The following is a 223,922-nucleotide window of genomic DNA, read 5'->3' on the forward strand; positions in this document are numbered from 1 at the left end:
TCGCCCAGTCTTCTGCTTCGGCAACGGCCGAAATGTCAGCCAGAACGCCTTCTTCGTACCATTCTTGGATCGCTGGGCCTTTCAGCTGAACAGCGGTCGGTGCGTTGCCCGACAGAACACGAGCGCGCAGTGCGGTCATCGCAGCGTCGCCGCCGCCGCCAGCAACAGGCATGTCGGTCCAGGTGCCGCCGTTTGCAGCGAATTCTTCTTGCAGAACGGCTACGGATTTCGCTTCACCGCCCGACGTCCACCAGTGCAGAACTTCGGCCTGTGGTTCAGCGAATGCAGCGCCCGATGCGACGATTGCTACGGCAGAAGCTGCCGCGAATGTGAATTTTTTCATGTTATCCTCCCATGATTCTGCCCAACTATCAGGCAGTGGTGCCGCAGATCATGGCGAATAGCGCGCAGTCCTTTCAACATCGAAACAGCGGGTTTGCGCCTTATGCATAGCGAAATATACGTATTCTGTTACACGCTGTTACGTTGCCATTGATTTTGTTGCACCGTGTTACAATGCAGGGTCTAGGATCGCTGAGGAGAGGACGCGAAGCATGCCCATACCACGACTGTTGGTCGTCGATGATGACGCGGATATGCGCCAGATGATGACGCAGTTTTTGCGTCAGAACGGGTTTATTGCCCTACCCGCCCAATCCGAAGACGAAATTCTAACCCATTTGGAAAACGGGCGGATCGACCTGATTTTGTTGGACGTCATGTTGGGCAATGAAAACGGTGTGGACATCTGTGCGAACCTGCGCCGCGAACAGGATATCCCGATCATTCTGGTGTCCGCCCTATCCGCCGATCATCAACGAATGGCGGGATACGAAGTCGGCGCCGATGACTATATCGCGAAACCGTTTAACCCTCAGCTGCTGCTGGCCCGTGTGCGTGCCGTTCTGCAAAGGGCGCAGCGCACGCCTTCGTTGGCCTATCGCCGTAAAACCCGCACCTTTCATTTCGGCGGCTGGGTGTATGACGCGAAAAAGGACGAAGTCATTTCGCCCGACGGGTTTCAGGTGGCCCTATCGCGCCGTGAAACCGCATTGCTAAACGTTCTGCTGGCCAATCCGCACATCCCGCTGACCCGCGAAGAAATCGCAGCCGCTTTGGATGTCACGGCCTCTGGCGATGCCTCGCCCGAGGCAACGGGGCGCGCGATTGACGTATTGGTGGGGCGTCTGCGGGCCAAAATCGAAAAAACACCCAAAGACCCGCGCATGCTGCGCACCGAACGCGGTGTGGGCTATATTCTGTCCGTCGACGTCACGGTCGAGGATACCTGATGCTTCGATCCCTGCCTTTGCGGTCACTTGCGCTGATCTGGATGCTGGCCGCATTTGTGTGCGGGCTCAGCGCCGCTGCGTTGTGGAACCATTCTCAGCGGGCATGGCAGACCCATCTGATCACCGCATACGAGGCAGGTTTTGCCGTATACGAGGCGCTGCGCGAACAACGGTCAACGCCCCAAGGGGTTACAATTACGCCGTTGTCAGATGCAGAAAACGCATTGGCTGATTTGGGCCAATTCGCCCGCTTGCCCGATGCGCCGCAGCCTAGCTTTGTGACCAATGCGTCGATCCTTGCGAACTCTGGCGACAGTTTCACCGGCGAAATCCTCACGCTCGCGATTGTGTCAGGTGATCTGCAATATAGCGCCGCCGCCATCGCCAGCAGCCCCTATGCCACCGCCCCGCAGAAAATGGCGGAAATCACCCGTATGCTGGCCAGTTATTGCAGCGAACCCGTGATCTATGCGTTCTATGGAAACAGGTCGTGGTATAAAATTGATGGCACCGAATTATGGGGATGCAAAACCGCCCCCAAAGATATGCGGCTGATCGCCGTCGGCATTGCGATGCTGGGCATGGCGATTTTGTACACTTTGGTCGTGGATACCACCGCGACATTCGGGCGTTTTGCCGCTGCGCTACGTAACCGACGCCGTTTGGGCGGCCCCGAAGCCTATCAGACCGAAGGCCCCATGGAATTGCGCGATATGGTCGATGCGGTGAACGGCTATCTAGCTGCCGAACGGGCACAGCTATCACATCGCGCCGTTGTTTTATCAGGTGTTAGCCACGATCTGGGCACCCCCGCAACGCGGCTGCGGCTGCGTGCAGCACTGATCCCTGATGATGATTTGCGTTCCAAACTAGAACACGACATCGATCACATGACGGGCATGATCGAAAGCGTACTAACCTATACACGGTCCGAAATGTCCGCCGAAGAGCCGCGTAAATTGTCGTTGTCGTCGCTCATCCAATCGATTGTCGATGACTATCAAGACATGGGAAAACCCGTCACATTGATGGATCAGTCCCCCGCCCCGATCGAACCAAGCCATTCGGTGTTTGCCGCACGCCCGATGATGGCCCACATGCCGGATGCCCAGAAAATACTGGCGACCGTTCGCATGGTGTCGCTGCAACGCGCGGTGACGAACCTTATTGATAATGCATTAAAATACGGCCGCCGCGCCCATGTCGGGTTGATCGCAGACAGCCAGACCGCAACAATCATCGTCGAAGACGAAGGCACCTTCGGCCCCGATGATATGGCCGCCCTGATTGCCCCGTTTCAACGTGGCACGAACGTCGGATCCGTGAACGGGTATGGGTTGGGCCTAACCATCGTCGAAGCTGTCGCAGACCAACACGGCGGGACATTGGAATTTATTCGCGGGCGGCGCGGGCTGCGGGCGCAAATTACGATCCAACGCGCCTAGGCGTTACCAATCACATCCAGAAACGCAGCGCCGAACCGTTCGGCATATCGGTCCCCCAATACGCGCTGCATTGACCCCATATCGCCGGGGCGCATTTTGGCGACCTTGGCCAGCAGGGATGCGCTACAGGTCATCGGTTTGCCTGTACCGTCTTCGCCGCGGCTTAGGTCCGCCTGAACCGCCAGCAATTGATCGTAAATCGATCCTTCGGCGCGGCCCGCCATTTTGCGGCGCGCGGGGTGCAACTGTTCCGCCTCGCCCGCGATGACGGTTAGGAAAGCGTCGCCATAGCTTTGTAGTTTTTTGGCGCCAACGCCGCTGATCGCGGCCATATCGTCCAAGTTGCGCGGACGTTTCTGCGCCATTTCGATCAAGGTTGAATCGTTGAAAATGATGTAGGCGGGCACGCTTGCGGCCTCGGCCAAAGCACGGCGTTTCGCCTTTAGCGCGGACAACAGCGGCGCGTCGTCTTCGCTGACCAGCATTTTGATTTTGTTGCCCGTCTTTGCGGCTTTGATCGTGTCGCGGCGCAGTTTAATCGTATCTTCACCACGCAGGATCGGACGCGCCTTTTCGGTCATACGCAGACCGCCGTGACGTTCAGGATCGGGGCGCAGCAAATCGTGCCCCATCATCTGACGGAAAATCGCCTGCCATTCGCGGCGGCTATAGTCTTTGCCCACGCCATAGGTCGGCAGTGCGTCGTGGCCGCGTTCTTTGATCCGGTCGATGTCCGACCCGACCAAAATTTCGATCAGATGCCCCGCGCCGTAACTTTCGCCCGTGCGCAGCGCGGCCGACAGCGCCATACGAACAGGGGTGGTGCCATCGAAAACATCGGCGGGTTTGTCGCACAGGTCGCAATGACCGCAGGGCGTCCCCGTTTCGCCAAAGTAATTCAGCAAAGTTGTTCGGCGACAATCCAGCGCCTCGCACAGGCCCAGCAGCGCATTCAGACGCGCGTGATCGGCCATGCGCCGTTCGGGCGGAGCCAATCCTTCGTCGATTTGCTGGCGGCGGTATCGAATGTCGTCGGGTCCAAACAGGGTCAACGTTTCGGCAGGCGCCCCGTCACGCCCAGCGCGGCCGATTTCCTGATAATAGGCTTCGATCGATTTGGGCAGATCGGCGTGTGCGACCCAACGGATGTCGGGTTTATCGATGCCCATACCGAACGCTACGGTGGCGACCACGATCAATCCGTCTTCGCGCTGAAAACGAGCCTCGACGTCGCGGCGGTCGTCCGCCTCCATCCCGCCGTGATAGTGGCAGGCGACGTGACCCGCATCGCGCAGCGCAGCGGCAATGGATTCTGTTTTCGCACGCGTACCGCAATAAACGATACCCGATTGCCCCTGACGTTCCTTGGCAAAGCTAAGGATCTGCTGACGCGGCTGGTTTTTCACGGCAAAGGCCAGATGGATATTCGGGCGATCAAAACCGCGCAGGAATTCAACGGGGGCATCGCCGCCAAACAGTTTTTCAACGATTTCAGCGCGGGTTTCGGCATCCGCCGTTGCCGTGAATGCCGCCAAAGGCACATCCAGCGCGCGGCGCAATTCGCCAATCCGCAGATAATCAGGACGGAAATCGTGGCCCCATTGACTGACGCAGTGCGCTTCGTCCACGGCGATCATGCTGACGCCGATACGGCGCAGCATTTGCGGAACCCGGCCCGACGCCAGACGTTCAGGCGCCATATACAGCAGCTTTAGCCGCCCATCCTCTAGCGCCTGCCAAACGGCATCGTTTTCTTCTTGGGTATTGCCGGAGGTTAGCGCGCCGGCTTCGACCCCTGCTTCGCGCAGGCCGCGCACCTGATCGCGCATCAGGGCAATCAACGGAGAAATAACAACCGTGACCCCCGAACGAACCAAAGCAGGCAATTGATAACACAGCGATTTACCACCGCCTGTCGGCATGATTGCCAGCGTATTACGCCCAGCAACGACAGCATCCACGATTTCGCCCTGACCGGGGCGAAAACCGTCGAATCCAAATACATCGCGTAATAGCGTGTCAGCGCTCATGCGGAATTGTGCCTGTAGGGTTGTTTTTATTGCCCCATAAGAATCACAAGGGGGCCGCCGCAGCAACCCCACATGCCTTTTTGCACCCTAAATATCGCGCGGATATTGGGCGCTGGACCCTATCGGATCAGAAAAACAATCCAGCGTTGTTGCGCAGGATAATTTCGATCGCTTGGATACCCAGCAATGCCACCAGCGGCGACAAATCCAGTCCGCCCATGTTCGGCAGGATATTCCGCAACGGACGATAGATCGGTTCCAAAATGCGCTCTAGTCCGTACCAGATCTGCGCGACCAGCGGCTGGCGAATGTTCAGCACCTGAAAGCTGATCAGCCAGCTCATGATGAAATGGGCAAAGATGATGAATTGCGCAACGCCAAGCAACATCAGCAGAATTTGAAAGATCGAAGTCATCTGGATTCCTTTCGTTGCCCCTCAGGTAATAGCACAGGGGGCGTTCGGCAATCCCCTGCCGTGACGTTTCGATTGACGCCGCTGTGCAGCATGTCACGGTATGGCCATTCTAATTCATAGGTCGGCACCATGTATCCGCTACCCCGTATTCTTTATCAGATGTTTTTGCACCGCAAAGATCCCAAGCCGAAATTCGGGGATATTATGGAAACGCATCACATCTGCTGGCCGTGGGATTTGGATATTTTCTGGGAATTGAACAATGGCCGCACGCTGACATTATACGACATCGGGCGCATGGTTCTGGGTCAGTCTTCCGAATTATTGGACGTCCTAAAAAAGAAAGGCTGGGGCCTAACCGTTGCAGGATCGTGCCCGCGCTATCGTCGCCGTATTCGCCTGTTTGATCGGTTTACCATGAAAACCCGCGCTGTGTGCTGGGACGACAAATTCATGTATCTGGAACAAAGCATGTGGAAAAAGAACGGCGAATGCGCCAGCCACGTCCTGATCCGCGCCGCGCTGACAGATAAAAACGGTATCGTAAACCCCGCGCTGGTTGCCGCTGAAATGGGGCATACTGGCCCATCCCCCGAAATGCCCGACTGGATCGCAGCCTGGAGCGCGGCAGAAACGCAACGCCCGTGGCCCCCGATGCAAGGCTAAATGATTTTCGCATAATCAACCACTTGCCAGATTTGGCCGTTCGGTGATCTAACCCCTGCAAGGCAGGAGGACGTCATGACATCGGTAGACAAGAAACGCATCTGGGGGTGGATGGCTTTTGATTGGGCATCGCAGCCCATCTACACGCTCGGCCTGACGTTCATCTTTGGCCCTTATTTCGCGGCCGTTGCCACGGATTATTTCCTGAACAGCGGTGCGCCCATCGATCAGGCCAAAGCAAACGCACAATCGATGTGGTCGCTGGGGCAATCTGTTGCGGGTCTGGTGATTGCGATTACCGCGCCGATTTTGGGCGCATGGGCGGATTTATCGGGGCGGAAAATCCCATGGATCGCGTTCTTTTCGGTCATATATGTCGTGGCGACATGGATGCTGTGGGGGCTGACACCTGATGGCACACGTCTGGTGTTTACTCTGGTCATTTTTTACGTTGGTTTCTTTGCCGCTGAATCCGCGCTGAATTTCACGAACGCCATTCTACCGTCCCTTGGCAACGACAAAGAGGTCGGCCGCATTTCAGGGTCTGGCGCGGCGTTCGGATATTGGGGCGGCGTTTTATCGTTATTCATTCTGCTGCTGTTCTTTGTCGACACGAACGGCAAAACAATGCTGCTAGAGCTGGAACCTGCCTTTGGCCTGCTGGACGCATCCCAAAACGAAGGCACGCGCGCCGTGGGTCCGTTCATCGCCATCTGGTACGCGATTTTCATGATCCCGTTTTTCCTGTGGGTGCGTGACAAACGCGGCGCGCCCACCCGCCGCGTCAACGTGGTTGCCGTATTCCGCGACCTACGTGCCACAATCAAAGGCGTTTTGGACAGCCGGAGCCTGTCTAGCTTCCTTTTAGGGTCCATGTTGTACCGCGATGCGTTGAACGCGCTGTATGCCTTTGGCGGCGTCTATGCGACGCTGGTTCTGGACTGGGAAACGATGCAAGTCGGTATCTTTGGTATTATCGGTGCCATCACCGCCGCCATCGCGACGTATATCGGCGGGCGGTTCGATCAGAAAATCGGCCCTAAACCTGTGATCAAAGTGGCCATTTCGGTGCTGGTTCTGGTTTGTATCGTCATCGTATCGATGAACCGCGAACACATCGGTCCAATCGCTTTGGCACCGGGGTCCAATTTGCCTGACATCATTTTCCTTATTTGCGGATCGGCAATTGGCGGTGCGGGCGGTGCTCTTTATGCGTCATCGCGTTCGATGATGGTGCGCCATACCGACCCCAGTCGCCCAACAGAAGCCTTCGGCCTATTCGCACTGACGGGCAAAGCCACGGCGTTTTTGGCGCCGATGCTGATTGGGATCGTCACCTATTTGACCGGAAACGTACAACTTGGATTTGTTCCTGTGATCGTCCTTTTCTTGATAGGCATGTTGATGCTACGCTGGGTTAACAGCGAAGGAGATCGAGCCGAATGGTCCGCGCACTAGTACTGGTACTTGCGTTACTATCGCTTTCTGCGTGTAAAACAGAAAGCCAAACAGCATCCGTGGTCTCTTCGCAGACCATAAACGACCCTCGCGTCGCCAAAGACGTGTTCGGGTATATTCCTGCAGCCAACAACGGCCCATCCGAAGCCATCGGATCTTATGCGCGCGGCTGTCAGTCCGGCGCCGAACAATTGGCCGAAACAGGGTCAACATGGCAGGCCATGCGCCTCAGCCGTAACCGCAACTGGGGTCAGCCTGAACTGATCGATTTCGTTCAGGACCTTAGCCGTTTTGCCGCCACTTTGGACGGCTGGGACGGGCTATATGTCGGCGACATGAGCCAGCCGCGCGGTGGCCCGATGTTAACAGGTCATGCCAGCCACCAAATTGGTCTGGACGTCGACATCTGGATGCTACCGCCCAGACGGTTGGATTTGACGGAAACCGAACGCGAAAACATTTCGTCGATTTCCATGCGCCGCGCCAGTGGTGCCTTTACCAACGACGATTGGACCCCCCAACACGAAGCCCTGTTGCGTGCCGCCGCAAGCGATGACCGTGTCGCCCGCATTTTCGTATTCCCTGGTGCCAAAGTTCAAATGTGCAACACCGCCACGGGTGATCGCAGCTGGCTGCGCAAAATTCGCCCATGGTGGGGCCACCATTACCATTTCCACGTACGCCTATCGTGCCCTGCAGGTGATGCCACCTGCGTAGATCAGGCACCGCTTCCTCCGGGCGATGGTTGTGAAGAGGCGCAGGGCTGGGTTGATCGCATCCTGAACCCACCACCCCCAAACCCGAATGCGACCCCATCAACGCCGCGCGGCCCGCTCACCATGGCTGATCTGCCAGCTCAATGCGGGGCCGTAGCCGCACAATAAATCATGCGTATTTTAACAACTCTTGCGGCCCTCATCTGGGCCGCACCCTGTTTTTCCGACGCGGTCCTGTTGTCGGAAACAGCCATTCCACTGGAACAAACAGCCGAACTTTCTGCCATTGACTTACGTGATGATGGCGCAAGCTTTGTCATGGTCACCGACCGCGGCGTCGCGTTTGAAGGCGTGATTAATCGCACGGATGATATCGTAATCGACGTGACAATCGCGCAAGAAGCACCGCTGTTGGATGACGCAGGCAACCCGCTGCAAAACCGGCTCACCGATGCCGAAGGTATTTCCTTTACCCCATCGGGTGGATTCCACGTCAGTTTCGAAAACTGGGGCCGCGTTTGGTACTATCCGTCGCTCACATCCCTCGCGCAACCCATTCGCATTTTCGATGCGTTCCAGACTTTTCAGCCCAACGCAGGCCTAGAAGCACTGGCAACTGCCCCCGACGGTACGATCTACACAATCCCCGAACGGTCGGGCCGATATGATGAACCTTTCCCCGTCTATCGCTACAGCAATGATTGGGACGTTGCCTTTGTCATCCCGCGCACAGATTCATTCCTGATCACAGGCGCAGATTTCGGCCCTGATGGCCTGCTATATGTTCTAGAGCGGGATTTTCTAGGCATCGGATTTCGCAGCCGTGTTCGCAGGTTCGATATGAACGGCAAAGGCGAAACCGTGATGCAAAGCGCCTTTGGCACCCATTCCAACCTAGAAGGCATCGCCGTTTGGCAGGACGACACAGGCGCAACCCGCCTGACCATGGTGTCCGACAACGGCCAGACCTTTTTGCCCACAATGATCGTCGAATATAGGCTTTTGGACTAATTTTCCGCCCTTTTGGGCGCCCGCTGTTCAAAAACCATGCCTATTTCTGCGGCAGTTTCAGAAAAATTTCACAATCCATTGTGGAAAAAGTTTTGACATACACGACATCTGTGCCACCCTTAACTTACAGGCGAAACTCATTGAAAGGAGGTGATCCAGTGTCGAGAAAGGTATTGGAGAATGGTGTCGGGACAGCTTGGGGGGCGATCGTCTAGGGCAGCCCCTCGGACGGCTCAAAACCTCAGGTGGGACGTTCCTAACCACACCCACCTCCTGAACTTTCGAAGGATCGCCGATCGCCTCGGCGGTCCTTTTAATTTGGCGCAAACGCGATACATAAGGGCCATGTTGCAGGTCACGGACACGATAACCATTCAGGATTGGGAACTGACGGAACAGTTCGTGCGATCCTCTGGCCCGGGCGGTCAGAACGTGAACAAAGTGTCCACGGCTGTCGAACTGCGGTTCGAAGCCGAACGCAGCCCGTCCCTGCCCGATCCCGTCAAACGCCGGCTACGCCGCATCGCGGGCAGCAAATGGACGAACGACGGCGCGATTGTTTTGTTTGTGCAGGACACGCGGTCGCAAGCCCGAAACCGAGAGATCGCCCGCGACCGTCTGGCCGAAATGATCACCAAAGCCACCCACACCCCCAAACGCCGCATCGCGACAAAGCCGACCAAAGGGTCGGTGCGGAGACGTCTGGACGAGAAGAAACGGCGGGGGGAGGTTAAGGCGTTGAGGGGGAAGGTGGAATAGTCCCCACTTGACTGGGCTAACTCACTAATATTTTGTCTTTAGACAATTTAAAGATGAGATTTTTATGCGAATTACGCCCCCACATGCGGAAATTGACCTCTACAAAGATGGTTTTCAGAAACACGATCTACTCAACCGAAGTGTACAAGGTCGGCACCTCTCTGACCTAGTGGAGAAAGTCGATGAGTCTCTTGTTATTTCGTTGGATGGCGCGTGGGGGTCGGGAAAAAGTTTCTTCCTAAAATGCTGGGTAGGCGAACACGCAAACAGCGATGGTGCAGCGACTCCGATCTACTTTGACGCTTTCGAGAACGACTTTATTGACGACCCGCTATTGGGGCTCACGGGGATGCTTTCGGATCGGCTGGAGGCTACCAATCAGCACTCCAAAGCTGTTAAGTTCATCAAATCGGCTGCCGCAAAATTTTCTCGTCCGGCACTTCGCATAGCCTTAGCAGCTGGAACCGCAGGAGCGTCGGAAGTAGCTGGCGTTGTAGTTGACGCGGCGCTTGAAACTGGAAGCAAAGAACTGGAGGCGCAAGTCAACGAGTTTTGGAAGAAAGAAGATGGTCGACGCGCGGCAATGGCCGAATTTCGATCAGCTATGGTTAAACTAACCGAACCCGATGAAGACGGCAAACCAACTAAGAAGTTTGTTTTCGTAGTCGACGAACTCGATCGATGCCGTCCTGATTTCGCTCTTGATACACTAGAAGTCATCAAACACTTCTTTAACGTACCTGGTGTTCACTTTGTTCTGGGCATTAACTTTAAAGAACTGCTGAATACCGTACGGTGCCGCTACGGAAATGGAATTGACGCGGCAACATACCTCGAAAAATTTATTACCGTTTCTATGACACTCCCCGACTTACATCTTGAAGGTGTAAGACCGCAAAAAAGTGCTAGAATTTATTTCGAGAAAATGACGAAGAAGATGTCCCTACCAGAAGAACTTTCTAAGGACATTTTGTGGTGGTCAGACAACTTTCCAACCATAAGCTTTACCTCGATCCGCCAGTCTCAAAAGATCCTTTCAGAAGTCGCCTTGGTTGCGGACCAAGAACACGTCAAAAAAATGTTCGTGGGCTGGCGACTAACGTTAGCCGCGTTAATTATCCTCAAGCACAGGCACCCAGGCATTTTTGAAAAAGCGAAAGACAAAACCCTGACATTCGATGAAGTACGAACGGCGCTCGATCTACCCTTACAGATCGACCAAGACGCAGGTCATCACATCCGAAACGCAAATATCATATGGGGTACAATTCTATCGACCGCGACAGAAAAAGAAATAGAGACGACACGTGGGATCTGGGGAACGTTCGGGCTAGATAATCCGAGTGAAGTTCCAAGAACCTTAATTCGAGATTACATCGATCCCATTCAGCTAACTAGTGTTTAATTCAATATGAAATTTCAAACCCTAACCTCAACCGCCTCCTGCTCTCCAACTCCGAACACACGCTTATAACGGGCGACTTCGGACGTGGGGCCCATGGCTTTGTTGGGGTTGTCGCTGAGTTTGACGGTGGGGTGGCCGTTGGCTGACACGGCTTTGCAGACCAGACTGAATGGGGCCAGCGCGTCGTTTGGGGTCAGGCCGATGAAATCATTTGTCAGCATAGTTCCCCACCCGAATGACGCCCGTACCCGCCCGCGGAATTGGGTCGATAGTTCGTGGATTTTCTGCACGTCCAGACCGTCCGAAAAGATAATGAGCTTTTGCGTCGGGTCCTCTCCGCGGTCTTTCCACCACTGGATCGCGGTTTCGGCGGCTGTTGCGGGGTCTCCGCTGTCGATACGGATGCCCGTCCAGCCCGCCAGCCAATCGGGCGCGCCGTCTAAAAACCCTTGCGTCCCGTAGGTGTCGGGCAGGATGATGCGCAGGTTGCCGTCGTGTTCTTCGTGCCAATCGGCCAGCACGTCATAGGGCGCGTTGCGCAGCGCGGCGTCATCGCCGGCCAGAGCGGCATAGACCATGGGCAGTTCGTGGGCGTTGGTGCCGATCGCCTCTAGGTCGCGGTGCATGGCGATGGAACAGTTTGACGTGCCCGTGAATTTATCGCCCAGACCTTCGATCAGGGCCTGAACGCAGAAATCCTGCCACAGGTAGGAATGGCGGCGGCGGGTGCCGAAATCGGCCAGTTTCAGGTCGGGAATTTCGCGCAGGGACTGCACCTTTTCCCATAGTTTGGTCATCGCGCGGGCGTATAGCACCTGCAGTTCGAATTTCCCCATGGTGTTCAGTACGGCGCGTGACCGTAGCTCCATCAGGATGGCAAGGGCGGGAATTTCCCACAGCATGACCTCGGGCCACGTGCCTTCGAACGTCAGTTCGTACTGCCCGTCGCGTTTTTCCAGATGGTAATCGGGCAAGCGCAGGTTTTCGAACCACTCCATAAAATCGGGGCGGAACATCTGGCGTTTGCCGTAGAACGTGTTCCCGCGCAGCCACGTGGATTCGCCGCGCGTCAGAGACAAGGACCGCACATGATCCAGCTGTTCGCGCAGTTCGCCTTCGTCGATCATATCAGCAAGGCGGATGTGTTTGGCGCGGTTGATCAGGCTGAATGTCACCTGCGTGTCGCGTTTGTTGCGAAACACCGACTGGCACATCAGCAGTTTGTAGAAATCCGTATCAATCAAGGACCGAACGATCGGATCGATCTTCCATTTGTGGTTCCAAACTCGGGTCGCGATATCAACCATGGTGCGTTCCTTGTGCCGATTGGGGCCCGTGTATCAGGTTATTGAACGTCAACGCCAGCGGCGCGCATCCCGTCGATTGCAGCAACCATCGACCCGTCGAAATCAATCCCGCGGCACAGGTCGGTGCGGACGGTCACGGTGAAACCCAACTGCGCGGCATCGACAGCGGAATAATTCACGCAAAAATCGGTGGCCAAGCCGACCAGCGTCAGATCGGTAATTCTGCGTGTACGCAAATACCCATCCAGCCCAGTCGGGGTCGTGTGGTCGTTTTCGAAAAAGGCGGAATAGCTGTCGATGGCGGGATTGAAACCTTTGCGGATGATCAGGTCGCCGTCTGTGCGCAGGTCTGGGTGGAATTCGGCGCCAGTAGAGCCCTGAACGCAGTGATCAGGCCATAGGACTTGGGGGCCATAGGACATTTCGATCAGCTCCATCGGGGATTTGCCCGCATGGCTGGATGCAAAAGACGAATGGCCCGCAGGATGCCAATCTTGGGTCAGGATCACAGCGCCAAAGTCATCCATGATCTCATTGATCCCCGCGACAATTTCATCGCCGCCCGCCACAGCCAGCGCACCGCCGGGGCAGAAATCATTTTGCACGTCGATGACGATCAGCGCGGTTGTGGATTTGGTCATCTCACTCTCCTGTCAGGTTGGTTTTGACCCTAACGCGGTTCTTTGCGCCGTCAACGTGGGGCAATGACATTTCGCCGCGCTTGCTGAATCCATTCGACAGGCGTAAGGGACAATTATGTTTACAGTTTGCGCTCTATATCATTTCACCCCGTTTGCGGACCCTGCAGCCATTCGCGGGCCGCTATTGGATTTGTGTAAATCGCAAGGGATTACCGGATCCCTGTTGCTGGCCAAAGAAGGCATCAACGGCACCGTCGCGGGCAAAGCCCCAGCGATCGACAAACTGTTGGCGCATATCAAATCGCTGCCGGGCTGTTCAGACATCGTTTGGAAACTGTCGACAGCAGCGGAACAGCCGTTTGGCAAAATGAAAGTTCGCCTGAAAAAGGAAATCGTGACCATGGGCCAGCCGGACGTCGATCCGCGCGCGGCCGTGGGCCACTACGTCGAACCCAAAGACTGGAACGAATTGATCAGCGCGCCCGACGTTGTGGTGATCGATACCCGCAATGATTACGAATTCGCCATCGGCACGTTCGAAAACGCGATTGATCCCGAAACCAAATCCTTTGGCGAATTCCCCGCGTGGTGGGAAGAAAACAAAGAACGTTTCCACAACAAACGCATCGCAATGTTCTGCACCGGCGGCATCCGCTGTGAAAAATCGACGAACTTTGTCAAACAACAGGGCATCGACGAAGTGTACCACCTACAGGGTGGCATTCTGAAATACCTAGAGGAAGTCCCCGAAGACGAAAGCCTGTGGAAAGGCGAATGTTTCGTGTTTGATGGCCGCGTTTCCGTTGGCCACGGCCTAAAAGAAGGCCCGCACGAGATGTGCCACGCCTGCCGCCACCCGATCATGCCAGAGGATAAAAACCGCCCCGAATGGGAAGAAGGCGTATCCTGCCACCTGTGCATTGAAAAAACGACGGACGCCGACAAGGCGCGTTTCCGCGAACGCCAGAAACAAATTCAATTGGCGAAAAAACGCGGCGAAAAACATTTGGGCGCTGACCTTTGATTTTGCGCCCAAAGGGTGTGTAATCAAACGGCACATCGCGAAGGGGGCGCAATGTTACTGTATCTGACGCTGATTTTTGTTTGCCAATTGCTGGGCGAATTGTTTGTCGGGGCGCTGGGTTTTCCATTGCCCGGCCCAATCGCTGGCATGGTTTTTCTGTTGCTGTTTTTGATCGTGCGAAAATCTGTGCCCGATCAGCTGGCTGAAATTACGGACGGCATGCAGCGTCATATGCAACTGCTGTATATCCCCGCAGCGACAGGCGTGATGGTCTACCTTGGCCTGCTGGCGTCGCAGATGCTGGCCTTTAGCCTGTCCATTGCCGTCAGCACAATCATGGGCATCGGTGTGACAGGCGTTGTCCTGCAGTTTTTGCTAAAAGGCCGCCGTGATGGATAACCTGTTTCAAGTCTGGGTCTACCTTAGCGCATCGCCTTTGTTTCATTTAACGCTGACGCTAGTGGCCTATCAGTTGGCGTTGGTGGCATTCAGGAAATCGGGCAATTTCGCGCTGCTGAACCCTGTTCTAGTGGCCGTCGTGGTGATCATCGCGATATTGATGATCAGCGATACCAGCTATGAAACCTATTTTGACGGGGCCCAATTCGTTCACTTCCTATTGGGGCCTGCCACTGTTTCCCTTGCCGTTCCGCTGTATCGGCAACTGGACCGCGTGAAAGAGGCCGCCCTGCCGTTAATGATTGCCCTATGCATCGGGTCATTTGCAGGGATGGCATCCGCGGTCGGGGTGCTATGGGCGTTTGATCTAGGGCCTGACATTTTAGCATCGGCCGCGCCGAAATCTGTGACCTCCCCTGTCGCGATGGCGGTCGCTGAACAGCTAAACGGTATCCCCGCGCTTGCGGTGGTTTTCGTCATGGGTACGGGTATTTTGGGCGCGGCAATCGGGCCTGCGTTGCTATCGCTGCTGCGGGTCACCGATCAACGTGCGGCCGGTTTCGCCATCGGCACCGCCGCCCACGGCGTTGGCACCGCACGCGCACTGCAAATGGGCGAAGTCGCTGGCGCATTTGCGGGTTTGGCGATGGGACTCAACGCGTTGGTAACGGCCTTTGCATTGCCCGTTTTGTGGCCATTGATTTTCTGATCCACACGCCCGCATACAAAAAGCCGCGCCAGTTTCCTGACGCGGCTTTCTATCAATGCGATTAAGATCAGAAATCCAGGTTTTCCACGCTCAGCGCGTTGGTCTGGATGAACTCACGACGCGGTTCGACCTCGTCCCCCATCAGTTTGGTAAAGATGTCATCGGCGCCTTGCAGGTCTTCGACGCTGACCTGCAGCAACGTACGTGCATCAGGGTCCAACGTGGTTTCCCACAGCTGATCAGGGTTCATTTCGCCCAGACCTTTGTAGCGCTGGATCGACAGACCTTTTTCGCCTTCTTCCAGAATGGCGCGCAACAGGTCCAGCGGGCCATAGATCATCGTGTGACGGTCTTTGCGGTGCAGCTGAGCGGGTTTGTTGTAAACCTCTTGCAGGGCAGCGGTAAAGCTGCCGGTTTTGCGTGCTTCGCCCGAACGCAGCATTGGGCCGTCCAGCGTGCGGACCTCTTCGACACCGCGCAGAATACGGGCCAGACGGATACCGTGATCTTGGGTAATGCGCCCCTGCCAGCCGCGTTCGTATTCCAACGCGATCAGGTCCAGACGTTTCGCAACGGTGTCGGCAACGCCCTGTAAATCGCTGTCCACAGCACCTGGGATAAAGGCACCAGCAATCGCAGCCTGTTCCAGAATGTGGCGCGGGTAATGCGTTGGGAACGCATCCAAAACGCGGCGCAAGGAACGCGCATCTTCGACCACGCGCAGCAAATCCTGCCCCGCCAATTCAGAGCCATCCGCCAGACGCAAAATCGCGCCTTCGATACCCTGATGGATCAGATATTCATCCATCGCGGCCTGATCTTTCAGGTACACTTCGGATTTACCGCGCGACACTTTGTAAAGTGGCGGCTGCGCGATATACAGGTGACCCGCTTCGATCAGTTCAGGCATCTGACGGAAGAAGAACGTCAAGAGCAGCGTTCTAATGTGCGCACCATCCACGTCCGCATCGGTCATGATGACGATCTTGTGGTAGCGCAGTTTTTTCATGTCAAATTCGTCGCGACCAATGCCGGTGCCCAGTGCCATCACTAGGTTGCCGATCTCTTGGCTGGACAGCATGCGGTCGAAACGCGCGCGTTCAACGTTCAGGATTTTACCTTTCAGCGGCAAAATCGCCTGCGTACGGCGGTCACGGCCCGTTTGCGCGGACCCGCCCGCAGAGTCACCCTCGACGAGGAAGACTTCGGTCTGAACGGGGTCTTTTTCCGAACAATCCTTGAGCTTGCCCGCAAGGAAATTGACGTCCATCGCGGTTTTGCGGCGGGTCAGTTCGCGGGCTTTGCGCGCTGCCTCGCGGGCCAAAGCGGCTTCGATGATTTTACCCACGATGCCTTTGGCCTCGTTGGGGTTTTCTTCGAACCATTCGCTTAGCTTTTCACCAACAAGATTTTCGACGGCTGGGCGGACCTCGGACGAAACCAATTTATCTTTGGTCTGAGACGAGAATTTCGGGTCAGGCACTTTGACCGACAGGACACAGGTCAAACCTTCGCGGGCGTCATCACCCGAGAACGACACCTTTTCCTTTTTGCCGATGCCGTGTTCCTGCGCGTATTTCGTCAGGGTACGGGTCAGCGCCGCACGGAAACCAGCAAGGTGCGTACCGCCATCACGCTGTGGAATGTTGTTCGTGAACGGCAGCACGTTTTCATGGTAGCTGTCGTTCCACCACATCGCGACCTCGACCCCGATGCCGTCTTTTTCGCCTTGAACAAAGATCGGTTCGGCGAACATGGGGTGTTTCGAACGGTCCAGATATTTTACGAATTCTTTGACACCGCCATCATAGAACAGTTCGTTCTTGATCGGTTCGGCTGGGCGTTCATCCTCTAGCAGGATACGCACGCCCGAATTCAGGAATGCCAATTCGCGCAGGCGTTTTTCCAGAATATCGTAGGAATATTCCAAGTTCAGAAAGGTGCCTTCGGGATCGTTGGTTTTAGAGGACGCCAAGAAACGCACCTGCGTGCCTTTTTTGCCTTTCGCCTCGCCAACAACCTCTAGCGATTTGGCAGTCACGCCTTTTTCAAAGCGGACATAGTGTTCTTTGTCGTTGCGCCAGATGCGCAGTTCCAGCCAGTCGGACAGTGCGTTCACAACCGAAATACCCACGCCGTGCAAACCGCCCGACACCTTATAGGAATTCTGGTCAAACTTACCGCCAGCGTGCAGCTGGGTCATGATCACCTCGGCGGCGGAAACGCCTTCTTCGGGGTGCATGTCGACAGGGATACCGCGGCCGTTGTCGGTCACAGACACCGAATTATCGGCGTGGATTTTTACCGAAACATGGTCGGCGTGGCCTGCCAATGCTTCGTCGATGCCGTTATCCACGGCCTCATAAATCATGTGGTGCAGACCAGACCCATCGTCGGTGTCACCGATATACATCCCTGGGCGTTTGCGGACTGCGTCCAAGCCTTTGAGAACTTTGATAGAATCGGCGCCGTATTCGGGCTGCTGCTGCTCTGTTTCGGACATGCGGTGTTTCCCCGTATTTAGTCGCCAAAATATAGAAGATAATCAGGCGATTGTCACGGGTTAGACGCTATATTTTGCGGTTAGACAAAGGGGATAACCACCCCGACGGCAATTAGCAGCCAACCCGCCGTCAGGTTCATCCTGCGCAGCGCCGAAGGAGAGGTCAAAAGCGCACGAATTTTCCCGATGAACGCCCCCATCATCAGGTTGCCGATGAACGGCACAATCGCCGATAACGCGGCAATCGCGACGATGTCAGGCGTGGTCAGGGCGGTCAGGTCAAAGAACCCCGGCAACATGCCCATGTAGAACAGGATCGCCTTTGGGTTGCCCAAAATCACGGCCAGCCCCGCGACGAACCCCGCCAGCATCCCCGGACGCGTCAAACGGCTGTCCGTGCTGATCGATTTATCCGCGCCGCGAATAACCAGATACCCCATGATCAGAAAGGTCACACAGGCCACATAGCGAATGCCGGTCAGAAACCCGCCGTACTGGTTTACGATCCAACTGACGCCCAAAATCGCTAGGACCGACCACAGAACATCTCCAACCACCACGCCCATCGCCAAAGGCCACGCAGATCGAAACCCGCCCGACATCGCCCGCGCGATCAACCCGACCCACACAGGGCCCGGCGTCATGAACAGCACAAACAACGCGCCCGCATATAGCGCCAGATCCCCGATCGATAACGTCATTCGGACACCGGCAGGGTCAGGCTGCCATCCTCGTTCAAAGGCCAGAAAGGGTTATGCGCGACTTCCCAGACGTGGCCATCGGGATCCGCATAATAGCCAGAATATCCACCCCAAAACACTGGCTCTGGCCGTTTTAGGGCCGTTGCCCCCGCTGCCAGTGCGGCATCGAATGCGGCATCGACCTGTTCAGTTGTCGTGAAATTCTGGGCCAAAGTCATATTCCCCACGCCCAGCGGCGCACCTTCGCGGCCCTGATCTTTGGCCAGTTCTGCGGTCGGAAACAGCCCCAAAGCCATACCGTTGATCTGATAGAACGCGACTCCGGGCTGTTCGGCGGTAATTTCCCAACCCAAGCTTTGATAGAATGCTTTGGACCGATCCAATTCAGAAACGCCCAAAGTGATCAGTGTTACGCGCTGCGGTGTCATCAAAATTTATTCCCTAACAAATCCAGCGTCAGGTGATCGTCCCACGATAGATTATTCAAGGGCAAAACCATCAGGTCGTCGCTTTGCTGTCTAATATCGACGGTGCGTTTGTCCGTCATAGCCACCCAGCGCAGCGGATTGGGTTTGGTTAGAAACCCGTTCGCGGCATAGACGGGACGATCCCCGAACAAAACCACCGCATCCGCCCCAATGCGGCGCGCGAAATCAATACTGCCGCGCACCAACTCGCCAGCGATCCCTTGGCCGCGATGATCGGGGTGCGTTGCGACTTCGGCCAGACCGACGATATCCAACAGCTGATCGCCCAAGCGTACGGCGCGGTATGTCATCGCCAAATGCCCAACGATTGCGCCATGTGAGCGCTGTATCAGACGCACGTGGTGACGTTGCTGATGATAGGACGCCCCGCCAAATTCGGGCGAAAAGGCTAGGTCCAGCAGGGCGGTCAGCTCGGCCTCTGTTTCGGCGGTCAGATCGAATTCATTGATCGTTTCAAATGCTGGCAACATGCGATGCGCCCCCTTGGTCGGTGACTTCGACGTGTTGGGCGCGGTCTAACAATTCGGTGAACAATTCGGGGCCTGTGCCTGTCATGAACGCCTGCGATCCCAGCGCGCAGATTTCATCATAGAGCGCCGCTCTACGCCCTGCATCCAAATGCGCTGCGACTTCGTCCAGCAACAGGATCGGAGCCATCCCAATTTGCTCAGACAGTGCCCGCGCGTTGGCTAGGATCAGGGAAATCAGCAGCGCCTTTTGTTCGCCGGTCGAACAATCCGCAGCAGGCATGGATTTGACAGCGAAAACAGCGCCCAGATCGCTGCGATGCGGACCGGTCAATGTGCGGCCCGCGGCCATGTCGCGCGGCCGACCCGCAGCAAAGGCATCACGCAATTCGGATTCCGTTTCGGGCGTGCCTTCGGCGTTTAGAACGGTCAACTCTGCCACGGGGAACGCCGTTTCAGCCTGCGATTGGGCGGTCATCAGATTTGCGACCGCATCGCGCCGCGCGGCCATGATTGTGGCTCCTGCGGTCGCCATCTGCGCCTCTAGCGCGGCATACCAATGGGCGTCGCGCACCATATCTTTGAGCAACCGATTGCGTTCGCGCATCGATTTTTCATAGGCCAGAACCGCCTCTGCATGTGCGGGTTCAAAGCTCATGGTCATACGGTCCAGAAAACGGCGGCGGCCTTCGGCGCCTTCGATCCACAGGCGGTCCATGGATGGAACCAGCCACAAAACCCGCGCGATACGGCCCAATGCGGTTTGCGGCGCAGATTTCCCGTCGATCCGCAGATTGCGCGTCTTTTCAGGTTCCGCCCAGATTTCGATTTCATGCGTGTTGCTGCCCGACCGCAGATCAGCCGCCAGTTTCCATCCCAAACTTTCGGGTTTACGCACGATGTCATCCACAGCTGCACGGCGCAAACCGCGTCCGGGGGATAGCAGCGAAATCGCCTCTAGAATGTTGGTTTTGCCTGCGCCATTTGGCCCAAAAATCGCAACGGGCCGACCATCGAAATCAATTTCGACCCGTTTGTGGGACCGAAAATGCGACAGCAGGATATGGTCAACAGAAAGGCCGCTCATTCGCGGCCTCCTGAATATTCAAACATGTTCGGGCCCTGCGTCACACGCGCATTGGCATCACGACATAGACGGCCGAAGTGTCATTGCCTTCGCGCATCAGTGTCGGATCGCCCGAGGAGTTGAACAAGAACACTGCGTTTTCACGGTCCACTTGGGATGCGATTTCCAGCAGGTATTTCGCGTTGAAACCGATTTCCAGACGTTCGTCATCATAGGCCACGGCCAGTTCTTCGGTCGCGGCACCGCTGTCTGGTGCGTTCACGGACAGGACCAAACGGTCTTCGTCCAGAGACAGTTTCACAGCGCGGCTGCGTTCGGACGAAACGGTGGCCACACGGTCAACGGCCTTGGCGAAATCGCTGGCGTCGACTTCCAATTTGCGTGTGTTCCCTTGGGGAATCACGCGGGTGTAATCGGGGAACGTGCCGTCGATTACCTTGGACGTCAGAGTGATGTTCGGGGTCGCAAAGCGGACTTTGGTTTCCGACACAGACACAGCGATCTGCATTTCGTCGTCGTCCAGCAGTTTGCGCAATTCGCCAACGGTTTTGCGCGGCACGATCACGCCCGGCATATCGCCTGCGTTTTCTGGCATCGGCGCATCAATACGGGCCAGACGGTGACCGTCAGTCGCAACGCAGCGCAGCGCGCGGCCGTCTTCGCCGTCAGCGATATGCATGTAAACGCCGTTCAGATAGTAACGGGTTTCTTCGGTCGAAATCGCGAATTTCGATTTGTCGAACAAACGACGCAACACCGGCGCAGGCGCCGAGAAGTTTGTGGTATAGTCCGAAGACGCCATCACTGGAAAATCTTCTTTGGGCAGGGTCGCAAGGCTGAAATTCGAACGGCCTGCTTCGATGGTCAGGCGGCCTTTGACGCCGTCTTCGGTCAGGGTGACCAACGCGCCATCGGGCAATTTACGTACGATTTCGTTCAAGGTGACCGCAGCAACAGTGGTCGCACCAGCGCGTTCCACCATGGCGTCTGCTTTGTCCACGACTTCGATATCCAAATCGGTTGCGCGGAATTGTACGCTGTTGCCTTCGGCTTCGATCAGAACGTTGGCGAGGATTGGAATCGTGTTCCTGCGTTCCACAACTGACTGCGCTTGTGCCACAGCCTTGAGCAATACCGCCCGTTCGATACTGAATTTCATGTCTCTCGCTCCGCTTGTCGGACCCGACTTGGCCGGAAAATGAAACCTAACGGTTTAATTCCAAGGCTCAAGCTCTTTTTATGACTGTTGAATACTGCGCGACCAGCGTCAAGACGACAACGTACGGCGCAACAGCTCTAGTTCATCAGCCAACTGGGTGTCTTTGTCCGACAATTCGTCGATTCTACGCACGCCGTGCATGACGGTTGTGTGGTCACGGCCACCGAATTTGCGGCCAATTTCCGGCAAGCTGCGGTTGGTCAATTGTTTCGCCAGCCACATCGCAACCTGACGCGGACGCGCATAGGCACGCAGGCGTTTCGGGCCGATCAGATCCGACAGGCGGATGTTGAAATGTTCCGCAACCTTGCGCTGGATTTCATCAATGGTCACGCGGCGTTCGGACGATTTCAACAGGTCCGCCAAACAGTCCTGCGTCATTTCCAGCGTGATTGGTTTGCCAACCAGCGACGCCATCGCAAACAGACGGTTCAAGGCGCCTTCTAGAACGCGAACGTTCGTGGTGATTTTATGCGCAAGGAATTCCAAAACGCCTGGATCGATTTCCAGACCTGGGAATTGTTCGGCGTATAGTTCTGCTTTGGTCTGCAAAATGCCGACGCGCAGTTCGTAATCGGTTGGGTGCAGGTCGACGACCAGACCGCATTGCAGACGGGTCTGAATGCGTTCTTCCATGTCTTTGATTTCGCCAGGAGCGCGATCTGCAGAAATGATGATCTGTTTGCGTGCCTCAACCAGCGCGTTGAAGGTGTGGAAAAATTCCTCTTGGGTGGAATCTTTGCCCGCGATGAATTGGACGTCGTCCACCATCAGGACATCAACCGAACGGAACAGTTGTTTAAAGTCGATCATCTTGCGGTCTTTCAGCGCCGAGATGAAGCGATACATGAACTGTTCAGCGGAAATATATAGAACGGTTTTTTCCGGGTTACGGCGGCGGATTTCATGCGCAACCGCGTGCATCAGGTGGGTTTTACCCAGACCAACGCCGCCGTACAGGAACAACGGGTTAAAGGTGACAGGGCCGCCTTCGGCAACACGGCGGGCCGCAGCGTGGGCCAGTTCGTTTGGTTTGCCGACAACGAAATTATCAAAGGTAAAACGTGGATCCAGCGGGACGTCTGGAATAACCGATCCTTCGGATGGCATACGAACAGGATTCGCCGCCGGTTTCGGTTCGATCGATGGGCGTGGGTTATTGGCAGCCGCAGAAACAGCAAACGACAAACGTTCGGTCTGCGCACCATTGCGGTTCAAATGATAGATAATCTGATCTGCAAAATTCTGGCTGACATAGTCGCCAAAGAATTTGGTCGGCGCATTGAAATACGCAACGCCATTGTCAACATGCAGAAATTCGAGCGGTTCAATCCAGTTCGTAAAATTGCCTGTGCCAATATTGTTTTTTAGTGTCTCGCGGATTGAGCCCCACATAGTCATTTTTGTCCCGTACCTATCCCAGTCTTAAATCTTCGCTCGCAGACCCCCACAGTCCACTCCACACTGTCCAACAGGAAAAGCTACTCCGCCGCTCAGAGTCCCACTCTAAGCGCTGTGCCTTTTTAATCCTGCTATATACGGCCCGCGCCAGCGCCGTTGTCGGCGTGTGACGCAATCCGTCCGGGGTACAGAAAGCCTGCCGATATCAATGACATCGGATGCCTATCTGCGCTGATCGAATGACCGATCAGGAGTAACGATAATAGAACAGCAGCAAGCCAGATCGAATCTGACGCTATTCAAGATCGCTTTCACGATGCTCCCCCAGGAACGATGTGAATCGCTTGGGTGAAACTAGCAATCTCGGGGCGTCCCCTTCAACACAACAACGTCCTTGACTCTGACTTTCTGGAAAAAGAATCTCTTGGCCTTTTTTGACCGCTTAGAAAACTGATTTTTGGTGGCATCCACGCAACAAAAACGCGCCCGAAAAGGGCGCGCTTCAAAAAGTTCTATGGACCATCCGAAAGGATGGAATCAGCGGGATTAGCCCAGCGATTTAACGCGAGCAGCCAGACGCGATACTTTGCGCGACGCTGTGTTTTTGTGGAAGATACCTTTGGTCACGCCGCGCATCAGTTCAGGCTGAGCTGCTTTCAGAGCTGCTGCTGCTGCTTCTTTGTCACCCGAAGCGATTGCTTCTTCTACGGTGCGCAGGAAGGTGCGGATACGCGAACGGCGCATTTTGTTGATGTCTGCGCGGCGTTCGTTCTGACGTGCGCGTTTTTTGGACTGGGCTGTGTTTGCCATAGTGCGGTTCCTTTTGGTCTGGGCCAATAAAATGTCGAACGCACGAAAGCCCACCAAAGGTTCATAGGAACCGGCTGATTCTGGCCAAAGCGGGCCTCACGCGCATGTATCGGGCGGCGTTTAAAGCCCGCCGCCCAAAAAGGCAAGTGTTTTAGCGGTCGCGGAACTGCGGTTCACGCTTTTCTAGGAAAGCTGCCATACCTTCTTTTTGGTCTTCGGTCGCGAACAGCGAATAGAATTGGCCGCGTTCATAGGCCAAACCTTGGGCCAGCGACGTTTCATATGCGGTGTTCACGCAGTCTTTGGCTGCGATGGTCGCCAGCATCGATTTTTCGGCGATTTTGTTCGCTGCGGCCAAAGCCTCTTCTTTCAGCTTTTTGGCGGGCACGACGCGGGACACGAGGCCCGAACGCTCTGCCTCTTCGGCGTCCATGAAACGGCCCGTCAGGTGCATTTCCATGGATTTCGCTTTGCCAACATAGCGGGTCAGGCGCTGTGTGCCGCCCAAACCAGCGATCACGCCCAGATTGATTTCCGGCTGGCCGAATTTTGCGTTGTCCGCCGCAATGATGAAATCGCACATCATTGCCAATTCGCACCCACCGCCCAGCGCATAGCCGGAAACGGCTGCGATAATTGGTTTACGGGTGTTGTTGAAACGGTCGCTTTCAGCCGTAAAGAATTTTTCGCTCATCATGTCGACGAAAGATTTTTCCGACATTTCCGCAATATCTGCGCCTGCGGCGAATGCTTTTTCCGACCCGGTGATAACGATGCAGCGCACTTTGTCGTTTGTATCGGCGGATTCCAATGCGGTGCATAGTTCGCCCAGCATCGTAGAATTCAGAGCATTGAGAGCCTCTGGTCGGTTCAGGGTGATCAGTGCGACGTATCCCTGAACGTCCACGTTGATGGTCTCATAAGCCATGTGCAGCCTCGGTTGCTGTTGTCTTGGACCTCAGTGATTAACAAAGCTGTGACAGCGTTCAAGTTATCTTTGGCATTGCGGACAATAGAAAGTTGAGCGTCCAGATTGCACGAATCGCTGAATCACATGGCCTGCATCGCCTGTTTGGCATGTCTGGCCTTCGCGGTCGTAGACACGGAAATTATGTTGGAAATACCCTAACTTACCGTCCGCCTGCCTATGATCCTTTAGCGACGATCCACCCGATTCTATCGCCTCGGCCAGAACCTCGCGGATGGCAGGAACCAAGGTTGCGATGCGCTGGGCAGATATTTGGCCCGCTTTTCGTTTGGGATTAATTCCTGTGCGAAACAGCACCTCGCAGACGTAGATGTTGCCCAACCCCGCCACGATTCCCTGATCCAGTAGAGCCGTTTTAATCGGACTGTTTTTGCCGCGGAAACGGTCGATCAGGTACGATTCGTTAAAGGCGTTGGAAAACGGTTCGGGCCCGATATCGCGCAGCAGCCAGTGATCTTCGGCGGTGGCGGTGTCCAGCAAATCCATCGCGCCGAAACGGCGGGCATCGTTGAACGTCACCCGCGCCCCGTTTTCCATATCAAAGACAACATGGTCATGTTTTTCTGGCGTCGGATGTGGGTGATGGAATTCGCCAACAGCCACGCCCGAAATGGTCATACGGCCCGACATGCCAAGATGCACCAACAGCGTTTCACCCGAATCCAAATCCATCAGAATGTATTTCGACCGACGGCGCAGGGCATTGATCCTCTTGCCGGTCAGGCGTTCCGCCATATTTTCGGGAAACGGCCAGCGCAGGTCTGGGCGGTTTACGGCGGCATTTGATATCACCTGCCCTTCCATGGCTGGGATTAATCCGCGGCGGACTGTCTCTACCTCTGGCAATTCGGGCATGGTGCGCTTCCTATCTTTGGGGCGGCAGTGTATGCCCCTGATCAGACCTATTAAATGTGACGCATCGGCAAGGACGGCAAGAGCAATGACCGACAATCGCGACAACACCACTCACTTCGGTTTTGAAACCGTACGCGAAAATGAAAAAGCAGGCCGCGTGCAAGGCGTGTTCACCTCGGTCGCATCAAAATACGATATTATGAATGACGTGATGAGCGTCGGCATCCACCGCGTTTGGAAAGACGCGATGATGGATTGGCTGGCGCCGCGCGCAGGGCAAAAACTGCTGGATGTGGCTGGCGGGACTGGCGATATTTCGTTCCGTTTTCTGCAACGCGCAGGCAGCGGGCATTCCACCGTTCTGGACCTGACCGAATCCATGCTGGTCGAAGGCCGCAAACGCGCCGAAGCCGCAGACATGGCCGATAGTCTGGATTGGGTCGTCGGCGACGCGATGAAACTGCCGTTTCCCGACAATACCTTTGACGTTTACACCATCAGCTTTGGCATCCGTAACGTGACCCGCCCCCAAGAGGCATTGAACGAAGCCTACCGCGTTCTGCGCCCTGGTGGTCGCCTGATGGTTCTGGAATTCAGCCAGCTGCCGAACCCGATGATGCAAAAGGCTTATGACCTGTATTCGTTCAACGTCATCCCGCGCATGGGCAAACTGATCGCCAATGACAGCGAAAGCTATCAATATCTGGTCGAATCCATCCGTAAATTCCCAGATCAGGATACGTTCCTAGACATGGTGAAACAGGCCGGTTTTGAAAACGCGAAATACCGCAACCTGTCACTGGGTATCGCGGCGCTGCATTCTGGGTGGAAAATCTAATGCGCGGACCACACAACATTTGGCGTCTGATCCGTACAGGCGCAACGCTGGAACGCGCTGGTGCCATGAACATCGCGCTGGATGCATTCGAGGCTGGCCCTGTCCTGCGCTTTGCCGCGCGCGCACTGGCATTTCCTTTCCGCTGGCTGGGCTACAAAGGTGACGCATCATTGCCGCCCGTATCCCGCGCCCTGACAGCATTGGGCCCTGCCTACATCAAATTCGGCCAGATCATGTCGACCCGTCCAGACGTGGTTGGCCCAGAACTGGCCCGCGAATTGCGCGTTTTGCAGGACGCATTGCCGCCTTTCCCATTGGATGTCGCAAAAAAAGCGGTGGCCAAGGAATTGGACATCAACGTGGACGAGGTGTTCAGCGAATTTTCCGAACCCGTCGCGGCCGCATCCATCGCGCAGGTGCACCGCGCTCGGATAGCCGAAACCGGCAAAGAGGTCGCGGTAAAGGTTCTACGCCCAAACGTCGAACGCGCCTTTCAAAAGGACGTCGACGCATTCTACTTTGCGGCGCGCTTTGTTGAATTTTTCTCTCCTTCATCGCGGCGTCTACGCCCGATGGACGTCATCGAACATTTCGACGGCGTTGTGCAGGGCGAACTGGACCTACGTCTAGAAAGCGCCAGCGCATCCGAATTTTCGGCAAATACCGAAGGCGACGCAGGATTTCAGGTGCCGCAAATCCAGTGGAACCTATCTTCGCGCCGCGTGATGACATTGGAATGGGCCGAAGGCGTCAGCCTTGGCGATATCGACGCGATCGATGCGGCTGGCCATGACCGCCGCGCCTTGGGTGCACGTGTGTTGCAGCTGTTCCTTAGCCACGCATTGCGCGACGGTTTTTTCCACGCGGATATGCACCACGGCAACCTAAAGGTCGCGGCGAATGGCGATATCATTGCCTATGATTTCGGCATCATGGGCTACATCGACGAATACACCCGCCGCGTCTACGCCGAGATCCTGTTCGGCTTTATCCGCCGCGACTACAAACGCGTGGCCGAGGTCCATTTCGAAGCGGGCTACGTGCCCGCCGATCAAGACGTCGAAGAATTCGCGCGTGCCTTGCGCGCTGTGGGCGAACCGATCTTTGGCATGGACGCCAGCCGCATTTCGATGGGGCGCCTGTTGGCCTATCTGTTCGAAGTCACCGAACGTTTCGGCATGGAAACCCGCACGGAATTGATCCTGCTGCAGCGCACGATGGTCGTTGTCGAAGGCGTGGCCCGTTCGCTGGATGAACATATCAACATCTGGGAAGTCGCCCGCCCTGTGGTCGAAGAATACATCCAAAAATCCATCGGCCCTGCGGCGCTGACCCGTGATTTGGTGCGTACAGCACGCGTGCTGGCACGTTTCGGTCCGCGCCTGCCGCAATTGGCCGAGGCCGCGCTGATCCGTCAGTCCAAACCTGAAAAAGACACGGACGATTCATCGCTGCACCCCGCCATTTGGGCCGTTATTGGCGCAGGCGCGATGGCGCTGTTCTGGATAGGGACAGTCATCTAGCCGTAGCTGGGATCGCGCAAGGCGGTTACATCCGTGGCCGCCACAACATCACCCGATTCCAATACCAATGCGACGCCACTGTCTGTACTGCGCACTTCGGTTACGGCCACATACACATCGGCCGTTTCTGCGGATATCTGAACCCCGTCTTGATAGCTGACCACGGCAAAACTGTAGCTGCCCGCGGCGCTGCCCTGCCATTCTATCAATTCAGCGCTGGTTTCGATCGACTGCCGGTCCACCTCTGCGCCGTTGCTGTCAAAAGCAACCAGTTCCGCACTATCGGCCGCGCTGTCGGGTTCTGCCGCGACTGTTACGCTATTTGTCCCGTCAAAATAGGCCGCAGCAGACGCGCGGACTTCGTTTCCGACCCAATTGGCCAGTTCGGACATAGACGAGGTTGTGAACATGCCTGTCAGATCGGACAACAAATCATTCGTCAGCACTTGCTGTTCGACCGACGAAAACGTTGCCAGCTGAGTCGCGTAATCAGTGGAATCAACAGGATTTAACGGATCCTGATTTTCCATCTGCGCCGTCAACATCTTGAGAAAGGTTTCAAAATCCGAACTGATGACTGAACTGGTATCAGCAGAGGTTGTCGCTGTTGATGTTGCGAGCGTGGATGTATCAATCGTTGTCATGGTGTCCCTATAACCTGATATCTACGCGCCCATCGGAATGGCGCAAAATGGGTTGAATGATCTCCGTTTCGTCGGATTCGGCTGTGCTATGCCCCCCATTTTGGTGGCGATTTTCCGAGTCATCATGAGATGCGAATTCCAAATTCACGTCACCAAATCCCATGTCTTTGAAATCACTGGCCAGCAGATCCAGATGTTTTCGCATCAAATCCGCCGTTTCGGGGCGCTCTGCCGCGATCACGATTTGAACCGACGACTCGTGCGTGATCATCTGCATTCTCACCCGCCCCAATTCTTCGGGATCAAGAGCAATTTCAGTGACATTTCCATCCGACAAAGGGGCAGACAGCACCTGTTTTATAACCTGAGCCTCGGTTGGGTTCGGCATCATTTTGGGCACAGCATCAGGACGCGCCGCAGCCCTTTCTGGCTGAACAGGGGCGGCTACCTCTGGACGGTCCGGTATGGCTGCGATCGTGTCGAGGTTTGTCTTTTGATCGGGTGCAAAAACCAGCTTTACGTCATTTTCAGACGCAGTCGTTTCGATTTTCACCGGAACCTTATCCGCCGGTTCGCTGTGACCCAAATCTAGGTCCCCGACGACCTGTTCATCAGGCACAGACCGGTGTGACGTTTGCTGGATCGGGAAAAACTGAACCACGCCGTCGACCAGCGTATCGCATTCTTCGGTGTCTTGCTCTGGCTCTGATTCTGCGTCGACTTCAGGTAAATCTGGATCGATTTCAGGTGAAACAGTCTCTATTTCTGCCTCCGCGCCCATCGGCTCCATCATCAGTAGAAACGCGTCGCACGTTTCATCGGCCGCAGACACGCTGTTTTCGTTGGGCGGAACCCGCTGCGATGGCGGAATCGGACTTACCTGCATCAAGATCTCCGTGCTGGGTTTGATGCACTTAACCGCACGATGATTACTCAATCTTTACCGAACTCGATTCAATCTTTGGAAAATTGACCCAAAGGAGTGTCCCGAATGATTGCGACCGAATCCCCCCTAAGATCAGCCGCAGAAAAAATCGAAACTGCGTTTTTGTCCCAGATGCTCAAACATTCTGGTGTCGGCGAAACGGGAAACAGCGCCGATCAATTTTTGACTTTTATGCACGAAGCCCAAGCAAAAGCGATCGTAAAAAGCGGCGGTCTTGGCCTAACCGAATCCCTGTTTCATGCATTGACGGAGCGGGCAGATGGATAAACGCGCCATAGAAATTATTGCCCAACTTGCCCGCACACGTGACGCCATAACCCAAGGCAAATTCACCACGTTGGACGCATTGGCCCAGACCACACAGGAAATGACCCTACCCGACGATCTGACTGCAGATGATCTGATTGCAATCAAAGCGGCTGCAAGACGCACGATGGCTGTCATTCAATCCGCCAAACAAGGGGTCGCCGATTCCATCGCCGATCAGAATGATGCCAAAAAACAGCGGGAAAATTTCGCCAGCTATGGTTCGGACGGTCAGTTCGCCAAACACATCCCCACAGCGCCGCAAATATTGCGTAAAGCTTAATCGATAGAATTTGAACGAATTCTGCCATGCGCATTAGGGAATCGTTAGCCCACCGTGCGCATGATCACAGCACATCCGAAATGGATGCCGGTGACAAACCGGTTCGCGTCAGAATGGCGTTTCTTCGATTGTTCGAAACCGAACAAAGACAAAACCAGGCGCAAAGCGCCACATCATAGGGACATCCTTTATGTCTAGCATTCTGACCAACAATGGCGCCATGGTGGCGCTGAGCACCCTGAAAACCATCAACTCTGACCTGTCCAAAGTGCAAGACACGATTTCGACCGGCAAAGAGGTGAACTCGGCCAAAGACAACGCTTCGGTCTGGGCGATTTCCAAGGTGATGGAATCCGACGTCAAAGGGTTTCAGGCAATTTCCGACAGCCTATCGCTTGCGGATTCGACCGTTTCGGTCGCGGCAGGCGCCAGCGAAACCGTTTCGGACCTGCTAACCGACATCAAAGAAAAGATCGTATCGGCGCAGGAAGAAAACGTTGATACCGCCAAAATCCAAGAAGACATCGACGCACTGACAGATCAGATCAAATCGATCACCGGCGCTGCACAGTTTAATGGCCTTAACCTGCTGGAAGGCACCGAAGACGTTGATGTTTTGTCGTCGCTGGATCGCGGACTGGATGGGTCTGTATCTGCATCAAACATCACAATCGATCGTCAGGACCTGACCACCAGCGCAGGCACCTATGGTTCGGGCACCAGCCTGAACGCCAATGTCACGGCATCAGCAGGTACGGCTGACAGCACCGGTAATACGGCAAACGTCACAATCGCAGCCGATGCAGATATGTCGGACAATGCCGTTGATATTGAAATTGCAGGCACGACCCTATCCTTTGCCGCGGGCGATTTGGCAGGCGATCAGGACGCAGCCGCAGCAACGATCAACGAAGCGATCAACGCTTTGGGCCTAGAAGGCGTATCCGCCACGATCGACGGCACCAATGCCAACCAGATCAACATCACATCGACTCGTTCGTTCGAAGATGTTTCTTTGTCTGCAACTGGCGCAACAGCATCTGATGCGTCGATCGGCGCCCGCGCTGAAACGATCGATTTTTCGACCGCTGCAACCGTGAACGAAGGTGACGGATATCGCGTCACGGTCGGGTCTGAATCCTTTAGCTATGTCGCCGGCAAAGGCGAAACGATGGAAGACATCGCCAAAGGCCTGAAGGTCGCGATCGATAGCGGCGGCGTCGAAGGTGTGACAACATCGGTCACTCAGGACGAGACGACTGGCCAATGGTCGCTGTCGATCGACAATGACGGGTCGGGTTCGGCAAGTCTGGCAATCGGCGCCGTCGGTAACGCTGGCGGCGAAGCGTCGGGCGGTCTGTTCGGTCTGGACAGTATCGATGTCACGACCGCTGCTGGTGCAGAGGCTGCTCTCTCCAACATCGAAGGCATGATTTCGACCGCCATTGATGCCGCATCGTCGTTCGGTTCGGTACAGGGCCGATTGGAAACGCAGGCCACGTTTGTTGACGATCTGACCAATGCGATGACCTCGGGCATCGGTAGCCTTGTCGATGCCGACATGGAGGAGACCTCTGCGCGGCTTCAGGCACTTCAGGTCCAGCAACAATTGGGCGTGCAGTCGCTGTCCATGGCGAACCAAGCGCCGCAGTCGATCCTATCGCTCTTCGGCTAACCTAATGCGCCAGAGCCCCCAAACGGGCTCTGGCAACTCACGGTAAAACCGTGTTGCCCTTAACGCAGTCCCGAAAGGACCCGACGTGAACGTTATTGAACAAGCCAGAATGGGCTATGCCCCAGCCGCGACAGCCGTCCGCAGCCCACGCTCCACCGAACATCAACTTTTTGCGCAAATAACGGCGCGACTGCGCCGCGCTGCACATCCTGAAACTGGAAATCATGGTGAATTAGTCTCTGCTTTGCATGAAAACCACAAACTTTGGACAACCCTTGCCGTCGACGTTGCCCATGACGACAACGAACTGCCCCGTCAGTTACGTGCGCAAATTTTTTACCTTGCGAAATTTACCCAACAACACACCGCCAAAGTGCTGCGGAATACCGCAACTGCAGATGCATTGATCGATATTAACCGGTCGGTCATGGCCGGCCTAGCAGGACAAGAGGTAAGCCAATGACGGGTTTGGTATTAAAACTGGGACCAGGCGAACGGGTATTGGTCAATGGCGCTGTCATCGAAAATGGTGACCGCAGGTCACGCATTTCCATTTTGTCGCCAAACGCCAACATCCTGCGCATGCGCGATGCCATCCGCCCCGAAGATGCGAATACCCCCGTCCGCCGCGTTTGTTATATCGCGCAATTGGTGTTGTCGGGTGATGTCGATAACGGCGATGCACGCAAACAATTGCTCAGCGGGATCGAACAGCTAAGTCAGGTTTTTTGCGATCACGACAGTCGCAAACAACTGGAATTGGCGACACAAGCCGTTCTAGCCGATGAATTCTATCGGGGTCTGAAACACCTGCGCGCTTTGCTGCCGCGCGAAGAAAGGCTGTTTCACACAGCACAAGGTCACGCATGACATTCCAGCCGGTTATCCCGCTGACCGGTTATTCCGGCTGGTCGTTTCTAAACCGTACGATAGAGCAGCAAAAAGACACTTTTGCTGCCTCTGCCGGTCAACAGCGGTTAGAGACCTATTTTCGTGAAAACATCGGATCTATTTCGACCACCGATGAACTGGTGAACGATCACCAGCTGTTAACGGTCGCGCTGGGTGCATTCGGATTAGAAGACGATATGTATGCCAAAGCGTTCATTTCCAAAGTGCTAAGCGAAGGCACAACTGACTCGGACGCGCTGGCCAATAAACTGTCAGACAAACGCTATCTGGCGCTGTCCAATGCGTTTGGTTTTACCGAAACTCCACCAGCCACAACCCAAACCGATTTTGCTGATACGATTTTAACGCGATACCAGGACAAAGCGTTCGAATCCGCGGTCGGAGATGTCGATAATGATTTGCGCATGGCCTTGAACGTTGAGTCAGCTATGTCCGACATTATGGACAACGCGTCCACAAATGACGGCCAATGGTTTTCTATGATGGGGAACACGGCGTTGCGCAGCGTCTTTGAAACGGCGATGGGGCTGCCATCCTCGATCGGGTCAATCGACATTGATCTGCAGCTGAACCAGTTCAAAAGTCGCGCAATGTCTATGTTTGGAACCGATGAATTTTCAGAAATTTCACTGGATACAAACCAAGAGGAATTGATCAAAATGTTCCTGCTGCGCAGTGAAATGGATAACTTCTCTGCGGCGTCCTCTGCCTCTATCGCGTTAACGCTGCTACAATCAGGTTAGTGCCGACCTAAGCTTGGCAAAGCTGGATGCCGCATTGGCCGATTGCCCACCAAGCACAGTATCCAGTTTCGGTTTTAATTCGATCGCGCGGTCCGTGACAGGATCGCTGCCAGCCTCGTATAATCCTGCCTTCAACATCAATTCCGTCCGGTCATAGGCCCCCAGCAATTCGCGCGCCTGAGAAATCAAATTGTTTTCAGACTGGGTGGCTGCATGCGGTAATGACCTTGATACGGACCGCAGCACATCAACCGCGGGATAGCGTCCGCTTTCAGCAATCTTACGATCCATAACGACATGGCCATCCAATAGACCGCGCAAAGTATCAGCAATCGGTTCTTCCATGTCAGATCCAGCCACAAGCACCGAATAGATTGCTGTGATATCGCCTTGCCCCTTTTCTCCGGGGCCAGCACGTTCGCACAATCCCGCCATAGCTGAGGCGGTTGATGCCGGATAGCCGCGCAGATTTGCGGCTTCTCCTGCCGCGACCGATGTTTCACGATGCGCTTCGGCGAAACGGGTCACAGAATCGACCAACAATAAAACATGCAGCCCCTGATCCCGAAAAAATTCGGCCACTGCGGTTGCGGTAAATACACATTTGCGGCGCACCTGCGGCGCGCGATCCGATGTGGCGGCGACGACAATGGACCGCTCTAATCCTTCTGGACCCAGCGTGTTTTCTACAAACTCACGAACTTCGCGCCCACGTTCGCCGACCAAGGCGATCACGGTAATATCAGCCGTCATTTTATGAGCCAAACCTCCCAACAACGTAGATTTACCAACGCCTGATCCGGCAAACAGTCCGATCCGCTGCCCCTGCACGACAGGTAGCATTGTATCGAACAGCACGTAGCCCGTGTTCAAACGCTGGCCCATCGTGCGCCGCGCGTAAGCCATCGGTGGTGATCCCATGATGTGCCGAGGTTGCAAGCCCGGCAATATCGGGCGCCCATCCAAAGACTGCCCATGCGGATCAATCACACGGCCAATCCATGACCAATCAGGCGCTAGAGACTGCGCCCCCAACCATACGACGTGTTCCCCGACGAATGTGCCCAATGTCGGTCCTTCGGGCAATACCAGAGCCGAATCTTGGGTGACTTTGATCACCTCGGCGCGGCGTTTGTCTGATCCGATTTCAACCGTATCCCCCACGCGAATGTTCCCCGGCAATCCCGAGGCCGTCATCGTTCCTGCCGACACTTGTGTGATGCGGCCAACCGGATGGTCTATCGCAACCGACCGCAACGCATGTTCAGCGCGTTCAAAAACCGACGTCCGCATCGATGTGCTCCTTTTGTTCGACAACAACATCTTCTTAAGGAATCACAGTTAAGCGTTGGTTTAAGCACCATGAGGGAGAAACCCCAATGTTCCAAACGCTCCATATTTTTCAAATGTCCGGCGCGATGGCCGCTCATGCTGGCGCGCGCCAAACGATCACAGCGCAAAATATCGCGAACGCGGATACGCCTGGCTATCAGGCGCGGACAATACAATCCTTTCGCGATGTCGTCGCCAATTCCAACGTGCAAATGCGGGCCAGCCGCGAAAACCATATGGGCGTCGAAACGTCGCCCAATTCCCTAAATTTAGAGACTAATAAGGCTGAAATTGACCCGAATGGAAACTCTGTTTCGGTCGAAAGCGAAATGGTGTCCGCCGTCGAATCCGTAAGGCAACATGAACAAGCGCTTGCGATCTATCGCCACGGGTTGACGGTGCTACGCACATCATTGGGCCGCTGATATGACAGATTTCAGCAAAGCATTGTCCATCGCCGCATCAGGCATGAAAGCGCAAACCGCCCGTATCGGACATTTGTCGGAAAACATCGCCAATGCGGATACCCCCGGCTACCACCGCAAAACGATCAGCTTTGATCAGGAGTTTCGGGCCGGTCAAACCACCGGTGCCGTCGCGATCGGCGACGTGACGTTGGACCGAACACCGCTGGCAGACATTCACGACCCTTCACACCCTTTGGCCGATGAAACGGGGCATTATCAGGGGTCAAACGTCAATCTGTTGATTGAAATCACGGACGCCAAAGAAGCCCAGCGCAGCTACGAAGCGAACCTGAAAATGTTCGACCAAGTGCGCCAGATGTCCTCCTCGCTCCTTGACCTTTTACGTCGATAAGAAAGAAATTCTATGCAGTCCATTGCTTCGATCGCCACCCAAGCCTATTCCGCCGCCCGCCCTGCCACAACGCCCGACCCGGACGGTGGGGCCTCAACGCTCACCTCGGCCGCGCAGGATTTCGCAAAGGTTTTGCAATCGGGTGAACAAACCGCTGTCCAAACAATGACGGGCGACGCAGATTCACACGCTTTGGTTCAGGCGCTGGCACAAACAGAGCTTGCCGTCGAAACCGCCGTCACAATCCGCGACAAAATGGTCGAAGCTTATCAGGAAATCCTAAGGATGCCGGTATGATGACAGAGGCGCAGTTTTACGACGCACTGCGCGCGGCACTATGGTGTGCGGTCGTTATTTCCATTCCGATTCTTTCGGTCGCTTTGGCAGGTGGTTTGATTGTGGGGCTATTTCAGGCCCTGACATCTATTCAGGAAAACAGCCTGACATTTGTCCCCAAATTGATCGCCATCGTCGCGGTATTCTGGCTGTCGATGGGTTTCATGTCCGAAAGCCTGGTCAGCTTGTTTCACAACGCATTGCTACCATTGATCGTAGGGGGCTGAGACATGACCACCGCTGTATATACGACCCTAACCCGCCAAAACGGGCTGATGGCAGAAATGCAAACCATCGCCAACAATATCGCCAACGCGAATACAACCGGTTACCGCGCCGAAGGCATTATTTTTGCGGAGCACATCCAAGCGAACGATCGCGGATCGGTATCGATGGCATCCGCAGAAGTCAGCAACACCAATTTCGCCCAAGGTGCGCTGTCCCAAACAGGGGGGCAGTTTGATTTGGCAATTGAAGGCGAAGGTTTCTTTTTGGTGGAAACGCCAGAGGGGCCACGTATGACGCGCGCCGGCACCTTTGCACCCAACGCCGATGGTGAATTGGTCACCATGGATGGCTATCCCGTTTTGGACGCCGGTCAGACCCCTGTTTTCGTACCTTCAGGATCAGGGCCCATCGGTCTTGCGGCGGACGGCACCATTTCCGCGGGCGGCACGCCTGTCGGGCAAATTGGCCTATTTCAGCCGACCGACCCCCTAACTGTTCGCCGCGAAGACGGCGTTCGGTTTTCAGCCGATGGTTTTGAACCGGCATCCGATGCATCGATCCTTCAAGGCTATGTCGAAGAATCCAATGTTAACCCCGTCCTGCAAATCGCCCGCATGATCGAAGTGCAGCGCGCCTATGAACTGGGCCAAAGCTTTGCGGACAATGAAAACCAACGCCTACGCGACGCTATCGACGTTTTAGGAAAATAGGAGGGATCATGCGCGCTCTTGAAATCGCTGCCGCTGGCATGTCTGCACAGCAAACCCGGGTCGAAGTTATTTCCAACAACCTCGCGAATATGAACACCACGGGTTACAACCCCAGACGGGCCGAATTTGCCGATCTGCATTACCAACAGGCTGTACGCGCAGGAACTGTCAGCGCAAGCGATGGCAGTGTTTTGCCAACCGGTGTCCAACTTGGGCTTGGCGTACGGGCAACCTCTGTCACCGTCATGCTGCAACAAGGGTCTTTGGCCGCAACGGGGGGCGATTTGGACCTCGCGATCGAAGGCGAAGGCTATTTAGAGGTCGCAATGCCCAATGGCACCTCTGCCTATACCCGCGATGGCGGCCTGAAACGCAGCGCAGATGGGTTGATCGTCACGTCAGATGGGTTTGCCGTTCAGCCACAGATCACAATCCCAGACGATGCCACATCCATTTCCATCAACACCGAAGGCGAAGTGTACGCCTATTTTTCAGACAGTGCCGAAGCCGAGATTCTGGGACAAATCAATGTGGTCGGATTCACCAATCCCAAGGGGCTAGAGGCGCTGGGAAGCAACCTGTTTTCTGAAACAGCCGCATCAGGCACGCCAGCCGTATCAACAGCTGGTCAGGATGGATTGGGCCTGCTTCGTCAAGGTTACCTTGAAGACAGCAGCGTTGACGCCGTGCAAGAAGTCACCGATCTGATCGAGGCGCAGCGCGGGTATGAATTGAATTCCAAAGTCATCTCTGCGGCTGATCAGATGCTGGGATCCATGGTGCAGATCCGATGAAATTTGCCGCATTGATCATCTGCCTTGCGACATCGGTTCATGCAGACACTGTGGTCGCAACGCGCAGCCTGCCGCCCAATTCGATTCTGACCTCGACCGACGTGGGATATTCGGACACGGATATTACAGGAACCGCGACGGATATAACCGCGATTATTGGCATGGAAACACGGGTGGCGCTGTACGCTGGACGGCCGATTTACATGTCCGACCTAGGGTTCCCGGCAGTCGTCAATCGCAACCAGATCATCCCACTGATCTATGATCGGGGCATCGTGAAAATCGCAACCGAAGGGCGCGCATTAGACAGAGCAGGACCGGGCGAAATGATCCGCGTGATGAATATCAACTCCAGATCAACAGTCACCGCACGCATTGGAATGGATGGAGCCGCTTATGTGGGCTATTAAACGCTGCTTTCTCGCGTTTGTCGTCGCTGGCTGCGCACCAATGGCCCAAATCGGCCAAGAACCCGAATTTTCACATCCGGTCCAGACCCAAGAATTCACCGCGATGATGACACCATCCATGCCGTTGAAATCGGAAACCGATTTGGTCAACCCGACTGATACCGCCTCTTTATGGGCGGGGGATCGCACATCGCTGTTCGGCGACAGGCGCGCCATAACACGGGGCGACATTCTGACGGTCGTTATTGAAATTGACGATAGCGCCCAAATGTCGAATTCGTCTGATCGATCCCGATCTGCCAATCAGGAAATGGGCATAGATGACCTGTTTGGTTTGCCCCAACGTGCCGACAATCGGTTGCCCGAAGGCGCGACATTGGGGTCCGCCGTCGCGTTGGGATCGTCGTCAAACGCGTCTGGCGACGGGTCCATTTCGCGATCCGAACGTCTGACATTGCGGATCGCCGCAACAATCACTGACGTTTTGCCAAATGGTGTCTTGGCGATCCAAGGATCACAAGAGGTTCGGGTTAATTTCGAAATGCGAGAATTGCTGGTCGCAGGTTACGTGCGCCCCGCAGACATCACCCGCCAAAATGAAATCACCTATGACAAAATCGCATCAGCGCGCATTTCTTACGGCGGGCAGGGGCAAATCTACCAGATGCAGCAACCTCGTTATGGACAACAAATTGTTGAAAACCTTTTGCCTTTCTAGAGGATCGTCATGAAGAAAATTGTCCTTCCGATTTTACTGACTTCTCTTGGTGCCGGAGGAGGATTTGCCGCAGGTACGGTTCTACACAAACCCGAAGACCTGCCGAACGAGGCACCCGTCGAGGCCGAGGTCATCGACCAGCCCGAAGCTGTGGAATTTGCCAAGTTAAACAACCAATTCGTAGTGCCGATCATGACCGACGGCCGCATGTCTGCGATGGTCGTCCTTAGCCTTACGTTAGAAGTCGCCGAAGGCACCAAAGACGCCGTTTACGCGATCGAACCGCGCCTACGCGATAGTCTTTTTAGTGCGATGATAGAACACGCCAATTTGGGCGGATTTGATGGCGATTTTACGCAATCAGCGCCAATGCGCCAATTGCGCAATGTGTTGATACATGCCGCGCAAAAACCAGCTGCCGACATGGTCACCGACATATTGATTTTGGACATCGCACGTCAGGATTTGTGATCCGCTGCTTTGATAAGGTCCGCGATAGCCTGTTGTTTCCCAAAACTGGTCCGGACCTGTTTTTTAGCCGTTTCAATTTGTGACAGCACCAGCGCAAGTTCCGCGTTCAATTCCCTACGCTTACCGTCAGCCCACATTTGATATTTCAGATCGGCGCCAGCCATCTGGGCCGGTCCGATTTGCTGGTTTCCTTGCTGGGTTTTGAGGTTCGAAATCAGCTGTCGCAGTTTCTTTTCGTGCTGGCGCAACTGTAAAACTGCGCTGTTGTCACGATCAAACATGACCGACGTGATAGACTGCAATGGACTTAGATCTTTATGCTTCGACACGGCGTGCCTTTCGGATGATGGTGTCGGCAAAACGGATAGCGGCTGCAACGGCGCGGTAGTGTTCGGGCCGTATGACCTGACCCAGCTCGATCGCCGCATGGATCGCACGCGCTGTCGGAGGGTCAGACCGGATTGGAATGCCTTTTTTATTCGCCACGTCCCGAATCTTTGCTGCAATTTCATCGACACCCTTTGCCACCAAAACCGGAGGCGTTGCTGACGACGCATTCCATTTCAGCGCGACGGCGTAATGCGTGGGATTAACGATCACGACATCTGCTGTTTCCGCGTCGGTCAGCATTTTATTCATCGCGATTTCGATACCCTTTTGTCTGCGCTGTTGTTTTGCGTGAGGGTCACCTTCGGATTGTTTGGTTTCATCCTTGATGTCTTGGCGTGACATCATGTTTTTGCGCCGGTGTTCCGCGATCTGCCAAAGGTAATCAAAGCCGCCAATCATCAATGCCAGTATTACGATCACACCCATCAGACCGATAATGAATGTCCCCATGGTTATTGTCATTTGCCCAGCACCTAACCCGACCGACCCCACGATCTGATTTATCCCGAATGATAGGTACGCCCCCAGAACCACGCAGTAGATCGCCAGCTTGGATGCGCTTTTTGCAAACTCGAACAATCCACTGCGACCAAATTTGTTCTGAGCGTTCTTGAGGATCGATACTTTCGACCATTTGGGTTTGATCTTTTCGGTCGAGAAAACAAAAGCGTTCTGCGCAAATGTAGCGAGCACTGCCGCCACCAATGGGAACATGAAAAAACCTGCAATCGGGAGGCAAACGGCAATCACCAAATCAAAAAGGAACTGCCCAGACTGATCACCAAAAACAACGGTTGAATAATGGTCTGCACCCGCCAAAATACCGGACAAAACAGCCCCGAGCGACGTAAACGCAACGCCACCCGTTGCCATCGCCGCGATCAGCCAACCGCCGTACACAGCCGCTAATGTCAGGTCCGCCGACCGCGCGAATTCACCTTTCTTGCGGGCATCGTCCAGTTTCTTCTGCGTCGGCTCAAATGACTTATCGCTGTCCTGGCTCATGGCAACACACCCAGCAAAGTCTGGTTAAGTTGGCCGTTCCATACCGACAAAATCAGCGGCAGCGATAACATCAGCAGTATCATTCCACCTGCCGTGATTGCAGGTGCCCCGATAAACGCAACCATCAACTGCGGCATCGCTCGGTTAATCACGCCCAAGGTCACGTTATACAGCATGGCAGCCAGAACAAACGGCGCAGCAAGAGACAGACCAAGCCCAAAGACAGTTGCGACCTGGCCCAGACCAACCTGCATAACAGCACGAGGCGAAACCAATTCGCCCGCAGGAATAATCTGATAGGAAAAAATAAGGTATTCAGCCAACCGCACGTGTAGGCCCATGAGACACGCAAATGCCAACCCAGCCATGACCATCAGTCGCCCGACAACGGGTTGAGGATCAGCGCCTGTCACGCCGCCGAATAATTGCGACAGCGACGTCGATTGTGCTGCAATGGCGCCAGCAATTTCTAGCGCATGGACCATTAGCCTGAGCAAAATTCCGATGAATAGGCCCGCACAAGCCTCGACACCTATTACCGCTGCAGCGGACAAAATCCCGGGCGCGGGCGACGGCGCTAGGATCGTGGGCCAAATGATCAGCGTAAAGGCAATCGCCACGCTTAATTTCACCCGAACCGGTACTGTTTGTTCGCCAAATGCGGGGGCCAAAAACATCACAGCACCAACCCTGCAAAATGCGCAAAAAACTGACCAATAGGCGTCGACACCAATTTGCAAGATCGGACTGAATGACGTCATGCAGGCACCACCCCGACCAGCGAAGGACGCGCGTCAAAACCAATTTCTTCAAAGCTAATAACCTGTGCCGAAATACCTTTGGCCCGCGTAATCGTTCGGATAAACCGTCGTCGCCTGGTCGACGTGACAATCGCGACATTTGTACCATTTTGCGCCTGTTTAGAGACTTTTTCAGCTATTGAATCAGCCAGCTTATTGAATAGCTCGGGCGGTAAAGCGACCTCTTGTCCAGACTTGTCGCCAGGGCTTTGATAGGTCGCAAAAGTTTCTTCCCATTCCGGCGCCAATTGGATCAGAGGAATGGTACCGTCGGCACGCGTCATAGGCGCGATGATCTGGAAATTCAGCCTTTGGCGCACATGTTCTGTCACCATTTCAGCCGTCAACTGCGGGCTGCGAACCTCGGCGATCACCTCGATGATGAGCGGTAGATTTCGGATTGATATCCGTTCATCCAATAGCAATCGCACAACGGCCAAAAGCAAATCTAGCGGAACCTTTTCTGGTATCAATTCGTCCAAAAATTTACGGTTCGCCTCTTTGCGGGTGGGATCCGTTAGATTGACCAGTTCGTCCAACAATCTGCGCAAAGCCCGCATCGTCATGAGTCGCGGGAAATTTTGTTTGATCGTTTCTAACAAATGGGTCGCTAAAACTTCGGTCGGCAAAACTGTAGTAATTCCGTCCAGTGCGGCTGTTTCCTGATCCCTTTTCGCGATCCATCGCGCGGGCGCACCGTATACGGGTTCTTTTACGTCTTCTCCGGAAATGGCGATGGTATCCGGACCGGATAACAGCGCAAGAATTCGATCAGGACGCAATGTGTCGCGCACCTTTTCCACGCCATGAAGTTTGATGACATATCCGCCCGACTTTAGCGCAGGATTATCCGTGAGGCGTATTTCAGGCAAAATGATCCCGAATTCCGTCGCAATATGCTGCCGCATATTCACGATCCTGGCGTCCAGACCAGTCGCCGGATCGAGCACCATTGCAATCAAGTCAGGCGCAAATTCCACATGGATATCGTCTAGGTCCAGCGCATCCCCCAACGTGGGCTTAACCTCGGGTGTTTTGGTAGTTTCCACTGCGGACGTTGGGGGCTGTTTGTTTTTTCGGCGTATCAAAAGCGCGCCTGTTCCACCTAATATCAACGCGCCCGCGAAAAACGGTGCAAACGGCAAACCCGGCACCAGACCGAATAGCGCCATCAGTAGCGCGACAGTAATCAAAGCCGAAGGATAGCGCCCCAGCTGATCCATGATTGCAACATCCGCAGCCCCCGTTGCCCCGCCGCGCGCGAGCAACAACGCAGATGCAATCGAAATGATGACCGACGGGATTTGACTGACCAACCCATCGCCCACCGTCAGAATAGAGTAGGTTTCAAAAGCCTGCCCAACGGGCATTCCGTGCAGAACAACGCCCATAATTAAACCCATGACCAGGTTCAGTGCAGTAATCAGCAGGCCTGCAACGGCATCCCCTTTGACGAATTTCGATGCGCCATCCAACGATCCGAAAAACGTCGTTTCGGCTTGCTCTGTTTCGCGTCGACGCCGTGCTTCGGTATGGTCAATCGCGCCAGCGCTCATGTCGCTGTCGATTGCTAATTGTTTGCCTGGCATAGCGTCCAACGCAAAACGCGCTCCGACCTCTGCCATCCGGGTTGCGCCTTTGTTGATAACGATAAAGTTAACAATCAATAGGACGCAGAATACAACCAACCCCATCAATACCGAACCGCCCATGACAAACATGGCGAAACCTTCGATCACACCGCCCGCGGCGGACGTACCGGTGTGTCCCTGACCAATAATCAGTTTGGTCGATGATACGTTCAACGACAAACGCAACATCAATGACGCTAGCAAAATGGTGGGAAAGGCCGAAAAATCTAGCGGTCGTTCGATGAACAACGTCACCGTGAATATCAAAATCGCCAGTGCAAATGATGCCGCAAGGCCAATATCCAACACGGCAGACGGCATCGGTAGGATCATCATCACGATAACCGCCATTAGGGCCATCGCGAACATCACCGTCGGTTGAAACAGGGCATTCAGGGACAGTTTCATTCCGCCCCTTTGGTCTGATTTTGTTTCATGAATGTGCCGCCTTCTGCTGACTAACAAAAGGTGTAAGGGCGATTCATTGACAAAGTCTTATTGACTGATCGTTGCCGAAATACGTTCGCGGCTATCCTGCGCGCGCTGCAGCATCTCACGCGCATAAGATAGCGAAATTGGCCCGTCTAGATTGCTTGGCGTTGGCGCAGCTGGGCGCGGCGCGGCGACCATTGGTTGCTTTTCTCCGAATCCCAAATCGACTAGGCGTTGATCGATTTTTGCTTGAACGGCTTCATCCAAAGAGGCGCCATCGCCCGACAACGCAATACGCAAAAAATCGGCGTTTGACGCACGTTCGACTGCTATTTCAAAAACAGAGTTTAAAGCATTTGGATCGCCTGCAGCCAGATCAACCGCTTTGACGACATCACCCGAGACGGCATACGCATTTGACAATGCAAAAATCAACGGATCGTATTGTTCGGTGCCGCGATGTTCAAAGGCGGTCACTTCGATTGCGTCTAGCAACGCCAAATCTGTTTCAATCTGCAATTCATGCGCCGCAGACAGAAAAATGAAATAGGCTCCGATGCTCTGATCACCCTGATCTATTGCCGCCTTTGTTCTTTGATAGGCCTGTGAATAATCGCCGACCTTAAACAGAACACGCGCGACCAAAATGTTTGTCGCATCGACCCACTCTAGAACATTGCGCGCCGCCTCTGGTTCATTTGCCTTCATCAGGGACTCGATCAACTTTGGCCCAATGCTCCGGCGCAAAGGCACAGGAACATCGCGAATAGCGCGCAAAATTGGCGCTGGGTCTACAATCGGCGCTCCGGCAATCGCGGCATATAACGCGGCATCATCTGAACAGAATGTTTGGCTTTCAAAATAATCCACGTCGACACCTGCGCCCAAAAGGTTGGCCATCTTGGACCAATGCGCATCCTCTTTGATTTGCAGTGCATTCACCTGCGCCTCTGCAAACAGGCCGTAGTAAATGTATGACTGGATCAAACCAACGAATGCACCGTTCGTACTGCGTTCTATGTCTGGAACAATGGCGGATCTTTGGCGCGTCAAATCAGTGATAAAATCGCCAGTCATCCCCCAGTCGTATGGGCGGAATAGAGTCTGTTCTACGCAATCAGCAACAGGTTCGGGCGCGGTAGTCGATAGGAAATCATCGAATGCCGCATGAACATCAGTTTGATCATTATCCAAACCCGGTTGCACGGCTTGGTCGGGATTAAGCATCAGCAGCCCCTGTTCTGCCGCCCGGCCGATGGATTCGGCAATAGAACGATCAGTCTGCGGTTCGGGCGTTGTGATCTCCATCTCTGATGCTTTGTTGAAAACGACAGGGAGAATCTGAGCATTGGCGTGGCTTGACCGCGGCGCAATATCAAAAACCAAAAGTCCATCGATGATTTGGTCAACGACGGAACAATCGCACGCATATCTGATCAAAACAGCATCTGGGGGAACCTGGGTTATCCCTGTCACACGGCCCGCATTCAACCGTTCCATCGCATACGATGTATCAATCCGCGCACCGGGGACCTGCAGAATGAATTGGCCTGCGCCGTTCTGAACCGTCCAATCGGTTTCGGCGCGAATGGGGACAGTAATGCGGGTAAAATCATCATGTTCGCCGCCACGGATCAGCAAATTTTGCGCCGACGCCGACTGCGCAAAAACGAGGGCAACTAAACAAAGGACAAATCTCATGCGGCACCCTGTTTCAGCGCCTTTAATGCGGTCTCTAGTTCATTGAAATCGGGTCGCGCGTGGCCGGGGACGTTTTGGCGCCCCACTTCGATACAAATCGTCGGGGCATGGTTATAAAGGTTGGCGACCAAAACCTCTCGGATCAGGGCATAAAAATGAGCGTCCTCGTCGATCACCGACTTTAGCCGCGCTGCGATCGGGCCAATCAAACCATAGGCCAAAAATACGCCCAAAAAGGTGCCTACCAACGCACCCCCGATCATTTTGCCCAAGACTTCGGGCGGTTGATCGATAGACCCCATCGTTTTGATAACGCCAAGAACCGCAGCAACGATGCCAAGCGCCGGCAATCCGTCCGCAACCGACTGCAGCGCATGCGTGCTATGCTGCGCATGGTGCAACGAGGCCTCCATGCGTTTGTCCAAAATCTCTTCGACCTGATGGGGATCATCATAGTTCAAGGTGGCAGACCGCAACGTGTCGCAGATCAACGCGGTTGCCTCTTTGTCCGTTTGAATCTTTGGATAGCGTCCGAAAATTTCCGACTCTGCGGGCGTTTCAATGTGCGGCTCAATGGCCACTGGGCCCTCTCGGGACACGCGGATCAGTTCAAACAGCAAACACAGCATGTCACTGTAATCCTGATGTTTCCATTTCGGCCCCTTAAAGGCGCGGATCAGGGATTTCGCAGTCTGTTTGATTGCCGCCAAATCATTGGACAACACAAAGGCCCCCAACGCGGCGCCACCAATCATGATCATTTCGAAAGGCAGGGATTTCATAATAATCCCCATCTTACCGCCGGCCAAAATGTACCCGCCGAAAACCATTACAAATACGATGGCAATTCCAACCACACCGATCATGGCAATAGACCCTATTTTCTGTTTTCCAGAATCTGCATCGCGACCCGTTAAGATCGCGTAATTTTATTCCACTGGAACCGAAGAATTCCGCCCCGCCATCGTCACGCTAATGGCATAGGCCACATCAGGTTCGAGCCCCGCCATAATCCCCGCAGCAGATTCCGGCGCCATTCGGATCAGAAACCCTGCCGAAAATTCGGGCGCCATTTCGGAAAACAACGCCGCAGCATCGCGCGGTTTCATATTTGCATATACGTCGGTCAGTCGATCAATGTCCGACGCCGCCGCACCATCCGCTAAGGCCAAGGTTTGCTCTAACGCGATCTCTGCCTGCTGCAATTCAATCAAACGCGCAGCTATTTCCTGTTCAGCAACCACCAGCTGCTGTTCTTTTTCAGCCGCCGCAATTTCACGCTGCGAAAGCGCCGCATCGCGCGCCGAAAAGGCCGCCAGAACATCATCGGTTTGGTCCGTCGGCCCGCATTCGCCCGGGTCAACCGTGGCGACACTCCCCGCAATCGCAGCCCTGACGCCGACACCTGAACGCACGGCAGCAGAGGCTACAAACAAAAGAGCGACCGTTGATAAAACGCCAATCGGTTTCATGAGGCACTAGGATGGCGTGTAAAGAATGCGCCCCGTGTCGGTGCGTTCGGTTCAGGCAGATCATGCATTGATGCCAAAAGAAGCTCTAATCGACGCGCGGCTTTTTCTGCCCGATCATTCACATCGCCCAGCGTGCGCACGCTTTGATTGGCCGAGGCATCTGCCTTTTCCAAAGCTGACTTTAATTCATCGACTTGCGCTGACAGAACAGCCACTGCGCCGCCGACGCCCTGTTTCATATCGTTCAGTTTTGTCAATTTGCGCGACAAGATATGGCAATAAATACCCGCCCCTATCGCAGCCGCGATCAACAAGATGTCGGAAATATAGTCCATTCTGGCCTTCCTTAATTGATGATTAATTCCATGATGAGCAGGTCATTCACCCGCCCTTCGCCAACAACCAATTCAATCCGTCGCAACATGTGACCGCGCAGAATCGGCATGATTGATGGGTCTTCAAAATCACTTGGATGCACAGCGCGCAGATAGCTGTTCAACACATCCACGATCCGCGGTTTCAACATTTCGATGTCAGTTTGATGTGCTGGGCTAACATCCATCTGCGCTGTGAAACGCAATACTTTGCTTTCTTCGCCCGCTAGGGAAATCAGGATCGGATCGATCGCAACAAATGCGGCCGGCTGAATTTCCATTTCCGTTTCAGGCGATGATTCTTTGGCCTGAAAAACCAGACCGCTAGACACCGCAAAGCCGCCCGCAGCCCCCAATAGCCCCAGAAAGAGTCCCACAATCAAAGGCAATTTGTTGGATTTTTTGGGCTTTGGCGTTGCGTCGGACATGCATACCTCGGTTTTTCGAACAGTTTGTTCATAGACCCGCAGTCACTAACCGAATGTTAAGGCTGTCGATTCAAATTACCCCCATCGGACAGAAGGCCGGAGGGTGCAGTGAAGCAAATAGAATCGATCAAACCGCTCGTTTTGAAATACCGCAATTGGATCGCGGCCGTCGTAGGGATTGCGGTCTTTGCGATGATCATCATTCTAGCCCGCGGTGTCGGTAGCAAAGACATGGCGCTCTTGTACTCTGGCTTGGATAATCGCGCGGCCGCCGACATTGTTGTGGCTTTGGATACCAATGGCACGGGATATGAAATCCGCGGTGATGCCATTTTTGTCCCAACCGCTGAACGTGATTTACTACGCATCAAATTAGCTGGCGAAGGGCTGCCGAATTCCTCTGTCCAGGGGTATGAAATTTTGGATGGCCTATCAGGTTTTGGGACAACGTCGCAGATGTTTGATGCCGCCTATTGGCGCGCCAAAGAGGGCGAATTGGCCCGTACGCTGTTAGCTAGCCACAATATCCGCGCCGCGCGTGTTCATATTTCCGCAGCGGCCAACCGACCTTTCGCCACGCAATCACAGACCACCGCAGCAGTCACTATAACAACGTCTGGCGCCATTCCGAATCCGGCACAAATTCTAGCGATGCGCCATCTGATCGCCGCCGCAGTGCCTGATCTATCACCTGAAGACGTCGCCATCATCGACAGCGCCAAGGGCCTTCTTTCTGCCGAAACCACGACGCAAACCACAGAACTATCCGATACGTTGCGCGCGCGCGTCTTGCGAATGCTAGAGGCAAGAGTGGGTTATGGAAACGCTGTTGTCGAAGTTGCCGTTGATACAGAAGTTCAAAGCGAACAAATCATTGAACGTACGATTGATCCAAACAGCCGCACCGCGATCAGCAGCGACGTTCAGGAAACCAGTTCCAGTTCGCAAGATAGCTCTGGGGGGCAGGTGACTGTTGCCTCGAATCTACCAACGGGTGACGCAAATGCAAATGGATCGTCGTCGGGGGAAACGCTCGAAACACGCACGGTCACAAACTACGAAATTTCTGAAATCCAGCGTGAAATCGTTCGTTCGCCGGGTGCGGTGCGGCGGCTATCGGTGGCCGTTTTGATCAACGAAACCGATACCCCCAGAGCCGAGGACGAATTAGCGGCGTTACGTGCCTTGGTGTCTTCGGCCGTTGGATATGACCCTAGTCGAGGGGATGAAATCACGCTCTATTCCATGCCATTTGACCCAATTGCTGATTCAGGAACTCTGGTCGAAGGCCCGTCTGCGACACCGTTGGACATGATGAAATTAATACAAGTCGGCGTGCTTGCTGTGGTTACGGTGATAATGGGGCTTTTCGTTTTGCGCCCTCTGGTTTTGCCCAAACAGACCCCGATGGCGCTGCCCGATCCCGACGTGATTGATGCCGTTGCGATTTCCCCGACCATGGCTGAAATGGATCCCCCTCCCGAAGACCCGTCCGATCGTCTGAAACGGCTTATGTCCGAACGTCAGCGTGACAGCCTTCAGATCCTTCAGTCTTGGGTCGATCCCGTTCAAAGCAGAGGTGACGCATGACTATCGCAGGTCTGGTACTAGACGATTTCGCCCCCATCACGACCACAACAGATGAACCGTCAGAGGCATTCACCCAAGGCATGACCCAAGGGTACGAACAGGCCCAAAAAGAATTCGAGGCAAACCAAGCCGCACTGTCGGACGAGCTGATAAATGCCCTTACCGATATGGCCTTTACCTACGCAGAAGCCCGTCAGGAAATTCTAAACGGTCTGCGTCCTGTCGTGCAGGCCATGATCGAACAACTCGTGCCTTTTATGGCGAAACAGGGTCTAACAGCGCGTCTGTCCGATCAGATAAACGACGCATTCACCGGCCACGCGCCGGACGTATGCGTACATATACACCCCGACATTATTCCAACGATCCAATCAGAAACCAACGCATCGCAGTTTTCAAATCTCACGCTCATACCAGATGAAACTGTTTCGCCGCACGCTGCCCGATGGTCATCCAGTGGTCGCGAAACTCTGATCGATCTGGCACCGCTTTGCGATCAAATCTCTAATGTTTTTGAAACTATTTTCACTGAAAGGGCCCAATCGCATGGCTGACCCAATGATCCCCGAACACCCGCTACGTTCTGTCCCGGTTGAAATCACCGTGTCGGTTGGTCGTGCACGACCGAAAGTGAGCGAGCTTTTGAATTTGGGTGAAAACGATGTTTTGACCTTGGACCGATCTGTGAATGATCCGGTTGAATTATACATCGGCGACAAACTGATTGCGCGGGGCGAACTGCAACAAATCGAAGGTGCAGAAGCAGGGCAATTGGGTGTTCGCCTGACCGAAGTTCCCAGCCTACTGGACACGCAATGAAACGCGCGCCAATCGTGCTGTTTTTGATTTTGGCTGCAAATGGCGCGTCTGCCCAAGGGATCGAACTGCCATTCGGCGCCGACGGATCATTATCGGCGCAATCCATTCAGCTTATCTTGCTGATCACGGTGCTGAGCCTTGCGCCAGCTATTTTGATTATGATCACGGCCTTTCCGTTCATAATCACGGTTCTTTCAATCCTGCGGCAAGCGATCGGATTGCAACAGGCACCACCGAATATGCTGCTGATCAGTTTGGGATTATTTTTGACCTACTTTGTGATGGAGCCCGTTTTTATCGTCTCTTGGACACAAGGCATCGATCCGTTTTTATCAGGTCAGATCGACATCGATAGCGGATTTTCAAACGCCATCGCCCCATTCCGAACCTTTATGGCGGCTCGCATAGACCCCGATACATTTGGCGCTTTGATCCAATTACGTCCCGATGTGGAACAAGGCACAGCAATCGAAAACGCATCTTTGGGTGTGATGCTGCCGTCTTTTCTGCTGAGCGAAGTTGCCCGCGCTTTTCAGGTCGGTTTTTTGATCTTTTTGCCATTTCTGGTGATCGATTTGGTTGTCTCTGCCGTGCTTATGTCGATGGGCATGATGATGGTCCCACCCGCGATCGTATCCCTACCGTTTAAGCTGGCTTTTTTCGTGGTCGCAGACGGCTGGAGCCTGATCGCAGCAAGTTTGGTAAGCGGCTATAATCTGCCCTAACGGATTATAAATTCCGCGTGCAAGGCACCTGCTGCCTTAATCGTTTTCAGGATGTCGATCATATCATGGGGCGCAACGCCCAGTGCATTTAGACCTGCGACGATTTCAGACAAGTTTGCGCCATTGCCGACCTCGGCCAAACCTGTTCCTGGATCTTGTTCAATCGATGCTGCGGTATTGGGCACCACCACCGTTTCACCTGGTGAAAAAGGGTTCGGCTGAACGACGCTAGGTGTTTCTTGTACGCGTAGCGTCAGGTTGCCTTGGCTGACTGCGACGCGGCTAATACGCACATCTTCGCCCATGACAATCGTACCCGATCGCTGATCAACAACCACGCGCGCTCGGTGTTCGGGTTCGACAACAATATTTTCAATGCGGCTAAGGACGTGAGCGGGCGAGGTCATCCCAGCTTTCTCCAAATCCAAATAAACCGTGCCGGCATCCATCATCACCGCAATCCCGCCGCCGAAATCAGCATTGATCGCGCGTTCAATCCGCAAAGCCGTCGTAAAATCGGGCGTCCTGAGGGCAAGCCGCATATCCTCGAGCGCGGTGAAATCAAAAGCGATCTCACGTTCGACGGTGGCGCCCGACGGAATGACACCTGACGTCGGCACACCTTGGGTCACTGATCCTGCGTCCCCTTCGGCCACAACGCCACCTGCGATGATCGACCCTTGGGCAACGGCATAGATATCACCATCTGCGGCATTCAAAGGCGTCATAACCAATGTTCCGCCCATCAGGCTATTGGCATCCCCGATTGCAGAAACGGTCACATCAACAGGGCTGCCCGCTCGCGCAAATGGCGGCAATCGCGCGGTAACCAAAACCGCCGCCACGTTCCGCGGCCGGAAATCTTCGCCAACGACATTGACGCCCAACCGTTCCAAGATGTTGGACATGATTTCTTCGGTAAACGGCGAATTGCGCAGGCCATCACCCGTTCCATTCAAACCGACCACCAAACCGTACCCGACCAATTCGTTGCTACGCACACCATCGAATTCCACCAAATCCTTGAGCCGGATCGGGTTGGCCAAAACCGGCCCCGCAGTTAATGCAATCGCACAAGCAACGACCAAAGCCTTCATCACAAATACTCCGTCAGGGATAGACCAGACAGTTTTGCCGTCAGGGTATAATGCGTCTGAAGCTGGGTTTGTATTTGCTCCAGCGCGACAGCGGCTTCGTATGAATCCGAGGCAATCATTTCATTGCGGCGTATCTGCAAATTCGCGCTATCAACGGCCAATCTTGCCGAAGCGTTTGCAATAACTTCTTCTTGGATGCCAAGCGCCCCCTGCATATGCGCCAAATCATCGCCGGCGGCCAAAAGTGTTTCACCCGCATAGTTTTGCAATTCGGCCACCGCGTCACTGTCGAACCCCAAATCGGTCGATAGCGCAGAAACGGCAAGTCCTGTGATTATCGATTTTATGGCGTCATCATCCGCGCGCACGGAAAATGAAACGGATTGGCCCACTCCGATCGGACGCGTCGCGCTATTTTCGGTATCGCCGTTGTAAATATCAGCCTCATATCCGCCCCCGTTGAACCAGTCGTCCATGGCAGATTTCAGAGTTTCAACATCGGTTGCGCCGTCAATGACTGTACGGACGGCAGACAAAATATCGTCTGCGGATCGCAATGCCGTATTTGAAACCGCAGTACCGCCAAACAACGATTGATCGGCATAAGTCGTGTTCAAGGCTTGGACCGCGGTTTCCAAAGCCGCCTTTGCCGATTGGGCCGCGATTTTTTGATCACTTGCCGTACTGGACTGAGAAATTGAAACCAATGACGCGGCGGTTTCAGCGCGCGATGTTTCCACAGCGTCTAGCGCCGTCTGCATTACTGACATCGTCTGTCCTGCAGCAGACGCAGCAGCTGCATAGCTGTCAGACATCGCAATACTGCGATCAATCGCCGCCAAAGCAGATGAGTCCGTTCCCAAATGCCGCGCAACATCGGCAACAACGCCGGTCGACAATTCTTGGGTCAATGTATTCATTTTCGTTTTGATAACGGACGTGCTGCGCGTGGATGTGAAAAAATGCGCCAGATCACCGATAGACGTCATCGTCATTTCTAAATCTCCATTAGTTGTTGCAGCATCCCATCTACGGCTTGGATCAAACGGGCATTTGCCGCATAGGCCTGTTCGATCGACAGCAACGACTGGAGCTCGTAATCAGTATCAACGCCATCGGATAATTCAGCTTCGCGCAGCGCATCATAACGCGCAGAGGCATAGGCAAGGTTATCTTCGGCTGTGACACGCGCCGCGCTGATCTGGGATGCATAATTTGCCGCATGTCCCGCGGCGGTTTCCGCCGACCCGCCCGATGCCAACGTCTGTTTTTGTGACAATCCCGAAAGCCACCGTTCAATCTGCGTGGCATCCCCAGATGCGCCCGCCGTTTCGGCACCAACGCCATCACGGATCAGGCTGACATTATCCACGACGCTCTGATTAACAGCGATTTTGCCTGCCAATCCAACAGTGTCTGAACCGTCCCAAAACGCACCCGAAACAGTCAACAAACCTGCCTGCCCAGTGTCCAAAGTCGGATCAATATCTGCATTTTGAAACCGGCTGATTAAATCGGCAGCCACGTTGTCCAAACCTGTTTGAGCCGCAACCAGCGTATCATCGCGCAAAGTGAATGCCGCACCCAATGTGCCGCCATCCAATCGATCCATTTGTCGATCTGTCAACAGCTCTCCGTTGACTGTCAACGAAGACAAAGCGCCATCCACCGTCATATCCGCAGTCACGATAGCAGAGGCATCAAATCCAATTTCCACGGGTGAATCAGATAACAAAACCATTCCCGTCGGCGTCGTTAATCCCACGGCACCGTTACCGCGATCGACCTCTTTGATCGGGACGATCTGACCGATGGTATCGATCAAAGATTGCCGCTGATCCATTAGGTTCGACACGTCCCCACCCACATAAGCCATACGAACAATCTGTTCATTCAGTTCGTCCACTTGGGTCAGGGATGCATTCAACGTGTCAACCTGCGCCGCGATGTCCGCGTCGGCATCTGCGCGCATCGATTGGATCGCGTCAGAGCTATCGACCAGCGCTGATGTTACCGCAGACAGTTTGGTCACGACATTCGTCAAAGCGATCTCGGACGTGGGGTCTGTTGATGCGGTGATCAGTGACGTTTCAACGGCCGCTATCAGATTTGACAACGATGTGTCGCTATCGGCCGTCCCAATCACCGTTTCTAACCGCGATAACATGGCTGCGCTGTCGGAATGTCCTTCCATTTCGGCTTCGGACAGGCGGCGGTCGGCTTGAACAGCGGTGTTAACGACGCGCGTCACGCCATTTGCCTGTACGCCGCCATACAAACCCGAAGAGGTATCCAATTCACGGCGCGCATATCCGTCTTCGGACGCATTCGCGATATTCGTTGATACGATTTGTGCCCGTTTCGCCGATACGGCCAGCCCGGACACTGCATTCGACAGGGCGCTAGAGAGGCTCATGGTTCAGGTCACCGTTTGATGTTTGTGGTTTCTTGCAGCATTTCATCGACGGTCTGGATCACTTTGGCGTTCGATGAATACGCCCGCTGGGTCTGGATCAGGTCGGTAAGTTCGCTTGCCACGTCAGTTGTCGATTCTTCACGGGCATAAGACGCGATTTCACCCGTGGGACCATCGCCGGCATCCCACAAATACATCGACCCCGAACTGTTGGTGATGCGGTAGGCCTGACCGCCCACCGCCTCTAGGCCGTTCACATTCGCGACATCCACCAATGGCACTTGATACAGAACCCGCGTGACGCCTGTATCAAACGACGCCGTAACATTGCCGTTTTCATCCACGCCAACAGAGGTCAAATTGCCGACTTCGGACCCGTCTTTCGTCACAGTGCCGGGCTGAAATGTGTCCGATAGCTGCGTCAGGCCATCGGAATCACCCAGCGTTCCAATATCGATAGAAATCGGCCCCCCATCGACAGTGATCGTGATCGTCCCATCGGTGGCGTCATAGGCACCGCCCACGACAGCCGTGACTGACTCCAGCGTTCCGCCCAAATCGCGGGTGTCGTCAAAGGTCAAAGTGTATTCACCGACGACCGCATCACCCGATGCGCTATCCGTGATGATCATCGTCCAAGTGTTCGACGATCCGTCCTCGGGAACGATCGGAACAAACTCAATTCCCAGATTTTCCGTCTTACCCAGATTGTCATAGTATTCGACGGTCAGTTCTTCGGCTGCGCCGTCCGCGCCATAGGCTGTCGATGTCGCGGGTAAATTGGCCTGCATTTCGATAGCGGTCGTCGGTTCGCCTGCAAACCCACTGGCATTGATCAAAATAGGCTCTAACCCTTCGGCAGTGTCGCGCGCGTGGGTCGAAATCGACCCATCGGCATTTGCGGGCCAACCCATCAAAACCAAACCGCTAGAGGTGGTCAGATAGCCATCTTCATCCGTGGAAAAACTGCCTGTCGTCGTCATTAAAAGGGGCGAATCATCGCCAGCCTCGCTTCGGGATGCGGAGGTTGTTACAGGCAACATACCGCGCCCGCTGACGGCCAAATCCAGCGCACTGGATGTCGACACCAAAGACCCCATTTCATCGATTGCACGGGTGGTTGTTGTGCGCACACCGCCGGCCGAATACGAACCTTCTACGCTAGAGACGACCATTGAATTGAAATCAGTTTCTACCCGTTTGTAGCCATAGGTCGACGCGTTCGAAATATTGTCCGAAATCGACGCAAGTCGCGACGCATTTGCCGCCAATCCAGCGACCGAAGCGTTAAGAGAAGAGGAAATCGTCATATCGAGCCTTTCTGCATCAGGACGTTGCACAAAGGTCTAGGCCATCACAATTAACAGGCCCCTAACGCAAATCGGACCGTATAAACACAACTCTGACACGGTTGTTGCGAACGGATGTGGGCGCGAAATCTGCGGGATCGCGGTCCGCATGACCAACCGCACGAACGAAACGGTCCGGCGCAATATTTTCAGCCTCTAGTAATTCACGCACCCGCCCCGCACGCGCCAGCGAAACATCCCATACAATGTGATCCCGCACCACAATAGGCTGTGCTGCATTATGCGCGTGAACCGATATATCGTTCACAACCATATCTGCAGCAGCGCCGACCGAATTCAGAATTTCCATAAGGATCGGGGTTGGTTCTGCAGTTCGGTCAACAAAGATCGGCGCCGTCGGTATCGCGAAAATATCGATAACCAGCCCCTCGTCTGTGACCGACGTCACTACGTGCCGCAATTCATTCTCTGAAAATAAGGCCTCTCCACCTTGGCCAGTTATCATCGCGGCAAATTCGGCTAGGGAATCAGTTTCGGTTGGCGACATCCCTTTGGCCGTGCCGACCACGCCGCCTGTCCCTGACTGTATTTGCATGTTGCGCGAAAAAACGTCCTCTCCGCCTAGCGTACCGTCGCCGCCAGCGGAGACACGCGCCAGCGGAATCGTTGGCGCGAAATAATCCGCGAGCCCCTTGCGTTGCTGTTCTGTCGTCGCGTTCAACAGCCACATCAGCATAAAGAACGCCATCATTGCCGTTACAAAATCCGCATAGGCCACTTTCCACGCGCCGCCATGGTGGCCATCACCACCGACGATTTTTTTGCGTTTAATAATGACCGGCGCGTTGGTTCCAACCGCCATTTTATCCACCTTTGTTCACCCGCAATCAGGGCTATGGTCCAAAGGTTTCGAGGGAATTAATCGCGATCAGCGTAATCTGTAAATTTCGTCGGGTCCTGCAAAGTCCACCAAATCATATCCGGCGTCGCGCATGATCGACGCAATGACAGAATCGCCCGCGTTGTTTTCGATCGCCCAGACCTGAACACGGTGTTCGCTAAACGGGAAATCGCGCAAAACTGCGACCTCTCCGCCTTCGATATCCAAAGATACGAAATCAGGGTGTAATATGCCCACGTCCGTCAAAATGTCTGACAATCGTTTGGTCTGCACTTGAACCAATTCTTCGGCATGACGAGGGTCATTTCTGACCTGAGCCAAGGTCTGCGCATCATAACTTTGCGCAAGGCCGCTCATTTGAGTGAACCCCTTTGTCACCGCAATAAATTCAGCTTCACCAGCCACATCGGAAACCGCCAGTTGCAAACAGTCACATTTGCGGGCGATGCGCGCCTTTTGAATTTGGGACGGCACAGGTTCAACCAAAACACCCGACCAACCACGGATCTGTTCAAAAAACAATGAATTAGACCCTGTTACGCCATCATACGCACCAACATCCACGAATGTCCCGCCTGATTTGCCACCAAACAAACGATCCACAATCATGTCTTGGCCAGCTTGTGACGCGTATAGATATTGCGGTTCTGTTCCGCGGCGCAACATATGCAGTTCGCGGTTCAAAGCGGCCCGACTTCGCCCCTTTTCTTGGCGCAGCTTTACTGCGATCTCATTCTTGATCGCGGCCGCCTCTGCGTAATGTTGGCGTAGGCGGGCACCCAAAGTCATTTGCCCGTGTCCGCATATGATTTTTCTTCGACCAGGGCAGAGCCAAGCAGCATATTGATCTGTTTTTTCACTGCCGCTCTGCGGTCGTTTGTTTGATACACCGCACGGGCAAGGCGGATAAATTCGGGGCCGAAATCATCACGGGATTCGCAGATACGAATGTCGTCTTCGATCACCCAAAGCTGCGCGTTTATTTGATACAATTCGTCCCAAAACCGCTGCAATTCATCCGATTTAGGGATCGACTGGTTTGCGACGGCTGTTAACGCGGATTGCTCTATCGCGACGTTTGCCAATTTCGCGGCATCGTCTATCCGTTCGGATTTCAGTCGAAGAATGGTCAGTTTATCGATCAATTCACCGGGGGCGACGGGGACCAGAATATCATCCATTTTCAGAAACCTTTTCGATTAATGCCTGACGCACTTCCGTCATTACATCGTCCCAACGCAGGGCTTCGCGCTGACGGAACAACCGCATGCTGGGATACCATGGGGTCGTCGCGCCCTGATGGCGATACACCCAAAATGCATCCATATGTAAAACCACCCAGACCGGAATACCTAACGATCCCGCGATATGCGCAGTCGCCGTGTCCGAGGTAATCACAAGATCCAATTCACGCATCAATGCAGCGCAGTCGGCGAAGTCGCGGTCGTATGATCCAGCATCAACTATAAATCCAGATGCGCCGTCATCGTAGAACGCATTGATCATCGGACCTTTGTATAGCGAAAACAGCTGCACATTTTCGACATCGCACAGCGGCAGAAAATCACTGTGGCTGAACGACCGGAATGCATTTCCGCGATATGTCACGGACCCCGTCCAGACGACGCCAACGTTAAACGTTTCCCGAAAGGGTGACAGGATTTTTCCCGCCCGTTGGGCGCTGTCGTCCGGAATGTTCAAAGTCACAGGCGCACGAATATCAGCATCCGATTTTAACGTGATCGCACCCAATTCCATCATATTGACCCAATAATCATAGGCCGCATTTGGATCGGGTTTAGGAACAATAAAATCAGCGCCAGATAGACCCTGCATCAGCCGAAACAGCGGCTTTTCCACAACGACCGAAACCGTTGCGCCCAAGCTTTTCAGGTCCGACACATGGCGCGACATCAAAACGAAATCACCGAACCCCTGTTCGGGCATGACGATGATATGCTTGCCGTCCAAAGGTTGGCCGGTCCATTCAGGAAAGGGCATGCGCCGCGGGGTCAATTCATTGGTCAACCAGCGTGCGCGATACAATGCAAAAGCATCTTGGTATTGACCCAAGGCCAACAAAGCCATGGCGGACTGAAGTTTAATATCGGCATAGTCGGGAAAATGATCGACCCAAGGGCGCAAATAGTCCCACGCACCCTGATAGTCCCCCATGCTACGCAAACACCGCCCGATCATGGCGTGTTGTTCGGGGTCGTCATCCTTTTCGTTGATCAGCGATCTGCGTATTTCAATCGACTGCGCGTAATGACCCAGATCAGACAGAATGTTAGCGTAATTTGCCCGAATGGTACGGCTGTTTGGCGATAGCGCAAAGGCGCGTTCATGCGCCCGTTTTGCATTATGGAAATGTTTGGTCGCGCGTAACAGCGCCCCGTAATTCGACCACATCTGTGCATCGGTCGGCGCCATGCCCAGATATTGACCGTACAAGCGCAGCGCATCGTTGTGACGCCCTGACTGATGCGCCTCGATACAGCTGTCGCGCATGTTTTTGGCCATAATAGACCCTATTTGTTTCTACGGATGGGTTTGACTAATGTTTCTGGCCTGACCTCTTCGGCGCGTTCGAACAAGCTAAAGGTCTGGTTCACATAGGACACCGCGCCAGAGACAAAATCGACGTAATCGGTCAATTCCGGGGTCACTTCGGTTTCCGCCAGAACAAAACTACGATCGGGCGATATCGTTTCGAATTGCACATAAAACAACGGATCACCCCGATTGATTTTCAGCGGCTTAGAAACGTCATGCCATTCAAACGCCCACATCAACGGGCGCGGCCACGTGTGGATCGGGAAACGACCACCAAAGATTGTGCCGGGCCATGGATCCTTTTGATAATCCATAAACGGGGCCAACTGCGTTGCATAAACGGGTTCATCCGCAATCAACACATAGGGCAAAGACAACTGAACCGTCGGCACATTGGGATGTCGCCATTCACGTTCGTTCGCGATGTGTAAAATTTGGCTCAGTTTGTTTGCGCGCACCGGCGACATATCACCGTTAAGGTTCTTGAGCCCCGGCTTGCCATCCTTATCGCGGACAAATTGCAGGTTCAGATCAAATGGGGCGCGAAATACGAAATAACGGCTCTCCATGTTTATCACAGCAGGACAGCGCGATGCCGATTTCGCATGTTCGCGATTTTTTTCCGCTCCGCGATACCGTTCGGGAGGAAAATAAATCACGCCATTTTTCTGCGAATTCAGGAACCACCCGACGGTGACTGGCCCTTTGTTTTCGGGCAGGCCGGGGGCGTTTTCAAACCTGATCGACAAATCCATTGTGACTACTCCTGCGGGTTTGCACCACTCAATGCGATTGTTGCCGCGTTGTCAAAACAGCTATTCAGCCGTCGGCGCACAAACAGGATCGCCATTGCGATCAGTCAAAGGAAACCCAGAACGGGGTTCAGTGGTTTCGATTTCAAATGCATAACAGCCGTCTTCAGCCAAAAATACGATCGCAGGGTCAACGCCCTCGGGCAATGCCGCGACGACTTCTGGTGGGTAAATCGGATTTCCATCCGCATCCAACGGAAAATCACCCATCGTACAGGCAGAAAGCCCAACAAAAACAGCAGGCAGTAAATAGAAAGCTCTGGTCATTAACACTCGTCCGAATATAGTCCGCGGAACAGGTAAACCCTGAATAGATGTTTCATCCAAGGGAAAACCGCTGTTGATCCTCCCCCTTATTGGGCTTTACCTTGGGGAAGTGATCTAAATACCCCGACCTTGTCGCCAAAGAGCCAGAATATGACCGAAAAACCGACTCGCACCCGAATTCAGGAACGCAATCGGACCGCGATCCTGAACGCCGCATTAGAAGTTTTTTCGCAGTTCGGTTTTCGCGGATCCACATTAGACCAGATCGCGGAACAGTCAGGTTTGTCCAAACCAAACCTGCTGTATTATTTCCCATCCAAAGAAGCGATCCACGTTGAACTGTTGGAAGGTCTGTTGGAAACGTGGTTGGACCCGCTCAAGGAAATGAACCCAGACGGCGATCCCGTCGAAGAGATTTTGGACTATGTCCACCGCAAATTGGAAATGGCGCGTGAATTCCCACGGGAAAGCCGCCTGTTTGCGAATGAAATCATCCAAGGCGCGCCGCGCATCATGCCCGATCTGGTCGAGGGCTTGAAACCTTTGGTCGATGAAAAGACCAATGTGATCCAAAAATGGATCGACGATGGAAAGATCGCAAAACTAGACCCTTATCACCTGATTTTTTCGATCTGGGCCACAACCCAACACTATGCCGATTTCGATGTTCAGGTGCGGACCGTTCTGGGCGGCGTAGATGACCCATTCCCAGGTGCAGACGCCTACCTAGACCAACTATTCCGCAAGATGCTGGCCGTCTGATTCCAAAGTAATCACCGGGCCCCCGGCCGCCTTTGCGTCCTGTTGATCATGCGTCACCATCAGGACAGGAATATTGCGTTCTTTGGCATGACCAAACACCAGCTGGCGCATTCGGTCGCGCAAATCGCTATCTAGGCGCGAAAACGGTTCGTCCAGCAGCAGGGCCCGTGGTTCTGACAGCAGGGTGCGCATCAATGACACCCTTGCCTTTTGGCCACCTGATAGCGTGACGGGATCAGCCCGTTCAAATTCAGACAATCCAATCTGGGCCAAGGCATCACGCACTTGCCGATCACGCTGCGCCGTCGTTCCGCCGCGCCGCAACCCAAAGGCAAGGTTCTGAAAAACATTCATATGTGGAAATAGCAAATCGTCCTGAAACAAGATGCCAATTTGGCGTTTTTCAGGTGAAACAGAGCCTAAATTTACATCATCCAAAATGATGTCACCTGTCGCCGAAAACGCCAAATCCAAGGTACCACCGACAAACGACAGGAGCGTAGATTTACCAATTCCCGACGGCCCCATGATCGTTGCAATGGTGCCTGCTGGAACAGTCAGATCGATATGCAGTAGCGCATCCGCACCTTTGGAAATGCGGATATTGCGGAGCTCTAATGTTCCTTTAGGCATGGCGAAGTCCTTTTCTATTGCGCCACAATACATATGGCAAAACAGCTGCCATCATTAATGGCCCCACGGCCGCAATTGCCTGGAGTAACGCGTAGGCGGCAATCACGCGCCTGTCCCCGCCGCTGGATAATGCGACGGCCTCGGTTGTGATCGTAGACACACGTCCGCCACCGATCAGCAACGTGGGTAGATATTGCGCCACCGACACCGCGAACCCGACTGCAAACGCCGTTATTATCGGACCGCTTAAAATCGGCAATCGAACGCGCAAAAAGACCGTCCAGTTAGATTGCCCCAACGCAGCAGCCACTGTGTCATATCGCCTGTCATAACCGTCATAGGCCCCCTGCAAGGTCAGCAACACATAGGGCAGGACAAATACGACATGCACGAACATGACGGCCGCCATGCCTGATCGCACACCGATTTGGATCATGAACACCTGTAGCCCCAACAAAAAGGCAACCTGCGGCACGATCAAAGGCACAAACAACACATAAGGCGCGATGCGTTTCCCTGATTCAAGCACGGCAATCGCGGCTAGAATGCTGATCCCCGAAACGCACACCCCGATGAATGCAGCGTCAAACAGCGCAGAGGTCAGACCCTGGGTCTCTTGATCCCAGACGCGGGTCGTCAGATTATCGGGTAGTAAGTTTGGAAAAGACCAAAATCCAGCAAAGGACCAAAGCAGTAAGACCCCGCCGAAACAGATAAACAAAATCGGGAAAAATCGAAAAAATCGGCCAGCGCCCAGCGCGACTGCCCCCGTTCGCGGCATGCGATAGCCCAAACCGGCAGATCGCAGAACGCCCTTTTTTATGCCGCTTTCGACAACCAGCCAAACCGCAAACACAGCCAATACCAACCCCAACTGAATGATCGCGCCCGCAGCGGCCAGTATGCGCACGTCTAGATCAGGTGATGCCATCCATTTGATGATCTGAACAGACAACGTCGTGGGCGTTGTCGGACCCAAAATGATCGCCATATCCACAACTGTCATTGAATACGCCAGCACCAAAAACACCGGCATCCTGATGGCGCGATATAGCGGTATGGCCACGGCATAGATCCACGCTGCCATTTGACCATAGCCCAACGCATTGCACGCTCTGACGCGTCGAAAAACATCCAATTGGGGTAGCGCAGCCAAAGCCATAAACAGGATAAATGGGATTTCCTTTACGACCAGCCCCAGAACAAGCGACAGTCCCCATGCATCCCCGACAATCACCACGTCTGGCGGGCGTGCCCAGCCAAATATTTGCGCCACAAGTCGCGATACGATGCCAGTCGGGTCAATCAGAAATAGCAGCGCAAAGCCGACCGCCGCATGCGGTAACGCCAGCATTGGCCCCAGATAAAGGCGCAGTCGTTTTTGCCCCCCACCCGACAGTGCGGCCAATATTAAAAAACTGATCACAATCGACAGGGCTGTTGCGGCAATGCCGGTAAATACCGACAGTCGCGCGGCAGAGCCAAAGCCAGGCCAGGCGATCACATCGCGAAAGGCGGCCAGACTGAAATCCAACCGCCCAATTGCAGGAAAATATCCAAATGCGGGCAACGCAATTCCGATCAGACCGGCGATCACCGGTCCGATCAAAGTGATGACAATGATTGCCCGCACCATCGAATTAACGAACGCCGAACCGTTCCTGCCAATCTTCTGCAATGCGCGTCATCCAGCTGGGATGTGGTTCGTCCTGAACCATGCCCAATTCGGCAGGGGGCAATGTTGCTATGCCCAAATCCAACGCTGCAAACGCAGCCGCGTCATCATCAGACAGTTTTGCCATATCTAACACGGTGCCATAGCCTAGCACATTGGGGTCTTGGGCTTTGATCTGAGCCTGAGGGGACAATAGGAAATTCGCAACAACCATCGCGCCTTCGGTGACATCGGAATTGTAGGGGATCGCGACAAATGACGCGTTTCCGATGGTGCCTTTATCCAGAACAAATGTACGCACTGTGTCCGGCAACTGGTTATTCGCAATCGCGGTGGATGCTTCGCCCGGACTGAAAGAAATCGCCAAATCCACCGCATTATCGGCAATCAACTGCAATTGCGCGGGCCCCGTCTGTGGATAGGTTTCACCGCCGCGCCATAGGTTCGGGGTCAGCTGCTCTAACCACGTCCATAGTGGCAAGGTGACGGCGTCATAGGTGTCTTCGGTCACGGGTTGCGCCAGAACAGCTGGGTCATCGATCAGATCAACCAAAGCCTGCTTTAGGAATGTGGTCCCCAGAAAGTCGGGCGGTTGCGGATATGTAAAACGGCCGGGATGGTCTATCGCCCAGTCCAGCAATTCCTGCATTGATCCGACAGGTTCCATATCAGCGGTATCATACATGAATACGACCTGAGCCATGGCCCATGGGCTTTCATATCCATCGGTGGGAACCGTGAAATCGGTTTCGACGGTTTTTCCGTCAACATCGACAAAGGCCCAGTTTGGCAAGTCCGCCGCGAAGGGACCAAACAACAAATCTGCGTCTTTCATCGCGGCAAAATTGCTGCCGTTAATCCAAATCATATCAATCGCGCCGCCAGCATCTTGGCCTGCCTGTTTTTCTGACAAAACGCGGGACACTGCATCGGCGGTGTCGGATAGTTTCACGTGCTCTAACGTCACGCCATAGTCTTCGGCCACACGCTGTCCGACCCATTCTATGAATGCATTCGTTGATGTAGACCCGCCCCAAGCGTTCCAATACACCGTTTGTCCGTTTGCTGCCTGTAGAACGGCATCCCAATCTGCAGGATCCGTTTCGGCAAAGGCGATTGTCGGCAGTAGGAACACCGCACTTAAGGTCGAAAACTTCATCAATTTTCCTTTCATTTATCGAATACCTGCCGCGCGCCCCAAACGCGCAAAACCGCTGTGACAAAACATAGCGTGCCAAAAACCCATGCCATCCCAGCAAACGCCGCCGGAAACAGGCACAGCAGGATAAAGAACACGATCGTTTCGGTGCCCTCTAACAGTCCGTTGGAATAATACAGCGATTTGACGCCCTGAACCGAGGTTTCCAGATCAAACCGTTCGGCAAGGATCGCATAGCCCAGAAAACTGGCGCCGTTCGTATAAAAAGACGCCAGTAGAAATGCGCCTGCCGCGCCGTTCGACGCGGGATCAAACAGTACAAATGCCAGCGGCACAGCGCCATACAACAGGAAATCACAGGTGATATCCAAATAGCCGCCAAAATCAGTTTTACGGCTATGGCGCGCTACAGCTCCATCCAGACCATCCAACAGGCGACCAAAAAGAATAAAGAACAAACCGGCCGCAAAATGGCCGAATGCCACACAGATCGCGCCGATCAGGCCCAGCGCAAGCCCCGCAACCGTGACGACATCCGCCGCAATGCCCAGCCGCGCCATACGCGCGCCTATCACATTTAACGGAGGGTCGATGAATTGTCTGGCGACGCGATCCAGCATGGCGGTTCCTTTTGAGTTGCCGATTAGTGGCTGAACTTCCTGCGCTTAGCAATTGTGCTGACGCGGTTTTGACCCGTTGTCACAATTGAAATTTACCAAAGTAAAATTGTCGGAATTGACATTGCCGACAAAATTAGTCAGAAAACCCGCAACCTGACTCGAAGAGGCAATTATGTCCGACCTGTCGAATACACCCCATACGCCCCGTGGCGGCGCTCCTGTCGGCAAAATGGCCGATCTAAATCCGATCGAAGCAGCAGCCGTTCTGTATTTTCGTATGTGGTGTGATGGCGCGAACGCCGCTGACCGCCTGCGCATGGATTTTTTATCCACGTTGGGCCTGACCCAAGGCGAAGCTGCATTGGGCGCTTTCAATCAGCTATGCCAGGGCTGCACCACCTATGGGCGCCGCCCTTTGATGCGTCATTCGTTGACCTGCAGCTGTCTGGGTGCTGATGAATCTTGTTTTGCCAATCTTATCGCTCTCGCTGGCGAAGGTGCCCGCGAAGACGCTGCTTTGATTGCATCGCTTATTGTGCGGGCGGATTTGGCCCTACCCATGGCTGACCTGGCACAGCAGGTCGGCATCGCATTCCGACGGATGATGATGTCCGCCGATCTAAACACTCCTCCTACGCTGCATTGAAAGGTAAAATATGTACCGTACACTTTTGGCCACATCGGCCGTTTTGGCAATTTCCGCGACCGCGTCGGTCGCAGCTGACAACGCTGCCGTTCTGGACACCTATGCGAACATCGCCGAAGCAGGCTACGCGGACAGCCTTGCAACTGCGAAAGTTCTGCAAGCTGCCGTAAACGAATTGGTTGCGAACCCATCCGAAGAAACACTTACAGCGGCACGTTCGGCATGGCTGGATGCACGCGTTCCCTACCAGCAGACCGAAGTGTTCCGTTTCGGCAACGCGATCGTTGACGACTGGGAAGGTCTGGTAAACGCATGGCCACTGGACGAAGGCCTGATCGACTATGTTGACGCATCCTATGGCGGCCCAACCGATGAAAACGAATTCGCAGCGCTGAACGTGATCGCGAACCCGACCTTTACCGTTGCTGGCGTCGACATTGATGCGACCAACATCACCCCTGAGCTGATCGCGGACAGCCTGAACGAAGCAGACGGTATCGAAACCAACGTTGCTCGCGGCTATCACGCGATTGAATTCCTGCTGTGGGGCCAAGATTTGAACGGCACCGACGCAGGCGCAGGCGACCGTCCATACACCGACTATGCGGCTGGCGACGATTGCACCAACGGCAACTGCGACCGCCGCGGTGATTACCTGATCGCAGCGACCGACCTGCTGGTGTCCGATCTGGAATTCATCACCGCCGCTTGGGCTGCCGAAGGCGAAGCCCGCGCAGAGCTGACCGCTGACGAAAACGCAGGCATCATCGCGATGCTGACCGGCATGGGATCGCTGTCCTACGGTGAACAGGCTGGCGAACGTATGCGTCTGGGCCTGATGCTGAACGACCCAGAAGAAGAGCATGATTGCTTCTCGGACAACACGCATAATTCGCACTACTACGACGGTCTGGGCGTTCAGAACGTATATCTGGGCTCCTACACCCGCGTTGACGGCACCGTTGTTTCGGGCCCGTCCCTGTCGGAACTGGTTGCAGCAGCAAACCCTGAACTGGACGCTGAACTGACCGCGAAACTGGACACGACCGTTGCAGCGCTGGGCGATATTGTTGAGGCCGCTGAAAACGGTTTCTCGTACGACATGATGCTGGAACGCGGCAACGCCGAAGGCGAAGCACTGGTCATGGGCGCCGTAAACGGCCTGATCGACCAAACCCGTAGCATTGAAAAAGTTGTTGCAGCACTGGGCCTAGACGCAATCGCGTTCGAAGGTTCGGACAGCTTGGACAACCCAGACGCTGTTTTCCAATAAGGAGTCATAACGATGATCGTTTGTAGCTGTCAGAATATTTCAGACCGCGACATCCATGCCGCCATCGACTGGATGCGTGCATCGGATGAACGGACGATCATCACTCCGGGAAAAGTATATCGCGCGTTGGGCAAAGCGGCAGATTGCGGAAACTGCATGTCGCTTTTCCTTTCCACAATGCGATCCAATGATAACCTAGGTGTACCCAGCCATCTACGCGGGCTCAGATCCGCACCAGCACAGGAGCACAACAATGAAGGGCGACGCAAAAGTCGTTGAGTTTCTCAACACCGCACTTCGGTCCGAATTAACAGCCGTTAACCAATATTGGCTGCATTACCGACTACAAGAAGACTGGGGGCTAGGAAAAATGGCCGCCAAAAGCCGCGAAGAAAGCATCGAAGAAATGCATCACGCGGACAAACTGATCGCACGTATTCTGTTTTTGGGCGGACACCCAAATCTACAGAAACTGGATGCACTACGTATCGGTGAAACACCTAAAGAAACGCTAGAGGCGGATCTGGCCGCAGAAAAAGAAGCCCGCGCTCTTTACGCCGAGGCACGCACATATTGCCAAACCGTTGGCGATTATGTGTCGATGAAGTTGTTCGAGGAATTGCTGACCGACGAAGAAGGGCATATCGACTTCCTCGAGACTCAACTTGACCTACACGACCGATTGGGAGCCGAAGGGTATGCCCTGCTTAATGCGTCCACAATGGACCAAGCCGAATAAACTAGCACTGTGCGTTGCCCTTATAGGCAGCGCATCTTTTGCTCAGACTGTCACCTATGACGATCTGCACGATATTCATCTAAATGCTATTCCTCGCACCGACAGTGAAACCGCGCGGATCGCGGCTGTCACTGCGCCGACGACAGATTTCACAGCCCCCGAACGGTTCGAAGAAAACCCCGCCGGCGCCGCAACTGTCCGTGCGCGTACCAATGCCGATGCGTTTTCGCAGCCTTCGGCAAATATCGGGTTCGAAGGCGAATTGGATTTCAAAGTCGGCAACGGGTTGTTCCGAAAAATTTGGGTGTCATCGCCGTCATCTACGCTGGCTTCCGATGGTTTGGGCCCGCTGTATAACGCGCGCGGCTGCCAGAACTGCCACATCAAAGACGGCCGTGGCCACACCCCCGAAGGCCCCGAAGACAACGCCGTTTCCCTGTTCCTGCGAATTTCCATCCCGGGCAGCTACGACGAACAGATCGAAGCCATCGAAGGGTTCCACCCCACGGCGGCCGATCCGAACTATGGGTTCCAGCTACAGGATTTCGCCGTCGCGGGGCACAACGCCGAATACCGTTTGGATATCCAATACGAAGACATCGAAATCCAGCTAAGCGATGGAGAAACAGCCACCCTGCGCAGCCCGACATATACGGCGGCTGATCTGGGCTATGGCGATTTGCACCCCGATGCGATGCTGTCCCCTCGCATCGCCCCGCAAATGATCGGCCTTGGCCTGATCGAGGCGATCCCTGCCGCCGATATTCTGGCAAACGCCGATGAAAATGACGCAGATGGCGACGGCATTTCGGGCCGCCCGAACATCGTTTGGTCCAAGGAATTCGATCAACCCATGCTGGGGCGTTTCGGGCTCAAGGCGGGCAATCCAACGGTGAAACAACAGTCGGCAGATGCCTTTGCCGGTGATATCGGCATTTCCAGCCCCCTTAACCCTGATCCATGGGGGGAATGCACCGTTGGGCAGGCCGATTGCATTGATGCCCGCCACGGCAATGACGACGCCCAAGACGGGTTTGAGGTCGACCAAATCGGTCTGGATCTGGTGACATTCTATTCCCGCAATCTGGCGGTCCCTGCCCGCCGCGATCTGGATGATCCACAGGTTTTGGCCGGCAAAGAGGTGTTCTATGACACCGGCTGCGCCTCCTGCCACATGCCGAAATTCGTGACCGCGCGGCTAGAGGATCGCCCCGAACAATCGTTCCAGCTGATCTGGCCCTATTCGGATTTTCTGCTGCACGACATGGGCGAAGGTCTGGCCGATCACCGCCCCGAAGCCCGCGCAACAGGCACCGAATGGCGCACCGCGCCGCTATGGGGGATCGGCATGACCGAACAGGTCAGCGGCACCGTAAATCTATTGCATGATGGTCGCGCTCGTTCGATCCTAGAGGCCGTGCTATGGCATGGCGGCGAAGCTGCGCCGCACCGTGACGCCGTTATCGACATGCCGAAAACCGACCGCGATGCCCTTATCGCATTCCTGGAGAGCCTATGATCCGCGCTGCCCTGTTCACAATCGCATTGGCGACCCCAGCGGCGGCAAACGTCGACACGCTGCTGAACGACTATGTTCTGCCGTCTTGGGATAGCTTTGCCACATCCGCCGCAGACCTAGCCAACGCGGCCGCCGCTGATTGTTCGCCCGCACATGTCGCGCCCTATTACAACGATGCTTTTGACCATTGGTTGAACGTGCGGAACTTGAAATTGGGGCCAACGGAAAATGGCACCCTGAACATCGAATTCTGGCCCGATGATCGCGGATTTATCCCCCGCACCTTGGCCGATCTGATCGCGGATGAAGACCCGATTGCCTATGACGCGGTGGAATACGCGACCATGTCGATCGCCGCGCGCGGCCTGATGTCGATCGAAATGCTGGTGTTTGATGATCGGTTCAACACATACGGCGCGGATGACTACACCTGCGATCTGCTGAAACAGATCACCGCCGATTTCGCGACCGAGGTCGCCCGCCAATCAGACGGCTGGGCAAACGATTACGCGCCCATCATGTTGGGCCAAGGCGACGGCGTATCGACACCTGTGATCCCAGAAGATCAGGCCTTTGCCACGTTTTATACGCAGATCGTGTCGGGGCTGGAAAACCTAACGATCCAAAACGTGAACCGCCCTTTGGGTACATTTGATCGCCCGCGCGAAACCCGTGCGAACGCTTGGCGGTCGGATCGGGCATTGCGCAATATCGTTTTGTCGGCAGATGCGATGGTGGAACAGGCGCATCTATTGATGGGCACCGATTTGCCCGCCACAACTGCCGCATTGGCCGAATTGCACAAAACGGCGGATCGGGTGACCGACCCCAGCTTTGCTAATATCGAAACCGATACGCAATCATGGCTGTTGCTGCAAATTCTGGGTCAGAACGTGGATACCATTGGCGCAGGGATCAGCAATGAAATCGGTCTGGTCATGGGTATCTCAGCTGGATTTAACGCATCGGATGGCGACTGATGGCGAACCGTCGGCAATTTCTGACGTCGTTACTGGCGGCATCGGCCGCGCCGACGATCAGCTGGGCATCCGTTGGCAACCCGTCATTCATTGCTGCCGCCAAAATTGGTGACGATTACGCGCTGTGCGGGTTGACGAATGCGGGCCAGATTGCGTTTCAGGTGCCCCTGCCCGCCCGTGGCCACGCCGGCGCGGGACACCCCACAAAACCTATCGCGGTCGCCTTTGCCCGCCGCCCCGGCACCTTTGCTGTGGTGATCGACTGTTTGACCGGCGGCGTGATACAAGACCTCACCGCGCCATCGGGTCGTAGTTTTTCAGGCCACGGCATGTTTTTGGATGACGGCAACCTGTTGCTGACGACCGAACAGATCGCTGAAACGAGCGAAGGCTTTCTGGGCCTTTGGGACGTGTCCGACAATTTCAAACGCATTGGCGCGATCCCGACCCATGGACTGGGGCCACATGACGTCAAACTGCTGGACGATGGTGCCACTCTGGTCGTTGCAAACGGCGGCATTCACACAGATGCTTTTGGCCGCACGAAACTGAACATCGAAACCATGCGCCCGAATTTGGCTTATTTGTCGATTGATGGCCTGTTGGAACTGGTTGAACTGGATGCCGAACTGTCGAAAAATTCGATCCGCCATTTGGCCGTGCGCCCCGATGGATTGGTCGGGTTCGCGATGCAATGGCAAGCGGACCCATCATTCCTGCCCCGAATTCTGGGCCTACACAAACGCGGGTCGGACGTCATTCTAGCCGAAGCCCCCCTGAACGAAGCCTTTGCGATGCAAGGCTATGCAGGGTCTATCGCGTTCAGCGGTGATGGCGACGAAATTGCCATTTCATCGCCCAAGGGCGGACGGCTACACCGTTTCACCGATACAGGCCAATTCATTGCCGCGACCATGCAGACGGACGTTTGCGGTCTGGTGACTCTGCCGGATGGCTATATGACCAGCGACGGCTACGGGCATCTCGCTGCAATGGAAAACGGGGCGCTCCGCCCGCTGGCAGAACACCCCGTCAATTGGGATAATCACATCATTGCGCTGTGATTATTTCTGGTCGGCCTCTTCGGCGATGCGCTGATCTTCGCGCAGCTCCAGCCACATTGCGTTCATCACCGCAAAAATAGCCGCCAGAGGAAGCCCGAGGATCCAAGCAAAATACCACATGGTGTCTATCCTTTCTTAGTACAGAGAATGGCTGTTTTCGTTGATGTCGTTTTCCGTGACCTTGCCCCACAGCACCTTATAAACCCACGCGGTGTAGGACAGGATGATCGGCATAAAGATCGCGGCGACGAACAACATAATAAACAGCGTCAGGTGCGACGACGACGCGTCCCAAACCGTCAGCGACGAATTCGGATCGGTCGACGATGGCAGGATGAACGGGAACATCGTCAGGCCCACGCTGGCCACCATGCCCAGGATCGCCATTTTGGAAAACAGCAGGGTGATCACCTCTAGTTTCAGGCGCATCGACACCAGAACCAGCGCGATACCGGCAAAGCCCATGATCGGCGCAATCGCGATCCACGGACGATCCGCATAAGACGCGATCCAGCTGCCGCCTTTGGCGATTTCGGACATCAGCGGGTTGGATGGGCCGTCTTTGACCGCCTCGTTCACGAAGGCATAGCCATCGATGCCTGCCATCAGCCAAACGCCTGCCAACGCATACCCGACGCCCGCAACAACAGCCGCGACCGATCCGTATTTGCGAGCCCGTACGACAATGTCGCCTTCGGATTTCAGACCCAGCCACGCGGACCCGTGCATCACCAACATCGCCACCGAAACAACGCCGGTCAGCAGGGCAAACGGGTTCAGCAGGCCAAAGAATTTGCCGAATGCGCCGCCTTCGTAGATCGACAGCAGTTCAGGGGTCAGGTGGAATGGCACGCCTTGCAACACGTTGCCGACAGCCACGCCAAAGATCAGCGCAGGTACGAAACCGCCCGCAAACAGCGCCCAGTCCCATGTCGCCCGCCACCGCACGTCATCGCGTTTGGACCGATATTTGAACGCGACAGGACGCACAATCAGCGCGGCCAGCACCACAAACATCGCCAAATAAAACCCCGAGAAGCTGACCGCATATAACGGCGGCCATGCGGCGAAAACCGCGCCGCCGCCCAAGATGAACCAAACCTGGTTGCCTTCCCAAACGGGGCCAACGGTGTTGATCACCATACGGCGTTCGGTGTCATTTTTCGCAACGAACGGTAGCAACGCGCCAACGCCCATGTCAAACCCGTCGGTCAGGGCAAAGCCGATCAACAGAACGCCCATCAGGACCCACCAGATGATTCGCAGTTCAGCGAAACCGATCAATTCATGTAAAATCATATCTCTTACTCCGCTGGGGCCAGTTCAGAGGCTGGCATGCTAGCCAGTCGGCGGTTGTGTTTTTCGGTCCATTCGTCAGTCACATCGACGTCCATGTAGGGGCCTTTGCGGATGTATTTGATCATCAGGCCCATCTCGACCACGAAAAGGACGGTGTAGAAAATGATGAACCCAGCCAAGGTGAACAGGATTTCCCCGACCGATAGCGCACTGACCGACATGGCAGTTGGCAGAACACCATCAACGGTCCACGGTTGGCGGCCGAATTCAGATACGAACCACCCCATCTCTGCGGCGATCCAAGGCGCAGGGATCATGATCACAGCGGCCTGCAATGCCAATTTGGGGAACCGCATGCCGCGGAATGACGACATGAAAAAGAAATATCCCATCAGCGCGATAAAGCTAAAGCCAAGCCCAACCATGATGCGGAACGACCAGAACAGCGGCCATACGGTTGGAACGGTATCGTTCGCAGCCATCTGGATTTGTTCTTCGGTCGCGTCGCGCGGATCATCCACATAGCGTTTCAGCAACATGGCAAAGCCTAGATCATCGGAATGCTGTTCAAACCGCATTTGATCATCGGGCTGAATATTGTTCAGGTCCGCGCGGATATCCATCAACGCATCATAGGCCAGAATACCGGAACGGACGCGCTGTTCGGCGGTTTCAACCAGCTGGTCAATACCGGCGATTTCTGTGTTCAACGAACGGGTGCCGATCAGGCCCATGACCCATGGGATTTCGATGGCATAATGGGTTTCGCGGGCCTCTTGATCCGGAATGCCGATCAACGTGAACGGCGCGGGCGCGTCGTGCGTTTCCCACATCGCTTCGATCGAGGCGAGTTTCATTTTCTGCGTGTGGCTGGCCGAATAGCCCGATTCATCGCCCAACACGACAACGGACAGCGCCGACGCCAAACCGAACGACGCTGCAACCGCAATCGAACGGCGGGCCAGTTCGATGTGACGGCCCTTTAGCAAATACCACGCCGAAACGCCCAAAACGAACACCGCTGCGGTGACGTATCCGGCGGACACTGTGTGCACGAATTTGGCTTGGGCGACTTCGTTGAACAGCACCTCTTTGAACGACGTCATTTCCATGCGCATCGTCATTGGGTTGAATTCAGCGCCCACAGGGTTCTGCATCCAGCCGTTTGCGATCAGGATCCACAGCGCCGAAAAGTTCGACCCCAGCGCCACCAGCCATGCGGTGACCAAATGGCCCACTTTTGACAGTTTATCCCAGCCGAAAAAGAACAGACCAACGAATGTGGCCTCTAGGAAGAACGCCATCATGCCTTCGATCGCGAGCGGAGCCCCGAAGATATCGCCGACATAGTGGCTGTAGTAGCTCCAGTTCATGCCGAACTGGAATTCCATGGTGATGCCCGTCGCGACGCCCAACACAAAGTTGATGCCGAACAACGTGCCCCAGAATTTGGTCATCTGACGCCAAATGGGGCGGTTGGTCATCACATAGACGGTTTCCATGATCGCCACGATGATCGACAGCCCCAGCGTGAGCGGCACGAACAAAAAGTGGTACATGGCGGTCAGTGCGAACTGTAATCGTGACAGTTCGACAATATCCAGTTCCATAGTTTGGGCTCCTGAAAAACGGTTTAATTCAACGACTATTTATCATGATTCTTTGATGTAACTTTGACATGTATCAAAAAGTCACATTTGTGATGTCGCATTATCCGATATGCAAAATCCGCGTAGCAAGGTCGATCTCAGCCTGACGATGCGCTGCGATGATAAATATAGTGTTTGGCAAAGCGGCTCTGATGTTTGCCAAAACCTGACGTGCTGTTGGATCATCCAACCCTTCGGTTGGTTCATCCAGCAACAGAATATCAGGATTGCGGGTCACAGCACGCGCCAAAGCAACACGGCGCAATTGGCCGCCTGACAGGCCTTCGCCTTTGGGGCCAATTTGAACATCCAAACCGCCACGGTCGCGGATCGTATCAGCCAGCAACACTTTGTTTAAAATGTCATAAATCGTATCATCATCGATGTCCGGATCGATCAGGCAAAAGTTGTCACGCAAGCTGCCAGACACCAGCGCCGACCGCTGCGGCAACATCGTCAGGTGGTCACGCAGCTGCCATTCTGGCCAATCACAGACGGGACGATTTCCAATCGAGACATCGCCCTCCAACAGGCCCGCGATTTGATGCAACAGCGTGGATTTGCCCGCGCCGCTAGGGCCTGTCAAAACGACGGTTTCGCCAGCCTTAGCCGGTTCGCCGAAACCAAAATCCACGTCAAAACATTCAGGTTCGATAGGCTTTTTAGCAGGTTCAACCGCCGCGAACTGGTTCGGTTCGATGCGTTGGGCGGCCAAACGAACCCTACCAAATTCTGTAGATGCACGCCGCAATGGGGGTAAAATTTCAGACAATCCCAACGCGGCAAACACCGACAATGCGACCATCGGCACCGAAAGGCCGCCGCGGTCATGGGACAGAACGCCGATGACCAGAGCCCCTGCAATGATCAACTGAGTCGATAGGCCAATTGCCGCGCCAATCGCACGATCTATGAATGCCAGCCTATCGCGTTCGGCCAACACCGTATCAATACCCGCATGCAATTTCGCGGTTTCCTGATCAATACGGCCATAAACGGTTAGATCGGATCGACCACGGACCAAATCGATCAATGAAGAACGGGTAACCTGCGAAAAATTTTCGATACGCACAGCTGTCCGCGAACTCAGTCTGGCCCCGAGCACAAAGATGATCACGCCGCATACCAAATAGCTGATCGTGATAAACAGGGACATGCCCCAGCCGACCAACAGTCCCAACACAACTGCCGCAATAACCAGTGTCACCATGGCACCCACAATCGGAAAAACCAATCGCAACGGGATCGTGTCCAACGCATCTACGTCAGCCACAATTTGATTAGAGGCTTTGGAACTGCGCAGTTGAATTTGTTTGCGAAAGGGTGCGCGCGCCATTCCAGATAGGATTTGCACCCGAACCATTGCCAAAAATCGCAAGGTCGCATCATGGGTGGACAGCCGTTCAAAATATCGTGCTGCCGTGCGCCCCAACGCAAGGAATCGCACCCCTGCCGACGGGCGGAACACATCAAAAACAGCGCCCAATCCTGCCAACCCTGCAACAGACGCGGCCGTAATAAACCAGCCCGATAATCCAATCAGAGCCGCCCCCATCACCAGAACCAGGACGGATAGAACAGCACCGATGTAAACAGAGGTCCCGTGATCGCGCATCATTGCGCGCATGATGTTGAACATGGGCTTCATGCCGATACCTCGATCACTTGATCCATCTGTTCGGCCAATCGCGCGTCATGCGTTGATACAATCAGCGCCACACCCTTTGATTTTAACTCTAACAAAGCATTCGTGACGATTTCAGCCGTTTTAGGGTCTAAATCCGCTGTCGGCTCATCTGCGATGATCAGCCTGGGGTTCGCCAAAATGGCACGACATAATGTCAGGCGGCGCGCTTCTCCGCCCGACAGTCCGGCGCCGGTTTCGCCCAATATTGTTTGCGCCCCTTTGGGCAAACGTTCCACCACATCTGCCATGCCAACGGATGTCAACGCTGGCCAAATATCCGCGCCAGTCCCAAAATCCAGATTGAATTGTAGCGTATCATCAAAGAAATGCGGCGCCTGAGGCATCCAACCAATGTCGTCCCGCCACGCGACGGCTGTGCCATCATCCAAAACTTTGCCATTCACATAAACAGCGCCGTCCACGATGGGCACCAATCCAGCGATCGCATTTAACGTCGTCGATTTGCCTGCGCCTGATGGGCCCGTGATCGCGATGCTTTGACCTGACTTGAGTACAAAATTCGGGATCGATATCCGCTGCTGCCCCACCAGAGCCACTGCACCAACGGTTTTTACACCAAAATTTTCGCCCCAAACGACGCTTTGCCTTGAACCGATGATTGGCGTTCGATCCTGATCGAACCATTTTTGCCATTCATCGGCGACAGCGCTTGCTGCGGCTTTGTCGTGCCATGCAGCGGATAGGTCACGTAAGGATTGATAAAATTCGGGTGCGATCAGCAGGATCCAAATGACGGAAAACGGCGTCAACCCTCCCCAGGATTGCCCAAAACCAATGGCCCCCAACAGCGAAAACCCTAAATAAATCGCCATAAGAGCAACGCCAATCGCCGCAAAAAGTTCAAGAACCGTTGACGTGAGAAAGGCAATTTTCAAAACGGCCATGGTTCGGCTACGCAACCGATCGGCAGACTGGGTAAATCCGTCCAAAAACCGCCCCGATGCATTCAACACCCGCATGTCCAAAATCGCAGGCAACCGATCCACGATCATATCGTTCATGGTCCCCATTTCAGCCATCTGATTTTCACTGGCGTCTTTTGCCGCCCAGCCAATCAACGCCATAAAAACGGGGATCAGCGGCCCGGTGATCATGAAAATCAATGCGGCAACCCAGCTATAGTAAGCGGCGATTAATATGATGATGATCGGAACAATGCGCACACGCGCCATCGCCTGACGATACCGGCCAACATAAGGCACGATCATATCGAGCTTTTCAAAACTCAGAGCCGCCGTCGCGCCCGCCCCCATATCACCGCCGAAAAATCGCGCTTCTTTTTCAACAATGATCCTGCGGCACTGCGCAATCAGGCTGTCACCCGCCGCGCTGGATCGCGACTCTGACATCGCGTTTAGGGCCGATTTGATAATCGCCAATCCGATAAAACACGCGGCCATATAGCCAACAAAATGCGGATCGCCTTTTAAAAGCCGCGCCAACACCCACGCGATAATTGCGGTTTGAACCAGCCAAATCAGATTGGCGAAAATCGCGAACCGCGATGCTGTCCGAATGGCACGGGCGATCGGACTTAGCAGTGTATCCAATGCGGTGTCGCGTGAATTGGCCAACAGAATTCCTCTATCTCACATCAAAAATACCGAAATTTCGGCCTACATATGATCTGGATCAGTTACAGGACAGCGCAATTGAGGTGAATGTGACAAAAATGTTGAGTGTAAAAGGGAATAAAAATGCGGCTGACCACACGCACCAACCTAGCATTGCGGGTCTTGATGTTCTGCGGAACGACACCCGATCAGATCACCCCTTCGCCTGTTATTGCGCAGGCCTGCAATGCATCTGCCAACCATTTGGCACAGGTGGTTCACGCCCTTAACCAGTACGGCTTTATCGAAGCCAGCCGCGGGCGCACAGGTGGAGTCAAGCTCGCCCGAACGGCGAGCGATATAAACATCGGCGACGTTTTCCGCGCCTTTGAATCCGAAGTCCCGTTTACCGAATGTTTTTCGCCTGAAACGAACACTTGTCCGCTGGTGTCCGCATGCCGCCTGAAATCTGCGATCAGCCGCGCATTGGACGCATTTTTCCGCGAACTGGATATGCTGACTTTGGATGATTTGGTCCGCGGCAACTGCGGCCTGACCGAACTATTCGCGGTCACCCCGTCCATATCCTGCCAAGGACAAGTCGCGCATTGAATGTCTGGTAAATTGTGCCGGCGACAGACGGCCCATCGACGTAAGTTATCAATTAATAACTAAAATGGTCCACAATACGACCATATAACACCACTCAATAATGACGGTCGTTTACTAGTTACGTTTCGTCCGTTGCGATAGGGACTTAACAAACGTCGATCGCAGGCCTTACTGATCAGAGCCTAGGCAATAACGATGTAATAGCCGCAGTGGGCTGCAAGTTTCAAAATCACGGCTTTGCGCTCGTCGTGCTCTAGCCTAGTGCGACCCACCATCGGACAGGGACCGCGCCTCGACGATCAGCTCCTCTGTCTCTCGGACAGCCTTTTCCGAGCGAGTGGCGAGTTTTTGGACGGCGCTGGCCACAACGGCAAAACCTTTGCCCGCCTGTCCCGCATGCGCTGCTTCAATCGCTGCATTAATCGCGAGCATATTTGTCTGCATAGCAATCTCGTCCATGACCTTTATGACGCCATCAACACGGTTAAAGAGGTTGTTGGACTGAGCGCGCGCTTCGAATAATTCCGTCTCATCCTGCCATTCGACAAAAACATGCGCCAGTGCGCCTTCATCCGTGAACTCAGGCGTCGCGCGGAAGCGCAGATGACAGTCGCCAATCGTCAGCGCTGCCGTGTGAGGCTCGACCATTTTTGCGATGAGATTACGCTGAATCCTCGGGTGCTGGTGAAAGCTGTCGATGTTCTTACCGACGACCGCGTCTGCACTGAACCCTTTGATAAATTGCGCAATCGGCCTTTCAATCCGGCGAAACATTTCAATGGCGGCTTTGTTTGCAAAGACAACGACAAGGTTTGCGTCTGCGACCATGATGGGATTGCCCAAAAGGTCGAGATCGCGGAAACGATCTATGGATGAGAGCGGAGACAGATCGTTCATGTTTTGGCCAGTTCTTTTTATTAGTCCTAGTTCGTAACGGCAGCCTCCTAGGCCGATGATAGTTTTTTATTGCCAAGCGCGTTTCGCACTCCGCGCCAATATTACCCAATGCCTGACGAAAGCGATGAGCCGCGGTTTGCATGATGACCGTAAAAGCACCTGGTTGTGCGTCGAACCGAGCTTTCGATTAAGCGTCGTCTTACCAATTCAACGCTGGAGCGTATCCGCAACATTGCTTTTGAACCTGTAACTTTCATCACTTATGCGGAAGACATATCAAAGTCACTTCTGGGGCATTCATCATCCATAGCTGAATCATTGGATGATGTCCTTATAAACCAACTGCGCAAGCTTGATCAGTTCTGACAAATCGGTGCCCGAAACAGACGAAACGGTCCCTAAAATGGTACCGATAAATTCCTAAGCAAAGGTAATCATTGAACTATAAGGAAATATGGCTGGTAAATGGTGCCGGTGATAGGACTCGAACCTACGACCCCATCATTACGAATGACGTGCTCTACCAGCTGAGCTACACCGGCACTGGAGCGGCTATTAGCACTGCTAAGCCGCCCCGAAAAGTATTATTTTTCGCTTTGGGCTTCCAAAACTTCAGCTGCGTCTGGGACGATGTCAACGTCGTCCAATTCGGTGACCGGTTCCGGGCCAATAATCAAAGGCAACATTTCAACACCTGCCGGCATGGTCACTTCGCCTTTGGGCGGATTTTTCCACGATAGCGTGTCGAACCCAGCGCAATGGCTACAGACCGGGGCCCATTCTGCGTGAATGTGATGGCATTTATCACAGATCCATTGCGGTCCGCGTGGCGCCACCAATGCCTTTGCCAACCAGCCACGTACGACCTGATCGTCTGCACCGCTACCGCGTTCAATTGCCGCCATAAGCGTTAGAACACGCGCTGTTGGGTCTTCGTCAATCAATGTACCCAATGCGCGTTTTGCTTCGGGGAAATCACCGTTGGCAATGTGCAGTTCAGACAACAGCATGCGGGTTTCAGCGTTATTTGGCTGTAGTTTGGTCAAGGCGCGGAAACGTTTCAAACGTTCGGCTGAGGTTTCATCTGGCGCAATCGCAGCAAAGGCCGCCGCCAAATCAGGGTGCGGCTGAACACCCCATGCTTTGGTCAATACCCGTGCTGCCAATTTTGGTTTACCAGCTTTGATATGCGCCTTGGACGCCATAACGGCGGCAGGGATCAAATCAGGCGACTGTTTATTTGCCGCAATCGCTGCTTCTTGTACCTCGATGCCCGTGCCTTCGTCGGTCAATTCGGACAGTTCAGACAAAGCCAAAACAGCATCACGGCGGCGGTGCACGTCCTTGGGCAGATCGCCAGATTTCAATTTCGCCGCCAATGTCTGACGCGCGCCTTTCCAATCGCCCTTTTCGGCCTGCAATTTCAGCAGCGTATCTTGGGTATCGGAATGTTTTGGTTTTAGGGCGAACGCCTTTTCCGCCAGTTTCATCGCCGTGTCGGTATCACCATCTGCCAGCTTCTGATGCATCAAACCGCGAATACCTACGAAACGGGTGCGATCATCGGTGACCAGCTTTTTGTACGCTTCTTCGGCTTTGCGGCGATCGCCAGCGATTTCGGCGGCCTGAGCCGTCAAAAGAGTCGTCAGTTCAGGTTTATCCAGTAGGCGTTCAGCTTTGGCAGCTTTGGCCAAGGCCAAATGCCCTTCGCCGGATGCCGCAGCCATCATGCCTTCGGACAGGGCTTGGTACCCGCGTTCGATGCGGTTGCGCGCGAAATAGCGTGACACGGCTGTTTCGTCGCCGTTCAGGAATTTTAGAAACGCGATCGTCAGACCGATAAGTTTGAACATCAACCACGTCAGGACAATCAGGCCAAACAGCGCGAACACGACCTCTAGCGGGCCGAGGCGCAATTCAACGCCCGCAAAGGTGATGAACATTTCGCCTTGCAGACGGCTGAGTTCTAAGGCGCCATAGGTCAGCGCGGTCACGCCAAGGACAAAGGCCAGAATCTTGAGTAGGGACCAGAGCATCATGGCGTGCCTCACTGATTAAGGTTAACAGATAGATCGTTCGCAGCCGAAACCGCATCGACGCGCGCTTTGGCTGCTTGCGTCCAAGTGGACAATGCGTCCTGCGCGACTTGAGGGAGCGTTTCAATTTCCGCAATCGCATCGGCCAAACGGCCATCACGAACCGCGGCACCGACGCGCGACAAAATAGCGTCGGCATCATCACCTTCGCGCGGCTCTACCGAACGGACGTTAAATAAATTACCCAAAAATCCGCCAACAGCGCCGGTTTCACCTGCAACACCTTCGCGGCGGGCGATTTCCAATGCGTCGCGGGCAGCTGGGGCAAATTGATCTTGCAATGCCGCCAGCGATTCAACACCGCTTGCGGCAACATCCGCAATCGCCTGCGGTACGGAACCTGCTGCCTCTTTCAAATCGGCAAGCGCATCAGAAAACGGTGTCCCCGCCTCTAACGCTGTTTGCACACGCGCCAGCGCAACGCGGCTTGCGGCGGTTTCTTCGGCTTCACGAGCCGCTGCTTCGTCTGCAGCCGCAGCATCGCGGGCAGATTGCAATTGTCCAGCGGCTGCATCGGCGATTTCTTGGATACGGGCTTGCTGCGTTGCCAGTTCGGCACGCAGCTCTGCGGTTTGCGCGGCGACTGCGTCGATGATTGTCGAAACGGTTTCACCTTCGCCAACGGGCAGGGCTTCGATCTGGGCAAGGCGCGCATCGAAATTGCCGACTTTATCGGTCAAAACGGCAATCTGGCCTGTTACATCGCGTTCGATCGCATCCAGCCGGCCACCAACAGCGGCATCGACCATCGTTTCCGGATCAAATTCTGCAAAGATTGACCGCAAATCCGAAAGTCCGGTTTTGATGTCCTGAATTTCACTGATCTGAGCCGCTTCGGTGTCCGCATTTATCTGCGGCAACGTCAAATAAGCCGCGCCGTAACCCAGACCGCCCGCAATCAATCCGCCAAAGATGGCAGGGAAAAAACCGCCGCGTCGTTTTTCAACGATCACTGGTGCCGGAATCGGTTCCGGCGGCACAGAGGTTACCTCTGGCTCTTCTTCAACCGTGTCTTGTTCGTCCTCGGGCGTATCCTCTTCGACGTCAGACTCTTCGGCCGTTTCTTCGGGTGCCTCGTCTGTGTCGGTATCGGCAGCGGTTTCTGCAATTATTTCCGCATCTTCGATTTTTGCGTCGTCTTCGACTGATGTTTCGGTCTGATCTTCGACCTTTTTGTTTTTATCGTCTTCCAATGTCGAATCCTCGCGAACGAATACTACTTAGGCGCAACCTAATGGCTGCATAATATGGTCTCAAGCTAACTACACCAGCTATAGCGCAAACAATCGGCGACAGGTCGCCGCAACCATCGAATCAAAATTTGGCCGATCGGCGACAACCACCGTATCGACCCCCAAATCTGCCAATTCGGCGGCAACTGCATGGCTCATTGCAATCGCATGAACCGGAGCATTAACAATTGCAGGTATCAACACTGCACTGCGGGGTGAAAACAAGGGGAGCACAACCGGTTCGGTCCCCGAAACTGCATTTAGTGCGTCAGGATCAGGCGGACAGGCCCTTTGATCATAACAAATCGCCTCGGCGCAGTGTTTACCCAATTGGGTCAGGCGTTGGGCGATATCTCCACGCGCATGGGTGCCGCGCAAATGGCACAAACGCCCCGTGGACTGTGACGCGATCAAATCCACCAGCGCATCGGCATCTTTTCCCGCTGAAATAGGCTCTAATCCGGCTTGTTTCGCGACTTGGGCTGTGCGGTCGCCCACGCACCATGCCCGCGTTCCCTGCGCTACGCCTAAACGTCTGGCTTGGCGCGCACCGTTTGCGGATGTCAGGATCACATCATCAAAAACGGGCAACGACACATCTAACGGAATAATTTCCATCACAGGCGAAATAACCGATTTAATCGGACCATAATCATTGGTCACCGCGTCCAAAAATCTTTCAGAATCCAGACGAGGACGCGTCAGCAGAAGGATGGTCATAGCCGCCTTACCATTGTTCAGTTACGCGTCAGATGTTACCTGCCATCTAAACAGGTGCAAGCGGACCCGATGACCAAAACGATCACCATCCTAGGAATTGAGAGCAGTTGCGACGATACAGCCGCCGCTATTGTACGCGTCGGCAGCGAAGCGACTGTTCTTTCATCAGTTGTAAAAGGCCAAAATGATCTGCACGCAGATTTCGGTGGCGTTGTCCCCGAAATCGCGGCCCGCGCCCACGCCGAACGCGTTGATTTATGTGTAGAGGCCGCGCTGGCCGAAACTGGGCTGACTTTGGCTGATCTGGACGGGATTGCGGTTACTTCTGGCCCGGGGCTGATTGGCGGCGTTTTGTCCGGCGTCATGTGCGCCAAAGGGATCGCTGCGGCCACTGGTTTGCCGATTGTCGGCGTAAACCATTTGGCGGGGCACGCATTGACCCCGCGCCTGACGGACAACGTGACCTTTCCCTATCTGATGTTGCTGGTGTCGGGCGGGCATTGCCAATTCCTAATTGCCGAAGGCCCCGATCGGTTCCGCCGCATTGGCGGCACCATCGACGATGCCCCGGGCGAAGCCTTCGATAAAACCGCGCGCCTTTTGGGCCTGCCGCAACCGGGCGGACCGCATGTGGAAAAATCCGCAGCAATGGGGGATCCGAAACGGTTCAAACTGCCACGTCCTTTGTTGGATCGCCCTGGGTGTGACATGTCATTTTCTGGGTTAAAGACCGCTCTACTACGCGCCCGCGATGCTGTGGTTGCTGAAAAAGGCGGTCTAACCGAACAGGACCGCGCGGATTTATCCGCTGCATTTCAGGCATCAGTCACCGATATTCTGGTCGAAAAAACCCGCCGCGCTTTGCTGGAATACCGTGAACTCAATCCTGAAAATTCCGTTTTCGCCATCGCAGGCGGCGTGGCGGCCAATGGGCCGATCCGCACGGCGTTAATGGCACTTTGCGCTGAATTAGAGACTGAATTTACCGCGCCTCCGCTGGCATTGTGTACCGATAATGCGGCTATGATTGCCTATGCAGGCGCGGACCGACTGATGAACGGCGACGTTGATGACATGACGTTCAAGGCCCGCCCACGTTGGCCATTGGACGACCGCGCAGCGGCAATGCTAGGGTCAGGGAAAAAGGGGGCCAAGGCATGAAGATCGCAATCGCAGGTGCCGGTGCGTTTGGTACGGCACTGGCCGTATCGTTCTGCGCAGCCCAGCCCGTTACGATCTGGGCGCGCAATGCTGATACGGTGGACCTGATCAACATTGATCGTGTGAACCCGCGCCTGCCTAACGTCACCCTGCCCGACAATTTGACCGCGACCAACAATCTGGACGATGTCTTCGCCGCCGACATCATTCTGCTGGCTATCCCCGCGCAGCAATTCCGCAGCTTCGTCGCCGAACACAGCGCCAAACTGGCTGGCAAAATGGTCGTGTCCTGCGCCAAAGGCATCGACACAGAAACCATGCGCGGGACGGCTTCGACGATCCAAGATTCAGCTCCTACCGCGACCGTCGGCCTTCTGACCGGTCCCAGTTTTGCCGCTGATATCGCCAAAGGATTGCCCACGGCGTTGACCTTGGCTTGCACAGATACGGCTGCGGGCGAGCTGATGCAGAACGCGCTGTCCGTCGGAAATTTGCGGTTCTATCGCACCACGGACGTGATTGGCGCCGAATTGGGCGGATCGTTAAAAAACGTCTACGCAATAGCTTGCGGTGCCTGCATCGGCGAAGGCATCGGCGACAGCGCCCGCGCAGCGTTGATGACACGCGGTATGGCAGAAACCATGCGATTGGCCGCGGCAATAGGCGCGAAACCCGAAACTTTGATGGGGTTGTCGGGCTTTGGCGATCTGGTCCTGACCTGCACATCGGAATTGTCGCGCAACTACCGCTACGGCCTATCGATCGGGCGGATGGACAAATTCACAGAAAACACCACCGTCGAAGGCGTCGCCACCACCCATGCGGTTGCGAAACTGGCCGCTGAAAAAGGCATCGACATGCCGATTGTGTCCATGCTTCAAGACATATTAACAACCGATTGCAGCGTCGCCGAAGCCATCGCCGTATTGCTGCGCCGCCCATTGAAAGAGGAATAACATGCGTTTTGCCATCGTCACCAAAGACAAAGACGGCGCCCTGCAGATCCGCCTAGACACCCGCGAGGCGCACCTAGCCTACATCAAAGAAACCGGTGTTGTCGAAATGGCAGGCCCGTTCATCAATGAGGCTGGCGAAATGCACGGGTCGATGATCATTCTGGAGGTGGCCGACCGCGCCGCCGCCATCGCTTGGGCTGAAAATGATCCATATGCCAAGGCGGGACTGTTCGAAAAAGTCCGCATCGAAGAATGGAAAAAGGTGATCGGCTAATGGCCTATTGGCTGTTCAAATCCGAACCCGACGTTTGGGGCTGGGACCATCAGGTCGCCAAAGGTGACGAAGGCGAAGAATGGAACGGCGTTCGCAATTATCAGGCGCGCAACAACATGAGTGCCATGAAATTGGGCGATCAGGGGTTTTTCTATCATTCACGCAGCGGGCTGGAAATCGTGGGGATTGTTGAAATCTGCGCGGAATCCCACCCCGACAGCACGACCGATGATGAACGGTGGGACTGCGTGGATGTCCGCGCCGTCAAACCGCTGAAACGCGCGGTTACATTGGAACAGATCAAACAGGACGAACGCCTAACGGACATGGTTCTGTTGAAAAATTCCCGCCTATCGGTCCAGCCTGTGACCGAAGAGGAATGGAATATAATCTGCGAACTGGGCGGAATTTAGATAGCCAAAGATCACAAAGCCCCCGATAGTGAACCCATTCAACGGGGGCTTTGATATGGAATTTCTAAACGTAATCGTGGCCGCAATCGCGGGATTTGGCTTTGGTGCGGTGTGGTACATGCTTCTGGCCGAACCATGGATGGCTGCCGCGCAAATCGAAAAAGGCGCGGACGGCAAACCCAAAAACAGCAGCGATCCTAAACCCTACATCATGGCGATGGTCGCGATGATTTTCGTCGCAGGCATGATGCGCCACGTCTTTGCGTCGTCGGGCGTGATGACCGTTGGCGGAGGCCTGATTTCCGGACTGGGGATCGGCGCGTTCTTCATCAGCCCGTGGATCATGATCAACAACGCCTATGGCGGGCGGCCGTTCAAACTGACGCTGATCGACGGCGGTTATGCGGTTTTTGGTTGCGCCATCATCGGTGCGGTTCTGAACCTGTTTTAATCAAAACGGGGCCGCACCGCTGCGCCGCCCCGTTTTGTCACCCGACGCTCCCACACGTTGGACCGTGGGACCATCTAAAAACAAAAAAGGCTTTCCCACAAAGGAAAAGCCTTTCGCATTTTCATCGATATCGATCGATTAGCTGTAGATCGACTCTTTGCCGAAATGTTTGGTCAGCATGTAGTAGATCACAGCCCGATATTTGTTACGCTCGGATTTACCATAGGTTTCGATGACCGAATTGATCGCTTCCATCAGCTCTGGACCGTCGGACAGGCCCAGTTTTTTCATTAGAAAGTTTTTCTTTACGGTTTCCAATTCGGATGGCTGGCTGCCCGCAACGGTCGATGCGTCCGCGTTATAGATCGCAGGACCGCAGCCGATGGTGACTTTCGTCAGCAGGTCCATGTCTGGTGTCATGCCGCATTTGGATTTCAGATCGTCCGCATATTTTGCGATCAGTTCGTCACGTTTGCCCATTTCTGTGCCCCTCGAATAAATACGCACGCCCAATTCGTGCTTGAATGACGAAAGCCTAATTCGTGAAAGATTGTTGGGTAAAGAAAAAATCCCCGCATTCGTCAGAATTCGCACGTTCCAATGGAATTTTCCCCCTAGGGACATAGAAAAACCGCCGGCTCAGCATCCTGAACCGGCGGTTTATAGATCACATCAGATCAGTAACGATAGTGTTCCGGTTTGAACGGACCCTCTGGCGTTACGCCGATATAGGACGCCTGATCAGGCGATAGCGTGGTCAATTTCGCACCAACGCGAGCCAAATGCAGACGCGCAACTTTTTCGTCCAGATGCTTTGGCAGGATGAAAACGCCCGGCTGGTAGTCGTCGCCGTTGTTCCACAGTTCGATCTGCGCCAGAACCTGGTTGGTGAAAGATGCCGACATCACGAACGAAGGGTGACCCGTCGCGTTGCCAAGGTTCAGCAGGCGACCTTCGGACAGAAGGATCAGACGGCTGCCCGACGGCATTTCGATCATGTCGACCTGTTCTTTGATGTTGGTCCATTTGTGGTTTTTCAGCGCGGCAACCTGAATTTCGTTGTCAAAGTGGCCGATGTTACCAACGATCGCCATGTCCTTCATCTCGCGCATATGCTCGATGCGGATGACGTCTTTGTTGCCGGTGGTGGTGATGAAAATGTCTGCGTCCGCAACCACATCTTCCAACAGGACAACTTCGAAACCGTCCATAGCGGCCTGCAATGCGCAGATCGGGTCGGCTTCGGTCACTTTCACGCGGGCACCAGCGCCAGCCAGCGATGCAGCAGACCCTTTACCAACGTCGCCGTAACCGCAAACAACAGCCACTTTACCAGCCATCATCACGTCGGTCGCGCGGCGGATGCCGTCGACCAGCGATTCTTTACAGCCGTATTTATTGTCGAATTTCGATTTGGTGACGGAATCGTTCACGTTGATCGCAGGGAACGGCAGCTGGCCGTTTTTGTGCAGATCATACAGGCGGTGAACGCCAGTGGTGGTTTCTTCGGAAACGCCTTTGATCTGGTCGCGCACTTTGGTGAACCAGCCTGGGGATTGCTCCATGCGCTTTTTGATCTGCGCCTTGATCACGGCTTCTTCTTCGGACTGCGGCACCGGAATGATCTCTTCGCCTGCTTCGGCACGTGCGCCCAGCAGAACGTACAACGTTGCATCGCCGCCGTCGTCCAAGATCATGTTTGGGCCGTCTTCGAATTGGAAGGATTTGTCCAAGTAATCCCAGTGCTCTTCCAGGCTTTGGCCTTTGATCGCGAACACAGGAACGCCGGCTTCGGCGATGGCTGCTGCTGCGTGGTCTTGGGTCGAGAAAATGTTGCACGACGCCCAGCGCACATCAGCGCCCAGCGCAACCAAAGTTTCGATAAGAACGGCGGTCTGGATCGTCATGTGCAGCGACCCAACGATGCGCGCACCAGCCAGTGGTTTCGCGTCGCCGTATTCTTCGCGGGTGGCCATCAAGCCAGGCATTTCGGTTTCAGCGATATCCAGCTCTTTGCGGCCAAACGCGGCAAGAGTGATATCCTTAACTACATAATCTGCGGCCATGAGCGCATCTCCAATTCAATTGTCGCGGGACAGATAGCACTGTAATCCCTATCGGGCAACGGAACGAACGGGTGAAAACATGGCTGCAAAACAACCACGCGCATGGCAACGTATGCTTTCGGGGCGTCGTTTGGACCTGTTGGACCCAACCCCCATGGATATCGAAATCGAAGATATCGCCCACGGGCTGGCGTTTGTTGCACGTTGGAATGGGCAAACTATGGGCGACTGGCCCTATTCCGTGGCCGAACATTCCGTGCTGGTCGAACAGATTTTCACCGCCCAAAACCCCAAGGCGCCCGTAAAATGGCAATTGGCGGCCCTGCTGCATGACGCGCCGGAATACGTGATCGGCGACATGATCAGCCCCGTCAAAGCATCCGTTGGCCCCGGCTACAAGGATCTGGATGAACGCCTGACCGCAGCCATTCACATCAAATTCGGCCTGCCCGCCAAATTGCCTGCCACGGTGAAACGCCAGATCAAAAAGGCCGATCTGGTCAGCGCGTGGTTAGAGGCGACCCGCATCGCCGGTTTCACCGAAGCCGAGGCCGATAAATTCTTTGGCAAAATAGACCGCAGCTTTGCCGCGCAATTCGAATTGAAACTGCGCCCGCCCGTGCATGCGCGCAACGATTATACCGCACGGCACAACGAACTGATTGCACAGCTTTAGCGCATATAGCTGCGCAGCAACGCGCGGCGGAAATCTTCGCGTTCGGCAGGTGTTAGATTTTTATCGTCCTGTACGCGCCGCAGCTCCTGTTCGAAATGCGAATATCCCGAACGGGTTTCACGCCGCATTGCTGTTGAAAATACGGAATTGAATAGACCTAGCATGGGTAAATCTCCTGATTGGGTGATTTACCTGTACCGCGTGCATCCCCAGTTTCGCGAATCTTGAAAAATGTCGGGATGTAAGCCAAACTTACACTATGGATTGGCACAATCTCCCATCGCTGGCTGCGCTGCGCGCATTTGAATCGGCCTGCCGTACCGGCACCCTGACGGCTGCAGCGACCGAACTGAACGTCACCCACGCAGCGATTGCCCAACATATCCGCGCGCTACATGACTATTTCGGAGAGCCGCTGATAAAACGTCAGGGCAACCGCATGGTCCCAACATCGGCTGGGCGTAAATTGTCCTCTGAATTAAACCTTGGGTTCGGGACGATCATTTCTGCGGTACGTGATTTGACGGCGGATAAAACGGATGCACCGCTGGTTATATCCACGACATCAAATTTCGCTGAAAATTGGCTGATGCCGCGGCTGCCGCGGTTCTGGTCGAAACACCCCGATATTCCTTTGGCGATCCGCACGTCGCATGATCTGGTCAATTTCCAGTCCGACGGTGTTGATCTGGCGGTCCGATATGGGCGCGGGAATTGGGCGGGAACGGACAATCAACTACTGACCGAGGCGCGATTTGTCATCTGCGGGTCTGCCCAGATTGTGCGCGATATGCCCCGCCTGATGGCGGGCGATCTGTCGAAAATGGACTGGCTGTTCGATGAAAACCATCTAGAGCCTATCGAATGGGCGAAAGAGGAAGGATGGCTGGACGACCAATCCACCATTCGCAGCCTGCCCACAATGGGCAGCGTCCGCGCTGCGTTGGCCACGGGATCGGGCATTGCCGTGCTGATGGAACCATTGGTCAAGGCAGAGCTGGACGCCGGGACGATCATCCCCATTGCGCGTACGAAACCACGCGGCGTTGGATATTACATCGTCACCCGCAAAGGCTCTGTTTCATCCAAACGCGCAACATTCATCAAATGGCTGCGCAGCGAGGCGTCTATTTAGGGCTGCGTTTCGCCAGAATGCGCTGCAACGTGCGGCGATGCATATTCAGACGGCGCGCCGTTTCCGACACGTTACGATCACACAGTTCGTAAATGCGCTGAATATGTTCCCAGCGGACGCGGTCTGCGCTCATGGGGTTTTCTGGCGGCGGTGGCAGTTCATCACCCGTTTGCAACAAGGCATTGATGATGTCATTTGCGTCCGCTGGTTTAGATAGATAATCTGTCGCCCCGATTTTGACCGCAGCAACAGCCGTTGCAATCGCACCGTAGCCCGTCAAAACGACGATGCGGCTGTCAGGACGGCGTTCGCGCAGCGTTTCTACCACGTCCAAACCGTTTCCGTCCTCTAGCCGCAGGTCGATGACCGCATATGCTGGCGGACGGGCAGTTGAAATGGCTTTGCCGGCCACAACAGACCCTGCCGTTTCGACAGAAAAGCCGCGCTTTTCCATAGCCTTTGCCAGCCGTTTCAGAAACGGTTCGTCATCATCAACCAGAAGAAGCGAAGTGTCCTCTCCCAGATCCAGAGCTTTAACGTCCATACGATCTGCCTCTTTTCGCGTACCCTACAGGTAGCCCTGACTTACGGTTTCGTCAAATCAGCTGGTCATATCAATCAGACATTCCATACGCTGGGCCACATTTTCGGGCGTGTCGGTGTGCCCGAACACATCAATAACGCCATAACCGGGGATATTGAAATACGACTGAATGCTATGATCAACGAGGTAGTATTCCGGATCGCCGTTTTCTTCTTTCTTATAATACGTGCGATAGGCCTTGGATGCGGCATCGGTTTGTTCGATGGATCCCGTCAAGCCGATCATGCGTTCATGGAAATTGCTTGCGAACTCTCCGACGACGTCTGGTGTATCGCGTTCGGGGTCGATCGAAATAAAGATCGGCGTAACCTCGATCCCTTTTTCATCCAGAATATAGGTCGCTTGCGCATTGCGCATGGCATCCAGCGGACAAACATCAGGGCAGAACGTATAGCCGAAATAGATCACCGATGGGCCTGTAATCACATCCGCGTCGGTGACGGTTTCGCCAGCAGAGGTGACCAATTCAAACGGTCCGCCAATTGCACTGCCTGCGACCGCGGTTGCCCCGCATTGCGCGAAATCCTGCGGCGCTTTGTTCAATTGAACGACGGCAATGGTCCCGCCGATAAACAATGCGGCAACGGATGTGGCAGCAATGGCGATTTTCTTTTCCATGACGCTCTCCTTTGTTTGGCGCATTGATTGCCCTAAAGTCCCTGAATAACAAGCCCTGCAAAGGCCAAACCGCTATGACAATTCCGACAACTTCCTTGTACGACCGCGAACGCAGCCGATGGGTCCGCCTGCGTACATTGGTTATATTGCGTTGGATCGCCATTATTGGGCAGATCGTCGCGCTAATTGTCACAGTCTACCTATTCCAGCTGGACCTACAGGTCGGATTGGCCGCAATGGCGATTGGCGCATCCATCATCGCCAATCTGTTTTCATCGTTTCTATACCCCGAAACCAAACGCCTCACAGAATTAGAGGCGATGTTGATGCTGATGTTCGATCTGCTGCAATTATGTTTGCTGCTGTATTTGACCGGCGGGCTGAACAATCCATTTGCTTTGCTCGTGCTTGCACCGGTGACAATCGCCGCGACGTTTTTGCGATTGCGCAACACGGCCATGCTGGGCGGTGTCGCTGTCGTTATCATAACCGCATTGGCGCTGTGGCATTTCCCGCTGATTTCCAACACCGGCGATTTATTAGAGCTACCCGCGATCTTTCGATTTGGGTTCTGGATCGCACTGGTGGTTGGCGTTTTGTTTCTGGGCGCTTACGCACGGCAGATCACCACAGAAATGCACGATATGTCTGATGCGCTTCTTGCCACTCAGATGGCGCTGGCGCGCGAACAAAAGCTTACGGATTTGGGCGGTGTTGTTGCCGCAGCCGCGCATGAACTGGGCACGCCTTTGGCGACGATCAAATTGGTGTCGGCCGAACTATTGGACGAAGCCGGAGATAACGACGACCTGATCGAAGATCTGCGTTTGATCGGCGATCAGGCAGACCGTTGCCGCGATATTCTGCGATCCATGGGCCGTGCCGGCAAAGAAGATTTGCACCTGCGCAACGTCCCAATCGAAGGCATCCTAAGAGAAGCCGCAGAACCACACCTGACCCGCGGCAAAGAGATCAAATTCCATATCGCCAAAGACACAATCGCCCCCGACACGCAGCCAATCATCAGCCGCCGCCCTGAAATCATTCACGGCCTGCGTAACCTGATCCAAAATGCTGTGGATTTTGCAAAAACGACCGTCGACGTCGAAATGCATTGGTCAAAAGACACGGTTTTGGTGCGTATTTGCGATGATGGCGCGGGGTACAGCCAAAATGTCATCACGCGCATTGGTGATCCCTTTGTGCGGCAACGCAACCTGCCGCAACGACCAGGATATGACGGGATGGGTTTGGGGCTGTTTATCGCTAAAACGTTGCTGGAACGGTCGGGCGCAAAACTAGCCTTTGCCAATGGCGGTGATCTGGGCGGCGCTATCGTCACCGTCAGCTGGATCCGCGCCAAGGTTGATCCAGACCACGGCGAACGCACAGCTTTGGGTGAAAACACACCCATTGATACTTAACCCCGAATTAACCTTCGTTGATTTAGCTTCATCAAAACGACGATGGAGTTTCGATCATGACGATCCAAGGATTGGTTTTGACCTGCCTTTTGGGCGTGGGGTTAAGTGGCATTTTCATCTACACCTTGATGCGCCATTTCGATCAGAAACGGCAAACCGCACGTGCACTGCTGCGCGAAGCCGAAGAAAAGATTGTTTTTCTGTTTGATGACCACAACCTAATTGATGCGACCCCTGCAGCGCGCGCATTGATCAAAAATCGCATGACAGAAACCACTGACTGGGATCGATTTGTTGCGCTTTTCGCGCCGCATTTTCCGCATCTTCGGTCAAATCTGGAAAACCTTGCGCAGGACGGAAGGCGCGTTTTAACGTCACCCGATAATCCCGATTTGCAGGTGATCGCAGAATATTGGAACGGGTTGTCACGGATCAGCTACGACGATGGTTCGCACCGCGGTGAAACCATTGACCGCGCGGCGGCGGCTTCGCTGAATGATGAACTGCAAGCGCTGCGCAACATCGCCGAAGATTCACCCCAACTGATCTGGAAACAAGACATCAACGGCACGATCACTTGGGCAAACAGAGCCTATCTGGATCTTGCCTCGCAACACGCTGGCTGCGCCCCCACGGAAATTCAAACCTGGCCGCCAATGAATTTGTTCAACACGCCAAGCGATCACAGCGGGTTAATCGACGGCGCCAACGCGCGACAGAACATCCATATATCTGGTGATCCAGAGGAGACTTGGTTCGACATTTCCTGCGTCCCGCGTCCGACTGAAACATTGTTCTTCGCAACAAATGTCACCAAAGTCGTCCAAGCCGAAGAAACCCAGCGCAGCTATGTGCAGACCTTGGTCAAAACCTTTGCTCAACTGTCCATCGGTCTGGCGATTTTTGATCGAGAACGCCGTTTGATGATCTTTAATCCGGCCTTGATGGATCTCACAGGTATTCGCCCCGAATTTTTGGCATCCCGCCCCGGTATCCACACGTTTTTGGATCGCATGCGCGAGGCACGGATGATCCCAGAGCCGAAAAACTATACCAATTGGCGCGAAACCATCATCGATATGGAAACACGCGCCAAAGATGGGACCTATTGCGAAAAATGGGACCTTCCGAACGGGCAAACCTTTCGGGTCACGGGTCGGCCGCATCCCGATGGTGCTCTTGCGTTTTTATTCGAAGACATTAGCGCCGAGATTTCATTGACGCGGCGTTTCCGAAACCAAATCGACAGCAGCCAAGCGGTGCTGGACAATTTCGATACCGCTGTCGCTGTGTTTTCATCCTCTGGCACACTGACAATTCACAACGCGGCCTATGAAAAATTATGGCATCAACAACCCATCGCCCAATTTGTCGGAACGACCCTGCTAGAGGAATCGCGGATTTGGCAAAAATCGACAGTCCCGACACCGGTTTGGTCGCGACTAAGGGAAGAACTGTGTTCGATGGCGCCTCGTTCAGCATGGAACGATAGCATCAGATTGAACAACGGCAGAGAAGTCGCCTGCTGGGTCAAACCTTTGCCAAATGGAGACACACTGGTAGAGTTCCGACCAGAGGTGCCCCTGTCTCAGGGCACATATGAACAGCCTACGCTTTGGGCCGCGCATGGTTAATTCTGGCTTGCCTGTTTATTAGCATCGCGTAGTTTGGGCCCATGTCATTTGAACTCGGCCCAATTTCCCTAACCACAGAAACCGATACCGTTATTTTCGCTCGAAAAATTGCGTCTATTCTGGGGGCAGGTGATACAATTTTGCTAGAAGGCGATATCGGCGCCGGCAAAACCGCATTTTCCCGCGCCGTAATCCGCGCAAGGCTGGGATATGAAGAGGATGTTCCTTCGCCAACATTTACGTTGGTTCAAACCTACGAAGATGACCCCGACATCTGGCATTTTGATCTGTATCGGCTGTCACATCCAGATGAAGCCATCGAGCTAGGCATAGACGAAGCGTTTGAAACGGCGATTTGTCTGATCGAATGGCCCGATCGTTTGGCCGACCTTGCCCCACAGGACGCCTTGGTTCTGAAATTGTCGGCGGGCGATCCGCATACCGCAATCCTATCAGGTCCGGACGATTGGAAACCACGGTTAGAGGCCGCCGGTGTCTGATATCAATCGTTTTTTAGCACAGACCGAATGGGAGCATTGGACCCAAACGCCAATCGCTGGGGATGCGTCGCGGCGCAGCTATCGTCGTTTGACCGGGCCATCGGGTCAAACCGCCATTTTGATGATTGCTCCACCTGAACTTGGCGAAGATTTGCGCCCGTTTGTTAAAATGGCCGACCATCTGCGTGGATTAGGCCTGACGACACCTAAAATCCTTGCCTCTGATATTCCAAACGGACTGGCCGTGATCAGCGATCTGGGGCCTGACCACTATGCCCGTTGGTTGACGACCCACAGCGCAGATGAATTGGCGCTGTATCAGCTGGCAAAACAAACGATTGATGTTTACGCCGCAGGTCCCGTACCAGATGGTCTGTCCGAAATGACGCCCCGTGTCGCGACTGATCTTATGGGGTTATACACCCAATTTTATGCCCCTCATGCCAATGCATCGGAAATTGCGGAACGCATGCACGCCGCGCTGGTGGCAATCGATGCGCCCCTATCTTTATCGCTGCGCGATTTTCATGCGGAAAACTTGATCTGGCGTCCGTCTAAAACTGGTTTGGATCGTGTTGGACTGTTGGATTTTCAAGACGCTTTATTGGCGCATCCCGTTTATGATTTGGTATCACTGTTGCGCGATGCACGACGCGACGTACGCCCCGAAACCGTCGAAGCATTGACCGAAAACATAGACCCAGCCGCCTTTGCCGTCATTTCCGTTCAGCGCAACCTGCGCATCTTGGGGATTTTTGCGCGCCTGATCCATCAGGACGGCAAAGAAAAATACCGTGCATTTGTGCCGCGCGTACAGGCCTATGTAAAACAAGACCTCTCCCACCCAATTTTAGCCGATCTAGCGCCGTTGATTTTACCTGATGTCCCCTAATTCTGTTCTATTTTTCGCCGCCGGCTTTGGCACACGCATGGCCCCGCTGACGGACACGCGGCCCAAACCAATGGTCAAGGTTGCTGGCAAACCTCTTTTGTTTCATGCCCTTGACCTTGCGCCTCGTTTTACGCGGGTAGTGAATGTTCATTATCTGGCAGATCAAATTATCGATGCCGTCCCGAACGATGTCACGATTTCAGATGAAACAGACGCCATTTTAGAAACGGGTGGCGGATTGAAACGCGCCCTACCCTATATGACGTCAAACCCTGTTTTCACGATGAATACTGACGCCGTGTGGCACGGCCCCAATCCCTTTGAGGTGCTGCAATCTGCATGGCATGATGACATGGAAGGGTTGCTGTTATTGGTCCCCCAATCACAGGCGCATGGCCACATTGGTAAGGGCGATTTTCAAATCGACGATCAAGGCCGCATCCGCAAAGGCCTAGGAGCGATTTACACTGGGTGCCAAATAATCCGCACGGACCTGTTGGATGACATCGATCAGACCGCGTTTTCCATGTGGGAATTATGGAACCGAATGCTTCAGCGTGGCACATTATTTGGCACGGAATATAACGGGAATTGGTGCGATGTTGGCCGTCCCGATTCCATCGACATTGCACAAAGGATGATAGCCGATGTTTGATCCAATCGATACGCCCCGCGTTTTTGGTCAACCGCTCGGCGTTGATGCTGCGCAGTCTTTGGTCGATGGCGTTTTGGACCGCATGGCGGGCAAGTCTCCGACGGACATCGCGCGCGTCGAAATATATTTGAACACCCAGCGCATGAAACGCCGCGTGGCCCAAATTTTCATGCAACGCGGTGCTATGTTACTGCCCCGCTTGCGATTGGTGACGGATCTGGCATCCGATCCTATTTCGGCAAAACTGCCGCAGCCCGTCGCCTCCCTGCGCCGCCGACTAGAACTATCGCAATTCGTGTCCGCTCTGCTGGACAAAGAACCCTATCTCGCGCCTCGTTCCGCGTTGTTTGATCTATCGAGCAGCCTTGCCAATCTGATGGATGAAATGCACGGCGAAGGCGTACCGCTGCAATCCGTTCTGGATCTGGACGTGTCGGATCGGTCGGGTCATTGGGAAAACGCGCAAAAATTTATCGGGATCGTGCAGCCGTTTTTTGACAGCGCCCTAGCCGCGCCGGACAAAGAATCGCGCCAGCGGATGGTCATCGAACAGTTGGTTGCAACTTGGGCCGAAAATGCGCCCGATCACCCGATTATCGTCGCGGGTTCCACAGGGTCACGCGGCGCAACCTCCCTGTTCATGGAGTCCGTCGCCCGCCTGCCTCAAGGCGCGGTCATCTTACCTGGTGTCGATTTTGACATGGGGCCCGATATTTGGGACGCCATGACCGACCGCCGCAAATTCGAAGATCATCCCCAATACCGGTTCAAACTGTTTTTGGAAAAATTGGGTATTGATGTGTCCCAGATGAACAAATGGGGCGATGAAACGTCGGTCGATACACAACGCAATCGGGTCATATCGCTGTCCCTGCGTCCTGCGCCTGTGACGGATCAATGGCTGACAGACGGTCCTGCATTGGGTGATTTGACACACGCAATGGACAACGTGACGCTGGTCGAAGCCCCTTCGCCCCGATCCGAAGCTGAAACAATCGCACTGCGTTTACGTCAAGCCGTGGACGATGGCGTGACCGCCGCCCTGATCACGCCCGACCGGATGCTAACGCGTCAGGTTTCGGCAGCTCTTGATAAATGGAATATCGTCGCAGACGATTCCGCTGGGCAACCGTTGCATCTTTCGCCTCCGGGTCGGTTTATTCGACTATGTGGATCGCTGATTTTTGACCGCCCAACAGGCGAGACGCTGTTATCAGTTCTAAAGCATCCATTGGCTGCGACGGGGTCCGATCGCGGACCGCATTTACGTTGGACGCGCGAATTGGAATTGCATATCCGCCGATATGGGCCGCCCTATCCCACGGGTGAATCCATGCGCGGATTAAAGACAGACGATGACGATCACCGCGAATGGGCCGATTGGGTCGCGCAGATTTTGGATTTGGCGCTATCTGGGCCAAAACACGGGGCGTTGATCGACCATCTGAACCACCATATCGCCTTGACCGAATTGGCCGCGGCTGGTCCCGCCGCAGGTGAAAGCGAACTGTGGAAAGAGGCCGCAGGCCGTGAAGCGACCAAAACAATCGCAGAATTGCGAACCCATGCTGATGCTGCGGGCGACCTTTCGCTGCACGACTACGCGTCGATGGTGTCATCGATCCTATCGGCAGGCGTCGTACGCAACCCAGATAACGGCCACCCCAACGTGTTGTTCTGGGGAACGTTAGAAGCCCGCGTCCAAAGCGCTGATTTGGTCATCCTTGGCGGGATGAACGATGGCGTGTGGCCAGAAACACCCACGCCCGATCCGTGGCTAAACCGCGACATGCGTGCCAAAGCGGGTCTGTTATTGCCCGAACGCCGCATTGGTCTATCCGCACATGACTATCAACAAGCCGTCTCTGCCAAAGAGGTGTGGATCACCCGCGCCGTCAGATCAGAAGAGGCAGAAACAGTCCCGTCGCGCTGGATAAATCGTCTGACCAACCTGCTGAACGGTCTGCCTAATCAGAACGGCCAGATCGCATTACAGGCGATGAAACAACGCGGCAGCGAATGGGTCGAAAAAGCGATCGCATTGGGCACGCCTGACGGACGCGGTACACCTGCCAAACGCCCCTCGCCTCGTCCGCCTGTGTCCGCGCGTCCGAACGATTTGTCGGTCACCCAAATCGCGACCCTCATTCGTGATCCATATGCGATTTATGGGCGCAAGGTGCTGGATCTTAAACCGCTTGATCCTTTGGTTCCGACCGCTGACGCGCCCCTAAAAGGCACGATCATTCACGAGGTTTTGGAACACTTTATTGCGGAAAAAAATGACCCCGCCGCACCAAATGCGCGGGACCGCCTGATGCAAATCGCCGCCGAAAAACTGGACGCTATGTGTCCGTGGGTCGTCACGCGGCGTTTGTGGCTGTCGGCATTCGACAAAGCGGCGGATTGGTTCCTACAGACCGAAATCGAACGTCAAAAACGCGGCACCCCGACCCATATCGAAGCATGGGGGGAAATGACGATCCCAGAAATCGATTTTAAAATCAAAGGCAAGGCAGACCGCATTGACGAAACCGACAACGGCGAAGTCATCCTGTACGACTACAAAACAGGCACGCCGCCCAACGAAAAAATGCAGTACTACTTTGATAAACAGCTGATTATCGAAGCCGCAATGGTCGCACGCGGTGCCTTTGCCGCTGTTGGACCCAAAACCGCCCATGATGCGGAATTTATCCAGATCAAAGCCGGCGCAAAACCGGTCCGCGCGCCCATCGCCACCAGTGGCGCACCAGACAAGAAACGCAAAGATCAGTTGCCAGATTTGTCTGTCGACGACGAATGGGACAATTTCGTCAAACTGATCCGTGCGTGGGGCAATCCAAAACGGGGCTATACGGCCATGATGGCGGCGCAAACCGCAACCTATGGCGGGGACTACGATCACCTGTCCCGCTACGGCGAATGGGACCTAAGCCAAGACGCCGAACCAGAGGATGTCGCATGATTATGGATGACGCCACTCGCCGCCAAATTCAGGCGGCTGATCCCATGGCATCGACTTGGGTGTCTGCAAACGCAGGTTCGGGGAAAACCCGCGTTTTGACAGACCGTGTTGCGCGGCTATTGCTCGCGGGTGTGGACCCGTCGAACATCCTGTGTCTGACCTATACCAAAGCCGCCGCATCCGAAATGCAGAACCGCCTATTCCGCCGTTTGGGCGCTTGGGCCATGATGCCCGACGATGCCCTGCGCAAAGAATTGTCCGACATGGGCGCAGACCCCGATCACACGGTGCCTGATTTATCTGTCGCCCGCCGTCTATTCGCCACCGCGATCGAGGTCCCGGGCGGGCTGCGTATTCAGACGATCCATTCGTTCTGTTCCTCCATCCTGCGCCGTTTTCCATTAGAGGCTGGCGTGTCCCCTGCCTTTACTGAAATGGAAGACCGCGCCGCCGAAATGTTGCGCGAAGAGGTGTTGGAAACCATCGCCGAAGGCCCGCACGCCCACGCGATCGACAATATTGCTCGGCTCGTCAGCGATATGACGTTCCCGAAACTTGCCGCTGAAACCATCCGTTTCAAACGTGAATTCCTGGCGGGCACAACGCGTGCCGATTTGGCAGCCGAATTTGGCATCCGCCCTGATGAAACGGCACAGTCTTTGTTGGATGATGTGTTTGATCCGCGCGACCGACAGACCATTTCCGCCGTTCGGGACCTGTGCCTAAAGGGCAGTTCCACCGACCAAAAAAACGGGGCTGCGCTATCGGCTATTTCCGGCGATCCCTTCACGATGGGTGATCTGCGGATCTGCGAAAATGTTTTTCTAACAGGTTCGGGCGCTAAATCCCCGTTCTCTGCGAAAATCGGCAGTTTCCCGACCAAAGCCACTCAGGCCAAAGACCCCGCCCTGATCGAAGACCTGAACGATTTAATGGAACGGGTTCAAGAAACCCGCCAACGCCGTTTGGGGGTCGAAGCGTTGGACCGCACGATGGTGCTGTACGATTTTGCCCGCGTGTTCATCCCCGCCTATGAGGAACGCAAACTTGCGCGCGGGTTGCTGGATTTCGATGACCTGATCGACAAAACCCGCGATCTGTTGACCGAAGAAGTCGTTGCAAACTGGGTTCTGTTCAAACTGGACGGCGGAATTGACCACATTCTGGTCGACGAAGCCCAAGACACCAGCCCAGCGCAATGGGCCGTTGTGGATGCCCTGTCCCGCGAATTTGCAGCAGGCGAAGGCGCCCGCGCCGACCAGAAACGCACGATTTTCGTGGTGGGTGACAAAAAACAGTCGATCTACAGTTTCCAAGGCGCCGACCCCGAAGAATTCGACCGCATGCGCAGCTATTTTGACGAAGCCCTGCAAGGAACGGATGCGCCGCTGGTGTCCACTGAATTGCAGTATTCGTTCAGGTCGTCTCAGGCGATCCTGTCCTTTGTGGATGGCACATTCACAGGCGAAATGGCCGAAGGTCTGGAACAAAAGGTCACCCATATCGCGTTCAAAAAAGACATGCCCGGACGCGTAGACCTGTGGCCGTTCATCGAAAAAACGCCCGAGGTCGAAAAAGAACATTGGTACGATCCAGTGGATTTGATCCAAGAATCCAGCGCAGAGGTAAAGCTGGCCAAACAGATCGCCGCGCAGATCGACCGCATGATCCGCACCGAAACGATCCCCGAAGAAAACGGTCATTCGGGCACCTATCACCGCCGCCCTGTGCAGCCGCGCGATTTTTTGATCCTTGTTCAACGGCGCAGCAAACTGTTCAACGAAATCATACGCGCTTGTAAAAACATGAACCTCCCGATTGCGGGCGCGGACGTGTTGACGCTCAGCCATCAATTGGCCGTTCAGGATATTCTATCGCTGCTGAAATTCCTGTCATTGGCCGAGGACGATCTGGCGCTGGCCGAGGTTCTGAAATCGCCCCTTTTCGGGTGGAGCGAACAGGACCTGTTCCGCATCGCCCATGGCCGCAAAGGATACCTGTGGGCGTCTTTGCGCGATCACGCAGATGAATTTCCCGAAACGATGGCCGTTCTGAATGACATGCGTAAACAGGCCGATTTTCTGCGGCCCTATGACCTGATCGAACGTATGCTAACCCGCCATGGCGGGCGCAAAAAACTGGTCTATCAAATGGGCGCCGAAGCCGAAGACGCCATCGACGCGCTGCTGTCTCAGGCGCTGGCCTATGAACGGTCTTCGGTTCCGGGGCTGACGGGGTTCCTGCATTGGATGGAAACCGAAGAGGTCAAAGTCAAACGCCAGATGGACAGCGCGGGCAATCTGATCCGCGTCATGACCGTGCATGGATCAAAGGGGCTAGAGGCCCCCATCGTGATCCTGCCTGAAACGCAGGACCGCCGAAATAACGTCAGCGATGGGATCATCAGAACCGACAGCGGGCCGATCTGGAAACCAACCAGCGGCGATATGCCGGATACGATTCAACCGTTTGTCGATCATATCGCAGACAGCCAAACACGCGAACGCCGCCGCCTGCTGTATGTCGCGCTGACCCGCGCGGAAAAATGGCTGATCATTGCGGGTGCAAATGCGGCCGAAGAAGGCAAACAAAGCTGGTACGACGTGATCCGTGCGGCCATGGACGGCATCGGGGCCACGGATGAAAAGATCGACGATCTGGAATTCAAACGCTACAGCGTGAATGATTGGAACGGCCTAGAATTTCATTCCATCACAGAGGTTGAAAAAACGGCCCCAACCCTGCCCGATTTCGGAATTGTGGATCATGTACCCGAACGGCCCAAAACGATCGCCCCCAGCGATCTAGGTGGCGCCAAAGCGTTGCCAGGTGAATTTGGCGAATATGACACCGAAGTTGCCATGATCCGCGGATCAATCATTCACCAACTGTTGGAACATTTGCCAAATTATCCAATCGAAGAACGATACGACATCGGACAATCTTTGATCGATGGAAATCCAGATGCGGCATTGGTGGATGACTGCGACGACATCTTGGATGATGTGATCGCAATGATCGATAATCCGAAACTGTCGGTTCTATTTGACCCTGAAACATTGGCAGAGGTCGAAATCACCGCCGAAATCCCGCAATTGGGCGGACGCATTTTCGGGGCGATCGACCGATTGGTTGTCGATGAAACCCGTGTTTTATGTATTGATTTCAAATCAAACCGCACGGTCCCAGAAACGCCTGAAAAAACCCCAGACGGTGTTTTAAGACAAATGGCCGCCTATCGTGCTGCTTTGGCGGAAATTTATCCCGACCACCGTATCGATTGCGCGATTTTGTGGACGGCAACCGCAACGCTTATGGAATTGCCTCCTGCGACCTTGGGTCTGGAATGGGCTACGGGCGCTTGACCATTCAGGGGGGCGGACATACGTTCCAATCCGACATCCAGTTAGGAGAGATGAAATGGCTACCGTAGCTGTCAGTGATGATACCTTTGACGCCGAAGTGCGTCAGTCCAACATTCCAGTTGTCGTCGATTTCTGGGCAGAATGGTGTGGCCCTTGCCGCATGATCGGCCCAGCTTTGGAAGAACTGTCCGAAGAATTGGAAGGCAAAGTAAAGATCGTCAAAGTCAACGTTGACGAAAACCCGAATTCGCCAGCTCAGCTGGGCGTGCGCGGTATTCCAGCATTGTTCGTATTCAAAGACGGCGAAGTCGTCGCGAACAAAGCAGGCGCAGCACCCAAAGCCGCGCTGCAAGCGTGGATCCAAGACAGCATCTAATTGCTGACTTACCTCCTTTTCAAAGGCCCGATCGTTCCAAACGGTCGGGCTTTTGTCATTTTGGGCAAGCGGTAGGGTTGTTCCCCCATTGGCCCGCATCCATATAGGTCCAAAGAACAGGAGGCATCTATGGCAGATAACGAATTCCCCGGTTGGCACGGCACCACCATAATCGGCGTCCGCAAAGGCGGAGAGGTCGTGATCGCCGGCGACGGTCAGGTCAGCCTAGGCCAAACCGTGATCAAAGGCACCGCCCGCAAGGTGCGCCGCCTGTCCCCGGGTGGGCGCGATGTGGTCTGCGGATTTGCTGGATCAACCGCTGATGCCTTTACCCTGCTGGAACGTCTGGAAAAGAAACTAGAGGCCACCCCCGGCCAACTGATGCGCGCTAGTATCGAACTGGCCAAAGATTGGCGCACCGACAAATACCTGCAAAAGCTAGAGGCGATGCTGATCGTCACCGATGGCACCGACCTGTTTGTTATCACAGGGGCAGGGGACGTTCTGGAACCCGAACACGACGTGACCGCAATTGGGTCGGGCGGCAATTTCGCGCTGGCTGCGGCCCGCGGCATGATGGACAGCGACTATGACGCCGAAACCATTGCCCGCCGCGCCATGGCGATCGCCGCTGACATTTGCGTTTACACAAACGGCAAGCTGACGGTCGAAAAGATCGCAGGCTAAGAGGATAGAATGACTGATCTTACCCCCCGCGAAATCGTATCCGAACTGGATCGTTTCATCATCGGCCAATCTGACGCGAAACGCGCTGTGGCTGTTGCCCTGCGTAACCGTTGGCGCCGCAAACAGCTGGGCGCGGACCTGCGCGATGAAGTGTACCCCAAAAACATCCTGATGATCGGACCAACCGGCGTTGGTAAAACCGAAATCAGCCGCCGTCTGGCCAAACTGGCCCGCGCACCGTTCATCAAGGTCGAAGCGACAAAATTCACCGAAGTCGGCTATGTCGGCCGTGACGTTGAACAGATCATCCGCGATCTGGTGGATGTCGCGATCATGCAGACCCGCGAATTCATGCGCGAAGATGTCAAAGCCAACGCGCAAGCCGCCGCCGAAGACCGCGTGATCGAAGCCATCGCAGGCGTCGATGCCCGCGAAGGCACGCGCGAAGCGTTCCGCAAAAAGCTGCGTTCGGGTGAATTGGACGGCCATATGATCGAACTAGAGGTTCAGGACACGTCGAACCCGATGGGTGGTTTTGAAATCCCCGGACAGCCGCAAATGGGCGGTATGATGAACCTTGGCGATCTGTTCGGCAAAGCGTTCCAGCGCACCGTGAAAAAGAAAGTCACCGTCGCAGAAAGCTATGACATTCTGATCGGCGAAGAGGCCGACAAACTGCTGGATGATGAAACCGTCAAACGCACCGCGATTGAATCGGTCGAACAGGCGGGCATCGTTTTCTTGGACGAAATCGACAAAGTTTGCGCACGTGCCGATGCGCGCGGCGCCGACGTCAGCCGCGAAGGCGTGCAGCGCGACCTGCTGCCCCTAATCGAAGGCACGACCGTGTCCACGAAACATGGCCCTGTGAAAACCGACCACATCCTGTTTATCGCATCGGGTGCGTTCCACGTGGCGAAACCATCGGACTTGCTGCCCGAATTGCAGGGCCGTCTACCGATCCGTGTCGAATTGAAAGACCTGACCGAAGCCGATTTCGTCCGCATCCTGACCGAAACCGATAACGCGCTGACTCTGCAATATTCGGCGCTAATGGGCACCGAAGAGGTCACCGTTGAATTCACCGATGACGGCATCGCCGCATTGGCCCGCATCGCGGCAGAGGTCAACAAATCGGTCGAAAACATCGGCGCACGCCGTCTATACACCGTGATCGAACGCGTGTTCGAAGAACTATCGTTCACCGCGCCAGACCGCAGCGGCGACACGATCACCGTGAATGCAGATTTCGTTGAACAGAATATCGGCGAATTGTCCCGCTCTGCAGATCTAAGCCGTTACGTGCTTTAACCGCGTCTGCGCAGATAAACGTAATATGCCCCGTGCCCGCCGTGTTTCAGGTGGGCAGGGGTCACCTGCATCACCACATGGTTCAGCGGCGGCAGGCGCATCCATTGTGGGACCTGATGGCGCAAAACACCCATCCGCGTTGGGATCGGGCCACCGTCATCACGATCTTTGCCTTTGCCCGTAATCACCAAAACCAAACGATGCCCGATGTCGTGTGCTGTCAGCAGAAATGCGATCAGTTCCGAATGCGCCTCGGCCACGGTCATGCCGTGCAGGTCGATCCTAGAATCGGGTTTTAGTTTCCCGCCCGTCATCTTTTTATGGGTCTTGTGATCCATAATCAGCGGGGCCTTGCGCAATCCATCAGCAATAGACGGCGCGATATCATGGGGGCGTTTTACCGACGATTTCGCACCAACGCGAAAATTCGGGATCGATGGCTGCACCAAAGCAGCAGGCGCCGTTTTGGGCGCGGGCAGGGGTTCTGGGTCTGGTTCTGACACCTTATCCGAATGCATCCGTTCTGTCGTTTTCGCCACCAGTTCCCACAAGGCTTTTTCTTCGGGCGATAAATGGCGACGACGACGCGGCATTACAGAACCTCTGGCACCAGCGAAAACGCGGTCTGGATCGGCATCAAAACGACCATGCGGCCGGTATCTTTAATCTCGCCTGCGGTGCGGCCAGCCTCTGCACCCGTGCCGATGAAAATATCCGCGCGCTGCGCGCCTTTGATGGCTGAACCGGTGTCCTGCGCAATCATCAGGCGGTGCATGTTTTCTGCGCCGCGACGTTCGATCCAGACAGGCGCCCCCAGCGGCGTGAATGCGGGATCAATAGCAATCGAACGACCTGCGGTTATCGATCGATTCATTGCGCCTAATGGGCCTTTGTCAGCGGGGACTTCGTTCACTGTGCGGAAAAAGACGTAGCTGTCATTGGTCCACAACAGTTCGCGCCCCTGTTCGGGGTTATTACGCACCCAGTTGCGGATGACCGCGGCGCTGACCTGATGTTCGGAATAAATGCCGCGGCGGATCAATTCCTGACCGATGGAGGAATAGGGATGACGGTTATTCCCCGCATAACCCACGCGGATCACTTCGCCATTGGTCAAACGCACACGGCCCGACCCCTGAACCTGTAGAAAAAACCGATCAACGGGATCAGACAGCCACGCGATTTCCAACCCTTGGCCCGACAGTGCGCCCTGTTCGATTTCACGGCGCGTCAACCAAGGACCCGTACGTGGCAGGGCAGATGGCAAACGATACAGCGGATAGCGATAGGTTTCGGTGCGTGTCGGACTGCCAGCAAGTTCAGGTTCGAAGTAGCCAGTGAACAGCATTGGTACGCCGTCTTCGATCATCACAGGTTTGAAAAACAGTTCAAAAAAACCGCGTGCATCATCGGTTTCCAATGCCAAAGCGCACAGTTTTTCCCATTCGGGACCGCTGACATCACGGCAAGTTTCTTTGAATGCAGCAAAGGCCGCGGAATGATCATCCTCGGCCCAGCCATCCAGATCGGCAAAATCCAGTAACGTGTATTTCGTTTCCGCCATCGCAGCCCCGCAGATCAGGGATAATCCTAGGGTCAGCGCACGGCCAAACCCACCAATCATTCGCCCGTTGCCACAAGCGTCCAGTTCGGATCATCCGTGCCCATAGTCCGCGCAAAGGTCCAAACATCACGCTGACGTTTTACAGTCGTTGGGCCACCTTCGATGATATCGCCAGCTTTGTCGCGGACAGTATAATTGAATTCGCCCATGAAACGGATGGTAATTTCGGCTTCGCGGCTGGTGCTGTCGAATTCTGCATCTTGAACGGCTGTTTCAGACACACCGATAAACGATGCTTCGACCGTGATCCCGTCCTTTTCCCGCGCTTCGATACCCGATGCGAACGCGTCGTAGATATCTTTGGAAATGAATGGCTGTACCGAAGACAGGTTTCCAGTTTCATAGGCCATCAGGATCATTTCATATGCGCCTTTGGCACCGCCCAAAAATTCGCCCACGTTGAACGTTTGATCCACGCGTTTCATGTCGGCAAATGCAGCCGCGGCTGGGCTGTTTTCTGGGACATGATCCGTGATGTCGTGATCTGGACCGCCTTCGATCACCTCTAGGTTCGGGCGACGGCTTTGGGCTTCCTCTCGCTGGATCGGAGGTTTCTCAAACCCCTCACGCGTGCCCAGAACGCTGCGCAAACGCAGGATTAGGAAAATCGCGACCCCAGCAAGGACCAGCAGTTGGATTAGGGCACCGTTCATTCGTGAACCTCTTTCTTGCGACAGGCATTCAAAATTTATCCTACCGCACCTATGTAGGTTACAGGCCCGATCAAGTCCACTGTCGGCCAGAAAGGATATCTTATGTGGCTTTTGTTAGCTTTTGTCGCAGTTCCGATGATCGAAATCGCACTGTTCATCACTGTTGGGGGTGCAATCGGGTTGGGTTGGACGCTGCTGATCGTTCTGGCGACCGCGATGATCGGTGCAAATCTGGTGCGTAGCCAAGGCGCGCAAGAGATGAACAAACTCCGCCAAAGTTTTCAAACCATGCAGGATCCCAGCGAACCTTTGGCCGCTGGCGCCATGATCCTTTTTGCGGGCGCATTGCTGCTGACGCCGGGTTTTTTCACCGACACCGTTGGTTTCGCACTGTTGATCCCACAGGTCCGTGCGGCTGTGTTTAAATTTGCGAAATCGCGCGTCAAAGTGCAGTCGTTCAGCTACGGCCAGTCGCCGCAATCCCAGCATCCAACAAACGACGACGTGATCGATGGGGAATTCGAACATCTGGACGGGGATAAACGCCCAACGCATCCATCCGGCTGGACCCGCCATTAGCATTGAGGCCCGCGTTCAGGCCTGATAAACAAGGCCGAACCTTATTTTTGGAGAAGTCTGATGGCTGAAGAGCAGTCCCAAACCGCGGCCCAACCGGCCCAGATCAAAAACCGTATCGTCGCGCAATACATCCGCGACATGTCGTTCGAAAACATTCTGGCGCAAAAAGGCGTCAAAGGCGATCCAGCCCCAGAAATGTCGATCAAAGTTGCGCTGGATGCCCGCAAACGCACGGAAAACCAGTACGAAGTGATGACCAAACTGACCGTCACATCGAACACCAAAGAAGGCAAAGAGCCTTTGTTCCTGCTGGAAATCGACTACGCTGGTATTTTCCAGATCGAAGGCGTGCCAGAAAACCAGATGCACCCTTATCTGATGATCGAATGCCCGCGCCTGACATTCCCGTTCCTGCGCCGCGTTGTATCTGACGTAACCCGCGACGGTGGTTTCCCACCAGTGAACCTGGACCAGATCGATTTCGCAACGATCTACCAGCAGGAAATCATGCGCCGCGTTCAGGCTCAAAAAGAAGCAGCAGAAACCCCTGCTAACTAAGCTTTTTCCACAAAGCGCCGTCGCCCAGTTTTTCAACGAATGCGTTGTGGGCGGCGGTTTCTTCTTCGGTGATCCGCGATGGCAGCGGCGTTGGCCGAGGGGTAGGGCGCCAATTTGTTTGGGCGCTAGACCCCGCCGAAGATGTCGATTGCGTCGATAGGGCAAAGTCAGGCTGACGGCCCCCGATCAATTCCAGATACACATCCGCCAGAATTTCAGAGTCGAGCAACGCACCGTGCAAGGTACGGTTCGAATTGTCGATGCCGAAACGGCGACACAGCGCATCCAAAGACGCAGGCGAGCCCGGGAATTTTTTACGCGCGATTGCCAGCGTATCCAGCGCCCGTTCGTTCGGAATTTGCGGTAATCCCATCCAGCGCAATTCAGCGTTCAGGAATTTCATATCGAACGTCGCGTTGTGGATCACCAGACGGCTGTCTGTGCCGATGAAATCCAGAAAGCTCTGACCGACCGCGGCAAATTTGGGTTTGTCCAGCAGGGTCACTTCGCCTTTTTCAGCGGGGCGAGGCGGTTCCAGAATATCGGGGCCAATCCCGTGCACACCAAAGGCTTCGGCGGGCATGGATCGTTCGGGGTTGATGTAAACGTGATATGTTTTGCCCGTGGGCATGTGGTTATACAGCTCTAGGCAACCGATTTCGACAATACGGTCGCCGCTTTCGGGTTCGAACCCTGTGGTTTCTGTATCCAGAACGATTTCACGCATGATTTGCCCCGTGTGTCAGATCGGAAATCAGGTGTCGCACATCTGCGGCTGTCCCGTCTAGGGTCAGCGTTTCGATCACGTAATCCGCGCGGGCGCGTTTTTCGGCATCCGGCATTTGACGCGATCGAATCATGTCGAACTGTTCAGGCGTCATTGTTCCACGTGACAGCACGCGTTCGGCCTGCACTTCAGCAGGGCAGGAAACAACAACAACCTTGTCCAGCCACGCATCCGCGCCCGTTTCAAATAACAGGGGGATATCAAACACGACCAGCTCAGCATCCGCATGGGCCGCGATAAAATCCGCGCGGTGATCAGCCACCAAAGGATGCACAATCTGTTCGATAGCGGTCAGGGCATCAGGATCAGATTGTATGATCTTTTTCAGCGCGTCGCGGCTAACGGCATTATCGACGATTGCATCAGGAAATAGGCTCTGAATAGGCTCAACTGCCGTTCCGCCGACGCCGTAAATTTCATGAACGGCGGCGTCAGCGTCCCACACAGGAATACCGGCATCACGGAACATCGACGCGGTTGTCGATTTTCCCATGCCGATCGATCCTGTGAGGCCCAGTTTGATCATCAGCCAGCCAGCATCAGTTGGCGCAGCTCTTCGGTCACTTCGGGGCGACGACCAAACCAGCGTTCAAAACCTGGAACTGCCTGATGCAGCAACATGCCCAACCCATCGACAGTACGGCATCCAGCCTTTTCTGCTTCGTTCAACAGATGCGTCCGCAGCGGCGTGTAAACGATGTCTGTCACCAACTGGTCCGCGCGGAGTTTATCCAGATTTACCTTGAACTCCGGACCGCCCTTCATCCCAAGGGACGTGGTGTTCACAATGGTATGCGCATCGGCAATTGCGTCGCCTGCGTTTACCCATTCAACAACGCGCACTTTGGCGCCGAAATCACTGCGCAGCGTTTCCGCATTCGCGCGCGTACGGTTCGTCAGGATAATTTCCGGAACGCCGCTATCCAGCAGCGCCACGATGATCGCGCGCGCGGCACCGCCGGCACCCATAACCAATGCTGGGCCTTCATCCGGTTTCCAGTCAGGTTCGCCCTGCCAGACGTTCGCGGTAAACCCGTAACCGTCTGTATTATCAGCGTAAATTTTGCCATCACGGAATGTCAGAGTATTCGCGGCCCCAATCATAGATGCGCGATCGGTAATCACGTCTGCGATTTCCAACGCAGTGATTTTATGCGGAATGGTCACGTTACATCCGACAAACCCCAGTTTGTGCATATTGCGGATCGCCTCGGCGAAATCCTCTTTCTCGATATGCATTGGAATGTAGTGGCCTTCGATCCCGTAGGTTTTCAGCCAGTGACCGTGCAGACGCGGTGATTTCGAATGCGAAATCGGGCAACCGACAACGCCTGCCAAAGGAATTTTATGTTCGCTCATGATTTCAAGTCCCCACGGATCGTCAGGTAATTCAGCAATTCCAACAAAGGCAGGCCAAGTACATTGAAATAGTCGCCTTCGATACGCGCCATTAGCCGCGATCCTTCTTCTTCTAATTTATATGCGCCAACCGCCCATTGGACGCTGTCCCAGTTCCGTTCCAGATAGTCATCTAGATAGTCATCCGAAAAATGACGCATTGTCAGGCGAACAACGCCGACATGACGCCAAATCGGTTCCATGTCCTTATACACAACCGCCGCAGAAAGCAGACGGTGCGTTTTGCCGCGCAGGGTTTTCAGCTGTTCGCGGGCGTCATCGATGCTGGACGGTTTGGAAAACATCTTTCCGTCCGCCTCTAGCACCTGATCGCAGCCCAAAACCATCGCGGATGGCAGTTTCATAGATACTTTGCGGGCTTTCGCTTCGGCTAATGCATCGGCAATATCGCGGGGCGACGTATCTTCGGCCAATAGGGCATCGCGAATTGCCTCTTCGTCCACGCGGGCGGGAACGGTTTCAAAAGGCACATTTGCATTGCGCAACAAAGTGGCGCGAATTTCGGATGTGGATGCTAGAATAATCGGATCAGACATGTGGATAACTGGCAGGAAAACTTCCGTATAATCTGAGGGCAGGTTGGGGGACTCTTAGAGGTTGACTCGCCAAGTCGCAATTTCCGATCAAACTATTCTCGATTCCAACACAGGTTTTCAGCATGGGGATGGGATAACTGCCACATGTGGACAGATCGGTGGGAATCGACACAGGACTCAGACCCGTTTCAGAGTCAATTTTCAGATGTCAAAAATAAAGTACTGAAATTTATGGTTTTTCTGAATCATTCCACAGAAAAATCAGCCTTGTGGACGGATGGGGAAAACTGGATAACATTGGGGAAAACTATGAATGACCCGGTTATCCACAGTACAACAACCAAATTCTTTTCTTTTAAATAATATATTTATTAGGGGGGAACCGAACCGAGACCTGACATGATCCAAGATTTCCTAAGCAGCGCATATTTCTGGACCAAGAGCCTTCATATCGTTTCGGTCATGTCTTGGATGGCAGGATTGTTCTATCTTCCACGTCTTTTCGTTTATCACGTCGAAGGTCTGAAAAAACGCGGGGTGGAACAGGGCAGTGAAATGGATCTGCTATTCCAACATCAGGAAAGATTGCTTTTACGGGCGATCATGAACCCAGCGATGATCGCGACCTGGATCTTTGGTTTGATGTTGGTCTTTACGCCAGGCGTTGTTGGCTGGGGAATGATCTGGCCCTACACCAAAGGCGCAAGCGTCATTGCGATGACGTGGTTTCATCATTGGCTGGGAAAACGGCGCAAGGATTTCATGGCAAACAACAATGCCCTAACTGGCCGCCAGTATCGCCTGATGAACGAAGTACCGACCGTTCTGATGCTGATCATCGTGTTTTCGGTCATTTTCAAATTCTAAATTTGACTCGTGCCCTGAGTCGCGCTTAATAGGGGCGCCTCTCCGTCCGGAGATGGACTCTGTCTAACATCATTACTGTTTGCCGGCGCGGCGCGTCGTGCGTGAAAGGGTTTGCAATGTCGCAAGACCGTCTGAACCTTGCCGATCTAAAGGCAAAAAGCCCCAAAGACCTTTTGGCTATGGCCGAAGAGTTGGAGATCGAAAACGCATCCACGATGCGCAAAGGCGATATGATGTTCGCCATTCTGCGCGAACGTGCGGACGAAGAATGGATTATCGGCGGTGACGGCGTTCTAGAGGTCATGCAGGACGGTTTCGGTTTCCTGCGTTCGCCAGAGGCCAACTATCTGCCGGGTCCTGATGATATCTACGTATCGCCCGACATGATCCGCCAGCACGCGCTGCGTACCGGTGACACCGTCGAAGGCGTGATCAAGGAACCACAAGACAACGAACGCTATTTCGCGCTGGTCACGGTTGAGAAAATCAACTTCGAAGAACCAGAGAAAGCCCGCCACAAGGTCGCGTTCGACAACCTGACGCCGCTGTACCCTGATGAGCGCCTGAAAATGGAGATCGAAGATCCAACCGTGAAGGATCGTTCGGCCCGTATCATCGATCTGGTATCCCCAATCGGTAAAGGCCAGCGTTCGCTGATCGTGGCTCCGCCCCGTACGGGTAAGACTGTTCTGCTGCAAAACATCGCGCACAGCATCGAAAAGAACCACCCAGAGTGCTATCTGATCGTTCTGCTGATCGATGAACGCCCAGAAGAGGTGACCGACATGCAGCGCAGCGTAAAAGGCGAGGTCGTGTCGTCCACCTTTGACGAACCCGCGTCGCGCCACGTTGCTGTTTCCGAAATGGTCATCGAAAAAGCCAAACGTCTGGTCGAACACAAACGCGACGTTGTGATCCTGTTGGATTCGATCACCCGTCTGGGCCGCGCATTCAACACAACCGTACCATCGTCGGGCAAGGTTCTGACAGGTGGTGTGGACGCAAACGCGCTGCAACGTCCGAAACGTTTCTTTGGTGCGGCTCGTAACATCGAAGAGGGCGGTTCGCTGACCATCATCGCGACCGCTCTGATCGATACAGGTTCGCGCATGGACGAAGTTATCTTTGAAGAATTCAAAGGTACGGGTAACTCTGAAATCGTTCTGGATCGTAAGGTTGCGGATAAACGCGTCTTCCCTGCGATGGACATCCTGAAATCCGGCACCCGCAAAGAGGACCTGTTGGTGGACAAGATCGATCTGCAGAAAACCTATGTTCTGCGCCGCATCCTGAACCCAATGGGCACAACGGACGCGATCGAATTCCTGATTTCCAAGCTGAAACAGACCAAATCGAACAGCGAATTCTTCGATTCGATGAACAGCTAAGCCGCGGAGGCTTTCATGGACACGATTTATGCCTTGGCCACCGCGCCGGGCAAAGCTGGTGTTTCTGTTGTGCGCGTCTCAGGCCCTTCGGCCTTTGGCGCGTGCAAGCTTTTGTGCGGGTCGGTTCCGAAAGGCCGCGGATTGCGTCATGTCCGTGACCGCGCAGGCGAATTGATCGACGAGGCGCTAATCCTGACGTTCGATCAGGGGCGCAGCTTTACCGGCGAAGAAGTCGTAGAATTCCAACTGCATGGATCGCCCGCGATTACAGCTGCCGTTTTGGCCGAACTTTCACAGATTCAGGGTCTAAGACTGGCCGAAGCGGGCGAATTTACCCGCCGTGCGTTGGAAAATGGACGTTTGGATTTAGCCCAAGTCGAAGGTTTGGCCGACCTGATCGACGCCGAAACCGAAGCGCAGCGCAAACAAGCCCTGCGCGTGTTTCAAGGTGCCTTGGGCGATAAAGTCATTAAATGGCGCGAGGACCTAATCCGCGCGGCTGCTTTGATCGAAGCCACCATTGATTTCGCCGACGAAGATGTTCCCGTTGATGTCACGCCCGAGGTGTCGGACCTATTGGCTGGCGTCCAAACCGAAATGATGGCCGAGGCAGAGGGCGTTCGGATCGCTGAACGGGTCCGCGAAGGGTTCGAAGTCGCAATTGTTGGCGCGCCGAATGTTGGAAAATCCACGCTGCTGAACCGTTTGGCTGGTCGTGATGCTGCAATTACGTCCGATATCGCAGGAACAACCCGCGACGTGATCGAGGTTCGTATGGATCTGGGCGGTTTGCCTGTTACCGTTCTGGATACCGCCGGTATTCGCGAAACCGACGACGTTGTCGAAGGTTTGGGGATCGAATTGGCCCGCAAACGCGCAGAGGCCGCCGATATAGTGATCTATATGTTGGAGATTGGTGAAGAGCCAACTCAGCAATTTGGGTCGGATACCATTATTGTGCGGTCCAAAGTAGACCAGCCACAAGACGGCGTTTTTGGCGTATCAGGGAAAACAGGGGCAGGGATCGACAAACTGATCGCCCATATTGAAACCGACCTACGCAACAAAAGCGCGCGCGTTGGCGTTGCGATGCGCGAACGCCATCGGATTGCATTGCTCCAAGGCTGTGATGCGCTGAATACTGCTATCGGGATGATGGACTCCGGCATTGGAATGTCGGACATTATCGCCGAAGAGATTCGAACCGCAGTGCGGGCGACAGAATCGTTGACGGGTCGCGTCGACGTCGAAGATTTGTTGGATGTTATCTTCTCCAGCTTTTGCATCGGAAAATAGGAGTGTTTCACGTGAAACATTTGGACTTTGATGTTGTTGTAATTGGCTCGGGCCATGCTGGTTGCGATGCGGCTGCCGCATCTGCACGTATGGGCGCACGCACGGCATTGGTAACCTTGTCGATGGAATCCATCGGCGTCATGTCCTGTAATCCTGCTATTGGTGGACTGGGCAAAGGCCATCTGGTTCGCGAAGTCGATGCATTGGATGGGGTTATGGGGTTGGCTGCCGATTATGCAGGTATCCAATTCCGTCTGCTGAACCGCAAAAAGGGTCCCGCCGTGCAGGGCCCACGGGCTCAGGCGGATCGTGCGCGTTATAAGTCCGCGATGCAAAAACTGATCACCGATCAGCAGAACCTAGATATTGTGATTGGTGAAGCAACTGACCTCATCATGGATGGTGACCGCGTTGCTGGCGTCGTGCTGGATGACGGATCGCAAATCAAATGCGGTGCGGTTGTTCTGACGACCGGTACGTTCCTGCGCGGCATCATTCATATCGGCGACGTGCAGAAACCAGGCGGCCGGATGGGGGATAAGCCTTCGGTTAAATTGGCCGAACGCATGGACAGCTTTGGTCTGCGGATGGGGCGTTTGAAAACGGGCACGCCGCCACGTTTGGATGGACGCACGATTAAATGGGATATTCTGGACGAACAGCCGGGTGACGATGATCCCGTCCTATTCTCATTCATGAATAAATCGGTCGTAGCACCGCAGATTTCGTGCGGGATCACGCATACCAACGAAAAAACCCATGACATTATCCGCGATAACCTGTCGCGGTCGGCGATGTATGGGGGGCATATCGACGGCGTCGGGCCACGTTATTGCCCATCGATCGAAGATAAAGTCGTGCGTTTCGCGGATAAAACATCGCATCAGGTGTTTTTGGAACCCGAAGGCATCGATGATCCGACCGTCTATCCAAACGGTATTTCGACATCGCTGCCTGTCGATGTACAGGATGCCTATGTTCGATCCATGAAAGGTTTGGAGGATGTTAAAATCCTGCAACCTGGTTATGCGATTGAGTACGATTATGTTGATCCGCGGTCCCTGCTGCCGACCCTGCAGTTGCGGGACGTGCCAGGCCTATTTCTTGCCGGACAGATTAATGGCACCACCGGTTACGAAGAAGCCGCAGCGCAAGGCGTTGTTGCTGGTCTAAACGCTGCGCGGTTGGTTCAGGGTGGGGATAACATCATTTTCAGCCGAATGAACAGCTACATCGGCGTCATGGTAGACGATTTGATCACGCGCGGCGTTTCAGAACCGTATCGGATGTTTACGTCACGTGCTGAATTCCGTCTTGCGCTGCGGGCCGACAATGCTGACCAGCGCCTGACAGAACTGGGACGCAACGTTGGTAGTGTGGGTGATGATCGTTGGGCCGTCTATTCCGATAAGAAAGATGCGATCCAATCGGCGGTTCAAACGCTGTCCGAGGCTACTTTTACCTCTCGGGAAATTGCAGCGACAGGCGCGAAATTGAACGCAGATGGGCCGACACGGTCGGCAATGGATGCGCTATCGTTGGCGGAATTTACCGATGAACAGCTGTTGGCGCTATATCCCGATGCGCAGTCAATTGATCCTGACATTCGCGCTCAGGTCAAATGTGATGCGTTGTACGCGCACTATATCACGCGACAACAGAAAGATATCGAAAGCCTGAAACGAGACGAGGCTGTCGTTATCCCAACCGACTTTAGTTACGAAGGCATCTCGGGTTTGTCGAACGAGCTTCGGTTAAAACTTCAGGCCGCGCGACCAGCGACCATTGGTCAGGCATCGCGGATCGAAGGCATGACGCCAGCCGCTTTGGTGTTGCTGTTGGCGCAAATCCGGAAATTGGAAAAGGCTAAGATCGCATGATTGAGAGATTGGATGTTTCACGTGAAACATTGGACAAGTTAAAACACTTTGAATCTCTGGTCATCAAATGGACGTCAAAGATTAACCTGATTGCAAAAGGCACGGTCAATGACGTTTGGGATCGCCACATCCTGGATTCGGTCCAAATTTGGGAATCCGCCCCGCAAAACTGGACCCATTGGGTCGATATCGGTAGCGGCGGTGGATTTCCGGCTATCCCAATTGCCTGTATTGCATCAGAGCGCACGCCCGATGGCCGATTTACATTAATCGAAAGCGACCAACGAAAAGGCGCATTCTTGCGAACCGCGGCGCGCGAACTGGGTTTGAACGTCAAAGTCATTAGCGATCGTATTGAAAAGGCTGACCCACAAAATGCAGATATCCTTAGCGCGCGGGCATTGGCGTCGTTAACGGATCTGCTGGGGTATGCTGAACGCCATTTGTCACCTGACGGGATTTGCCTATTCCAAAAGGGAAAAAACGCAGATCGCGAAATTTCCGAGGCAAAAGCAGATTGGGTATTTGATTACAATTCCACGCCGAGTATCACCGACACAGAAGCCAGCCTAATTTCAATCAAAGGATTCAAACGTGTCTGACCTAAGCCGTACGACAGCCCCGAAAATCATTGCGATTGCGAACCAAAAGGGCGGCGTAGGTAAAACGACCACAGCCATCAACCTGTCGGCTGCTTTGGCTGATCTGGGTAAAAAAATCCTACTGGTGGATTTGGACCCGCAGGGAAATGCGTCGACGGGTTTGGGGATCGAACCAGAAAATCGTGACGTGACAACCTATGATCTGCTGGTTGGTGACGAAACGCTATTTGATGCAATTTACGAAACGCAGGTTGAAAACCTTGTTGTGATCCCTGCGACGACGGACCTTAGCTCTGCTGATATCGAGCTGATCGCGAATGAAAAGCGCAGCTTTCTTTTGCATGACGCGCTGCGCCAGCCGGCCATCGATGCCTTTGCTTTGGATTATATCATCATTGATTGCCCACCGTCGCTGAACCTGTTGACGATCAACGCCATGGTTGCCGCCGATTCCGTCATTGTTCCTTTGCAGTCCGAATTCTACGCCTTGGAAGGCTTATCCCAGTTAATGTTAACGGTCCGCGAAGTGCGCCAGACAGCCAATCCAAAACTGGCGATCGAAGGCGTTGTTTTGACGATGTATGACCGTCGAAATAACCTGTCGCAGCAGGTCGAAGACGACGCACGAGAAAATTTGCGGGATCTTGTGTTCAATACGGTTATTCCGCGTAACGTTCGCCTTAGCGAAGCCCCGTCTTATGCGATGACCATTTTGGAATATGATCCAAATTCGCGGGGCAGTCAGGCATATCGGGAACTAGCAACCGAGCTTTTGGCGCGGTCGGGTAAATAAGGGAGATTACAGATGGCAGATAAACCAAATCGAAACCGCGGATTGGGCCGTGGACTGTCGGCCCTTATGTCGGATGTGACAGCGCCGGTTCAAACCGCTGAGGCGGGCGAAGCGATCGCGCCTGATTTGACCGTCGCGATTGAACGTGTCGAACCAAACCCAGACCAGCCGCGCCGTTATTTCAGTGACGAAGCGTTGCAGGAACTGGCATCGTCGATCAAAGAAAAAGGGATTATTCAGCCCCTGATCGTCCGCAAATCGCCACGCGACGAAAACAAATTCGAAATCGTTGCCGGTGAACGTCGCTGGCGTGCGTCGCAGATCGCGAAACTGCATCAGGTTCCTGTCATCCTGCGTGAATTTACCGACACTGAGGTGTTGGAAGTCGCGATTATCGAAAACATTCAGCGCGCTGACCTGAACGCAATTGACGAAGCGGCAGGTTACAAACAGCTGATGAACCGTTTTGGACATACGCAAGATCAGCTAAGCCAAGCCTTGGGCAAAAGTCGTAGCCACATCGCGAACTTGCTGCGTTTGTTGAACCTACCTGACGACGTCCAAACATTCATTATCGAAGGCAAGCTGAGTGCGGGTCATGCCCGTACACTGGTCGGTAACGATCAGGCGTCTGACATTGCGCGCAAAATTATCACGCAGGGCTTATCGGTTCGTGACGCAGAAAAACTGGCAAAAGCTGATCCACAAAAACAGAAAGCTGCGCAGAACAACCGCGTGCGCTCTGCCGCGAAAGACCCTGATACTGTTCAAATTGAACAAGAGCTGTCGGCTGGTCTGAAAATGAAGGTGTCGATTGATCACCTTGCCGGTACAGAAGGCGGCAAGGTGACAATCAGTTATGAATCGCTGGACCAATTGGATGATCTGATGCGGATTCTGTCTGCGTCCTAATCAGATAGCAGATCTCGTAGTACTGCGTTTAGAATTGGCCGTCCTTGTGGAGTCACACAAAGGCGGCCATTTTCTTTGGTAACCACCCCATCATCTTGTAGCCGCTGAATGGCCGGATCAAACCGTTCGCCAGACAGATCAGTCATACGGCACAGGTCGACGCCTTCGGTCAGACGCATTCCCATCAGCAGGAATTCGGTGACTTCGTCTTCGCGGGACAGTGGTTCACGCGGCAGTTCGCCGTGTCCGTTATTTTCCACCGATTGCAGCCACAGTTGTGGGGCTTTGGGACATTCGGTGGCGTAACGCGTCCCGCTAAATGACAGCCGTCCATGCGCACCGGGACCGATCCCGACGTAATCGCCATAGCGCCAGTAGATTTGATTGTGCTGGCTTTCAGCATCGGGTTTTGCGTGGTTCGATACTTCGTACGCGGGGAAACCCATCTGACCGCAGATATCCTGCGTTAGATCGTACATGTCGGCGGCGGTATCGTCATCGGGCAGGCCGCGCAGTTTGCCGATGGCATAGCGATCACCAAAGGCTGTGCCATCCTCGATCGTTAGCTGGTACAATGATAGGTGGTCGATCGCCATAGACAGAGCCTGTTTCAGCTCTGTTTCCCAATCTTTCAGTGTCTGTTCCTGCCGCGCATAGATCAGATCAAAGCTGACCCGTTCGAATTCAGATCGCGCAATGTCAAAGGCGGCGTAGGCTTCTTCAACGGAATGGAGCCGACCGAGTGCGCGCAGATCGCCGTTATTTAGGGCCTGAATCCCCATCGACACGCGGTTGACGCCCGCCTGTCGATATCCGCGGAAACGGCCTGCTTCGACAGATGTGGGGTTGGCCTCTAATGTGACTTCGGCGGAATTGGTCATGGGCCAGGTTGCACGGACTTTGTCCATGATCCGATGCACGGTTTCCGGTGCCATCATGCTGGGCGTGCCGCCGCCAAAGAAAACTGATTTCAGGATGCGGCCTTGGGTCTGTGCGCCGACGCGGTCCAGTTCGGCGACATATGCGTCCGCCCATCGGGATTGATCGATGGACGTAACGACGTGGCTGTTAAAATCGCAATAGGGGCATTTGGCCTGACAAAACGGCCAGTGAATATACAGGCCAAAGCCACCGTTCTGCCAATCCTCAGGCAAAGCAGCCCTGTACCAATTTAGCAAAGGCATCGGCGCGGTGGCTGATGCGGTTTTTGATTTCTGGGTCCATTTCACCAAAGGTGATGTCATAGCCCGCAGGTTGGAAAATTGGGTCGTAGCCGTGGCCTTGTTCGCCGCGCATTGGCCAGACGACTTCGCCTTCCATCACGCCGGGGAATACTTCGTCATGGCCATCAGGCCACGCTAGAACCAAGGTGCAGCAGAACCGCGCGGTACGCGGGTAGGGTGCGTTGGCCTCTTCCAGTTTTGCCCATGTTTTTTCCATGGCCATTTCGAAGTCACGACCGTTCGGGGTTTCAGCCCAGTCTGCGGTGTAAACGCCCGGCGCGCCATTTAGGCCGTCAATCTGGATGCCTGAATCATCTGCCAGCGCAGGTAGGCCCGTTGCCTTGGCAGCGAAGTGCGCTTTGATCCGTGCGTTGCCGACAAAGGTGTTTTCAGTCTCTTCCGGTTCATCCAGATTATGATCCGCCGCGGACGTTAAAGAGACACCAAACGGCGCCAGTAGAGCCTGAAACTCTACCAGCTTGCCGTTGTTGTGGGTCGCGATGACCAGTTCTTTGCCTTCGAAACGACGGGTCATTTCACGGCCTCTAGCTGTGCTTTCATCAATTCTGCGTTTCCTTTTTCCGCAAGGTCCATCAGCTGGGACATCTGTTCGCGGGTAAAGGTAGAGCCTTCAGCGCTCATTTGTACTTCGATCAGGCGGCTACCTGTCATGACAAAGTTGCCGTCAACGCCCGCTTCGGAATCTTCGGGGTAGTCCAGATCCAGAACAGGTTGGCCCGCATAGATACCGCAGGACACGGCTGCCACGGGATCGACCAGCGGATCGGAAATGACATCGCCCGCTTTCATGAGTTTCTGAACCGCCAGTTTCAGCGCAACCCAACCGCCCGTGATCGATGCGCAGCGGGTGCCGCCATCGGCCTGCAGAACGTCACAGTCGATGGTGATCTGGCGTTCGCCCAACGCGACGCGGTCGACGCCTGCGCGCAGCGAACGACCAATCAGGCGTTGGATTTCGACCGTACGGCCACCCTGTTTGCCCATGGCGGATTCGCGGCGCATGCGCGAACCGGTCGAACGGGGCAGCATGCCGTATTCGGCAGTGACCCAGCCCAGGCCTGACCCTTTGATAAATGGCGGCACGCGTGGTTCCAGCGATGCGGTACACAGAACATGCGTGTCACCGATTTTGATCAGGCACGACCCTTCGGCGTGTTTGGTGACGTTGGTTTCGATCGAAATCGGGCGTAGTTCGTCGTTTTGACGGCCGGATGGGCGCATTGTGATCTCCTAAATTGTTGGGATTTGGATACGCCGTGCTTACATGAAAACCAACCCCGATTGACGCCGCACGCGTCAGGGTTTTAATTGTGTCGCCTGCATGGGAACCGATTATGCCTGACAAAGCACTACTAAGCGAAATGAACGACCGCTCCCGCGAGGTGTTTCGCCTTGTGGTCGAGGGGTATTTGAACACGGGCGCGCCTGTGGGATCACGGACGCTGACCCGTGACATGACCGAAAAGGTCAGCGCGGCGACCGTGCGCAACGTGATGCAGGATCTGGAATACATGGGCCTGCTGGGCAGCCCCCATGTGTCGGCGGGACGCATTCCGACCCAATCGGGCCTGCGGATGTTTGTGGATGGCCTGCTAGAGGTCAACATGAACGGCGAAGACCGCGATCAGATCGACAAAACATTCGGCGAATCCCGCGATGACGTGAATACTTTGTTGGACCGTGTGGGGTCGGCGCTGTCTGGCGTGACACGTGGCGCATCGCTGGTTCTAACCCCGAAACACGAAGCCCCCATTAAACACATCGAATTCGTGTCTTTGTCGGCGGATAAGGCTCTGGTCGTTTTGGTCTTTGCCGACGGGCAGGTAGAGAACCGTCTGTTTTCACCGCCCGCGGGTCAAACGCCCAGTTCCATGCGCGAGGCCGCGAATTTCGTGAATGCCTTTGCCCAAGGCCGCACGTTGTCGGAACTGTCGACCGTGATGCAGCGCGAAATCGATGCCCGCCGAAACGAGATTGACCAACTGGCGGCTGAACTGGTCGCCAGCGGCATCGCCGTTTGGGAAAACAAAGGCGAATCCACCGAACGTTTGATCGTGCGTGGACGCGGCAACCTGCTGACCGAATCCGAAAATGCTGAAGATCTGGATCGCATCCGCGTGCTGTTTGACGACCTTGAACGCAAACGCGACATCGCCGAATTTCTGGACCTGACCGAAGATGGCGACGGCGTGCGCATTTTTATTGGGTCAGAGAACAAGCTTTTTTCACTTTCGGGTTCCTCTTTGGTGGTTTCTCCTTATATGAACGCCGACCGAAAGATTATTGGCGCCGTTGGCGTCATCGGTCCGACGCGTCTGAATTACGGGCGCATCGTTCCGATCGTAGATTATACAGCGCAACTGGTTGGGCGCGTCCTGTCCGGCCAGAGTTGAGGGAAAGAAAATGAGCGACGAACCAAAAAGCCTGGACGAACTGGCAGCAGAGGCTGACGAATTCGACACCGAAGATGGCGTAGCGCCAGAGGTCGAAGTAGACGGTGATGTCATTGCCGCGCTGACCGCAGAGCGTGATGAATTCAAAGACCGTTTCATGCGTGCCGTGGCTGATGCCGAAAACATGCGCAAACGTGCGGAACGCGACCGCCGCGAAGCTGAAAACTATGGTGGTTCGAAACTGGCGCGCGACCTGCTGCCTGTTTACGACAACATGCAGCGCGCGATTGATGCCATTTCCGAAGACCAACGCGAAGCTCAAGCCGCGTTGATCGAAGGCATCGAACTGACCATGCGCGAATTGACCAACGTGTTTGAAAAGCACGGCATCACTACGATCTCGCCAGAGGTGGGTGATCGTTTCGATCCGAAAATGCACGAAGCGATGTTCGAAGCTCCGCTTCCTGGCACCAAAGCCGGCGACATCATTCAGGTTTCGGCACATGGTTTCATGTTGCACGACCGTCTGCTGCGCGCGGCGCAGGTCGGCGTGTCGTCGATGCAGGGCTAATTCGCCCCAACATCGTCACTGTTTTAGGGCTGGTCCGATATTATCGGGCCAGCTCTTTTAGTTCGTACAGTAGGGCCAGCGCCTCTTTGGGGGATAGGTCATCGGGGAACACATCGTTCAGGCGGGTTTCGACCTTGGATGGTTCGGCGGCTTTGGCGGGCGCGGGCGCTGGGGCGACGGACGCGAACAGCGGCAGATCATCGATCAGCGCCTTTTGTGCTGTCCCGCCTTCCCGTTCGCCTTTTTCCAGCGCTTCCAACACGACCTTGGCGCGATCAACCACAGCGGCGGGCAGGCCAGCCAGTCGCGCGACCTGAACGCCATAGGAACGATCAGCGGTGCCGCGTTTGACCTCGTGCAGGAAAATGACGTCGCCTTCCCATTCTTTGACAGACACGGTGGCGTTATCGACGCCGCCCAGTTTGTCGGCCAATTGGCACATTTCGTGGTAGTGCGTGGCAAACAACGCGCGGCAACGGTTCACATCGTGCAAATGTTCCAACGTGGCCCACGCAATCGACAGACCGTCATAGGTCGCCGTGCCGCGTCCGATTTCATCTAGGATGACCAAAGCGCGGTCATCCGCCTGATTCAGGATCGCAGCGGTTTCGACCATTTCGACCATGAATGTCGAACGGCCTCGTGCCAGATCATCAGATGCACCAACGCGGCTGAAAATCTGACTGACCAGACCGATCCGCGCCGCGCGGGCAGGGACCCAAGCGCCCATTTGCGCCAGAACAGCGATCAGGGCGTTCTGGCGTAAGAACGTCGATTTACCCGCCATGTTCGGACCTGTCAGCAGCCAGATGTTGCTGTCGGTCAGCGCGCAATCATTCGCGACGAACGGTTCGCCCGACTTTTTCAGGGATTGTTCCACGACAGGGTGACGTCCGCCTGAAATGTCGAAGGCACGCGAATTGTCGACCGTTGGGCAGACCCAATTTTCCGCAATAGCCAGATGCGCCAACCCTGCGGCGACATCAAATTCTGCCAGTGCGCGGGCCAGAACGCCGATCGGTCCCGCATTTTGCACGATGGTGCGGCGCAAGCTATCGAACAGCTGTTTTTCGATTTCCAACGCACGGCCGCCCGCGTTCAGGATTTTCGTCTCTATCTCGCTAAGCTTTACGGTCGTGAATCGGATCTGGTTCGCGGTTGTCTGGCGGTGGATAAAGGTTTCGTTCAGCGGCGGCGCCATCATCTTTTCTGCGTGGGTCGCAGTGGTTTCGATGAAATAGCCCAGCACGTTGTTGTGTTTGATTTTCAGGGACTGAACACCCGCCAGTTCCGCATATTCGGCCTGCATCGCGGCGATCACGCTGCGGCCTTCGTCGCGCAGGGTGCGGCATTCGTCCAATTCGCCGTCATAGCCGGGGGCGATAAACCCGCCGTCACGGGCCAATAGGGGCGGTTCGGCGACCAAAGCATGATCCAAAAGGTCCAGCAATTCGTCATGACCGATCAACGCGCGGGTGCTGTCAGACAGGAACGGGGGCAAATCGCTAGGCAAAAGCGTAGCAATCTGTTCGGCCTGCACCAGCGTGTTGCGGATCGCGGTCATATCGCGGGGGCCCGCACGATCCAGCGCAAGGCGCGACAGGGCGCGGTCGATGTCATGAACGCCGCGCAAGGTGTCACGCATATCATCGCGCAAACGGCTGTTTTCGGCAAAATAGGATACGGCCTCTTGTCGCGCCAAAATCGTGTCTAACAAACGCGAAGGCGACGCCAGACGGCGTTCCAGCAAACGGGCACCCGCAGCGGTCACAGTCTGGTCGATCGTCGCGAGCAATGATCCCGCGCGTCCGCCGCCCATCGCATGGGTCAGTTCCAGCGATTTACGCGTGGCCGCGTCGATCTGCATGTTGGCGGCTTCGCCTTCGATCACGGGGGGACGCAGAAGGGGCAGGTTGCCCTTTTGCGTGATCTCTAGATATTCGACGACAGCGGCCATGGCCGACACTTGGGCGCGCGTGAATGACCCGAACGCGTCCAGCGACGACACGTTGTACAAATCGCACAGACGTTTTTCGCCCAAAGTGCTGTCGAAAGCCGATTTGCCCAATTCAGTGACCGCCGCGCCGCCATCTTCAACCGTGTTGCGGTATGGGCTTTCGTCGATCAGCAGGACCTCTTTGGGGGTGAGGCGCGCCAGTTCGGGGGCCATGCGGATCACGGCGCAGGGCATCACATGGAATGCGCCTGTGGAAATATCGACCCACGCCAGTGCGGATTCGTCACGCACTTCGGCAAAGGCGGCTAGGAAATTGTGGCGGCGGGCGTCTAGCAGGCTGTCTTCGGTCAGGGTGCCGGGGGTGACCAGACGCACGACATCGCGTTTGACGACCGCTTTGTAGCCGCGCTTTTTCGCTTCGGCGGGGCTCTCCATCTGTTCGCAGACCGCGACGCGAAACCCTTTGCGGATCAGGGTCAGCAGGTACCCTTCGGCGGCATGAACGGGAACGCCGCACATGGGGATGTCTTGGTCATCGTGTTTGCCGCGTTTGGTCAGCGCGATATCCAAAGCCTCGGCCGCGGCCACAGCATCGTCAAAGAACATCTCGTAGAAATCGCCCATGCGATAAAACAGCATCGCGTCTGGGTGTGCTGCCTTGATTTCGAGATATTGCGCCATCATCGGCGTGACGTTTGCCATTTGGTCCCCCATTTTCGGTCCAGACATTCCTAACCAGCCAATGTTAGCGACGAAAGTAGAAAGATATCCCGTTGCGGGCATATGGCATGAAACGATAGATGGTTGGGGCGCTAACGGAGAAATAATATGTCAAAGGCAAAGGTCACACGCGAAGACGCGTTGGCATTCCACATGGAACCAAACCCAGGGAAGTTCGAAATCACCGCAACTGTCCCGATGACAACACAGCGTGATTTGTCGCTGGCCTATTCGCCAGGTGTGGCGGTTCCGTGCGAAGAAATCGCAGCAAAACCAGAAACCGCATATGACTACACGACCAAGGGCAACCTTGTGGCTGTGATTTCGAACGGCACAGCTGTTCTGGGTCTGGGTAACTTAGGTGCGCTGGCGTCCAAGCCTGTGATGGAAGGTAAGTCGGTTCTGTTCAAACGCTTTGCCGACGTGAACTCGATCGATATCGAATTGGATACCGAAGACCCCGATGCATTCTGCAACGCTGTGCGTCTGATGGGCCCGACCTTTGGCGGTATCAACCTAGAAGACATCAAAGCGCCCGAATGTTTCATTATTGAACAGCGCCTGAAAGAAGAGATGGATATCCCTGTCTTTCACGACGACCAGCACGGCACCGCCGTTATCTGCGCCGCTGGTCTGATCAATGCGCTGCATATTTCGGGCAAAAAGATCGAAGACTGTAAAATCGTTCTGAACGGCGCTGGCGCTGCGGGTATCGCGTGTCTGGAACTGGTCAAAGCGATGGGCGCGCAGCACGACAACTGCATCATGTGCGACACCAAAGGCGTGATCTATCAGGGCCGTACCGAAGGCATGAACCAGTGGAAATCGGCGCATGCCGCTGTCACTGATGCCCGCACACTGGCCGAAGCGATGAAAGACGCCGACGTATTCTTGGGCGTATCGGCCAAAGGCGCGGTAACGCAGGATATGGTTGCATCCATGGCGCCGAACCCCGTGATTTTCGCAATGGCGAACCCTGATCCAGAAATCACCCCGGAAGAGGCGCACGCCGTCCGCGAAGACGCCATCGTTGCCACGGGCCGTTCGGATTACCCGAACCAGGTGAACAACGTTCTGGGTTTCCCATATCTGTTCCGCGGCGCGCTGGACATCAACGCGCGTGCGATCAACGACGATATGAAAATCGCTTGTGCGAACGCGCTGGCCGAACTGGCGCGCGAAGACGTTCCAGACGAAGTTGCCATGGCTTACGGCAAAAAACTGTCGTTCGGTCGTGACTACATCATCCCAACGCCGTTTGACCCGCGTTTGATTTACACCATCCCGCCAGCGGTGGCGAAGGCAGGTATGGACACCGGCGTTGCCCGTCGTCCGATCGTTGATATGGATGCCTACGAGGTTTCGCTGAAATCCCGCATGGACCCAACCGCGAACATCCTACGCGGTCTGTTCAACCGTGCTCGCGCGGCCCAAGCGACCATCGTCTTTGCCGAAGGCGACGATCCTCGCGTTCTGCGCGCTGCGGTTCAGTACCAGCGCAGCGGTCTGGGCAAAGCTTTGGTCATCGGCCGCGAAAAAGAGGTCGCCGATCTGCTGACCCAAGAAGGCATGGCAGACGCCGTTGAAGAGATCGAAGTCGTCAACGCCCGCAACACTGCGCATTTGGATCAGTACAAGGAATTCCTGTACCAGCGCCTACAGCGCAAAGGTTTCGACCGCAGCGACATCAACCGTCTGGCATCGCGTGACCGCCACGTATTCGGCGCGCTGATGGTGGCGCATGGTCACGGTGACGGTCTGGTCACAGGCGCGACCCGTAAATCCGCCCACGTGCTAGAGGCCATCAACCACGTGTTTGACGCATCCCCGAAATCGGGCGCTGTTGGAGTGTCGGCCGTATTGAACAAAGGCCGCATCGTTTTGATCGCGGATACTTTGGTTCACGAATGGCCGGACCAAGAAGATTTGGCAGACATCGCAGAACGCGGTGCCGCAGTTGCCAAAGATTTGGGTCTGGATCCTCGCGTGGCGTTCGTTTCGTTCTCGACCTTTGGGTATCCGATTTCGGAACGTGCGGAAAAAATGCACATCGCACCAAAGGTTCTGGACGAACGCGGCGTTGATTTCGAATACGAAGGCGAAATGACCGTCGATGTGGCGCTGAACCCCAAAGCAGCCGAACATTATCCGTTCAGCCGTCTGACTGGCCCAGCCAATGTTTTGGTTGTACCAGCCCGCCATTCGGCTTCTATTTCTGTGAAACTAATGCAGGAAATGGGCGGCGCAACCGTGATTGGCCCTATCTTGGCCGGTGTTGATAAACCGATCCAGATCTGTTCAACCGTGTCGACTGTGAACGACATTATGAACATGGCCGTGCTTGCAGCCTGTAACGTGGGATAAAACTATGGCGGTATGGAATCTGGGATCGATCAACACGGACATCATCGTTTCCGTACCGCATATTCCCGCCCCAGGCGAAACCTTGGCGTCCACGGGGCGCCAAGTGTTTTTGGGGGGCAAAGGCGCCAATATGTCCGTTGCTGCAGCGCGGGCAGGGGCGCATGTCCGTCACATCGGTGCAGTGACAGCGGATACCCGTTGGACCCGTGACCGTTTGATGGAATACGGCGTGGACACGCGCCACATCGCGGAAATCGACTGCGATCCGGCCCAAGCGTTCATCATGGTCGCGGCTGATGGCGAAAACGCGATTGTCCTGCAACCGGGTGCGAACGCGCAAATTTCCAGCGACCAAATCAAATCCGCCCTATCCGAAGCCGCCGTTGGTGATTGGATCGTCACGCAAAATGAAACCAACGGTCAGGCAGAGGCGCTAAAGCTGGGCAAGGAAATGGGGCTCAAGGTGGCGTATGCCGCTGCGCCATTTGATGCGGATGCTGTGTCTGCCGTGCTGCCGTTTGTCGATTTCCTGATCTTGAATGAAATCGAAATGGCGCAATTGACCGATGCGCTGGGCAAAGAGGCCGCAGATCTGGGCATCGAAACCGTCATAATCACCATGGGCGGCAAAGGCTCTGTTCTGGTGCAAAACGGCGAACGCATCGAAATCCCAGCGATAAACGTGAAACCAGTGGATACCACTGGCGCGGGCGACACGTTCACGGGCTATGTTCTGGCTTGCCTTGATCGCGGAATGCCCGTTCAGCAGGCCATGCAGGTCGCAACCAAAGCGGGCGCGCTGATGGTCACCCGTCAAGGCACCGCAGATGTCATCCCTGATCTGGCAGAGGTTCAGGCGTTTACGGCTTGATGCCGAATGCGTGATCGTTTGTGATCGCTGCGGTGTTATCTCTTTTGGATAGGGTCGCGTACTTCTTAGTGTAACAACAAACACAGGGAGTGTTTCACATGACTATCAAATCTATCATCGCTGCTATTGGCCTGACCGCAACTGCATCCGCTGCGCTGGCCGCAGGGCACGCGATGGCGCCGAGCGTCACCGCAACGGATCAGGACGTATCGGGCGGCACTGTGACCGCTGACGCTGTGATTGCACCTGCAAACGGTTGGATGGTTGTGCACCGCACCGACGCCGAAATGAAACCAGGCCCTGTCGTTGGCTATGCGCCGCTGCGCCACGGTGAAAACATGGATGTGACTGCAATCCTGCAAGAGGACGTCGCAGCAGGCGAAATGCTGATGCTGATGGTTCACGGCGAAGACGGCGGCATGACCACCGGCGGTTTCGAATACAGCTTGGGCGCAACCGAAGACGGCCCAATCCGGGTGGACGGCAATCTGGTGATGACGGTTGTGACAGCGCAATAATTCACGCATTGCGTGCAAAGTATTATGTTAAGGGTCGGTTCCTACCGGCCCTTTTCTTTTGTCTAATCGATGACCTAGCCGCCTAGGGAATCGAAAATCCTGTGGATAAGTCCGCCATTTCGGCGCAACTGTCTGAATTTAAATTAGTTTTGCCAGTTGCATGGCAACCGCTGGATTGCCCGAAATTTTCAGTTTTCCCATCGCCAGCCCCGTCATCGGGTTCAATTTACCCTTGAGCAGCTTTTCCAAATTGGCGGTAGAGATTTTGATGGTGCAATCGGCATCGGGGTTGTCGGTTGATACGCCGTTCGGCCCGATCGCAACGCTGCCGTCATCGCCGCAGTCAAATTTCAGGACGTTGGACAATTCTTTGCCCTCTAGTCCGCGTTTCAACATGTCTACGATGTCTGAAAAAGTCATGGCCGCCCCCTATATCTGCCTTACGGCTAGGGGACGGCCATCAATCAATCAATCGAAACGCTGCGTCAGCCTTTGACGCGGGCGTTACGTGCTGCCAACAATTTCAGGCGCAGCGCGTTCAGCTGGATGAAACCTGCTGCGTCTTTCTGGTCGTATGCACCTGCGTCGTCTTCGAAAGTGACGTGCGCTTCGGAATACAGGGAATGATCGGACCAGCGGCCAACAGTGTTCACCGAACCCTTGTACAGTTTCAGGCGAACGGTGCCTGTTACGTGCTCTTGGGATTTGTCGATCGCGGCTTGCAGCATCTCACGCTCTGGCGAATACCAGAAACCGTTGTAGATCAGTTCGGCGTAACGAGGCATCAGGCTGTCTTTCAAATGGCCTGCGCCCGAATCCAGAGTGATCTGTTCGATACCGCGGTGTGCCTCTAGCAAGATGGTGCCGCCAGGGGTTTCGTAGATGCCGCGCGATTTCATACCGACGAAACGGTTTTCAACGAAATCCAAACGACCGATGCCGTGCTTGCGGCCGTATTCGTTCAGCTGAGTCAGGATGGTTGCAGGCGACATTGCTTCGCCGTTGATCGCAACTGCATCGCCTTTTTCAAAGGTGACTTCGATGAATTCTGGGGTGTCTGGTGCGTCTTCTGGGTGAACGGTGCGCTGGAACACGTAGTCCGGTGCCATATCGGCCGGATCTTCCAGAACTTTACCTTCGGACGACGTGTGCAGCAGGTTCGCATCAACCGAGAAAGGCGCTTCGCCGCGTTTGTCTTTGGCGATTGGAATCTGGTTCTGTTCTGCGAATTCCAGCAGTTTGGTACGCGACGACAGATCCCATTCACGCCAAGGCGCGATCACTTTGATGTCTGGGTTCAGGGCATAGCAGGCCAGTTCGAAACGAACCTGATCGTTGCCTTTGCCGGTCGCGCCGTGTGCCACAGCGTCAGCGCCGGTTTCACGTGCGATTTCAACCAGACGTTTGGAAATCAAAGGACGCGCGATCGAGGTACCCAGCAGGTACAGGCCTTCGTAGACGGCGTTGGCGCGGAACATCGGGAAAACGAAATCGCGAACGAATTCTTCGCGGATGTCTTCGATATAAATGTTTTCCGATTTGATGCCCAGCATCTCTGCTTTAGCTCGTGCTGGTTCCAGCTCTTCGCCTTGGCCCAAGTCAGCGGTAAAGGTGACAACCTCGCAACCGTATTCGGTTTGCAGCCATTTCAGGATGATCGAGGTATCCAGTCCGCCCGAATAGGCAAGGACCACTTTCTTTGGTGCAGACATCTGGCGCTCCTTTGTGAATATCCAAGGCGCGATACCTGTTTTTCATGTGGCAAGCAAGGGTAGCCCATTGACCAATCGCCCGTATTCATGGCCTTTTGGCGGAAATTTGGATTAGGAGTTTCATCGTGGCTTGGAAAATTGTCCTTCACGCGTTTCGCATGATTTTTGGCAACATTGGCGACGCGCTAAAGGTGTCGGTTGGACCGATGTTGATTTTCGTGTTGCTGGCGCTTGTTCTTGGCGGCGTTGCGAACGTGTCGTTTACGTCAATCGACCCGATGCAGTCCGTTGAAAACGCATCTGCGGGCGCCTTGTTCGTTTCCGTTTTGATTCTGTGCGCCGCAGCGATATTTATTTTTGCGTGGATCGCTGTCGCATGGCACCGGTTCATTTTGCTAGAAGAATATCCAGGTGTTTTACCAGCGTTGGCGGATCGCCCGATTGGGAATTATGTCGCGAAATCCATCGTAATCGCATTGATCTTGATTTTGATCGGCGCAGCGGCTGGAATGGTCGTCATGATGCTGCTGTCGATGGGCGGGTTGTTCCTGTTGTCGATGGGCATGGGTTTGGTGATGTTGCTGATCAACTTCCTTGGTTTGCGTTTCGGCCTGATCCTTCCTGCCGCCGCCGTTGGACAAAATATGTCGATTGGCCAATCCATGGAAAAAACCAAATCGGCCTCGGGCCAAATTCTAGGCGTAACGACCATTTTGATCGCCCTGAATTTCGCCTCTACCTTGATTGTGGGCATGTTCTATGAATTTGCGACCATTATCGCGTTCGTTTTGGATATCGCGACCAACTGGTTGTTTATCATGGTCAACGTTAGCGTCCTGACAACGCTATACGGGATGCTGATCGAAGGCCGCGAATTGGCGGACTAAAGCAGGCTTTGCACAAATGCACGGTCGCCCACGCTGGCGATCGTGACGGCCGCCTGATTGGCTGGCATCCAAACTGGGGTATGGTCAGGCTCTAACGGGTCTGACACCTGCATGATCGGGCGCGCCATATACATGTGGCAGATCTTTTCAGCCCATTTGTCATAATCCGGCATATAGCAGAACCGACGATAGGCGCCCAGTTTGCGCGGTGCGGCGATGGTCCAACCGGTTTCTTCCATCACTTCGCGGTGCAAGGCCGCAATGGGGTGTTCGCCTGCATCAATACCGCCGCCGGGCAGTTGGAATTCAGGGTTATCGCCGTCTTGCAGTGTGACCAGCAATTGATTTCCGCGCGGCAAAATCACGTAAACGCCGGGGCGCGCTGTGTATTGAATGCCCGCCTTAACTGGTTCACCATATCGTTTCATAACGAAATACCCCTTGGACCTGCCACTGATGCGCTTATATGGACACGATATGCCAAATCGCGCCAAGTAAGGAAAGCCTATGAACCTCGGCAGTCAAATCGCATGGGATGATACTGTCCTCCCGTTTCAGCTGGATGCATCGGACGTGCGCGGCCGCGTGGCCCGTTTGGACGGTGTGTTGGATCAGGTGCTGTCGCAGCACGACTATCCCGCCCAGATCGAAGCATTGGTTGCGGAAATGGCATTGCTGACCGCGCTGATCGGTCAGACGATGAAATTACGCTGGAAACTGTCGTTGCAGGTTCGCGGTGACGGTCCTGCACGCCTGATTGCGACCGATTACTACGCCCCACAAAAAGAGGGCGATATCGCCCGTATTCGTGCCTATGCGTCGTTCGATGACGCCCGTCTGGATGCATCGAAACCAGCGTTCGACATGATCGGCAAAGGTTATTTTGCAATCCTGATCGACCAAGGCCAAGGCATGACGCCGTATCAGGGTATCACGCCCATTGCAGGCGGATCGCTGTCGAAATGTGCGGAAACCTATTTCGCGCAGTCCGAACAGCTGCCGACGCGGTTTGAACTGTCCTTTGGTAAATCCACACTGGCGGGTCAGGCCGAAAGCTGGCGCGCGGGCGGCGTGATGTTGCAACACATGCCCAAAGCATCGCCTTTCGCTTCCGGCGAAGGCGGATCGGGCGAGGCTGGCCTGCTGGCCGCCAACGATCTGCTGGACGAAGACGAAGGTGAAAACTGGAACCGCGCGAACATCCTGCTGGATTCCGTGGACGATTTGGAATTGATCGGCCCATCGGTGCAGCCGACCGAACTGTTGGTCCGTCTGTTCCACGAAGAACAGCCGCGCGTCTATGATCCGCAGTCGGTGAAATTCGGCTGTTCCTGTTCCGCTGACCGCGTCCGCGAAAGCCTGTCGATCTATTCGGCCAAAGACATCGCGCATATGACCACGGACGAAGGTATCGTAACCGCCGATTGCCAATTCTGCGGCGCGCATTACGAATTCGACCCCAAAACTCTGGGGTTTGAAGCATCGGTAAAACCGGATGACGCCGAATAATTCGATAGAACAACTATTGATCTCTGCCCTTGCCAAAAAGGGCGGAGATTCTTCGGATTTTGATCTGAATCCAGACACTAAACTGCCTGAAAACCGCGTTTTGAAACCTGCAGCAGTGCTGGTCGCGTTTCACGAAGACGGGCGGTTGCTGCTGACCAAACGGTCAGCGCGGCTGAAACACCATCCAGGCCAGATCGCGTTTCCAGGGGGTAAATTGGAACAGGGCGAAACACTGGAACAGGCCGCCCTACGCGAAGCCCAAGAAGAGGTCGGTCTGCCGCCCGAACAGGTCGATATTCTGGGCCTTTTGCCGCCGCATGAAACGGTGACCAGCTATATCGCGACCCCTGTTGTGGCGATGATCCGTGGGGATTTCGAACACCGCCCCGAGCATGGCGAAGTGGCTGAAATTTTCACTGTCCCGTTCGATCATATCGCAGACCCCGCCAATTTCCGCATCGAAGGCCGCCGTTGGCAGGGCCGAAAGCGGTATTATTACGTGGCTCCATTCGGGCCATATTACATTTGGGGCGCAACAGCGCGGATGCTGCGCGGGCTTGCGGGGCGGTTATGCGACTGACGGCGGATTGGTTGACCAGCGCCGCATCTCAGGCGGTTTGTGCGGCTTTGGCAGATGGCGGGTTTCAGGCCTATTTTGTCGGCGGATGTGTGCGGAATGCGCTGATTGATGCGCCGGTATCTGATCTGGATATCTGCACCGACGCGCGGCCAGAACAGACCCTAAAACAGGCAAAACAGGCTGGATTAAAGGCAATTCCCACAGGTATCGACCACGGCACCATTACGATCATTTCGGATGGCATCCCGTTTGAGGTGACAACGTTCCGCCGCGATGTGGAAACCGATGGGCGTCACGCCACAGTCGCCTTTTCTGACACAAAAGAAGAGGACGCGCAACGCCGCGATTTCACCATGAACGCGCTGTATTGCGACGCGGCGGGGCAGGTGTTTGATCCCGTCGGCGGACTGCCTGACCTTGAACGTCGGCACGTGCGATTTATCGGTGATCCCGATGCCCGCATCCAAGAGGATTACCTGCGTATCCTGCGGTTTTTCCGTTTCACCGCATGGTATGGCGATGACGCGCTGGGCATTGATGCCGACGGGCTGGCGGCCTGTGCGATGCATAGCGATGGTTTGGCGCAAATTTCGGCGGAACGCATTGGATCAGAGATGCGTAAACTGTTGTCTGCGCCCGACCCGTCCGTTGCGGTTTCCGCAATGCAGGCGAGCGGTGTCTTAGCGGCTGTGTTGCCCGGTGCGTCTGCTGCCGCATTACCTGTGTTGGTTCACATTGAAGCGGGGGAAACGGTAAACCCGATCCGCCGTTTTGCTGTGATGGGCGGTGAAAATGTGCCTGACCGTCTACGGTTTTCAAATGCCGAACGCAAAGAATTCGACGCAATTCTCGCTGGATTAGAGACTGATTTGACAGAAATGGGGTATCGGTTCAAAGAAACGTGCCTTGATAGCTATCTGGTGCGGCAAGCGTTAATGGGACAGCCGGTTGTCCAATCCGAAATTGACCAAATCAAACACGCCAGCCGTCAGGTGTTTCCAGTGCGTGCCGTTGATCTTATGCCAGCCTATTCCGGCGCGGCATTGGGGGTAAAGCTGAAAGAGCTAGAGCAGGCGTGGATCAATTCTGGCTTTTCGCTCACGAAATCGCAATTGTGCGACGGGTAGCGTTTACCACCGCGTTAAAGGGCCTATAGTCAGGATCATTAGGCCCGATTGGGCAAACGCCTTTTAGCCGATATTCATTGAATATTCCGCCACCGACGTTGCATTTTTCGACGAATTGCAGGGAATATTATGACCATAGTTTCGCGGATCCAGACTTGGGTCGATACGTTGATTGATCCTTTTGCCCCAGCGGACGGTGCGCCCCCCAGACGTTTGTTCGCCTTTGGCCGTTGGGCCGTTTCCGGAGCCGAGAAGGCAATCCTATTGGCCGTGACCACAGCATTTTTGGTCGGCTTGATCGAATTGGCGTCGGCTGCCTTTGCGGGGTGGGTGGTTGGTGCGGCGTCCAGTGCGCAGTCAGAGGGGTTTTGGCGCCCCTTTGCGGGCATAATTGCTATCGGTTTGGTGTTTTTCCTGATCCTTCGGCCCGTTATTCTAACAGCGGATGCCGCGACCAATTCTGTCCTGCTGCACCCAAATTTGTTTCCCCTGATCATTAGCCGCCTAAACCGATACGCGTTGGGGCATTCGATGCAATATTTCGAAAACGACTTTGCCGGGCGGATTAGCCAGAAAACAATGCAGGTCGCGCGGTCTTTGACGGATATTATCGTCGAAACCGCTGATGTTGTTGTGTTCGCCCTGGCGATGTTTGTTGGTGCGCTGATTTTGATGGGCGGGATCGATGCGCGTTTGTTGTTGGGCTTTGCCATTTGGGGTGCGCTATATGCCGTCGCGCTGTGGTTTTTCATTCCGCGCGTCATGAAAAAATCCAAACAACGGGCGGGTGCGCGGACGGTGGTGTCTGGGCAGTTGGTGGATACGCTCTCCAACATCGCGACCGTGAAATTATTCGCCCACCACAAATACGAAGACCGCGCCGCTTTGGACGCGTTAGACACGTTTCGCACCCGCGCTACAGAGTTTGGATATCTGGTCGGTGCCTTTCGGATGACCTTGGTGACTTTGGGCGGAATTCTACCCATCGTGTCGATCTTGGGCAGTTTGTATTTATGGTCCATCGGTCAGGCCACGGTGGGTGATATCACGGTGACGGCGATGATCGGGTCACGGCTTAGCATGCTGACCAATCGGTTGGGGTTCACCGCCGTTTCGATTTTTTCCAACATAGGCGAAGTCGAAGACGGCATGCAGACCTTGGCCAAGCCGCACGATGTGTTGGACCGGCCTGATGCGATCGACGATTTCGATGGCAAAGGCGCGATCATCTATGATCAGGTCGGGTTTTCCTATGGCGGGGAAATTACCGCGATCCACGATCTGAACCTGACTATCGGCAAGGGCGAAAAACTGGCCGTGGTCGGGGCATCTGGTGCGGGCAAATCAACGTTCGTGTCGTTGCTTTTGCGGCTATATGACGTGGAACAGGGTCGAATTGCGATCAATGGTCATGACATCCGCGACCTGACCCAAGAGGCTTTGCGCCGTCAAATTTCGGTCGTGCGGCAGGAAACCGCGATGTTTAACCGTTCGGCGTTGGACAACATCCGCTATGGCCGCCCAGACGCCACCAACGAAGAAGTCGTTGCTGCCGCAAAATTGGCAGCCGCAGACGATTTCATCCAGAACCTGCGCGATTTCAAAGGTCGGTCTGGCTATGACGCGTTTTTGGGGGAACGCGGCGTGAAATTGTCGGGCGGTCAACGTCAACGGATCGCGCTGGCCCGCGCGATTTTGAAAGATGCTCCGATATTGATATTGGACGAAGCCACATCAGCGCTGGATTCAGAGGTAGAGGCCGAAATCCAAACCAGTCTGGATCATGTCATGGACGGCAAAACAGTGATCGCAATCGCGCACCGTTTGTCGACGATCGCGCGGATGGATCGGATCATTGTGATGGAAAAAGGCCACATCGCAGAGATCGGAACCCATTCCGAGTTATTGGCGAAACAAGGCATCTACGCGGGTTTCTGGGCGCGTCAATCGGGTGGATTTTTGGGGGCAGAGTGATTGCGCCCATTGACTGATCGCGCCCAGTTGCTAATCACCGCTGCATGAAAATTGAATCCATTACACATTTGGGTCTGGGGCGCGCGGACGATGGTACTTTGGTGCCGCGTGTTTTGCCCGGAGAAGAAGTCGAGCTGACAGCCGATGGCGTGCGGGTTTTATCCCCGTCGGCGGAACGGATCGCTCCTGTCTGTCGTCATTTCAAGGCGTGTGGGGGCTGCGCGATGCAGCACGCATCAGAACCATTTGTGGCGCAATGGAAAACGGGCATCGTCACGCGTGCATTGGCAGCCCAAGGGATCGACGCACAGGTCGAGGCGGTCGATACTTCGCCTGCGAATTCGCGTCGCCGCGCCAAATTGTCTGGTCGCCGAACCAAGAAAAGCGCCCTGGTCGGGTTCCACGCACGCGCGTCGGATACAATCGTAGAGATCCCCGATTGCCAGCTGTTGACGCCTGCTATTTTGAAAACGGTGCCTGCATTGGTCGAATTGACCCGTATGGCCGCCAGCCGCAAAGGCGAAATCGGTTTGACCGTGACCGACAGCATCGATGGCGCCGATGTTCATATTTCAACATCGGTTGAATTGACGGAACAGTTGCGCGTTGATTTGGCGGCTTGGGCAAATGAATACGATATTGCGCGGCTGGTTTGGGGTGATGAACCCGTTGTGACTTTGCGACCGCCACGCCAGAAATTTGGCGACGCGCGGATTGTGCCGCCACCCGGCGCGTTCCTTCAGGCGACCAAAGAAGGCGAAACCGCGTTGCAATCGGCTGTTCAGGCGATTGTGGGCAACGCTGCACGTGTGGTTGATCTGTTTGCGGGTTCGGGCACTTTTTCGTTCCCAGCGGCGAAAACGGCAGACGTTCACGCGGTCGAAGGCGACAAGGTAATGATGGCGGCATTGGACCGTGCATGGCGCGATACCCAAGGTTTGCACACCATCACGACCGAAGCGCGCGATCTGTTCCGTCGTCCGTTGTTGCCCGACGAGTTGAATGAATTTGATGCTGCGATCATCGATCCACCCCGCGCCGGAGCCGAAGCACAGATCGCGGAAATCGCGGCGTCAAACCTGAAAACGGTGGCAATGGTATCGTGCAATCCCGTCACATTCGCACGGGACGCGAAAACGTTGATTGATGCTGGATTCGCGATCAGCGCGCTACGCACGGTTGATCAATTCCGCTGGTCGCCCCACACCGAAGTTGTGGCAGCCTTTGTTCGTTCAAAAATGTGATCAGCAGCCTTCTAGCGACGCATAAGCAAATCGTTTATACTGTGGATAAAATAGCGAAAAGCTAGAGGCAGTGAGCAATGTTTACGCGGCGCAGTTTTATCCTGGCCTTGGGCGCAGGACTGGCGGGGTGCACGTCACCACGTTTCAAAACCTATGATGGTCCCGACGTCACAGGCATTTATGTCAGTAAATCCCAACGGCGTTTGTATCTGATGAACAACGATTCCGTTTTGGCGGATTTCGCGATGAAATTGGGGTTTGCGCCACAAGGTCACAAACAATTCGAAGGCGACGGACGGACGCCCGAAGGACTGTATGTGATTGACCGTCATAACCCGAACAGCGCATTTCACCTGTCGATCGGCATTTCATATCCCAACGCGCAGGATCGTGCTTTCGCGTGGTCGCAAGGGCGGTCGCCGGGCGGGGATATTTTCATCCACGGTACGCCCGCAGATGTCGACGCGAATACGGATTGGACCGCGGGGTGTATCGCGGTCCATAATCATGAAATCGAAGATATTTTTGCGATGGTGAAAACCGGCACGCCGATTTTGATCGTGGCTTAGGCCGACTGACCCAGCACCATCGTCCACCATATTTTGCCGTTGGGTTCTTGGAACCATGCGAAACCCAAATCGGTGGCGTCGGCGTCCATGATCACGGCGCGTGTATCCGTTTGGCTGACCCAAGCGGTGAGGGTTTGCAGCTCTGTTTCGAATGTTTCGGAAATCGCTTCGCCCAAAATGCGGCCTTCGTATCCGACGCGGCGACCGCGATCCAAAGGCGAAGATCCGTCAGATCCAAAATGCCACGGGCGGTTCTGCAGCGACATGTCGCGCGAATGCGTCGCAGCCGCAGCGTTCAGGCGTGCGTTCAATTGTACGGGGCGCAGGCCAGCGCTTTGGCGCAGGGCGTTGACGCCGTCCAGAACGCGGAACTGGATTGCGCCTTCGTCTGCAGGGTCAATCATATAGATGCGGACACCATTTGGCGCCGTGGCAACGGGGGCAGCTGCACAAGCTGACAAACCCAAGGCACCCAAACCAAACACAACACTGCGACGATTCATTGCGAACTCCATTCTGTTGGACCATCCATATCCATAGCGCAGTGGCAATTCAAACCCACCAAAAGCAAGAAAGTGACTTCTCCCGATGGTGTGAATTGCTTGTCACAGTACAACCTCTTATTTTGCGGGGAAATCGGGCGATCCCGACAGGAGACATCGTTATGACCACCAATACATTTAGCCGCCGTGCTTTTCTTGCGGCGACGGCCGCGACCATTGGGTCGACCGCAGCTGCACAAACATCGAATTCCACCGAAATCGAAGGCGACCTGTCGCAGTCGTTGCAGCGGAATATTTCCAGCTTTCGTTCGTTGGATTGGCAGCCATATTTCACCAACCTGAACAACGGCGCAATTCTGGTCGATACACAAAGCCGCGCGTTGCATTTCTGGTCCGAAGACGAATCGGTCTATAAACTGTTCCCGACATCTGTTCCGATGACTGCGGATTTAACGCGCTTGGGTCGAACAGAGATTATTCGCAAGGTCGTTGGCCCTGATTGGCGTCCGACCCCTTCGATGTTGGAACGTAATCCTGATTGGCCTGAATACATTGGTCCGGGCCCGGATAATCCGTTGGGAACGCATGCATTATACCTGTCGTGGACCTATTACCGCATCCACGGCACCCACGATACGCGAAAAATTGGGCGTCGATCATCAAATGGTTGCATCGGTTTGTACAACGAACATATCGCAAATTTGTATGATTTGACCAAAGTCGGCACACAAGTGTTGCTAATTTGACAAATTTGCCCGTGTGATCGTGTGAATCTTATCTAAATTGCTTGGCAAACCTCAGAAAGTTCTAGTTTACAGAATACACGAGGTAAGTCTTATTTGTCGGCTGCCGCCCTCAACCTTTGGTCAGCCGGCAAGAATTGGAGAAATATTATGAAAAAGATCGCTCTGGCCGCTGCTTTCGCTGGCGTTGCATCGACCGCTGTTGCTGGCGGCATGGCACCTGTTGTTGTCATGGAACCAGTTGTTGTTGAAGAAGCAGCTGCACCATCGTCGTCGAACGGCCTGATCATCCCAATGATCGCTCTGGCACTGATCGCAGTAGCGTCGCAGAACTAATTTCTGTTCTGTAATCGAATTAAAAAGGGCCGGTTGCGTTTGCAGCCGGCCCTTTTGTTTTAGTCGATCCAACCCGCAAGGTTGGTTTTGATGATATCCGTCAGCGCGTCGATATGCGCCGGATCATCATTCAGGCACGGGATATAGGTGAAATGTTCACCGCCTGCGTGCTCAAAGCTTTCTTTGATTTCTTCGTTGATCTCTTCCAACGTTTCGATGCAATCGGCGCTGAATGCAGGGGCGCAGACGGCAATATTGGTGTGACCCTGTTCGGCCAGGCGCGCGACTTCTTCGACCGTGTACGGCTGAAGCCATTCTTCGGGGCCGAATTTCGACTGGAAGGTCGTGATGATCTGATCGTCCGCCCACCCCAGACGTTCCTTTAGCAGGCGTGTGGTTTTGGTGCATTGGCAGTGATACGGATCGCCGCCTTCGGTCAGATAGCGTTTTGGCAGGCCGTGGTAGGAACAAACCAGTTTGGTCGGTTTGACTTCGGCTGCGTCATAGGCGCGTTGAACGGATGCGGCCAACGCGTCGATGTATTTTTCATGTTCGAAATAGGGGGCAACAACGCGCGGAACAGGTTGCCATTTTTCGTCCATCAAGGCGCGGAAAAACTGGTCATTCGCAGTGGCCGATGTTGCGCCTGCGTATTGCGGATACAGCGGGAAAAATAGGATTTTATCGCAGCCCGCCGCGACCATTTCACTGACCTTGGACGCGGTCGAAGGGTTGCCGTAGCGCATGCAGAAATCAACGATCACCTGATCGCCATAGGCGGCCTCGATCTCTTTGCGGATGGCGTCCGTTTGGTCGCGCGTGATCGTCAGTAGGGGGCTTTCGTCGCGTTCATTGTTCCAGATGGATTTATAGGCCGCGCCGGATTTTTGCGGACGGATCGACAGGATGATGCCCTGCAGGATCGGCTGCCATTTCCACGCGGGATAATCGATCACGCGTTTGTCCGACAAAAATTCGCTTAGGTAGCGACGCATGGACCAATAGTCGGTGCCATCAGGCGTGCCTAGGTTAGCTAGCAAAACGCCAATGCGTGTTGGTTTGACTTTGGGGTGATCCTTTGGCGCGTGGGCCGGACAAACGGCGATGCCGCCGGTGTTCTTGGTCTGGGTCATATTCCTCGTTCCGCATTTTAGGGGCAGAGTTAATCCGCCAGCCGCAATGGTCAATTATTCGTATCGGGTAGTTTCAGTTCTCTTGCACCCAGCGCGTCAGCTAGCCGCGCCTGAGCCGACCCCGGACGCAGCGGTTTTTGCTGATCGTCCGATGGCGCCCATCCGGTCAGATAGATGATTTCAAAGGTCGCGTTGATGCGCCCCTGATCGTCGCCGTAGTGGGATTTGTAAATGTTGCCTGCCGTTTCAAACACGGCGCGGCGTGTTGGCGTGCGTAGACGTGCGTCCAGCGCGTTGGATTCGCCCATCGCCCGCACATCCCGCATCAGTGCCCAGATGTCGGTATAGGACACGTTCAGCACGGCTGTATCCGCCACTGGCAGCGCCACCGATGATCGTTGTAGCAGCGACCCCATATCGCGGATTTCGCCCATGGGCGCGATGCGTGGGGACAGGCCGCCTGTCACGCGGCTTTCGGCCTCGGCCAGACAGGTGCGCAGTTCATGCAGGGTTTGACCGCCGAACATCGCACATAGGAACAACCCATCAGGGCGCAGCGCGTTGCGCGACTGTACGATCTGGCCAATCGGATCATTGGCCCAATGCATCGACATGGCGTGTACGACCAGATCGTGCTGCAACGGTTTTAGATCCAGCAGGTCCGTATCAGCTGCATGTGTGGCATTCGGGAAATACTGGCCCCAGTAATCTGGCTGCCCTGACACAACGGCAACGTCCGTAAAGGTTCTGTTAACCTCGCCGAGTCTTTCTTGAATTTCGTCTGCGACGGCATCGAACAGAAAGGTTTCGGTCATCCGGCTTCGGTTTTTGTTCAGCGCGGCGCGATCAGTGATTTGGGGCGGTTTGGTCATAGGCTGTATGTAAGGAAAACTATCGATGTTGCAAAGCATCCTGCGAATGGTCATGCCGCGTCAATGTGGCCTGTGCGACGCGTTGACCGAATCTGACACGGGGCTGTGCCCGACGTGCTGGGCGGATACAGATTATGCGTTTGGCGCAATTTGCACCTGCTGCGGTGTTGTTCTGGTCGGCGAAGGCGACGGGCATTGCGATGACTGTCTGGCCAGCCCGCGCGACTGGGATCAGGGCCGCACGGTTTTCGGGTATTCGGGCGCTGGGCGCAAAATGGTGCTGGGTCTAAAACATGGGGACAGGCACGATCTGGTGCCTATGCTGTCACGGCAAATGGCGCGCGTTGCGGCGCCTCTGCTGGAACCTGACAGCATTTTATTGCCTATCCCGCTGCATTGGACCCGATTTTTGAAACGGCGGTACAATCAGTCGGCATTATTGGCGCAGGGCATAGCCAAACGATCCGCCGTTCAAGTGATCGAAGACGGTCTACTGCGCACGGTCCGAACCAAAACGACCCAAGGGATGACGCGCGATGAACGGATTGCCGCACAAAACGGAACGATAGCGATAAACCCCAAAAGGGCCGAGGCGATCGCGAATAGGCCCGTCATTTTGATTGATGACGTGATGACGACGGGGGCGACTTTGGGGGCTGCGGCGCAGGCTGTTCATACCGCAGGCGCACGGCGGGTTTGTGTTCTGACACTGGCGCGCGCGGTCAAAGACCCCTAGATACATAGCATATCGAAAAGGTGAGCTATGAAACCTGTTGAAATTTACACGACCCCGATTTGCGGATTTTGTCACCGCGCGAAAATGTTGCTGAAATCCAAAGGCGTCGAATTTACCGAAGTCGACCTGTTCGACGAACCAGAGCGCCGCGAAGAAATGATTCAACGCGCAAACGGTGGTCGCACTGTGCCGCAAATCTGGATCGGCGACGATCACGTTGGCGGCTGCGACGATCTATATGCGCTGGAACATGCGGGTAAACTGGACGCGATGCTGGCATGAAGGCGGCTCTGATCCAGTTTTGTGGATCGGATGATCCGGCGGACAATCTGGCGCGGATCAGCGCGATGATTGAATCCGCTGCGGATCAGGGCGCGGGGTTTGTCCTAACGCCCGAAGTCACCAATATCGTGTCGCAAAATCGGTCGCATCAGAACGATATTCTAAGGCATCAGGACGATGACCCGACTTTGGCAGGTCTGCGCAATCTGGCCGCGCGATTGGGGATTTGGCTGTCGATCGGATCGATTGCCGTGAAAACCGATGATCCTGACGGACGGTTCGCCAATCGGTCGTTTGTGATCGATCCAGCGGGGGATATCGCCGCGTGGTACGACAAAATCCATATGTTCGACGTGACCGTGTCGGAAACCGAAACCTACCGCGAATCTGCTGGGTTTAGGCCTGGGGATTGGGCGGTGGTGTGCGATACGCCCTTTGGCAAACTGGGGCTGTCGGTCTGTTATGACGTGCGTTTTGCGCATCTTTACCGTTCGTTGGCCCATGCGGGGGCTTCGATCATTCTGGTGCCTGCGGCCTTTTCTCCTGTGACGGGCGCGGCGCATTGGGAACCGTTGTTGCGGGCGCGGGCGATTGAAAACGGCGCCTATGTTTTGGCCTCTGCGCAAACGGGCACGCATCCTGCAAAGTCAGGCAAAAGTCGCCAAACTTATGGGCATACAATGGCTATTTCACCTTGGGGCGCGGTTATTGCGGATGCAGGCACGTCCGAAGGTATTGTTTTCGTTGATCTTTGCCCCGAAGAGGTGTCAAAAGCACGGCAGCGTATTCCGTCTTTGTCGCATGACAAACAGTTTAAGGGCCCCGATGGACAGTCAGACCAATAACCTTGCGGTGACTTTGTTCAGTGAAATTCTGACGGTGGACCAATTGGCCCGCGCCAACGTTGCGCGCGTTCTGCCCAAAGGGATGGAGCTGTCGCATTTTTCCGTTCTGAACCATTTGGCTCATTCGGGCGTTGAACGGTCCCCTGCGCAGCTGGCGAAAACGTTTCACCTGACGCGCGGCGCTATGACCAACACGCTGGGTAAACTGGAATGGGCGGGCTGGGTGCATATCCGCCCCGATTGGGACGATGCCCGCCGCAAAATGGTGGCGATCTCCCCCGCTGGCATGCAGGCGCGGGATGCGGCGCTGGCGGCGATGACACCGGTGATTGCGGGTCTGGTTGAACGGGTCGGCGCGGAAAAAGTGCGGTCGGTTCTGCCTGTGTTGCGCGAATTGCGCCAAGTCCTAAGCGATAACGAATGATCCGGTCTGAGGGCATACGCAGTGACCTGATGGTGATGCGGGGGTTTACCCATGTCACCGAACATTCCGAATACTACGAATTCCACACGCCGGATGAACCTGATTTTTGGTACGGCAACTGCATCGTGGAAAAGATGCCTCCGATCGATCCCGCGACGGTTTTGGCGCGGTTTGATCGGCATTTCCCAACGTCGAAACATGCGGTGATCTGCTGGGATATTCCCGATTTTCAAATGGCCGAAGCGACCGCAGATTGGTTCCGCGAACGCGGTTTCAGCGTCGAACGGGATGTGTTCCTGTCGGGCGGGCGTGACATCAATCGGTTTGACCTGCCTGACGGCATCACCGCCCGACCCATCGGCGATGATGACTGGGGCCAGCTGATCGACGCGCAACAGGCTATCGGCGTCGAATTGGGCTTTGCTGACGCAACGCATCGCAGTTATCTGGAGTCCCGCAACGCGCGCCGCCGCGATCAAATTGCGCGGGGCGAAGGCCAATGGTTTGGCGCGTTTGATGGCGATCTATTGGTCGCCGATTTGGGTATTTTCCACGATCAGGACGTCGCGCGGTATCAGGCGGTGGCGACCCATGTTGACTACCGCGGTCGCGGCATTTGTGCGGCGCTGTTGGGTATTGCGCATGAATGGGCGATTGCCCGCGCCCCCGATGCGACCGTGTTGATTGCGACAGACGCCACTGGCAGTGCCCGCCGCGTCTATGAACGTGTGGGGTTCAAACCGTTCGAGGTGATCACAAGCGTGATGAAACGCGCCTATTAGCGTTTGATCGATGCGGTGACGTAGTTGACCGATAGATCGCGGTCGCTGACGGACCATGTCCACAGGATCGGGTTGAATACGAACCCTTTGCGGTCGACAGGATCCAGACCCGCGCGGGCGATCAGGTCGAACAGTTCATCAGGCGTGATGAATTTCGACCATTCATGGGTGCCCTTTGGCAGCCAGCGCATGATGACCTCGGCCCCGACGATGGCAACGGCATAGGATTTCGGATTGCGGTTGATGGTCGAACAGATGTGCAGACCGCCCGGTTTCAACAGTTGCTGACAGGCCGTCAGATAGGCCAGAGGGTCGGCGACGTGTTCGACGACCTCCATATTCAAAACGACGTCGAATTGTTCGCCCGCTGCGGCCATCGCTTCGGCTGTGGTGAAACGATAATCGATGTCCAGACCCGATTGGCGGGCGTGGGCTTGCGCCACGGGGATGTTGCGTTCAGCGGCATCAACTCCCACGATTGTCGCGCCCAGACGCGCCATAGGTTCGCACAGCAAACCGCCGCCGCACCCGATGTCCAGAATGCGCAACCCGTCGAATGGGCGGTCAGAATCCAAGTCTCGGCCGAATTCGGCAGCGATTTGTTCGGTGATGTACCCCAGACGCACAGGATTCATCATATGAAGGGGTTTGAATTTACCCTCTAGGTCCCACCATTCGGCGGCCATCGCTTCGAATTTTGCGACTTCTGCGGGATCAACGGTGGTTTGTGTCATTTGTGAACCTTTGCGGTGATGGATTGAACGCACGAGGTGCTATATAGGTGGACCATGGATAGAACATCAGGTCAAAGACGCGCTGTGCCGCACCTTTACCCCCCGATCGACCCATTTGACCAGCAGATGCTGAACGTGGGGAACGGGCACCATATTTATGTCGAACAATGCGGACGTCCAGATGGCGTGCCCGTGATTGTCGTGCACGGTGGCCCCGGGGGTGGATGCAGCCCCGCGATGCGGCGGTATTTCGACCCTGAAGTGTACCGTATCATTTTGTTCGATCAGCGCGGATGCGGCCGGTCCACGCCAAGCGCTTGCGTGGATCACAACACCACGTGGCATCTGGTCGCCGACATGGAAACGATCCGCGACCGCCTAGAGATCGACAGCTGGTACACGTTCGGCGGCAGCTGGGGCGCGACCCTGTCGTTGATCTATGCGCAGACGCATCCTGACCATGTGCGCGGCATCGTGCTGCGCGGTGTGTTTTTGATGACGCAGCCCGAATTGGATTGGTTCTATGGCGGCGGCGTTGGCAGTTTCTGGCCCGACCTGTGGGATAATTTCGCAGGCATGGTCCCCGAGGACGAACGGCATGATCTGATTGGCGCTTATCATAAACGTCTATTCGGCGGCGATTCCGTGGTCGAGGCGAAATTCGCGCGGTCTTGGACTCTGTGGGAAAATGCACTGGCGTCGATTGAATCCAATGGTTTCAGCGGCGAAGTGCCCGCCTATTTCGCCCGCATGTTTGCGCGGCTGGAAAACCATTATTTTATCAACAACGGGTTCCTGACGGACGACACCGCGATCCTGAACAATATGGATAAATTGCAGGGCATTGACGGGTTCATCGTGCAAGGGCGTTACGACATGATTTGCCCACCGCAATCCGCCTATCGCCTGCATAAATTGTGGAAAGGGTCGCGCCTGCGAATGATCCCGCATGCGGGTCACGCGCTGTCCGAACCGGGGATTACCCGTGAATTGGTGCGCGTTATGGATGACATCGCGGCCCACCAATGAAAAACGGCCCCGATTGGGGCCGTTTGTTTTTAACCGTGTAGCGCCTCGATGGCTTGGGTCAGGTTGACCGTGCCTGTCACCGCGCCGGTTTTGTCGGTTACCCCGATGGTCTGATCGGGGGCTTGTGCCAATGGCGACAAAGCTTCCTCTAGCACCGTAGATCCCGGCAGGGTCGGGCCGTCATAACCCGTCACAGGCGATTTCAGACCCGTCAGGCGGATCACCTTGGCGCGGTTAATGTCCTTGGTGAAATCGGCGATGTAATCATCGGCGGGTTTCAGAACGATTTCCTGAGCATCGCCCTGCTGGATCATCGCACCGTCACGCAAAATCGCGATGTTGTCGCCCAGACGTAGGGCTTCGTCCAAGTCGTGAGTGATAAAGATGATCGTTTTGTGCAGTTCTTTTTGCAGCTCTAGCAGGATGGACTGCATGTCGAAACGGATCAGCGGGTCCAATGCGCTGAACGCTTCGTCCATCAGCAGGATATCGGCGTCGTTTGCCAAGGCGCGGGCCAGACCCACACGTTGCTGCATACCGCCCGACAGCTGACCGGGGTAATGCTGTTCATATCCCGTCAGGCCAACGCGATCGATCCAGTGCTGAGCCCGCTTTTGCGCCTCTGCCTCTGGTACGCCCTGAATTTCCAGACCATAGGCCACGTTTTCCGCAATCCGGCGATGCGGCAGTAGGCCGAATTTCTGGAATACCATTGCCATCTTTTTACGGCGCATTTCGCGTAGTTGGGTGTCGTTCATCGCCAGAACGTTTTCGCCATCGATCAGGATTTCACCATCGGTGGGTTCAATCAGACGGTTGATGTGGCGGATCAGGGTCGATTTGCCCGACCCCGATAGGCCCATCACGACCTGAATTTGCTTTTCTGGGATATCCAGCGACACGTTGTGGATACCCAGCACGTGGTTGTGTTTGTCCAGCAGTTCGGGTTTGGTCATGCCTGCTTTGACGTCTGGCAGCACCTTTTGCGGGTTGTTGCCAAAGATTTTGTACAGGTTTTTGATGCTGACTTTGGTCTGGGTCATTTGCTTTGCCCCCGATAGGCTTGCAGGCGTTTGCCGTAGCTTTGTGTGACGCGGTCAAAGATGATGGCCAGCGCAACAATGGCCAGACCGTTCATCAGGCCCAGTGCCAGATATTGGTTCGAAACGGCGCGCAGGACGGGCACACCCAGACCTTTGACGCCAATCATCGACGCAATCACGACCATGGATAGCGCCATCATGATGGTTTGGTTGATGCCTGCAAAAATGTTCGGCAGCGCCAAAGGCACCTGAACGCCCAGCAGTTTTTGTTTCGGGGACGCACCGAACGCATCGGCGGCTTCTAGCACGTCTTTGTCCACCAGTCGGATGCCTAGATTGGTCAGGCGCACGATGGGCGGGATCGCGTAGATGCAGACCGCCAACAGGCCCGGGACTTTGCCGATGCCCAACAACATCACAACGGGGATCAGATAGACGAACGACGGGATGGTTTGCATCACGTCCAAAACTGGCGTGATCACCGATTGTGTGCGGTCGGACCGCGCCATGAGGATACCCAAAGGAATTCCGACGACGATACAGACCAACGTGGCAACCGAAATGATTGCCATGGTTGCCATTGTATCCTCCCACATGCCCAGCACGCCGATAGCGACAAATGCCAGAACAGACGCAACGGTGATTTTCCATGACCGTGACCCCAGCCATGCCAGACCACCAATGATGATCAGGAACAAAGGCCAAGGCATTCCCAGTAGTAGTTTTTCAAACCAGATCAGAAAATGCAGCAGCGGGTCGAAAAAGTTTTCGAGCGATTCACCGTAAGCGCGGGAAAAGCTGCGAAAGGTTTCATCGATTGCCTGACGAAGCGACGTTAGATCGCGTCGCCCCATAGAAGGAAATTCAGTCAGGAATTCCATTATGTATCCTTGTTTTTATGCGTTGAAACGGGCGGACCATTTACGCGAAAACGGGGAGCCGCAGCCCCCCGTTCGAAAAGTTCATGCTAAAATTACAGAGCCGATTTGATGGCTTCTGCTGCCTCTGGTGTTACCCACTGGGTCCAGATGTCTTCGTGCTCTTCTAGGAATACATAGGCTGCGTCTGCGCCGGTTGCCTGGTTTTCAGTCATGTATACCAGCATGGCGTTCATGATTTCGCCCGGGAATACGCGCTGTTTCAGGTAATCCACTGCGATACCGCCCTGCTGCATCAGGTTATCGGTGATAACGGTGTGCACTTCGGATTCGGTGTAGGACGATGGCTGTGGGTCCAGACATTCCTGCTCAGGCTTTACGATACAGCCGTCCCAGTTTTCTGTGCCAGCCCATTCGGTTTCCCATTCCAGCAGTTGCAGGTTGTATTTGCCGATGATCGCGGTTGGCGCCCAGTAGTAACCGAACCATGGTTCGCCGCGGTCGGATGCTTTGGCGATTGCGCCGTCCAGACCTGCTGCCGAACCTGGATCAACCAAGGTCCAACCTTTTTCTTCCATGTCGAACGCGCGGAACAGCTGCGCGTTGGACAGCTGACAGCCCCAACCTGCAGGACAGCCCATGAATGCGCCCAGCGATTCATCTTCGGCGTATGGGAACAGCTCTGGGTGCTCTAGCACTTTTTCAACGGTGTTCAGTTCTGGGTGTTCTTCTGCGAATTGTGCGGTGACCCACCAACCTTCGCCCAGCTGAGTGATTGGGCCCTGCAGAACCGAATGCAGGCGGCCTTCTTCGATCGCGGCGTTCAGCGGGTCGCGCACAGCGTTGACCCATAGTTCGCCAGCGATATCTGGTTCGCCTTTTTCGTTCATCGACGCAAAGATGGTCGTGGTGCCGCCTGGGATCAGTTCGATGTCACAACCGAAACCTTCCTCTAGGACGATTTTGTCGACGTTGGCCATCAGTTCAGCCGATGCCCAGTTCATTTCGGCCATCGTGTAGGACCCACATTCCTGAGCCATCGCGGCAGAGCCAGCAAATGCAGAAGTCATTGCCACAGCGGCAACAGCACCAAGTTTGTTGAATTTCACGTTTAGTCTCCCTGACTATGTTTTTTGCGTTCGGCTTTTCATCAGCCTGCACGCCATTAGCTTAGGGTAAGTTGTGCAAAAACGACGCCTTGCCCTAAGATTATGTCGCAAACAGAACATAAACTTGGGTTTAAGTAAATCAATTCAATCGCTTTTGCGCCAATTTATGTCGCAAACTAACCGTCTGAGATGGGGTTGATCAATTTTTAAGAGTGGACCGCATAGGCATGGTTGTCTAACGTCGTCAGGCCTAGCGGATAAAGGAAACGTGCATTTTGCAGACCTATAAACGTAGACGATTGCTCCAGTATGGTATGGCAGCGGCAGTGTTTTCTGCGGCTGGCGCTGGTGCATTTGCGCGTGGACAAGGTGGCCGTTTGTCCGTTGGCCTGTCTGGTGCGCAAGCGTCCGACAATTGGGATGCCCGCACCTTTTCCGACAGCTTTATGATTGCCTGTGCACAGGGTGCCGTTTTTGATTGTTTGACCCAAGTTTCTGCAGACGGATCCATCGTCGGCGAACTGGCGCAATCGTGGGAATCGTCCCCCGATGGGCGGATTTGGACGGTTGATCTGCGGCAGGGCGTGACGTTCCACAACGGCGCAGCCTTTACGGCGGCGGATGTGATTGCGTCCTTTGATCTGCACCGTGGATCGCAATCTGGCGCCCGCCCGATTGTCGATGAAATACAGCAGATCACCGCGTTGAATGATCACTGTGTTCAGTTCACGCTGACCTCGGGCAATGCGGATTTCCCGTATCTTTTGTCGGACTATCACCTGATCATCTATCCGGCGTCCGATATGGACGCTGCGATTGCCAAAGGCATCGGTACAGGATTGTACCGCGTCGAACAGTTCCAGCCCGGTGTGAAATTCGTCGGGCTGCGGGTAGAACGCCATTACAAAGACGGTGATGCGGGATGGTTTGACCGTGTTGAATTTATCGCGATGAACGACCGCGCGGCGCGGATGAATGCGTTGATCACTGGGCAGGTCGATGCGGTGGACCGCGTTGATCCGTCCTATGTGGCGCGTTTGTCGACGCATCCGACGATGCGGATACTGGAAACCGCTGGCAACATGCATTTCGGGTTCGCGATGCGCATGGATCAGGCGCCGTTTGACGATCCGCACATGCGTTTGGCGATGAAACACGGGATCAATCGTCAGGGCATCGTGGATAACGTGCTGCATGGCCATGGCCGAGTCGCCGCCGACAGCCCGATTGGCCCTGCGAATGCGTATTTCGCCGATCTGGCACCGACACCGTATGATCCTGACCGTGCGCAATGGCATTTGCGACAGGCGGGTGTGAATGCTGTTGATCTGGCGCTGGGCTATTCCGCAGATGTGATGCCGCGTCCCATGGCGGACGGGTATCGCGACACGCTGGCGGCTGCGGGGATCAACGTGACCTTGGACGCGCTATCGGCGGATTCGCAGTTGTCCGCGACCTATTGGTCTGGCCGCATCACCGAAGACTGGATGCTGACCACAGCCTATAAGGCGGGCAGCCCGTGGAATGAAACGCGCTGGGCAGACGGTCGGTTTGAACAGCTGCTGATCGCGGGCCGTGCGGAATTCGACAGCGACCTGCGCCGCGAAATCTATGCTGACCTGCAAAAAATGCTGCGCGACGATGGCGGTATGGTCATTCCTGCTTTTGCCAATTGGATCGGCGCGACCAGCACGCGGATCGCGACTCCGCATGAAATCGGCAACCTCTGGCCGCTGGATAATGCGCGTTTTGCCGAACGTTGGTGGGTGGCCTGACGGTTTTCCTTGCAGATTCGTGCCAATCGATCTATATGGCATCTCAACAGCGGCGCTGACGGCCTTGTGCCTGACGCTCCACCGGGAAACATCGACGGGCCGCGCGCCCGTTTTTTTGTGTTCGGAGAACAGATGAACGATCTGATCGCCAAGGCGGCAATGGACCGCCGCATTGCAGACATTATCACCCCAGTCATCGAAGACATGGGGTTTGAAATCGTGCGCGTGCGCCTGATGACCAGCACCAAGGAAACGATCCTACAGGTCATGGCGCAAAAGCCCGACGGTACGATCGAAGTAGACGATTGCGGCAACATCAGCACTGCGATTTCCGCTGTGCTGGACGTCGAAGACCCCGTGGTCGAGGCCTATAGCCTAGAGGTGTCATCGCCCGGTATCGACCGTCCGCTGACCCGCCTAAAGGATTTCGATCAATGGGCTGGTTACACGGCCAAAATCGAAACCACTGAACTGATTGATGGCCGCCGCCGTTTCAAAGGCGCGCTGGCTGGTACCGAAGATGACGAAGTGCTGATCACGCTGGATGATCAAGCCGAAGAGGTCACCATCGGTCTGAAATTCGAATGGTTGTCGGATGCCAAACTGGTTCTGACAGACGAATTGATCCGCGAAGTGCTGCGCGGTCGCAAGGACAAGGGCCAGATTGACGAGGCCCAGTATGACGAAGTTGAAACCATCATTGATGGCGACGAGGAGTAAGAGAAATGGCAATTACCTCTGCTAACCAGCTAGAGCTGCTTCAAACTGCCGAAGCTGTTGCACGCGAAAAGATGATCGACCCAGGTCTGGTTGTCGAAGCGATGGAAGAGTCGCTGGCCCGCGCTGCAAAGTCCCGCTACGGTTCGGAAATGGACATCCGCGTATCCATCGACCGCAAAACCGGTAAAGCGACCTTTACCCGCGTGCGTACCGTCGTCGAAGACGAAGAGCTGGAAAACTATCAGGCTGAAATGACCGTCGAACAGGCGCGTCAGTACATGGACAACCCAGAGGTCGGCGACGTCTATTCCGAAGAAGTCCCACCCGTTGAACTGGGCCGTATCGCTGCGCAGTCCGCGAAACAGGTTATCCTGCAAAAAGTCCGCGAAGCAGAGCGTGACAAGCAGTACGAAGAATTCAAAGACAAGAACGGCACCATCATCAACGCTGCTGTTAAGCGCGAAGAATATGGCAACGTGATCGTCGATGTGGGCGCTGGCGAAGCTGTTTTGCGCCGCAACGAAAAAATCGGCCGCGAAGCGTACCGCCCGGGCGACCGTATTCGTGCGTACGTCAAAGACGTGCGCCGCGAACAGCGTGGTCCTCAGATTTTCCTGTCGCGTACTGCACCGGAATTCATGGCCGAACTGTTCAAAATGGAAGTGCCTGAAATCTACGAAGGCATCATCGAAATCAAAGCGGTGGCTCGTGACCCAGGTTCGCGCGCGAAAATCGCTGTTCTGTCGACCGACGGTTCGATCGATCCTGTTGGCGCTTGCGTCGGTATGCGCGGTAGCCGCGTTCAGGCCGTTGTGAACGAACTGCAGGGTGAAAAGATCGACATCATCCCGTGGAACGAAGATATGCCAACCTTCCTTGTGAACGCGCTGCAGCCTGCAGAGGTTTCCAAGGTTGTTCTGGACGAAGAAGCCGGCAAAATCGAAGTCGTCGTCCCAGAAGAGCAGCTGTCGCTGGCCATCGGCCGCCGCGGTCAGAACGTGCGTCTGGCATCCCAGCTGACCGGTCTGGACATCGACATCATGACCGAAGAAGAAGAATCCAAGCGCCGTCAGGCCGAATTCGAGGTCCGCACGAAACTGTTCGTCGAAACCTTGGATCTGGACGAATTCTTTGCTCAGTTGCTGGTTGCCGAAGGTTTCACAAGCCTAGAAGAAGTGGCCTACGTTGAACTGGACGAACTGCTGGTCATCGACGGTGTCGACGAAGACACCGCAAACGAATTGCAGGCACGTGCACGCGACTACCTAGAAGCGCAAGCTGCCAAAGCATTGGAAGCGGCTCGCGCAATGGGCGTCGAAGACAGCCTGATCACGTTTGATGGTCTGACACCACAAATGGTCGAAGCCTTGGCCGAAGACGGCGTGAAATCGCTAGAAGATTTCGCAACCTGCGCCGACTGGGAACTGGCTGGCGGCTGGACCACTGTGAACGGTGAACGCGTCAAAGACGACGGCGTTCTGGAAAAATTCGATGTGAGCCTTGAAGAAGCTCAGAACCTGATCATGACCGCTCGTGTCATGCTGGGTTGGGTCGATCCAGAAGAGCTGACCGCTGACGTCGAAGAAGAGGAGGCCGAGGAGTAATTCCTCGGGGGCCTTGTAATTGACGCGCGGCGGACAACATAAGGACAGGGGCGCAGACCCGGAACGTCGGTGCATAGTCACCGGCGACGTCCAACCAACAGCCGGTTTGGTTCGGTTTGTGGTTGGGCCGGATAATACGGTCTACCCTGATGTCATGGAAAAACTGCCCGGTCGCGGCATGTGGGTGACTGCCACCCGCGATGCGATCAGCCAAGCCGGCAAGGGACAGTTTTCCCGATCCGCAAAGGCACAAGTAAATGTGCCGGACAATCTGGCGGATGAAGTCGAACGCCAGTTGGCTCGCCGTGTTACTGACCTGATCGCATTGGCCCGCAAGGCGGGTCTGGCGGTCTGTGGGTTTGAAAAGGTCAAAGATTGGCTCGCAGGGAGCGCACGTGTTCGCGTTCTACTGCAAGCATGCGACGGATCAGAACGTGGCAAAGCAAAATTATGGACGCCGCAAGGCGCCCGTTACTTCGATTGCCTGACAGCCGACGAATTGGGTTTGGCTTTTGGACGGCAAAGTGTGATACATGGCGCGCTCTCTACTGGTGGACTCAGCGACCGTGTTGTAGAGGAAGCCGCAAAGCTGAAAAGCATGCGTGTAACTGACGGCGGCAATTCGGCCACCGGAAAGGAAAAAGAAGCTAGATGAGCGATAACGACGGAAAAAAACCTCTTGGCCTGCGTGGCGGTTCTGGAAACGTAAAGCAGAGCTTTAGTCACGGGCGTACCAAGAACGTCGTGGTTGAGACCAAACGCAAACGCGTTATGGTCCCAAAACCAGGCGCAGCGAAATCGGGTGGATCATCCTCCCCTGCGTTGGGTGACCCGAAAAAGCGTCCAGCAGGCATTTCGGATGCCGAACTGGAACGCCGTATGAAAGCTTTGGCCCTGGCCAAAGCCCGCGAAGCCGAAGAGGCAGCGCAACGCGCAGCCGAAGAAAAGGCCCGCGAAGAAGAACGCGAACGCCGCCGCGCCGAGGCAGAAGCCAAGGAACGCGAAGAGCGTGAGCGCGAAGAAGCATTGAAGGCAAAGGCCGAAGAGGAAGAGCGCAAAAAGCGTGAAGCCGAAGAAGCTGCCAAACGTGCTGCAGAAGAAAAGAAAAAAGCCGCCGCTGCCAAAGCTGCGCCAGCCGCAGATCAAAACCAAGCGGACGATCGCGGTGGTGCACGCAATGCGGGCCCTGCACCTTCGGGCGCGCGCAAAACCGACAATCGTCGCGACGATAACCGCGATGATAACAAAGGCGGCAAAGGCAAAGGCGCTGGCCGTGACGGCGGACGTCGTTCCGGTAAACTGTCGCTGAACGATGCGCTGTCCGGTCGTGACGGTCGTCAGCGTTCGATGGCGTCGATGAAGCGTAAGCAGGAAAAAGCCCGTCAAAAAGCGATGGGTGGCCAGCAGCAGCGTGAAAAAGTTGTGCGCGACGTTCAGTTGCCAGAAGCGATCACCGTTGCAGAGCTTGCCAACCGTATGGCGGAACGTGTGGCTGATGTTGTGAAGGCTTTGATGCAGAACGGCATCATGGCAACGCAGAACCAGACCATCGACCAAGATACTGCAGAACTGATCATCGAAGAATTCGGCCACCGCGTACAGCGCGTGTCGGATGCTGACGTTGAACAGGCGATCGAACAGGTCCAAGACAAAGCCGAAGATCTGGAAGCTCGCCCACCTGTGATCACCATCATGGGTCACGTTGACCACGGTAAAACATCGCTGCTGGACGCAATCCGTAAAGCGAACGTTGTATCGGGCGAAGCGGGCGGCATTACCCAGCACATTGGTGCATATCAGGTGACTACGGAATCCGGCGCGGTTCTGTCGTTCTTGGATACTCCGGGCCACGCGGCGTTTACGTCGATGCGTGCCCGCGGTGCGCATGTGACCGATATTGTTGTTCTGGTTGTTGCGGCGGACGACGCTGTGATGCCGCAGACCATCGAAGCGATCCACCACGCGAAAGCTGCTGGCGTTCCGATGATCGTTGCGATCAACAAATGCGATAAACCTGACGCAAACATCGACAAAGTACGCACTGACCTGCTGATGCACGAAGTGATCGTCGAAAAAATGTCGGGTGATGTGCAGGACGTCGAAGTTTCGGCCAAAACCGGCAAAGGTCTGGATCAACTGCTAGAAGCCATCGCGCTGCAGGCAGAGATTCTGGAACTGAAAGCGAACCCGAACCGCGCTGCACAAGGCGCTGTGATCGAGGCTCAGCTGGACGTAGGCCGCGGCCCAGTGGCAACCGTTCTGGTTCAGAACGGTACGCTGAAACGTGGTGACATCTTTGTTGTGGGCGAACAGTGGGGTAAAGTCCGCGCGCTGATCAACGACCAAGGTGAACGCGTTGACGAAGCTGGCCCATCGGTTCCTGTCGAAGTTCTGGGCCTGAACGGTACACCAGAAGCAGGCGACGTTCTGAACGTAACCGAAACCGAAGCACAAGCCCGCGAGATTGCTGAATACCGTGCCCACGCTGCGAAAGAAAAACGCGCAGCAGCCGGCGCAGCAACCACGCTGGAACAGCTGATGGCGAAAGCGAAAGAAGACGAAAACGTCTCTGAGTTGCCTGTTGTTGTGAAAGCAGACGTTCAAGGTTCGGCAGAAGCGATCGTTCAAGCGCTGGAAAAAGTCGGCAACGACGAAGTCCGCGTGCGCGTCATTCACTACGGCGTAGGTGCGATCACCGAAACCGACGTGGGTCTGGCCGAAGCATCGGGCACGCCTGTCATCGGCTTTAACGTCCGTGCAAACGCACCGGCACGTAACTCGGCCAACCAAAAAGGCGTAGAGATCCGTTACTATTCGGTCATCTATGATCTGGTCGACGACATCAAAGCGGCTGCATCTGGCCTTCTGTCCGCAGAAATCCGTGAAAACTTCATCGGTTATGCGAACATCAAAGAAGTGTTCAAAGTGTCCAACGTCGGCAAAGTTGCTGGCTGTTTGGTCACCGAAGGTGTGGCACGTCGTTCGGCTGGCGTACGTCTGCTGCGTGACAACGTGGTTATCCACGAAGGCACCCTGAAGACCCTGAAGCGTTTCAAAGACGAAGTGGCTGAGGTTCAGTCCGGTCAGGAATGCGGTATGGCATTTGAAAACTACGATGATATCCGCCCAGGCGATGTGATCGAGATTTTCGAACGCGAAGAGATTGAGCGTAGCCTGTAAAGGCTACGCCACATCGGCACAGCAAAAAGGGGACAGTCTGATGACTGTCCCCTTTTCGTATTCTGGGGTATTTGGCAGCGTGAGTGTGGCTTAGGACGCTTTGTTTGCTGGTTTGCCAGCATAGTTTTTGCCTTCGACGTTGACCAAGATGCGGCCATTGTCCAAGTCGCGAACGTACAAGCCTTGCACGGAAACAGAGCTACCAACTGTGATTGTTTTGAGCATTTTGTCACCTTTGCGTTCAGGACGTGCGTAAATATGTATCACACAACGAATGCGCGATCACTAAAAATCCGTCACATTATTGACATAAACACCAGACTATGAGCGGTGAAATTTTCAGCGCTTGCACGAACTGTCAGCAACAGGTGGCTTTAAACTGGGCGGCCCACATAGTGTTTGTCGCCGACGCGTACGACAACACGGCCGTTTTCCGAATCACGCACGTATAGACCCTGAATAGCGACGCAGCTTCCAATTGTGATTGTACGGAGCATGATTTGACCCTCGGCTAGGTTTTCCTAAGGCCAGAATACAACGACGCCCTCTGCGATGGCAGAAGGCATCGGTAGCTTGTTTATAGCCAGTCGAATAGGATCGGTATCAACGGGATGTCAGCAGGCGGCATAGGGTAGTCGCGCAGTTGGTGTTTGCTGACCCATTTCAGGGTTTGGCCTTCTTTGGGTTGCGGCGTGCCGTTCCAACGGCGGCAGGCAAACAGCGGCATCAGCAGGTGGAAATCATCGTAGCTGTGCGATGCAAAGGTCAGCGGCGCAAGGCAGCTGTCCCATGTTTCGATCCCCAGTTCTTCGTGCAATTCGCGAACCAAAGCGGCCTCGGGTGTTTCGCCGGCTTCGATCTTGCCGCCGGGGAATTCCCATAGGCCAGCCATGGATTTGCCTTCGGGGCGTTGGGCCAGCAGAACGCGCCCATCAACATCGATGAGCGCGACTGCGGAAACTAGGATCACCTTTTTCGTCATGAACGATAGTCCGCGTTGATGCGGATGTATTCATAGGTCAGGTCACAGGTCCAAACCGTGGCTTTGCCCGTGCCCAGACCCAGATCGACACCGATCACAAGGTTCTGGTTTTTCATGTAGGCGCTGGCGTCTTCTTCGGAATAGTTGGGGGCGCGCCAACCGTTTTCCGCAACCACGATATCGCCAAAGCGGATCGACAGTTTATCACGGTCCGCATAAGCGCCCGATTTACCCACAGCCATCACAACGCGGCCCCAGTTGGCGTCTTCGCCCGCGATGGCGGTTTTTACCAATGGGCTGTTCGCGGTCGCCATAGCCACCTTGAACGCGTCCTGATCGTTTTGGGCACCTGTGACGGTGATTTCGACGAATTTCGATGCGCCTTCGCCGTCACGGACAACCTGATGGGACAGGTCCAGCATCACGTCATGCAGGGCAGCAACGAAATCATCGTTGTCCGTCACATCCACGCCCGAAGCCCCCGTCGCGCCGATCAGCAGCGTGTCAGAGGTCGACGTGTCGCTGTCCACCGTGATGCAGTTGAACGTACGGTCGGTCAGCTGGCTTAGCGCTTGTTGCAGCGCATCATGGCCGATTTTCGCATCCGTAAAGATGTATACCAGCATGGTCGCCATATCGGGCGCAATCATGCCCGACCCTTTGGCGATGCCCGCGATTTTCACGGGTTTGCCACCCACATTGATCGTCGCGCTGGCGCCTTTGGGGAAGGTGTCGGTGGTCATGATCGCCTTGGCCGCTGGCGCGATGCCAACAGGGTCAAGGTTGTCCACCAATTCACCGATTTTCGCGGTGATGCGGTCATAGGGCAGGGGTTCGCCAATGACGCCAGTGGATGATGTGAACACGCGGTTCGCATCGATGCCCATTTGTTCGGCAACACCAGCGCATAGGGCGTCCACGGCTTCGACGCCGCGGCTGCCGGTAAAGGCGTTGGAGTTGCCAGAGTTTACGATAATCGCAGCCCGACCCGCCTGTGTCTTGCCGTTTTTGACCTGACAATCCAGCACGTTAGCCGAACGGGTCGCGGAACGTGTGAACACGCCTGCGACGGTCGAACCTTCGGCCAATTCGGCCAGCATAACGTCCGTGCGGTTTTTATATTTCACACCCGCCATAGCGGTTGCGAAACGAACACCATCAATGACCGGTAGGTCAGGAAATGCCGCAGGGGCAAGAGGCGAGACGGGCATGATTAATTACTGCTCCAGCAGGTCGATGTTGGACAAAGCTTCTGGGTCGATGGTGCCTGCTTCGATGCGGGTGATCTCGGCGCCTTCTTCCAGAGCGGTCAGATATTCGGTTACAACGGTTTCTTCAATCTGGCCCGCGATTTCAGGGCGCAGTTCGTCGATCGATGGCAATGCCTGATCGCGCACTTCGTTCAGTTTGATGATGTGCCAGCCGAATTGGGTTTCAACAGGGCCCGATACTTCGCCAGCTTCCATTTCCATAACGGCGGCTTCGAATGGTTGAACCATCATGCCTTGGCCGAACCAACCCAGCGAACCACCGTTCGGGCCGGATGGGCCGGTGGACAGTTCCATCGCCAGTTCTGCGAAATCTTCGCCTGCGTTGGCGCGTTCCTGAACGGTTACGGCTTCTTCTTGGGTTGCGACCAGAATGTGCGACGCGTTGTATTCTTGCGCTGGGGTCACATCGGCGAACATTTCGTCATAGGCGGCTTGGATCGCTTCTTCGGTCACGTTTTCAGCGGAAATCGTAGCGATGCGTTCGCCTGCTTTGATCGAACGTTCTTCGTTTTCCAGCGCGATCAGGGCGCGTGCTGGCACGTCGGTTAGTTCGTCCGCCAGCAGTTGCTGCTGGATCAGCTGTTCCAGGATGCCGTCATACAGAACGTCGGCAGGCAATTGCGCGTACTGCTGTGGCAGCTGCGCGCGGGTGATGATCATGTGACCTAGTGTGATGTCGGTGCCATTTACGGTTGCAACAACAGTGTTCGGATCGGCGTCTTGTGCGTTTGCGGCAACGGCGGTCAGTGCGAATGCAGACACTGCTGCCAATTTGGTCAAATAATTCATCAATTTTTTCTCATCTGGGCCGCAAAAGGGCTGCGGCGTTGACACTTTATGGCCCCCACCTTACATGCGTTCAAGGCTGATAGAGGCCGGATTGCCCCTTGTTTAGGCTTTGCCACTACGGGCGACAAGCGGCCTCTGATCATAACGATGTTATAATGCCCGTGAACGGGCGCGGAGAGAACATGCTCGGATTCGGAACGCTGGCCAAAAAGGTGTTTGGCACCGCGAACGATCGCAAGATCAAGGCAACCAAACCAGTCGTTGCAAAGATCAACGCCCTAGAGCCCGAGTTTGAAAAGCTGACCGACGCGCAGTTGATCGAAAAAACTGCAGAGTTCAAAGAGCGCCTGTCCAAAGGCGAAACGCTGGACCAGCTGCTGCCCGAAGCATTCGCAAACTGCCGCGAAGGCGCGAAGCGCGCACTGGGTCTGCGTGCGTTCGACGTTCAGTTGATGGGCGGCATTTTCCTGCACCAAGGCAACATCGCAGAGATGAAGACCGGCGAAGGTAAAACGCTGATGTCCACCTTTGCGGCCTATTTGAACGCGCTGACGGGCCGCGGCGTGCATGTTGTGACCGTGAACGATTATCTGGCCGCACGCGACGCCGAATGGATGAGCAAAGTCTACGGCGCGTTGGGTCTGACCACGGGCGTTGTGATCCCGAACCAGCCCAAAGATCAAAAACGCGACGCCTATGCCTGCGACATCACTTATTCGACGAATAACGAATTGGGCTTTGATTACCTGCGCGACAACATGGCGACCGATCTGGCCCAGATGATGCAGCGTGACCACTATTTTGCGATCGTGGACGAGGTCGATTCGATCCTGATCGACGAAGCGCGCACGCCTTTGGTTATTTCGGGCCCAGCCCAAGACCGTTCGGAAATGTATGTCACAATCGACAAAGTCATTCCCGGCATCCAAGACGACCATTTCACATTGGATGAAAAATCCCGTCAGGTGACATTCACCGACGAAGGCAACGATTATCTGGAAACGCAGCTAAAGGCAGCGGGCCTGCTGGACGCAGAACATACGCTGTACGATCCAGAAAGCACCACATTGGTCCACCACGTGAACCAAGCGTTGCGCGCGCATAAAATGTTCACCAAGGACAAAGACTACATCGTGCGCGATGGCGGCATCGTTCTGATCGACGAATTTACGGGCCGTATGATGGCTGGCCGTCGTTTGTCCGATGGTTTGCATCAGGCGATCGAAGCCAAAGAAGGCTGCAAGATCCAGCCAGAGAACGTCACGATGGCGTCGGTTACGTTCCAGAACTATTTCCGTCTGTACGACAAATTGGGCGGCATGACCGGTACGGCCATGACCGAAGAAACCGAATTCCGCACCATCTATAATTTGGGCGTTGTCGCTGTTCCAACCAACCGTCCTGTGGCGCGTGTGGACGAACACGACCAGATTTATCGTTCGGCACAGGAAAAATACGCGGCGATCACCAAAGAGATCCAAAAGGTTCATGAAACCGGACAGCCGATCCTTGTTGGTACGACCTCGATCGAAAAATCCGAATATCTGTCGCAGTTGCTGACAGCCGCGGGTGTACCGCATAACGTTCTGAACGCACGTCAGCACGAACAAGAGGCGCAGATCGTTGCGGACGCAGGTAAACTGGGTGCAGTGACCATTGCGACGAACATGGCGGGCCGTGGTACCGACATCAAATTGGGCGGTAACGTCGAACACAAGGTTCTAGAGGCAATCGCCGCAGAACCTGACGCCGATCCAGAAACCATCCGCGCCCGCATCGAAGAAGCGCACAAAGCAGATGAAGAGGCAGTTAAGGCTGCTGGTGGTCTGTATGTTCTGGCTACAGAACGTCACGAATCCCGCCGTATCGACAACCAGCTGCGCGGTCGTTCGGGCCGTCAGGGTGACCCAGGGCGTTCGTCGTTCTATCTGTCGCTGGACGATGATCTGATGCGCATCTTTGGGTCGGAACGTCTGGAAAAAGTTCTGTCCGGTCTGGGCATGAAAGAAGGCGAAGCGATCGTTCACCCTTGGGTCAACAAATCGCTGGAACGCGCACAGGCCAAGGTCGAAGGTCGTAATTTTGATATCCGCAAACAGCTATTGCAGTTTGACGATGTGATGAACGAACAGCGCAAAGTGATTTTCAAACAGCGCCGTGAAATCCTCGAAGCGGAAGATCTGTCCGAAATCGTTACCGACATGCGTCAGGATGCGATTGATGATATTGTGGACCAGTTCATCCCTGAACGCAGCTATGCGGATCAGTGGGATGCCGAAGGTCTGTATGCCGCATCCATTGAAAAGCTGAATCTGGACGTGCCGATCATCGATTGGGCCAAAGAAGACGGCGTAGACGAAGACGATCTGCGGACCCGATTGATCGAAGCCAGCGACAAGCTGATGGCAGAAAAGCTAGAGGCGTTTGGCCCTGAAACCATGCGTCAGGTGGAAAAGCAGCTTTTGTTGACCACCATCGATGCAAAATGGCGCGAACACCTGCTGACACTTGAACATCTGCGTTCGGTTGTTGGTTTGCGCAGCCATGCACAGCGTAACCCTCTGGATGAATATAAAAACGAATCCTTCCAGTTGTTCGAAGGCATGTTGGAAAGCCTACGCGAAGACGTGACCCAGAAATTGTCGCGTATTCAGCCGATGACCAAAGAACAGCAGGAACAGATGGTCCGTCAGATGATGGAACAGCAGCGCCAGCAACAAATGGCATTGGCCGCTGCCGCGCAAGCCCAAGCAGCCCCTGCGGGCGAAGCAAAAGCAGGGTTTGATGAAACCGATCCAACGACATGGGGCAATCCAGGTCGCAATGATGATTGCCCATGTGGATCGGGTAAAAAATTCAAACATTGCCACGGCAAACTGTAATTGCCTTATTTCGGCCCGAATGAATCCCATTTCGGGCCGACCTAAGAACACCATTGAAACGTAGCCTGCCATCGACTCGATAGATTGGTGGAGGCTTTGATATGTTGCCGACTCGGAAATTACTGACGGCAGGCGCGACGTTTTCGGCGGCGTTGGCCATTGGATTCGTGATGCAGAACGGCGGTGCTTGGGCCGCGCGGTTTGGTGCCGACGATCAACATAACGTGGCCGTTCTACCTGCGCAGGATTTGGGGCTGACCTATGCCGCCCCGTCGATGCCTGTCCCTGATGCGTCTTATCAAGTGGCGGAACTATCCCTGCCCGTGATGGATATGCCCAATATTTCCGACATTACGCCCACATTGGTTGCGGCCGTGATCCCCGAAGTGGAATTGGACGTAGCAGCCGACCCATTTGATGCGGCTTGCGCGCCCGAAATGGTCGCCACCGCCCAAGGCAACGGATTGGTTGACCTAACCGTTCATGGCGCGTGTTTTTCAAACGCGCGGGTCACGATCCACCATCAGGGCATGATGTTTGCTGCTGCTTCGGATAGCCAAGGCCGATTGAATTTGACCGTTCCCGCGCTATCCGAAAACGCCATGTTTATTGCCTCTTTTGATCAAGGTATGGGCGCTGTCGCCACCGCCCAAGTGCCCGAGGTCGCCAATCTGGAACGCGCCGTCCTGCAGTGGCAAGGCGACGCTGCCGTGAGCATCCACGCATTCGAAGGCAACGCTGCCTTTGGTGAAACGGGCCATGTTTGGCTGGGCATGCCTGACAACGGGGATGGCTTTCTGGTCGAATTGGGGGATCGCACACTGCCTGATCCCATGCTGGCCGAAGTCTATACTTATCCTGCCGGCACAGCGACGGCTGACCAACAGGTCGCCCTAAGCGTCGAGGCAGAGATTACGATTGCCAACTGCGGACGCGATGTGGCCGCACAAAGTATCCAGATCGGGACTTTGCATGATGCCGAAGCTGTTGATTTGCAGTTACGCATGCCCGATTGCGATGCGGTTGGTGACTATCTAGTGTTGAAAAATATGTTCGAGGACCTGAAGATCGCCGCGAAATGACGCGACGATTTAAACTCAGACCAAAACTGAACAGCATCAGCGCGGCCTTTATGGCTGCGTTGTTTTGTATTTCTGTCCCTGCCTATGCCGAACCTGTGCGTATCACAACGCCCACGGGCCTTGACCTGATGGGGGATGTGTTGGGCTATGACGGTACGTATCTGCGCCTTGAAACGCCTGATTTCGGTATCCTTACGCTCGTCTATGCGGGAACGACCTGCGAAGGCTTGCGCTGCCCCGTCGTTAATGGTCCTGCGGAACTGCGCTTTGCCGGGTCAACGCGTATCGGCGAAGTTTTGTTGCCCGCGTTGGTCGAAGCCTTTGGTCGCGCAAAGGGATGGAATGTGCAGGCCACAGACCAAACCACTGCGTTGCAATATTTGGTTGGTCCGGTCGGTGCACCGGTCATAAAGGTTGATTTCATACTGTCTGATCCCCAGACGGCATTTGCCGAACAGATTGAGGGTAAGATCGATGTTGTGATGTCCGATCGCCCGGCATCCCCGGACGAAGTGGCGCAATCTATCCAAGCCGGGTTTGGCACGCCAACGGGCAGTGGGCGGTCGCGCATCATTGCCTTGGACGCATTGGTGCCTGTCGCTTCGCCTGCGCAATCTGTGCACACGATTTCGCTGGATGATTTGGCGGCGGTTTATCGGGGTGACATCGTCAATTGGGATCAGTTGGGTGGCAAAGATATACCGATTCACCCAATGTTGCCCGATGCATCCAGCGGACAAATTCGTGGGTTCGAAGATTTGTTGCTGTCTGGCAGCGCGAAACGGGCCGACATCACACGTTTGCCGTCGATGGCGGAACTGGCGACAACGGTCACGGATGACATTGGCGGTTTGGGCGTTTTGCCTATGGGGTCATTTGGCAATGCAACGCCTTTGGTGTTGCAAGACGTCTGTGGCCTGCGGTCTGTGCCGCGTCTGACAGCGCTGAAAACGGGTGATTATCCGCTGACCTTGCCATTGTATTTGTACCTGCCCGGATATCGCATCGCGCCCGAGGCCCGCGAGTTTATAAATTGGCTACAAAGCCATCAGGCCCAAGCCGTCATTCGCCGCGCAGGTTTCGTGGATCAAGGCGCAGTGCCCATCGGTCTGGATGTCCAAGGCGAAAGACTGGCCAATGCAATCATGTTGGCTGGGCAGTCTGTGCCGCTATCGGATTTGCAGGATATGTTGCGCCAGTTGGATGGGCACGCGCGCCTGTCACCTACGTTCCGTTTCGCCGAAGGATCCACCGCGCTGACCCCGGTTTCCAAATCCAATTTGGTCTATTTGGCCAAAGCCATAAGCGATGGGTTCTATGATGGCCGCCAGTTGGCGCTGGTTGGGTTCAGCGATGGCAATGGCCCTGCAGAGGCGAACCGCACCTTGTCTTTGACCCGCGCAGATAGCGTGTTGGCCGAATTGCGCACGCTGTTGGGTGGTGACATACCCGACGATGTGGTCATCGAAACCTTGGGCTTTGGCGAAGCTTTGCCCATGGGGTGCGATGAAACGCCTTGGGGGCGCCGTATGAACCGCCGCGTGGAATTGTGGATCAACGGCTAAATCAGACCCTCTGCACGAAAACTGAGTTCCGTCGATTTGCCGATAATCAAATGATCATGCAGGGTCAGCCCCAATACGGTTGCCGCGTCTTCGATTTGCCGTGTGATCGCGATGTCTGCTTCGGATGGGGTAGGGTCGCCTGATGGGTGGTTGTGGACCAAAATCAACGCCGAGGCGTTTAGCTCTAGCGCGCGTTTGACGACCTCGCGCGGGTAGACGGGCACATGATCAACCGTGCCTTTGGCTTGTTCTTCGTCGGCGATAACGACGTTTTTGCGGTCTAGAAACAGAACCCTGAATTGTTCGGTTTCGCGGTGAGCCATCACGGTGTGGCAATAGTCTAGCACCGCGTCCCAGCTGCTGATGACATGACGCTGGATCACCTTTGCGCGGGCCAATCTGCCTGCGGCGGCTTCGACCACCTTTAATTCGATGACAACGGCATCACCTACGCCTTTGACCTCTTTCAATTTGGAAGGGGTGGCGGTCAACACGCGTCCAAAATCGCCAAAGGTTTCGATCAGGCGCCGCGCCAGTGGTTTCACGTCCTGACGGGGGATCGCGCGAAACAAAACCAGTTCCAGCAGTTCATAATCAGGCATCGGTGACGCGCCGCCGGTCATAAACCTTTCGCGCAAACGGGCGCGGTGATCTTTTAAATAGGACGGTGTTGTTGTGCCTTTGGGCGACGCAAAAACGGGTGTTTCATCGCCCGCGTCGAAAAATGGCAGTGGCGCTTCGGCCATGTGGTTTATGCGACTCATGAGGCCAGAGTGCGTTAAACGTGGTTAAAGACCGGTAAACAAAAAAAGGCGACCCGATAGGGGCCGCCTTTGATTTGGGTGCGTTAGGGAATTACCCCTTCATCGAATCCCAGAACCCTTTGACCGCCGAAAAGAATTTCGACGCGTGCGGGTTGTTGTCTGTGCTCAGCTCTTGGAATTCGCGCAGCAGTTCTTTTTGTTGCGACGTCAGTTTGACAGGCGTTTCGACGTTGAGTTCGATCAGCATGTCACCCGTGCCGCCGCCACGTAGGGCAGGCATCCCTTTGCCGCGTAGTCGCATCTGGCGGCCTGATTGGCTGCCTTCGGGGATTTTGACGCGTGCACGTCCACCATCCAGCGTTGGCACCTCTACATCGCCGCCCAAGGCCGCATCGACCATCGACACAGGAACGCGGCAGAACAATGTCGTGCCATCGCGTTCAAAGATTTCGTGGTCTGCCACCTGAATAAAGATGTACAGATCGCCCGATGGTCCGCCGCGCATGCCTGCTTCGCCTTCGCCGGCAAGACGGATGCGCGTGCCCGTCTCAACGCCTGCAGGAATGTTGACCGAAAGCGACTTTTCAGTCTCTACGCGGCCAGCACCGTGGCATTTTTTGCACGGGTTTTTGATCGTCTGACCCATGCCGTTACAGGTTGGGCAGGTGCGTTCGACGGTAAAGAAACCTTGCTGAGCGCGGACTTTGCCCATGCCAGCACATGTTGGACATGTGACGGGTTCGCTACCGCCTTCGGCGCCGGTGCCATTGCAGCCATCACAAGCGATGGACGTTGGGACATTCAGCGTTTTCTGAAGCCCGTTATAGGCCTCTTCCAACGTGATCCCTAGGTTATAGCGCAGGTCATTGCCGCGTTGTGCGCGGGTCCGACCGCCGCCGCCACCGCGGCCGCCGCCCATGAAATCGCCAAACAGATCGTCAAAGACATCCGAAAAGGCCGATCCGAAATCGCCCTGACCACGGAAACCGCCGCCGCCATGGCCGCCGCCGCCGTTTTCAAACGCCGCATGGCCATAACGGTCATACGCGGCCTTTTTGTCCGGGTCTTTCAAGACGTCATACGCCTCGTTCACTTCTTTGAACTGAGACTCTGCATTGGGATTGTCTGCGTTGCGGTCAGGGTGCAGTTCCTTGGCTTTTTTGCGGTACGCCTTTTTCAATTCGTCCGCAGAAGCGCCCTTGGAAGCCCCCAAAACATCATAATAATCGCGTTTCGACATACGTTCCCCCTTTGGGAAAGGAAAAGACCGGCCCGGTTATCCCAGACCGGTCTTCATTGTTTCCTTGGCTAGGCCTAGGACTTAGCCGCGCTTGTCGCCGCCCAGATCTTCGAAGTCGGCGTCCAGAATGTCGTCATCCGACTCTGGGGCTTCGTCTGCGGAACCTGCGTCGCCGCCGTCAGCTGCTTCTTGCTGCGATTTGTAGATCGCTTCGCCCAGACGCATTGCTGCTTCGGTGACGTTCTGGATACCCGAACGGATTTTGTCCGCATTTTCGTTTTCCAGTTCGTCCTTCAGCGCTGCCAGAGCCAGTTCGATCGCTTCGACGGTCGATGGGTCAACCTTGTCGCCGTGATCTTCGATCGATTTCTCGGTCGAATGGATCAGGCTTTCCGCTTGGTTTTTGGCTTCGACCAGATCTTTGCGTGCCTTATCGGCTTCGGCGTTGGCTTCTGCGTCTTTGACCATCTGTTCGATGTCAGCGTCCGACAGACCGCCCGATGCTTGGATCGTGATCGACTGTTCTTTGCCGGTGCCTTTGTCTTTCGCAGCAACCGACACGATGCCGTTTGCGTCGATGTCAAAGGTCACTTCGATCTGAGGCATGCCGCGTGGTGCTGGTGGGATGTCTTCCAGATTGAACTGGCCCAGCATTTTGTTGTCGGCTGCCATTTCACGCTCGCCCTGGAAGACGCGCAGGGTCACTGCGTTTTGGTTGTCTTCTGCGGTCGAGAACACCTGCGATTTTTTGGTTGGGATCGTGGTGTTACGGTCGATCAGACGGGTGAACACGCCGCCCAGGGTTTCGATACCCAAGGACAGTGGGGTCACGTCCAGCAGAACCAGATCTTTCAGGTCGCCTTGCAGAACGCCTGCCTGAATTGCTGCGCCCATGGCAACAACTTCGTCAGGGTTTACGCCTTTGTGTGGTTCTTTGCCGAAGAATTTGGTCACTTCTTCGATTACTTTAGGCATACGGGTCATACCGCCAACCAGAACGACTTCGTCGATGTCGCCGGTGGTCAGACCTGCGTCTTTCAGTGCAGCCTGACATGGTTTGATCGAATTTTTGATCAGGTCAGCAACCAGCGATTCCAGTTTTGCGCGGGTCAGTTTCATGACCATGTGCAGTGGCTGGCCGTTCGAACCCATCGAGATGAACGGTTGGTTGATTTCGGTCTGCTGCGACGACGATAGTTCGATTTTGGCTTTTTCAGCGGCTTCTTTCAGACGCTGCAGGGCCATTTTGTCGGTTTTCAGGTCAACGCCGTGTTCTTTTTTGAATTCGTCAGCCAGATAGTTGACGATGCGCATGTCGAAATCTTCACCACCCAGGAACGTGTCACCGTTGGTGGATTTCACTTCGAACAGGCCGTCGTCGATTTCCAGAATGGTCACGTCGAAGGTACCACCACCAAGGTCATATACCGCGATGGTTTTGGTGTCTTCTTTGTCCAGACCATAAGCCAGAGCAGCCGAGGTAGGTTCGTTGATGATACGCAGAACCTCTAGGCCAGCGATTTTACCGGCGTCTTTGGTTGCCTGACGCTGAGCGTCGTTAAAGTACGCAGGAACAGTGATAACCGCCTGAGTGACTTCTTCGCCCAGATAGCTCTCTGCGGTTTCTTTCATTTTCTGCAGGATGAATGCGGAAATCTGCGATGGCGAATATTTGTCGCCACGGATTTCTACCCATGCATCGCCATTGCCGCCGTCGATGATTTTGTAAGGAACCAGATCCTTATCTTTTTCGACTTCTGCGTCGGTGGTGCGACGGCCGATCAGGCGTTTTACTGCGAAAACGGTGTTTTCAGGGTTGGTGACGGCCTGACGTTTTGCAGGCTGGCCGACCAGACGTTCGTCTTCGGTGAAACCGACGATCGATGGTGTTGTGCGTGCGCCTTCGGCGTTTTCGATAACGCGAGGCTTGGAGCCATCAAGGATAGCTACGCAAGAGTTAGTGGTACCAAGGTCAATACCAATGACTTTTCCCATTTTTCAAATCCCTCTTAGGCGGTTTGAGCAGTTCAGGCCCGGTGTTGGCACCTGAACCTCGTGGTTGAATTTGGCCCGAAACTGGTCCGGACCAATGAACACGGGGTATATAAGGGTGCGTTTTGTCCCCTGCAACGGGTTCAACGCGCGGAAATGTGTGAAAATAGCATTTGAAGGCCGATGAAAATGGATTCTTTGCCGACACCGACTGTGATCTTGCGGGACGTTCCCGTTTACAAAGCGTTTCTAGACCCAGACATGCAAGCCGCGATGGTACAGGATTTGCGCGCGGTTGTGGCGGCTGCGCCGTTGTTTCGTCCGATGACGATGCGCGGCAAAGAAATGTCTGTGCGCATGACCTCGGCGGGGGAATTCGGTTGGGTCACGGATCGCAAAGGGTACCGTTATGAACCGCGTCATCCATCAGGCGTGGATTGGCCACCGATCCCGCAAAGTGTCATGGACGTTTGGGATGCGGTATCCGGATCTGCCCGTCGTCCCGAAAGTTGTTTGGTCAATTTCTATGATGTTGACGCAAAAATGGGGATGCATCAGGACCGCGACGAAGCCGATTTCGATGCGCCTGTTGTGTCCATTTCCCTAGGCGACAGCGCGTTGTTTCGTGTGGGCAATCACGAAAGAGGCGGAAAAACAGAAAGCGTTTGGCTAGACAGCGGGGACGTATGCGTTTTGTCTGGTCCTTCACGACTGCGGTTTCACGGAATTGACCGGGTCAAACCCAACAGTTCGACCCTGCTGGGCAAGGGCGGACGCATCAATGTCACATTACGCGTTGTAACGTGATTATCGGGTCGCGCCCCAGCTCATGGAAACGTGACGACGGGTAAAGAATTCACCCAACAGGCCGATGCTGACAAAAATGAGGCTTAGGATCAGTGGGTAGGTGATGTTACTGTGGTGCGGGAAGTAGTTCACAAAAACATACCCGCGTTCCTGGTCGATGGCATGGAACAGCGGGTTCCAGTCAAACAGCTTTAGCATATAGCCAGGCGTTGCGTTGGCGACGAACATTTTGCCCGACGCAATCATATTCGCGCGTGAATACAGGGTTTGCACCACGCCTGTTGCCGTTGGAAACCACGGTTTTGCGGCCAGAAATAACATCCCGATTGAAACGCCGGAAAACCACGCAAGCAGCAGCATGGCAAAGGCCCCGACAGGATCGTGGATTTCAACAGGGTTGCCCAAAGCGTGGTATAAAAACAGGATCGTCAACAGCGACAGCGTTTGCATATACAGCGCACCCAATGCTGCCGAAGCAATCAGAATGAATGAATTCAACGGCGCATGTTTCAGCAAGGATGATGTAGACCCTTCGCTGCCGAAAACGGCGCTCATTGCTTTGTTGTGGGTCAGGAATAGGAACACGCCCGACATAATGTAGAGCAAAAAGTCGCCGCGCAATTTTGCGTTTTTTAGGCCCAAAATCATGAACATGAAATAAAAGGCGCCGACGAAAATCACGGCCTGCAACATGCTCAGCAGTAGGCCAATCACAGCATTGCCGTGGCTTTTACGCAGTTCGCGTACGGTTGAATGAAATATCAGCTCTAGGATGTTCCAGGCCGAGCCGGCCATCGTTGTTGGTTTGCTGACTTGGAACATGTCCTGTTTTCACCTGTCTGGGCGGGATTCGCCTGTTCTTGCACGAAATTCTTGCTGTCCGTCTTAGGCCATACCATAAGGGGCGAATATGAACTGTTCAATAATTCGACATTACGGCCGAAAACTGGAGTTATTTTATTATGGATTTTGACAAACTAACAATCGTGATGCGTCGTCTGGCTTTGGAAGCGGGTGACAAGATCATGGAAATCTATAACGGCCCCGATTTCGAAGTTAAAAGCAAATCCGATGACAGTCCCGTGACCGCTGCGGACGAAGCCGCCGATGCGTTGATTTCGGCTGGTTTGCGCGCTGAATTTCCTGATATCGCGCTGGTCACCGAAGAACAGTCCGATAGTCACGATCAATCTGTATCGACCTTCCTGATCGTTGACCCGCTGGACGGCACCAAAGAATTTGTACACCGCCGCGGCGATTTCACCGTAAACATCGCTTATGTCGTTGATGGCAGCCCTGTGCGCGGTGTTGTCTATGCACCGGCCAAGGATCGCCTGTTCTTTACCGATGCTGGCGGCAACGCGGTCGAAGAGGTCGCACCATTCGACAAAGACACCATCGGCACCCTGAACCCGATCCGCGTTTCGAAACCCGACAACGATGGCCTGTACATCGTCGCATCCAAATCGCACCGCGATCAGGCAACAGACGACTATCTGGCGAAATACAACGCCAAGGATATGAAATCGGCAGGCTCTTCGTTGAAATTCTGCCTTGTTGCGACAGGTGAGGCGGATTTGTACCCGCGCGTCGGCCGTACCATGGAATGGGACACCGCTGCTGGGCACGCTGTTTTGGCGGGCGCGGGTGGCGACGTGATCCGTTTTGATGACCATCAGCCGCTGCGCTATGGCAAAGACGGTTTCGCGAACCCGTTCTTTATCGCTTATGCCCCTGGTGTTGACCTGAAAGAAGCCTAATGCCCACCCTGATCGTCATTCCCGCCCGCTATGCGTCCACCCGTTACCCCGGCAAACCGCTGGTCGAACTAAAAGGCGCAAGCGGCGAATCCAAAAGCCTGATCCAACGCAGCTGGGAAGCCGCGATGGCCGTCAAAGGCGCCGACCGTGTTGTTGTCGCCACCGACGATGATCGCATCCGCGATGCTGCCGAAGCCTTTGGTGCTGAAGTCGTCATGACGTCGGAATCGTGCCAGAACGGCACCGAACGCTGCGCCGAGGCATTTGACGCGCTGGGCGGCGGGTTTGACGTGGTGGTGAATCTGCAGGGCGATGCGCCGCTGACCCCAGCATGGTTCGTCGAAGATCTGGTTGCGGGGCTCAAAGCCAGCCCCGTTGCCGAAGTCGCGACCCCTGTTCTGGTCACCGAAGGCGAAGCCCTGAACGGTTTCCTAGAGGATCGCCGCGCGGGGCGCGTTGGCGGCACAACGGCCGTGTTCGGCGTCGATAAAAACGCGCTGTATTTTTCCAAAGAGGTCATTCCCTACACCGGCAAAACCTATGCCGATGACGAAGTGACCCCAGTCTATCACCACGTTGGATGCTATGCCTATCGCCCGTCGGCATTGGCGGCATACCCACGCTGGTCTGCTGGACCTTTGGAAAAACTAGAGGGTCTGGAACAACTGCGTTTCCTAGAACGCGGCGTGCATGTTCTGTGCGTCGAGGTCGAAGCACGCGGCCGCCAATTCTGGGAATTGAACAACCCCGAAGACGTCCCTCGTATCGAAGCGATGCTAGCCAAAATGGGAGCCGCGTGACAGCGGCACCCGTCAGCGTAATCGTTGTCAGTCGTGATCGTCCACGGCTGCTGCGGCGTTGTGTTAAATCACTGACGCAGCAGTATTATTCCAATTTCGAAATTATTGTCGTCTGCGATCCAGATGCCGGAGAAGAGCTTCGGGCAGCAGGATACAAGGACCGCCTGAAAATTGTTCAATACGATACGGCGAATATTTCGGTGGCGCGCAACATGGGTCTGTCCGTCGCGTCGGGTGACATCGTTGCGTTTATCGATGACGATTCTGTGGCGGAACCGACGTGGTTGGATCATTTGGTCGAACCCATTGCAAAAGGCCATGCTGTCGCCGCTGGTGGGTATGTGCGCGGACGCAATGGAATATCGTTCCAATGGCGTGCGCGCGATGTGCGGCCCGATAGCTGGTCAGAGCCGCTGTACATTGAAGGTACCGACCCTGTTTGTGTGACGACCGAACCGTCACTTGGGGTAAAGACCGAAGGCACTAACATGGCGTTTCGCCGTGCCAAATTGATGGCGATGGGCGGGTTTGATCCGGCGTTTCAATTTTATTTGGATGAAACGGATGTGAACATGCGGCTCGCCAAAGAACGGGCCGTCACGGCAATTGTGCCTTTGGCGCAGGTTCATCATGGATTCGCGCAAAGCAGCCGCCGAACGGCGTTTCGCGCGCCACGTACGTTGTTTCACGAGGGCCGTAGCCTGTACATTTACCTGCGCAAACATTGCCCCGATGAACGGCATGATGTCATCATTCGCGCAGCCCGGGATCATCAGCACCGCCGCGTTATGGAATACATGGTGGCGGGACGTCTGGACCCATTTCAGGTGCGGTCTTTGATGTATTCATTTGATCAGGGTATCGTCGAAGGGTTGGCCGCAAATCTTACTGATTTGGGGCCCGTTGAATCTGCGAAATTGCCATTCCTGAAATATCAATCTGATCCCATATCACTGGGGCATACCGCATTGATTGCACGATGGTACAATCTGAAAAAAGTGATGGCGCAGGCGCATGCGTTGCGAAACGCAGGGCATCGGGTCACGATTTTCCGATATTCGTTGACGGCCGTTTTTCATCGTGTCCGGTTTGGCGACGATGGAATTTGGTTCCAAAGCGGTGGATTGTTCGGTCGGTCTGATCGAAACGATCCATTGTTTCGTTTGACCCGCAAAAAGGCACGAACTGACCGCGAATTGGGCAGATTGCACGGGTTACGCGAGTGTGTGATTAAAAAATAGGCGAAAATACAACGCGTCGTGGGCTTTCTATGGTAAATGCCATTGGCCGCCGTTCACCTGTTACACTTCGCGTGCTAAATGTACTGCGATATTTTTAGTTTATAATTTGGAGCCCCCCACCCATGCAGAAAAAAGTTACCAAAGCGATTTTTCCGGTAGCTGGCTTGGGCACGCGTTTTTTGCCTGCGACAAAGTCCGTTCCCAAAGAAATTATGACGCTGGTTGATCGTCCTTTGATTCAATACGCAATCGACGAAGCCCGCGAAGCAGGCATCACCGATTTCATCTTTGTCACGTCCAAGGGTAAATCTGCGTTAGAAGATTATTTCGATCGGTCTGTTGAATTGGAAACCGACCTGAAAGCGAAGGGCAAAGATAAACTGCTGGACGTGCTGAAAAGCACCTATATGGAAAGCGGCGCAATCGCCTATATCCGCCAGCACAAAGCGCTGGGGCTGGGTCACGCTGTTTGGTGTGCGCGCCGTTTGATTGGCGACGAACCTTTTGCTGTGATGCTGCCTGACGACGTGATTGCGGCGGAAACCCCATGTCTGAAACAGATGGTCGACGCCTACGAACAAACCGGCGGCAGCATGGTTGCGGCGATGGAAGTGCCCCAAGAAAAAGCCTCGGCCTATGGCCTGCTGGATGTCGAAGAAGACATGGGTTCGGTGGTCAAAGTCAAAGGCATGGTCGAAAAGCCAAAGCCAGAGGATGCACCGTCCAACCTTGCGGTCATTGGTCGTTACATCCTGACGCCTGACGTTATGAAAAACCTTGAAACCATTGATCGCGGGGCAGGCGGCGAATTGCAGCTGACTGATGCGATTGCCGCTGAAATGCAGCAAGGCCGCGGCGTCTATGGGTATCGTTTCCGTGGTCAGCGTTTCGATTGTGGTTCAAAGGCTGGCTTCTTGCAGGCAACCGTGTCATTCGGACTTGCGCGTGATGAACTGCGCGAAGAATTTTCTGAATACTTGGATGACCTGATGGCGGTCAAAAACGCCGCCCAATAACTGGTTGAAAAATGACAAATATTTTGGTGACAGGCGGTGCGGGCTATATCGGCTCTCACGCCTGTAAGGCTTTGAAAACGGCGGGCTATACGCCGGTCACCTATGACAACCTGATTACGGGTTGGCAGGACGCTGTGAAATTCGGTCCGTTTGAACAGGGCGACCTGTTAGACCGCGCGCGTTTGGACGAAGTTTTTGCAAAATACCAACCTGTGGCCGTCATGCATTTTGCGGCACTGTCGCAAGTTGGCGAAAGCATGAAAGATCCAGGCGCATATTGGCGCAACAACGTTGTTGGATCATTGAACCTGATCGAAGCGGCCGTTGATGCGGGGTGTCTGCAGTTTGTGTTCTCATCCACCTGCGCCACCTATGGCGATCAGGATGGTGTGACGCTGGATGAAACCTGTGTTCAGCAGCCGATTAACGCCTATGGCGCCTCTAAACGCGCGATCGAAGATATCCTGGAAAACTTTGGTCAAAGCCATAACCTACGGTCCGTGATTTTCCGATACTTCAACGTCGCTGGAGGCGATCCTGATGGTGAAATCGGTGAATTCCACCAGCCCGAAACGCATCTGATTCCGCTGATGTTGGATGCAATCGAAGGCAAACGCCCTGCGCTGACCATTTTTGGAACGGACTACGATACGCCCGACGGGACATGTATCCGTGACTATGTGCATGTGTGCGATCTGGTTGATGCACATGTCAAAGGCGTCGAATGGCTAAGAGACGGAAAAGACAGCACTGTGTTCAATCTGGGCACAGGGGATGGGTTTTCTGTGCGCGAAGTCGTGGCCCATTCGGCCGAGGTTACCAACAAGGCTGTTCCAATCGTCGAAGGCGACCGCCGGCCTGGTGATGCAACGAAACTCGTGTCGGGTAGCTCACGCGCTATACGAGAGTTGGGCTGGACGCCGAAGCGATCATCGTTAAAGTTGATGATAACGGACGCATGGCGCTGGCATCAGAGTGGACACTACGAAAAGTAAAAAACGCACCAGATTGCTTGATTTAACCCGACTATTGTCTCGGGCTGGTCAAGTTATGACTGGTGTTGATCGTGTAGAGTTCGCGTATCTATGCCAGTTTCTGGATGACGGAACCGACTGTTTTTTCTTGGCACGCACGGCTTATGGCTATGTTTTGCTGGACCGCGAAGGCGGCAAGGTCATTCAACAGGCTTGCGAGACTGGAGATTGGGGTCACCCTGATCTGTTGTCGCGTTTGCGGCGGAAAATGCCCGCTGCGGTTCAGTCAGCGCAAACTATGGCGCGGCAATATCGAATCGCGCGGTGCCGCAGCGGTCGCTTGGCTCTTATGTTGGCGGAACACCTTCCCGAAGCGGTTGATTTCTACAACGTCGGGCATACGAATTTGACGACAGCCTATTTTATGGCGCTGCGTCAAATCGTCGATGTTCGGATCAACGTCATGGTGCATGATGTGATCCCGATTGAATTGCCGGAAATGCAAGAGCCGCGCACGATCAAACGGTTCGAGGATATGATGCGATCGGTTTCGGAATATGCCGACCGCGTCATCGCGATCTCTGCGGCGGCGGCGGACAGCATGATTGGCCCATTTCGCAGGTTTGGGCGGCTACCTCCGATTACTGTCGCGCATTTGGGGGTGACCGTTCCTGTCCCGCGGTATGCGGAAATTCCTGAATACTTGGATCTGTCAGAGCCATATTTCGTCACGGTCGGCACCATTGAACCGCGCAAATATCATGCGCTACTGCTGGAATTGTGGCAGGCAATGCCCGATGACAAAAAACCGAAACTGCTGATTTGCGGCCGTCGGGGGTGGTTGAATCATTCGGTGTTCGAACAATTAGACCGTGGTGTTGACCGTGTTGTAGAACTGCCAGACTTACCAGATGACGCTTTGGCCGCGATATTGCATGGGGCCAAAGGGTTGCTGTTTCCGTCCGTGGCCGAAGGGTTCGGTCTACCACCAGTCGAGGCGGCGGCGCTGGGTGTGCCTGTAGTTTGTGCAGATTTACCCGTCTATCGCGAAACTCTGGGTGACACTGGTGTTTACCTGGACCCACAGGATAATTATTCTTGGCGGGAAACAATTAAACAATTGATGGCAAAAGACGATGGTGAAAGAGAGCCCTATGTGGTTCCACCAAAGTGGAGCAGTCATTTCGATACGGTTTTGGATCAATAGCTAAACCCGTATCTAGGAGGAAAGAGAGGAAAGCTTGGGTCTTTGGCGTTCGTATCGACTAAGGATCCAGCGTCGTCGCTGGCTGGTTCGTGCTGTTCGTAAGCGGCGCGATCTGAAAGTTGTTGCCGATCGCACCTCTCAAATCCGTGGCCGTGACATTCTGCTGGTTGCGACAATGCGCAACGAAGATGTGCGTTTGCCGTTTTTCCTAAAGTATTATCGCGACTTAGGGGTGAACCACTTCCTGATCATCGACAACGATAGCGATGATGGCGGGCGTGAATATCTGGCCGATCAGCCGGATGTTTCGGTCTGGCGGACGGGGAAAAGTTATAAACGGTCCCGCTTTGGTATCGATTGGGTCAACTGGTTGTTGATGCGCTATGCCCATGGGCACTGGGTTTTGACCGTCGATCCTGATGAACTGTTTGTCTACCCGTTCTGCGACACGCGCCCTTTGCGTGCGCTGACGGATTGGTTGGATGCGTCGTCGATCAAATCTTTTTCGGCGATGTTGCTGGATATGTATCCCAAGGGTCCGATTTCTGCGATCCCGTATCGCCGTGGTGATGATCCATTAGAAATCGCGAATTGGTTCGATAGTGGAAACTATACAATCCAGCGAAACCCTCAATTCGGGAACCTGTGGATCCAAGGCGGTCCGCGAGCGCGTGAATTTTTTCAGGATAATCCCCAACGGTCTCCGGCGCTGAACAAGGTGCCATTGGTCAAATGGAACCGCCGCTACGCCTATGTCAGCAGCACGCATATGTTGCTGCCGCGCGGTTTGAACCTCGTCTACGACGAATGGGGCGGCGAAAAAGCGTCGGGCATTTTGTTGCACACCAAATTCTTGGACACTTTGACCGTCAAAGCACACGAAGAATTGCTGCGTAAACAACATTACGCTGCCAGCCATGAATACAAAGCCTATGTAGCGGGCCTGCAGGATGACACCGATCTGTGGTGCAAGTGGTCTGAAAAATACATCAACTGGCGTCAGCTAGAGATTTTAGGGCTTATGTCCAAAGGAAACTGGGCATGACGCGGGTTGGTGTTGTCATGCTGGTGCACACGGCGCTGCACCGCGCGGAACAAGTGATCCGCCATTGGGTTGCAGGGGATTGCCCTGTGGTCGTTCATGTCGATGCCAATGTGAAATCCGAAGAATTCGATCGGTTCAAATCGTCGGTCAGTGATCTGCCTGCCGTGCAGTTTTCGCCTCGTCATCGGTGTGAATGGGGCACATGGGGCATTGTGGCCGCGACCCAAGAAGCCTCTGAAATCATGTTGCGCGACAACCCCGATGTCACGCATGTCTATCTGGCATCCGGATCATGCCTGCCTTTGCGGTCAGTCGATGAATTGAACGACTATCTGGAAACCCGCCCCCGTATCGATTTTATCGAAAGCGCGACAACGGCGGATGTACCATGGACCGTCGGCGGTTTGGACGAAGAACGGTTCACAATGCGGTTCCCATTTTCATGGAAAAAGAACCGCCGATTGTTTGATGGATATGTGTCGCTTCAGCGGAAAATAAAACTGCGCCGCAAAATTCCCGAAGGTATCGTGCCGCACATGGGATCGCAGTGGTGGTGCCTGACGCGGCAGACGTTGTCGGCAATTTTGCAGGACCCTGATCGGGCGACTTATGACCGTTATTTCAAACGGGTCTGGATCCCCGACGAAAGCTATTTCCAGACGCTGGTGCGCCTATATTCGCCCAAGGTTGAAAGCCGGTCGTTAACCCTGTCGAAATTCGATTTCCAAGGCAAACCGCATATTTTCTATGACGACCACCTGCAGCTGTTGCGGCGTTCGGACTGTTTTGTGGCGCGTAAAATCTGGCCGCACGCAAACCTGTTGTACGATACGTTCCTAGGTAAATCCGGCACGATCAAAGCGGCCGAACCGAACCCTGGAAAAATCGACCGTATTTTTGCACGCGCCGTCGACCGCCGAACACGTGGTCGCCCCGGTTTGTATATGCAGAGCCGTTTTCCGAACGAAGATTGGGAAAACGGGGTTACCTGCGCACCTTATTCGATTTTTGAAGGGTTCAGCGAACTGTTCGAAGATTTCGATGAATGGATGTCCAAGGTGACAGGCGCACGCGTGCATGGGCATTTGTTTGCGCCCGACCGTGTCGAATTTGCCGGAGGACAATCAACCTTTGTTGGCGCGTTGTCGGATTGTGCGGCGCTGCGCGATTATAATTCGCGTAGTTTCATTCGCAGTCTGGTTTGGAATACGCGCGGCGAACGCCAGTGTTTTCAGTTTGGTCCCCACGACAATCAATCGATTAGTTGGGACATTGCCAAGGATCCGAATGCGCAGATTAGCGTCATTTCGGGCGCATGGGCCGTGCCATTGTACCAGTCGAACCGCAATTTCGCTGACCTTCGTGACGAAGCCGCACGCCTGCAAAAGATCGAGGCAGAACATTTAGATGCGTTGCGGTCCATCTATTCCAAGGCGCGTATTCGCATTTGGACGCTGGCCGAATTTATCGAATCTCCGATGGAGGCATTGCAGACCGTGGTTGACGAAATCACGGGTAAATCTGTTCGTGGCCTAACCGAAGCCCCGCGTATGGTTGATTTGGCTGGGTTCGGTCAATTCCTGCAAAACCTGAAAAACCAAGGCATGCACCCTTATTTGATGGGTGATTTCCCCGTTGATCCTGTGCCGACGAATGCACAGCGCAATACGCGCAAACCTTATTTAGTTAGATAATGAATGTCGAAATTTGACTACTTTGTGGTGTTTGCAGAAATGCGCACCGGTTCGAATTTTTTGGAAACCAATTTGAATGCGTTCGGCGGGCTGCAATGCCACGGAGAGGCGTTCAATCCATTCTTTATCGGCTATCCGAACAAAGACAACATTCTGGGCGTGTCGCAGGCTGAACGCGATGCCGACGCAGGTAAACTGATTGATACCATCAAATCGAAATCGGACGGTCTGGGCGGTTTTCGGTTTTTCCACGATCACGATTCCCGCGTTTTGGATATCGCTTTGCCTGATCCGCGCTGTGCGAAAATTATCCTGACACGCAATCCTGTTGATAGTTTCGTCAGTTGGAAAATCGCGCAGGCGACAGGGCAGTGGAAACTGACCAATGTTAAAAATCGCCGTTCTCAGGTTGTGACATTCGATCCGCAGGAATTTGAAACCCATTTGACTGCCTTGCAGGATTTTCAGGTCTATTTGCTGAACGCGCTGCAAAAATCTGGGCAGACGGCGTTTTATGTCGCCTACGAGGATTTGCAGGACGTCGATGTCATGAATGGTTTGGCCGCCTATCTGGGCTGCACGGATCGATTAGAGGCGCTGGACAAATCGATCAAAAAACAAAACCCGCAACCATTGTCGGAAAAGCTGTCAAACTTTGACGAAATGGAACGCGCGCTGGTGCGGCTTGATCGGTTTAATTTGTCCCGCACGCCCAATTTTGAACCCCGCCGTGGGGCGATGATCCCGCATTATGTCGCCGCACCTGCGGCGCCTTTGATTTATTTGCCGATCAAAGGGGGGCCTGTTGATGGCGTAACGCAGTGGCTATCGGATCTGGATGGTCGGCCGGCGCTGACGGGATTTACGCAAAAAACGGTCCGTCAGTGGAAAAAGGCTCTGCCTGGTAATCGCGGGTTCACAGTGGTGAGGCACCCGTTACAACGCGCTCATGCAGCGTTTTGCGATCATATTTTGGGGTATTCGGACACTGTTTTTGGTGAAATTCGCAAAAACCTGCGCCAGATGTTCAGCATACCAATCCCTAAAAAAGTGCCCCCCACTGCGGATTATGATGACGCCACCCACAAAGAGGCATTTTTGGCGTTTTTGAAATGGCTCAAGATGAACATCAACGGTCAGACCGCAATTCGCGTGGACGCGTCGTGGGCGACCCAATCGGCTGTGGTCCAAGGGTTTGCGAATTTCATTCCCCCAGACGTCGTGATCCGAGAAGACGATCTAGAATCCGAATTGGCATTTTTGGCCAAATCGGTCGGGATCGACGATGCGCCCGCTGTGACGGCAGTCGATCCACATGCCGAATTGCTGTCACGCATCTATGATGCCGACATAGAAAAAGCCGCGCAGGATGCATACCAGCGCGACTATATGACGTTCGGGTTTGGAAATTGGCGCGATTAAGCGGCTTGCGTTGCCTGCGCTTCGGTCAGGATCGCATGGATCGTGGCCGGATCGCTGTTAGCGCGCAGTTTTGCACAAATCGATGCGTTGCGCATTGTGCGCGATACCAGTGCCAGTGCCTTTAGGTGTTCAACGCCCGCTGCATCAGGTGCCAGCAAGGTAAAGACTAGATCAACAGGTTGGCGGTCCACAGAATCGAAATCCAGCGGTTTTTCCAAGCGAATGAAAATGCCGCAGATTTGTTCTGCTTCGTGGAGGCGCGCGTGGGGCAGGGCGATACCCTGTCCCACACCAGTAGGCCCAAGATTTTCACGCTCTAACAGTGCGTCGACAACATCATGCGCGTTGAACCCATAATTAACGTGGGCCATTTCTGCGATGTCGTGAAACAGGCGTTTCTTGCTCGTCGCAGACGCAATCGTTTTGACCGCTGCGGGCTTCAGAAGTTCCGAAAGCTGCATTTACTCGTCTTAGGCCTTATTCTTGCGTCAGGCGGTCACTTTGGATCAACCCAGCCGATGTTTCCGTCCTCACGGCGATAAACCACATTCAGGCCGCCATGTTTTTCATTCTTAAAGACCTGAACAGAGTTGTGGGCTAGCTCCATTTGCATCACCGCTTCACCAACCGAAATTTCTGGGATCTTCGTCTCCATTTCGGCAATGATGATTGGTGCGTCTGCTGGCGCGTCGTTCTCGTCCGAGTCCTCGGTTGCTGCGAGGATATAGGATGAACCGGCCAAAAGTTCAACCGGAGTTGTCCTTTCGTTATGGTGATCTTTCAACCGACGTTTGTAACGACGCAATTGTTTGTCCATTTTTTCGCAGCAGCCGTCAAAAGCTGCATAGATATCATGGGCATGCGATTTCGCTTGGCAATTCAGACCGGTGGATAGGTGTACGACAGTTTCGCACACGTATTCCGAACCAGACTTTGAGAAGATCACAACGGCATCGGTAGGTCGGCCCGAATATTTGTCCAACGTCGCACCTAGTTCGGTTTTGACGTGAGTCTGCAGGGCTTCGCCGATATCAATTTGTTTTCCGCTGATTTGGTAACGCATGTTATCTCCTCTTCACGTGTACACACACGCTATGGATCGAGCCCGATATGGCACCCGTTTCGACATAGTGGTGTTTGGGAAATTGATGACATTGGCCCGAACCATTCCGTCAGGCAAAACGGCCTGCACAGGAACGCGAGGGGGAACAATCTGTGTCATCCCTTACATGACACGACTCAATTCGGGATTTGTCAATGACCCTGATGAGCGACTAGCCAATTGCCGCTAATTTACGCGGAAAGTATTGCCCAGATAAACGCGGCGAACGTTTTCGTCGCGAACGACCTCTTCGGTGGTGCCGGACATCAGAACTTTGCCATCGTGCAGGATGTAAGCGCGGTCAACAATTTCTAATGTTTCCCGCACGTTATGGTCGGTGATCAATACACCGATGCCGCGGTTTTTCAGATCAGACACCAGATGACGGATTTCGCCAACGGCAATGGGATCAACCCCCGCAAAGGGTTCGTCGAACAGAACATATTTCGGGCCTGCGGCCAGACAGCGCGCGATTTCGGCGCGGCGACGTTCGCCGCCGGACAACGCCATAGCCGGGGCGCGTCGCAGATGTTCGATGGAAAATTCGCTTAGCAATTCTTCTAACCGTTCGCGGCGGCGTTTGGGGTTCGATTCCGAAATTTCCAGAATCGCCATGATGTTGTCTTCGACGTTCAGGCCGCGAAAGATCGACATTTCCTGAGGCAGGTACCCGATCCCTAGCCGCGCGCGGCGATACATGGGCAATGCCGTGACATCGCGGCCATCGACGTAAACGCGCCCGCCTTCGGGATTGACCAGACCAGCGATGGAATAAAATGTCGTCGTTTTGCCGCACCCGTTTGGCCCCAGCAAAGCGACCACTTCGCCGCGTTCCAGCCGCAAAGACACGTCGCGAATAACGGTTCGTTTTTTATAGCTTTTGCGCAGATTGACGATGTTCAGGCCAATATCGTCTGCGTCCACCGTGGGGTTGGTCATCAGTTGTTGTCCTGCTGCGTCAGGGTGGTGCGCACGCGGCCATCCAGCTGAGCTTTGCCAGTGGCCAAATTCACGCGCATCGAATCGGCGGCGATGGCGCTGCGGCCTTGGGTGATTAACACGTCGCCCGTCATGGTCAGCCTGTTTTCGGCCAGATCGTAGACGGCGGTCTGCGCTTCTGCTGCGTCTGTTGCGGTGACAAAGGTCACGCCGCCCGATGCCACCAATCGGGTGATGTCACCGCTGTCATCATCATAGACAACTTCGACCGACCCTGCGGACAGGCGCAAGTCGCCTTGGGCGATCAAAACATTTCCCGAAAACGCGGCGATACCTGTTTCCTGATCGACCGATAGGCTGTCGGCTGTGATTTCAACGGGGGCACTGCTGTCTGCCTGAATGCCGCCCAATGCAATGTCGGTCTGCGCTGCGGCTGTCGTGGCGGCGGCGAACATCAAAAACAAAACGATACGCAGTAGTGACATTGATTACATCCTTTAAGGCTGTGGTTCGTATACCAGCCTGACGCCTTCGTTGAAAACCATTTGCTGCGCCCCCGTTGCGTCGTGGCTGATCGACAGATGACCAGCGGTGAATTCGCCGAAGGGGGAATGAACTTCTAATATGCCCGTGGTTTCGATATCGCCCGTGCCCAGATTGGCCCACGCACCGATGGTTTCCATGACATAGCCGTTCGTCGTCGTGATGCGCACCAGATTGCGTAGCGCAACCATTCCATCCGCGCCGTCATATTCGCCTGTGCCGGCAATCAAATCGATATTGGTGCCTGTCGCGCTGTTGATTGTTATGGCGATGGAATCGATCTGGATCTGGTCGGTGTTTTCTTGGGAAAACTTGGCAACATCTGCGCTGATTTGATAGGCGTCACCCGCATTGGTCACGCCAGATATTGTTGGCGCCGAAATACGTTGTTGGCTGGTGATTTCCTGCAAATCGGCAAAGGGTATATCCGCCGTGTCGCCCGTGGTCCGCGCCAGCAAAAATAGCGTCGATAATAGAACCAGCGCTGCCAAAGGCAGGATGATTTTTGCCCAGTTCACAAACCGGCTATAGGCATTGTCGGCAGACACCTAAGCGACCCCAGCGCGTAGGCAATCGTGAATGTGCAGAATGCCCACAACGCGGCCTGATCCTGCGGGATCGACCACGAACAGACAGGTGATTTTCTTTTCGTTCATGACCGCGACAGCCTCTTCGGCCAGTGCATCGGGGCCGATTGTGCGCGGCGATTTCGTCATAACTTCGCCAGCGACGTGGTTTAACAGGCCCGACATATGGCGGCGCAAATCGCCGTCGGTCACGATGCCGCTTAGGCGGTTATCATCGTCCAGAACGCCGACAACGCCGAACCCTTTTTGGCTAATGGTCAGCAGCGCATCGGACATCGGTGTTTTTTCACCGGCCAAAGGAATGGCATCACCGTCGTGCATCAGGTCGCGGACTTTGGACAGGCGCGCGCCCAGTTTGCCGCCAGGGTGGAATTGGCGGAAATCGGCGGCGCCGAATTCACGGTGTTCCATCAATGCGACGGCCAGCGCATCGCCCAAGGCCAGCGTCATCGTCGTCGAAATCGTGGGAACGACGCCGTGACCGCAGGCTTCGCCCAAGGCGGGCAGTACCAGTTTCACATCCGCCTGCTGCATCAGAGAGCTGTCGGGACGCGATGCAACGCCAATCATCGTGATGCCGAAACGGCGCGTGTGCGCGATCAGATCGGCCAGTTCAGGCGTTTCACCGGAATTCGACAGGATGATCACTACGTCGCCTTTGGTGATCATGCCCAAATCGCCGTGGGATGCCTCGGCGGGGTGAACGAAATGGGCGGGGGTGCCTGTGCTGGCCAAAGTGGCGGTGATCTTGCGTCCGATGTGCCCAGATTTTCCCATGCCCGACACAATCACTCGTCCCGGTGCCTTTAGGATCGCCTCTGCAGCGTCTGCAAGGGAATCGCCCATCCCATTGGCCAAAGTTTCCAGCGCTTTGGATTCTTCCAATGTGACGCGTTTAGCGGTTTCGATGATTTTGGTACGGTTCATATTAATGCGCAAAAATATCTGGGTCGTCCCAACCCATCAGGTCTAGTTGGGCACGAGTCGGTAAAAAGTCAAAGCAGGCTTGCGCGATCTCTGCGCGGCCTTCGCGGGTTAGTCGTTCGTCTAGCACGGCTTTCAGTTTATGCAGATGCAAAACATCAGAAGCGGCGTAATCCAGCTGAGCGGGGGTCAATTCGGCCGCGCCCCAATCGCTTTGTTGCTGAAGTTTTGAAATATCGACCTGTACCAATTCGTGCAGCAAGTAGCGCAGGCCGTGGCGATCGGTGAACGTGCGCACCAGTTTCGACGCGATTTTGGTACAGTAAACGGGTGCCGCGACCGCGCCAAATGCATGAAACAGCGCAGCAATATCAAAGCGCCCAAAATGAAATAGTTTCAAAACGTCGGGGTTGGTCAGCATCGCGCATAGGTTCGGCGCGGCGGTCTGGCCTTTTTCGACCTGCACCAGATGGCAATTTCCATCACCGCCCGACATTTGGATCAGGCACAAACGGTCGCGGTGTGGGTTCAGGCCCATGGTTTCACAATCAATCGCAACAATCGGGCCTAGGTCCAAACCGTCAGGTAGATCGTTTTTATATAGATAATTCGCCATAGGCCGCACCGTTTTCCTTGTTTTGTTACCTCTAGTGATTGCCACACCCAAGCGCAACATCGGCGGCGACTCTGCCCAAATGCGCTACGTACCTGTGCAAATCGGGCATACATTCCAAAATTGACATATATCAAGGTGGCGGGCATTTGTGTGACATATAAGGATTTTGAAATGTAACTGCGGAGCAGAGATATGACCATGCCACACCGCCAAAGACCCGCCGACAATTATTCCCCCCTGTATTTCCTGACGTCCGTCGGGGCAGGCGGGCTATCCGTCACGTTTTTCATGTACCTGATGTTCTGGGTGAAACACCCGGGCCGCCCCGTTCCTGTGTTCGAAGACATCACAGCCGCTTGGGCCACGGGTGGAACAGCAATGCATATTGGGATCGCCGCTGCGATGATCGGCATCGCGGTGATGTTCTTTTTGAACCTCAAGTATCTGATTTGGAACTTGAACCAGTTTTCCCTATTCAAAAAAACCGAAGCATACGCGAAATTGCGCAGCACAAACGCGGAGACGCAGTTGATGGCGATGCCGCTGGCTGTGGCGATGTCGATCAACGGCAGCTTTATCGCCGGTCTGGTCTTTGTGCCTCAGCTGTGGACGATCGTTGAATTCCTGTTCCCAGCTGCCATGGTCGCCTTTGTTATGACGGGCCTGTGGGCGTTGTCGATGATCGGTCGTTTTCTGGGCCGCGTATTGTCCCAAGGCGGCATCTTTGATGTGACTGCGCACAACAGTTTCGCTCAGTTGTTGCCTGCTTTTGCCTTGGCGATGGTTGCTGTCGGTCTGGCTGCCCCTGCGGCAATGTCCACGGGCGCAACCGTTGTTGCCGCCAGCCTGATCTTGTCCACATTCTTTGGGACCATTGCGCTGATTTATGCTGTTCTGGCCGCGATCACCGCGCTGAATTCGATGCTGCACTATGGCACGGCCAAAGAATCAGGCCCGACGCTGATGATCATTATTCCTTTGATGACCATTCTGGGAATCATGTGGATGCGCCAACAGCACGGTCTGCACACCACGTTTGACGAACATGTCACCGCCGCCGGTCAATTCATGATGCTGAGCAAATTGATCACAGTGCAAATTGCCTTTGGTCTGCTGGGTTTGGTGGTTCTGCGTCGTCAGGGTTATTTCAGCACCTTTATCACGGGCGATAAAAACTCTGCCGGATCCTATGCCTTGATCTGCCCCGGTGTTGCACTGTCCGTTCTGGGTCATTTCTGGATCAACAAAGGTCTGGTTGCCGCTGGTATCATCGTCAAATTCGGCGTCGCATATTGGGCCTTTACCGCCATTGCACTGGGGTTCCAGATCGCCATGATCGGTTTGGTTTTCCACCTGAACCGCCGCCATTTCGGGCGCGCTGCCCCAGCTCGGGTTGTTCCCGCCGAGTAGTCCTGTCTACAAGGCTAACTATAGGCGCCCCTTTTTGGGGCGTCTTTTTTGTTTGCTCGATTTGCGAACGCCCCTAGCTTGATCCTTAGGGGGTACGAAAATGTACGACTTAGACCGCTTTGTCGATGCGCAGGCCGACGATTATGAAACCGCGTTGTTCGAATTGAAACGTGGACGCAAACAAAGCCATTGGATTTGGTATATATTTCCGCAGCTTGGGTCTTTAGTATATAGCTATCGCGCCAAATTCTATGGGCTCGAAGATGTAGAAGAGGCACGCGCCTACATGGACCATCCCGTACTTGGCCCGCGGTATTTGGCCTGCGTCGAAACGCTTTTGACACATTCGGATCGACCGATCCGATCCATCATGGGCAGCGATGTCGATGTCGATAAATTACTGTCTTCGCTGACCTTGATGCAGCGGGCAGGCGGTGGCGACAGGATCACCCAGGCGATTGAATCATTTTACAACGGGCGCACCTGCGCCAAAACAACCGATACGCTTGCGGAGATGTAATTCACGGGCCCAAAAACGACGAAAGCGGCCCGAAGGCCGCTTTGCGTAATCACCCAATTGGTGCCCAGAAGAGGACTCGAACCTCCACGTCCATACAGACACTAGCACCTGAAGCTAGCGCGTCTACCAATTCCGCCATCTGGGCACGTTATTGGTGTGACGCGGCTTCTATGGCTAGGTGCGGGGGGTGTCAACGGCCTTTTTTATAAAAATGCAAAAATCGTATTGCGCCTTGTCTGGCAACGGGTGGAAAGGTAAACCAAGCCCAAGTTTTTCAAAGAGGCGCCCATGTCCAAGCTAGTTACCATTATCGGCGGATCGGGATTCGTCGGTCGTTATGTCGCCCGCCGCATGGCCAAAGACGGCTGGCGCGTACGCGTCGCTGTCCGTAACCCAAACGAAGCCCTATTCGTTAAACCATACGGTGCGGTCGGTCAGGTCGAACCTGTTTTCTGCAATATCCGTGATGACGCTAGCGTTGCTGCTGTTGTTGACGGCGCAGATGCGGTCGTGAACTGCGTCGGCATTCTGGCCGAGGTTCGCAAAAACACCTTTGACGCCATTCAGGCCGAAGGTGCAGGCCGCGTGGCACGCATCGCAGCCGAAGCAGGCGTTGCGAAACTGGTCCATATTTCGGCCATCGGCGCCGATGCGGAATCGGACAGCGAATACGCAAAAACCAAAGCAGAAGGCGAAGCAGCCGTTCTGGCGGCTTTCCCATCGGCCGTTATTCTGCGTCCGTCGATCGTGTTCGGCACCGAGGATGAATTCTTTAACCGCTTTGCCGGTATGACCCGTTTCTCGCCTGTTTTGCCTGTTGTTGGCGGAAACACCAAATTCCAACCTGTTTGGGTGGATGACGTGGCCCAAGCAGCTGTTGCAGCTGTCGATGGCGATGCGGCTGGCGTTTACGAACTGGGCGGCCCTGATGTGGCGACCTTTACCGAACTGATGCAAACCATGCTCAAGGTGATCCACCGCCGCCGCATGGTTGTGAACATCCCGTTTGGCGTTGCGAACATCATCGCTGGCGTGTCCGGCGCGGTTCAGACCCTGTCGCTGGGCATCGTGCCTGCGCAAATCACCAAAGATCAGGTCATCAACCTGCGTTCGGACAACGTTGTTGCCGACGGCGCCAAAGGGTTCGCTGATCTGGGTATCGTGCCGACCGACCTAGAGGCTGTACTGCCATCCTACCTGTGGCGTTTCCGTCCATCGGGTCAGTACGACGCGATCAAAGATTCGGCCAAGAACCTAAAGCAAAGCTAAGGGTTTCACCTGATCAAAATACAAAGGGCGCCGCGTGGCGCCCTTTTGCTTTACCACGATACCGCGATCAGGATGATGCCCAAGAAGATCCGGTAAATGACATAGGGCGTAAAGCTGACTGATTTCAGTAATCGCATCATCAAAGCCAGCGACGCGAGCGCGGCAAAGAACGCGAAAATCGCGCCGATCCCAGCGTATTTCAACAGATCCCAATCCGCTTGGCCGACAACGTCCGCACCCAGCAAAATGCCCGAGGCCATGATGGTTGGGATCGACATCAGCATAGCGATCTTTGCGCCGTCTTCGCGGGTATAGCCCAATGCGCGAGCGCCCGTGATCGTGATGCCTGATCGTGATGTGCCAGGGATCAGCGCGACGGCCTGCCATAGTCCCAAGATGATGGCGTCTCGTAGGTTCCAGTCTTCGGCCTTTTGGGTTTCGGGGCCTTTCTGGTCGGCAACATACAGAACGATCCCGAAAATCAGCATCGCCCAACCGATCACTGCGACCGACCGCATTTGATCTGCCAAACCAGTTACTTTCAGTACAAGGCCAAGGATCACAACGGGGATCGTTGCGATAATGAGCAGGAACGCCAAACGTGCGCCTTGTGTGTTGATTCGTCCTTTCAACAGGTCGGGCACACCAAAAATTGCTGATTTCACATCGGCCCAAAAGAAAAGTATCACCGCACCCAAGGTGCCGACATGAACGGCGACATCAATGGCAACGCCTTGATCTTGTGCGCCGACAACATGTGGCAACAGCGCCAAGTGTCCCGAGGATGATACGGGTAAAAATTCTGTAAGTCCTTGAATTAAAGCAACTAAAAGCAAATAAAATAGGTTCATAAAACTAAGCCTAAATGGAATATATGGCCAACCTACTCTGACCGGCTGCAAAGGGAAGGAATAATTTAAGTCAGTATTATTTACCTAATTTTGCTGAGGTTTTGAATATTTTTGACACTGAGCTGTATGGTGAAATGAATTTAGGTCAGCATTTATGACTTTTCATTTCTTTTTATCCCGTCTAAGGAGACGGTCCGAGATGAATGCGGAGGGATGCCTGTGGCTACTGAAAAAATGCTCAAGTTCGTAAACGTCAATCGCGACATGCCGACAAAGCGTGGTGCGGATGATCGTAAGCAAGATTTCAACGAAATCTATGCCGAATTTGCCGAGGCAAAAGCCGAAGAACAAGCGAGCCGTTGCAGCCAGTGTGGTGTTCCATACTGTCAGTCGCACTGCCCGCTACACAACAATATTCCAGACTGGCTGCGCATGACTGCGACCGGCCGTCTACAAGAGGCATATGAGATCAGCCAGGCAACGAACACGTTCCCTGAAATCTGTGGTCGCATCTGCCCTCAGGACCGTCTGTGCGAAGGTAACTGTGTGATCGAACAATCCGGTCACGGCACCGTTACCATCGGTTCTGTCGAAAAATACATCACCGACACTGCATGGGAAGAAGGTTGGGTTATGCCAATCGTTCCAACCGCGGAACGCAGCGAAAGCGTTGCGATCATCGGTGCAGGCCCGGGTGGTCTGGCTGCGGCAGACATGCTGCGCCGTCAAGGCGTACAGGTCACCGTTTATGATCGCTACGACCGCGCTGGCGGCTTGCTGACCTACGGCATCCCTGGTTTCAAACTGGAAAAAGACGTGGTTATGCGCCGCGTTGAGCTGCTGGAAAAAGGCGGCGTGAAATTCGTTCTGAACTGCAACGTTGGCGAAGACATTTCGTTCGACGAAATCCGCAGCCAGCACGATGCAGTTCTGATCGCGACCGGTGTTTACAAAACCCGTGATCTGGTTGCCCCTGGTTCGGACGCCAAAGGCATCGTTCGCGCGATTGATTACCTGACTGCGTCGAACCGCCAGAACTTTGGCGATGTGGTTCCTGAATTGGAATCGGGCGAACTATCCGCCGAAGGTAAAAACGTCATCGTTATCGGTGGCGGTGATACCGCGATGGACTGTGTTCGCACCGCGATCCGTCAGGGCGCTAATTCGGTGAAATGTCTGTACCGCCGCGACCGCGCAAACATGCCTGGTTCGCAGCGCGAAACCCAGAACGCAGAAGAAGAAGGCGTAGAATTCGTCTGGCTGTCTGCGCCAAAAGGTTTCCAAGGCGGCGACGCTGTGACCGGCGTTGAAGTTCAGAAAATGCGTCTGGGTGCACCTGATGCATCGGGCCGTCAGTCGCCTGAACTGATCGAAGGTTCGGACTACGTCGAAGACGCCGATCTGGTCATCAAGGCGCTGGGCTTTGAGCCAGAAGACCTGCCAAAGCTTTGGGGTGTTGACGGTCTGGAAGTGACCCGTTGGGGCACCGTTAAGGCTGATTTCGGCACAGGTAAAACCGCGCTGGACGGCGTTTACGCAGTTGGCGACATCGTACGCGGTGCATCGCTGGTTGTTTGGGCGATCCGTGACGGCCGCGAAGCCGCTCAGGCGATTTTGGGCCAGTTCAACCAGTCGGCCAGCGTTGCTGCCGAATAAGGAACACAGATGAACGTTTTGCGCATCATTGCAGGACCTATGCTAGTGGCTTTCGCTGCTGGTCTGGGCATGCCTGCGGCTGCGCAAAACACCTTTGACCTGCCAGCAGGGTGCGAGGCTTATGCCTCGGCGCAGTTGCGGTCATGCGAAGTCATGCATTTCTTTCGTTGCGAAAATGACCCCTCGGGCCATCAACAAAGCGCAACGTTCGATCAAACGGGCATGACTTTCGTAAGCCGCATCGACACGCAAACCCAATGGATCGAAAGCTTTAGCCTGCGCAGCGGAATTCAGGAAAATCTGGAACCTACTCCGAATGATCCTGCGAATTTCGATGAACTGCTGGAAACGGGCATTGATACGTTCGATTTCAAAACGCAGTCCCCGCAGGTTGGCGCGACCCATTTCACAGGGTTCGACCAGCTGACGGGCCGTTCGGTCACCATTGACGGTGTCGAGCTGCTGGAAACAGAAAACAACGTCACCGCCTATGGCAACGACGGCAATATTCTGTGGCAGGCCCAAGGTAATGAATACATCCATCCGACATGGCGCCGGTTCTTTCCCGGAACGGCGGCCATTACGGCGGATGGGAACACTTTTGACACCGACGAAAGTCCGGTGGAATTCGATTTTCCGGGTGATCCCGGATTTCTCTCAGTCAATCCCAAGTTCGGATGTGACGCTGTGATGTCTCGCGCGCCCATTCAACTTGACAGCAAGGAGATGCCTCATGACCATCTATGACGAAACCTGGGTTGCTGCCGAAGAGGCAAAGCGCAAATGGATGGCCGAAAACAGCCTGTACCGCACCGACGATGAACATTCGTCCTGCGGCGTTGGCCTAGTCGTTGCGCTGGATGGTACCCCATCGCGCAAGGTTGTTGAAAACGGCATCAATGCATTGAAAGCGATCTGGCACCGCGGTGCTGTGGACGCAGACGGCAAAACCGGTGACGGCGCGGGTATCCACGTTCAGATCCCTGTGACCTTCTTCTACGACCAGATCCGTCGTACGGGCCACGAACCTGACATGAACAAACTGATCGCTGTCGGTCAGGTGTTCCTGCCACGCACCGATTTCGGCGCCCAAGAACGCTGCCGTACCATCGTAGAGACCGAAGTCCTGCGCATGGGCCACTACATCTATGGCTGGCGCCACGTTCCGGTGAACACCGAATGTCTGGGTGACAAAGCGAACGCAACCCGCCCAGAGATCGAACAGATCCTGATCCGTTGCGACAAAGACATCGACGAAGAACAGTTCGAACGCGAACTGTACATCATCCGTCGCCGCATCGAAAAAGCGGCTCTGGCGGCACAGATCCCTTCGCTGTATTTCTGTTCGCTGTCCTGCCGTTCGATCATCTACAAAGGCATGATGCTGGCCGAACAGGTTGCGGAATTCTATCCGGACCTGATGGACCCACGTTTTGAATCGGCTTTCGCGATTTATCACCAGCGTTATTCGACCAACACATTCCCAGAATGGCGTCTGGCTCAGCCGTTCCGCATGCTGGCCCACAACGGTGAAATCAACACCGTCAAAGGCAACATCAACTGGATGAAAAGCCATGAAATCCGCATGGCATCGTCGACCTTTGGCGACATGGCAGAGGATATCAAACCGATCATTCCTGCGGGCACTTCTGACTCGGGCGCTTTGGACACTGTGTTCGAAGTTCTGGTTCGCGCTGGCCGCAACGCGCCAATGGCGAAAACCATGCTGGTACCAGAAGCATGGTCCAAACAGTCTGACGGCATGCCTCAGGCGTGGCAGGACATGTACAGCTACTGCAACGCAGTGATGGAGCCATGGGATGGCCCTGCTGCGCTGGCAATGACCGACGGTCGTTGGGTCTGTGGCGGTCTGGACCGTAACGGTCTGCGCCCACTACGTTACGTTGTGACCGGTGACGGCCAGCTGATCGCTGGTTCCGAGGTAGGCATGGTCCCAACGGACGAAGCAACCTGCGTTGAAAAAGGCGCATTGGGCCCAGGTCAGTTGATTGCCGTCGATATGAAAGAAGGCAAGCTGTACCACGACGTCGAAATGAAAAACAAACTGGCCGCAGCGCAGCCATTCGGCGACTGGATCGAAAAAGTCACCGACCTGACCGACCTGATGGGCGACGTTCAGGAATCGACCATGTTCTCGGGCGATGACCTGCGCAAACGTCAGATCGCTGCGGGCTACAGCCTAGAAGAAGTCGAACAGATCCTGACGCCAATGGCGGAAGACGGCAAAGAAGCTCTGGCTTCGATGGGCGACGATACGCCTTCGGCTGTTCTGTCCAAAATGTACCGTCCTCTGTCGCACTTCTTCCGTCAGAACTTCTCTCAGGTGACGAACCCCCCGATCGACTCGCTGCGTGAAACCCGCGTGATGTCGCTGAAGACGCGTTTCGGTAACCTGAAAAACGTGTTGGACGAAAGCAGCAGCCAGACCGAAATTCTGGTTTTGGAAAGCCCGTTTGTCGGCAACGCAGAATTCGCGAAAATGGTTGAACATTTCGGCGATAGCGTTGTCACCATCGATTGCACCTTCCCAGCTGGCAGCGACCAAGAAGCCCTGCGCGCTGGCCTAGAGCGTGTTCGCGCCGAAGCCGAAGACGCCGTGCGTTCGGGCGCAGGTCACATCATCCTGACAGACGAAAATCAGGGTGACGACAAAGTCGCGATGCCAATCATTCTGGCAACCTCGGCTGTTCATTCGTGGCTGACCCGCAAAGGTCTGCGCACCTTCTGTTCGATCAACGTCCGTTCGGCGGAATGTATCGACCCGCACTACTTTGCGGTTCTGATCGGCTGTGGCGCGACCACTGTGAACGCCTATCTGGCACAGGACACTTTGGCGAACCGCATCGAACGCGGCCTGCTGGATTGCACCCTGACCGAAGCGGTCGCAAACTATCGCGCATCGATCGACGGCGGCCTGCTGAAGATCATGGCGAAAATGGGTATTTCGGTTCTGGCGTCGTACCGCGGCGGTCTGAACTTCGAAGCCGTTGGTCTGTCGCGTGCGATGGTCAACGAATATTTCCCAGGTATGCACAGCCGTATTTCGGGCATCGGTCTGCACGGTATCCAGCACAAACTGGAAGAAGCGCACGCCGAAGGTTGGAAATCGGGCAAAAACGTTCTGCCAGTTGGTGGTTTCTACAAATCGCGCCGTTCGGGCGAAAAACACGCTTGGGAAGCGTCGACCATGCACTTGCTGCAGGCCGCGTGTGACCGTTCGTCGTTCGAACTGTGGAAACAGTATTCGTCGGCGATGCAGTCGAACCCACCGATCCACCTGCGTGACCTGTTGGCCATCAAACCAATGGGCAAGCCGATCCCGATCGAAGAAGTTGAATCGATCACTTCGATCCGCAAACGTTTCGTAACCCCAGGTATGTCGCTGGGCGCACTGTCGCCAGAATCGCACAAACTGCTAAACGTTGCGATGAACCGTATCGGTGCGAAATCCGACTCGGGCGAGGGCGGCGAAGATCCGGCACACTTTGTTCCAGAGCCAAACGGCGATAACCCGTCGGCAAAGATCAAACAGGTGGCTTCGGGCCGTTTTGGCGTAACCGCCGAATACCTGAACCACTGTGAAGAGCTGGAGATCAAAGTCGCGCAGGGTGCAAAACCAGGCGAAGGTGGTCAGCTGCCAGGCATGAAAGTGACCGACCTGATCGCACGTCTGCGTCACTCGACCAAAGGCGTGACGCTGATTTCGCCTCCTCCGCACCACGACATCTATTCGATCGAAGACCTTGCTCAGCTGATCTACGACCTGAAGCAGATCAACCCGACCGTGAAAGTCACCGTGAAACTGGTGGCATCGTCCGGCGTGGGTACGATTGCAGCAGGCGTTGCTAAAGCAGAGGCCGACACGATCCTGATTTCGGGCCACAACGGCGGCACCGGCGCATCCCCTGCGACCTCGATCAAATATTGTGGTCTGCCATGGGAAATGGGTCTGACCGAAGCGCACCAAGTTCTGGCAATGAACAACCTGCGTGAACGCGTCACCCTGCGTACCGATGGCGGTCTGCGTACCGGCCGTGACATCGTCATGGCGGCTATGATGGGCGCCGAAGAATACGGTATCGGTACCGCTGCGCTGATCGCGATGGGCTGTATCATGGTGCGTCAGTGTCAGTCGAACACCTGCCCAGTTGGTGTTTGTACCCAGAACCCTGAACTGCGCGCCAAATTCACCGGCACCGCAGACAAGGTTGTGAACCTGATCACCTTCTACGCATCCGAAGTACGCGAAATTCTGGCGTCCATCGGTGCACGTAGCCTGGACGAAGTAATCGGCCGTGCTGACCTGCTGACTCAGGTTTCGCGTGGTTCGGCACATCTGGACGATTTGGACCTGAACCCACTGCTGATCACCGTCGATGGTGCGGACAAGATCAAATACGATCTGAACAAGCCACGTAACCCTGTTCCAGACACTCTGGACGCGGAAATCGTTAAAGACGCTGAACGCTTCTTGCGCGATGGTGAAAAGATGCAGCTGGAATACGCTGTTCAGAACACGTCGCGTTCGATCGGTACCCGCACGTCGAGCCATATCGTTCGCCAGTTCGGTATGCGCAATAACCTGCAGGCTGACCACCTGACCGTGAAACTGAAAGGTTCGGCTGGTCAGGCGCTGGGTGCATTCGGTGCGCCAGGTCTGAAAATCGAAGTGTCGGGCGATTCCAACGACTACGTGGGCAAAGGCCTGTCGGGTGCGACCATCGTTGTCCGTCCGCCAATGAACAGCCCGCTGGTTGCGTCGGAAAACACCATCATCGGTAACACTGTTCTATACGGTGCGACCGACGGTTACCTGTTCGCGGCTGGCCGCGCGGGTGAACGTTTCGCTGTCCGTAACTCGGGTGCGAAAGTGGTCGTCGAAGGCGCAGGTTCGAACGCATGTGAATACATGACCGGCGGCGTTGCGGTTATCCTTGGTTCTATCGGCCCGAACTTTGGTGCGGGTATGACGGGCGGTATGGCGTATCTGTACGACCCAGAGGGCAAAAACGAACCTCTGATGAACATGGAAACGCTGGTCACCTGCCCAGTCACCGTTGATCACTGGGAAGCCCAGCTGAAAGGCCTGATCGAACGCCACGCTGAAGAAACCGGCAGCCGCAAAGCTGCTGAGATCCTGCAGCACTGGGATATCGAAAAAGCCAACTTTGTTCAGGTTTGCCCAAAAGAGATGCTGATCCACATTCCGCATCCGCTGACCAACGAAGAAAAAGCAATTCCAGCAGAATAATCGTTCTGCGAAACAAGACCACAAAAGGGCGGCACTGGATAACAGTGTCGCCCTTTTTACATCTAATGAGTGTGCATATTCGCCCAATAGTATAGCTATTCAGCTTTGCCCCTCAGACCTATGTTGTTTCAACTGCTACTCACATCACAAAAACAACAAAGGTGCCCAATGCCAGTAATCCCACGGGCGAAAATCAAAACGCTTTTGTCCAGCAATTCAGATCTGTCCAAAGCGTCTTTGGCGACCCGCATCATGCTGACACGTATGCGGCTAGAGGTTTCCAACAGCCCTCTTTCTATCGACCAAAAAGTGTCGGAACTGGAAAGCATACTGATCTCTAAACCAATAATTGCCGAAGACCTTGCGTCGATCTGATATCTCTTAGGGGCGAATGAATGAAAAACGAACTTCTTTCCGTAGACGAAGCCGCAGACCGTATCCGTAGCGGTGCGCCAGTCGTTGTTGCGGGATCTGCCGAACTGATGAAACAACTGCCACAGGGCAATTGGATCGGCGGGACCACCGCATATTTTGTGACTGAAAATGGCGGCGCTGTCGTCGATGACAAATTGTTCTGCACCACGTTTGAAAATGCGGTTGGTGCGACGGTTCGAATGGTTGCTGCGGACACGCTGGGACAAATTGCAGATGGCTACCGTGACAATGGTTTCACGGTTGTCCTGATCCCCGCGTTTTCCAAAACCCATACCGAATTTGCGATGTCGGGCGCGGATAATGTCGCGGTTTTCGATCAGCCGCTGGTGGGTTGGATTACCGGTGTTCATCTGGACGAATTGGGCAGCAAAACGCCGCAGATCGTTGACGGGTCAACGGGGACATCTGCCGAAGATGGGGCCGTTCTATTGCATGTTGAAATGCCTGCCGGATCGGGTGTTGACGTCGATATCGTCAATATCTTTGATCAGGGCGACGAACTGACCTTTAAATTTGACGACGATGGGTTTTCGGCCAAGTCGGTCAATGTGAACGGTGAAACGGTCAATTTGGCGGACTATTTGATCGAAAACGAAATCGATACGCGTTTGCCGTTGGTTGCCAACTACGCGGGTTCGATGATCAACGTATCGATCCAGAATGTCGATGCAGAGGCAAAAGAGGTTCAATTCTATGCGCCTGTCGTGGCGGGCATGGAATATAAACTGGCTGCGCCTCAGGCGGATTATGCTGCGGCTTTTGCGTCGTCGGTCGGCGATTCTGGGATGGGCCAGTATTCCTGCAACTGCATCCTGAATTACCTGTATGGCGAACTAGAAGGCAAAAAGACCGGTCAATTCACGGGGCCAGTCACCTTTGGTGAAATCGCTTACATCCTGTTGAACCAGACATTGGTCAAACTGGATCTAAAAGCGGCCTAAACGGCTTTGCACATGGCGACAGGACGCCTATACCTGTCGCCATGGCCAAATCTACGAAGAAAACCAAGGCAAAATTGCCCATGACCGCCCGCTTAAAGGCGGGCTTTCGTCGTTGGGTCTGGCGGGTTTTATTTGCGGTCGCGGTGACTGTGGTGGGCGGCGTACTTTTGTATTCGGTCGTTAACCCGCGCATGACGCCCTATATGATTGGCCAGTATCGCCAGTTCGGGTTCATCGAACGCGAATGGGTGGATTTTGATGATATTGCGCCTGTCATGGCGCGTTCCGCCGTTGCAGCCGAAGACGCCAATTACTGCCTGCACTGGGGTTTGGACATCAACGCGATCCGCACCGCGATGGAGGATGGCGCCGCGCGCGGTGGATCGACCATTTCTCAGCAGGTCGTGAAAAACGTCTATCTGTGGCAGGGGCGGTCGTGGGTTCGCAAATCAATCGAGGCCGGCCTGACCCCATTGGTCGAATTGTTCTGGTCCAAATCCCGTATCCTAGAGGTATACCTGAACGTCGCCGAATTTGATCAAGGCGTGTTTGGTGTCCAGGCGGCGGCGGATCATTATTTCGGAACCACGGCGGCCAATCTGACTGCGGTACAGGCGGCGCGTTTGGCGGCTGTTTTGCCTTCGCCTAAAACCCGCGATGCGGCGGACCCTACGAATTACTTGCGCAACCGAGCCGCACAAATTCTGGACGGTGCGGCAACCATCGAACGTGATGGTCGCGCCGATTGTTTTACGGCAAACTCTGGCTAATGGGTGTTTGCCTGACTTGAACCCGCGGCTGAACTCCTGCATGGAAGGCGTAGTATCGAACCGGAGTTTTTGATGTACGCCTTGTATCACTATCCCCTTTCGCCTTTCTCTCGCAAAGTGCGCCTGTGCCTTGCCGAAAAGAAAATCGAAGTGAAGCTGATCGAAGAGCGTTATTGGGAACAGGATGCCGATTTCAAACGCCGTAACCCTGCGGGCAAGGTGCCAATCCTGAAAATCGGCAACAAATTCTTTTCCGAAAGCATGGCGATCTGCGAATATCTGGAAGACACCATTCCCGATCCCGCGCTTTTGCCGCGTTCCGCCGAAGCGCGTTACGAAACTCGCCGTCTGGTGTCGTGGTTCGACGATAAATTCTATGCCGAGGTTACGTCAAAACTGATGGGCGAACGCGTGTTCCGCAAAATTATGGGCACCGGCTATCCAGATAGTTCAAACGTCAAAGCGGGCGCCAAGGCGATCAAATACCATCTGGATTACATGGCGTGGCTATTGGAAAAACGCCGCTGGTTGGCGGGTAACGAAATGACGCTGGCGGATTTCGCGGCGGCATCGCATTTGTCCTGTTTGGACTATGTGTCGGACGTGGATTGGAACCGGTCCGAGGTCGTCAAAGACTGGTACGCGAAAATCAAATCGCGCCCTGCGTTCCGCACAATTCTGGCTGACCAAATCCCAGGGTTCAAGCCATCGCCACAATACGCGAACCTTGATTTCTAAGGATCAGATACGCGCCTTTGCGCTGGACGCGGGCTTTGCCAAGATGGGCGTTTGCCGCCCTGACGCGGTGCCTGATATCGCTGCGCGACTGCAGGAATTTGTGGATGCGGGCCGTCACGGCGATATGGCGTGGATGGCCGACCGGATGCATTGGCGCGGGAACCCCGCGGAACTATGGCCCGAGGCGAAATCGGTCATCATGCTGGCCGAACCCTACACTCCCGATCACGATCCGATGGATGTCATAGGCCAACACGACCGCGCCGCGATCAGCGTCTATGCCCAGAACCGCGATTACCATGACGTGGTGAAAAAGCGCCTGAAAAAGGTCGGTCGCTGGATGCTGGAACAACAGCGGGACGAAGCGATCAAAGTCTTTGTCGATACCGCCCCCGTGATGGAAAAACCGCTGGGGCAGGCGGCGGGTCTGGGATGGCAGGGCAAACACACCAACCTTTTGGGCCGCGATCTGGGCAGCTGGTTTTTTCTGGGCGCGATTTTCACGACGATTGAATTGGAACCCGATGATGCGGATGTGTCCCATTGCGGGTCTTGTACTGCGTGCCTGACGGCCTGCCCGACGGATGCTTTTCCCGCGCCGTTTCAGATCGACGCGCGGCGCTGTATTTCCTATCTGACCATCGAATTTGGCGGGCAAGTGCCGCTCGATTTGCGCGAAAAGATGGGCAACCGCATCTACGGCTGCGACGATTGTCTGGCGGCCTGCCCGTGGAACAAATTCGCCGCCACCGCGCGCGATGCGAAATACGCCGCCCGCGATGATCTGATCGCGCCGCAACTGGCCGAACTGGCCACGCTGGACGATCCGTCATTCCGCGCCATGTTTTCGGGCAGCCCTATTAAACGCATCGGACGAAATCGTTTTGTGCGGAACGTTTTATATGCCATCGGTAATTCGGGCGATCCGGCATTGATTGAATCGGCCAAGGCGTTGACCAGTGATCCCGATCCGGTCGTGGCCGAGGCAGCAACATGGGCCGTATCGCGACTAGATTAAGGCCATAGCTATGCAGCCGATCCGCGCGATCACATTTAAAATTCTGTCCGTCCTAGTCTTTGTGATGATGGCCGCGATGATCAAAGCAACCTCGCCCCATATTCCCCCTGGCGAGGCCGTGTTTTTCAGGTCATTCTTTGCCATCCCCGTTATCGTCGCGTGGCTGTGGCTGCGCGGGGATTTGGCGCAGGGGTTTGCAACGAAAAACCCGTTGAACCACGTTTGGCGCGGGGTGGTGGGCACGTCCGCGATGGCGCTGATGTTTGCGTCACTGGCCTATCTGCCGCTGCCGGAACAAACGGCGATTGGCTATGCGATGCCGATCTTTGTGGTCATCTTTGCATCGATGTTTTTGAACGAAACCGTGCGTCTGTTCCGCCTATCGATGGTGGGCGTCGGGCTGGTCGGGGTGATGGTGGTTTTGTCGCAACGCCTGTCGGTCGGCGCGGCTGGCATGGATACGGCGGCGACGTTGGGCGCTGTTTTCGCGCTGGGCGGGGCCGTTTGCGCGGCATTGGCGCAGGTGTTCATCCGCAAAATGACCAAAACTGAATCCACGTCATCCATCGTGTTCTGGTTTTCCTGCACGGCCACGGGACTGTCGCTGTTCACCCTATATTGGGGTTGGTCGATCCCCACATGGACCGAGGCTGCGCTGCTGATCGGATCGGGCCTATTGGGCGGTGTGGGGCAGATCCTGCTGACGTCCAGCTATCGTTATGCGGACGCGTCTTTGGTCGCGCCGTTTGAATATTCGTCGATGATTTTTTCGGTCGCGATCGGCTGGATGATTTTCGATGAAATTCCGACAGGCACCACACTGATTGGCGGGTTCATCGTGATCTGCGCGGGCATCGCGATCATCTGGCGCGAAAACCAACTGCGTCTGAACCGCACCCAACCTAGAAAAGCAATGACGCCCCAGGGCTAACCATAGGGCGTCATCAAAATCGGGGTTTGGTTGGCGATTACGCGCGGACCAGTGCCTCGTATTCGGCGGCGATGTCACGGGTCACATCGCCAACGGTAAAGGTGTAGTCGCCGATCTGGCCAACTGGGGTTACCTCTGCTGCGGTGCCGGTCAGCCAGCACTGTTCGAAACCTTCCAGCTCTTCCAATTGAATGCGGCGTTCGTGAACGGTGACGCCTTTGTCGCGCAGCATGCCGATGATGGTCTGACGGGTAATGCCGTTCAAGAACGCATCAGCGATTGGCGTGTGCACTTCGCCGTCTTTCACGAAAAAGATGTTCGCGCCGGTCGCTTCGGCAACGTAACCGCGATAATCTAGGAACAGCGCGTCGGAACAGCCTTTGGCTTCTGCGGCATGTTTGGACATGGTGCAGATCATGTACAGACCAGCGGCTTTGGCGGCGGTCGGGATGGTTTCCGGGCTAGGGCGTTTCCATTTCGCGATGTCCAGTTTCGCGCCCTGCATTTTCGCATCGCCGTAATAGGCGCCCCATGTCCATGCAGCGACAGCCAAGCGAACAGGGTTGCGCGACGATGCGACACCCATGTCTTCGCCAGCGCCGCGCCATGCAACAACGCGGATGTAGGCGTCGGTCAGGCCGTTGGCATCCAGAACGGCTTGTTTTGCGGCTTCGATTTCTTCGACGGTGTATGGGATTTCCATATCCAGCAATTTGCCCGAAACCAGCAGACGTTCAGAATGTTCAACGGATTTGAAAATCTTGCCGTTGTAGGCGCGTTCGCCTTCGAACACCGAAGAGGCATAGTGCAGGGCGTGGCTTAGGACGTGGACGTTTGCGTCGCGCCATTCTACCAGTTTGCCGTCCAGCCAGATTTTGCCATCGCGATCGTCATAACCCGCCATGATATTTCCCTTCAGAGTTAGATTCGTTACGCAAATGACCCGCTGCGAGTCATAAAATTGCGCGTTTCGGGGGATTCGCTATCATTCGGCCCTTGGAATGTCAACAAGGCTGACGTATTCTGCTGCACAATGAATAAGGGATGAATTGCCATGAATGATGTGCCCAGCGGTCAGTCGCTTCTGTTTTTGACAGATGAACAGATACGTCAGGGGATCGAGGCGATGTTTTTCGCCTATCGCGGATTCACGGCAGATCCTGATCGTATCCTAGAGGGCAAAGCCTATGGCCGCGCCCATCACCGTGCGATCCACTTTATCAATCGCAGTCCCGGCACGACCGTGAATAACCTGCTGTCGATCCTTGGTGTTACAAAACAATCCCTGAATCGTGTGTTGCGCTCTTTGATCGAAGACGGTTTGGTAGAGAGCAGGGTCGGGAAGACAGATAAACGCGAACGCCATCTTTTCCTGACCGAGGCGGGAGCGTCGCTAGAACGTGAATTGTCCGATGCGCAGCGGGATCGTATGCGCGCGGCGTTTCGTGCAGCTGGTCCATCGGCTGTGGCCGGATTTCGGCAGGTTCTAGAGGCGATGATGGATGAAGACATGCGTCGTCACTACGAGGCGCTGAGGGATAGGACGACCTGAACATGGATGATCCCCATATTCTGATCGTTGATGACGACGAACGTATTCGCAGCTTGCTGCAAAAATTTCTGATCCGTAACGGGTTTCTGGTCAGCACCGCGCGCGATGCCGCGCATGCACGGCGTTTGCTGTCGGGTCTGGAATTCGATCTGATCGTTTTAGATGTGATGATGCCGGGCGAAGATGGCATGTCGCTGTGTCGTGACCTGCGCGCGAAAATCAGCACTCCGATTTTGTTGCTGACCGCCAAAGGCGAAACCGCCGATCGCATCGCGGGGCTAGAGGCGGGCGCCGATGATTACATCGCCAAACCGTTCGAACCCAAAGAACTGCTGTTGCGGATCAACGCGATCCTGCGCCGCGTGCCACAGGCCGCGCCGGCGGCAATCACGCCCAAGGCGCTGGACATGGGTCCGTTTCGGTATGACATCGAACGGGGCGAACTGTGGAAAGGCGACGATCTGATCCGTCTGACCGCCACCGAAAGCCAGCTGATGAAAATATTCAGCGCCAAAGTCGGCGAACCGATCACCCGCACCACATTGGTCGAGGAACTGAGCCGTTCAGGCGGCCAGACCCAAGAACGCGCCGTGGACGTGCAAATCACGCGCCTGCGCCGCAAGATCGAGGTGGATCCGAAACAGCCGCGGTTCCTGCAAACGATCCGCGGGTCTGGATACATGCTCCAGCCTGATTGACGCATGAACAGGATTGGGGTTGAGTTGCGGCCATGACAACCGCTTTGATCACTCACCCCGCCTGTTTGAACCACGTCACCCCCGATGGGCATCCCGAACAGGTTGCCCGTTTGCGCGTCATTCTGGATGCGCTGGCGGATATTCCCCTGCAACAGCAATTGGCCCCGATGGCTGCGGATGATGATATCCTGCGGTGTCACCCACAGGCCTACATTGATCGTCTGCGGGCCGTGTCGCCGAAATCAGGGTCATTCCAGCTGGACGAAGACACCCATATGTCCCCAGGATCGATCGAGGCCGCCTATCGCGCCGCAGGCGGGGCTGTCCGCGCCGTTGATATGGTGCAGTCGGGCGAGGTGCAGAACGCATTCGTCGCAACCCGCCCCCCGGGCCACCACGCCGAACAAGAAACGCCCATGGGGTTTTGCTTGTTCGGGAATGTGTCCATCGCCGCGAAATATGCGCTGGAACACCACGGGCTGAAACGGGTCGCTATCGTCGATTTTGACGTTCACCACGGAAATGGCACCCAAGCGCTGTGCCAAGATGATGCGCGAATCCTGACGATCACATCCCAGCAAATGCCGCTATGGCCGGGCACGGGCGAACCTGATGATACGGGCGAATTCGAAAACGTGCTGAACATCGCCTTTCCGCCCGAAACAGACGGCAATCTGATGCGCAGCGTTTATGCGGAAACGGTGTTCCCGCGTTTGCGTGATTTCAATCCTGATTTGATCCTGATCTCTGCGGGTTTTGACGCCCATGTGGACGATCCGCTGGCGCAATTGGAATGGGATACGGATGATTTTGCGTGGCTTGCAGAACAGTTGTGCGATGTTGCGGCAGAAACTTGCCACGGGCGCGTGGTATCTGTTTTAGAAGGCGGCTATAACCTGACCGCACTCGCAGCCTCTGCCGCTGCCCATGTTCGCGTATTAGAGGAAAAAGGCCGATGACCGACGTTTCTGAAATGAGCTTTGAACAAGCAATGAAAGAGCTGGAAACCGTGGTGAACCGGCTGGAACAGGGCGATGTCGCGCTGGAAGATTCGATTGCGTTGTACGAACGCGGCGCCGCGCTAAAGGCCCGCTGCGAAGAAAAGCTGAAAGAGGCCGAAGAAAAGGTCGCGAAAATCACGCTGGGTGCAGATGGCGCGCCTACGGGTACGGCTCCGTTGGACGCTGGCTAATGACATTTCAAACGGCGCTGACGACCGCGCGTGATCTGGCCGAAGGTCGGATCATGGACGCGCTGCATGGGATCGACCTGCCTGTGGCCGATGCGATGGCATATGCCGTGCGCGGCGGCAAAGGGCTGCGTGCCTTTCTGGTGATCGAAAGCGCCCGCGTGCATGGCATCACGGACGCGGGTCATGTGGCTGCGGCGATTGAATGCGTTCATGCCTATTCGCTGGTGCATGATGATCTGCCCTGCATGGATGATGACGATCTGCGCCGTGGTCAGCCAACGGTTCACCGCAAATGGGATGATGCGACCGCCGTATTGGCAGGCGACGCGCTGCAATCGCTGGCGTTTGAATTGCTGGCCGATGCGCCCTGTTCGGCGGACGCGCGAATTGACCTGATCCGCAGCTTTGCCGTTGCATCAGGCGTGCGCGGTATGGTGGGCGGTCAGGCGATGGATATCGCGGCTGAAACCGCAGCAGAACCGCTGACGCTGGAACAGATCACCGAATTACAGGCAGGCAAAACGGGTGCGTTGATCAATTGGTCCGCGACCGCTGGCGCCCGTATGGCGGGGGCCGATATCGGGCCGCTGCACACCTACGGCACGGCGCTGGGCCTTGCGTTTCAAATCTGGGATGACGTTCTGGATGTGACGGGCGACGCCGCCACCGTGGGCAAGGCCGTGGGCAAAGATGCGGACGCGGGAAAGGCAACGTTTGTGTCCCTTTTGGGCCTAGACGGGGCGAAACGTCGCGCGGAACAGCTTGTGACACAGGCTTGTGATGCACTATCTGTCTATGGGAAAGACGCAGAAAACCTGCGCGATGCGGCTTGTTTCGTCATCGCACGCGATAAATAGAGACTGACATGACCGATCGACCACGCACGCCACATCTGGACCGCGTCCAGACGCCAGCCGACCTGAAATCCATGTCGGACGGCGAATTGCGTCATGTGGCCGATGAATTGCGCGCGGAAACGATCGATGCCGTATCGGTCACGGGCGGGCATTTGGGCGCAGGTCTAGGCGTTGTCGAATTGACCGTCGCGCTGCATGCGGTGTTTGATACGCCAAAAGACAAAATCGTCTGGGACGTGTCGCACCAGTGTTATCCGCACAAAATCCTGACGGGACGCCGCGACCGCATTCGCACTCTGCGCCAAAAGGATGGCCTGTCCGGTTTCGCGAAACGGTCTGAATCGCCCTATGATGCGTTTGGGGCGGGGCATTCGTCGACCTCGATTTCCGCTGCGCTGGGGTTCGCCGTGGCGCGTGATCTGGGCGGCGCAACGCCCGAAGGCGTGGGTGATGCGATTGCCGTGATCGGCGACGGGTCCATGTCCGCTGGTATGGCGTTCGAGGCGATGAACAACGCGGGCCATTTGGGCAAGCGAATGATCGTCATCCTGAACGACAATGAAATGTCGATTGCGGAACCAACGGGTGCGCTGTCGTCGTATCTGTCGCGCCTATACGCAGGCGCACCGTTCCAAGAATTAAAAGCCGCCGCCAAAGGCGCGGTTAGTCTGCTGCCGCCTCCATTCCGCGAAGGCGCAAAGCGCGCTAAGGATATGGTCAAACACATGACCGTTGGCGGCACGTTGTTCGAAGAGCTGGGCTTTTCCTACATTGGCCCCATCGACGGCCACGATATGGACCAATTGCTGGCGGTCCTGCGCACGGTCAAAGCCCGCGCAGACGGCCCGATCCTGATCCACGCGATCACGAAAAAGGGCAAAGGCTACGCCCCCGCCGAAGCCGCGCGGGACAAAGGCCACGCCACCGCGAAATTCGATGTGCCCAGCGGCAAACAGCACAAAGCGCCATCGAACGCGCCCAGCTATACCAGCGTGTTCGCGAATACTTTGCTAGATTTGGCCGCCACGGATCAGAAAATTTGTGCGGTTACGGCGGCTATGCCGGATGGCACGGGGCTCAAGACGTTTATGGAACGCTATGCGTCCCGCTGTTTCGATGTGGGCATCGCCGAACAGCACGCTGTGACGTTTGCGGCGGGTCTGGCGGCGGGCGGGATGAAACCGTTCTGCGCGCTGTATTCTACGTTCTTGCAGCGCGGTTATGATCAGGTCGTGCATGACGTTGCGATCCAGCGTTTGCCGGTCCGTTTCGCGATTGACCGCGCGGGTCTGGTTGGCGCTGACGGGGCAACCCACGCAGGCAGTTTTGATGTGGCGTTCCTTGCCAACCTGCCTGGTATGGTGGTGATGGCCGCGGCGGATGAAAACGAATTGGCCCGCATGGTGAAAACCGCGGCAGACTACGACGATGGCCCCATCGCGTTCCGTTTCCCGCGCGGCGAAGGCGTGGGCGTGGAAATTCCAGATACGCTAGAGCCACTGGAAATCGGCAAAGGCCGCATCGTGACCGAAGGGTCGGGCGTTGCGATCCTGTCGTTCGGCACCCGTTTGCAAGAGGTGCTGACAGCCGTCGAAAACCTGAATGCCAAGGGCATCCACCCAACGGTTATCGATGCGCGTTTTGCCAAACCTTTGGATCGGGATCTGATCCTGCAAACCGCCGCGACCCATGACGCGATCATCACGATCGAAGAAGGCGCAGCAGGCGGTTTCGGATCGCAGGTCGTTCAGATGCTATCGGACGAAGGCGCGATGGATCACGGCCTGAAATTCCGTTCCATGGTTTTGCCCGATACGTGGATCGACCACGCAAGCCCTGCGGATATGTATGCAACCGCTGGCCTAAACGCCCCCGATATCGAAGCCAAAGTGCTGGATGTCATGGGCGTTGCGCGGATGGAAAACCGCGCCTGACGCAAGGTTCCTCTTTGTTCGATGATAAACCTGTCGCATCCTGTGCGGCAGGGAGGACATCATGAACAAAACGCTGATTTTCCGCAGCGTGGTCACCGCCGTGGCGGTGTTCTACTGTTTGCGCTTTATCTTTTTGGGGGACTTCGAACATTTTGCAGGACCGTTTCGGTACCTGACGATCTGGGGGCTGTTTCTGGCAACCTTTGCCCATAGCCGCACGTTGCTGATCAGTCTGGGGCGTAGCGAAAAACGCTGGGATGGCTTCATCGGCGCGGCCGCGATCGTCAACGCGATGGTCGTTATATTGTATTGGCGTTTGTATTTCGCCGACCCGATGTCAGTGACCAGCGATGGGGCATTGGGTGCGCCATGGCTGGAATATTATCTGCATGGGGTGGGGCCGCTGCTGCTGTGGATTGACGCTTTGTTCCTGCATCGCGGATTTCGTCGGCTGGTTGCCTCGGTGCTATGGCTGCTGGGGATTATCGCGGCCTATGTTGCGTGGGCCGAACTGGTGGTGCAACGTTTTGCAACCTTTCCCACGGGCACAGTCACCAGCGGGCTGCCCTATCGGTTCTTGAACAACCTTGAATTCGACGGGCGCGCAAATTTCTACGTCACGAATTTCATCGTGGCGGTCGTGTTGCTGGTGATTTTTGCCTGCGTTGCGTGGGTTATTCGCCGGATTGCGCCAAAAGCGCCCTAAGCCCTGTGCGGTAATCGGGATACAGCAGTTTGACGCCCAGTTCGTCTTTGATCCGGTCGTTCCGTACACGTTTGTTTTCGGCATAGAACGATGCGGCCATGGGGGTCATGGGCGCATCTTCGATCGGGATCGCGGGCGGGACGGGCAGGCCCAGCAAATTGGCGGCGAATTCAATCACGTCTTGCGGCGGAGCGGGTTCGTCGTCGCAGACGTTATAGGCCGCACCGGGGTTGGGTTTGTTGATCGACGCCAACAGCACTTGGGCGATGTCGTCCACATGGGTGCGACTGAACACTTGGCCTTCTTTGATGATGCGGCGGGCCTTGCCGCTGCGCACCTTGGAAAACGGCCCGCGGCCCGGGCCATAAATCCCCGCCAGACGGAAAATATGCAGCGGCAGGTCCAGTGATTGCCATTCGGATTCTGCGCGGGCGCGCCATTCGCCGCGTTCGGTCGTAGGTTTGACGGGTGTGGTTTCGTCAATCCACGCGCCTCCATGGTCGCCATAGGTGCCTGTGGTGGACAGATAGCCCACCCATTCGAATTGATCGCGGCGGGCGGCAATTTCGGATTTGATTTCGTTCAGAACGGGATCGCCATCTTCGTTTGGACCTGCGGAAATCAATAGATGCGTCGCGCGGTCCAGATCGGCGGTGATGTCGCTGCCGGGCCAAACGCGGGCCTCGATCCCTTCGGACGTTAGCGCGTCGGCTTTGTCAGCGGATCGGGTGGTGCCGATGACGGTCCAATCGTCAGGCAGAATGCGGGTCAGGGCGCGTGCGGAAAATCCGTGGCCGAAAGAAAGCAATGTTTTCATGTGGTCAAATGTGCGTTGCCTGTCGTGGGCGTCAACCCGTTAGTCCCACCAGAATTGCCAAGTCGGCGCGTTCATCAAGGCGGATGCCAACCCGTCTAGCGTGTCGAAACCTTGATCCACGATATCGGGGCAATAGGCGTAATGTTCTTCGGCCAATGCGATGGCATCGTCTTGCGTGGCAGGGGGGCGCAGCACGTGCATCGTGATGGTATCATAGCTATGGCCCACAATGCGCGCGCCATATCGGTCACGCCAGCGGCGCATCAGACCCATGTGTACTTCGGCTTGGGGGAATGCATTCCAGCCGCCGCAGTCCAGATAGGCAGGGACTTGGGTCGCGTCTGACGTGGGAAACAGGCCGATATGGACGGTCTGATAGGGCTCTTGCCGCGCGACATCCCATAGGGCCAGCGTGATAGCGTCAGATTGGGACAGAACAGGGTCAAACGGCCCGCGTTTCGGGCCTTCGGTTTGCGCCCATTCAAACCGCGCTTGGGTCATATAGGCGTCGAACGAAAATTTGGCGGCGCGGGTTTCGATGTCTGCCACATCGCGCGGGGTGCCGTCATACATCATTTCAACGGCGCGCATGGATCCCAGCACGATGGGAGTGTGGTCGCGGTTCTGTGCCTCTTTGGCGATGATCTGATGGGCCTGATCACCACGGCAGCGGATGATCGGCCAACGCGGGGTGATTTGCCCCATGTCCACGCCCGTATGATAGATCAGCGCGTCGTCATTCGCGCCGCCCAGCAGTGATTTCAGAAATTTCATGGCGCCCCCGCAATTTGAAAACGTTTTGCCACCGTTTGTGCCCCGACGACAAGCGCTGATCGTGTCTTGAAGCTGTTGCCTAACTGGTGTCTGATCACAGGTCATAAAGGAAAGGACAAAGGGCGTCGCGATCCAACGGGGTCGCCTACGTAGACCGTCCTGAAGTTAAGGAAAAAGAATGAACGAAATTATCACACCAGACAGCAAACCCGCCGAGTCGTTTACCGACCCAAAGGCCGCTGTCGCCCGTTTGATCGAATTATACGACGAAGCGATCACGTTTCTGGGCCAAAAATTTTCCGAAGCCGTATCCAAAGGCAAACCGGACGCCCGCTATCGCGCCTATTACCCCGAAGTACGGATCACAACGACCAGCTACACCACATCCGACAGCCGCCTGTCGTTTGGTCATGTGCCGATTCCGGGGACGTATTCGACGACCATCACCCGTCCGAAACTGTTCAAGAATTATCTGGAACAGCAGATCGATTTGCTGATCAAAAATCACGACACGCAGGTGCAGATTGGTCTGTCGGACACGCCGATGCCGATGCATTTCGCGGTTGCCAATGATGCGGATGTCACGGTGCCCCAAGAAGGCGTTTTGAATTTCACGCTGCGCGATGTGTTCGACGTGCCGGACCTGACCACGACACACGATGACATCGTGAACGGCACGGGGTTTGTTTATCCCGACGGATCGCACCCATTGGCCCCATTCACGGCGCAGCGCGTGGATTATTCGCTGGCGCGTTTGGCGCACTATACCGCCACTGCGCCCGATCATTTCCAGAACCACGTTCTGTTCACGAACTATCAGTTCTACGTCGAAGAATTCGAAGCCTACGCTCGCAAAATGTTGGCAGACAAAGACAGCGGTTATACCGCCTTTGTTGCGCCCGGTAATGCGGTGATTACGGATGCGGATACGCCGCTGCCTCATTTGGCAAAGATGCCGCAAATGCCGACCTATCACCTGAAACGCGCGGACGGATCGGGGATTACGTTGGTCAACATCGGGGTCGGCCCGTCGAACGCGAAAACCGCGACAGATCATATTGCAGTTTTGCGTCCTCATGCGTGGCTGATGGTTGGTCACTGCGCGGGTCTGCGTAACAGCCAGAGCCTGGGCGACTTTGTTCTGGCTCACGCGTATCTGCGCGAAGACCACGTATTGGACGACGACCTGCCGATCTGGGTGCCGATCCCTGCGCTGGCGGAAATTCAGATCGCGTTGGAAAACGCCGTGGCCCAAGTGACCGAGCTAAGCGGGTTCGAATTGAAACGCATCATGCGCACGGGCACGGTCGCGACCATTGACAACCGTAACTGGGAATTGCGCGATCATTCGGGTCCGGTTCAGCGTTTGTCGCAATCGCGGGCTGTTGCGCTGGATATGGAAAGCGCGACAATCGCGGCCAACGGTTTCAGGTTCCGCGTGCCATATGGAACGCTATTGTGTGTGTCCGACAAACCGCTGCACGGCGAATTGAAACTGCCCGGCATGGCGTCGGATTTCTATAAAACACAGGTATCTCGTCACTTGATGATCGGAATTCGCGCGATGGAATCCCTGCGCGAAATGCCTCTCGAACGTATACACAGCCGCAAATTACGCAGCTTCGAAGAGACAGCATTCCTTTGATCCACAGTTTTCGGGTTGAAATTAGGCTTTTTTGCTTGCAATAGGCCAAATTTCATAGTGGTGATCTACTATATACCGTTACTATACGGGACATGAGGCCCAAGATCGGGCGCAACAAGGAGACCATGGAAATGGCAAAACCAATGACCAAGGCGCAACTCGTCGCCGCACTGGCCGAAAAATCCGGCACTGACAAAAAAACCGCAGCTGCTGGTCTGGAAGCGCTGCTGGACATCATTTCCGAAGAAGTTTCGGGCGGTGGTGCTGTAACCCTGCCTGGCGTTGGCAAAATCTACTGCCGCGAACGTCCAGAGCGCACCGTTCGTAACCCTGCGACCGGCGAAACCATGCAAAAGCCTGCTGATAAAGTCGTCAAGATGACCATCGCAAAGGCACTGAAAGACAGCGTAAACGCGTAATCGCGTTGCTGGTCTTGCATTTGATCAAATAGTGGGAAAGGGTCGCCGTATTGGTGACCCTTTTTCATTTGAGGCTTTGATGGATTTACGTGCTATTTTGATGGGGCTGTCTTTTGCCCTCATGTGGTCCTCTGCCTTTACATCTGCACGCATTATCGTTCAGGCTGCCCCGCCGATGACATCGCTGGCCTTGCGGTTTTTGGTGTCGGGCATCGTGGGGATCGCCATTGCTTATGCGCTGGGCCAGCGGATCAAACTGACCCGCCTGCAATGGACCGCGACATTCGTTTTCGGGATCTGCCAAAACGCTCTGTATCTGGGGATGTTTTTCTACGCCATGCAAACGATCGAGGCGTCGCTGGCATCGATCATCGCGGCGACCATGCCATTGATTGTTGCGCTGCTGAGCTGGATCACAGGGAACCGCCCACGTCCGTTGGGGATTGTCGGGTTGTTTGTCGGGTTCTTTGGGGTTGCCGTGATCATGGGTGCGCGCCTGACGGGCACTGTGGACGGTCTGGGCCTGATTCTATGCGTAATCGGGGTCACGGCCCTGTCGGTCGCGACGCTGTCCGTCAAAGGCGCGTCAGGGGGCGGCAACCTGTTGATGGTGGTAGGATTGCAGATGATGGTGGGCGCTGCCGTGCTGGCCGTCCCTGCGGCGCTGTTCGAAACATGGACCGTCGACTGGAGTTGGACCCTGATCACCGCGTTCATCTACACCACGATGGTGCCTGGCTTATTGGCGACATTCATCTGGTTTCAACTGGTTCAACGCATCGGCGCGATCAAGGCGGCGACGTTCCATTTCTTGAACCCGTTTTTCGGTGTCGCGATTGCATGGGTGTTGCTGAACGAACCCTTGGGCATTTGGGATGCTGTTGGCGTTGTGATCATCGCGGCGGGCATTCTAGCGGTGCAGCTGTCGAAACAGCGGGTCTGATCACATCAGCCAGAACAGCAGCACGGTATAGGTGAAAAACGATCCAATCGTCGCGCCTAGCATAGAAATCGACGCCATGCCTTCGTGACCGTATTCTTGGGCCAGAATGGTATAGATCCCCATCATTGGCGTGGCGCAGGTGATGATCAGCGCGGCACGCAGGTCGGACGGCAGGTCGGGTAGTCCGACCAAAGCCAGCAACGCCATCGCGCCGATGCCCATGGCGGGGTGCAGGATCAATTTGCCGAATACGACCTGAGCCGCGACTGGAACATTGCCGCGAATGGGCAGCCCGACCAAAGACCCGCCTATCGCGAATAGCGCCAGTGCCGCAGTCGCATTGCCCAGCATCGTCATGAACCGCAAGGCAGGCGCAGGCACAGGAATTTGGAACGCTGCAACGACGATGCCCAGCAACAGCCCGATAATCATGGGCCGTTTCAATACGCCCCACAGGATCGGGCCAATCAATTGCCAGAACTTGCGCCCGTCATTCCCGCGCGACAGGTCGCACAGGATAATTGCCAGCGGCACGGTTAGGAAATTTTCAACGATCACCGCCATGGCAAAGGTTTGGGTCGCGATGGATGGAAACGCGAGCAGCATGATCGGATAGCCGATATAGCCCGAATTCGGACAATAAACGCCCATCGATCCAATCGCGCGGCGTGTCGGTTCCATTTTTTGGACGGAAAACACGGCATAGGCGATGCCCACTGTGGCCAGCCCTGCGATGCCATAGGCGATCATCCATTCGGGCACCAATGCGTCGCCCAACGAATTGCTGGCCACGGCATTAAACATCAACGCGGGCAGCGCGATGTTCAGGACGAATTTCCCCAACACCTTTAGATCAGACTGGGAAAAGACGCCTTTCCAAACTGTGAAATAGCCTAGGCCAATACCGGCAAAAACGGGAAAGATGATGCCGATAATCGAAAGCATTAGCCGATGTGGCCGCGTTCTCCGCCGGTTTGGGCGCGGTCCAGCATGATGTGGTCTAGGATGACACAAGCGGCCATCGCCTCGCCCACGGGGACGGCGCGGATGCCGACGCAGGGGTCATGGCGGCCTTTGGTGATCACCTCGGTCGGGGTGCCATCGATGTAGATCGATTTGCGCGGCGACAAGATTGACGACGTTGGTTTCACGGCAAAGCGTACAACAATGTCCTGACCCGTCGAAATGCCGCCCAGAATGCCGCCCGCGTGGTTCGACCCATAGCGCACTTCGCCGTTTTCAAAGAAAATTTCGTCCGCGTTGTCACGACCCGTCAGGGCGGCAGCGGCCATGCCTTCGCCGATTTCGACGCCTTTGACAGCGTTGATCGACATCATCGCAGCGGCCAGATCGGTGTCCAGTTTCGCGTAAACAGGCGCACCAATGCCTGCTGGTACGTTGCGAGCGACGACCTCGATCACGGCGCCGACCGAATTGTGGTCGTCTTTGCGCAGGAACGTCAGGTAGTCTTCCCACTCTTTTGCCATTTCGGCGTCTGGGCACCAGAAATCGTTCTGGTCGATGGTGTTCCAATCGAAACGGGACCGATCAATTTTCTTGTCGCCCATCTGAACCATATAGCCCTTGATTTCGATCCCGGGGTTCAGGTGTTTCAGGGCTTCGCGGGCAACGCCGCCCGATGCGACGCGCGCTGCGGTTTCACGGGCCGACGAACGACCGCCGCCGCGGTAATCGCGCAGACCGTATTTCTGATGATAGGTGATGTCGGCGTGACCGGGGCGGAACGTTTTGGCAATATCGCCATAGTCTTTGGACCGCTGGTCGGTGTTTTCGATCATCAGCTGGATCGATGTGCCTGTGGTGACGCCGTCAAAAACGCCCGACAGGATTTTCACCGCATCAGGTTCATTGCGCTGCGTGGTGTTTTTGTTCTGGCCCGGTTTGCGTTTGTCCAGCCAGACCTGAATCATCTCTGGTGTCAGGGGAACGCCTGGGGGACACCCGTCAACAGTGGCGCCCAATGCGGGACCGTGGCTTTCGCCCCAAGTGGTGGTGCGATAGATGTGACCATAGCTGTTATACGACATGTGGGCGCCTCCGTTTGGGATCGTTTAACGCGGTCAGCGCACAGGGCCAAGGTCTAACATCATCGTTTATCCGCGAATGGGCTTGCGTGCGGCCAGATGGGGACTATGTTGCGCGGTACCTCGGGGTGCCATTCGTGGCTGAGACGCATATCGCGGACCCGTTGAACCTGAACCGGTTAAGACCGGCGGAGGGAAGGTCGCGAGAATCCTCGAACCCCCATCCGTTCGGCGTAAGAGGATTGAAATGAAATACTCCACCCTTCCCCTTGTCGCAGGACTGTCGTTCATTGCCACTGGCGCGATTGCGGACACCCTGACAGTTTACACCTACGACGGCTTTAACAGCGATTGGGGCCCCGGCCCGCAGATCGAAGCGAATTTCGAGGCCGAATGCGGCTGTGATCTGGAATTTGTTGGCGCAGGTGACGGCGCTGCCGTTCTGTCGCGCTTGCGTCTAGAGGGCGAAAACACCGACGCGGACATCGTTCTGGGTCTGGATACCAACCTGACGGCTGCTGCGGCCGAAACAGGTCTGTTCGCCGCGTCTGGCGTGTCTGCTGAATACGATCTGCCGATCGACTGGACGGACGAAACCTTTGTCCCGTTCGACTGGGGCTATTTCGCATTCGTCGCTGGCAAAGACGTTGCTGCCCCTGCGAATTTCCGCGAACTGGCTGACAGCGATCTGTCCATCGTGATCCAAGACCCACGTTCGTCCACCCCAGGTCTGGGTCTGGTCATGTGGATCGAAGCCGCCTACGGCGACGACGCTGCAGCAATCTGGGCGGATCTGGCCGACAACATCGTGACCGTCACCCCTGGCTGGTCCGAAGCGTACGGCCTGTTCCTAGAGGCCGAAGCGGACGCTGTTCTGTCCTACACCACGTCGCCAGCCTATCACCTGATCGCCGAAGAGGATGACACGAAAACATCGTGGACGTTCGACGAAGGTCACTACATGCAGGTCGAAGTCGCGGGCAAAATCGCGGGCACCGACGTGCCTGAACTGGCCGATCAGTTCATGGCGTTCATCGCGACCGAAGGGTTCCAATCCGTGATCCCTTTGACCAACTGGATGTACCCAGTTGTGACCCCAGCCGAAGGTCTGCCAGCAGGTTTCGAAACCCTGTCGACCCCAGATACCGCGCTATTGTTCAGCGCAGAGGACGCAGCGGCCAAAGCGCCATTGGCGATTGACGCATGGCGCAACGCGCTGGCGCAATAACCTTACCTCGTTGGCCGGGGGCGATTGTGATCGCCCTCGTGCTGATTTTGACGGTCGGCACGCTGATCGCGGTGCTGACGCGTGCGGACACGTTTGGCGGGCTTGGCTCTGCTGATCGTGCCGCGATTTCCTTTACATTGTTGCAGGCTGTCCTATCGGCGGCAATCAGCGTCATCGCGGCGGTTCCTGTGGCGCGTGCGTTATCGCGGCGTAGGTTTCGCGGGCGGTCTGTTCTGATCACCTTGCTGGGCGCGCCGTTTATCCTGCCCGTGGTCGTCGCTGTCATGGGCCTGTTGGCGGTTTTCGGGCGTAATGGGTTGCTGAATGACGCGCTGTCGATGGTCGGGGCAGGGCGCGTGTCGATCTATGGGCTGGCTGGCGTTGTTTTGGCCCATGTGTTTTTCAATCTGCCGCTGGCGGTGCGTATGATCCTGCAAGGCTGGCAGTCGATCCCCGCCGAACGGTTTCGATTGGCGGCCGCGTTGGACGCGCCCGTTTTCGGCCTGTTGGAACGCCCCATGCTACGGGCCGTTTTACCCGGGGCGTTTGCGTCTATTTTCCTGATTTGCCTGACTAGTTTTGCCGTCGCGCTGATCCTAGGCGGAGGCCCCAAAGCGACCACCGTGGAATTGGCGATCTATCAGGCGATCCGCTTTGATTTTGCGCTGGATCGGGCGGCATTTCTGGCGGCGATACAATTCGCGCTGTCTTTGACGGCGGCGGCAATCGCATGGTTTGTTGCTGTACCAGACGCATCAGGCGCGGGATTGGACAGAATGGCACGCAGGTGGGATGGGGCGACGGTGGCCGCCCGTCTGTGGGATAACGTGGTCATCACCATTGCCGCCGCGTTTTTGATCGTGCCGTTGGCCTTGGTTGTCCTGCGCGGCATCGTTGGATTGGCGGATGTTCCGCCGCAAATTTGGCCCGCCATTGCGCGCTCTGTCGTCGTCGCTGTGATTTCGACGGCAATTACCGTGCTGGCAGCCGTGGCGCTGTCTATCCGCGGAGGCCGAGGCGTCATCGTCGCGTCGGCGCTCCCATTGGCGGCGTCTTCGTTGGTGGTGGGCACAGGGTTGTTTGTGATGGTCCAGCCGTTGTTAAACCCCGCGAAAATCGCATTGCCTGTCACGGCAGCGATGAACGCGCTGATGGCGCTGCCTTTTGCGCTGCGGATTATTGAACCGGCCATCACCAAGGCGGAAAAAGATTTCGGGCGATTGTCGACGTCGCTGGCGATCACGGGCTGGACGCGCGTGCGCATCGCCATTCTGCCGCGTATTCGCGGGCCTTTGGGGTTCGCCGCAGGGCTGTCCGCCGCGCTGTCGATGGGGGATTTGGGCGTGATCGCGTTGTTTGCAACCTCTGATCAGCAGACCCTGCCGTTGTTGATGTATCAGTTGATGGGCAGCTATCGTACCGACGCGGCATCGGGCGCGGCGCTTGTTTTGCTGGGACTATCGCTGGGCGCATTTTGGATTTGCGACAAATGGGGGCGGTATGGCGCTGAAAATTGATGATCTTCGGATTCGAATGGATGATTTTTCGCTGGACGTGACCAGTGCGATTGCGGCTGGCCAGATCACCGCCTTGATCGGTGCATCGGGCGCGGGAAAATCGACGTTCCTTTCGGCCTTAGCCGGATTTGTTGACATCGATGGGGGCGATATTCGATGGAATGGCGCCCGTATTCAGGCCCTGCCACCCGCGCGCAGACCCGTGGCGACTTTGTTTCAGGATAACAACCTGTTTCCCCATCTGACCATCGCGCAGAACGTGGGGCTAGCACTGGGGCCGCGTTTGCGCCCCTTGTCCAAGGATCGTGCCGCCATCGCCGATGCGATAGATCGTGTCGGCCTGACCGGATTAGAAGCGCGCAAGCCCGCGCAATTATCTGGCGGTCAGCAAAGCCGTGCCGCATTGGCCCGCGTGTTGTTGCAGGACCGTCCTATTGTGCTGTTGGACGAACCCTTTGCTGCGCTAGGCCCGGGTTTGAAACGTGAAATGCTGGATCTGGTGCGCGATGTTATTCTGTCGCCCGATCGCGTGGTCATCATGGTCACGCATGACCCCCAAGACGCTCGATACATCGCGGATGACGTTGCGGTGGTGGCCGATGGGCGGGTGATACCGCCCGCACCTGTGGGGCAGGTTTTCGATAGCCCCTCTGACGATATCAAAGCCTATCTGGGTATCAACTAACGCAAAAGGCCCGCCAAATTGGCGGGCCTTTCGTTTGTCGGTCAAAGAGCCTTACTTCTTAGCGGCTTCTTTGGCTTTTTTCTTGTGTGGTGCCCACAGACGTTTGTTGGTCATGTACAGCAGAACCGACAGAACAGTCAGGAAGATAAAGCCGGTCAGACCAGCGTTCTTGCGAGCGTTCATTTTTGGTTCAGCGGTCCACATCAGGAACGCAGCAACGTCGGCTGCTTCGTGGTGCAGATCGTTCGAATGACCGTCAGCGTATTCCACGTCTTCGCCCCACAGAGGCTGGCCCATCGAGATCCAGCTACCTGGGTACAGGTGGTTGCCGTCTTCGTCTTTACATTCGTTCGGGTAACCGCCCGAAGTGAAGACCGTGTTGTAGCTGCCGTCGAAATCGTCTGGTGCGCACGATGGAGCATCTTCATAACCGGTCAGCAGGGACGCGATGTATTCTGGACCGCCCATGCCTTTGATGATCTGGTTGATGCCCAGGCCGTATGGGCCGTGGAAACCAGCGCGCGCTTTGGCCATCAGCGACAAGTCAGGTGCTGTCGACAGTGCCGAACCTGGGAATTTGTCTGCTGGGGTTGCAGCGCGGAAATCGCCTTCGCCGTCAGCCAGTTCCTGATCGAATACTTCGAAGTTTGCAGCGTAGTCCCAAACATCATCGATGTCGTAGTGTGGGCCGCCTTCGTCAGCCAAGGTGCCAAAGCGAACATGCTCTAGACCGTGACATGCCGAACAGACTTCGGTGTAGATTTGCAGACCGCGCTGAAGCTGGTTCTGGTCGTAGGACCCAAATGGGCCTTCGAACGAGAATGCGAAATCTTCGACGTGGGCTTCTCCGCCGGCTGCCATGACGGCACCCGACGACAGACCAAAAGCGATCGCAGCGGAAAGGGTTAGTTTACGGAACATTGTTCTTTCCTCTCTCACTCGGCTGGGGTGCCGTAGTGGGCGTTGAAGTCTTCTTCGATGGTTGCTGGCTGTGCCAGTGGCTTCTCGATCACGCCCAGCAGTGGCAGGATGACCAGGAAGTAAGCAAACCAGTAGGTCGAAGCGATCAGCGAAATCCAGTCGAATGGGAATTCGGTGGACTGGGCGCCAACCCACATCAGAACCATGAAGTCTACGCACAGCAGTGCGAACCAGACTTTGAACATTGGGCGATAGCGACCCGAACGTACCTTGGAGGTATCCAGCCATGGTGCCAGCGCCATAACTGCGATCGCGCCAAACATTGCCAGAACACCAAAGAATTTCGCGTCAACGATACCAAAGGTGATGAACTGAACGAACTGAACAGCCCAGACGTCTGCGGTGAACGCACGCAGGATCGCGTAGAACGGCAAGAAGTACCATTCAGGAACGATGTGCGCAGGTGTCGCCAGCGGGTTCGCAGGGATGTAGTTGTCTGGGTGACCCAGATAGTTCGGCATGAAACCAACGACTGCAACGAATGCTGCCAGAATAACAGCCAGCGCGAACAGGTCTTTGATGACAAAGTATGGCCAGAATGGCAGCGTGTCTTTTTCTGCTTCTTCTTTCGAACCGCGACGTACCTCAACACCGGTTGGGTTGTTGTTGCCGGTCGAGTGGAATGCCCAGATGTGAACCATGGTCAAACCAGCCAGAACGAATGGCAGCAGGTAGTGCAACGAGAAGAAACGGTTCAGAGCAGGCTGACCAACAGCCGATGCGCCCAGCAGCCAAGTTTGGATTGCTTCACCAATGAATGGGATCGCGCCGAACAGGCCGGTGATAACAGCGGTACCGTGGAACGACATCTGGCCCCAAGGCAGAACGTAGCCCATGAACGCGGTGCCCATCATGATCAGATACATCAGCATACCGATGATCCAGGTGACTTCGCGTGGTGCCTTATACGAACCGTAGTACAGACCGCGGAAAATATGCGCGTATACAGCGATAAAGAACAGCGATGCGCCGTTCATGTGGAAATAGCGGATCATGTGACCGCCATTCACGTCACGCATGATGTGTTCGATCGATGCGAACGCCAGATCAACGTGCGGGGTGTAGTGCATCACCAGAACAATACCGGTGACGATTTGCAGGCCCAGTGTAAAGGCCAGAACGATGCCCCAGATCCACATCCAGTTCAGGTTCTTTGGAGTAGGGATCATCAGGGTGTCATACAGCAAGCCGATGACTGGCAGGCGGTTGTTCAACCACTTCTCACCAGCGGTTTTTGGCTCGTAATGATCGTGCGGGATTCCGGACATTCGTGCCTCTCCTTAACCGAGTTGGATGGTTGTGTCGTCGATGAACGCAGCAACCGGGATGTCGAGGTTACGCGGTGCCGGACCTTTGCGGATACGGCCAGCGGTGTCGTAGTGCGAACCGTGGCATGGGCAGTACCAGCCACCGAAATCGCCTGCTTCGCCCAGAGGCACACAGCCAAGGTGGGTACAAACGCCCATCTGAACCAGCCATACACCGTCTTCGGTAAGGGCGCGGTTTTCGTCCGATGCGTCTGCGTCTGCAGGCAGGTTGGCGTTGTCTGCCAACTGGTCAGGCAGTGCCGACAGTTCTACGGCGCGTGCTTCGGCGATTTCTGCCTCGGTACGTGCGCGAATGAATACTGGTTTACCCTGCCACAAAACGGTCAGCTGGGTGCCAGGGGCAACGGTGCTGACGTCGACGCGTTTCGAAGCTTGCGCTTTCACGTCGGCAGAAGGGTTCATCTGGTTAACGAGCGGCCAGACAGCGGCGCCGGTCACCACTGCGCCCGCACCTGCGGTGGCGTAGTAGATGAAATCGCGGCGGGTGCCCTGGTGTTCTTCGGTATTTGACACTGGGTGCATCTCCGTTAATTCCGGGCCTCGGCCCATACGAATAGGGACAGCCGGCAGAAATCTGCCGTCCGTTCGGGCGCTGTTTAGCTATCAAAAACGGTCCCGTCTAGCGGACAATCGGGCGCAGGGGGGATCAGAGCCTGCATTTTGCACGAAAAATCGCTCTTGCCCCTTTAATATGGCATTTTTTGCCCTACCCCTGTGCTGAACTGCCGCAAATTGAATGTTATGGTTTTTTGCGGGGTGGTGGTTTAGCTGGGTTAGCGAACAGGAAAATCACCTGACACAATGATTGGACAATGAATGAAACAGCTGACTGCGATAGCTTTGCTTGCGACTGCCGCAGCCGTGCCAACGGCGTCTTTGGCGGAAAACGATTTCAGTTTTTATATGGGGTTTCAGGGGGCGCCGCATTCGGTGGTGACCGGAACCGATCCCGCTAATGGCGTATCGACCGATCTGGATTTCACCGCCGCATGGGAAGGCAAATCATGGGCCCCGCCCCCCTATTACGGGTTCCGCTGGACCCATTGGAAATCAGCCAATTTCGGCTATGGCGTCGAATTCAGCCATGACAAAGTCTACGCTTCCGATGAAACCCGCGCGGCGACGGGATACGACCGGTTTGAATTCACCGACGGCCTGAACATCATCACCGCGAACGTCAACTATCGTTGGCCGGAACAGTGGATGAGTGGCGACCTGACGCCTTATGTGGGTGGTGGTTTGGGCTTTGCCATGCCGCATGTTGACGTACAGGCCACAGCAGGCGGCCCGCACACGTTCGGGTATCAGTTCACTGGCGGCGCGATGCGACTGTTTGCGGGCGCGTCCTATGAAATCAACGACACATGGTCGATGTTCGGGGAATACCAATTCACCTATTCGATGAATGACGCCGAACTGGAAAGCGGCGGGTCGTTCCAGACCAACGTCATCACCAACGCGTTGAATATCGG

General features: G+C 55.1%; 232 protein-coding genes, 2 tRNA genes and 1 riboswitch (2 of these 235 cut by a window edge). Of the genes, 131 read left to right on the forward strand and 103 right to left on the reverse strand.

Annotated elements, in window-relative coordinates; translation table 11 throughout:
* Window positions 1-343, reverse strand: partial view of an ABC transporter substrate-binding protein gene (locus ACXAGA_RS04530; RefSeq protein ID WP_475116332.1) — the start only. Its footprint begins 902 nt before the window's first position; only the first 343 of its 1,245 coding nucleotides appear in the window; it begins with the start codon at window positions 341-343; its stop codon lies beyond the left edge, outside the window.
* 211 nt (window positions 344-554) lie between these two features.
* Between ACXAGA_RS04530 and ACXAGA_RS04535 the strand changes: the two genes are divergently transcribed.
* Window positions 555-1,292: a response regulator transcription factor gene (locus tag ACXAGA_RS04535; RefSeq protein WP_475116333.1), complete on the forward strand. Its 738-nt coding sequence runs from the start codon at window positions 555-557 to the stop codon at window positions 1,290-1,292.
* Window positions 1,292-2,737: a sensor histidine kinase gene (locus ACXAGA_RS04540; protein ID WP_475116334.1), complete on the forward strand. Its 1,446-nt coding sequence runs from the start codon at window positions 1,292-1,294 to the stop codon at window positions 2,735-2,737. Before ACXAGA_RS04535 ends, ACXAGA_RS04540 begins: the two co-directional genes overlap by 1 nt.
* Here ACXAGA_RS04540 and recQ read toward each other — a convergent pair.
* Window positions 2,734-4,767, reverse strand: a complete 2,034-nt coding sequence (gene recQ / locus ACXAGA_RS04545; protein WP_475116335.1) for a DNA helicase RecQ — start codon at window positions 4,765-4,767, stop codon at window positions 2,734-2,736. The two genes, ACXAGA_RS04540 and recQ, sit on opposite strands and share 4 nt — an antisense overlap.
* Before the next feature lie 127 nt (window positions 4,768-4,894).
* Window positions 4,895-5,182: a YggT family protein gene (locus ACXAGA_RS04550; protein WP_475116336.1), complete on the reverse strand. Its 288-nt coding sequence runs from the start codon at window positions 5,180-5,182 to the stop codon at window positions 4,895-4,897.
* Window positions 5,183-5,311: 129 nt separating this feature from the next.
* On the opposite strand from ACXAGA_RS04550, the gene ACXAGA_RS04555 reads away from it, so the two are divergent.
* The 6 genes from ACXAGA_RS04555 (at window position 5,312) to ACXAGA_RS04580 (ending at window position 11,197) form a co-directional block, all read left to right on the forward strand.
* A complete protein-coding gene (locus ACXAGA_RS04555; RefSeq protein WP_475116337.1) occupies window positions 5,312-5,848 on the forward strand; it encodes an acyl-CoA thioesterase in 537 nt (178 codons plus the stop codon).
* A 75-nt stretch (window positions 5,849-5,923) separates the two neighbouring features.
* Complete coding sequence (locus ACXAGA_RS04560) at window positions 5,924-7,306, forward strand: MFS transporter (RefSeq protein ID WP_475116338.1); 1,383 nt, start codon at window positions 5,924-5,926, stop codon at window positions 7,304-7,306.
* Window positions 7,291-8,190, forward strand: a complete 900-nt coding sequence (mepA, locus tag ACXAGA_RS04565) for a penicillin-insensitive murein endopeptidase (protein ID WP_475116339.1) — start codon at window positions 7,291-7,293, stop codon at window positions 8,188-8,190. The genes ACXAGA_RS04560 and mepA overlap by 16 nt, the downstream gene beginning before the upstream one ends.
* Window positions 8,191-8,193: 3 nt before the next feature.
* Window positions 8,194-9,033 carry an esterase-like activity of phytase family protein gene (locus ACXAGA_RS04570; protein ID WP_475116340.1) on the forward strand — a complete coding sequence of 280 codons (840 nt, stop codon included), beginning with the start codon at window positions 8,194-8,196 and terminating at the stop codon, window positions 9,031-9,033.
* Between the two features lie 345 nt (window positions 9,034-9,378).
* Complete coding sequence (gene arfB / locus ACXAGA_RS04575) at window positions 9,379-9,792, forward strand: alternative ribosome rescue aminoacyl-tRNA hydrolase ArfB (protein WP_475116341.1); 414 nt, start codon at window positions 9,379-9,381, stop codon at window positions 9,790-9,792.
* Window positions 9,793-9,856: 64 nt separating this feature from the next.
* Entirely contained in the window at window positions 9,857-11,197 is a 1,341-nt protein-coding gene (locus tag ACXAGA_RS04580; protein ID WP_475116342.1) for a KAP family P-loop NTPase fold protein, read from the forward strand.
* 14 nt (window positions 11,198-11,211) lie between these two features.
* Here ACXAGA_RS04580 and pncB read toward each other — a convergent pair whose 3' ends face one another.
* Both pncB and pncA read right to left on the reverse strand, forming a co-directional pair.
* Window positions 11,212-12,504, reverse strand: coding sequence for a nicotinate phosphoribosyltransferase (gene pncB, locus ACXAGA_RS04585; RefSeq protein ID WP_475116343.1), 1,293 nt, complete (start codon window positions 12,502-12,504; stop codon window positions 11,212-11,214).
* A 38-nt stretch (window positions 12,505-12,542) separates the two neighbouring features.
* A complete protein-coding gene (pncA, locus tag ACXAGA_RS04590) occupies window positions 12,543-13,145 on the reverse strand; it encodes a bifunctional nicotinamidase/pyrazinamidase (protein WP_475116344.1) in 603 nt (200 codons plus the stop codon).
* Window positions 13,146-13,260: 115 nt separating this feature from the next.
* Between pncA and trhO the strand changes: the two genes are divergently transcribed.
* Genes trhO through ACXAGA_RS04605 form a run of 3 tightly spaced genes read left to right on the forward strand, consistent with a single transcriptional unit; the run spans window position 13,261 to window position 15,277 of the window.
* Window positions 13,261-14,169, forward strand: a complete 909-nt coding sequence (gene trhO / locus ACXAGA_RS04595; protein WP_475116345.1) for an oxygen-dependent tRNA uridine(34) hydroxylase TrhO — start codon at window positions 13,261-13,263, stop codon at window positions 14,167-14,169.
* A gap of 51 nt (window positions 14,170-14,220) precedes the next feature.
* On the forward strand, window positions 14,221-14,568 hold the full coding sequence (locus ACXAGA_RS04600) for a CidA/LrgA family protein (RefSeq protein ID WP_475116346.1): 348 nt from the start codon (window positions 14,221-14,223) through the stop codon (window positions 14,566-14,568).
* The gene (locus ACXAGA_RS04605) at window positions 14,561-15,277 is read left to right on the forward strand and encodes an LrgB family protein (RefSeq protein WP_475116347.1); all 717 of its coding nucleotides are present in this window, start codon (window positions 14,561-14,563) and stop codon (window positions 15,275-15,277) included. The genes ACXAGA_RS04600 and ACXAGA_RS04605 overlap by 8 nt, the downstream gene beginning before the upstream one ends.
* Window positions 15,278-15,344: 67 nt before the next feature.
* Here the strand turns inward: ACXAGA_RS04605 and gyrB are convergent, their stop codons facing one another.
* The 10 genes from gyrB to mutM all read right to left on the reverse strand — a co-directional run bounded on the left by gyrB (window position 15,345) and on the right by mutM (window position 25,796).
* Window positions 15,345-17,780: a DNA topoisomerase (ATP-hydrolyzing) subunit B gene (gene gyrB / locus ACXAGA_RS04610; RefSeq protein WP_475116348.1), complete on the reverse strand. Its 2,436-nt coding sequence runs from the start codon at window positions 17,778-17,780 to the stop codon at window positions 15,345-15,347.
* A gap of 80 nt (window positions 17,781-17,860) precedes the next feature.
* Window positions 17,861-18,481 (reverse strand): LysE family translocator, encoded by a 621-nt coding sequence (locus ACXAGA_RS04615; protein ID WP_475116349.1) that lies wholly within the window; start codon window positions 18,479-18,481, stop codon window positions 17,861-17,863.
* On the reverse strand, window positions 18,478-18,909 hold the full coding sequence (locus tag ACXAGA_RS04620) for a VOC family protein (protein WP_475116350.1): 432 nt from the start codon (window positions 18,907-18,909) through the stop codon (window positions 18,478-18,480). The genes ACXAGA_RS04615 and ACXAGA_RS04620 overlap by 4 nt, the downstream gene beginning before the upstream one ends.
* A complete protein-coding gene (locus tag ACXAGA_RS04625) occupies window positions 18,909-19,439 on the reverse strand; it encodes a GNAT family N-acetyltransferase (RefSeq protein ID WP_475116351.1) in 531 nt (176 codons plus the stop codon). Before ACXAGA_RS04625 ends, ACXAGA_RS04620 begins: the two co-directional genes overlap by 1 nt.
* Window positions 19,423-20,523: a DNA replication/repair protein RecF gene (recF, locus tag ACXAGA_RS04630; protein WP_475116352.1), complete on the reverse strand. Its 1,101-nt coding sequence runs from the start codon at window positions 20,521-20,523 to the stop codon at window positions 19,423-19,425. Before recF ends, ACXAGA_RS04625 begins: the two co-directional genes overlap by 17 nt.
* Before the next feature lie 40 nt (window positions 20,524-20,563).
* The gene (gene dnaN, locus ACXAGA_RS04635; RefSeq protein WP_475116353.1) at window positions 20,564-21,682 is read right to left on the reverse strand and encodes a DNA polymerase III subunit beta; all 1,119 of its coding nucleotides are present in this window, start codon (window positions 21,680-21,682) and stop codon (window positions 20,564-20,566) included.
* A gap of 108 nt (window positions 21,683-21,790) precedes the next feature.
* Window positions 21,791-23,143, reverse strand: a complete 1,353-nt coding sequence (gene dnaA, locus ACXAGA_RS04640) for a chromosomal replication initiator protein DnaA (RefSeq protein WP_475116354.1) — start codon at window positions 23,141-23,143, stop codon at window positions 21,791-21,793.
* 546 nt (window positions 23,144-23,689) lie between these two features.
* On the reverse strand, window positions 23,690-23,953 hold the full coding sequence (gene rpsT, locus ACXAGA_RS04645) for a 30S ribosomal protein S20 (RefSeq protein WP_475116355.1): 264 nt from the start codon (window positions 23,951-23,953) through the stop codon (window positions 23,690-23,692).
* Between the two features lie 151 nt (window positions 23,954-24,104).
* Window positions 24,105-24,881, reverse strand: a complete 777-nt coding sequence (locus ACXAGA_RS04650) for an enoyl-CoA hydratase (protein WP_475116356.1) — start codon at window positions 24,879-24,881, stop codon at window positions 24,105-24,107.
* A 63-nt stretch (window positions 24,882-24,944) separates the two neighbouring features.
* Complete coding sequence (gene mutM / locus ACXAGA_RS04655; RefSeq protein WP_475116357.1) at window positions 24,945-25,796, reverse strand: bifunctional DNA-formamidopyrimidine glycosylase/DNA-(apurinic or apyrimidinic site) lyase; 852 nt, start codon at window positions 25,794-25,796, stop codon at window positions 24,945-24,947.
* Window positions 25,797-25,881: 85 nt separating this feature from the next.
* Between mutM and ubiE the strand changes: the two genes are divergently transcribed.
* Both ubiE and ubiB read left to right on the forward strand, forming a co-directional pair.
* Window positions 25,882-26,634 carry a bifunctional demethylmenaquinone methyltransferase/2-methoxy-6-polyprenyl-1,4-benzoquinol methylase UbiE gene (gene ubiE, locus ACXAGA_RS04660; RefSeq protein WP_475116358.1) on the forward strand — a complete coding sequence of 251 codons (753 nt, stop codon included), beginning with the start codon at window positions 25,882-25,884 and terminating at the stop codon, window positions 26,632-26,634.
* Window positions 26,634-28,157, forward strand: a complete 1,524-nt coding sequence (ubiB, locus tag ACXAGA_RS04665; protein WP_475116359.1) for a 2-polyprenylphenol 6-hydroxylase — start codon at window positions 26,634-26,636, stop codon at window positions 28,155-28,157. Before ubiE ends, ubiB begins: the two co-directional genes overlap by 1 nt.
* Here the strand turns inward: ubiB and ACXAGA_RS04670 are convergent.
* Complete coding sequence (locus ACXAGA_RS04670; protein ID WP_475116360.1) at window positions 28,154-28,801, reverse strand: flagellar hook capping FlgD N-terminal domain-containing protein; 648 nt, start codon at window positions 28,799-28,801, stop codon at window positions 28,154-28,156. The genes ubiB and ACXAGA_RS04670 overlap by 4 nt on opposite strands.
* 7 nt (window positions 28,802-28,808) lie before the next feature.
* A complete protein-coding gene (locus ACXAGA_RS04675; protein WP_475116361.1) occupies window positions 28,809-29,687 on the reverse strand; it encodes a flagellar hook-length control protein FliK in 879 nt (292 codons plus the stop codon).
* Between the two features lie 105 nt (window positions 29,688-29,792).
* Here ACXAGA_RS04675 and ACXAGA_RS04680 point away from each other — a divergent pair, with 105 nt between their 5' ends.
* The 6 genes from ACXAGA_RS04680 (at window position 29,793) to ACXAGA_RS04705 (ending at window position 33,666) form a co-directional block, all read left to right on the forward strand.
* The gene (locus tag ACXAGA_RS04680; RefSeq protein ID WP_475116362.1) at window positions 29,793-30,014 is read left to right on the forward strand and encodes a rod-binding protein; all 222 of its coding nucleotides are present in this window, start codon (window positions 29,793-29,795) and stop codon (window positions 30,012-30,014) included.
* Entirely contained in the window at window positions 30,007-30,336 is a 330-nt protein-coding gene (locus tag ACXAGA_RS04685) for a hypothetical protein (protein WP_475116363.1), read from the forward strand. Before ACXAGA_RS04680 ends, ACXAGA_RS04685 begins: the two co-directional genes overlap by 8 nt.
* Window positions 30,337-30,526: 190 nt before the next feature.
* Window positions 30,527-32,011, forward strand: a complete 1,485-nt coding sequence (locus ACXAGA_RS04690; protein WP_475116364.1) for a flagellin — start codon at window positions 30,527-30,529, stop codon at window positions 32,009-32,011.
* An 85-nt stretch (window positions 32,012-32,096) separates the two neighbouring features.
* Window positions 32,097-32,474 carry a flagellar biosynthesis regulator FlaF gene (gene flaF / locus ACXAGA_RS04695; protein WP_475116365.1) on the forward strand — a complete coding sequence of 126 codons (378 nt, stop codon included), beginning with the start codon at window positions 32,097-32,099 and terminating at the stop codon, window positions 32,472-32,474.
* Window positions 32,471-32,881, forward strand: coding sequence for a flagellar biosynthesis repressor FlbT (gene flbT / locus ACXAGA_RS04700; protein ID WP_475116366.1), 411 nt, complete (start codon window positions 32,471-32,473; stop codon window positions 32,879-32,881). The genes flaF and flbT overlap by 4 nt, the downstream gene beginning before the upstream one ends.
* Window positions 32,878-33,666 carry a DUF1217 domain-containing protein gene (locus tag ACXAGA_RS04705; protein ID WP_475116367.1) on the forward strand — a complete coding sequence of 263 codons (789 nt, stop codon included), beginning with the start codon at window positions 32,878-32,880 and terminating at the stop codon, window positions 33,664-33,666. Before flbT ends, ACXAGA_RS04705 begins: the two co-directional genes overlap by 4 nt.
* Here ACXAGA_RS04705 and ACXAGA_RS04710 read toward each other — a convergent pair.
* Complete coding sequence (locus ACXAGA_RS04710) at window positions 33,658-34,959, reverse strand: FliI/YscN family ATPase (RefSeq protein ID WP_475116368.1); 1,302 nt, start codon at window positions 34,957-34,959, stop codon at window positions 33,658-33,660. The two genes, ACXAGA_RS04705 and ACXAGA_RS04710, sit on opposite strands and share 9 nt — an antisense overlap.
* An 86-nt stretch (window positions 34,960-35,045) precedes the next feature.
* Between ACXAGA_RS04710 and ACXAGA_RS04715 the strand changes: the two genes are divergently transcribed.
* The 9 genes from ACXAGA_RS04715 to ACXAGA_RS04755 are packed head-to-tail and all read left to right on the forward strand — an operon-like array spanning window position 35,046 to window position 39,484.
* Window positions 35,046-35,423, forward strand: a complete 378-nt coding sequence (locus ACXAGA_RS04715; RefSeq protein WP_475116369.1) for a FlgB family protein — start codon at window positions 35,046-35,048, stop codon at window positions 35,421-35,423.
* A gap of 1 nt (window position 35,424) precedes the next feature.
* Window positions 35,425-35,817 (forward strand): flagellar basal body rod protein FlgC, encoded by a 393-nt coding sequence (gene flgC / locus ACXAGA_RS04720; RefSeq protein ID WP_475116370.1) that lies wholly within the window; start codon window positions 35,425-35,427, stop codon window positions 35,815-35,817.
* A 12-nt stretch (window positions 35,818-35,829) separates the two neighbouring features.
* Complete coding sequence (gene fliE / locus ACXAGA_RS04725) at window positions 35,830-36,114, forward strand: flagellar hook-basal body complex protein FliE (protein WP_475116371.1); 285 nt, start codon at window positions 35,830-35,832, stop codon at window positions 36,112-36,114.
* Window positions 36,111-36,380, forward strand: coding sequence for a flagellar biosynthetic protein FliQ (locus tag ACXAGA_RS04730; RefSeq protein WP_475116372.1), 270 nt, complete (start codon window positions 36,111-36,113; stop codon window positions 36,378-36,380). Before fliE ends, ACXAGA_RS04730 begins: the two co-directional genes overlap by 4 nt.
* A gap of 3 nt (window positions 36,381-36,383) precedes the next feature.
* Window positions 36,384-37,091, forward strand: a complete 708-nt coding sequence (locus ACXAGA_RS04735; protein WP_475116373.1) for a flagellar hook-basal body complex protein — start codon at window positions 36,384-36,386, stop codon at window positions 37,089-37,091.
* An 8-nt stretch (window positions 37,092-37,099) separates the two neighbouring features.
* Window positions 37,100-37,885, forward strand: a complete 786-nt coding sequence (gene flgG / locus ACXAGA_RS04740; RefSeq protein WP_475116374.1) for a flagellar basal-body rod protein FlgG — start codon at window positions 37,100-37,102, stop codon at window positions 37,883-37,885.
* On the forward strand, window positions 37,882-38,295 hold the full coding sequence (gene flgA / locus ACXAGA_RS04745; RefSeq protein ID WP_475116375.1) for a flagellar basal body P-ring formation chaperone FlgA: 414 nt from the start codon (window positions 37,882-37,884) through the stop codon (window positions 38,293-38,295). Before flgG ends, flgA begins: the two co-directional genes overlap by 4 nt.
* The gene (gene flgH, locus ACXAGA_RS04750) at window positions 38,282-39,013 is read left to right on the forward strand and encodes a flagellar basal body L-ring protein FlgH (RefSeq protein ID WP_475116376.1); all 732 of its coding nucleotides are present in this window, start codon (window positions 38,282-38,284) and stop codon (window positions 39,011-39,013) included. The genes flgA and flgH overlap by 14 nt, the downstream gene beginning before the upstream one ends.
* 9 nt (window positions 39,014-39,022) lie before the next feature.
* Complete coding sequence (locus tag ACXAGA_RS04755) at window positions 39,023-39,484, forward strand: flagellar basal body-associated protein FliL (protein ID WP_475116377.1); 462 nt, start codon at window positions 39,023-39,025, stop codon at window positions 39,482-39,484.
* Here the strand turns inward: ACXAGA_RS04755 and ACXAGA_RS04760 are convergent.
* From ACXAGA_RS04760 to ACXAGA_RS04800, 9 genes are all read right to left on the reverse strand, one after another.
* A complete protein-coding gene (locus ACXAGA_RS04760) occupies window positions 39,472-39,765 on the reverse strand; it encodes a hypothetical protein (RefSeq protein ID WP_475116378.1) in 294 nt (97 codons plus the stop codon). The genes ACXAGA_RS04755 and ACXAGA_RS04760 overlap by 13 nt on opposite strands.
* 34 nt (window positions 39,766-39,799) lie before the next feature.
* Window positions 39,800-40,879, reverse strand: coding sequence for an EscU/YscU/HrcU family type III secretion system export apparatus switch protein (locus ACXAGA_RS04765; protein WP_475116379.1), 1,080 nt, complete (start codon window positions 40,877-40,879; stop codon window positions 39,800-39,802).
* Window positions 40,876-41,640, reverse strand: coding sequence for a flagellar biosynthetic protein FliR (locus ACXAGA_RS04770; RefSeq protein WP_475116380.1), 765 nt, complete (start codon window positions 41,638-41,640; stop codon window positions 40,876-40,878). The genes ACXAGA_RS04765 and ACXAGA_RS04770 overlap by 4 nt, the downstream gene beginning before the upstream one ends.
* Window positions 41,637-43,718, reverse strand: a complete 2,082-nt coding sequence (flhA, locus tag ACXAGA_RS04775) for a flagellar biosynthesis protein FlhA (protein ID WP_475116381.1) — start codon at window positions 43,716-43,718, stop codon at window positions 41,637-41,639. Before flhA ends, ACXAGA_RS04770 begins: the two co-directional genes overlap by 4 nt.
* 87 nt (window positions 43,719-43,805) lie before the next feature.
* On the reverse strand, window positions 43,806-45,443 hold the full coding sequence (locus tag ACXAGA_RS04780; protein WP_475116382.1) for a hypothetical protein: 1,638 nt from the start codon (window positions 45,441-45,443) through the stop codon (window positions 43,806-43,808).
* Window positions 45,440-46,309 carry a flagellar motor stator protein MotA gene (motA, locus tag ACXAGA_RS04785; protein WP_475116383.1) on the reverse strand — a complete coding sequence of 290 codons (870 nt, stop codon included), beginning with the start codon at window positions 46,307-46,309 and terminating at the stop codon, window positions 45,440-45,442. The genes ACXAGA_RS04780 and motA overlap by 4 nt, the downstream gene beginning before the upstream one ends.
* Window positions 46,310-46,372: 63 nt before the next feature.
* Complete coding sequence (locus ACXAGA_RS04790; RefSeq protein ID WP_475116384.1) at window positions 46,373-46,915, reverse strand: MotE family protein; 543 nt, start codon at window positions 46,913-46,915, stop codon at window positions 46,373-46,375.
* Entirely contained in the window at window positions 46,912-47,250 is a 339-nt protein-coding gene (locus ACXAGA_RS04795; RefSeq protein ID WP_475116385.1) for a hypothetical protein, read from the reverse strand. Before ACXAGA_RS04795 ends, ACXAGA_RS04790 begins: the two co-directional genes overlap by 4 nt.
* Before the next feature lie 11 nt (window positions 47,251-47,261).
* The gene (locus tag ACXAGA_RS04800) at window positions 47,262-47,717 is read right to left on the reverse strand and encodes a flagellar basal body-associated FliL family protein (protein ID WP_475116386.1); all 456 of its coding nucleotides are present in this window, start codon (window positions 47,715-47,717) and stop codon (window positions 47,262-47,264) included.
* Between the two features lie 108 nt (window positions 47,718-47,825).
* Here ACXAGA_RS04800 and fliF point away from each other — a divergent pair, with 108 nt between their 5' ends.
* The 4 genes from fliF to fliP are packed head-to-tail and all read left to right on the forward strand — an operon-like array spanning window position 47,826 to window position 50,851.
* Complete coding sequence (gene fliF, locus ACXAGA_RS04805) at window positions 47,826-49,307, forward strand: flagellar basal-body MS-ring/collar protein FliF (RefSeq protein WP_475116387.1); 1,482 nt, start codon at window positions 47,826-47,828, stop codon at window positions 49,305-49,307.
* Complete coding sequence (locus tag ACXAGA_RS04810) at window positions 49,304-49,861, forward strand: FliH/SctL family protein (protein WP_475116388.1); 558 nt, start codon at window positions 49,304-49,306, stop codon at window positions 49,859-49,861. The genes fliF and ACXAGA_RS04810 overlap by 4 nt, the downstream gene beginning before the upstream one ends.
* A complete protein-coding gene (locus tag ACXAGA_RS04815) occupies window positions 49,854-50,126 on the forward strand; it encodes a FliM/FliN family flagellar motor switch protein (RefSeq protein ID WP_475116389.1) in 273 nt (90 codons plus the stop codon). The genes ACXAGA_RS04810 and ACXAGA_RS04815 overlap by 8 nt, the downstream gene beginning before the upstream one ends.
* Window positions 50,123-50,851: a flagellar type III secretion system pore protein FliP gene (gene fliP / locus ACXAGA_RS04820; protein ID WP_475116390.1), complete on the forward strand. Its 729-nt coding sequence runs from the start codon at window positions 50,123-50,125 to the stop codon at window positions 50,849-50,851. The genes ACXAGA_RS04815 and fliP overlap by 4 nt, the downstream gene beginning before the upstream one ends.
* Here the strand turns inward: fliP and ACXAGA_RS04825 are convergent.
* From ACXAGA_RS04825 to ACXAGA_RS04870, 10 genes are all read right to left on the reverse strand, one after another.
* On the reverse strand, window positions 50,848-51,948 hold the full coding sequence (locus ACXAGA_RS04825; RefSeq protein ID WP_475116391.1) for a flagellar basal body P-ring protein FlgI: 1,101 nt from the start codon (window positions 51,946-51,948) through the stop codon (window positions 50,848-50,850). The genes fliP and ACXAGA_RS04825 overlap by 4 nt on opposite strands.
* Window positions 51,948-52,943 (reverse strand): flagellin, encoded by a 996-nt coding sequence (locus ACXAGA_RS04830; protein ID WP_475116392.1) that lies wholly within the window; start codon window positions 52,941-52,943, stop codon window positions 51,948-51,950. The genes ACXAGA_RS04825 and ACXAGA_RS04830 overlap by 1 nt, the downstream gene beginning before the upstream one ends.
* A 2-nt stretch (window positions 52,944-52,945) precedes the next feature.
* Window positions 52,946-54,364 (reverse strand): flagellar hook-associated protein FlgK, encoded by a 1,419-nt coding sequence (gene flgK, locus ACXAGA_RS04835; RefSeq protein ID WP_475116393.1) that lies wholly within the window; start codon window positions 54,362-54,364, stop codon window positions 52,946-52,948.
* A gap of 8 nt (window positions 54,365-54,372) precedes the next feature.
* Window positions 54,373-55,674 carry a flagellar hook protein FlgE gene (locus ACXAGA_RS04840; RefSeq protein ID WP_475116394.1) on the reverse strand — a complete coding sequence of 434 codons (1,302 nt, stop codon included), beginning with the start codon at window positions 55,672-55,674 and terminating at the stop codon, window positions 54,373-54,375.
* Window positions 55,675-55,735: 61 nt separating this feature from the next.
* Window positions 55,736-56,536 (reverse strand): flagellar motor protein MotB, encoded by an 801-nt coding sequence (locus ACXAGA_RS04845; protein WP_475116395.1) that lies wholly within the window; start codon window positions 56,534-56,536, stop codon window positions 55,736-55,738.
* 66 nt (window positions 56,537-56,602) lie between these two features.
* Window positions 56,603-57,364 (reverse strand): FkbM family methyltransferase, encoded by a 762-nt coding sequence (locus tag ACXAGA_RS04850; RefSeq protein ID WP_475116396.1) that lies wholly within the window; start codon window positions 57,362-57,364, stop codon window positions 56,603-56,605.
* Window positions 57,361-57,756 carry a DUF6165 family protein gene (locus ACXAGA_RS04855; RefSeq protein ID WP_475116397.1) on the reverse strand — a complete coding sequence of 132 codons (396 nt, stop codon included), beginning with the start codon at window positions 57,754-57,756 and terminating at the stop codon, window positions 57,361-57,363. The genes ACXAGA_RS04850 and ACXAGA_RS04855 overlap by 4 nt, the downstream gene beginning before the upstream one ends.
* Window positions 57,749-59,098, reverse strand: coding sequence for a tetratricopeptide repeat protein (locus ACXAGA_RS04860; protein ID WP_475116398.1), 1,350 nt, complete (start codon window positions 59,096-59,098; stop codon window positions 57,749-57,751). The genes ACXAGA_RS04855 and ACXAGA_RS04860 overlap by 8 nt, the downstream gene beginning before the upstream one ends.
* 8 nt (window positions 59,099-59,106) lie before the next feature.
* A complete protein-coding gene (locus tag ACXAGA_RS04865) occupies window positions 59,107-59,886 on the reverse strand; it encodes a hypothetical protein (protein WP_475116399.1) in 780 nt (259 codons plus the stop codon).
* Window positions 59,887-59,946: 60 nt separating this feature from the next.
* On the reverse strand, window positions 59,947-60,210 hold the full coding sequence (locus tag ACXAGA_RS04870; RefSeq protein WP_475116400.1) for a hypothetical protein: 264 nt from the start codon (window positions 60,208-60,210) through the stop codon (window positions 59,947-59,949).
* Window positions 60,211-60,360: 150 nt separating this feature from the next.
* On the opposite strand from ACXAGA_RS04870, the gene ACXAGA_RS04875 reads away from it, so the two are divergent.
* Window positions 60,361-60,972 (forward strand): TetR family transcriptional regulator C-terminal domain-containing protein, encoded by a 612-nt coding sequence (locus ACXAGA_RS04875; protein ID WP_475116401.1) that lies wholly within the window; start codon window positions 60,361-60,363, stop codon window positions 60,970-60,972.
* Here the strand turns inward: ACXAGA_RS04875 and ACXAGA_RS04880 are convergent.
* Genes ACXAGA_RS04880 through ACXAGA_RS04895 form a run of 4 tightly spaced genes read right to left on the reverse strand, consistent with a single transcriptional unit; the run spans window position 60,946 to window position 65,059 of the window.
* Window positions 60,946-61,605 (reverse strand): ATP-binding cassette domain-containing protein, encoded by a 660-nt coding sequence (locus tag ACXAGA_RS04880; RefSeq protein WP_475116402.1) that lies wholly within the window; start codon window positions 61,603-61,605, stop codon window positions 60,946-60,948. The genes ACXAGA_RS04875 and ACXAGA_RS04880 overlap by 27 nt on opposite strands.
* On the reverse strand, window positions 61,598-63,241 hold the full coding sequence (locus tag ACXAGA_RS04885) for an ABC transporter permease (protein ID WP_475116403.1): 1,644 nt from the start codon (window positions 63,239-63,241) through the stop codon (window positions 61,598-61,600). The genes ACXAGA_RS04880 and ACXAGA_RS04885 overlap by 8 nt, the downstream gene beginning before the upstream one ends.
* 4 nt (window positions 63,242-63,245) lie before the next feature.
* Window positions 63,246-64,439 (reverse strand): ABC transporter substrate-binding protein, encoded by a 1,194-nt coding sequence (locus ACXAGA_RS04890; protein WP_475116404.1) that lies wholly within the window; start codon window positions 64,437-64,439, stop codon window positions 63,246-63,248.
* Window positions 64,440-64,450: 11 nt separating this feature from the next.
* Window positions 64,451-65,059 (reverse strand): CDP-alcohol phosphatidyltransferase family protein, encoded by a 609-nt coding sequence (locus ACXAGA_RS04895; protein ID WP_475116405.1) that lies wholly within the window; start codon window positions 65,057-65,059, stop codon window positions 64,451-64,453.
* A 172-nt stretch (window positions 65,060-65,231) separates the two neighbouring features.
* On the opposite strand from ACXAGA_RS04895, the gene ACXAGA_RS04900 reads away from it, so the two are divergent.
* The 7 genes from ACXAGA_RS04900 to ACXAGA_RS04930 are packed head-to-tail and all read left to right on the forward strand — an operon-like array spanning window position 65,232 to window position 71,280.
* Complete coding sequence (locus ACXAGA_RS04900) at window positions 65,232-65,705, forward strand: hypothetical protein (protein WP_475116406.1); 474 nt, start codon at window positions 65,232-65,234, stop codon at window positions 65,703-65,705.
* Between the two features lie 10 nt (window positions 65,706-65,715).
* Window positions 65,716-66,978 carry an imelysin family protein gene (locus ACXAGA_RS04905; protein ID WP_475116407.1) on the forward strand — a complete coding sequence of 421 codons (1,263 nt, stop codon included), beginning with the start codon at window positions 65,716-65,718 and terminating at the stop codon, window positions 66,976-66,978.
* 12 nt (window positions 66,979-66,990) lie between these two features.
* Window positions 66,991-67,257: a (2Fe-2S)-binding protein gene (locus ACXAGA_RS04910; protein WP_086451074.1), complete on the forward strand. Its 267-nt coding sequence runs from the start codon at window positions 66,991-66,993 to the stop codon at window positions 67,255-67,257.
* Window positions 67,232-67,717: a bacterioferritin gene (gene bfr / locus ACXAGA_RS04915; RefSeq protein ID WP_086451073.1), complete on the forward strand. Its 486-nt coding sequence runs from the start codon at window positions 67,232-67,234 to the stop codon at window positions 67,715-67,717. The genes ACXAGA_RS04910 and bfr overlap by 26 nt, the downstream gene beginning before the upstream one ends.
* Window positions 67,689-69,236, forward strand: coding sequence for a di-heme oxidoreductase family protein (locus tag ACXAGA_RS04920; protein ID WP_475116408.1), 1,548 nt, complete (start codon window positions 67,689-67,691; stop codon window positions 69,234-69,236). The genes bfr and ACXAGA_RS04920 overlap by 29 nt, the downstream gene beginning before the upstream one ends.
* Window positions 69,233-70,216 carry an imelysin family protein gene (locus ACXAGA_RS04925; RefSeq protein WP_475116409.1) on the forward strand — a complete coding sequence of 328 codons (984 nt, stop codon included), beginning with the start codon at window positions 69,233-69,235 and terminating at the stop codon, window positions 70,214-70,216. The genes ACXAGA_RS04920 and ACXAGA_RS04925 overlap by 4 nt, the downstream gene beginning before the upstream one ends.
* On the forward strand, window positions 70,216-71,280 hold the full coding sequence (locus tag ACXAGA_RS04930) for a DUF1513 domain-containing protein (RefSeq protein ID WP_475116410.1): 1,065 nt from the start codon (window positions 70,216-70,218) through the stop codon (window positions 71,278-71,280). The genes ACXAGA_RS04925 and ACXAGA_RS04930 overlap by 1 nt, the downstream gene beginning before the upstream one ends.
* Here the strand turns inward: ACXAGA_RS04930 and cydX are convergent, their stop codons facing one another.
* The 5 genes from cydX to ACXAGA_RS04955 all read right to left on the reverse strand — a co-directional run bounded on the left by cydX (window position 71,281) and on the right by ACXAGA_RS04955 (window position 77,510).
* Complete coding sequence (gene cydX / locus ACXAGA_RS04935; RefSeq protein WP_475116411.1) at window positions 71,281-71,400, reverse strand: cytochrome bd-I oxidase subunit CydX; 120 nt, start codon at window positions 71,398-71,400, stop codon at window positions 71,281-71,283. It abuts the gene before it with no gap.
* Between the two features lie 15 nt (window positions 71,401-71,415).
* A complete protein-coding gene (gene cydB / locus ACXAGA_RS04940; RefSeq protein ID WP_475116412.1) occupies window positions 71,416-72,579 on the reverse strand; it encodes a cytochrome d ubiquinol oxidase subunit II in 1,164 nt (387 codons plus the stop codon).
* 5 nt (window positions 72,580-72,584) lie between these two features.
* Entirely contained in the window at window positions 72,585-74,189 is a 1,605-nt protein-coding gene (locus tag ACXAGA_RS04945; protein WP_475116413.1) for a cytochrome ubiquinol oxidase subunit I, read from the reverse strand.
* A gap of 100 nt (window positions 74,190-74,289) precedes the next feature.
* The gene (locus ACXAGA_RS04950; RefSeq protein WP_475116414.1) at window positions 74,290-75,876 is read right to left on the reverse strand and encodes an amino acid ABC transporter ATP-binding/permease protein; all 1,587 of its coding nucleotides are present in this window, start codon (window positions 75,874-75,876) and stop codon (window positions 74,290-74,292) included.
* The gene (locus ACXAGA_RS04955) at window positions 75,873-77,510 is read right to left on the reverse strand and encodes an ABC transporter ATP-binding protein/permease (protein ID WP_475116415.1); all 1,638 of its coding nucleotides are present in this window, start codon (window positions 77,508-77,510) and stop codon (window positions 75,873-75,875) included. Before ACXAGA_RS04955 ends, ACXAGA_RS04950 begins: the two co-directional genes overlap by 4 nt.
* A gap of 123 nt (window positions 77,511-77,633) precedes the next feature.
* Here ACXAGA_RS04955 and ACXAGA_RS04960 point away from each other — a divergent pair, with 123 nt between their 5' ends.
* On the forward strand, window positions 77,634-78,101 hold the full coding sequence (locus tag ACXAGA_RS04960; protein WP_475116416.1) for an RrF2 family transcriptional regulator: 468 nt from the start codon (window positions 77,634-77,636) through the stop codon (window positions 78,099-78,101).
* A 258-nt stretch (window positions 78,102-78,359) separates the two neighbouring features.
* Here the strand turns inward: ACXAGA_RS04960 and ACXAGA_RS04965 are convergent, their stop codons facing one another.
* The 5 genes from ACXAGA_RS04965 to ACXAGA_RS04985 all read right to left on the reverse strand — a co-directional run bounded on the left by ACXAGA_RS04965 (window position 78,360) and on the right by ACXAGA_RS04985 (window position 83,046).
* Entirely contained in the window at window positions 78,360-78,998 is a 639-nt protein-coding gene (locus tag ACXAGA_RS04965) for a methyl-accepting chemotaxis protein (RefSeq protein WP_475116417.1), read from the reverse strand.
* A 466-nt stretch (window positions 78,999-79,464) separates the two neighbouring features.
* Window positions 79,465-79,540, reverse strand: a tRNA-Thr gene (locus ACXAGA_RS04970).
* 42 nt (window positions 79,541-79,582) lie between these two features.
* A complete protein-coding gene (locus ACXAGA_RS04975; RefSeq protein ID WP_475116816.1) occupies window positions 79,583-81,034 on the reverse strand; it encodes a heme biosynthesis HemY N-terminal domain-containing protein in 1,452 nt (483 codons plus the stop codon).
* Window positions 81,035-81,045: 11 nt separating this feature from the next.
* Window positions 81,046-82,287, reverse strand: coding sequence for a COG4223 family protein (locus tag ACXAGA_RS04980; protein WP_475116418.1), 1,242 nt, complete (start codon window positions 82,285-82,287; stop codon window positions 81,046-81,048).
* Between the two features lie 78 nt (window positions 82,288-82,365).
* Window positions 82,366-83,046, reverse strand: coding sequence for a uroporphyrinogen-III synthase (locus ACXAGA_RS04985; protein ID WP_475116419.1), 681 nt, complete (start codon window positions 83,044-83,046; stop codon window positions 82,366-82,368).
* Window positions 83,047-83,115: 69 nt separating this feature from the next.
* Between ACXAGA_RS04985 and tsaD the strand changes: the two genes are divergently transcribed.
* Genes tsaD through ACXAGA_RS05010 form a run of 5 tightly spaced genes read left to right on the forward strand, consistent with a single transcriptional unit; the run spans window position 83,116 to window position 86,301 of the window.
* Window positions 83,116-84,207 (forward strand): tRNA (adenosine(37)-N6)-threonylcarbamoyltransferase complex transferase subunit TsaD, encoded by a 1,092-nt coding sequence (tsaD, locus tag ACXAGA_RS04990; RefSeq protein ID WP_475116420.1) that lies wholly within the window; start codon window positions 83,116-83,118, stop codon window positions 84,205-84,207.
* The gene (locus tag ACXAGA_RS04995) at window positions 84,204-85,163 is read left to right on the forward strand and encodes an NAD(P)H-dependent glycerol-3-phosphate dehydrogenase (protein WP_475116421.1); all 960 of its coding nucleotides are present in this window, start codon (window positions 84,204-84,206) and stop codon (window positions 85,161-85,163) included. The genes tsaD and ACXAGA_RS04995 overlap by 4 nt, the downstream gene beginning before the upstream one ends.
* A gap of 1 nt (window position 85,164) precedes the next feature.
* Window positions 85,165-85,437, forward strand: a complete 273-nt coding sequence (locus ACXAGA_RS05000; protein WP_475116422.1) for a YciI family protein — start codon at window positions 85,165-85,167, stop codon at window positions 85,435-85,437.
* Window positions 85,437-85,850 (forward strand): EVE domain-containing protein, encoded by a 414-nt coding sequence (locus ACXAGA_RS05005; RefSeq protein WP_475116423.1) that lies wholly within the window; start codon window positions 85,437-85,439, stop codon window positions 85,848-85,850. The genes ACXAGA_RS05000 and ACXAGA_RS05005 overlap by 1 nt, the downstream gene beginning before the upstream one ends.
* Before the next feature lie 55 nt (window positions 85,851-85,905).
* Window positions 85,906-86,301, forward strand: a complete 396-nt coding sequence (locus tag ACXAGA_RS05010) for a DUF1761 domain-containing protein (RefSeq protein ID WP_475116424.1) — start codon at window positions 85,906-85,908, stop codon at window positions 86,299-86,301.
* Between the two features lie 138 nt (window positions 86,302-86,439).
* Here ACXAGA_RS05010 and ACXAGA_RS05015 read toward each other — a convergent pair whose 3' ends face one another.
* Window positions 86,440-86,781: a DUF2853 family protein gene (locus ACXAGA_RS05015; RefSeq protein WP_475116425.1), complete on the reverse strand. Its 342-nt coding sequence runs from the start codon at window positions 86,779-86,781 to the stop codon at window positions 86,440-86,442.
* Between the two features lie 197 nt (window positions 86,782-86,978).
* Window positions 86,979-88,367 (reverse strand): adenosylhomocysteinase, encoded by a 1,389-nt coding sequence (gene ahcY / locus ACXAGA_RS05020; protein ID WP_475116426.1) that lies wholly within the window; start codon window positions 88,365-88,367, stop codon window positions 86,979-86,981.
* Between the two features lie 79 nt (window positions 88,368-88,446).
* Between ahcY and ACXAGA_RS05025 the strand changes: the two genes are divergently transcribed.
* The gene (locus ACXAGA_RS05025; protein WP_475116427.1) at window positions 88,447-89,043 is read left to right on the forward strand and encodes an HD domain-containing protein; all 597 of its coding nucleotides are present in this window, start codon (window positions 88,447-88,449) and stop codon (window positions 89,041-89,043) included.
* Here ACXAGA_RS05025 and ACXAGA_RS05030 read toward each other — a convergent pair.
* Complete coding sequence (locus tag ACXAGA_RS05030) at window positions 89,040-89,207, reverse strand: hypothetical protein (protein ID WP_475116428.1); 168 nt, start codon at window positions 89,205-89,207, stop codon at window positions 89,040-89,042. The genes ACXAGA_RS05025 and ACXAGA_RS05030 overlap by 4 nt on opposite strands.
* 95 nt (window positions 89,208-89,302) lie before the next feature.
* Between ACXAGA_RS05030 and ACXAGA_RS05035 the strand changes: the two genes are divergently transcribed.
* Complete coding sequence (locus tag ACXAGA_RS05035; RefSeq protein ID WP_475116429.1) at window positions 89,303-90,178, forward strand: LysR substrate-binding domain-containing protein; 876 nt, start codon at window positions 89,303-89,305, stop codon at window positions 90,176-90,178.
* On the opposite strand, the gene ACXAGA_RS05040 is transcribed toward ACXAGA_RS05035, so the two are convergent.
* On the reverse strand, window positions 90,171-90,722 hold the full coding sequence (locus ACXAGA_RS05040) for an ActR/PrrA/RegA family redox response regulator transcription factor (RefSeq protein ID WP_475116430.1): 552 nt from the start codon (window positions 90,720-90,722) through the stop codon (window positions 90,171-90,173). The genes ACXAGA_RS05035 and ACXAGA_RS05040 overlap by 8 nt on opposite strands.
* 57 nt (window positions 90,723-90,779) lie before the next feature.
* On the reverse strand, window positions 90,780-91,400 hold the full coding sequence (locus tag ACXAGA_RS05045) for an SCO family protein (protein ID WP_475116431.1): 621 nt from the start codon (window positions 91,398-91,400) through the stop codon (window positions 90,780-90,782).
* A gap of 74 nt (window positions 91,401-91,474) precedes the next feature.
* Between ACXAGA_RS05045 and regB the strand changes: the two genes are divergently transcribed.
* The 10 genes from regB (at window position 91,475) to hslU (ending at window position 105,212) form a co-directional block, all read left to right on the forward strand.
* Window positions 91,475-92,824, forward strand: a complete 1,350-nt coding sequence (gene regB, locus ACXAGA_RS05050; protein WP_475116432.1) for a sensor histidine kinase RegB — start codon at window positions 91,475-91,477, stop codon at window positions 92,822-92,824.
* A 56-nt stretch (window positions 92,825-92,880) separates the two neighbouring features.
* Window positions 92,881-94,458, forward strand: a complete 1,578-nt coding sequence (locus ACXAGA_RS05055; protein WP_475116433.1) for a PAS-domain containing protein — start codon at window positions 92,881-92,883, stop codon at window positions 94,456-94,458.
* A 41-nt stretch (window positions 94,459-94,499) separates the two neighbouring features.
* On the forward strand, window positions 94,500-94,958 hold the full coding sequence (gene tsaE / locus ACXAGA_RS05060) for a tRNA (adenosine(37)-N6)-threonylcarbamoyltransferase complex ATPase subunit type 1 TsaE (RefSeq protein WP_475116434.1): 459 nt from the start codon (window positions 94,500-94,502) through the stop codon (window positions 94,956-94,958).
* Window positions 94,951-95,850 carry an aminoglycoside phosphotransferase family protein gene (locus tag ACXAGA_RS05065; protein ID WP_475116435.1) on the forward strand — a complete coding sequence of 300 codons (900 nt, stop codon included), beginning with the start codon at window positions 94,951-94,953 and terminating at the stop codon, window positions 95,848-95,850. The genes tsaE and ACXAGA_RS05065 overlap by 8 nt, the downstream gene beginning before the upstream one ends.
* The gene (locus ACXAGA_RS05070) at window positions 95,840-96,505 is read left to right on the forward strand and encodes a nucleotidyltransferase family protein (protein WP_475116436.1); all 666 of its coding nucleotides are present in this window, start codon (window positions 95,840-95,842) and stop codon (window positions 96,503-96,505) included. The genes ACXAGA_RS05065 and ACXAGA_RS05070 overlap by 11 nt, the downstream gene beginning before the upstream one ends.
* Window positions 96,498-99,473: a double-strand break repair protein AddB gene (gene addB, locus ACXAGA_RS05075; RefSeq protein ID WP_475116437.1), complete on the forward strand. Its 2,976-nt coding sequence runs from the start codon at window positions 96,498-96,500 to the stop codon at window positions 99,471-99,473. The genes ACXAGA_RS05070 and addB overlap by 8 nt, the downstream gene beginning before the upstream one ends.
* Window positions 99,470-102,838, forward strand: a complete 3,369-nt coding sequence (gene addA, locus ACXAGA_RS05080; protein WP_475116438.1) for a double-strand break repair helicase AddA — start codon at window positions 99,470-99,472, stop codon at window positions 102,836-102,838. Before addB ends, addA begins: the two co-directional genes overlap by 4 nt.
* Before the next feature lie 55 nt (window positions 102,839-102,893).
* The gene (gene trxA / locus ACXAGA_RS05085) at window positions 102,894-103,214 is read left to right on the forward strand and encodes a thioredoxin (protein WP_475116439.1); all 321 of its coding nucleotides are present in this window, start codon (window positions 102,894-102,896) and stop codon (window positions 103,212-103,214) included.
* A 129-nt stretch (window positions 103,215-103,343) separates the two neighbouring features.
* On the forward strand, window positions 103,344-103,901 hold the full coding sequence (gene hslV, locus ACXAGA_RS05090) for an ATP-dependent protease subunit HslV (RefSeq protein ID WP_475116440.1): 558 nt from the start codon (window positions 103,344-103,346) through the stop codon (window positions 103,899-103,901).
* A 9-nt stretch (window positions 103,902-103,910) separates the two neighbouring features.
* The gene (hslU, locus tag ACXAGA_RS05095) at window positions 103,911-105,212 is read left to right on the forward strand and encodes an ATP-dependent protease ATPase subunit HslU (RefSeq protein WP_475116441.1); all 1,302 of its coding nucleotides are present in this window, start codon (window positions 103,911-103,913) and stop codon (window positions 105,210-105,212) included.
* On the opposite strand, the gene ACXAGA_RS05100 is transcribed toward hslU, so the two are convergent.
* Genes ACXAGA_RS05100 through ACXAGA_RS05110 form a run of 3 tightly spaced genes read right to left on the reverse strand, consistent with a single transcriptional unit; the run spans window position 105,209 to window position 107,489 of the window.
* On the reverse strand, window positions 105,209-105,805 hold the full coding sequence (locus ACXAGA_RS05100) for a Smr/MutS family protein (protein WP_475116442.1): 597 nt from the start codon (window positions 105,803-105,805) through the stop codon (window positions 105,209-105,211). The two genes, hslU and ACXAGA_RS05100, sit on opposite strands and share 4 nt — an antisense overlap.
* Window positions 105,805-106,836, reverse strand: a complete 1,032-nt coding sequence (gene mltA, locus ACXAGA_RS05105; protein WP_475116443.1) for a murein transglycosylase A — start codon at window positions 106,834-106,836, stop codon at window positions 105,805-105,807. The genes ACXAGA_RS05100 and mltA overlap by 1 nt, the downstream gene beginning before the upstream one ends.
* Window positions 106,833-107,489, reverse strand: coding sequence for a Tim44/TimA family putative adaptor protein (locus tag ACXAGA_RS05110; RefSeq protein ID WP_475116444.1), 657 nt, complete (start codon window positions 107,487-107,489; stop codon window positions 106,833-106,835). The genes mltA and ACXAGA_RS05110 overlap by 4 nt, the downstream gene beginning before the upstream one ends.
* Window positions 107,490-107,591: 102 nt before the next feature.
* Here ACXAGA_RS05110 and ACXAGA_RS05115 point away from each other — a divergent pair, with 102 nt between their 5' ends.
* Window positions 107,592-108,068 carry an FxsA family protein gene (locus tag ACXAGA_RS05115; protein WP_475116445.1) on the forward strand — a complete coding sequence of 159 codons (477 nt, stop codon included), beginning with the start codon at window positions 107,592-107,594 and terminating at the stop codon, window positions 108,066-108,068.
* Window positions 108,069-108,128: 60 nt separating this feature from the next.
* Complete coding sequence (gene secB, locus ACXAGA_RS05120) at window positions 108,129-108,626, forward strand: protein-export chaperone SecB (protein ID WP_475116446.1); 498 nt, start codon at window positions 108,129-108,131, stop codon at window positions 108,624-108,626.
* On the opposite strand, the gene dnaQ is transcribed toward secB, so the two are convergent.
* From dnaQ to ACXAGA_RS05140, 4 genes are read right to left on the reverse strand one after another with little or no spacing between them, the layout of a single operon-like run.
* On the reverse strand, window positions 108,619-109,353 hold the full coding sequence (gene dnaQ / locus ACXAGA_RS05125) for a DNA polymerase III subunit epsilon (RefSeq protein WP_475116447.1): 735 nt from the start codon (window positions 109,351-109,353) through the stop codon (window positions 108,619-108,621). The two genes, secB and dnaQ, sit on opposite strands and share 8 nt — an antisense overlap.
* Window positions 109,346-109,939, reverse strand: coding sequence for a dephospho-CoA kinase (coaE, locus tag ACXAGA_RS05130; protein ID WP_475116448.1), 594 nt, complete (start codon window positions 109,937-109,939; stop codon window positions 109,346-109,348). Before coaE ends, dnaQ begins: the two co-directional genes overlap by 8 nt.
* A complete protein-coding gene (locus ACXAGA_RS05135; RefSeq protein ID WP_475116449.1) occupies window positions 109,939-110,772 on the reverse strand; it encodes a shikimate dehydrogenase in 834 nt (277 codons plus the stop codon). Before ACXAGA_RS05135 ends, coaE begins: the two co-directional genes overlap by 1 nt.
* Window positions 110,769-111,368 (reverse strand): Maf family protein, encoded by a 600-nt coding sequence (locus ACXAGA_RS05140; protein ID WP_475116450.1) that lies wholly within the window; start codon window positions 111,366-111,368, stop codon window positions 110,769-110,771. The genes ACXAGA_RS05135 and ACXAGA_RS05140 overlap by 4 nt, the downstream gene beginning before the upstream one ends.
* 399 nt (window positions 111,369-111,767) lie before the next feature.
* Between ACXAGA_RS05140 and ACXAGA_RS05145 the strand changes: the two genes are divergently transcribed.
* From ACXAGA_RS05145 to ACXAGA_RS05175, 7 genes are all read left to right on the forward strand, one after another.
* Entirely contained in the window at window positions 111,768-112,235 is a 468-nt protein-coding gene (locus tag ACXAGA_RS05145) for a CopD family protein (RefSeq protein WP_475116451.1), read from the forward strand.
* Between the two features lie 116 nt (window positions 112,236-112,351).
* Window positions 112,352-113,623 carry a transcription termination factor Rho gene (gene rho, locus ACXAGA_RS05150; protein ID WP_475116452.1) on the forward strand — a complete coding sequence of 424 codons (1,272 nt, stop codon included), beginning with the start codon at window positions 112,352-112,354 and terminating at the stop codon, window positions 113,621-113,623.
* A 15-nt stretch (window positions 113,624-113,638) separates the two neighbouring features.
* Window positions 113,639-114,919 (forward strand): tRNA uridine-5-carboxymethylaminomethyl(34) synthesis GTPase MnmE, encoded by a 1,281-nt coding sequence (gene mnmE, locus ACXAGA_RS05155; protein ID WP_475116453.1) that lies wholly within the window; start codon window positions 113,639-113,641, stop codon window positions 114,917-114,919.
* A gap of 11 nt (window positions 114,920-114,930) precedes the next feature.
* Entirely contained in the window at window positions 114,931-116,799 is a 1,869-nt protein-coding gene (gene mnmG, locus ACXAGA_RS05160) for a tRNA uridine-5-carboxymethylaminomethyl(34) synthesis enzyme MnmG (RefSeq protein WP_475116454.1), read from the forward strand.
* The gene (rsmG, locus tag ACXAGA_RS05165; RefSeq protein ID WP_475116455.1) at window positions 116,796-117,401 is read left to right on the forward strand and encodes a 16S rRNA (guanine(527)-N(7))-methyltransferase RsmG; all 606 of its coding nucleotides are present in this window, start codon (window positions 116,796-116,798) and stop codon (window positions 117,399-117,401) included. The genes mnmG and rsmG overlap by 4 nt, the downstream gene beginning before the upstream one ends.
* Window positions 117,394-118,194 carry a ParA family protein gene (locus ACXAGA_RS05170; protein WP_475116456.1) on the forward strand — a complete coding sequence of 267 codons (801 nt, stop codon included), beginning with the start codon at window positions 117,394-117,396 and terminating at the stop codon, window positions 118,192-118,194. Before rsmG ends, ACXAGA_RS05170 begins: the two co-directional genes overlap by 8 nt.
* Window positions 118,195-118,206: 12 nt before the next feature.
* Entirely contained in the window at window positions 118,207-119,106 is a 900-nt protein-coding gene (locus ACXAGA_RS05175) for a ParB/RepB/Spo0J family partition protein (RefSeq protein WP_475116457.1), read from the forward strand.
* On the opposite strand, the gene hemW is transcribed toward ACXAGA_RS05175, so the two are convergent.
* The 3 genes from hemW to rph are packed head-to-tail and all read right to left on the reverse strand — an operon-like array spanning window position 119,103 to window position 121,571.
* On the reverse strand, window positions 119,103-120,260 hold the full coding sequence (hemW, locus tag ACXAGA_RS05180) for a radical SAM family heme chaperone HemW (RefSeq protein WP_475116458.1): 1,158 nt from the start codon (window positions 120,258-120,260) through the stop codon (window positions 119,103-119,105). The genes ACXAGA_RS05175 and hemW overlap by 4 nt on opposite strands.
* Window positions 120,253-120,864 (reverse strand): RdgB/HAM1 family non-canonical purine NTP pyrophosphatase, encoded by a 612-nt coding sequence (rdgB, locus tag ACXAGA_RS05185; RefSeq protein ID WP_475116459.1) that lies wholly within the window; start codon window positions 120,862-120,864, stop codon window positions 120,253-120,255. Before rdgB ends, hemW begins: the two co-directional genes overlap by 8 nt.
* Complete coding sequence (gene rph / locus ACXAGA_RS05190) at window positions 120,861-121,571, reverse strand: ribonuclease PH (protein ID WP_475116460.1); 711 nt, start codon at window positions 121,569-121,571, stop codon at window positions 120,861-120,863. The genes rdgB and rph overlap by 4 nt, the downstream gene beginning before the upstream one ends.
* Window positions 121,572-121,684: 113 nt before the next feature.
* Here rph and hrcA point away from each other — a divergent pair, with 113 nt between their 5' ends.
* Together hrcA and ACXAGA_RS05200 are read left to right on the forward strand one after the other, a co-directional pair.
* A complete protein-coding gene (gene hrcA, locus ACXAGA_RS05195) occupies window positions 121,685-122,743 on the forward strand; it encodes a heat-inducible transcriptional repressor HrcA (RefSeq protein ID WP_475116461.1) in 1,059 nt (352 codons plus the stop codon).
* A gap of 10 nt (window positions 122,744-122,753) precedes the next feature.
* Window positions 122,754-123,314: a nucleotide exchange factor GrpE gene (locus tag ACXAGA_RS05200; protein ID WP_475116462.1), complete on the forward strand. Its 561-nt coding sequence runs from the start codon at window positions 122,754-122,756 to the stop codon at window positions 123,312-123,314.
* 40 nt (window positions 123,315-123,354) lie between these two features.
* Here the strand turns inward: ACXAGA_RS05200 and mutS are convergent, their stop codons facing one another.
* Window positions 123,355-125,973, reverse strand: a complete 2,619-nt coding sequence (gene mutS / locus ACXAGA_RS05205) for a DNA mismatch repair protein MutS (RefSeq protein WP_475116463.1) — start codon at window positions 125,971-125,973, stop codon at window positions 123,355-123,357.
* A 126-nt stretch (window positions 125,974-126,099) separates the two neighbouring features.
* Here mutS and ACXAGA_RS05210 point away from each other — a divergent pair, with 126 nt between their 5' ends.
* The 3 genes from ACXAGA_RS05210 (at window position 126,100) to ACXAGA_RS05220 (ending at window position 129,744) form a co-directional block, all read left to right on the forward strand.
* On the forward strand, window positions 126,100-128,355 hold the full coding sequence (locus ACXAGA_RS05210) for an NADP-dependent malic enzyme (protein WP_475116464.1): 2,256 nt from the start codon (window positions 126,100-126,102) through the stop codon (window positions 128,353-128,355).
* Between the two features lie 4 nt (window positions 128,356-128,359).
* The gene (locus ACXAGA_RS05215) at window positions 128,360-129,226 is read left to right on the forward strand and encodes a ribokinase (protein ID WP_475116465.1); all 867 of its coding nucleotides are present in this window, start codon (window positions 128,360-128,362) and stop codon (window positions 129,224-129,226) included.
* Between the two features lie 104 nt (window positions 129,227-129,330).
* The gene (locus ACXAGA_RS05220) at window positions 129,331-129,744 is read left to right on the forward strand and encodes a DUF7282 domain-containing protein (protein WP_475116817.1); all 414 of its coding nucleotides are present in this window, start codon (window positions 129,331-129,333) and stop codon (window positions 129,742-129,744) included.
* Between the two features lie 138 nt (window positions 129,745-129,882).
* Here ACXAGA_RS05220 and ACXAGA_RS05225 read toward each other — a convergent pair whose 3' ends face one another.
* Together ACXAGA_RS05225 and ACXAGA_RS05230 are read right to left on the reverse strand one after the other, a co-directional pair.
* The gene (locus ACXAGA_RS05225; RefSeq protein ID WP_475116466.1) at window positions 129,883-130,164 is read right to left on the reverse strand and encodes an SCP2 sterol-binding domain-containing protein; all 282 of its coding nucleotides are present in this window, start codon (window positions 130,162-130,164) and stop codon (window positions 129,883-129,885) included.
* Between the two features lie 65 nt (window positions 130,165-130,229).
* Window positions 130,230-131,456 carry an argininosuccinate synthase gene (locus tag ACXAGA_RS05230; RefSeq protein WP_475116467.1) on the reverse strand — a complete coding sequence of 409 codons (1,227 nt, stop codon included), beginning with the start codon at window positions 131,454-131,456 and terminating at the stop codon, window positions 130,230-130,232.
* Window positions 131,457-131,581: 125 nt separating this feature from the next.
* Between ACXAGA_RS05230 and ACXAGA_RS05235 the strand changes: the two genes are divergently transcribed.
* On the forward strand, window positions 131,582-132,343 hold the full coding sequence (locus tag ACXAGA_RS05235) for a hypothetical protein (protein WP_475116468.1): 762 nt from the start codon (window positions 131,582-131,584) through the stop codon (window positions 132,341-132,343).
* On the opposite strand, the gene ACXAGA_RS05240 is transcribed toward ACXAGA_RS05235, so the two are convergent.
* Window positions 132,340-132,771 carry an NUDIX hydrolase gene (locus ACXAGA_RS05240; RefSeq protein WP_475116469.1) on the reverse strand — a complete coding sequence of 144 codons (432 nt, stop codon included), beginning with the start codon at window positions 132,769-132,771 and terminating at the stop codon, window positions 132,340-132,342. The genes ACXAGA_RS05235 and ACXAGA_RS05240 overlap by 4 nt on opposite strands.
* Before the next feature lie 79 nt (window positions 132,772-132,850).
* Between ACXAGA_RS05240 and hslO the strand changes: the two genes are divergently transcribed.
* The 6 genes from hslO to ACXAGA_RS05270 all read left to right on the forward strand — a co-directional run bounded on the left by hslO (window position 132,851) and on the right by ACXAGA_RS05270 (window position 139,346).
* Window positions 132,851-133,852: an Hsp33 family molecular chaperone HslO gene (gene hslO, locus ACXAGA_RS05245; protein ID WP_475116470.1), complete on the forward strand. Its 1,002-nt coding sequence runs from the start codon at window positions 132,851-132,853 to the stop codon at window positions 133,850-133,852.
* Window positions 133,839-134,432: an NUDIX hydrolase gene (locus ACXAGA_RS05250; protein WP_475116471.1), complete on the forward strand. Its 594-nt coding sequence runs from the start codon at window positions 133,839-133,841 to the stop codon at window positions 134,430-134,432. The genes hslO and ACXAGA_RS05250 overlap by 14 nt, the downstream gene beginning before the upstream one ends.
* Window positions 134,423-135,559, forward strand: coding sequence for a CCA tRNA nucleotidyltransferase (locus ACXAGA_RS05255; protein ID WP_475116472.1), 1,137 nt, complete (start codon window positions 134,423-134,425; stop codon window positions 135,557-135,559). The genes ACXAGA_RS05250 and ACXAGA_RS05255 overlap by 10 nt, the downstream gene beginning before the upstream one ends.
* A 129-nt stretch (window positions 135,560-135,688) precedes the next feature.
* Entirely contained in the window at window positions 135,689-137,533 is a 1,845-nt protein-coding gene (locus ACXAGA_RS05260; RefSeq protein ID WP_475116473.1) for an ABC transporter ATP-binding protein, read from the forward strand.
* A gap of 44 nt (window positions 137,534-137,577) precedes the next feature.
* Window positions 137,578-138,777, forward strand: a complete 1,200-nt coding sequence (locus tag ACXAGA_RS05265) for a class I SAM-dependent RNA methyltransferase (protein WP_475116474.1) — start codon at window positions 137,578-137,580, stop codon at window positions 138,775-138,777.
* A gap of 77 nt (window positions 138,778-138,854) precedes the next feature.
* Window positions 138,855-139,346, forward strand: coding sequence for a L,D-transpeptidase family protein (locus tag ACXAGA_RS05270; protein ID WP_475116475.1), 492 nt, complete (start codon window positions 138,855-138,857; stop codon window positions 139,344-139,346).
* Here ACXAGA_RS05270 and dalA read toward each other — a convergent pair.
* Entirely contained in the window at window positions 139,343-139,849 is a 507-nt protein-coding gene (gene dalA / locus ACXAGA_RS05275; protein ID WP_475116476.1) for a divisome-associated lipoprotein DalA, read from the reverse strand. The genes ACXAGA_RS05270 and dalA overlap by 4 nt on opposite strands.
* 161 nt (window positions 139,850-140,010) lie before the next feature.
* Between dalA and ACXAGA_RS05280 the strand changes: the two genes are divergently transcribed.
* Complete coding sequence (locus ACXAGA_RS05280; protein ID WP_475116477.1) at window positions 140,011-140,595, forward strand: L,D-transpeptidase; 585 nt, start codon at window positions 140,011-140,013, stop codon at window positions 140,593-140,595.
* 147 nt (window positions 140,596-140,742) lie between these two features.
* Window positions 140,743-140,928, forward strand: a complete 186-nt coding sequence (locus ACXAGA_RS05285) for a hypothetical protein (RefSeq protein WP_475116478.1) — start codon at window positions 140,743-140,745, stop codon at window positions 140,926-140,928.
* Between the two features lie 59 nt (window positions 140,929-140,987).
* Here ACXAGA_RS05285 and hemH read toward each other — a convergent pair whose 3' ends face one another.
* Together hemH and ACXAGA_RS05295 are read right to left on the reverse strand one after the other, a co-directional pair.
* A complete protein-coding gene (hemH, locus tag ACXAGA_RS05290; protein WP_475116479.1) occupies window positions 140,988-142,061 on the reverse strand; it encodes a ferrochelatase in 1,074 nt (357 codons plus the stop codon).
* Window positions 142,062-142,111: 50 nt separating this feature from the next.
* The gene (locus tag ACXAGA_RS05295; RefSeq protein ID WP_475116480.1) at window positions 142,112-142,933 is read right to left on the reverse strand and encodes a methyltransferase domain-containing protein; all 822 of its coding nucleotides are present in this window, start codon (window positions 142,931-142,933) and stop codon (window positions 142,112-142,114) included.
* 25 nt (window positions 142,934-142,958) lie between these two features.
* Here ACXAGA_RS05295 and ACXAGA_RS05300 point away from each other — a divergent pair, with 25 nt between their 5' ends.
* From ACXAGA_RS05300 to ACXAGA_RS05320, 5 genes are read left to right on the forward strand one after another with little or no spacing between them, the layout of a single operon-like run.
* A complete protein-coding gene (locus ACXAGA_RS05300; protein WP_475116481.1) occupies window positions 142,959-143,669 on the forward strand; it encodes a ComF family protein in 711 nt (236 codons plus the stop codon).
* 27 nt (window positions 143,670-143,696) lie between these two features.
* A complete protein-coding gene (grxC, locus tag ACXAGA_RS05305; protein ID WP_475116482.1) occupies window positions 143,697-143,951 on the forward strand; it encodes a glutaredoxin 3 in 255 nt (84 codons plus the stop codon).
* A complete protein-coding gene (locus ACXAGA_RS05310) occupies window positions 143,948-144,796 on the forward strand; it encodes a carbon-nitrogen hydrolase family protein (protein ID WP_475116483.1) in 849 nt (282 codons plus the stop codon). Before grxC ends, ACXAGA_RS05310 begins: the two co-directional genes overlap by 4 nt.
* On the forward strand, window positions 144,777-145,220 hold the full coding sequence (locus ACXAGA_RS05315) for a MarR family winged helix-turn-helix transcriptional regulator (protein WP_475116484.1): 444 nt from the start codon (window positions 144,777-144,779) through the stop codon (window positions 145,218-145,220). The genes ACXAGA_RS05310 and ACXAGA_RS05315 overlap by 20 nt, the downstream gene beginning before the upstream one ends.
* Window positions 145,217-146,002, forward strand: a complete 786-nt coding sequence (locus tag ACXAGA_RS05320; RefSeq protein ID WP_475116485.1) for a GNAT family N-acetyltransferase — start codon at window positions 145,217-145,219, stop codon at window positions 146,000-146,002. Before ACXAGA_RS05315 ends, ACXAGA_RS05320 begins: the two co-directional genes overlap by 4 nt.
* Here ACXAGA_RS05320 and ubiG read toward each other — a convergent pair.
* On the reverse strand, window positions 145,999-146,736 hold the full coding sequence (gene ubiG / locus ACXAGA_RS05325) for a bifunctional 2-polyprenyl-6-hydroxyphenol methylase/3-demethylubiquinol 3-O-methyltransferase UbiG (protein ID WP_475116486.1): 738 nt from the start codon (window positions 146,734-146,736) through the stop codon (window positions 145,999-146,001). The two genes, ACXAGA_RS05320 and ubiG, sit on opposite strands and share 4 nt — an antisense overlap.
* Before the next feature lie 54 nt (window positions 146,737-146,790).
* Between ubiG and pip the strand changes: the two genes are divergently transcribed.
* On the forward strand, window positions 146,791-147,765 hold the full coding sequence (gene pip, locus ACXAGA_RS05330) for a prolyl aminopeptidase (RefSeq protein WP_475116487.1): 975 nt from the start codon (window positions 146,791-146,793) through the stop codon (window positions 147,763-147,765).
* Between the two features lie 29 nt (window positions 147,766-147,794).
* On the opposite strand, the gene ACXAGA_RS05335 is transcribed toward pip, so the two are convergent.
* The 3 genes from ACXAGA_RS05335 to ACXAGA_RS05345 all read right to left on the reverse strand — a co-directional run bounded on the left by ACXAGA_RS05335 (window position 147,795) and on the right by ACXAGA_RS05345 (window position 150,795).
* Window positions 147,795-148,808, reverse strand: coding sequence for a quaternary amine ABC transporter ATP-binding protein (locus tag ACXAGA_RS05335; RefSeq protein WP_475116488.1), 1,014 nt, complete (start codon window positions 148,806-148,808; stop codon window positions 147,795-147,797).
* A complete protein-coding gene (locus tag ACXAGA_RS05340; protein WP_086450998.1) occupies window positions 148,805-149,689 on the reverse strand; it encodes an ABC transporter permease in 885 nt (294 codons plus the stop codon). The genes ACXAGA_RS05335 and ACXAGA_RS05340 overlap by 4 nt, the downstream gene beginning before the upstream one ends.
* Before the next feature lie 92 nt (window positions 149,690-149,781).
* Window positions 149,782-150,795 (reverse strand): glycine betaine ABC transporter substrate-binding protein, encoded by a 1,014-nt coding sequence (locus tag ACXAGA_RS05345; RefSeq protein WP_475116489.1) that lies wholly within the window; start codon window positions 150,793-150,795, stop codon window positions 149,782-149,784.
* A 314-nt stretch (window positions 150,796-151,109) separates the two neighbouring features.
* Here ACXAGA_RS05345 and ACXAGA_RS05350 point away from each other — a divergent pair, with 314 nt between their 5' ends.
* The 5 genes from ACXAGA_RS05350 to infB all read left to right on the forward strand — a co-directional run bounded on the left by ACXAGA_RS05350 (window position 151,110) and on the right by infB (window position 158,074).
* Entirely contained in the window at window positions 151,110-152,570 is a 1,461-nt protein-coding gene (locus ACXAGA_RS05350; RefSeq protein WP_475116490.1) for an ABC transporter substrate-binding protein, read from the forward strand.
* Window positions 152,571-152,702: 132 nt separating this feature from the next.
* Entirely contained in the window at window positions 152,703-153,290 is a 588-nt protein-coding gene (rimP, locus tag ACXAGA_RS05355) for a ribosome maturation factor RimP (protein WP_475116491.1), read from the forward strand.
* A 5-nt stretch (window positions 153,291-153,295) separates the two neighbouring features.
* Window positions 153,296-154,894 (forward strand): transcription termination factor NusA, encoded by a 1,599-nt coding sequence (gene nusA / locus ACXAGA_RS05360; RefSeq protein ID WP_475116492.1) that lies wholly within the window; start codon window positions 153,296-153,298, stop codon window positions 154,892-154,894.
* A gap of 19 nt (window positions 154,895-154,913) precedes the next feature.
* Window positions 154,914-155,549, forward strand: a complete 636-nt coding sequence (locus tag ACXAGA_RS05365) for an RNA-binding protein (protein ID WP_475116493.1) — start codon at window positions 154,914-154,916, stop codon at window positions 155,547-155,549.
* Window positions 155,546-158,074: a translation initiation factor IF-2 gene (gene infB / locus ACXAGA_RS05370; protein WP_475116494.1), complete on the forward strand. Its 2,529-nt coding sequence runs from the start codon at window positions 155,546-155,548 to the stop codon at window positions 158,072-158,074. The genes ACXAGA_RS05365 and infB overlap by 4 nt, the downstream gene beginning before the upstream one ends.
* Before the next feature lie 90 nt (window positions 158,075-158,164).
* Here infB and ACXAGA_RS05375 read toward each other — a convergent pair whose 3' ends face one another.
* From ACXAGA_RS05375 to ACXAGA_RS05395, 5 genes are all read right to left on the reverse strand, one after another.
* On the reverse strand, window positions 158,165-158,299 hold the full coding sequence (locus ACXAGA_RS05375; protein WP_475116495.1) for a hypothetical protein: 135 nt from the start codon (window positions 158,297-158,299) through the stop codon (window positions 158,165-158,167).
* 149 nt (window positions 158,300-158,448) lie between these two features.
* Window positions 158,449-158,571, reverse strand: a complete 123-nt coding sequence (locus tag ACXAGA_RS05380; RefSeq protein WP_086450993.1) for a hypothetical protein — start codon at window positions 158,569-158,571, stop codon at window positions 158,449-158,451.
* Window positions 158,572-158,651: 80 nt separating this feature from the next.
* Window positions 158,652-159,056: an 8-oxo-dGTP diphosphatase MutT gene (gene mutT, locus ACXAGA_RS05385; RefSeq protein ID WP_475116496.1), complete on the reverse strand. Its 405-nt coding sequence runs from the start codon at window positions 159,054-159,056 to the stop codon at window positions 158,652-158,654.
* Window positions 159,053-160,267 (reverse strand): bifunctional glutamate N-acetyltransferase/amino-acid acetyltransferase ArgJ, encoded by a 1,215-nt coding sequence (argJ, locus tag ACXAGA_RS05390; protein ID WP_475116497.1) that lies wholly within the window; start codon window positions 160,265-160,267, stop codon window positions 159,053-159,055. Before argJ ends, mutT begins: the two co-directional genes overlap by 4 nt.
* A gap of 6 nt (window positions 160,268-160,273) precedes the next feature.
* Window positions 160,274-161,116, reverse strand: coding sequence for a peptidylprolyl isomerase (locus ACXAGA_RS05395; protein ID WP_475116498.1), 843 nt, complete (start codon window positions 161,114-161,116; stop codon window positions 160,274-160,276).
* Window positions 161,117-161,298: 182 nt separating this feature from the next.
* On the opposite strand from ACXAGA_RS05395, the gene secA reads away from it, so the two are divergent.
* The 3 genes from secA to ACXAGA_RS05410 all read left to right on the forward strand — a co-directional run bounded on the left by secA (window position 161,299) and on the right by ACXAGA_RS05410 (window position 166,645).
* Window positions 161,299-163,998: a preprotein translocase subunit SecA gene (gene secA, locus ACXAGA_RS05400; protein WP_475116499.1), complete on the forward strand. Its 2,700-nt coding sequence runs from the start codon at window positions 161,299-161,301 to the stop codon at window positions 163,996-163,998.
* 101 nt (window positions 163,999-164,099) lie between these two features.
* Entirely contained in the window at window positions 164,100-165,080 is a 981-nt protein-coding gene (locus tag ACXAGA_RS05405; RefSeq protein WP_475116500.1) for a hypothetical protein, read from the forward strand.
* Complete coding sequence (locus ACXAGA_RS05410; RefSeq protein ID WP_475116501.1) at window positions 165,077-166,645, forward strand: phosphate ABC transporter substrate-binding/OmpA family protein; 1,569 nt, start codon at window positions 165,077-165,079, stop codon at window positions 166,643-166,645. Before ACXAGA_RS05405 ends, ACXAGA_RS05410 begins: the two co-directional genes overlap by 4 nt.
* Here ACXAGA_RS05410 and radC read toward each other — a convergent pair.
* The 3 genes from radC to dnaK all read right to left on the reverse strand — a co-directional run bounded on the left by radC (window position 166,642) and on the right by dnaK (window position 170,644).
* On the reverse strand, window positions 166,642-167,391 hold the full coding sequence (gene radC / locus ACXAGA_RS05415) for a RadC family protein (RefSeq protein WP_475116502.1): 750 nt from the start codon (window positions 167,389-167,391) through the stop codon (window positions 166,642-166,644). The genes ACXAGA_RS05410 and radC overlap by 4 nt on opposite strands.
* A gap of 109 nt (window positions 167,392-167,500) precedes the next feature.
* The gene (gene dnaJ, locus ACXAGA_RS05420; protein WP_475116503.1) at window positions 167,501-168,649 is read right to left on the reverse strand and encodes a molecular chaperone DnaJ; all 1,149 of its coding nucleotides are present in this window, start codon (window positions 168,647-168,649) and stop codon (window positions 167,501-167,503) included.
* 81 nt (window positions 168,650-168,730) lie between these two features.
* On the reverse strand, window positions 168,731-170,644 hold the full coding sequence (dnaK, locus tag ACXAGA_RS05425; RefSeq protein WP_475116504.1) for a molecular chaperone DnaK: 1,914 nt from the start codon (window positions 170,642-170,644) through the stop codon (window positions 168,731-168,733).
* 186 nt (window positions 170,645-170,830) lie between these two features.
* Here dnaK and ACXAGA_RS05430 point away from each other — a divergent pair, with 186 nt between their 5' ends.
* Window positions 170,831-171,448 (forward strand): alpha-ketoglutarate-dependent dioxygenase AlkB family protein, encoded by a 618-nt coding sequence (locus ACXAGA_RS05430; protein ID WP_475116505.1) that lies wholly within the window; start codon window positions 170,831-170,833, stop codon window positions 171,446-171,448.
* On the opposite strand, the gene ACXAGA_RS05435 is transcribed toward ACXAGA_RS05430, so the two are convergent.
* The gene (locus ACXAGA_RS05435; RefSeq protein WP_475116506.1) at window positions 171,449-172,270 is read right to left on the reverse strand and encodes an ABC transporter permease; all 822 of its coding nucleotides are present in this window, start codon (window positions 172,268-172,270) and stop codon (window positions 171,449-171,451) included.
* 140 nt (window positions 172,271-172,410) lie between these two features.
* Between ACXAGA_RS05435 and cysQ the strand changes: the two genes are divergently transcribed.
* The 9 genes from cysQ to ACXAGA_RS05480 all read left to right on the forward strand — a co-directional run bounded on the left by cysQ (window position 172,411) and on the right by ACXAGA_RS05480 (window position 182,607).
* On the forward strand, window positions 172,411-173,208 hold the full coding sequence (gene cysQ, locus ACXAGA_RS05440) for a 3'(2'),5'-bisphosphate nucleotidase CysQ (RefSeq protein ID WP_475116507.1): 798 nt from the start codon (window positions 172,411-172,413) through the stop codon (window positions 173,206-173,208).
* A complete protein-coding gene (locus ACXAGA_RS05445) occupies window positions 173,208-174,008 on the forward strand; it encodes a 3-deoxy-manno-octulosonate cytidylyltransferase (protein WP_475116508.1) in 801 nt (266 codons plus the stop codon). The genes cysQ and ACXAGA_RS05445 overlap by 1 nt, the downstream gene beginning before the upstream one ends.
* The gene (locus ACXAGA_RS05450) at window positions 174,005-175,249 is read left to right on the forward strand and encodes a glycosyltransferase family 2 protein (protein WP_475116509.1); all 1,245 of its coding nucleotides are present in this window, start codon (window positions 174,005-174,007) and stop codon (window positions 175,247-175,249) included. The genes ACXAGA_RS05445 and ACXAGA_RS05450 overlap by 4 nt, the downstream gene beginning before the upstream one ends.
* Window positions 175,250-175,371: 122 nt before the next feature.
* Window positions 175,372-176,265, forward strand: a complete 894-nt coding sequence (gene galU, locus ACXAGA_RS05455) for a UTP--glucose-1-phosphate uridylyltransferase GalU (RefSeq protein ID WP_086450979.1) — start codon at window positions 175,372-175,374, stop codon at window positions 176,263-176,265.
* An 11-nt stretch (window positions 176,266-176,276) separates the two neighbouring features.
* Complete coding sequence (gene galE / locus ACXAGA_RS05460) at window positions 176,277-177,260, forward strand: UDP-glucose 4-epimerase GalE (protein WP_475116510.1); 984 nt, start codon at window positions 176,277-176,279, stop codon at window positions 177,258-177,260.
* Between the two features lie 55 nt (window positions 177,261-177,315).
* Complete coding sequence (locus ACXAGA_RS05465; RefSeq protein ID WP_475116511.1) at window positions 177,316-178,446, forward strand: glycosyltransferase family 4 protein; 1,131 nt, start codon at window positions 177,316-177,318, stop codon at window positions 178,444-178,446.
* A 34-nt stretch (window positions 178,447-178,480) separates the two neighbouring features.
* Window positions 178,481-179,491 (forward strand): glycosyltransferase family 2 protein, encoded by a 1,011-nt coding sequence (locus tag ACXAGA_RS05470; protein ID WP_475116512.1) that lies wholly within the window; start codon window positions 178,481-178,483, stop codon window positions 179,489-179,491.
* A complete protein-coding gene (locus ACXAGA_RS05475) occupies window positions 179,488-181,185 on the forward strand; it encodes a DUF5927 domain-containing protein (protein ID WP_475116513.1) in 1,698 nt (565 codons plus the stop codon). The genes ACXAGA_RS05470 and ACXAGA_RS05475 overlap by 4 nt, the downstream gene beginning before the upstream one ends.
* Window positions 181,186-181,188: 3 nt before the next feature.
* Window positions 181,189-182,607 carry a sulfotransferase family 2 domain-containing protein gene (locus ACXAGA_RS05480; RefSeq protein ID WP_475116514.1) on the forward strand — a complete coding sequence of 473 codons (1,419 nt, stop codon included), beginning with the start codon at window positions 181,189-181,191 and terminating at the stop codon, window positions 182,605-182,607.
* On the opposite strand, the gene ACXAGA_RS05485 is transcribed toward ACXAGA_RS05480, so the two are convergent.
* From ACXAGA_RS05485 to ACXAGA_RS05515, 7 genes are all read right to left on the reverse strand, one after another.
* Window positions 182,604-183,068, reverse strand: coding sequence for a PTS sugar transporter subunit IIA (locus ACXAGA_RS05485; RefSeq protein WP_475116515.1), 465 nt, complete (start codon window positions 183,066-183,068; stop codon window positions 182,604-182,606). The genes ACXAGA_RS05480 and ACXAGA_RS05485 overlap by 4 nt on opposite strands.
* Window positions 183,069-183,103: 35 nt before the next feature.
* Window positions 183,104-183,670, reverse strand: coding sequence for a ribosome hibernation-promoting factor, HPF/YfiA family (hpf, locus tag ACXAGA_RS05490; protein WP_475116516.1), 567 nt, complete (start codon window positions 183,668-183,670; stop codon window positions 183,104-183,106).
* 225 nt (window positions 183,671-183,895) lie between these two features.
* Window positions 183,896-184,648, reverse strand: coding sequence for an LPS export ABC transporter ATP-binding protein (lptB, locus tag ACXAGA_RS05495; protein WP_475116517.1), 753 nt, complete (start codon window positions 184,646-184,648; stop codon window positions 183,896-183,898).
* Complete coding sequence (gene lptA, locus ACXAGA_RS05500; protein WP_475116518.1) at window positions 184,648-185,133, reverse strand: lipopolysaccharide transport periplasmic protein LptA; 486 nt, start codon at window positions 185,131-185,133, stop codon at window positions 184,648-184,650. Before lptA ends, lptB begins: the two co-directional genes overlap by 1 nt.
* A gap of 12 nt (window positions 185,134-185,145) precedes the next feature.
* Window positions 185,146-185,739, reverse strand: coding sequence for an LPS export ABC transporter periplasmic protein LptC (gene lptC, locus ACXAGA_RS05505; protein ID WP_475116519.1), 594 nt, complete (start codon window positions 185,737-185,739; stop codon window positions 185,146-185,148).
* Window positions 185,740-186,705 carry a KpsF/GutQ family sugar-phosphate isomerase gene (locus ACXAGA_RS05510; RefSeq protein ID WP_475116520.1) on the reverse strand — a complete coding sequence of 322 codons (966 nt, stop codon included), beginning with the start codon at window positions 186,703-186,705 and terminating at the stop codon, window positions 185,740-185,742.
* Between the two features lies 1 nt (window position 186,706).
* On the reverse strand, window positions 186,707-187,318 hold the full coding sequence (locus ACXAGA_RS05515) for a ribonuclease D (protein WP_475116521.1): 612 nt from the start codon (window positions 187,316-187,318) through the stop codon (window positions 186,707-186,709).
* A 198-nt stretch (window positions 187,319-187,516) separates the two neighbouring features.
* On the opposite strand from ACXAGA_RS05515, the gene ACXAGA_RS05520 reads away from it, so the two are divergent.
* Window positions 187,517-188,728 (forward strand): TsoY family (seleno)protein, encoded by a 1,212-nt coding sequence (locus ACXAGA_RS05520; RefSeq protein WP_475116818.1) that lies wholly within the window; start codon window positions 187,517-187,519, stop codon window positions 188,726-188,728.
* 100 nt (window positions 188,729-188,828) lie between these two features.
* Window positions 188,829-189,248 (forward strand): DUF1810 domain-containing protein, encoded by a 420-nt coding sequence (locus tag ACXAGA_RS05525; protein ID WP_475116522.1) that lies wholly within the window; start codon window positions 188,829-188,831, stop codon window positions 189,246-189,248.
* 58 nt (window positions 189,249-189,306) lie between these two features.
* Here ACXAGA_RS05525 and ACXAGA_RS05530 read toward each other — a convergent pair.
* A tRNA-Leu gene (locus ACXAGA_RS05530) sits at window positions 189,307-189,393 on the reverse strand.
* Window positions 189,394-189,536: 143 nt separating this feature from the next.
* On the opposite strand from ACXAGA_RS05530, the gene ACXAGA_RS05535 reads away from it, so the two are divergent.
* On the forward strand, window positions 189,537-190,517 hold the full coding sequence (locus tag ACXAGA_RS05535; protein ID WP_475116523.1) for a complex I NDUFA9 subunit family protein: 981 nt from the start codon (window positions 189,537-189,539) through the stop codon (window positions 190,515-190,517).
* 50 nt (window positions 190,518-190,567) lie between these two features.
* Here the strand turns inward: ACXAGA_RS05535 and ACXAGA_RS05540 are convergent, their stop codons facing one another.
* On the reverse strand, window positions 190,568-191,368 hold the full coding sequence (locus ACXAGA_RS05540) for an undecaprenyl-diphosphate phosphatase (RefSeq protein WP_475116524.1): 801 nt from the start codon (window positions 191,366-191,368) through the stop codon (window positions 190,568-190,570).
* Between the two features lie 219 nt (window positions 191,369-191,587).
* Between ACXAGA_RS05540 and ACXAGA_RS05545 the strand changes: the two genes are divergently transcribed.
* The 9 genes from ACXAGA_RS05545 to ACXAGA_RS05585 all read left to right on the forward strand — a co-directional run bounded on the left by ACXAGA_RS05545 (window position 191,588) and on the right by ACXAGA_RS05585 (window position 203,129).
* Complete coding sequence (locus tag ACXAGA_RS05545; RefSeq protein ID WP_475116525.1) at window positions 191,588-193,024, forward strand: NAD(P)-dependent oxidoreductase; 1,437 nt, start codon at window positions 191,588-191,590, stop codon at window positions 193,022-193,024.
* 45 nt (window positions 193,025-193,069) lie between these two features.
* Complete coding sequence (locus tag ACXAGA_RS05550) at window positions 193,070-193,771, forward strand: hypothetical protein (RefSeq protein ID WP_475116526.1); 702 nt, start codon at window positions 193,070-193,072, stop codon at window positions 193,769-193,771.
* On the forward strand, window positions 193,758-198,296 hold the full coding sequence (gene gltB, locus ACXAGA_RS05555; RefSeq protein WP_475116527.1) for a glutamate synthase large subunit: 4,539 nt from the start codon (window positions 193,758-193,760) through the stop codon (window positions 198,294-198,296). The genes ACXAGA_RS05550 and gltB overlap by 14 nt, the downstream gene beginning before the upstream one ends.
* Before the next feature lie 168 nt (window positions 198,297-198,464).
* Window positions 198,465-198,671, forward strand: coding sequence for a hypothetical protein (locus tag ACXAGA_RS05560; protein ID WP_475116528.1), 207 nt, complete (start codon window positions 198,465-198,467; stop codon window positions 198,669-198,671).
* Window positions 198,672-198,691: 20 nt separating this feature from the next.
* Window positions 198,692-199,672: a DUF6976 family protein gene (locus ACXAGA_RS05565; RefSeq protein ID WP_475116529.1), complete on the forward strand. Its 981-nt coding sequence runs from the start codon at window positions 198,692-198,694 to the stop codon at window positions 199,670-199,672.
* Window positions 199,673-199,752: 80 nt separating this feature from the next.
* Window positions 199,753-200,442 carry a monofunctional biosynthetic peptidoglycan transglycosylase gene (gene mtgA, locus ACXAGA_RS05570; protein WP_475116530.1) on the forward strand — a complete coding sequence of 230 codons (690 nt, stop codon included), beginning with the start codon at window positions 199,753-199,755 and terminating at the stop codon, window positions 200,440-200,442.
* A gap of 72 nt (window positions 200,443-200,514) precedes the next feature.
* Window positions 200,515-201,180 carry an FtsZ-binding protein FzlA gene (fzlA, locus tag ACXAGA_RS05575; RefSeq protein WP_475116531.1) on the forward strand — a complete coding sequence of 222 codons (666 nt, stop codon included), beginning with the start codon at window positions 200,515-200,517 and terminating at the stop codon, window positions 201,178-201,180.
* Window positions 201,170-202,198: a tRNA epoxyqueuosine(34) reductase QueG gene (gene queG / locus ACXAGA_RS05580; protein ID WP_475116532.1), complete on the forward strand. Its 1,029-nt coding sequence runs from the start codon at window positions 201,170-201,172 to the stop codon at window positions 202,196-202,198. Before fzlA ends, queG begins: the two co-directional genes overlap by 11 nt.
* Window positions 202,199-202,208: 10 nt before the next feature.
* Window positions 202,209-203,129, forward strand: coding sequence for a DMT family transporter (locus ACXAGA_RS05585; RefSeq protein ID WP_475116533.1), 921 nt, complete (start codon window positions 202,209-202,211; stop codon window positions 203,127-203,129).
* A 37-nt stretch (window positions 203,130-203,166) separates the two neighbouring features.
* On the opposite strand, the gene ACXAGA_RS05590 is transcribed toward ACXAGA_RS05585, so the two are convergent.
* A complete protein-coding gene (locus ACXAGA_RS05590) occupies window positions 203,167-204,033 on the reverse strand; it encodes a branched-chain amino acid aminotransferase (protein WP_475116534.1) in 867 nt (288 codons plus the stop codon).
* A gap of 150 nt (window positions 204,034-204,183) precedes the next feature.
* On the opposite strand from ACXAGA_RS05590, the gene ACXAGA_RS05595 reads away from it, so the two are divergent.
* The 7 genes from ACXAGA_RS05595 to ACXAGA_RS05625 all read left to right on the forward strand — a co-directional run bounded on the left by ACXAGA_RS05595 (window position 204,184) and on the right by ACXAGA_RS05625 (window position 210,068).
* Entirely contained in the window at window positions 204,184-204,681 is a 498-nt protein-coding gene (locus ACXAGA_RS05595) for a MarR family winged helix-turn-helix transcriptional regulator (RefSeq protein WP_475116535.1), read from the forward strand.
* Window positions 204,682-204,683: 2 nt separating this feature from the next.
* The gene (locus ACXAGA_RS05600) at window positions 204,684-205,379 is read left to right on the forward strand and encodes a response regulator (RefSeq protein WP_475116536.1); all 696 of its coding nucleotides are present in this window, start codon (window positions 204,684-204,686) and stop codon (window positions 205,377-205,379) included.
* 32 nt (window positions 205,380-205,411) lie between these two features.
* Window positions 205,412-206,338, forward strand: a complete 927-nt coding sequence (locus tag ACXAGA_RS05605; protein WP_475116537.1) for a histone deacetylase family protein — start codon at window positions 205,412-205,414, stop codon at window positions 206,336-206,338.
* Complete coding sequence (locus ACXAGA_RS05610) at window positions 206,335-206,571, forward strand: exodeoxyribonuclease VII small subunit (protein WP_086450948.1); 237 nt, start codon at window positions 206,335-206,337, stop codon at window positions 206,569-206,571. Before ACXAGA_RS05605 ends, ACXAGA_RS05610 begins: the two co-directional genes overlap by 4 nt.
* Window positions 206,571-207,428, forward strand: coding sequence for a polyprenyl synthetase family protein (locus ACXAGA_RS05615; RefSeq protein WP_475116538.1), 858 nt, complete (start codon window positions 206,571-206,573; stop codon window positions 207,426-207,428). The genes ACXAGA_RS05610 and ACXAGA_RS05615 overlap by 1 nt, the downstream gene beginning before the upstream one ends.
* Window positions 207,429-207,436: 8 nt before the next feature.
* Window positions 207,437-209,362 (forward strand): 1-deoxy-D-xylulose-5-phosphate synthase, encoded by a 1,926-nt coding sequence (dxs, locus tag ACXAGA_RS05620; protein WP_475116539.1) that lies wholly within the window; start codon window positions 207,437-207,439, stop codon window positions 209,360-209,362.
* 61 nt (window positions 209,363-209,423) lie between these two features.
* Complete coding sequence (locus ACXAGA_RS05625) at window positions 209,424-210,068, forward strand: androgen-induced gene 1 family protein (protein WP_475116540.1); 645 nt, start codon at window positions 209,424-209,426, stop codon at window positions 210,066-210,068.
* On the opposite strand, the gene ACXAGA_RS05630 is transcribed toward ACXAGA_RS05625, so the two are convergent.
* Both ACXAGA_RS05630 and ACXAGA_RS05635 read right to left on the reverse strand, forming a co-directional pair.
* Window positions 210,037-210,885: an SDR family oxidoreductase gene (locus ACXAGA_RS05630; protein ID WP_475116541.1), complete on the reverse strand. Its 849-nt coding sequence runs from the start codon at window positions 210,883-210,885 to the stop codon at window positions 210,037-210,039. The genes ACXAGA_RS05625 and ACXAGA_RS05630 overlap by 32 nt on opposite strands.
* A 39-nt stretch (window positions 210,886-210,924) precedes the next feature.
* Window positions 210,925-211,659, reverse strand: a complete 735-nt coding sequence (locus ACXAGA_RS05635) for a DUF4253 domain-containing protein (protein WP_475116542.1) — start codon at window positions 211,657-211,659, stop codon at window positions 210,925-210,927.
* Window positions 211,660-211,837: 178 nt separating this feature from the next.
* Between ACXAGA_RS05635 and ACXAGA_RS05640 the strand changes: the two genes are divergently transcribed.
* The 3 genes from ACXAGA_RS05640 (at window position 211,838) to ACXAGA_RS05650 (ending at window position 214,666) form a co-directional block, all read left to right on the forward strand.
* Window positions 211,838-213,304, forward strand: a complete 1,467-nt coding sequence (locus ACXAGA_RS05640; protein ID WP_475116543.1) for an AMP nucleosidase — start codon at window positions 211,838-211,840, stop codon at window positions 213,302-213,304.
* A gap of 131 nt (window positions 213,305-213,435) precedes the next feature.
* A complete protein-coding gene (locus ACXAGA_RS05645; RefSeq protein ID WP_086451267.1) occupies window positions 213,436-213,723 on the forward strand; it encodes an HU family DNA-binding protein in 288 nt (95 codons plus the stop codon).
* Between the two features lie 79 nt (window positions 213,724-213,802).
* On the forward strand, window positions 213,803-214,666 hold the full coding sequence (locus ACXAGA_RS05650; protein ID WP_475116544.1) for a DMT family transporter: 864 nt from the start codon (window positions 213,803-213,805) through the stop codon (window positions 214,664-214,666).
* Here ACXAGA_RS05650 and ACXAGA_RS05655 read toward each other — a convergent pair whose 3' ends face one another.
* Both ACXAGA_RS05655 and aroC read right to left on the reverse strand, forming a co-directional pair.
* Window positions 214,667-215,611, reverse strand: a complete 945-nt coding sequence (locus ACXAGA_RS05655; protein ID WP_475116545.1) for an AEC family transporter — start codon at window positions 215,609-215,611, stop codon at window positions 214,667-214,669.
* A complete protein-coding gene (gene aroC / locus ACXAGA_RS05660; protein WP_475116546.1) occupies window positions 215,611-216,714 on the reverse strand; it encodes a chorismate synthase in 1,104 nt (367 codons plus the stop codon). The genes ACXAGA_RS05655 and aroC overlap by 1 nt, the downstream gene beginning before the upstream one ends.
* A gap of 111 nt (window positions 216,715-216,825) precedes the next feature.
* Window positions 216,826-216,925, forward strand: a riboswitch (TPP riboswitch).
* Between the two features lie 33 nt (window positions 216,926-216,958).
* Here aroC and thiB point away from each other — a divergent pair.
* From thiB to ACXAGA_RS05675, 3 genes are read left to right on the forward strand one after another with little or no spacing between them, the layout of a single operon-like run.
* A complete protein-coding gene (gene thiB, locus ACXAGA_RS05665) occupies window positions 216,959-217,939 on the forward strand; it encodes a thiamine ABC transporter substrate binding subunit (protein ID WP_475116547.1) in 981 nt (326 codons plus the stop codon).
* Window positions 217,915-219,456 carry a thiamine/thiamine pyrophosphate ABC transporter permease ThiP gene (locus tag ACXAGA_RS05670; protein WP_475116548.1) on the forward strand — a complete coding sequence of 514 codons (1,542 nt, stop codon included), beginning with the start codon at window positions 217,915-217,917 and terminating at the stop codon, window positions 219,454-219,456. Before thiB ends, ACXAGA_RS05670 begins: the two co-directional genes overlap by 25 nt.
* Entirely contained in the window at window positions 219,440-220,141 is a 702-nt protein-coding gene (locus ACXAGA_RS05675; protein ID WP_475116549.1) for a thiamine ABC transporter ATP-binding protein, read from the forward strand. The genes ACXAGA_RS05670 and ACXAGA_RS05675 overlap by 17 nt, the downstream gene beginning before the upstream one ends.
* Before the next feature lie 51 nt (window positions 220,142-220,192).
* Here the strand turns inward: ACXAGA_RS05675 and ACXAGA_RS05680 are convergent, their stop codons facing one another.
* From ACXAGA_RS05680 to petA, 3 genes are read right to left on the reverse strand one after another with little or no spacing between them, the layout of a single operon-like run.
* On the reverse strand, window positions 220,193-221,062 hold the full coding sequence (locus ACXAGA_RS05680) for a cytochrome c1 (protein WP_475116550.1): 870 nt from the start codon (window positions 221,060-221,062) through the stop codon (window positions 220,193-220,195).
* 14 nt (window positions 221,063-221,076) lie between these two features.
* Window positions 221,077-222,390 carry a cytochrome b gene (petB, locus tag ACXAGA_RS05685; RefSeq protein WP_475116551.1) on the reverse strand — a complete coding sequence of 438 codons (1,314 nt, stop codon included), beginning with the start codon at window positions 222,388-222,390 and terminating at the stop codon, window positions 221,077-221,079.
* A 12-nt stretch (window positions 222,391-222,402) separates the two neighbouring features.
* A complete protein-coding gene (petA, locus tag ACXAGA_RS05690; protein WP_086451266.1) occupies window positions 222,403-222,963 on the reverse strand; it encodes a ubiquinol-cytochrome c reductase iron-sulfur subunit in 561 nt (186 codons plus the stop codon).
* 303 nt (window positions 222,964-223,266) lie between these two features.
* On the opposite strand from petA, the gene ACXAGA_RS05695 reads away from it, so the two are divergent.
* A protein-coding gene (locus tag ACXAGA_RS05695; protein ID WP_475116552.1) for an outer membrane protein crosses the window boundary here: on the forward strand, window positions 223,267-223,922 show its 5' portion. 19 nt of this gene lie beyond the right edge of the window; the window shows 656 of its 675 coding nt (coding positions 1-656); its start codon is at window positions 223,267-223,269; the stop codon falls past the right edge of the window.

The organism is Marivivens sp. ABH4_498 (assembly GCF_056160585.1).

What these genes read in the sequence shown, in the direction of transcription:
- ACXAGA_RS04535 (WP_475116333.1), top strand. Translation starts at nt 555, where the DNA reads ATGCCCATACCACGACTGTTGGTCGTCGATGATGACGCGGATATGCGC.
- ACXAGA_RS04540 (WP_475116334.1), top strand. Translation starts at nt 1,292, where the DNA reads ATGCTTCGATCCCTGCCTTTGCGGTCACTTGCGCTGATCTGGATGCTG.
- recQ (WP_475116335.1), bottom strand. Translation starts at nt 4,767, where the DNA reads ATGAGCGCTGACACGCTATTACGCGATGTATTTGGATTCGACGGTTTT.
- ACXAGA_RS04550 (WP_475116336.1), bottom strand. Translation starts at nt 5,182, where the DNA reads ATGACTTCGATCTTTCAAATTCTGCTGATGTTGCTTGGCGTTGCGCAA.
- ACXAGA_RS04555 (WP_475116337.1), top strand. Translation starts at nt 5,312, where the DNA reads ATGTATCCGCTACCCCGTATTCTTTATCAGATGTTTTTGCACCGCAAA.
- ACXAGA_RS04560 (WP_475116338.1), top strand. Translation starts at nt 5,924, where the DNA reads ATGACATCGGTAGACAAGAAACGCATCTGGGGGTGGATGGCTTTTGAT.
- mepA (WP_475116339.1), top strand. Translation starts at nt 7,291, where the DNA reads ATGGTCCGCGCACTAGTACTGGTACTTGCGTTACTATCGCTTTCTGCG.
- ACXAGA_RS04570 (WP_475116340.1), top strand. Translation starts at nt 8,194, where the DNA reads ATGCGTATTTTAACAACTCTTGCGGCCCTCATCTGGGCCGCACCCTGT.
- arfB (WP_475116341.1), top strand. Translation starts at nt 9,379, where the DNA reads ATGTTGCAGGTCACGGACACGATAACCATTCAGGATTGGGAACTGACG.
- ACXAGA_RS04580 (WP_475116342.1), top strand. Translation starts at nt 9,857, where the DNA reads ATGCGAATTACGCCCCCACATGCGGAAATTGACCTCTACAAAGATGGT.
- pncB (WP_475116343.1), bottom strand. Translation starts at nt 12,504, where the DNA reads ATGGTTGATATCGCGACCCGAGTTTGGAACCACAAATGGAAGATCGAT.
- pncA (WP_475116344.1), bottom strand. Translation starts at nt 13,145, where the DNA reads ATGACCAAATCCACAACCGCGCTGATCGTCATCGACGTGCAAAATGAT.
- trhO (WP_475116345.1), top strand. Translation starts at nt 13,261, where the DNA reads ATGTTTACAGTTTGCGCTCTATATCATTTCACCCCGTTTGCGGACCCT.
- ACXAGA_RS04600 (WP_475116346.1), top strand. Translation starts at nt 14,221, where the DNA reads ATGTTACTGTATCTGACGCTGATTTTTGTTTGCCAATTGCTGGGCGAA.
- ACXAGA_RS04605 (WP_475116347.1), top strand. Translation starts at nt 14,561, where the DNA reads ATGGATAACCTGTTTCAAGTCTGGGTCTACCTTAGCGCATCGCCTTTG.
- gyrB (WP_475116348.1), bottom strand. Translation starts at nt 17,780, where the DNA reads ATGTCCGAAACAGAGCAGCAGCAGCCCGAATACGGCGCCGATTCTATC.
- ACXAGA_RS04615 (WP_475116349.1), bottom strand. Translation starts at nt 18,481, where the DNA reads ATGACGTTATCGATCGGGGATCTGGCGCTATATGCGGGCGCGTTGTTT.
- ACXAGA_RS04620 (WP_475116350.1), bottom strand. Translation starts at nt 18,909, where the DNA reads ATGACACCGCAGCGCGTAACACTGATCACTTTGGGCGTTTCTGAATTG.
- ACXAGA_RS04625 (WP_475116351.1), bottom strand. Translation starts at nt 19,439, where the DNA reads ATGTTGCCAGCATTTGAAACGATCAATGAATTCGATCTGACCGCCGAA.
- recF (WP_475116352.1), bottom strand. Translation starts at nt 20,523, where the DNA reads ATGAGCGGCCTTTCTGTTGACCATATCCTGCTGTCGCATTTTCGGTCC.
- dnaN (WP_475116353.1), bottom strand. Translation starts at nt 21,682, where the DNA reads ATGAAATTCAGTATCGAACGGGCGGTATTGCTCAAGGCTGTGGCACAA.
- dnaA (WP_475116354.1), bottom strand. Translation starts at nt 23,143, where the DNA reads ATGACTATGTGGGGCTCAATCCGCGAGACACTAAAAAACAATATTGGC.
- rpsT (WP_475116355.1), bottom strand. Translation starts at nt 23,953, where the DNA reads ATGGCAAACACAGCCCAGTCCAAAAAACGCGCACGTCAGAACGAACGC.
- ACXAGA_RS04650 (WP_475116356.1), bottom strand. Translation starts at nt 24,881, where the DNA reads ATGGCTTATGAGACCATCAACGTGGACGTTCAGGGATACGTCGCACTG.
- mutM (WP_475116357.1), bottom strand. Translation starts at nt 25,796, where the DNA reads ATGCCCGAATTGCCAGAGGTAGAGACAGTCCGCCGCGGATTAATCCCA.
- ubiE (WP_475116358.1), top strand. Translation starts at nt 25,882, where the DNA reads ATGACCGACAATCGCGACAACACCACTCACTTCGGTTTTGAAACCGTA.
- ubiB (WP_475116359.1), top strand. Translation starts at nt 26,634, where the DNA reads ATGCGCGGACCACACAACATTTGGCGTCTGATCCGTACAGGCGCAACG.
- ACXAGA_RS04670 (WP_475116360.1), bottom strand. Translation starts at nt 28,801, where the DNA reads ATGACAACGATTGATACATCCACGCTCGCAACATCAACAGCGACAACC.
- ACXAGA_RS04675 (WP_475116361.1), bottom strand. Translation starts at nt 29,687, where the DNA reads ATGCAGGTAAGTCCGATTCCGCCATCGCAGCGGGTTCCGCCCAACGAA.
- ACXAGA_RS04680 (WP_475116362.1), top strand. Translation starts at nt 29,793, where the DNA reads ATGATTGCGACCGAATCCCCCCTAAGATCAGCCGCAGAAAAAATCGAA.
- ACXAGA_RS04685 (WP_475116363.1), top strand. Translation starts at nt 30,007, where the DNA reads ATGGATAAACGCGCCATAGAAATTATTGCCCAACTTGCCCGCACACGT.
- ACXAGA_RS04690 (WP_475116364.1), top strand. Translation starts at nt 30,527, where the DNA reads ATGTCTAGCATTCTGACCAACAATGGCGCCATGGTGGCGCTGAGCACC.
- flbT (WP_475116366.1), top strand. Translation starts at nt 32,471, where the DNA reads ATGACGGGTTTGGTATTAAAACTGGGACCAGGCGAACGGGTATTGGTC.
- ACXAGA_RS04705 (WP_475116367.1), top strand. Translation starts at nt 32,878, where the DNA reads ATGACATTCCAGCCGGTTATCCCGCTGACCGGTTATTCCGGCTGGTCG.
- ACXAGA_RS04710 (WP_475116368.1), bottom strand. Translation starts at nt 34,959, where the DNA reads ATGCGGACGTCGGTTTTTGAACGCGCTGAACATGCGTTGCGGTCGGTT.
- ACXAGA_RS04715 (WP_475116369.1), top strand. Translation starts at nt 35,046, where the DNA reads ATGTTCCAAACGCTCCATATTTTTCAAATGTCCGGCGCGATGGCCGCT.
- flgC (WP_475116370.1), top strand. Translation starts at nt 35,425, where the DNA reads ATGACAGATTTCAGCAAAGCATTGTCCATCGCCGCATCAGGCATGAAA.
- fliE (WP_475116371.1), top strand. Translation starts at nt 35,830, where the DNA reads ATGCAGTCCATTGCTTCGATCGCCACCCAAGCCTATTCCGCCGCCCGC.
- ACXAGA_RS04730 (WP_475116372.1), top strand. Translation starts at nt 36,111, where the DNA reads ATGATGACAGAGGCGCAGTTTTACGACGCACTGCGCGCGGCACTATGG.
- ACXAGA_RS04735 (WP_475116373.1), top strand. Translation starts at nt 36,384, where the DNA reads ATGACCACCGCTGTATATACGACCCTAACCCGCCAAAACGGGCTGATG.
- flgG (WP_475116374.1), top strand. Translation starts at nt 37,100, where the DNA reads ATGCGCGCTCTTGAAATCGCTGCCGCTGGCATGTCTGCACAGCAAACC.
- flgA (WP_475116375.1), top strand. Translation starts at nt 37,882, where the DNA reads ATGAAATTTGCCGCATTGATCATCTGCCTTGCGACATCGGTTCATGCA.
- flgH (WP_475116376.1), top strand. Translation starts at nt 38,282, where the DNA reads ATGTGGGCTATTAAACGCTGCTTTCTCGCGTTTGTCGTCGCTGGCTGC.
- ACXAGA_RS04755 (WP_475116377.1), top strand. Translation starts at nt 39,023, where the DNA reads ATGAAGAAAATTGTCCTTCCGATTTTACTGACTTCTCTTGGTGCCGGA.
- ACXAGA_RS04760 (WP_475116378.1), bottom strand. Translation starts at nt 39,765, where the DNA reads ATGTTTGATCGTGACAACAGCGCAGTTTTACAGTTGCGCCAGCACGAA.
- ACXAGA_RS04765 (WP_475116379.1), bottom strand. Translation starts at nt 40,879, where the DNA reads ATGAGCCAGGACAGCGATAAGTCATTTGAGCCGACGCAGAAGAAACTG.
- ACXAGA_RS04770 (WP_475116380.1), bottom strand. Translation starts at nt 41,640, where the DNA reads ATGACGTCATTCAGTCCGATCTTGCAAATTGGTGTCGACGCCTATTGG.
- flhA (WP_475116381.1), bottom strand. Translation starts at nt 43,718, where the DNA reads ATGAAACTGTCCCTGAATGCCCTGTTTCAACCGACGGTGATGTTCGCG.
- ACXAGA_RS04780 (WP_475116382.1), bottom strand. Translation starts at nt 45,443, where the DNA reads ATGAGATTTGTCCTTTGTTTAGTTGCCCTCGTTTTTGCGCAGTCGGCG.
- motA (WP_475116383.1), bottom strand. Translation starts at nt 46,309, where the DNA reads ATGATCGGTGTGGTTGGAATTGCCATCGTATTTGTAATGGTTTTCGGC.
- ACXAGA_RS04790 (WP_475116384.1), bottom strand. Translation starts at nt 46,915, where the DNA reads ATGAAACCGATTGGCGTTTTATCAACGGTCGCTCTTTTGTTTGTAGCC.
- ACXAGA_RS04795 (WP_475116385.1), bottom strand. Translation starts at nt 47,250, where the DNA reads ATGGACTATATTTCCGACATCTTGTTGATCGCGGCTGCGATAGGGGCG.
- ACXAGA_RS04800 (WP_475116386.1), bottom strand. Translation starts at nt 47,717, where the DNA reads ATGTCCGACGCAACGCCAAAGCCCAAAAAATCCAACAAATTGCCTTTG.
- ACXAGA_RS04810 (WP_475116388.1), top strand. Translation starts at nt 49,304, where the DNA reads ATGACTATCGCAGGTCTGGTACTAGACGATTTCGCCCCCATCACGACC.
- ACXAGA_RS04815 (WP_475116389.1), top strand. Translation starts at nt 49,854, where the DNA reads ATGGCTGACCCAATGATCCCCGAACACCCGCTACGTTCTGTCCCGGTT.
- fliP (WP_475116390.1), top strand. Translation starts at nt 50,123, where the DNA reads ATGAAACGCGCGCCAATCGTGCTGTTTTTGATTTTGGCTGCAAATGGC.
- ACXAGA_RS04825 (WP_475116391.1), bottom strand. Translation starts at nt 51,948, where the DNA reads ATGAAGGCTTTGGTCGTTGCTTGTGCGATTGCATTAACTGCGGGGCCG.
- ACXAGA_RS04830 (WP_475116392.1), bottom strand. Translation starts at nt 52,943, where the DNA reads ATGACGATGACGTCTATCGGTGATCTGGCGCATTTTTTCACATCCACG.
- flgK (WP_475116393.1), bottom strand. Translation starts at nt 54,364, where the DNA reads ATGAGCCTCTCTAGCGCCCTGTCGAATGCAGTGTCCGGGCTGGCCGTA.
- ACXAGA_RS04840 (WP_475116394.1), bottom strand. Translation starts at nt 55,674, where the DNA reads ATGACGATTTCCTCTTCTCTTAACGCTTCGGTCGCTGGATTGGCGGCA.
- ACXAGA_RS04845 (WP_475116395.1), bottom strand. Translation starts at nt 56,536, where the DNA reads ATGGCGGTTGGAACCAACGCGCCGGTCATTATTAAACGCAAAAAAATC.
- ACXAGA_RS04850 (WP_475116396.1), bottom strand. Translation starts at nt 57,364, where the DNA reads ATGACTTTGGGTGCCCGCCTACGCCAACATTACGCAGAGGCGGCCGCG.
- ACXAGA_RS04855 (WP_475116397.1), bottom strand. Translation starts at nt 57,756, where the DNA reads ATGGATGATATTCTGGTCCCCGTCGCCCCCGGTGAATTGATCGATAAA.
- ACXAGA_RS04860 (WP_475116398.1), bottom strand. Translation starts at nt 59,098, where the DNA reads ATGGCCAAAAACATGCGCGACAGCTGTATCGAGGCGCATCAGTCAGGG.
- ACXAGA_RS04865 (WP_475116399.1), bottom strand. Translation starts at nt 59,886, where the DNA reads ATGGATTTGTCGATCAGGTTTGAAAACGCCCCCGGCCTGCCCGAAAAC.
- ACXAGA_RS04870 (WP_475116400.1), bottom strand. Translation starts at nt 60,210, where the DNA reads ATGACCAGAGCTTTCTATTTACTGCCTGCTGTTTTTGTTGGGCTTTCT.
- ACXAGA_RS04875 (WP_475116401.1), top strand. Translation starts at nt 60,361, where the DNA reads ATGACCGAAAAACCGACTCGCACCCGAATTCAGGAACGCAATCGGACC.
- ACXAGA_RS04880 (WP_475116402.1), bottom strand. Translation starts at nt 61,605, where the DNA reads ATGCCTAAAGGAACATTAGAGCTCCGCAATATCCGCATTTCCAAAGGT.
- ACXAGA_RS04885 (WP_475116403.1), bottom strand. Translation starts at nt 63,241, where the DNA reads ATGGTGCGGGCAATCATTGTCATCACTTTGATCGGACCGGTGATCGCC.
- ACXAGA_RS04890 (WP_475116404.1), bottom strand. Translation starts at nt 64,439, where the DNA reads ATGAAGTTTTCGACCTTAAGTGCGGTGTTCCTACTGCCGACAATCGCC.
- ACXAGA_RS04895 (WP_475116405.1), bottom strand. Translation starts at nt 65,059, where the DNA reads ATGCTGGATCGCGTCGCCAGACAATTCATCGACCCTCCGTTAAATGTG.
- ACXAGA_RS04900 (WP_475116406.1), top strand. Translation starts at nt 65,232, where the DNA reads ATGTCCGACCTGTCGAATACACCCCATACGCCCCGTGGCGGCGCTCCT.
- ACXAGA_RS04905 (WP_475116407.1), top strand. Translation starts at nt 65,716, where the DNA reads ATGTACCGTACACTTTTGGCCACATCGGCCGTTTTGGCAATTTCCGCG.
- ACXAGA_RS04910 (WP_086451074.1), top strand. Translation starts at nt 66,991, where the DNA reads ATGATCGTTTGTAGCTGTCAGAATATTTCAGACCGCGACATCCATGCC.
- bfr (WP_086451073.1), top strand. Translation starts at nt 67,232, where the DNA reads ATGAAGGGCGACGCAAAAGTCGTTGAGTTTCTCAACACCGCACTTCGG.
- ACXAGA_RS04920 (WP_475116408.1), top strand. Translation starts at nt 67,689, where the DNA reads ATGCGTCCACAATGGACCAAGCCGAATAAACTAGCACTGTGCGTTGCC.
- ACXAGA_RS04925 (WP_475116409.1), top strand. Translation starts at nt 69,233, where the DNA reads ATGATCCGCGCTGCCCTGTTCACAATCGCATTGGCGACCCCAGCGGCG.
- ACXAGA_RS04930 (WP_475116410.1), top strand. Translation starts at nt 70,216, where the DNA reads ATGGCGAACCGTCGGCAATTTCTGACGTCGTTACTGGCGGCATCGGCC.
- cydX (WP_475116411.1), bottom strand. Translation starts at nt 71,400, where the DNA reads ATGTGGTATTTTGCTTGGATCCTCGGGCTTCCTCTGGCGGCTATTTTT.
- cydB (WP_475116412.1), bottom strand. Translation starts at nt 72,579, where the DNA reads ATGATTTTACATGAATTGATCGGTTTCGCTGAACTGCGAATCATCTGG.
- ACXAGA_RS04945 (WP_475116413.1), bottom strand. Translation starts at nt 74,189, where the DNA reads ATGGAACTGGATATTGTCGAACTGTCACGATTACAGTTCGCACTGACC.
- ACXAGA_RS04950 (WP_475116414.1), bottom strand. Translation starts at nt 75,876, where the DNA reads ATGAAGCCCATGTTCAACATCATGCGCGCAATGATGCGCGATCACGGG.
- ACXAGA_RS04960 (WP_475116416.1), top strand. Translation starts at nt 77,634, where the DNA reads ATGCGGCTGACCACACGCACCAACCTAGCATTGCGGGTCTTGATGTTC.
- ACXAGA_RS04965 (WP_475116417.1), bottom strand. Translation starts at nt 78,998, where the DNA reads ATGAACGATCTGTCTCCGCTCTCATCCATAGATCGTTTCCGCGATCTC.
- ACXAGA_RS04975 (WP_475116816.1), bottom strand. Translation starts at nt 81,034, where the DNA reads ATGCTCTGGTCCCTACTCAAGATTCTGGCCTTTGTCCTTGGCGTGACC.
- ACXAGA_RS04985 (WP_475116419.1), bottom strand. Translation starts at nt 83,046, where the DNA reads ATGACCATCCTTCTGCTGACGCGTCCTCGTCTGGATTCTGAAAGATTT.
- tsaD (WP_475116420.1), top strand. Translation starts at nt 83,116, where the DNA reads ATGACCAAAACGATCACCATCCTAGGAATTGAGAGCAGTTGCGACGAT.
- ACXAGA_RS04995 (WP_475116421.1), top strand. Translation starts at nt 84,204, where the DNA reads ATGAAGATCGCAATCGCAGGTGCCGGTGCGTTTGGTACGGCACTGGCC.
- ACXAGA_RS05000 (WP_475116422.1), top strand. Translation starts at nt 85,165, where the DNA reads ATGCGTTTTGCCATCGTCACCAAAGACAAAGACGGCGCCCTGCAGATC.
- ACXAGA_RS05005 (WP_475116423.1), top strand. Translation starts at nt 85,437, where the DNA reads ATGGCCTATTGGCTGTTCAAATCCGAACCCGACGTTTGGGGCTGGGAC.
- ACXAGA_RS05010 (WP_475116424.1), top strand. Translation starts at nt 85,906, where the DNA reads ATGGAATTTCTAAACGTAATCGTGGCCGCAATCGCGGGATTTGGCTTT.
- ACXAGA_RS05015 (WP_475116425.1), bottom strand. Translation starts at nt 86,781, where the DNA reads ATGGGCAAACGTGACGAACTGATCGCAAAATATGCGGACGATCTGAAA.
- ahcY (WP_475116426.1), bottom strand. Translation starts at nt 88,367, where the DNA reads ATGGCCGCAGATTATGTAGTTAAGGATATCACTCTTGCCGCGTTTGGC.
- ACXAGA_RS05025 (WP_475116427.1), top strand. Translation starts at nt 88,447, where the DNA reads ATGGCTGCAAAACAACCACGCGCATGGCAACGTATGCTTTCGGGGCGT.
- ACXAGA_RS05030 (WP_475116428.1), bottom strand. Translation starts at nt 89,207, where the DNA reads ATGCTAGGTCTATTCAATTCCGTATTTTCAACAGCAATGCGGCGTGAA.
- ACXAGA_RS05035 (WP_475116429.1), top strand. Translation starts at nt 89,303, where the DNA reads ATGGATTGGCACAATCTCCCATCGCTGGCTGCGCTGCGCGCATTTGAA.
- ACXAGA_RS05040 (WP_475116430.1), bottom strand. Translation starts at nt 90,722, where the DNA reads ATGGACGTTAAAGCTCTGGATCTGGGAGAGGACACTTCGCTTCTTCTG.
- ACXAGA_RS05045 (WP_475116431.1), bottom strand. Translation starts at nt 91,400, where the DNA reads ATGGAAAAGAAAATCGCCATTGCTGCCACATCCGTTGCCGCATTGTTT.
- regB (WP_475116432.1), top strand. Translation starts at nt 91,475, where the DNA reads ATGACAATTCCGACAACTTCCTTGTACGACCGCGAACGCAGCCGATGG.
- ACXAGA_RS05055 (WP_475116433.1), top strand. Translation starts at nt 92,881, where the DNA reads ATGACGATCCAAGGATTGGTTTTGACCTGCCTTTTGGGCGTGGGGTTA.
- tsaE (WP_475116434.1), top strand. Translation starts at nt 94,500, where the DNA reads ATGTCATTTGAACTCGGCCCAATTTCCCTAACCACAGAAACCGATACC.
- ACXAGA_RS05070 (WP_475116436.1), top strand. Translation starts at nt 95,840, where the DNA reads ATGTCCCCTAATTCTGTTCTATTTTTCGCCGCCGGCTTTGGCACACGC.
- addB (WP_475116437.1), top strand. Translation starts at nt 96,498, where the DNA reads ATGTTTGATCCAATCGATACGCCCCGCGTTTTTGGTCAACCGCTCGGC.
- addA (WP_475116438.1), top strand. Translation starts at nt 99,470, where the DNA reads ATGATTATGGATGACGCCACTCGCCGCCAAATTCAGGCGGCTGATCCC.
- trxA (WP_475116439.1), top strand. Translation starts at nt 102,894, where the DNA reads ATGGCTACCGTAGCTGTCAGTGATGATACCTTTGACGCCGAAGTGCGT.
- hslV (WP_475116440.1), top strand. Translation starts at nt 103,344, where the DNA reads ATGGCAGATAACGAATTCCCCGGTTGGCACGGCACCACCATAATCGGC.
- hslU (WP_475116441.1), top strand. Translation starts at nt 103,911, where the DNA reads ATGACTGATCTTACCCCCCGCGAAATCGTATCCGAACTGGATCGTTTC.
- ACXAGA_RS05100 (WP_475116442.1), bottom strand. Translation starts at nt 105,805, where the DNA reads ATGCCGCGTCGTCGTCGCCATTTATCGCCCGAAGAAAAAGCCTTGTGG.
- mltA (WP_475116443.1), bottom strand. Translation starts at nt 106,836, where the DNA reads ATGATTGGTGGGTTTGGCCGTGCGCTGACCCTAGGATTATCCCTGATC.
- ACXAGA_RS05110 (WP_475116444.1), bottom strand. Translation starts at nt 107,489, where the DNA reads ATGAACGGTGCCCTAATCCAACTGCTGGTCCTTGCTGGGGTCGCGATT.
- ACXAGA_RS05115 (WP_475116445.1), top strand. Translation starts at nt 107,592, where the DNA reads ATGTGGCTTTTGTTAGCTTTTGTCGCAGTTCCGATGATCGAAATCGCA.
- secB (WP_475116446.1), top strand. Translation starts at nt 108,129, where the DNA reads ATGGCTGAAGAGCAGTCCCAAACCGCGGCCCAACCGGCCCAGATCAAA.
- dnaQ (WP_475116447.1), bottom strand. Translation starts at nt 109,353, where the DNA reads ATGCGTGAAATCGTTCTGGATACAGAAACCACAGGGTTCGAACCCGAA.
- coaE (WP_475116448.1), bottom strand. Translation starts at nt 109,939, where the DNA reads ATGATCAAACTGGGCCTCACAGGATCGATCGGCATGGGAAAATCGACA.
- ACXAGA_RS05135 (WP_475116449.1), bottom strand. Translation starts at nt 110,772, where the DNA reads ATGAGCGAACATAAAATTCCTTTGGCAGGCGTTGTCGGTTGCCCGATT.
- ACXAGA_RS05140 (WP_475116450.1), bottom strand. Translation starts at nt 111,368, where the DNA reads ATGTCTGATCCGATTATTCTAGCATCCACATCCGAAATTCGCGCCACT.
- ACXAGA_RS05145 (WP_475116451.1), top strand. Translation starts at nt 111,768, where the DNA reads ATGATCCAAGATTTCCTAAGCAGCGCATATTTCTGGACCAAGAGCCTT.
- rho (WP_475116452.1), top strand. Translation starts at nt 112,352, where the DNA reads ATGTCGCAAGACCGTCTGAACCTTGCCGATCTAAAGGCAAAAAGCCCC.
- mnmE (WP_475116453.1), top strand. Translation starts at nt 113,639, where the DNA reads ATGGACACGATTTATGCCTTGGCCACCGCGCCGGGCAAAGCTGGTGTT.
- rsmG (WP_475116455.1), top strand. Translation starts at nt 116,796, where the DNA reads ATGATTGAGAGATTGGATGTTTCACGTGAAACATTGGACAAGTTAAAA.
- ACXAGA_RS05175 (WP_475116457.1), top strand. Translation starts at nt 118,207, where the DNA reads ATGGCAGATAAACCAAATCGAAACCGCGGATTGGGCCGTGGACTGTCG.
- rdgB (WP_475116459.1), bottom strand. Translation starts at nt 120,864, where the DNA reads ATGACCCGTCGTTTCGAAGGCAAAGAACTGGTCATCGCGACCCACAAC.
- rph (WP_475116460.1), bottom strand. Translation starts at nt 121,571, where the DNA reads ATGCGCCCATCCGGCCGTCAAAACGACGAACTACGCCCGATTTCGATC.
- hrcA (WP_475116461.1), top strand. Translation starts at nt 121,685, where the DNA reads ATGCCTGACAAAGCACTACTAAGCGAAATGAACGACCGCTCCCGCGAG.
- ACXAGA_RS05200 (WP_475116462.1), top strand. Translation starts at nt 122,754, where the DNA reads ATGAGCGACGAACCAAAAAGCCTGGACGAACTGGCAGCAGAGGCTGAC.
- mutS (WP_475116463.1), bottom strand. Translation starts at nt 125,973, where the DNA reads ATGGCAAACGTCACGCCGATGATGGCGCAATATCTCGAAATCAAGGCA.
- ACXAGA_RS05210 (WP_475116464.1), top strand. Translation starts at nt 126,100, where the DNA reads ATGTCAAAGGCAAAGGTCACACGCGAAGACGCGTTGGCATTCCACATG.
- ACXAGA_RS05215 (WP_475116465.1), top strand. Translation starts at nt 128,360, where the DNA reads ATGGCGGTATGGAATCTGGGATCGATCAACACGGACATCATCGTTTCC.
- ACXAGA_RS05225 (WP_475116466.1), bottom strand. Translation starts at nt 130,164, where the DNA reads ATGACTTTTTCAGACATCGTAGACATGTTGAAACGCGGACTAGAGGGC.
- ACXAGA_RS05230 (WP_475116467.1), bottom strand. Translation starts at nt 131,456, where the DNA reads ATGTCTGCACCAAAGAAAGTGGTCCTTGCCTATTCGGGCGGACTGGAT.
- ACXAGA_RS05240 (WP_475116469.1), bottom strand. Translation starts at nt 132,771, where the DNA reads ATGAAACGATATGGTGAACCAGTTAAGGCGGGCATTCAATACACAGCG.
- hslO (WP_475116470.1), top strand. Translation starts at nt 132,851, where the DNA reads ATGAACCTCGGCAGTCAAATCGCATGGGATGATACTGTCCTCCCGTTT.
- ACXAGA_RS05250 (WP_475116471.1), top strand. Translation starts at nt 133,839, where the DNA reads ATGACGCCGAATAATTCGATAGAACAACTATTGATCTCTGCCCTTGCC.
- ACXAGA_RS05255 (WP_475116472.1), top strand. Translation starts at nt 134,423, where the DNA reads ATGCGACTGACGGCGGATTGGTTGACCAGCGCCGCATCTCAGGCGGTT.
- ACXAGA_RS05260 (WP_475116473.1), top strand. Translation starts at nt 135,689, where the DNA reads ATGACCATAGTTTCGCGGATCCAGACTTGGGTCGATACGTTGATTGAT.
- ACXAGA_RS05265 (WP_475116474.1), top strand. Translation starts at nt 137,578, where the DNA reads ATGAAAATTGAATCCATTACACATTTGGGTCTGGGGCGCGCGGACGAT.
- ACXAGA_RS05270 (WP_475116475.1), top strand. Translation starts at nt 138,855, where the DNA reads ATGTTTACGCGGCGCAGTTTTATCCTGGCCTTGGGCGCAGGACTGGCG.
- dalA (WP_475116476.1), bottom strand. Translation starts at nt 139,849, where the DNA reads ATGAATCGTCGCAGTGTTGTGTTTGGTTTGGGTGCCTTGGGTTTGTCA.
- ACXAGA_RS05280 (WP_475116477.1), top strand. Translation starts at nt 140,011, where the DNA reads ATGACCACCAATACATTTAGCCGCCGTGCTTTTCTTGCGGCGACGGCC.
- ACXAGA_RS05285 (WP_475116478.1), top strand. Translation starts at nt 140,743, where the DNA reads ATGAAAAAGATCGCTCTGGCCGCTGCTTTCGCTGGCGTTGCATCGACC.
- hemH (WP_475116479.1), bottom strand. Translation starts at nt 142,061, where the DNA reads ATGACCCAGACCAAGAACACCGGCGGCATCGCCGTTTGTCCGGCCCAC.
- ACXAGA_RS05295 (WP_475116480.1), bottom strand. Translation starts at nt 142,933, where the DNA reads ATGACCAAACCGCCCCAAATCACTGATCGCGCCGCGCTGAACAAAAAC.
- ACXAGA_RS05300 (WP_475116481.1), top strand. Translation starts at nt 142,959, where the DNA reads ATGTTGCAAAGCATCCTGCGAATGGTCATGCCGCGTCAATGTGGCCTG.
- grxC (WP_475116482.1), top strand. Translation starts at nt 143,697, where the DNA reads ATGAAACCTGTTGAAATTTACACGACCCCGATTTGCGGATTTTGTCAC.
- ACXAGA_RS05310 (WP_475116483.1), top strand. Translation starts at nt 143,948, where the DNA reads ATGAAGGCGGCTCTGATCCAGTTTTGTGGATCGGATGATCCGGCGGAC.
- ACXAGA_RS05315 (WP_475116484.1), top strand. Translation starts at nt 144,777, where the DNA reads ATGGACAGTCAGACCAATAACCTTGCGGTGACTTTGTTCAGTGAAATT.
- ACXAGA_RS05320 (WP_475116485.1), top strand. Translation starts at nt 145,217, where the DNA reads ATGATCCGGTCTGAGGGCATACGCAGTGACCTGATGGTGATGCGGGGG.
- ubiG (WP_475116486.1), bottom strand. Translation starts at nt 146,736, where the DNA reads ATGACACAAACCACCGTTGATCCCGCAGAAGTCGCAAAATTCGAAGCG.
- pip (WP_475116487.1), top strand. Translation starts at nt 146,791, where the DNA reads ATGGATAGAACATCAGGTCAAAGACGCGCTGTGCCGCACCTTTACCCC.
- ACXAGA_RS05335 (WP_475116488.1), bottom strand. Translation starts at nt 148,808, where the DNA reads ATGACCCAGACCAAAGTCAGCATCAAAAACCTGTACAAAATCTTTGGC.
- ACXAGA_RS05340 (WP_086450998.1), bottom strand. Translation starts at nt 149,689, where the DNA reads ATGGAATTCCTGACTGAATTTCCTTCTATGGGGCGACGCGATCTAACG.
- ACXAGA_RS05350 (WP_475116490.1), top strand. Translation starts at nt 151,110, where the DNA reads ATGGCAGCGGCAGTGTTTTCTGCGGCTGGCGCTGGTGCATTTGCGCGT.
- rimP (WP_475116491.1), top strand. Translation starts at nt 152,703, where the DNA reads ATGAACGATCTGATCGCCAAGGCGGCAATGGACCGCCGCATTGCAGAC.
- nusA (WP_475116492.1), top strand. Translation starts at nt 153,296, where the DNA reads ATGGCAATTACCTCTGCTAACCAGCTAGAGCTGCTTCAAACTGCCGAA.
- infB (WP_475116494.1), top strand. Translation starts at nt 155,546, where the DNA reads ATGAGCGATAACGACGGAAAAAAACCTCTTGGCCTGCGTGGCGGTTCT.
- ACXAGA_RS05375 (WP_475116495.1), bottom strand. Translation starts at nt 158,299, where the DNA reads ATGCTCAAAACAATCACAGTTGGTAGCTCTGTTTCCGTGCAAGGCTTG.
- ACXAGA_RS05380 (WP_086450993.1), bottom strand. Translation starts at nt 158,571, where the DNA reads ATGCTCCGTACAATCACAATTGGAAGCTGCGTCGCTATTCAGGGTCTA.
- mutT (WP_475116496.1), bottom strand. Translation starts at nt 159,056, where the DNA reads ATGACGAAAAAGGTGATCCTAGTTTCCGCAGTCGCGCTCATCGATGTT.
- argJ (WP_475116497.1), bottom strand. Translation starts at nt 160,267, where the DNA reads ATGCCCGTCTCGCCTCTTGCCCCTGCGGCATTTCCTGACCTACCGGTC.
- ACXAGA_RS05395 (WP_475116498.1), bottom strand. Translation starts at nt 161,116, where the DNA reads ATGAATTATTTGACCAAATTGGCAGCAGTGTCTGCATTCGCACTGACC.
- secA (WP_475116499.1), top strand. Translation starts at nt 161,299, where the DNA reads ATGCTCGGATTCGGAACGCTGGCCAAAAAGGTGTTTGGCACCGCGAAC.
- ACXAGA_RS05405 (WP_475116500.1), top strand. Translation starts at nt 164,100, where the DNA reads ATGTTGCCGACTCGGAAATTACTGACGGCAGGCGCGACGTTTTCGGCG.
- ACXAGA_RS05410 (WP_475116501.1), top strand. Translation starts at nt 165,077, where the DNA reads ATGACGCGACGATTTAAACTCAGACCAAAACTGAACAGCATCAGCGCG.
- radC (WP_475116502.1), bottom strand. Translation starts at nt 167,391, where the DNA reads ATGGCCGAAGCGCCACTGCCATTTTTCGACGCGGGCGATGAAACACCC.
- dnaJ (WP_475116503.1), bottom strand. Translation starts at nt 168,649, where the DNA reads ATGTCGAAACGCGATTATTATGATGTTTTGGGGGCTTCCAAGGGCGCT.
- dnaK (WP_475116504.1), bottom strand. Translation starts at nt 170,644, where the DNA reads ATGGGAAAAGTCATTGGTATTGACCTTGGTACCACTAACTCTTGCGTA.
- ACXAGA_RS05430 (WP_475116505.1), top strand. Translation starts at nt 170,831, where the DNA reads ATGGATTCTTTGCCGACACCGACTGTGATCTTGCGGGACGTTCCCGTT.
- ACXAGA_RS05435 (WP_475116506.1), bottom strand. Translation starts at nt 172,270, where the DNA reads ATGTTCCAAGTCAGCAAACCAACAACGATGGCCGGCTCGGCCTGGAAC.
- cysQ (WP_475116507.1), top strand. Translation starts at nt 172,411, where the DNA reads ATGGATTTTGACAAACTAACAATCGTGATGCGTCGTCTGGCTTTGGAA.
- ACXAGA_RS05445 (WP_475116508.1), top strand. Translation starts at nt 173,208, where the DNA reads ATGCCCACCCTGATCGTCATTCCCGCCCGCTATGCGTCCACCCGTTAC.
- galU (WP_086450979.1), top strand. Translation starts at nt 175,372, where the DNA reads ATGCAGAAAAAAGTTACCAAAGCGATTTTTCCGGTAGCTGGCTTGGGC.
- galE (WP_475116510.1), top strand. Translation starts at nt 176,277, where the DNA reads ATGACAAATATTTTGGTGACAGGCGGTGCGGGCTATATCGGCTCTCAC.
- ACXAGA_RS05465 (WP_475116511.1), top strand. Translation starts at nt 177,316, where the DNA reads ATGACTGGTGTTGATCGTGTAGAGTTCGCGTATCTATGCCAGTTTCTG.
- ACXAGA_RS05475 (WP_475116513.1), top strand. Translation starts at nt 179,488, where the DNA reads ATGACGCGGGTTGGTGTTGTCATGCTGGTGCACACGGCGCTGCACCGC.
- ACXAGA_RS05480 (WP_475116514.1), top strand. Translation starts at nt 181,189, where the DNA reads ATGTCGAAATTTGACTACTTTGTGGTGTTTGCAGAAATGCGCACCGGT.
- ACXAGA_RS05485 (WP_475116515.1), bottom strand. Translation starts at nt 183,068, where the DNA reads ATGCAGCTTTCGGAACTTCTGAAGCCCGCAGCGGTCAAAACGATTGCG.
- hpf (WP_475116516.1), bottom strand. Translation starts at nt 183,670, where the DNA reads ATGCGTTACCAAATCAGCGGAAAACAAATTGATATCGGCGAAGCCCTG.
- lptB (WP_475116517.1), bottom strand. Translation starts at nt 184,648, where the DNA reads ATGACCAACCCCACGGTGGACGCAGACGATATTGGCCTGAACATCGTC.
- lptA (WP_475116518.1), bottom strand. Translation starts at nt 185,133, where the DNA reads ATGTCACTACTGCGTATCGTTTTGTTTTTGATGTTCGCCGCCGCCACG.
- ACXAGA_RS05510 (WP_475116520.1), bottom strand. Translation starts at nt 186,705, where the DNA reads ATGAACCGTACCAAAATCATCGAAACCGCTAAACGCGTCACATTGGAA.
- ACXAGA_RS05515 (WP_475116521.1), bottom strand. Translation starts at nt 187,318, where the DNA reads ATGGCGAATTATCTATATAAAAACGATCTACCTGACGGTTTGGACCTA.
- ACXAGA_RS05520 (WP_475116818.1), top strand. Translation starts at nt 187,517, where the DNA reads ATGCCACACCGCCAAAGACCCGCCGACAATTATTCCCCCCTGTATTTC.
- ACXAGA_RS05525 (WP_475116522.1), top strand. Translation starts at nt 188,829, where the DNA reads ATGTACGACTTAGACCGCTTTGTCGATGCGCAGGCCGACGATTATGAA.
- ACXAGA_RS05535 (WP_475116523.1), top strand. Translation starts at nt 189,537, where the DNA reads ATGTCCAAGCTAGTTACCATTATCGGCGGATCGGGATTCGTCGGTCGT.
- ACXAGA_RS05540 (WP_475116524.1), bottom strand. Translation starts at nt 191,368, where the DNA reads ATGAACCTATTTTATTTGCTTTTAGTTGCTTTAATTCAAGGACTTACA.
- gltB (WP_475116527.1), top strand. Translation starts at nt 193,758, where the DNA reads ATGACCATCTATGACGAAACCTGGGTTGCTGCCGAAGAGGCAAAGCGC.
- ACXAGA_RS05560 (WP_475116528.1), top strand. Translation starts at nt 198,465, where the DNA reads ATGCCAGTAATCCCACGGGCGAAAATCAAAACGCTTTTGTCCAGCAAT.
- ACXAGA_RS05565 (WP_475116529.1), top strand. Translation starts at nt 198,692, where the DNA reads ATGAAAAACGAACTTCTTTCCGTAGACGAAGCCGCAGACCGTATCCGT.
- mtgA (WP_475116530.1), top strand. Translation starts at nt 199,753, where the DNA reads ATGACCGCCCGCTTAAAGGCGGGCTTTCGTCGTTGGGTCTGGCGGGTT.
- fzlA (WP_475116531.1), top strand. Translation starts at nt 200,515, where the DNA reads ATGTACGCCTTGTATCACTATCCCCTTTCGCCTTTCTCTCGCAAAGTG.
- ACXAGA_RS05585 (WP_475116533.1), top strand. Translation starts at nt 202,209, where the DNA reads ATGCAGCCGATCCGCGCGATCACATTTAAAATTCTGTCCGTCCTAGTC.
- ACXAGA_RS05590 (WP_475116534.1), bottom strand. Translation starts at nt 204,033, where the DNA reads ATGGCGGGTTATGACGATCGCGATGGCAAAATCTGGCTGGACGGCAAA.
- ACXAGA_RS05595 (WP_475116535.1), top strand. Translation starts at nt 204,184, where the DNA reads ATGAATGATGTGCCCAGCGGTCAGTCGCTTCTGTTTTTGACAGATGAA.
- ACXAGA_RS05600 (WP_475116536.1), top strand. Translation starts at nt 204,684, where the DNA reads ATGGATGATCCCCATATTCTGATCGTTGATGACGACGAACGTATTCGC.
- ACXAGA_RS05605 (WP_475116537.1), top strand. Translation starts at nt 205,412, where the DNA reads ATGACAACCGCTTTGATCACTCACCCCGCCTGTTTGAACCACGTCACC.
- ACXAGA_RS05610 (WP_086450948.1), top strand. Translation starts at nt 206,335, where the DNA reads ATGACCGACGTTTCTGAAATGAGCTTTGAACAAGCAATGAAAGAGCTG.
- ACXAGA_RS05615 (WP_475116538.1), top strand. Translation starts at nt 206,571, where the DNA reads ATGACATTTCAAACGGCGCTGACGACCGCGCGTGATCTGGCCGAAGGT.
- dxs (WP_475116539.1), top strand. Translation starts at nt 207,437, where the DNA reads ATGACCGATCGACCACGCACGCCACATCTGGACCGCGTCCAGACGCCA.
- ACXAGA_RS05625 (WP_475116540.1), top strand. Translation starts at nt 209,424, where the DNA reads ATGAACAAAACGCTGATTTTCCGCAGCGTGGTCACCGCCGTGGCGGTG.
- ACXAGA_RS05630 (WP_475116541.1), bottom strand. Translation starts at nt 210,885, where the DNA reads ATGAAAACATTGCTTTCTTTCGGCCACGGATTTTCCGCACGCGCCCTG.
- ACXAGA_RS05635 (WP_475116542.1), bottom strand. Translation starts at nt 211,659, where the DNA reads ATGAAATTTCTGAAATCACTGCTGGGCGGCGCGAATGACGACGCGCTG.
- ACXAGA_RS05640 (WP_475116543.1), top strand. Translation starts at nt 211,838, where the DNA reads ATGAACGAAATTATCACACCAGACAGCAAACCCGCCGAGTCGTTTACC.
- ACXAGA_RS05645 (WP_086451267.1), top strand. Translation starts at nt 213,436, where the DNA reads ATGGCAAAACCAATGACCAAGGCGCAACTCGTCGCCGCACTGGCCGAA.
- ACXAGA_RS05650 (WP_475116544.1), top strand. Translation starts at nt 213,803, where the DNA reads ATGGATTTACGTGCTATTTTGATGGGGCTGTCTTTTGCCCTCATGTGG.
- ACXAGA_RS05655 (WP_475116545.1), bottom strand. Translation starts at nt 215,611, where the DNA reads ATGCTTTCGATTATCGGCATCATCTTTCCCGTTTTTGCCGGTATTGGC.
- aroC (WP_475116546.1), bottom strand. Translation starts at nt 216,714, where the DNA reads ATGTCGTATAACAGCTATGGTCACATCTATCGCACCACCACTTGGGGC.
- thiB (WP_475116547.1), top strand. Translation starts at nt 216,959, where the DNA reads ATGAAATACTCCACCCTTCCCCTTGTCGCAGGACTGTCGTTCATTGCC.
- ACXAGA_RS05670 (WP_475116548.1), top strand. Translation starts at nt 217,915, where the DNA reads ATGGCGCAACGCGCTGGCGCAATAACCTTACCTCGTTGGCCGGGGGCG.
- ACXAGA_RS05675 (WP_475116549.1), top strand. Translation starts at nt 219,440, where the DNA reads ATGGCGCTGAAAATTGATGATCTTCGGATTCGAATGGATGATTTTTCG.
- ACXAGA_RS05680 (WP_475116550.1), bottom strand. Translation starts at nt 221,062, where the DNA reads ATGTTCCGTAAACTAACCCTTTCCGCTGCGATCGCTTTTGGTCTGTCG.
- petB (WP_475116551.1), bottom strand. Translation starts at nt 222,390, where the DNA reads ATGTCCGGAATCCCGCACGATCATTACGAGCCAAAAACCGCTGGTGAG.